Genomic DNA, 230686 nt, shown 5'->3' with positions numbered 1-230686 from the left:
CTTATGAACCCAATGATTTTCAATTATTGTATGAAAAATACGTAGAACGTTCTTTCTCATTACTTCCTGATTCGATTCAAAAACAGTTTTTTTCTGTGGTCGATGGATGGCTGTTCCATTTACACGCAATGATCCAAGGATCGCAATTGCAAATGGAAGTAAAGGAACGGATCTTATCAGCAGGAAGAATATTTGCTAATGATATTGAATCAATTGAAGAGTTAAAGAACTTGAAAATTGAGCAATTGCAATATATTGCTGAGCAGCAAATCGCGAGACATCGCTTTTACTCCTTTGCTCAAGGAGGTTTAACCGGAACGGGAGGAGCATTGCTCATTGGTATGGATCTACCCGCGATTGCGATCATCAATTTAAGAGTGGTGCAATTAATCGCAATGACATACGGATTTGAAGTAAATACGCCATATGAAATGATGACCTCTCTAAAAATCTTCCATATTGCTTTACTCCCAACCAGAGTTCAAAAAGCTGGCTGGCAAACTTTAATGAACGAATTAAATGTGACTCATAATCATTATTTTTATGAGGGAAGTGAACAGGTAACAGATATTACTTGGACCCGGCAGCCTTTGCAACAAATTTTTAAAGCAATGATGATCATCTTCTTTAGAAAAAAGTTGATTCAAGGTATCCCACTTGTTAGCATGGCAATTGGTGCAGCTGCGAATTATCAACTAACGAGAAAGGTAACAGAATTTGCTCATAATTTTTATCAACTTCGTTACCTTCGAGAAAAAGAGGAGAAGATGGATTAATGAGTACACATGAACATAAGAAACAGGCAGTTAAAATTGTTGGTTGTAAGATTATTACAGTTAGCGACACTAGAGACAAGGAGACTGACAAAAGCGGAAAGTTAATGATTGAACTTTTGGAACAGGCAGGACATAAGATAATAGATTACATAATTGTAAAAGACGAATCAGCTTCAATCGGAGACGAAATTATCAAAGGCTGTACCAATGAAGACATCGATGTAATCCTGACCAATGGAGGAACAGGAATAGCCAAGAGGGATGTAACCATCGAGACGGTTCAAAACCTCCTTGAAAAGGAAATGGTTGGTTTTGGTGAGCTGTTTAGAATGCTTAGTTATCAAGAAGATATTGGCTCCAGTGCCATCCTATCAAGAGCAATTGCCGGTGTTGTAAAGAACAAAGCTATATTTTCAACGCCTGGTTCAACAGGGGCGGTAAAGCTTGCAATGAATAAACTTATCCTCCCAGAAATCGGACACGTGGTTAGAGAATTGAAGAAAGACCTGTAAAAATAAAAAAAAGCTCCTCTTGTGTTAAAAGAGTGAGCTTTTTTTAATTACTATTGTAATACTTTGTCTGAAATTTCTTGGTTTTCACGATATAGAATCCACAAATCATTGATAATGGATGCGTGTTCTGCAATTTCGGCGTTTAATTCACAAGAGCGATGGAAATCATTTTCTTCTGAGAGCTGGGCCTGCTTAATGTTGATAGTATGTTCGAGGTCTGCGATACGGTCAGGGATGGACCCGCGGATTAATTCCCAATGGTACAGTATAGAATGTTGTGTGTCCATTTCCATACTGTAATAGTGCCATCCTAAATCCATGTTTGGAATATGGATGCCTAAGCGATCGTCGAAATAAAAGAATTCTTTCATTTTTCTAATACCTCCTACTATATTATTTTTGTTCATTGTATCACATAACCTCAATATGGGATAGAAGTATTTTCTCAATTTGGTATAGATCTTTTTGTTTAGTTCTCAAATTGGTATAGGTTTTTGGGAAAAAGAGGATATCTCCAAAAGTCTGCTCCCGAGTTCAGAAACAATATATAGCAAAAGAATGTACGGGCATTTGCTGTATACCGTATGAAGGGGTGCCCCTGGAGACATCCTCTTTAGATGTATAATATATGTCTATTAATCCTTTTCTGTCCGGATCACCAGAACATCACAAGGAGCGTATCTGGTGATATGCTCTGAAACACTGCCAATGAAAAATCTTTCAACTGCGTTAAGACCAGTTGCACCGCAAATAATTAAATCACAGTTGTTCTTTTTAGCAATATCTTTTGGAATTCTTACTTTAGGGGAGCCAAATTCAATGACATAATCAACATCGGTAACACCTGCATTAACAGCTGTTTTTTGATAGTTTTCAAGCAATTCTGATGCAAATTTGTCCGCTCTTTCTGCAATGGTTCGATCGTAAGCTTCAACTGTCGCAAACGTTCTTGTATCAATGACATGAGTTAATAAAAGCTTTGCATTATTTCTCTTGGCAATGTCAATTGCTTTTTTAAAAGCCCACTCTGCTTCCTGTGAACCGTCAATTGCAACTAATATATTCTTATACTCAAGTCCCATTGTCATCTCCTCCTTACCACAATTATACAATACTTCAAATGAATAAGTGTATCAATTTATCGAACAATAAGAAAGAATTTTATTTGGAAAGGGGATAGAAGGTTGACAAAAAGTGAACCGAAAAGGCCATCCGCGTTACTCTATGATGAGAAAGGGACAAGTGTGGTTAACGAACAAATTCAAAATGTTTATAACAGCGGGTCGATCAATAAACAGGGATTGCACGCGGATTTATATGGACCAAAGGGAACTGAAACCAAAATGTAAGATTATAATTAAGTTGTGGCTGTCCATCAATGGGCAGTTTTTTTGTATAAGATCTAGAACACGAACTATGAAATTTCAGGTTTAAGGCCAATCACCCAAGAGTTCCAATTTTAAATTGCATATTCTTTAGGGAAAATATAATTTAAAATGAGGAGGACAAAATATGCCATAATGAAATGTCAATGATGCCTGTTCAACAGCAGCAGGTTTATAATCCAAATGATACACGAATATTTCGTCCATTCGGCCTTGGCTTTCGCCCGTGGGGCTTTGGATTTGGCTCTCCTTTTTTGGGTTATCCATTTTGTAAAAATAATTCATGTCGGATCCAATAGATATAGGAGGTTTTTTTATGCGCATTGGGGTACCTAAAGAAAAAAAAAATAATGAAAATCGAGTGGCAATGACGCCGGCAGGGGTTGTCAATCTATTGAACTTCGGTCATGAAGTATTTATTGAAAAAGGGGCTGGCATCGGTTCTGGTTTTTCCGATGGGGAATATACTGCATCTGGAGCAAAATTGGTCGATACAGCTGCAGAAGCTTGGTCGATGGAAATGGTCATGAAGGTTAAGGAGCCACTGTCAAGTGAATATAGATATTTCCGTGAAGACTTAACTTTATTTACATATTTACATTTAGCCGCTGAGCCTGTGCTAACGAAAGCGTTATTGGATCATAAAGTTGTAACGATTGCTTATGAAACAGTGCAATTACAAAATGGTTCACTTCCTCTTTTAACTCCTATGAGTGAGGTCGCAGGGAGAATGGCTCCACAAGTAGGCGCACAATTTTTAGAAAAGGTTAACGGTGGAAAAGGGATTCTTCTTTCCGGAGTTCCAGGTGTCGGGCGGGGAAAGGTGACCATTATTGGCGGTGGTGTTGCAGGAACAAATGCAGCCAAAATCGCTATTGGTTTAGGAGCGAAGGTTAATCTTATCGACTTGAATCCCGAACGACTTCGTCATTTGGACGATATTTTTGGCTCGGATATTACCACGCTCATGTCTAATCCTTATACTATTTCAGAAGCAGTTAAAGAATCTGATCTGGTTATTGGTGCCGTGCTTATTCCGGGTGCCAAGGCACCTAAGCTTGTAACTGAAGAAATGGTTAAATCTATGAAACCTGGGAGCGTAGTTGTCGATATTGCAATTGATCAAGGTGGTATCTTTGAAACAACAGATCGGATTACAACCCACGATAATCCCACTTATGAAAAACACGGTGTGGTTCATTATGCTGTAGCTAATATGCCTGGTGCAGTTCCACGCACCTCAACGATCGCCTTAACGAACGTTACAGTTCCTTATGCGATTCAAATTGCAAATAAAGGGTATAAACAAGCATCCCTTGAAAATGAAGCGTTGCTAAAAGGAATAAACACACTTGACGGTTTTATCACCTATGAAGCAGTTGCCCAAGCTCACGGACTTACCTATTCCAATCCTAAATCGCTACTTTAAAATGGTTAAATGAATAAGGGTCCGGAATTTCTCGGACCCTAATGTTGCTATTTAATAACTTGCAATTCTTTCGGGAATTTCGTTAATACTTTGACACCATCAGCTGTAACATAAACATCGTCTTCAATTCTTACACCAGCAACCTCTGGAACGTAGATTCCGGGCTCAATGGTGTATACCATACCTTCTTCAATAACCAGTTGATTTGTTTCTGTCATTGACGGAAACTCATGAACGCTAATTCCAAGACCATGCCCCAAACGATGAGGAAAATAGTCCCCATAGCCAGCCTCAGAAATAACATTGCGGGCAGCAAGGTCAACTTTTGCAGCAGTAGCTCCCGGTTTACTTGCTGCTATTCCAGCAAGCTGGGCTTTTAAAACAGTATCATATATTTCTTTTTGTTTATCGTTAATATCCCCGTAGGCAACTGTTCTGGTGATATCCGAACAGTAGCGGTCGACAACCACTCCTAAATCAAATAAAACAAGATCGCCTTTTTGAATTTTGGTTAAACCAGGTGTGCCGTGTGGAGAAGCAGCGTTCGCACCAGTCAGAACCATCGTTGCAAACGACATTTCCTTTACCCCTTTTTTCTTTAAGGCAAATTCAATGGCCGAAAGAATCTCCAATTCCGTTTTCCCTGCTTTTATTTCACCAACACCGACTTCAACAGCATAATCTGCTAGTGCACATGCCTCTTCGATTGTTTTTAATTCGTTGTTATCTTTAATCATCCGCAGCTTTCTTAATTTTTCCTCGGCAGAAACAAAAGTACTGTTTGGAAATAACTTTGACAGCTCTTCATACCGTTCGACAATCATATGTTCCTTTTCAATTGCCACGTTTTTTACGTTTTTAATTCGGTTATTTATTCCCTTTTCAATAAGCTCCCATGGGTGATCGATATCGCTGTAGCCAATAATTTCATTATCCCAGCCGGAACTTTTGGCACTATACTTTTCCATAGCGGGACAAACGAGAAATGGTTCTTCTTCTTGAAAAACGGCTAAAGCAAGCAGACGTTCATGTGGGTCACTATAAAAACCGCTTAAATAAAAAACATTTTCAGAAGAAGTGATTAAGCTGATTTGCACATCGTTTTTTATCATCCATGCTTGCAGTTTTTTTAATCGTTGATTCATTTTTGTTTAGCCTCCTAAAAATTAAATCCACTTTCGAGAGTAGCAATATTAAGTAAAAAAGTAAATATAATGAGCCGGTATGCCAAAGGTAAACAGCAACAAAAGAGTAATTTTTTGAAAAAGTTCTAATAAATTGGCTATGATAAAGAAGGAAATCTAAGAATTATTAAAGAAAATAAACTACAAACCAACTTATAGGAGGAGAATAACATGAAAGTATCTTATCACGGCCATTCTATTGTTAAAATTGAATCAAATGGAAAAACAATAGTAATTGATCCTTTTATTACCGGAAACCGTTTGACGGACCTTACCGTTGCCGATGTTCATCCAGATGTTATTATCCTAACGCATGGCCATGGGGACCATTTAGGTGACACAATTGAATTGGCTAAAAAAAGTGGAGCACTTGTTGTAGGACTAGCGGAAATTGCAACCTATTTAGGCTGGAAGGGACTTAACACGCATGGAATGAACATAGGTGGTGCCTATAAGTTTGACTTTGGTACAGTCAAATTCACACCTGCTTTTCATAGCTCCGGGTTTATGACAGATCAACAGGAAATCATTTACTTAGGGATGCCAGCAGGAGTTCTTTTTATGAATGAAGGCAAAACCATCTATCACGCAGGCGATACTTCTCTCTTTTCGGATATGAAATTGATTGGCGAGCGTCATCCTGTTGATGTTGCATTCCTGCCAATAGGCGATAACTTTACGATGGGACCGGAGGATGCAGCATATGCTGCAAAGCTCATCAATGCGAAAACAGTGGTTCCAATACATTACAATACGTTCCCGCCGATTAAACAGGATCCGAACAAATTTATTCAACTGCTTGAAAATAAAAATGGAAGAATTCTCAAGCCGGGTGAATCTTTAGAGCTGTAAATGTTTTGTAAGTTGCCGACTTTTTTTCCTTCTAAATGCATAAAGATAATACAAAAAAGTATTTAGGGGGAAAGATCATGCAAAGGAACAGATATATACTTTGTCTTTTAGTTTGTGGCCTCATGCTTTACTATGCGGTACCGCGTCTTCATTTATCGGCACCTGGAGTGGAGGGAATCTTTGCTTCGGCTTGGCTCCTTTTTGCTCTTTTTGTCATTGCAGGTAATCTTACGGGGATCCTTTATTATCCGAAAAGACAAGCAAGACGAAAAAACAGACCGCTTTCACGAAATAATCGCGGGAAATCACGTAATTATCAATAAATAGCTTAAAGCGTCCACATTTGTTAAAGATCGTTTATTGAATCAAGACCTGTTAAACTTTATAATTAGATTAAGATTATCTGTTTTATGCTAGGAGCAGTGGGAATTTAAATTATAAAGGGTGAAGGTCTTGGCTACAAAGCATGAACAAATTTTACAACACATCGATGAACTGCCAATCGGCGAAAAAATATCAGTGCGTCAAATCGCTAAGGCAATGAACGTGAGTGAAGGAACTGCCTATCGGGCGATAAAAGACGCGGAAAACAAGGGATATGTAAGCACAATTGAAAGAGTTGGGACAATCCGAATTGAACGTAAAAAGAAAGAAAATATCGAAAAGCTTACATTTGCCGAGATAGTTAACATCGTGGACGGACAAGTTTTAGGAGGCCGGGCCGGATTACATAAAACCCTCAATAAATTTGTCATTGGGGCAATGAAGCTTGAGGCAATGATGCGATATACAGAAGCAGGGAATCTTTTGATTGTTGGAAACCGGACAAATGCCCATGAACTTGCCTTAAAAGCAGGTGCAGCTGTTTTAATCACTGGTGGCTTTGATGCAGAAGAACATGTGAAAAGGTTAGCTGATAGTCTTCAGATGCCAGTTATTTCAACCAGCTATGATACGTTTACGGTTGCAACCATGATTAACCGAGCTATTTATGACCAACTAATTAAAAAAGAGATCATTTTAGTTGAGGATATCCTAACACCATTAGCTGACACACGTTATTTACAAACAACTGATCGAACATCACAATGGCATGAATTTAATCAAGAAACGATGCATAGCCGTTATCCAGTTGTCGATCAAAATATGAAGATTCAAGGGATGATAACCGCAAAGGATATTGTCGGTCATAGCCCAGATTTGCCGATTGATAAAGTAATGACGAAAAACCCGATGACCGTAAGTGGCAAGACGAGTGTTGCTTCGGCAGCACATATGATGGTTTGGGAAGGGATCGAACTTCTTCCTGTTGCAGATGACTCGAACCGTCTTGAAGGAATTATCAGCAGGCAGGATGTGTTAAAGGCGCTGCAAATGATTCAGCGCCAGCCGCAGGTTGGGGAAACGCTTGACGATATTGTTACCAACCAAATGATTTTGATGCGGGGAAAAACAAAAGGCGACGATGTATTCACCTGTGAGGTTACACCGCAAATGACCAACCATATTGGAACCATTTCATATGGGGTATTTACCACACTTGTAGCAGAAGCAGCAAACCGGGTTTTACGAGGCTATAAAAAAGGTGATCTTGTTGTTGAAAATATGACTATCTATTTTCTTAAACCGGTTCAAATGGAGAGTGTTTTAGAAATATATCCGAAAATATTGGAAGTTGGACGTAAGTTTGGAAAAGTAGATGTAGAGGTTTTTAACGAAGGAATTCTAGTGGGTAAAGCAATGATGATGTGCCAATTGATTGATAGGCACTAAGCGCAGAGCTGGACAATTCTCAAAGTCAAGACTGATTACTTTCTTAAATCTTTTACAAAAGGCCGCTTCCTAACTTAATGGAGAAGCGGCTGTTTTTTTGTTATTCTTCTATATGTTCTGCTTCCTTTTCTGCATATGGCAAGTAATATTTATATGCCTTTACTCCCGATAGGGCGCTTAAACCTCCCATGAGGATAAAAATAGCTGCAACAATATAGGTGATCATGGTATGGTAAAGAAATAATTGGTTAATCCCAAACAGACAGACGAAAAGACCAAGGGCAATCCTAGATTTCGATGATAGCCATTTCTTTTCAGCAGGACGATTGCTGCGCACGTATTTTATTTTATAAAATAAATAAAAAGTAAAGAAAATTACGATCAAAACTACAAGTACTGGCATTTTAGGTTCCTCCAAGTTTCAGAAATCTCTTTTATTTTAACTTTATTGAATGTAAAATGCTAGAACAAGCTTAATGGAAGGGAGTTCAACATGAAAGAAAAAATATTAGATGCTATAAAAGCATATGAAACAATCATTGTTCATCGTCATATCCGGCCAGATCCTGATGCATATGGCTCACAATGCGGATTAGTTGAGGTATTGAAAGAATCATTTCCTGAAAAGAAGGTCTATGCTGTTGGCCAAGAAGATCCGTCCTTGTATTTTTTACGGAGAGTTGATCAGATTGCTGATGAGGTATACAAAGGGGCACTTGTCATCGTTTGTGATACAGCCAATCAGGATAGAATCAGCGACGACCGTTATAAAATGGGTGATAAATTAATCAAAATCGACCATCATCCAAATGAAGATCCCTATGGAGACCTACTTTGGGTGGATACCGATGCAAGCTCAGTCAGCGAAATGATCTATGAGTTTTATTTATTTGGTAAAGAAAAAGGACTAAAAATGAATGATGCGGCAGCACGGCTTTTATATGCTGGCATTGTCGGGGATACTGGAAGATTTCTGTTTCCAAGTACAACGGAAAAGACGTTTGCTTATGCAGGAGAATTGATTCATTATCAATTTTCACGAACGGAAGTTTATGACAAGATGTACGAGCAAAAGCTGAATCTTGTAAAGCTAAATGGTTACGTTCTGCAAAATTTTGAAATCCATCAGCATGGTGTTGCATCGATGGTTCTTCCGAAGAAGCTGCTATCAGAATATGATGCCACTGCTTCTGAAGCATCGTCACTGGTGGGGTCCTTAGGGGATGTGGCCGGAATGAAAGCTTGGGTCTTCTTTATTGAGGAAGATAAACAAATCCGGGTGCGCTTACGTTCAAAAGGTCCAGTTATAAATGAAGTGGCTAGAATGTTTAATGGCGGCGGTCATCCACTTGCTTCCGGCGCAACCATTTATTCTTGGGATGAAGTAGAAAAAGTCGTCAAAGAACTTGAAAAAGTATGTAAGGATGAAATCTAATAAGTTAACACGTAGAAGAATCGGTTGAACCGATTCTTCTATTTTTCAAAATGAATCTCCAATTGGATCGAAAGAGTCGTATAGATGATCATTTCTTTTACTTCAAGTTTATAGCTCTTCCCGTTTAGTTTAACGATTTTATTTTCGATTATTTTCTTTATTAAATCCTTGCCTTTATAGACTGTCTCAAGATCTTTTGCAGTCATCATGCCAATGTCCTCTTTTACTGAGTCCTCTACTTGAAAGATACTAAATGAATCCAGATTATATTTTTCCCAATTGGTTATTTTAACACTTATTGTTTGAACGGTAAGTTGCTCAATGTTTCGCTTGTTCATGGCCTTATATTCTTCCTGCCAAATTTTTATATCATTTTTCAAGTCAGCAATGGTTTCTTTTTGCTCGCGAATAAGCATCGTATGCTTCTCCTGCCAAGTACCAAAAATAAATAAAAAAATACACCAGCTGATTGCTCCTCCAATCGCCGCTCCCGCAAAAAAACGCTGCCAAGAAGGTTTTCTATACAATGGAGGGATTCTCATGATGAAAGATACTCCTGCGTAAGCCAATTGATAATTAGGGCACCAGTCTGGGCTCCACCTAATGCGGAAAGAATTAAAAACAATTGCTTCACAAGATCTTTGGTTGCTCCATCGAAAAGGCCTTTTTCAAAGCTATAGACTGCATCAAATGTTCCGCCGATTGCTGCAACGATTGCCCAAATTCGCAGGAGTGTAGACAAGCGGTATACGGCTGTTAACAGTGGTTGTCCAGTTAAAAAAGAGGCAAGACCCCCAATAAGTGACCCTCCGAGTAAAACACCTAAGGCAATAAAATAACTTTCAATAAACGCTGGAAAAAAACCTATTTCCTTCATACTTCTAACCACCTTACATTCATTCAAAGCCTATTACCATCATATGACATATTCAGGCGAATATGTTTTAGATTATGTTGCAAAAAAATGAGAACATATTTTCTTTTTTTCGAATGAAGCACTATAATAAAGAAGAGCGAAAGCGTTCGTTGGGAGCTGGCCGACTAAAAGCGCCGCCTTCCTAGCGGGTACGTCAGCACTGGGACTCCTGTGTGCCGGAGCTAGACAATGAAAGAAAGAAATGCTTTTAAGGGTGTGAAACCAATGTCTTTTATTCACCTGCAGCTGTATAGCGCCTACAGTCTATTAACAAGTACCATTTCATTAAGTGGTTTAATCGAAAAAGCGAAGAGCAAAGGCTTCGATACACTGGCTCTGACCGATAGAAATGTGATGTACGGGACAGTTGAGTTTTATAAATTATGCAAAAAAAATCAAATAAAGCCGATCTTGGGTTTAACTGTTGACGTTCAAAGTGAAAATACTGAAGCAGTTTCGTACCCGCTTGTACTTCTTGCCGAAGATGACATGGGTTTTAAAAATCTTTTGAAAATTTCAAGTGCTGTTCAAACAAGGGCAGAAAAATGTATACCGGTTAAGTGGATTAAGCATTATTCGCAAGGACTCATTGCGCTTACTCCCGGGCAAGAAGGGGAAATAGAGCAAAATTTGCTTGCTGGTAAAGACCAAATAGCAAAGGAGCTTATACAAAAGTTTACCGGAATCTTTGGGAAAGAAAATTTCTTTCTGTCGATACAAAACCATGGCTTAGACCAAGAGGAAATGGTTCGCGATAAATTGATATTGTTAGCTAAGGAAATGAATATTCCGTTTGCAGCAACAAATCATGTCTATTTTTTGGAAAAAGAGGATATGTTCGCTCATGAATGTTTATTGGCAATAAAAAATGGAGATAAATTACAAGACGAACATAGAGAGAAACTTGGTAGTGACCAATACTATTTAAAATCTGCTGCTGAAATGACCGAATGCCTCGCTGATTTTCCAGAGGCATTAGAGAATACAGTCAGAATCGGAAATCGCTGCCAGGTGAATATTGAATTGAATAAAACCTATTTGCCTAAATATCCAGTTGAAAATGGCAAACCGGCAGATCAATTTTTAGAGGACCTATGCATGGAGGGTCTAAACAGACGCTTTACTAGTCCGACAAACGTTTATTATGAACGTCTTCATTATGAACTTGATGTTATCAAGAAGATGAAGTTTAGTGATTATTTTCTAATTGTCTGGGATTTTATAAAGTATGCGCGGGAGCAGGGAATTTTAATAGGACCTGGCAGAGGATCTGCAGCAGGCTCTTTAGTTGCTTATGTGTTGAACATTACTGATGTTGACCCTATTGAACACCAGCTATTATTTGAGCGCTTTTTAAATCCGGAACGCGTGACCATGCCTGATATTGACACTGATTTTCCGGATACCCGCCGCGATGAGGTCATTAAATATGTTGCAAGTAAATATGGAGAGCTGCATGTTGCTCAAATTGTAACATTTGGGACAATGGCGGCAAAAGCTGCTTTAAGGGATGTGGGAAGAGTATTTGGGCTTAATACAAAAGAGCTTGAGCAATTATCCAGGCTGGTTCCCTCCCGGTTGGGTATAAATCTTTCAGCTGCTTATAAAGAATCCAGTCAGCTTCAAGCCTATGTCGCAGAAAATGCAATTAATCAGCGTCTATTTAACACAGCCCTAAAGCTTGAAGGGCTGCCACGTCATACATCTACACACGCTGCTGGAGTGGTGTTCAGTGAAAAGCCGCTTGTCGAGCTTATTCCGATTCAAGCAGGACATAATAATGTATATTTGACTCAATATTCAATGGAGTACCTTGAGGAACTGGGCTTATTAAAAATGGACTTTCTTGGGCTAAGAAATCTCACACTAATCGATACGATTTTAAACTCCATTTACCGTAATACCCGGGAGAAACTAAAACTAAACTCGATACCTCTGAATGACCAAGCTGTATATGAAGTGCTGTCAAAAGGTGAGACGACAGGTATCTTTCAACTTGAATCAGAAGGGATGAAAAAAGTTTTAATGAGGCTTAAGCCAACATGCTTTGAAGATATTGTGGCTGTTAATGCCCTTTACCGTCCAGGTCCAATGGAAAATATTCCTCTTTTTATCGACCGCAAACACGGGCGTCAACCTGTTATCTATCCACATCCAGATTTGAAGATGATTTTGGAAAATACCTACGGTGTTATTGTTTACCAGGAACAAATTATGCAGATCGCCTCTCAAATGGCTGGATTTTCACTTGGGGAAGCTGATTTGTTACGACGCGCTGTTTCAAAAAAGAAAAAAGAAGTACTTGATATGGAAAGAGACCATTTTGTTCAGGGAGCATTAAATAAAGGCTATGATGCACCACTGGCAAATACTATATACGATTTAATTGTCCGCTTTGCTAATTATGGATTTAATCGCAGTCACGCTGTTGCTTACAGTATGATTGCTTATCAGCTTGCCTACCTTAAGGTGAACTATCCCGTGTATTTTATGGCAGGGCTTTTGTCATCAGTGATCGGTAATGAATCCAAAATTGCTCAATATATTCAAGAATCAAAACAAATGGGGATTAAGATCCTCCCTCCCTCTATTAATCACAGTGGGTTTTCGTTCCTGGTTGAGAAAGAGAGCATCCGTTACAGCCTCGCAGCTATTCGAGGGGTTGGGGCTTTGGCGCTAAAGGAGATTTTTCGGGCAAGGAAGGTAAAACGATTCGCTGATCTATTTGATTTTTGTGTTAGAGTGACCTCTAAGGCAGTAAATAGGAAATCACTTGAAGCTCTTGTTCATTCCGGAAGTTTCGATGAATTTGGAGAAGACCGTGCTGTACTCTTAGCCAGCTTGGATGTAGCCATTGAACATGCTCAATTAGTAAAGCCAAGCGATTCTGTTCAATTCGATTTATTTGCTGAAGAAGAATTTTTTCCAAAGCCAAAATATGTTCAGGTTGATGCAATCAGGCCCGAGGATAAGCTGTTTCTTGAAAAAGGAGTCTTAGGAATTTATCTTTCAGACCATCCTGTTTCAACCTATGAAAAGGAACTCAAACAACGAAGGGCAAAGAAATTAAGTGATTTTACGGTTGGAAATGCCAGAGGAGCAGTCGGGGTTTATATCACATCCGTAAAAAAAATCCGCACAAAAAAAGGCGAAGCAATGGCTTTTCTATCTGTAAGTGATGAAAGTGGAGAGTTAGAAGCAGTTATCTTTCCAGAAACGTATAAAAAGTGCCCCCAGTTGATTGTTCAAGGCAACTTAATCGTCATAGAAGGAAAAGCGGAGGAACGTTCGGGAAAACTTCAATTCAACATTCAAAAAGCAGCAGCGTTCGAAACTTGGTTTAAAACAACCGAAATCAAGCAAGCCATTTTGTATTTAAAAGTAGAAAAGGAAAAACAAGAGTCGGCCTTCTTGCAGCAATTAAATCTATTACTAAAGAAGTATAAGGGTGAAACAGGTGTTGTTTTACATTATGAAGGTACAAATAAGACTGTTCGACTTGACCAGGATAGCAGTGTTGCTCCGAGTACAGAATTAATGGGCCAATTAAAATTCCTCCTTGGTTCTAGTAATGTCATCCTAAGAGATTAGACCTTTACAACTCTTTATTATGTGATATAGTGGAAGATGTGATTAGTGTGGTCTGACCACCATATATAGGTTATATCATTTAAACAACTTCTTGAAAAAATTCTAAGGAGTGAGGCAAACATGACCTTACGCGAAGAAGCATTACATATGCACAGAGAAAACAAGGGGAAATTAGAAACAAAATCCAAAGTACAGGTCAAAAATGCCAAGGATTTAAGCCTTGCTTACTCACCGGGTGTGGCAGAACCGTGTAAAGATATTTATGAAAGCCCAGAAAAAGTTTATGATTACACGATGAAGGGGAATATGGTTGCCATCGTTTCGGACGGAACAGCTGTCCTTGGACTTGGTAATATTGGCCCGGAAGCAGCACTTCCTGTCATGGAAGGAAAGGCAGTCCTATTTAAAAGCTTCGCAGGTGTTGATGCTTTTCCAATTTGTTTAAACACAACTGACGTTGAAAAGATTATTGAAACAGTCAAATTATTAGAACCTAATTTCGGCGGAGTAAATCTTGAAGATATAGCTGCGCCAAATTGTTTCGTGATAGAAGAGCGCTTAAAAAAAGAAGCGAATATTCCTGTTTTTCATGATGATCAGCATGGAACAGCAATTGTAACGGTTGCAGGTCTAGTAAATGCTTTAAAGCTAGTCGGCAAAAAAATGAACGAAATAAAAGTCGTCGCAAACGGTGCCGGTGCAGCTGGAATTGCAATTATTAAACTTTTATACAGTTATGGCGTACGGGATATTATTATGTGTGATACAAAAGGTGCTATCTATGAGGGAAGACCCAAAGGGATGAACGCGGTTAAGACTGAAGTGGCTAAATTTACAAACCGGGACAACATAAAAGGAACTCTTGAGGATGTTATTAAGGGGGCTGATGTCTTTATAGGTGTTTCTGCTGAAGGTTCCTTGACAAAAGAAATGGTTACAACAATGAACTCTAATTCGATCATTTTTGCAATGGCTAATCCTAATCCGGAAATCATGCCGGACTTAGCTAAAGAAGCAGGTGCAATGGTGGTTGGAACCGGACGCTCTGATTTTCCTAACCAGGTGAACAATGTTCTTGCGTTTCCAGGAATCTTTCGAGGAGCTCTCGATGTCCGGGCTACACATATAAATGAAAAAATGAAAGTAGCAGCAGTCGAAGCGATTGCAGGGTTAATTCAAGAAGATGAACTAAATGCAGATTACGTCATTCCGGGGCCATTTGACCCCCGTGTTGCTCCGGCTGTTGCCGCAGCGGTCGCCAAAGCAGCAATGGAAACAGGTGTAGCACGTTTGAAGGTGGACCCAGAAGAAATAAAAGAAAAGACACAAAGGCTCGCCATCATTGATAAAAGTGAGTAATTCAGTAAGTGATAGGTTCAAAAGTATATAGTGAGATTGTTAAGCAGCTAAGAGAAATGATCACTGCTGGTGGCTTAGAGTTGGGAGATAAAACTCCTTCAGAACGAGAATTCACTGAGCGCCTGAATGTCGGGCGCTCTTCCGTTCGTCGAAGAATATAGGTTATAATAAAGGATTATTGCCAAGAACAATATATGGAATAAACAAAGCCTAACAAACACGAATATGAAAATCTACTTAAGGGATTGGAACGAACTGACGAGGAGAAAACTCTTTCTGCTTACCGGGAACTCAGAAAATTGTCGACTTTCAATTGACATGGACTGACAGTTTTTGAAGCTTACTTACCTTATAGTGGATAAGACAAGCATTTAAGCCCAACTGAACTGGGCATTTTTCATTTTCTAAGTGGTCTGACCGCTTAATACATCATAGAGGTACAAGACGAATGAAGTGGCAGACAAAGAGGAAGACTTCAAAATAAAAAGCCATGAAAAATTTGCCAGCTTGCCTGAGCTTTACCTACGAGGGAGGTTTTACCTTGCTTAAAGAGCTTTTTACAACTAATAAAAAGAAAAAATATGCGACAATTCCTTCAAGTACAGCCAAACAGGATGTTCCAGAAGGAATCTTGACAAAATGTCCATCATGTAAAAAAATTATATACACGAAAGAACTTATTAAAAATTTAAAGGTATGTATGAATTGCAACCATCATTTTAAAATGACTGCAAGGGAACGTCTCGATAGTTTTATTGATGAAGGAAGCTTTGAGGAACTGGATGCAAATATGTTCTCGGAAAATCCGTTAAACTTCCCTAATTACATGGATAAATTAAAAAAGGATCAAGAAAATAGTCATCTTAACGAAGCAGTAGTAACAGGAATAGGTGCCATAAATAATCACCAGATTGTCATTGCTGTGATGGATTCATCCTTTCGAATGGGAAGCATGGGGTCTGTTGTGGGAGAGAAAATTACTCGAGCAATTGAAAAGGCAGACGAGCTCTCAGTGCCATTCATTATCTTTACAGCTTCAGGGGGAGCCCGAATGCAGGAAGGCGCATTAAGCCTGATGCAAATGGCAAAAACAAGTGTTGCTTTAAAAAGGTTTAGTGATAATGGCGGACTTTATATTTCGATTATGACCCATCCAACAACTGGAGGTGTGTCGGCAAGCTTTGCTTCCATGGGTGACTACAATTTTGCAGAGCCAGGGGCACTGATTGCTTTTGCAGGTCGTAGAACAATCGAACAGACCATTAGGGAAGAGCTTCCGGAAGACTTCCAAACTGCTGAGTTTCTATTAAAACATGGTCAATTGGATGCTATTATTCCTCGTCTGGAATTGAAGGATCAAATTACAAGTATTCTTGATATTCATGAACCGGGAGGTGAAATGAAGTGGTAGGAGAATTAGAATTTGAACGTCCTATTGTTCAATTAAGGAATAAAATAATGGAATTAAAGGAATTCACGAAAACATCCGATCTTGATTTATCCACTGAAATAGAAAAACTTGAAGCCAGGCTTGAAAAACTAGAAAAAGATATATATGAAAATTTAAAGCCTTGGGATCGGGTTCAAATTGCTAGACATCCAAACCGGCCAACAACACTTGATTATATCGGTTATTTATTTGAGGACTTTTTTGAATGCCATGGTGACAGAACTTTTGGTGATGATGAAGCGATTGTCGGCGGAATTGCCAAATTTAAGGGCCTTCCAGTTACAGTCATTGGGCACCAAAGAGGAAAGGATACAAAAGAGAATATCCGTCGAAACTTTGGAATGCCTCATCCAGAAGGATATCGGAAAGCACTTCGTTTAATGAAGCAGGCGGAAAAATTCCATCGTCCAATTATTTGTTTTATAGACACAAAAGGTGCATACCCAGGAAAAGCAGCTGAGGAACGCGGTCAAAGCGAAGCAATAGCAAAGAATTTAGTAGAAATGGCCGGACTGACAGTCCCAGTTATTTGTATTGTGATTGGCGAAGGCGGGAGCGGGGGAGCATTGGCACTTAGCATAGGCAACTACATTCATATGCTTGAGAACTCTACTTACTCTGTCATTTCCCCAGAAGGAGCCGCAGCTATCTTATGGAAGGATGCTTCAAAGGCAAAAATGGCAGCAGAATCGATGAAAATCACTGCTCCAGATTTAAAACAGCTTGGAATAATCGATGAAGTCATTCCGGAAATAAAAGGCGGGGCCCATAAAAATGTCGAAAAACAAGCAGAAGAAATTGAAAAAGTCCTAAAAAATTCGCTTGAGAAGCTTTTGAAATTGTCAGAAGCTGAACTAATCGAAAATCGGTTCCAGAAATACAGAGTAATTGGCTCGTATTCAACTAAAAATGAATTTATTAAGGTAAATTGAACGTGCTTATTTGGGCACGTTTTTCCTTGTTAATAAATTAGTATGTACTATTTGATTTAGGTAGTATATACCAATTGGTTAATAGGATTAACATTAAAAACGGTTCCATTTTGCGAACAATTCCGCCTATTAATAAGTACACATTATTTACACAGGATTTTGTTGTGATAGGCATTTCTTCGTGATACTTTATAAATATTCCTAGTCAATCAGTTAAATAATAAAAATAGTTTATGGTCTATCCATATTATTTATTGAAGGATTTGACTGTACGACCAATTGAGGTGAAACTTGATGAAAAAGATTGGTGTACTGACAAGTGGTGGCGACTCTCCAGGGATGAATCCTGCGATCCGTGCCGTAGTTCGTAAAGCGATATTTCATAACCTTGAGGTGTATGGAATATATGGTGGATATACTGGTTTAATTAATGGAAATATCAAAAAGCTAGAAATTGGTTCTGTTGGAGATATTATTCATCGTGGCGGAACGATGCTATACACTGCACGTTGTCCTGAATTCAAAACAAAAGAAGGGCAGCAAAAAGGAATTGAACAATTAAAAGCCCATGGGATTGAGGGGTTGGTTGTCATTGGCGGAGATGGCTCATACAGGGGCGCAAAGGCACTGACGGAACAAGGATACCCATGTGTTGGCGTACCAGGAACAATCGACAATGATATTCCCGGAACAGAATTTACAATTGGGTTTGATACGGCTCTAAACACCGTTATTGATGCAATTGATAAAATCCGTGATACTGCTACATCACATGACAGAACATTTGTAATTGAGGTTATGGGCAGGGACGCAGGGGATTTAGCGCTTTGGGCTGGTCTTGCTGGTGGTGCAGAAACAATTTTAATTCCAGAAGAACCTTATGACATGAACGAAATCGCTGAAAGACTTCGAAAAGGTCACGAACGCGGAAAAAAACACAGTATTATTATTGTTGCAGAAGGTGTAACAAGCGGTCCTGATTTTGGTAAAAAACTAAAAGAAGTTGCAAACCTTGATACAAGAGTATCGGTATTGGGCCATATCCAGCGTGGTGGGTCGCCGACTGCATTTGACCGGGTGCTAGCCAGCCGTTTAGGGTCGCGGGCAGTTGAATTATTGATTGAAGGCCATGGCGGACATGCAGTCGGAATTGAAAAGAACAAGATTGTTGATTATGACATTATTGAAGCCCTAGGAAGAAAGCACACATTAGATATGAATCTTTACAATTTATCACAAGAATTATCCATTTAATGAAAGAACCATGACCCCAAGGAGGAAACCAGATGTTACGTAAGACAAAAATTGTTTGTACAATTGGCCCTGCCAGTGAAAGCGTCGAAAAACTATCCCAATTAATTAATGCAGGTATGAATGTTGCCCGGCTGAACTTTTCTCATGGTGATCATCAAGAACATGGTCAGCGTATTATCAATATTCGTGAAGCTGCAAAAGCAACGGGTAAGACCGTAGCAATTTTACTTGATACAAAGGGTCCGGAGATTCGTACACATAACATGCAGGGCGGAACACTTGAGCTTAAAGCAGGAGATAATGTAATCGTATCTATGAATGAAGTAGAGGGTACGGTTGATAAGTTCTCAATTACATATCCAGGATTGATCGAAGATGTTCATATGGGCTCGAAAATTTTATTAGATGACGGCTTGATCGGCTTAGAAGTAACAAATATTGATAAATCCAATAACGAAATCCATACAAAAATATTAAATAGCGGTACGTTGAAAAATAAAAAGGGTGTAAACGTACCAGGTGTTTCCGTGAATTTACCGGGAATAACAGAAAAGGATACAAAAGATATTCTATTTGGCATTGAACAAGGAATTGATTTTATTGCTGCTTCTTTCGTGCGCCGCAGTAAAGATGTCTTGGAAATCCGCCAACTCCTAGAGGAAAATAACGCAACTGATATTCACATTATTCCAAAGATCGAAAACCAGGAAGGTGTGGATAATATTGATGAAATTCTAGAAGTTTCCGACGGTTTAATGGTTGCTCGCGGAGACCTGGGCGTCGAGATTCCAGCTGAAGAAGTTCCCCTCGTTCAAAAGATGCTGATTAAGAAGTGTAATGTGCTTGGAAAACCTGTCATTACTGCCACGCAAATGCTTGATTCAATGCAGCGTAATCCAAGACCAACACGTGCAGAAGCCAGTGACGTAGCAAATGCAATTTTTGATGGTACGGATGCGATCATGCTTTCTGGCGAAACAGCTGCAGGTTTATATCCTGTTGAAGCAGTTCAGACGATGAATAACATTGCTTCTAGAGCGGAGACAGCGTTAGATCATAGAGAAATTTTATCAAATCGCAGTAAGGATTCTGATCATAATGTTACAGATGCTATTGGACAGTCGGTAGCCCATACTGCTTTAAATCTTGATGTGAATGCTATTGTGACACCAACAGAAAGCGGTCATACAGCACGGATGATTTCAAGGTACAGACCAAAGGCACCAATCGTAGCTGTTACAGCGAATCCTTCTGTAAAAAGGCGCCTATCACTTGTTTGGGGAGTTTATCCACAATTGGGCTTAGAAGTAAGTACAACAGATGAAATGCTTGATATTGCTGTTCAAGAGAGTCTAAATAGCGGTATTGTAAAGCACGGTGATTTAGTTGTAATTACGGCAGGAGTTCCAGTTGGCGAAGCTGGGACAACCAATCTAATGAAAATTCATGTAGTTGGTGATATACTTGCCAAAGCACAAGGGATTGGACGTAAATCAGCTTTCGGGAAAGTTGTCCTAGCCAATAATGCTCAGGAGGCCATTGATAAAGTGAAGCCAGGCTCCATCTTGGTTACGATTGGCTCTGACCGTGATATGGTTCCGGCAATTGAACAATGTGCTGCCCTGATTACTCAAGAAGGCGGTTTAACCAGCCATGCTGCAGTTGTCGGTTTAAACCTTGGGATCCCGGTAATTGTAGGTGTTGAGAATGCACTTTCATTATTTAAGGATTGTCAGGAGATTACCGTTGATGCAAGGAGAGGCTTCATTTATGATGGCCATGCAAGTGTGCTATAAGAATTGCAGAAACACCCGTTTAGCGAAGTCCACTAGGCGCTGGGCACTGGAGCTAGACAGTTTTCAAAGTTTAAACTGTTATACTTTTTATCTTTTAAAAAAAGAAGGATCAGCCCCTTCTTTTTTATTTTTTTGATAAGAACACGTATAATAGTATAAAAGCTATTACAAAGGGGAAATAAATGCGCTATTTCATAGTATTGCTTATTCTTATACCCACAGTAGATATTGGTATATTATTGCTTTCAGGAAAAACGATTGGTGTACTGCCTACCATTGCATTTATTATACTCACAGGCGTTATTGGTGCATACTTAGCAAAAAAGGAAGGACTTCAAACCATTCGAAAAGCACAGGAACAGCTTAGCTACGGACAAATTCCTGGAGAAGCAGTGTTAGATGGAATTTGTATTCTTGTTGGAGGCACGCTGCTTATTACTCCTGGTTTTATTACGGATATTCTCGGATTTCTCATGCTATTCCCAATCACAAGGAAGCTGTTTAAAGTAGTCATGAAAAAATCCTTTCGTAAGTGGATTAACCGCGGTAATATAAAAATTATCAAATGAAATAAGAAAAGCGGGCGCTGTAACTAGACAAAAAAAGGTGTCAACTCTGAAAATGAGAGTTGACACCTTTTTGTCATTTAAGAAATTATAAAATTTTAACCTGTTGATTACTGTGAATAAGTTTAATTTACGTCTAGCTCCAGCGCCCAGCGACTAGTGTACTTCGCCCACTTCCCTACGATAAGTCAAGCACGAATGCGCTAAGGCTCTTCGTGTTTCCTTTATCTCAGTCCAGTGTGCTCCAGTCCATACGTCGCTAAACGGGCGCTTCCGCTTTAGTTCTTGTTATTTTTCATTCCCTTTTATATACGCCCAAATATCACGAAAAACATTGGCACGATTTAGGGTGGTGATTACTACAAGTGTAACTGGTCCAACAATTAGCCCCAAAAATCCAATCGTTTTAAATCCAACAAACAAAGCGATTAGAGTGGCTAATGGGTCGAGACCTATATTGGAGGAAAGGATTTTTGGTTCCATTATTTGCCTTTGAACAAGAACAACCAAATAAAGTACGCCCAGCCCTATTCCCATGCCCATATCCCCGGAAATAATTTCATAAATAATCCATGGAACAAAAACAACCCCAGTACCAAGGTAAGGAAGGATATCAACGATACCCGCGATAAGTGCAATTGTGATTGCATAATCGACACGCAGGATTAGCAATCCAATTAGAATAATAACAGCGGTAATTGAGATAAGGGTTAATTGAGCTCTAATAAAGCCGAATAAAGCTTTTTTTAAATCGGTAAATACTGTCCTTCCACTGGCTTTTGCCCTTTCTGGTAAAAGTCTTTCTCCAAATCCTCCAAGTTTTTGCCAATCCTTACTTATAAAAAAGGTCGCCAATAAGGAAAATATTAAGACAGTTGCTGCATTTGGAAACCAGGAGAGAATATTTGGAATATTACCAAAGAGATTTTGAATAAACGTTCCAACTGTCGAACCAATTTTCCTGCCAACATTTTGGATATTCAGCATAATGGTGTCCTGCTGACCCGCATCAAGTTTGCTAAACATACTTGTTAAATTATTATAGAACGGGATGATTTGCGCCGCGGCAATCTTCTCAATATAACTAATTAAGGTATCAAGATGTTCTGGAACTACTTTTGCTAGATAGTTAGCTCCAGAAACAATTTCAGCTATTAACAGAGTTATTAGCCCTGCAAATAATGCAAAAACAATAATAAGTGCCAACAGTACGGAAAGGGTACGCGGCATTCGTGCTTTTTTTTCAAAGAGGTTTACAATAGGGTTAATGAGAAAGGCAATAATTAGGCCGATTAAAAATGGGTAGGTTACTTTAGAGAGATAAAAAAAAGCCAAAAAAGCAAGGAAGACAATCCCAATAACTAGTAAAAACCGCATTGTCCGAAATATGTACGTTTGATTCAAAAAGGTTACTCCTCCTTTATCAAAAAGTTCTCTAGATAGGTTCAGTTTAACATTATTTGAATAAACTGTATAATTCTCCAACTGAAAAGTCCAATAACCGTTCTTACGTCCCAGGCAATGAAAGGTTTCACTTTGAAATTACTATTTTTTAGATGAAATGGACTGGAGATAGTACAATATGTATTGTTCATTATTCGTTCGGGTTCCTTCATCAAAGGAAGAAAAGGAGATATTATGTTGAGTCAATCATGGTTATTCCTGCTATTACTTCTTATTATTGGATTTATTGCAAAAAACAGCTCATTAATGGTTGCCATTGGGGTTTTACTATTATGTAAGCTTATTGGGCTAGAGGGAAAATTTTTCTCCGTTTTACAAATGAAAGGGATCAATTGGGGAGTAACAATCATTACAATAGCTGTTTTAACACCTATTGCTAGTGGTGACATTGGCTTTAAGGATTTAATTGGGGCATTTAAATCACCATTTGCCTGGGTTGCACTTATTTCTGGAATACTAGTGGCGCTTTTGGCAAAAGGCGGTGTTATGCTATTAACAAAAGATCCACAAATCACAACTGCGCTTGTGCTTGGGACGATTTTTGCTGTCACTCTTTTTAAGGGTGTTGCAGTGGGGCCTTTAATCGGGGCGGGTATTGCCTTTACAGCTATGAAATTTTTTGAGCTTTTTAGATAAAAATTTACAAAAAATTATTTATTTCGCGTTTTCAGCCCCTTTTGATTCACAAAACTCTGATTATTGTTTATAATATTACTTGTAAGCGCATCCTTTTTTACATATACCAAGTTTATATGCTAAAATAGCTATAATAGCATTATTGCTATTAATTTTTCCTTAACTTTGTGATGTTAAGGTATTCATTAAAATGTCTTCTTTTTGAGCATGCGCTCACCTTAGGCTTTTAGTTGAAACATAATGTTATGAATTATTGGCACTAGCATAAACTGCCTTTAATGGATACCTTTGACATTTTTGAATGCCTTTTTCTTTACAGCAATAAATGTATGAAGAACAAATGAGTAATGGGGAAATTAGAATGTAGAGGAGATGGGAATTATGACAGTAACACGGGGACTTGAAGGGGTAGTGGCAACAACTTCCTCAATTAGCTCAATTATTAACGACACCTTAACTTATGCTGGTTTCAACATTGACGATTTAGCCGATCATGCAAGCTTTGAAGAAGTAATTTATCTGCTGTGGCATCGTAAACTGCCAACTAAAACACAACTAGAGGAGTTAACGAAACAGCTTGCAGAGAATGCATCACTTCCACAACAAGTGTTGGAGCATTTTAAAATGTATCCAATTAATGATGTCCATCCTATGGCAGCACTTCGGACAGCAGTTTCTTTATTAGGTTTATATGATGAGGAATCTGATTTAATGGACGAAGAAGCAAATTATCGAAAAGCAATTCGCCTTCAAGCGAAAATGCCAACGATAGTAACTGCATTTGCGAGGATTAGAAAAGGACTTGAGCCAGTTGCTCCAAGACCGGATTTAAACTTTGCGGCTAATTTCCTTTATATGTTAGATGGAAAAGAACCTGCAGCAATTGCAGTTGAGGCAATTAACAAAGCTCTTGTTCTTCACGCAGACCATGAATTGAATGCGTCAACATTTACTGCCCGCGTTTGTGTTGCGACATTATCTGATGTTTATTCAGGTGTAACAGCTGCAATTGGAGCACTTAAAGGTCCATTACATGGTGGTGCAAATGAAGCTGTAATGAAAATGCTTACTGAAATTGGTACACTTGAAAATGTTGAACCATATATTCGAGAAAAACTAGACAATAAAGAAAAGATTATGGGATTTGGTCATAGGGTTTACCGCCTGGGCGATCCACGTGCAAAACATTTGAAAAAGATGTCTCAAAAATTAACAGAGCTGACTGGTGAGCCGGAAATTTATCAAATGTCTGTTAAGATTGAGGAAATGGTAACAGGTGAAAAGAAACTACCGCCAAACGTAGATTTTTATTCTGCTTCCGTTTACCATAGCTTAGGCATTGATCATGATTTATTTACACCAATTTTTGCAGTAAGCCGGGTATCAGGATGGCTTGCACATATTCTTGAACAGTATGAAAATAATCGTTTGATTCGTCCACGGGCTGAATATACTGGTCCAGGGATGCAAACTTATGTGCCAGTGTCGCAAAGGGGCTAATTAGTAAGTTTGATCGATTTACTCAAAAGGTTAGAGGCATTTGCCTTCTAACCTTTGATTCAGTCTAAAGCCGGAGGCTTACTTAGTGAAAGGTAGTACACCCAAGAATGGCCGATAGATTAGCCTGGGTATTTCTTACATATTAGGAAGGGGAAAACGACAATGCAAGGAGAAAAAATTACAGTTCAAAATGGAGTTTTAAATGTTCCAAACAATCCTATTATCCCATTTATTGAGGGAGACGGAACAGGTCCAGATATTTGGGCATCTGCAGCCAGAGTTTTAGATGCTGCAGTAGAAAAAGCTTATAAAGGTGAGCGCAAAATTGTTTGGAAGGAAGTTTTTGCAGGGGAAAAGGCTTTTAACAAAACAGGAGAGTGGCTTCCGCAAGAAACACTTGATGTAATTAATGAATATTTGATTGCCATTAAAGGACCACTAACAACTCCGGTTGGCGGTGGTATTCGCTCTTTAAACGTTGCTTTACGCCAAGAATTGGATCTTTTCGTATGTCTGCGTCCAGTTAGATGGTTTGAAGGTGTACCATCACCTGTAAAACGTCCACAAGATACTGATATGGTAATCTTCCGTGAAAATACTGAAGATATCTATGCAGGTATTGAATACCAAATGGGAACAGAGGAAGTTAAAAAGGTACTTGATTTCCTTCAAAATGAGATGGGCGTTACAAAGATTAGATTCCCAGAAACATCTGGTATTGGAATTAAGCCTGTATCACAAGAAGGAACATCACGTCTTGTTCGCGCAGCGATTAACTATGCTATTAAAGAAGGCCGTAAATCAGTAACACTTGTTCATAAAGGAAACATTATGAAATTTACTGAAGGGGCATTCAAAAATTGGGGTTATGAGCTTGCCGAAAAAGAATTTGGCGATAAAGTATTTACATGGGTACAATATGACCGCATTAAAGCTGAACAAGGTGTAGACGCTGCGAATCAAGCTCAAGCAGATGCTGAAAAAGCAGGTAAAATTCTTGTTAAAGATGCTATCGCAGACATATTCTTACAACAGATCTTAACAAGACCGCGTGAATTTGATGTCGTTGCAACGATGAACTTGAACGGTGACTTTATTTCCGATGCTCTTGCAGCACAAGTTGGCGGTATTGGAATAGCACCAGGAGCAAACATTAACTACGAGACAGGCCATGCAATTTTTGAAGCTACTCATGGAACAGCGCCTAAATATGCAGGCTTAGATAAAGTTAATCCTTCATCCGAAATTTTATCCGGGGTATTAATGCTTGAACATTTAGGCTGGAATGAAGCTGCTCAATTAATTGTAAAATCAGTGGAAAAATCTATTGCTTCGAAAGTTGTTACCTATGATTTTGCACGATTAATGGATGGGGCTACTGAAGTGAAATGTTCTGAGTTTGGTGATGTATTAATTAAAAATATGGATTAAGTTGGGAGCATCCTTTTAAAAAGGTTAATAAATATACTTTTTTAAATATGTTCTATATAAGAACATGCAAAGGGGAGAAGGACAATGGGATTAACACGTAAAAAGGTTTCTGTTATCGGTGGGGGATTTACTGGTGCAACTACAGCATTTTTGCTTGCACAAAAAGAATTATGCGATGTTATTTTAGTTGATATTCCTCAAATGGAAAACCCAACTAAGGGGAAAGCTTTAGACATGCTTGAAGCAAGTCCTGTTCAAGGATTTGATGCTAACATTCTTGGTACATCCAACTACGAAGACACGAAAGATTCCAATATTGTTGTCATTACTGCGGGTATTGCACGTAAACCAGGAATGAGCCGTGATGATTTAGTCCAAACTAACCAAAAGATTATGAAAAGCGTTGCACAGGATATTGCGAAATATTCTCCAAACGCTATTATTGTAGTCTTATCAAATCCCGTTGATGCTATGACTTACACTGTATTCAAAGAATCAGGATTTCCAAAAAACCGCGTAATTGGTCAATCGGGTGTTCTTGACTCAGCTCGGTTTAGAACATTTGTCGCTCAAGAATTAAATCACTCTGTAAAAGATATTACTGGCTTTGTTTTAGGAGGCCATGGTGATGACATGGTTCCACTTGTTCGTTACTCATATGCTGGTGGCATTCCACTAGAAACTTTGATTCCAAAGGATCGTCTTGAGCAAATCGTTGAACGTACAAGAAAAGGCGGCGGTGAAATCGTTAATTTGTTAGGTAACGGAAGCGCTTATTATGCACCAGCAGCATCACTTGTTGAAATGTGCGAAGCTATTCTTAAAGACCAACGTCGTGTGCTTCCAACTATTGCTTACCTTGAGGGCGAGTATGGATATGATGGAATTTATCTTGGTGTTCCTACTATTCTAGGTGGAAATGGTATAGAAAAAGTAATTGAATTAGAACTTACTGAAGAGGAAAAAGCAGCTTTAGATAAATCAGCACAAGCTGTTCGTAATGTATTGGCTGTTTTAGCATAATAGTCGCTGGGTGCTGCTGGCCGACTAAAAAGGGCCGCCTTCCTGGCGGCAACGTCGGCACTAGCACGTTCTGTGCGTCTAAGCTAGACGTAAAAAAAATTCGAGGGTAATCACCCTCGAATTTTTTTTAGATTGTTCTATATCTCGAAAATTTTAAAAAGGACGAAGAAGGATTCGAAAAAGTGCATTCCTTTTTTCAACTAACACTATCTTCGAAAGAAGTAGTATAAGCTTTTTTACTGTATAATAAATATAGGTTACTTTGGATAAGGCAAAAGGGGTTTAGTCTATTTTGCGGAGGATAATATGAGAAATAAAGTGCTTGTTGTGGATGACGAACAATCAATTGTTACATTGCTTCAATATAATCTGGAGCAGACTGGTTTTGAAGTCATAACAGCGATGGATGGGGAAACTGGCAGAGATCTAGCCGAAAAAGAGGCGCCGGATATTATTATTTTAGATCTCATGCTTCCAAAATTGGATGGCATGGAGGTCTGTAAACAGCTGCGTCAAAAGAAAGTCTTAATTCCTATCTTGATGCTAACAGCAAAAGATGAAGAGTTTGATAAGGTGTTAGGTCTGGAACTAGGGGCTGATGATTATTTAGTAAAACCATTCAGTCCAAGAGAAGTAATTGCTCGTGTAAAAGCTATTTTGCGAAGGATGCAGGTAACAAAAGATGAATATCAAGCCAAGGAAGAAGAAATCAGTGAGTTTATACAAATCGGTGATTTAAAGCTTGCTCCTGAGCAATATGAAGCCTATTTTAAAGGTGAATTATTAGAATTAACTTTGAAAGAGTTTGAACTTTTATTATATCTTGCTAAAAATAAAGGACGTGTCCTAACTCGGGATCAGTTACTAAGTGCTGTCTGGAACTACGATTTTGCTGGAGACACAAGAATAGTCGATGTCCATATATCGCATCTGAGAGAAAAAATTGAAAGAGATTCAAAAAAACCAACATATATTAAAACGATAAGGGGTCTAGGATATAAGTTGGAGGGGCAAAAGGAGAATGATTAAGTTCCAGCTAAGACTAATTTTCACTTTAATTACCCTTACCATAATCGTCTTACTGGGATTCATTCTTTTCGTTGGAGAAAGGCAATATCCTTATAAAGAACTGTGGTGGATTTTAGCTATTTGTATAGGTATTGTTTTAATTTTAATCATTCTACTTGCCTTTAAAATTAAAACAAGATTTACTAAGCCGATTTCATTAGCTACATCTGTAGCCACTGAGCTTGCAAAAGGAAATTACCGTGCTAGAACCTTTGTTGAAGAGATGGATGAAATGGGGCAGCTAAACTCATCCATCAATATCCTTGCTAGGAATCTTCAGGAGATGGTAAAAGCTCAAGAAATGCAGCAGGATCGGTTGAGTGTTCTAATTGAGAATATTGGAGCCGGTCTTATTCTAATCGACAGCCGCGGCTATATTAACTTAATTAACAAAGGCTACAAAGAAATCTTTAGGGTTAACCCAGACGATTATTTGAATCGCTTGTATTATGAGGTAATTGAGTATCAAGAGGTTTGCAGACTTGTAGAAGAAATCTTTATAACGGAGCAAAAGGTCAGCAAACAAATGGTCCTTCCACTTTCAATTGAACGAAGATATTTTGATGTGTACGGAGTTCCAATTATAGGGACAAACAATGTATGGAAAGGTGTTTTGCTTGTTTTTCATGACATCACTGATATAAAAAAATTAGAGAACATGAGAAAAGATTTTGTTGCGAATGTTTCGCATGAGTTAAAAACACCAGTTACCTCCATTAAAGGCTTTTCTGAAACACTTTTAGACGGAGCAATGAATGATAAAAAGGCATTAGAAGAGTTTCTCACGATCATATTAAAGGAAAGTGACCGACTTCAATCGTTGATAAATGACCTTTTGGAGTTATCCAAAATTGAACAGCAGGATTTCAGGTTGAATATTCATGAATTTAACATTGTGCAAACACTCAAAGATGTTATTACTCTAATTTCGCATAAGGCAGATGAAAAAAACATTGCCATTCAATTTGATTGTAACAAAGAAAGAGTACTCGTAGAAGCTGATATGCATCGAATTAAGCAGGTTTTTATCAACTTATTTGGAAATTCCATTGCCTATACTCCTATAAATGGATCTGTATCGATCATCGTAGCAGAATTGGAACATTCAGTCCAAATAACTGTTCAGGACACAGGGATAGGAATTGAAAAAGTAGAGATCTCTCGAATTTTTGAACGCTTCTATCGGGTAGATCGTGCTAGGAGTCGTAACTCCGGTGGGACCGGTCTTGGTTTGGCAATCGTTAAGCATATTGTTGAAGTACATCGAGGAAAAATAAATGTGAAAAGTGAGCTTGGTAAGGGGAGCGAGTTTATAATCGAGCTTAATAAACAGTTTCATGGAAATGGATGAAGGGGAAAATCAAAATTTACATAAATTTTACATATCCTTTATGTTTATTTAATAATGAAAAGATATGATAGATAGTGCAAGCCCCTTCATCCAAGGGAGCCAAACAAGAAAAAGGTGAAAGCAGACCCCGCTTTCACCTTTTTCTTTGTATATAAGACCCGTCTGTTTTTCATTCTAAATCCTCTCATGATAGAATGAGATATATACATAATCGATTTGATAGTACTGATGAGGAGGTAAATGAATGGAAAAGAAGAAGCTTGTCTTAATTGATGGCAATAGTATTGCCTACCGAGCATTTTTTGCGCTTCCGCTGCTAAATAATAATAAAGGAATTCATACAAATGCTGTCTACGGATTTACGATGATGCTGATGAAGATCTTAGAAGAAGAAAAACCAACGCACATGCTTGTAGCATTCGACGCTGGAAAAACAACCTTTCGGCATAAAACTTTTAGCGAATATAAGGGCGGGCGCCAAAAAACTCCACCCGAGCTTTCAGAGCAATTCCCATTTATTCGTGAGTTACTTGATGCCTATAAAATACCCCGATATGAGCTTGAAAATTTCGAGGCAGATGATATCATCGGAACTGTTTCACTTTCGGCAGAAAAGGATGGATTCGATGTAAAGGTCATTTCAGGTGATAAAGATTTAACACAGCTTTCTTCAGACAACATAACGGTTGGGATTACCCGAAAAGGAATTACCGATATTGAAGAATATACGCCAAGTCATATCAATGAAAAATATGGGCTTACAGCTCAACAGATTATTGATATGAAAGGACTAATGGGTGATGCATCCGATAACATCCCAGGAGTACCGGGTATTGGGGAAAAAACGGCTATTAAGCTGTTAAAAGAATTTTCAACACTTGAAAATTTACTATCCTCCATTGATCAGGTGAATGGTGCAAAATTAAAAGAGAAGCTCGAGAAATTTAAAGATCAAGCCATCATGAGCAAACAATTGGCCACAATTGATAGGGAAGCACCTGTAGAGGTTAACCTTGACCAAATTGGATATGAGGGCTTTGATAAAGATAAAGTGGTAACAATCTATAAAGAGTTAGGTTTTCAGACATTATTAGACAAGTTGGGAGAAGAGGGTTCGGTGACCGAGCAGGATGAACTTGAGGAAATCGACTTTGTCATTCCTAATGAAATAACCTCTGAGTTATTCGCAGAGGATAATTACTTTTATGTGGAAATTCTTGATGATAACTATCATTATGGGGACATCATCGGGCTTTCACTTGTCAACGAAAAAGGATATTTCTTCTTACCAGCGGAAAAAGCGCAAACGTCATCTGCCTTCAAGCAATGGGCTGAAGATGAAACGAAGAAAAAGGTGGTTTACGATGCGAAACGCTCAGAGGTCTCGTTAAAACGATGGGACATTCATTTAAAGGGAGTTACTTTTGATACATTAATTGCTTTCTATATTATTGATCCTTCTGAAACAATTGAAGATCTTTCAACACTAGCCAAAAAGTACGGAGTCCACAATATTCAATCTGACGCATCCTTTTATGGTAAAGGAGTAAAAAGGAGAATCCCAGAACTATCAGAGCTTGCCAAGCATCTTGTTCGAAAAGGGATAGCCATTTCAAATTTAAAGGATTTTTTAGAAAATGACTTGATAAAGAATGAACAGGAAAAACTTTTCACTGATCTTGAAATGCCATTGTCATTCATTTTAGCAGATATGGAATCATGCGGGGTGAAGGTAGATCGTGACCGTCTGCGATCAATGGGGGAAGAAATCAACGAGAAACTAACCAAAATCGAAAGTAATATCCATCAGCTCGCAGGTGAAAAGTTTAATATCAATTCACCAAAGCAATTAGGAATCATTTTATTTGAGAAGCTAAGTTTACCTGCATTAAAGAAAACGAAAACAGGCTACTCGACTTCTGCAGATGTACTGGAAAAATTGGCACCTGATCACGAAATTATTGACCAAATCCTTCAGTACAGACAATTAGGAAAGCTTCAATCCACTTATATTGAAGGACTTCTCAAAGTAATTGACCCAAAATCAGGTAAAGTACATACAAGATATAATCAAGCCTTAACACAAACAGGAAGATTAAGTTCAACTGATCCAAATTTACAGAACATCCCGATTCGTCTTGAAGAAGGGCGTAAAATCCGTCAGGCCTTTATCCCGTCAGAAAAGGACTGGGTCATGTTTGCTGCGGATTATTCCCAGATTGAGCTGCGTGTTCTTGCTCATATTTCTGGTGATGAAAAACTTATTCAAGCATTTAGAGATGATTTGGATATTCATACAAAAACGGCGATGGAGGTTTTCCATGTTTCTGCAGAGGAAGTTACCTCTAATATGAGACGACAGGCAAAAGCAGTCAACTTTGGAATTGTCTATGGGATTAGTGATTACGGACTGTCTCAAAATCTCGGGATTACCAGAAAAGAAGCGGGCAGGTTTATTGAACGCTATTTGCATACCTATCCAGGTGTAAAGGCGTACATGGATGATATTATTCAAATAACTAAGCAAAAGGGTTATGTGTCGACATTGCTTCATAGAAGAAGATATATTCCTGAAATAACAAGCCGCAACTTTAATTTACGCAGCTTTGCTGAAAGAACAGCGATGAATACACCTATTCAAGGAACTGCAGCTGATATTATCAAAAAAGCAATGATTGACATGGCCGAGGCCTTACTTACAAATAAGCTAAAAAGCCGCTTATTACTTCAGGTTCATGATGAACTAATTTTTGAGGCTCCGCAGGAAGAAATTGAAACGTTAAAAAAATTAGTTCCAGAAATAATGGAAAATGCGATTGAGTTGGATGTTCCATTAAAAGTAGACTATGCATATGGTCCGACTTGGTTTGACGCGAAATAAGCCGTTTGGAAAATAAAGGGGGATATGGAAATTGCCAGAACTGCCAGAAGTGGAAACAGTCAGGAAGACGCTGAAACAACTGATTCTCCACAAACAAATTGATCATATTTCCATCCTTTGGCCAAAAATAATTAAAAATCCGTTGGAAATTGAACAGTTTATGGATGCCCTACGAGGCGAGTCCTTTCTTGATGTAGGAAGAAGGGGGAAATTTTTAATTTTTTATACGGATCGTTATGCATTGGTATCTCACTTACGGATGGAAGGAAAGTATGCGTTATTCCAAAAAGACGAGCCTTCTGATAAACATACCCATGTAATCTTTCATTTTACGGATAACACCGAGCTTAGGTACCGTGATGTTCGTAAATTTGGGACAATGCATTTATATAACAAGGGCGAAGAGTTCCTAACTGAGCCACTCAAAGGGCTGGGGCCTGAACCATTTTCGGAGGAATTTACTCTCGAATATTTGGCTGAAAGGCTTAGTAAGACCAATCGAAAAATTAAACCAGCACTTTTAGACCAAAAGCTACTTGTTGGACTTGGAAATATCTATGTGGATGAAGCACTTTTTCGAGCCGGAATTCATCCCGAACGGTTTGCTAATAGTCTGAATGAAAAGGAGCTTATCGCTCTTCATCATGAGATTATTACCACCTTAAGCGAAGCGGTTAAATTAGGGGGCAGCACGATTCGGTCATACGTAAACTCTCAAGGACAAATTGGGATGTTTCAGTTGGAGTTATATGCGTATGGGAGAAAGGGCGAAGAATGTAAGCGATGTGGTACTCCAATTGAAAAAAAAGTAGTTGGCGGTCGAGGTACACATTATTGTCCCAATTGTCAAAGAATCTAAAACACAAAACACAGGATCAGTAGAAATTGAATAACAATGGATAGGCTTCTTCCATATACTTTTAGTAGTGATTTGCAGGAAGGGGCTCTAAACATGATTCAATTCATCTCACTTTTCTTGTTAGCTTTTGCCCTAAGTCTAGACAGCTTTAGCGTTGGATTTACGTATGGATTAAGGAAGATGGTAATGCCATTTAAATCTGTGCTTATTATCGCAAGCTGTTCAGCCGTGTCATTACTACTAGCGGTAACCATTGGACATGGGCTTTCAAGATTCCTTTCACCACATGTAACGTCGGGTCTGGGAGGAATTATTTTAATGGGCTTGGGGGCTGGAGTATTATACCAGTTTTTCAAACCTGAAAAAGAAAAAGACCCGCAGAAAGATGAAAAAACAATTGTTAATCTTGAAATACGCTCACTTGGCTTAGTGATCAATATTTTGAAAAAGCCAATGTCAGCTGATTTTGACCAGTCTGGTACAATTACCGGAATAGAAGCACTTATGCTTGGCTTTGCGTTGTCACTAGATTCATTTGGAGCAGGGATAGGGGCGGCCATGCTTGGCTATTCTCCAATTTATCTGGCACTCGCGGTTTCAATCATGAGTTCTTTATTTGTCCTATTAGGAATAAAAAGTGGATCGCTTCTTTATCGATATGATTGGGTCCAAAAATTAACCTTTTTACCAGGGATCTTATTAATCGTGATAGGGGTTTGGAAATTATAGGATAGGAAAGGAACAGAGAAATGGCATTAGTCGTTGGTTTAACAGGTGGAATTGCCAGTGGAAAAAGTACAGTTTCAAACATGTTCAAAGAAATGGAAATCACAGTCATTGATGCAGATGTTGAATCACGTTTGGCAGTTCAGCAGGGTGAACCAGCCTACAAGCAAATTATTAGCCAATTTGGCCAGGAAATCCTATTACCAAATGGCGAAATTGATAGGCAAAAATTAGGTTCGATTATTTTTCATGACGAACACAAAAGACAGCTCTTAAATCAAATTGTTCATCCTGAAGTAAGAAGAAGGATGAACGAGAAGAAAGAAGCTGCGTTGAAAAAAGATGAAAGAATTGTCATACTCGATATACCATTATTGTTTGAAAGTAGCCTTACCAATATGGTCGAAAAAACACTTCTTGTCTATGCGGATCGAAGTGTACAGATAACAAGACTAATGGAAAGGAACAATCTGTCGGAAAATGAGGCCGAAGCAAGAATTCAATCACAAATGCCAATTTCCGATAAGATTACCCTAGCAGACGAAATTATTAATAATAATGGTTCACTCACCGAAACGAAAAGGCAGTTGGATGAAATCCTAGCTAGGTGGGGGATAAGATAGAAATAAAAAGAGGGTTATCCCTCTTTTTTTTGTGCAAAAAAGTTATTACTATTAAAAGGTGAAAAACAATTTAAAATTCCACAATTAAATTAGTCACAAAATAATTCTAATATGTTATACTATTTGTATTAAAACAAAGAATGAGTATAACATTAATGTGGAAGGAGCCGTCAAATGAAAGCAAGAATTGCAATCAACGGTTTTGGAAGAATTGGAAGAATGGTATTTAAAAAAGCTATCACGGAAGATAAACTTGAAGTTGTTGCCATAAATGCAAGTTATCCAGCTGAAACATTAGCACATTTAATAAAGTATGATTCGGTTCATGGTCCATTCAATGGAGAAGTCATTGCATTGGAAAATGAATTAATTGTAAATGGAAAAAGAGTAAAACTAGTAAACAACCGAAATCCTGAACAGCTTCCATGGGGAGAAATGGATATTGATATTGTTATAGAGGCAACTGGAAAATTTAATTCACGTGAAAAAGCCAGCCTACATCTTGATGCCGGGGCCAAAAAGGTTATTTTAACAGCACCTGGAAAAAATGAAGATGTAACGATCGTTATGGGTGTAAATGAAGATGTGCTTAATATCGATCAACATCAAATTATTTCGAATGCATCCTGTACAACCAACTGTCTTGCACCGGTTGCAAAAGTATTAAACGAAAAGTTTGGGATCATAAATGGATTAATGACAACCATACATTCTTATACAAATGATCAGAAAAATATCGATAACCCTCATAAGGATTTACGCCGTGCACGAGCGTGTGCTCAATCGATTATTCCAACGACTACAGGTGCAGCAAAGGCATTAGCCCTTGTTTTACCAGAATTAAAAGGAAAATTGCACGGTATTTCTCTGCGTGTACCAACACCAAATGTGTCGCTCGTTGATTTAGTCGTTGATTTAAAAAAGGATGTAACCGTAGAAGCTGTTAACAGCGCCTTCATCGAAGCATCCAATGGATCATTAAAAGGAATTCTGGGATTTACGACGGAACCATTGGTGTCTGTGGATTTTAATTCAAATGAACATTCTGCAGTTATTGATGGCCTTACAACGATGGTAATGGGTACAAATAAAGTAAAGGTTTTGGCTTGGTATGACAATGAGTGGGGTTACTCATGCCGAGTGGTAGACCTGACACTTCATGTTGCTCAAGAAATGGCTAAGAAAACCCGAATTAAAGTAAGTTAACCAAAAATGCTGCCGACAAGGCAGCATTTTTCATATTTCTTAAAATGTTGTTAACGCTATTTATAAAGGTTAATTTCATTGGAGGGAATAACATGGCAATCACAGATATTTTCTTGAACTTTAAAAAACAAATTGAAACCTCTGATCAGCAGCGGGATGAGGGGTTAAAAACCCACTACTACAAAGGAAATAAAAATCAACTATTTGAGACGATCGAACAAATCATTCGCCAGGATGCTGACAGTCGAATTACAACTGTTTCAAAGGAACGCGGAGAAATCGCAGTTGAAATAACCAAACCAATTCCTTGCTTCATGGTGGTGACGATTGTTTCAAACAAGCCACTTGAAACAGCGGTCGACTTTACGATTTCAACAGAAAAAAAATTCCCTTTCGGTGTTTATCCCGCGTTAAGAAAAAGGGCGATTTCGTTTTATGAACGGATTGACAAACTCCATACCTAAGATAGTGGATCAAGTAAAAATTCTTAATTGTTTACTTGTTTTACGATGGTCTTTTTAATATGATAAGTATGTATAAATTCTTGACCTAAAGAAAAGCCTGGTTTCACGCACAGGACTAAATGATCTTGTTTTGTAGCAATAGATTTGGAGTTGATTAGTCATGAAATGCCCTTCATGTCAAAATTATGGTACACGAGTGCTAGATTCCCGGCCTGTTGACGAGGGGCGGGCTACAAGAAGAAGACGGGAATGTGAAGAATGCGGCTATCGTTTCACTACATTTGAAAAAATTGAGGATATCCCGCTTATTGTTGTTAAAAAGGATGGGACACGCGAGGAATTTAGCCGTGATAAAATTTTACGCGGGTTAATTAAAGCATGTGAGAAAAGGCCTGTTGCGCTTAAAGATCTTGAGGATATTACCCATGGAGTTGAAAAAGGTATCCGCAGCCAAGGGATTTCTGAAATCAAAAGCGATGAGGTAGGAGAAATGGTGATGGACAGGCTTGCACATGTAGATGAAGTTGCCTATGTAAGATTTGCCTCAGTTTATCGTCAATTTAAAGATATAAATGTTTTTATTGAAGAATTAAAAGAATTAATCAAGAAAGAGAAATCTTAGGGAGCTAAAGATATTTGGCTCCTTATTCTTTGAAGAAAGGTTGAATGCTATGGGGCAGCATTGGCAGGAACTTGTTCCAGTCGATCGTTATATTGTTTATGCAAATGGGCTGCTTCATGATTATGATCGTAAGGTGCTGACTTTCTTATATCAGCCCTTAATAGGTTCCGTTTGTTTTAGTTTGTATATGACACTTTGGGCAGAGCTTGAGGAAAATCGGTTATGGTCTGAATCATCCTCTCATCACATATTAATGAATTTGCTTGGAATCAATTTAAATGAAATATATGAAGCGAGGCTTAAATTAGAAGGGATCGGACTTTTAAAAACCTTTGTTAAGGAAGAGGATGATATCCGTTCCTTTATTTATGAGCTGCAGCCTCCGCTAACTCCCGAGCAATTTTTTCTGGATGGAATGTTAAATATTTATTTATATAGAAAAATCGGTAAAAATCACTTTTCCCGATTGAAACGTTTTTTTAGCGATCACAAGAATCAGGTTGAAAACGAATACCACGATGTCACAAAAGCCTTTCAGGATGTTTATTCATCTGCCACTCCTAAAAGTATTCAGTATATGCAGGATGTAGCAGGAGATTTAAGGGCAGATGATGACAAAATCTTTATTGGGCGAAATGAGCAGGATGCTATTCAAATAGATTTGAATCACTTTGATTTTGCTTTGTTAACGGCCGGTTTAAATGAATCGCTTGTTCCTAAAAAGGCTTTAACGAAAAAAGTGAAAGATGTAATTAGCAATCTTGCTTTCCTTTATACAATTGATGCAATTCAAATGAAAAATATCATCTTTAGTGCGATCGATGAAAACAATGAAATTAATATCGAGGAATTAAGGAAAGCGGCTCGTGATTGGTATCAATTTGAGCATCAAGATAAGTTGCCCAGCCTAATTGAACGTATTCAACCTGTCTTGTATCAATCGCAGAAAGTTGAGCCAAAAACCAAAGAAGAAAAATTAATTCATTATTTAGAAACTACCTCACCATTGCAGGTATTAAAAGACGTATCTGGGGGTGCCGAGCCTTCTCAAGCAGATATTCAAATTATTGAAGATGTTATGTTTAAACAAAAGCTCTTGCCGGGCGTTATTAATGTTCTTATCCAGTTTGTTATGCTGAGAACGGATATGAAATTAACGAAAAGCTATGTTGAGAAAATTGCCAGCCATTGGACTAGGAAACAAATAAAAACAGTTAAAGAGGCAATGGAATTAGCAAAGAATGAACATCGGACATATCTGGATTGGAGCAGTGGAAAGAAGAGTGGAAGAACTGCAAAACAAAAACCAATCCGGACAGAAATTTTACCTGATTGGTTTGATGAAGAGCCGCAAAAACCAACACATGTACCACAAAAAGAAAATGAAGATGCAGCAGCGAAAAAGCGAGAAATTGAAGAAATCCTTAAAGAGTTCCGCAAATAGGGAGGTGGAAAAATGGAAAAGATCAATCAAACATTAAAGCGGCTGTCTTCAAATGAAAGCTTTCAAAAACGATATGCTCAAATCAGAAATCAGGTTCTCGAGCACCCTGACATTAAAGCGTTCTTAGCAGTAAACCAAGATCAGTTGAGTCAGGAAATCATTGAAAAAAGTATAACGAAATTATTTGAGTACATTAATCAGAGCAAAGAATGTAATCAATGTCAGAGCCTTGACGGCTGTATAAACATTATGAAGGGCTATCATCCCAAATTGGTGATAAAAAGGAATATAATTGATATTCAATATGAGCGATGTCCCCGCAAAATCATGGACGATGAAAAGCGTAAAAATGAACGGTTAATTAAAAGCTTACATGTACCGAAGGACATATTAAAAGCATCATTTGATAATCTAGAACAGGATTCATCACGTTTTGAAGCTGTAAAAAAGGCGGCATTGTTTGTAAAAAACTATGACCCAAATAATAACCAAAAAGGTTTATATTTTTATGGGAAGTTTGGTGTGGGGAAATCCTATTTACTTGGAGCTATTGCAAATGAACTTGCTAAAAAACAAATTTCTTCGATGATCGTTTATGTTCCCGAGTTATTTAGAGAATTAAAAAGTTCAATTGGTGATTCTACTTTAAATGAAAAAGTTGAAGCATTGAAAAACGAACCAATTCTGATGATGGATGATATTGGTGCTGAAGCTGTATCAAGCTGGACGAGAGATGAAATTTTAGGACCAGTCCTTCAATTTCGGATGCTTGAGAACCTGCCAACCTTTTTTACATCAAACTTTGATTTCAAAGGGCTCGAGCATCATCTGGCCTATAGTCAGCGCGGCGAGGAGGAAAAATTGAAAGCACGAAGAATTTTGGAGCGAATCCGTTATTTGAGTGAACCAATTGAAGTTGATGGGCCAAACCGCAGACTTTAGAAAGCGGGAGCGCATATAAGTAACGATTGTCTTATGTAAAACCAAAACTGCCGGCATTATGGCAGTTTTTTTCTTTATACAGCTATTTGCGCCTGATTCTATTTTGGTCAAGTCCCCCATATACATTAAATATGGAAATATAGGTGAAGGGGGGATTTGGTTGGCAGAAATCGTCTTCCAAAGCAAGGATGATGCTGAAAAGTTTTATCATCACTTGTTGAAATATTTAAAGCTTTCAAATAATCATGAAGAAATTCTTCTAATTGAAGACCGACATATATTGAAGATTATTGATGATAAACTAACTAGTGCTTGCTTGAAGCATGTTAGAAAAGCATTTTACGAGTTTGTCATTGATGTTAAACGGGATGATTGGCTTAAGAGAATTTTAGCGGAAAATTATTATTTTCAAGATCCGGAAGAGCAACGGCATATTATGGAAATTGTCTATTCTATCCTTGAAGGGGAAAGAAAAGACTTAGAGATTTTTCTAGAAAAAACAAATGAGAAGCAAAGAATTAAAGAAGCAATTGAGCAAGTCTTTCAAGAAAATATTTCACTCTCGTTTGATTCCTTTATTAAATTCCGGCTGCGTCCGTATTTTCTTGATTTAGAAAGCTATGTAAAAATCTCAATCGATGAATATAAAATGGAGCAGGAGTACCAAATATTTGTGCAAACGCTTCGCGAATTTTTACATGATCGAACACCCAAAATGGAGGCTCTTCACTTATTGCTTGGTGAAGAAATAATCTTTTATAATGAAAGCTTAGAAGAAATAAAAAGGGGCGAACTTATTAAAATGATTGACAGGAAACTGCTCTTCAATCACCCTGTCTATGTGGATTCTGCTTCAATTGCCCCGCTTTTATCAATTGCCCCTACAACGATTTTCCTCTATACGAAAAACCCGGAAGAGGCGCTTGTAAGGACGATTTCGAATATTTTTGAAGAGAGGGTTTCGATTATGCCTTTCCATACCTTTTGTGATCAAATTCAATGGGTAAAGTGGGAAAAAAACACCAAAAAGTCAGAAAATGGTGCATAAAGATAATTATATAAAAAAACTTTGCAGGCTGTCATTTACTCATCCCTTGATTTTTGGGAATATAATCATTATAATAACCTACATAGTAAGAGAGCGGTAGACTCCAAACCGCTTATCACTTAAAAACGATATCCAGCAAAAGTAATGATAAGGATAACAGTATTCACTTACGGTTTGAAGAGAGGGAAGTCCAGGCTGCAAGCTTCCTAACACGAATTGAGTGCTTACCGCCTTTAAACTTCAGCTGTGAACGCTTCTTTAGAAGCAAGTAATTGCTGACGGCTGCAGCCGTTATATCTCCAAAAGTCACTTAATCTAATCTTTGATGTAAGTGAAAAATTTGGGTGGAACCACGTGTAATCAACTCGTCCCTATTCCAGGGAGGGGTTTTTTTATTGCCTTAAAAATGAAAAGGAGGAAGATATCATGTCAGATGTTGTTAAGTTAACGTTTCCTGATGGAGCGGTAAAGGAATTTTCACAAGGAACAACAACAGAAGATGTTGCCGGGTCTATCAGTCCGGGACTAAAGAAAAAAGCAATTGCTGGTAAATGGAACGGACAAATGGTTGATCTTCGCCGTCAAATCCCTGAAGACGGTTCTATAGAAATTGTTACACCTGAATCAAAGGACGCGTTAGAGGTGCTCCGTCACAGTACAGCCCATCTAATGGCTCAGGCAGTAAAAAGACTGTATCCAGAAGTGAAGCTTGGTGTCGGTCCCGTCATTGAAAGTGGTTTTTATTATGATATGGATCTTGATGTATCATTAACACCTGAAGACCTTCCTAAAATTGAGAAGGAAATGACGAAAATTGTGAATGAAAACCTTGAAGTCATTCGCAAGGAAGTAAGCAGGAATGATGCCGTCAAGCTTTTTAAAGAAGCAGGCGATCCATACAAGCTTGAATTGATCGAAGCAATCCCAGAAGATGAAACGGTAACGATTTATCAACAAGGGGAATTTTTTGATCTTTGCCGCGGTGTCCACGTACCATCCACTGGTAAGATTAAAGTATTTAAATTACTTAGCATTGCCGGAGCGTATTGGCGCGGTGACAGCGATAATAAAATGTTACAGCGGATCTATGGAACAGCCTTCTTCAAAAAAGAAGATTTGGACGAGCATCTCCGGTTATTAGAAGAAGCAAAAGAGCGGGACCACCGCAAGATTGGGAAAGAATTAAATTTATTTACGACTTCACAATTGGTTGGACAAGGACTGCCAATATGGCTTCCAAAGGGAGCAACCATCCGCCGTATCGTTGAGCGCTATATTGTCGATAAGGAAGTAAGTTTAGGATACGACCATGTTTATACGCCAATTATGGGAAGTGTAGATTTATACAAAACATCGGGACACTGGGCTCACTATCAGGAAGATATGTTTCCAGTGATGGAAATGGATAATGAGCAGCTTGTGCTTCGCCCAATGAACTGTCCACACCACATGATGGTTTATAAAAACGGAATCCACAGCTATCGGGAGCTTCCAATCAGGGTAGCAGAGCTAGGTCTAATGCATCGCTATGAAATGTCTGGTGCGTTATCTGGTTTACAGCGCGTCCGCGGAATGACTTTGAATGATGCTCACATCTTTGTTCGGCCAGATCAAATTAAAGATGAGTTCCAGCGTGTAGTTCGGTTAATTTTGGATGTATACAAGGATTTCGACATAAACGATTATTCCTTCCGTTTATCCTACCGTGACCCACAGGATACAGAGAAGTATTTTGATGATGATGCGATGTGGGAAAAAGCACAAAGTATGTTGAAGGGTGCAATGGATGATCTTGGTCTTGAATATTATGAAGCTGAAGGCGAAGCCGCATTCTATGGTCCAAAGCTCGATGTTCAAGTAAGAACAGCGTTAGGTAAGGACGAAACGCTCTCGACTGTGCAGTTAGATTTCTTGCTGCCTGAACGGTTTGATTTAACGTATATTGGGGAAGATGGGAAACAGCATCGCCCTGTTGTAATCCACCGCGGCGTGGTTTCGACAATGGAACGATTTGTTGCATTCTTAATTGAAGAGTACAAGGGTGCGTTCCCAACATGGCTTGCTCCTGTTCAAGTACAAGTTATTCCTGTCTCTCCAGAAGTTCACTACGATTATGCAAAGAAGGTACAAGAAAAGCTCAAGAGTGAAGGCTTCCGTGTCGAATTAGATGGTCGTAACGAAAAGATCAGCTACAAGATTCGTGAAGCACAAATGCAAAAAATACCTTATATGCTTGTTGTCGGTGACAAAGAAGTCAGCGAAGATGCTGTGAATGTCCGTAAATATGGTGAACAGAAATCAGAAACAGTTGACTTTACTGCTTTCCTTGCTTCACTTAAAGCAGAAGTGAAAAAAGGCTAATTAATAGAAAAGCGGAAGCGGCCGTTTAGCGACGTATGGGCAGGGTCCCGCTCCGACTGAGATAAAGGAAACACGAAGAGCGTTAGCGAATCGATGTTGACTTATCGTAGGGAGGAGTGGGTTGCCCACTAGTCGCTGGGCGCTGGCCGACTAAAAGCGCCGCCGTCCTGGCGGCAACGTCGGCACTAGCACTTCCTGTGTGTCGAAGCTAGACATTTCTCGAAGTCAAAAGTGTATACTTTCTTATTTTTTTAAAAATAAATTACCTATTGTAAATGCAAGCTGATTTTGCTAAAATACTATTTGTTGCTAAGAAAAATAGTTGTTTGACTTCTATCTTCGACTATGGTATAGTTACAAAGGTAAATTGAATATGAATTTTAGGAAAAGAAGAAGCACCCGCTTCTCACCTGATTGACGCGGCAAAGGCAGTTGGCAGGTTTACGTGAACGAATGTTGATTCATTGCTATGTTTCGTAAAGTGTGGGTGTTTTCATCCACACTTTTTTGTTTATGTATTTACTTGAAAATTCTTGCCGATTCAACTTAGTGTCATGCGTCAAGGTGAGCATTGGGAGGCATTTCTCGCATAATCCTTTGCAATCTTGACCTGAACGTTGTATTCGTGATTTAACCTTGGAGGTGGCTAATTATTAGCAAAGATATGTTGTTAAACGAGGGCATTCGCGCTCGTGAAATCCGTTTGATTGATCAAAATGGTGAGCAATTAGGGATTAAAACCAAAACTGAAGCACTTGAAATTGCAGCAAGGGTTAATCTTGATTTAGTTTTAGTAGCACCAAATGCGAAGCCCCCGGTTGGTCGGATTATGGACTACGGGAAATTTAAATTCGAACAGCAAAAGAAAGATAAAGAAGCACGTAAGAATCAAAAAATTATCAACATTAAAGAAGTTCGTCTAAGTCCAACGATTGATGAGCATGACTTTGATACAAAACTTCGCAATGCTATCAAATTCCTTGAAAAAGGCGATAAAGTAAAAGCATCCATCCGCTTTAAGGGTCGTGCGATTACTCATAAAGAGATCGGTCAGCGTGTTTTAGACCGTTTTTCTCAAGCGTGCAAGGAAGTGGCTACGATTGAGTCTCATCCTAAAATGGACGGTCGGAGCATGTTCCTGGTTTTAGCACCGAAAAACGAAAAGTAATATAAGGAGGATTTCCAAATGCCAAAAATGAAAACACACCGCGGCGCTGCAAAGCGTGTTAAGAGAACAGGTTCTGGTCAATTAAAACGTGACCATGCTTATACAAGTCACTTATTTGCAAACAAATCTACAAAAGCAAAGCGTAAACTTCGTAAAGCAGGTCTTATTTCTGCAAGTGATTACAAACGCGTTCGTCAAATGTTAGATAATATTAAGTAATCTAGAACGATCGATTTATATTGGAGGGAAATTAAATGCCACGTGTAAAAGGCGGTACAGTTACGCGCAAGCGTCGTAAAAAAGTTCTTAAATTAGCTAAAGGTTATTACGGTTCAAAACATACATTATATAAAGTAGCAAACCAACAGGTTATGAAATCCTTACTATATGCATTTCGTGACCGTCGCCAGAAAAAACGCGACTTCCGCAAACTTTGGATTACTCGTATCAATGCAGCAGCTCGTATAAACGGTCTTTCTTACAGCCGTTTAATGCATGGCTTAAAGCTTGCTGGTATCGAAGTGAATCGTAAAATGCTTGCTGATTTAGCAATCAATGATGCAAATGCATTTGCAGAATTAGCAACTGCAGCTAAACAACAATTTAGCAAATAATTATAGTAAAGCCATTCTCTTCTGAGGATGGCTTTTTGCATAGAAAAGCGGAAGCGCCCGTTTAGCGTAGCTAGACCAGTTCTCAAAGTTTAATAAATCATAGTTTTTTATATAAGGAGCGGGAGAATGGATATTAAAACCACTTTTGTTGTTTGCTATTTAGTCATGAATCTCATTGGTTTATTTATCATGAGGGACGATAAAAACAGAGCTATTCACCACCAGTATCGGATATCTGAAAAAACATTATGGATAACAGCATTTTTCGGGGGTGCTGTAGGAACAACTGCAGGGATGAAGTTGTTCCGTCATAAGACAAAGCATTTATCTTTTAAAATGGGATTTCCGGCTTTAGCGGTCATAGAGATTATTCTTTTTATCGTTCTTTTAGTAAAATATTAATTGGGACCATTTTCAGGAATCAAGGGGTGAATTGACTTTTTCCAGTCGATTTTTGCCAATGGGTATTGTTCGAGAATCTTTTGCTCAATAAAGAGGAAATCTTCTCTATTAAACCCTACTAATGACTCTTCATCCTGAATCCAAATGAAAATAGAAATGACATCTAAGGCGTTCACTTTGATACCTAAATATTTTTCACCTTCAAACACAGCACCTTTATAGGTGAGGATAAAATTTTTCCGGAAATTGTTTATGTCATCATCTAGATAAAATCGTTTTTGTTTCCGTGCAAGCCAAAATCTTTTGTTTGGTGTAAAGGGGAGTTTCCCCAGTACAATTAGAAGGAAAATAATGAGAACAAGTAAAACGTAACGCAGCATCCAAACCATTGTAACGGCCTCCACTTCGTTTTCTATACATACGAAAATGGCGCCGAAAAGTTTCAAATTTCATTTACTTTATCTATTATTGCTTAAAGAAAGGGTGTAGAACATGCAATTGGAAACATTGTTTGAAATGCAGGCAGGTCTTGATCGTTACATTGAAGAAAACCATCAATTAGAGAATGAAGATTTATTTAATCGAAAAGTGCTGGCCCTATTGGTAGAGATAGGAGAATTAGCCAATGAGACCAGGTCTTTTAAGTTTTGGAGTGTAAAGCCCGCTTCCGAAAAAAAGATCATCTTGGAGGAATTTGTTGATGGAATCCACTTTATATTATCACTGGGGATCGAGTGCGGCTTTCAAAAACAACCATTGGAATTAGAGGCTGAACCATCAGTACAAGACATCAACGAACAATTTATAAAAATCTATCAAGCGGTAAGCATCTTTCAAGCTTCAAGAAGCTTGAGCGATTATCAGCATGTCTTTGAAGATTATTTACAATTGGCAATGCTCCTCGGAATCAAGTATGAGGAAATGGAACGGGCATATATTCAAAAAAATGAAGTAAATTATAAAAGACAGAATCAAAACTATTAATTTGTAAGCCTTCTTTTTTAGTGGGTATAATTAAGAAAGCACATAATTAAAAGGGGGTCAATCCATGGCAAAAATGGATGAAACATTGTTGATGTTAAAAGATTTAACTGATGCCAAGGGAGTTGCCGGCAACGAACGGGAAGTCCGCGAAGTGATGAAAAAATACATAGAGCCATATGCAGATGAAATTACCACTGATGGGCTGGGCAGTTTAATTGCAAAAAAGGTTGGAAAACAAGGCGGCCCTAAAATTATGGTTGCCGGCCATTTAGATGAAGTTGGTTTTATGGTGACCCAAATTGATGACAAAGGATTCTTACGCTTTCAAGCCGTTGGTGGCTGGTGGTCTCAGGTTATGCTTGCGCAGCGTGTAACAATCGTAACGAAAAAAGGTGAAGTAACAGGGATTATCGGATCGAAGCCGCCTCATATACTATCAGCTGAAGGGCGGAAAAAGTCGGTTGAGATTAAAGATATGTTCATTGATATCGGTGCATCAAGCCGGGAGGAAGCGACAGAATGGGGCGTACAGCCTGGTGACATGGTTGTCCCTTATTTTGAGTTTACAGTCATGAATAATGAAAAAATGCTTTTGGCAAAGGCATGGGATAACCGAATTGGCTGCGCAATTGCAATTGAAGTGTTAAAGCAGCTGAAAAACGTTGAGCATCCAAATATTGTATTTGGTGTTGGAACTGTCCAAGAAGAAGTTGGAACCCGCGGTGCAAAAACTTCCGCCACAAAAATTGAGCCTGATATCGGTTTTGCGCTTGATGTAGGAATTGCAGGGGATACTCCGGGAATCACGGAAAAAGAAGCACTAGGAAAGATGGGGAAAGGTCCGCAAATTATTTTGTATGATCACTCGCTAGTTTCACATAAAGGTTTACGCGATTTTATTACTGATACAGCGGACGAATTCAATATTCCCTATCAGTTTGATGCGATCCCAGGCGGTGGAACAGATGCCGGTTCTATCCATATGACTAATAATGGTGTTCCTTCGATTGCGGTTACGATTGCAACAAGGTATATTCACTCTCATGCAGCTATGCTTCACCGTGATGACTTTGAAAATACTGTAAAATTACTTGTTGAAGTGATTAAACGACTAGATCGCGAAACCGTTGATAAAATTACGTTTGAATAAGATTTTTCATAACCCTCGGGTGAAAGTGCTCGGGGATTTTTTTTTAAGGACAAAATGAGTGATGGAAAAGAAGGAGTAGTGGAATGAAACGAAGCTAATCATTCCACTTCACGGGAAAAGCCAAGCCAGAGCGGAACGAATAGAAAAGAAAAGCTGCCATCTGGCAGCCTACTTAAATTTTATTGCTTCAACCCACTTTCAAGGGATTGGAGCATTTCTTTTTTATCTTGTTCAGACGAATTTTTCCAGATCACTTCAAATAAGACGCCAAGCCCTGGAAGCATTTTTTCTTCACCAGTTTGAATGGCATCAACGATCGTATCCTCTAGTTGGTCCTGGGAATTGTTGGAAACGTTATGAATAATCGCATTCCGTAAGTTTAAATTCACGAGCTCCCACTCCTTTTTATCGTATTTCTTTTTTATCATTTTCAATTTTGGTTTTATTATGTATATGATTTAAGCTATAATTAGAAAATTACTAGCACTTAGGAAAGGGAGAGACTGTCTTGAAGATGATTCAGTCTATAAAAAATCCACAGGTAAAGCAGTGGAAAAAGCTTTTAACCAAAAAAGAACGAGACAAAACGGGAACCTTTTTAATAGAAGGATTTCATTTAGTTGAGGAAGCTTTAAAGAAACGGGAACAGGTTTTAGAAATCATTGTTTCTGAAAAAATAGAACTGCCGCCGCGCTTAGATTTTGGTTCGGTCCCCGTTACATCCGTAACCGATGAGATTTCGAAGGAATTATCCGACACAGAAGCACCACAGGGGATTTATGCGATATGCCATCAAGGGCCAAATGTCGATTCCAAAGTCCAAGAAGCAAAATCATTTTTACTGATTGATGCCGTTCAAGACCCTGGAAACATGGGTACAATGATCCGCACTGCAGATGCAGCCGGTATTGACGTAGTAATTGTCGGACACGGAAGTGTTGACATTTTCAACTCGAAGGTCTTGCGTTCCGCCCAGGGGAGTCATTTTCATCTTCCAATTGTTCACGGAAACCTTAAGGAATGGATCGAAACCTTGGCGAAAAAAAATATCCCTGTATACGGTACTGCCCTTGAAAATGCAAAAACTTATACAGATACAATGCCCCAAGAACAGTTTGCTTTAATTGTGGGGAATGAAGGAAACGGCATTAAAAAAGAACTATTAGCCAAAACGACCTCAAATCTTTACATTCCTATCTACGGACAAAGTGAGTCGTTAAATGTGGCAGTTGCAGCAGGGATTTTACTATATTATTTAAAAAAACGCTAAAAAAATTTCGTCTACATTTGAATCTGTCGAAAAATTATTATATAATAATCAACAAAATGTTCATAGTTAAACGTTGACGGAGAAAAGTATCTTGTTCATGACCATTTAGGGAGGAAGTGCCTAGACTGAAAGCACTTTTATGGAAATAACAGGAGAAGTTCACCTCCCGAGTTGGCATTGGGACCATTTCACCAATTTGAAATGTAAAAATGCACCGGCATATGCCGTTATCCGAATGAAGCGAACACATTGGTTGTACATAAACGTGTTTAAAAGGGTGGTACCGCGAATAAACCTCGTCCCTTACCAGGGATGGGGTTTTTTTATGCTCATTCGAACAGTCAAGAAGGTTATAAACCTCAAGTATGATCTAGCTCCGCGCCAGATACAGCGACTAATGTACCCGCTAAACGGGCGCTTACATCTTAAAATTAAGGAGGAGAAAAAAGATGCAAGAACGATTAAAGGAACTGCAGGAAGAAGCACTTCAAAAAATTGAACAATCTTCGGGCTTAAAGGAGTTAAACGACATTCGTGTCGCCTATTTAGGAAAAAAGGGACCGATTACGGAGGTATTGCGGGGAATGGGCAAGCTTTCCGCTGAGGAACGTCCAAAAATGGGTGCTCTCGTCAACGATGTCCGCGAAATTATTTCTGAGAAAATCGAAGCAAAGCAAACGGAACTGGAAGAAGCAGCTGTTTTAGAAAAATTGGCTTCTGAAACGATTGATGTAACGCTTCCAGGACGACCGATTAAGGCAGGGAACCATCATCCGCTAACAAAGATTATTGAAGAAATTGAAGATTTATTTATTGGCATGGGATATCAGGTCGCGGAGGGACCTGAAGTAGAACAAGATTACTATAACTTTGAGGCTCTTAATTTACCAAAAAGCCATCCAGCCCGTGATATGCAAGATTCCTTTTATATTACAGACGAAATATTATTAAGGACACATACATCCCCAGTTCAGGCCCGCACGATGCAAAAGAACCAGGGCAAGGGACCAATAAAAATTATTTGCCCTGGTAAAGTATATCGTCGCGATAATGACGACGCGACCCATTCCCACCAGTTCATGCAAATTGAAGGACTTGTTGTCGGTGAAAATATTCGCATGAGCGATTTAGCAGGGACACTTGAAGTATTTGCAAAGAAACTGTTTGGTGAAGACCGTGAAATCAGACTAAGACCAAGCTTTTTCCCATTCACCGAGCCTTCGGTTGAAATGGATATTTCCTGTAAAATATGCGGCGGCAAGGGCTGTCATGTATGTAAAGGTACAGGCTGGATTGAAATCCTCGGCGCAGGCATGGTTCATCCGAACGTGCTTGAAATGGCCGGCTATGACTCCAAGAAGTACACAGGATTTGCATTTGGCATGGGTCCAGAGCGGATTGCGATGCTGAAATATGGAGTGGATGATATTCGCCATTTCTATACAAATGATGTCCGGTTCTTAAATCAATTTTCTAAACACGAATAAAGAAATAAGGAGGATAACGATATGTTCGTTTCATATAAATGGCTCCAAGACTATGTAGACCTGTCCGGAGTATCGGCAAAAGAGCTTGCAGAAAAAATAACAAAAAGCGGGATTGAAGTAGAAGGCGTTGAAGTTTTGAATGAAGGAATACAAGGAGTCGTTATAGGCTATGTCCTTGAATGCGAGGATCACCCAAATTCCGATCATCTCCACAAGTGCCTTGTTGACCTTGGTGAGGAAGCGCCTGTGCAAATTATTTGCGGAGCACCAAACGTTGCCCAGGGACAAAAAGTTGCTGTTGCAAAGGTTGGCGCAGTTTTACCGGGAAACTTCAAAATTAAGCGTGCTAAGCTTCGCGGTGAAGAATCAAATGGTATGATTTGCTCGCTTCAGGAGCTTGGAATCGAAGGAAAAGTAGTGGCAAAAGAATATTCAACAGGAATATTTGTTTTCCCTGCAGATGCTGAGGTAGGAACTGACGCAATTGCATTATTAAATCGTGATGATCAAGTCCTGGAACTGGGGTTAACACCAAATCGTGCAGACTGTTTAAGCATGCTGGGAGTTGCCTATGAAGTAGCTGCTATTTTAAGCCGAGAAGTAAAATTGCCTGAAACAAATTTACAGCCAATCCGGGAAAAAGCATCGGACTATATTAAAGTAACAGTTGAGGCTAATGAGGATAACCCGTTGTATTCGGCAACAGTAATTAAAAATGTGAAAATCGGCCCATCGCCATTATGGATGCAAACACGCCTGATGTCTTCGGGAATTCGCCCACACAATAATGTTGTTGATATTACCAATTATATTTTACTGGAGTATGGCCAGCCTTTGCATGCATTTGATTATGACCGCTTAGGCTCGAAAGAAATTCTTGTCCGCCGCGCTAAGGATGGAGAAACAATTGTAACGCTTGATGATGCAAAACGGACGCTGACTTCTGAGCATCTTGTGATTACGAACGGGAATAAACCGGTTGCTTTAGCAGGAGTGATGGGAGGAGCAAATTCTGAAGTAAGCCCCGAAACGACAACTGTTTTATTAGAAGCAGCTTATTTTGCAGGTGTTGTGATCCGCAAGGCTTCCAAGGATCATGGCTTAAGAAGTGAAGCAAGCAACCGCTACGAAAAAGGTGTTGATCCTAACCGGGTTCGAGCAGCAGGTGAACGCGCTGCCTATCTCATGGCAAAATATGCAAATGGTGAAGTTCTTGAAGGTTCTGTTGAAGTCGATACGTTAACCATTGAACCGGAGGTTATTTCCATCACCCTTGAAAAAGTAAATCGTGTTCTAGGTACAAACGTTTCGGTTGTTGAAGCGAAAGAAATTTTTGACCGTCTTCAATTTGAAGCAAGTGTTGATGGGGATACCATCACTGTTACCGTTCCAACCCGACGCGGCGATATTAAAATTGAAGAGGATTTAATTGAAGAGGTTGCCCGACTTTACGGATACGATAATATTCCGAAAACATTGCCAGTTGGTTCGACTACACCAGGCCGGTTAACGGAATATCAGCAAAAGCGCCGAATTGTTCGCCAGTTCCTTGAAGGAGCAGGACTTTATCAAGCATTTACCTATTCGTTAACGAGCGAAGAGAAAGTAAATCAATATGCGCTTGAAAAAAGAGAAGCCATTCGACTTGCGATGCCGATGAGTGAAGACCGCAGCATGCTTCGCTTAAGTATTCTGCCACAATTGCTTGAGGTTTTAAAATATAACAGTGCCCGTCAGAATGACAGTTTAGCGATCTATGAAACAGGTGCAGTATTTCTAGCAAATGGAAAAGATGTACAGCCTGAAGAACAGGAACATCTAGCTGCGGCAATGACTGGACTTTGGCATAACCATTCATGGCAGGGAGAGAAGAAGCCTGTAGACTTCTTTGTTATAAAAGGGTTATTGGAAGGCTTGTTCGAACGGCTTGGCTTAACGGCTCAAGTAGAGTACACAAAAGCAAATGTGGAAGGCATGCATCCTGGGCGGACTGCTGATATTCTTTTAAATGGCGAGCGTATTGGCTTCATTGGCCAAGTACATCCAAGTGTCCAAAAAGAACTCGATTTAAAAGACACACTGGTCTTTGAGCTTTCTTTGAAAGCAGTGCTTGATACGGCAACTGAACCGCTTCAATACACGGCTATACCAAGATTCCCATCGATTACAAGGGATATTGCTCTCGTAGCTGATAAAGAAACAGCTTCAGGAACATTGAAGAAAATCATCCTAACTGCTGGAGAACCACTTTTGAAAGAAGCGCATGTTTTTGACTTGTACGAGGGTGAGCATATGGAAGCAGGCAAAAAATCGATTGCTTTCTCATTGAAGTATGCCGACCCTGAACGTACATTAACTGATGAAGAAGTTACAAAGGTTCATGACAAAGTACTAAAGGCCTTAGCTGAACAAGCAGGAGCAGTCTTAAGGGGATAAGAAGAAAAACGGTTTTTCGACGAATATAATGAGTACCCGGGGTCAAACTCCGGGTGCTTTTTTATTTGCTATTAAATTTAAATATTGTTAATTTTTGCATTTTTGTGATCTGAAACACACTAAACACTATGGAAGTGTTGTATATTAAAAGGTGTTTTCGATTAAATTTTTCAATGGGGGAAATGAATATGGGAGAAAGCCAGCAATTAATTGATCTTTTAAATGCATTGCTCGAAGCGGAACGAGCAGGAGTGGAGACAGCGAATCATTTGCAAACAGAATATCCGTCTGAGGAATTGAATGAACAGTATAAACAGCTGAAAAAAGACGAGGCATGGAGCTGTGCAGGTCTGCATAGTGCCATTTTGCGTGAAGGAGGCAAACCCAGCATGCAAACCGGTGATTTTATTGATAAAGTCGCCGCATTGGATTCGTTGAAGGAAAAACTGCTCCTTCTTAATAAAGGTCAGACGTGGGTTGCGCGCAAAATTGACGTTGCTTTAGGATATGGAACTCAATCCGAGACAGAGGCGTTCTTAAAAGAAATGAAAGAAAAGCATCACACCAATATTGGTGAAATGGAAAAATACCTGCTTGGAAAATAAATGGAACTAAATCCAAAAGGGGCCCCTCAGCCCCTTTTTTTACGCACAAGATTCAATGCTTTATCTGTATTGGCAAAATGCAGCTTTACAAATTTAGGGAGAACCTCTCGTCCTTTTTGCAGGATTAACTTAGCTGCAGCCTGATCTACTTGGGCACCGGCCCCCTTTGGAATCTTAAAACCAGCAGCTTGACTTAGTTTTTCAAAGTACTGTACAAACGCATAACGGGCAAGTATCGAAGCGGCTGCAACGGCGATATGAACGCCTTCAGCTTTCGTACTGAAAAAGACATTTTCCTTTATGATCTGTTTTTGCCCTTTTAAGTGCTGATAATAGGTACTAGCTTGGACAAATTGATCGATTAAAATGGCTTCAGGCTTGATGGGCGCAATCTTTTTTAATACATGACCAATGGCCTGATTATGAAGCAGAGCCTTCAGCTTTCCTTGCGACATGCCAGATTGCTGCATTTGATTATACTTTTCATTATGGAGCGTCAACAGGCTGTGCGGTATAATATTTTTAATTTGCCTGGCAATCGCAATGATTTTTTCATCATTTAAATCCTTTGAATCTCTGACGCCCAATTCTTTTAAAAGAGGAATGTCCTCTTTTTTTACATAGGCAGCGACAACGGTAATCGGACCAAAAAAATCGCCAGTACCAACCTCATCTGAACCTATTGCAGACAAACTCCCGATGTTAGGCGGCAAACTGCTGCCGGATGTTTTTCTCAGAGCAGCCTTTTCCTGTTTTTGAGGAACATTCCCCCATCTTTTTGATTCTTCCTCACTATTCGCTCCTTGAAATAAGACCTTGCCTGATTTATAGGCCGTAATCACACATGACTTTGTTTTTGCTGAAAAAACACTTCCAGGAGGATTTTTCTCCGCAAGAAATCCCTCATAATAATTTTTCATTTTCATTATTTCAGTCAAATCCAGAATTAACACAACATTACTCAATCTGATACACCCCTTCCGTATTTCTTTTCTCTTTTCCACTTGACATTGTTCGTGTTATGATAGTCTTTAGGATTCATTTGATTGGAGGCACTTCACGTTGTCAAACCCACGGAAAAACAGAATAACCGTAGATATTTATGGTCAGCAATATATTATTTTAGGTTCAGAAAGCACAAATCACATTAGGCATGTAGCCTCGTTAGTTGACGATAAAATGCGCGAAATTGGTTCTAAGAATCCATCGTTAGATGTGAATAGACTTGCTGTTTTAACCGCTGTGAATGCTGTCAATGATTATATAAAGATAAAAGAACAACTAGAAAAGCTGCAAGAAGAAATAAAAAGAGAAAAGGATTGATCTAAACCATGTTAGATATTGCTATTCTCGTTATCTTGATCATGGGTTTCTTTATGGGCCTAAAAAGAGGCTTTATCATGCAGCTGTTTCACTTAACCGGATTTATTATTGCATATATTGCAGCAAATATATACTATGATGATCTTGCGCCAAAGCTAACTTTATGGATTCCATATCCAAACCTTGGCGAAAATTCAACCTTAAAGTTGTTAACAAACAGCAGTGATATGGAAGCGGCCTTTTACCGTGCGATCGCGTTTATGATTATTTTTTTCGCAGTTAAAATTTTGTTGCAAATGATTGGAAGAATGTTGAACTTTATTACCCATTTACCGATTTTGAGACAGATGAATGTGTTGGCTGGCGGAATATTAGGTTTTTGTGAAGTTTACTTGATCGTATTTATTCTATTATATATGGCTGCTCTAATTCCAATTGAAATTGTTCAGATTTCTTTAAGCCATTCTATGCTGGCTAATGCGATTGTTAAGCATACCCCGCTTCTTTCCGAACAAATAAAACAATTGTGGATTGAATATGTTGGTACTGCAACTTCTCTTTAGCAGAGAAGTTTTTTTAAGGATTGTACCATAATCCACTAAACGGGCGCTTGCGCTTTTGTTCTTTTAAAATTAGAAAAAAAGAAAAAGCTATCTTTAAAGGCAGGTGGAAAAAATGGAAGTAACGAAAAAAGAGATTGTTCGCCTTTTAGAGACGATCGCAATTTATTTAGAGTTAAAGGGTGAAAACTCGTTTAAAATATCTGCATTCCGAAGGGCGGCTATGGCGTTGGAGACAGATGAACGAAGCCTATCAGAAATTGAGGACCTTACATCTATCTCGGGTATCGGTAAAGGGACTGCAGCTGTTATCGAGGAATACACAAAAGAAAGATCCTCCACTGTATTAAAAGAGCTGAAGGAAGAAGTTCCGCCCGGGCTCATCCCATTGTTACAGCTTCCTGGTCTCGGTGGCAAAAAAATAGCCAAGCTTTATCAATCACTCGGGATTGAAGATGTATCTAGTCTAGAGGAAGCATGTCGGACAGGTAAAGTGCAAGCTCTCCCTGGCTTTGGAAAAAAAACAGAAGAAAAAATTTTGAGTGCGATTGCTCAAGTTGGCAGCAGACCGGAAAGGCTTCCGCTGGCCTATATGATGCCGATTGCCGAGCAAATTGAAGAAAAGCTAGGAAACATGTCTGATATAAATAGATTTTCAAGGGCTGGGAGCTTACGAAGAATGAGGGAAACCATCAAAGATTTGGATTTCATTATCGCAACAGATCAACCCTCCAGTGTGAGAATGCAGCTTCTTAGTCTTCCTAATATTAAAGAGGTTATTGGGGCAGGAGAAACAAAGGTTTCGATAACCCTTGACCTTCAATATGATGTGTCCGTTGATTTTCGCCTTGTAAAACCTGCTGAGTATACAACGACATTACATCATTTTACCGGTTCTAAGGAGCATAATGTCCGGATGAGGCAGCTAGCCAAGGAACGCGGAGAAAAAATAAGTGAATATGGTGTTGAAAATGTGGAAACAGGGGTGATACGAACTTTTTCTTCGGAGGAAGAGTTCTATCAGCATTTTGCGCTACCATTTATTCCTCCGGAAATTAGAGAAGATGGGAAGGAAGTAGATGAGTATTCAGCAAATATGGAGTTAATTTGCTTAGAAGATATAAAAGGTGACCTCCATATGCATACAACCTGGAGTGATGGAGCGAATTCAATTGAAGAGATGGCAGAAGCTTGCCGCAATCGAGGCTACCGTTACATCGCAATTACAGACCATTCTCACTATTTAAAGGTAGCAAACGGGCTTACTCCGGAAAGGCTGTTGAAGCAAAGAGAAGAAATAAAGAAAATAAATGAGAAATATGATAATTTCACGATACTATCCGGGGTAGAAATGGATATTCTTCCTGATGGAACCTTGGATTATGATGATGATTTGCTTGAAGGAATGGATATTGTAATTGCATCGATTCATTCTGCTTTTTCACAGCCAAGGGAAAAAATCATGAATCGATTGAAGGCAGCCCTTGAAAATGTCCATGTTGATATTATCGCCCATCCTACTGGAAGATTAATTGGACGCCGCGAGGGCTACGATGTAGACCTTGATTTGTTGATTGAATTAGCAAAGGAAACAAATACAGTTCTAGAATTGAATGCCAATCCAAATCGGCTTGATCTGGCGTCCCAGCATGTAAGAAAGGCGCAGGAGGCTGGAGTGAAGATCGTGATTAATACGGACGCCCACCAAATAGGTACATTATCACAAATGGAGATTGGTGTATCTTCGGCCAAAAAAGGCTGGATTAGAAAGCCAACTGTTTTAAACACGTTCGATCTAAACGACTTACTAGAATTTTTGCATAATCGGAAGAAATAAGGAGGCTTTTCTCCATGCAGCAGAAAGTATTAAAGGTATTAGAATTTGATAAAGTAAAGGAACAATTATTTGAGCAGGCATCTTCCTCGCTTGGTAAGGAAAAAGTGAGAGACCTCGTGCCTTCAACCGATTTTGAAGCAGTTGTGAGGCTGCAGGCAGAAACGGACGAAGCAGCGACTGTTTTGCGAATGAAAGGAAATGTTCCCTTGTCAGGGATTCATGATATTCGCGCCCATATTAAGCGTTCGGTTATTGGCGGTGTCCTTAGCCCGCATGAATTAGTTCAGGTTGCCAGCACGATTCATACAAGCAGGCAAATGAAACATTTTATCGAAGACATAGCGGAAGAAAGGACTGAAATTCCTATTTTAGTCGAGCAGACTGACCGCATCCTTCCTTTAACAAACCTCGAGCAGGCAATTAAATATGCAATTGATGAGGGCGGTGAGGTGCTTGATGGCGCAAGTGACCTCCTGCGCAGCCTTCGCCATCAGCTTCGTTCTACGGAATCACGGGTACGAGAAAAATTAGAAAGTATGATACGATCATCGAATGCACAAAAAATGTTATCGGATGCGCTTGTTACGATTCGAAATGATCGGTTTGTCATTCCTGTAAAACAAGAATATCGGGGCCACTATGGCGGGATTATTCATGACCAGAGTTCATCTGGACAAACACTCTTTATTGAACCACAGGCAATTGTTCAATTAAACAATCAGCTCCAAGATATTCGCGTGAAAGAACAGGTTGAAATCGAAAGAATTTTGGTAGAGCTATCCGCAAAAACAGCCGAACATGAGGGTGAGCTTAAGATCATTGTTGAAGTTCTAACAGACCTGGACTTTATATTTGCGAAAGCGAGATACGGTAGAAAGATTAAAGCCTCAATGCCGATCATGAATAATGAAGGAAGAATCTCCTTATTTAAAGCACGACATCCACTTATCCCGATCAACGAAGTGGTTCCGAATGACATTATGATTGGTCAAGAATTTACAACGATTGTCATTACTGGTCCGAATACAGGAGGAAAAACGGTTACGCTAAAAACAGTTGGCTTATGTACATTAATGGCACAGGCCGGCTTGCAAATCCCTGCCTTGGATGGCTCGGAGCTTGCTGTGTTTGATTCTGTATATGCTGATATCGGTGATGAACAGTCCATTGAACAAAGCTTAAGTACATTTTCCTCACATATGACCAATATTGTTGAGATTTTACGCAATGTAGATTTCAACAGTCTAGCTTTATTTGATGAGCTTGGGGCCGGAACAGATCCCCAGGAAGGGGCTGCACTAGCCATTTCTATTTTGGATGAAGTGCATAATCGAGGGGCAAGGGTAATAGCCACCACTCACTATCCCGAACTAAAGGCATATGGCTATAATCGTGAAGGCGTTATGAATGCCAGCGTCGAATTTAATGTGGAAACATTAAGTCCAACTTATAAACTGTTGTTAGGGGTACCAGGAAGAAGTAATGCGTTTGAAATCTCCAAACGATTAGGTTTAAACGAAAATGTCATTCAAGCAGCTCGCTCGTATGTTAGTGCAGATACGAACAAGATTGATAAAATGATTTCCTCCTTAGAGGAAAGTAAACGATTAGCTGAAACTGAGCATGAAGAAGCTTTAGCCTATTTGAAGCAGGCAGAGAAGCTACATCAGGATCTTCAACAGCAAATGATCGAATTTTATAACTACAAAGATTCACTTTATGAAAAAGCTGCAGATAAAGCAGAGGACATTGTCGAGCAAGCGAAAGCAGAGGCTGATAAAGTTATTCGTGACCTTCGCAAAATGAGAATAGAAAAACATGCTGAGGTAAAAGAACATGAACTGATTGATGCAAAGAAACGCTTGCAGGAAGCAGCACCAAAAATCGATAGGTCGAAAAAATCTCTTCAACGGAAAGAAAAGAAACATACCTTTACACCTGGGGATGAGGTGAAGGTCCTTACTTTTGACCAAAAAGGAATTCTGCTTCATAAAAATTCAAATAATGAATGGCAGGTGCAGATTGGAATCCTGAAAATGAAGGTGAAAGAAAAGGATTTGGAATATATAAGCACCCCGAAGCAAGTAGAAACTAGACCGCTTGCCATTGTTAGAGGAAGAGATTCTCATGTTAAACTTGAATTGGATCTTCGCGGGGAGCGGTACGAGGAAGCACTGCATAAAGTCGAAAAGTATGTGGATGATGCTCTTTTGGCCGGGTATCCAAGGGTTTCGATTATTCACGGAAAAGGTACAGGGGCTTTGAGACAGGGAGTTCAGGAGTATTTGAGGAATCACCGCTCTGTTAAAAAAATCCGGTTTGGTGATGCAGGTGAGGGAGGAACGGGCGTTACGGTAGTTGAATTTAAATAAGTCCTTTAGGAGAATAGAGATATGAATCAATTTTGGGACAATGTATATATTCAAACAGCTGCCAATTACAGTGTTGTACTTTTGTGTATCTTTTTATTTTTAGCTATTTTTGAATTGGTCACAAAATACAAAAATTGGGAAGAAATTAAAAAAGGTAATCTTGCAGTTGCAATGGCAACCGGAGGGAAAATCTTTGGGATTGCTAACATCTTCCACTTCGCTATAATGGAGCATAAATCGTTATTGTTAATGGTTGGCTGGGGGATGTACGGATTTATACTGCTGTTAGCAGGATATTTTATTTATGAATTTTTGACTCCAAGATTCAAAGTAGATGAAGAAATTCAAAACGATAATCGAGCGGTCGGGTTTATTTCCATGGTCATTTCAATTGGATTGTCCTATGTAATCGGAGCGGGGATTTGAAGGAGAGAAAAAATTGGAAAAGTTGGCTAAAGTGCTTCTTGGATTGTGCGGAGTATTTTTGATCATCGGTCTAATCTATATGATTTTTTTTAGTTAATGAAAAACCGTCGCTGTTGTTTGGCAGTGATGGTTTTTTTATTGGGACTATATTATAATAGGATGTGAGTTAGAATATTTAGAATATTTAGTATTTAAAGGGGGATATTGATGACGGAGCTCAAACCATGGTTGACGCTTTACCCGAAGGAAATTCCTGCATCCTTAGAATATGATCCAAAACCAGTCCAACAATATTTAATTCATGCTGCGAAAAGGTTTCCGGATAAAACAGCGATTCATTTTATGGGCAAAGAACTTACCTTTCAACAAGTTTATGATGCGGCAGTTACCTTAGCGGGCTATCTTCAAGACTTGGGGATTACAAAAGGTGACCGAGTATCGATCATGCTCCCAAATTCTCCACAATCGGTTATCAGCTATTTTGCGATTTTGTTTGCGGGTGGAATTGTTGTTCAAACCAACCCGTTATATACGGAACGTGAACTTGAGTACCAAATGAAAGATTCCGGTGCAATCGCCGTTATTACACTTGATATTTTATATCCTCGAATCTCAAAGATAATCGCCCAAACGGATTTACAGCATACTGTTGTAACCGCCATCAAAGATTACTTGCCATTTCCCAAAAATATCATTTACCCTTTTATCCAGAAAAAGCAATATGGTCTTGTCGTTCATGCCAAGCATGAGGGGAATACCCATTTACTTACGGAAATTTTAAAGCTTCCCGTAAAACCATTACCACCCAACGAATTTAATTTTGAAGAGGATATAGCGATCCTGCAATATACCGGAGGAACGACTGGATTTCCAAAGGGGGTTATGCTGACACACAAAAATTTAGTTTCCAATGCCACCATGTGTAATGCCTGGCTTTACAAATGTAGGCCAGGTGAAGAATCACTCTTAGGTGTTATCCCCTTTTTTCATGTTTATGGAATGACAATGATTATGATTTTAGCTGTTATGCAGGGATATAAGATGATTTTGCTGCCAAAGTTTGATGCAGAAACAACCTTAAAGACGATTCACAAACAGCGGCCAACCATGTTTCCAGGGGCCCCAACAATTTATATTGGACTATTAAACCATCCTGATCTAAAAAAATACGACCTGTCTTCAATTGATTCTTGTATTAGTGGTTCCGCGCCTCTTCCTATCGAGGTACAGCAGAAATTTGAAGAGCTAACAGGGGGAAAGCTTGTTGAAGGTTATGGATTAACGGAAACATCACCTGTTACACATACAAACTTTTTCTGGGACCGCCCGCGCATAAAAGGGAGCATTGGAGTTCCCTGGCCCGATACAGATGCTGCCATTTTTTCTTTAGAAACAGGGGAACTGTTGCCATGTGGTGAAATCGGTGAAATAGCTGTAAAAGGCCCACAGGTTATGAAAGGATATTGGAACCGTCCCGATGAAACAGACCAGGTGTTTAAGGATGGCTGGCTTTTTACAGGTGATCTTGGCTATATGGATGAGCAAGGTTATTTCTATATCGTTGACCGTAAAAAGGATATGATTATTGCGGGTGGATTTAATATTTACCCCCGCGAGATAGAAGAGGTATTATATGAGCATCCAGATGTACAAGAGGTAGTTGCAGCAGGAATTCCAGACCCATATCGTGGTGAAACGGTTAAAGCATACGTGGTAGTAAGAGAGGGCTCGCTCGTTACCGAGGATGAGCTTAATCAATTTGCAAGAAAATATCTTGCCTCCTATAAAGCACCAAGAGTGTATGAGTTTAGGAAGGAACTGCCGAAAACCGCGGTAGGAAAAATATTAAGAAGAGTATTGGTTGCGGAAGATTTGAAGAAAATAGAGGAAGAAGCCGAAAAACACGCATAATTCCTTGAGCCATTTTTGGCTCTTTATTTTTGTAAAAATGCCTATCCGTATTTCTTGACAGCATGGCTTAAAATCCAATACTATTTAAATATGAATGACTGTTCATTCATAAGGATGAAACGAGTTTCTATGAGTCGTTTCAAAAAAAATCTCCTATTTGGCACTGTTGTTCTCTTTTTTAGAATAAAGCGAGCTGATGCCATTTAGTAAGGGGAGACAAACTTGAAAAAAAATGGACCTAAATATATGCAAATTATTGATGCGGCTGTAGTTGTTATTGCTGAAAACGGTTATCACCAGTCACAGGTAGCAAAAATAGCCAAACAAGCAGGAGTGGCTGATGGAACGATCTACTTATATTTTAAAAATAAGGAAGATATTCTTATATCACTTTTTAGGGAAAAGATGGGGGATTTTGTAGAAAAAATTGAGAATTTAATTGCAGGAAAAACGACAGCAACAGAGAAATTATTAACAATGATAGATACACAATTCGCCATGCTTTCCAATGATCATTATCTGGCAATTGTTACTCAATTGGAGCTGCGTCAAACAAACAAAGAGCTTCGCTTGAAAATTAACGAAGTACTTAAAAGATATCTACAGCTAATTGATAAAATTGTGTTGGAAGGAATCGAAAATGGGGAGTTTTCAAAAGAACTAGATGTCCGCCTCGCACGACAAATGATCTTTGGAACGATTGATGAAATGGCAACCTCTTGGGTGATGAATGAAGAAAAGTACGATCTGAAGGCATTAGCAAGGCAGGTTCACCAATTATTAATCACTGGGTGCGGAGGATAGTTGCCAAAAAAAGCATAAGGGAGGGGATAGGTTTGGAATATTTGCGTTGGTCATATAAGGATCAAATTGCTACGATTACATTTCAACGGCCGCCTGCAAATGCATTATCACAAGGAGTGCTACGGGAATTGTCAATGGTATTGGATGAGATCGAGACTAATGATCAAATTAGGGTTCTACTTGTACATGGGGATGGGCGCTTCTTTTCAGCAGGAGCTGATATTAAGGAGTTTACAACCTTCGATAATCAGGAGGATTTCACCAAGCTAAGCAGAGTCGGGCAGGATTTGTTTGAACGGATGGAAAATTTCCCTAAACCAATTATTGCAGCCATTCATGGTGCCGCTTTAGGTGGTGGTCTTGAGTTAGCGATGGCCTGTCATATCAGGATTGTGAGTGAAAATGCCAAACTGGGTCTACCAGAGCTGCAGCTTGGATTAGTGCCGGGATTCGGAGGGTCGCAAAGACTACCTAAATATGTGGGTACAGCTAAAGCTGCAGAAATATTATTCACATCTGAACCAATTACTGGTGATCAAGCGGTCCAATTTGGATTAGCCAACCAGGCATATCCTGAAAATGAAGTGTTTGAAAAGGCATTTTCAATGGCCAAAAAAATTTCCCGAAAAAGCCCAATCTCTTTAAAAGCTGCAATAGAATTATTGAATTACTCCAAGACAAATAGGTTTTATGATGGAGTTAACAAAGAGGCAGAAGTATTTGGACGCGTGTTTATGTCGGGTGATGGCCAAGAGGGAATTCAGGCCTTTATAGAAAAAAGGGCACCCAAATTTCAGGGTAAATAATCTTCATAGCATGCAGCTTTATCCATGCATTGGAAGATTTTCAATTATATTTTTTTATGAAGAATTATCTAAATCTTTGGAAGAGAAAAAATATTAAAAATTTTAGGAGGGTAACAATGAATATTTTTGTATTAATGAAAAGGACCTTTGATACTGAAGAAAAGATTACCATTGCAGGCGGCAAAATTAATGATGATGGCGCAGAATTCATCATTAATCCTTATGATGAATACGCGATTGAAGAAGCGATTCAAGTCCGTGATGCTCATGGAGGCGAAGTAACTGTCATTTCTGTCGGTAATGAGGAATCTGAAAAGCAATTGCGTACTGCATTGGCAATGGGTGCAGATAAAGCTGTTTTAATTAATATTGAAGACGATGTTGAAAATACTGACCAATTTACAACAGCCAAAGTTCTTGCTGAATATTTAATAGATAAAAATGCGGATTTGATTTTAGGTGGAAATGTTGCCATTGATGGGGCATCAGGACAGGTTGGCCCTCGTGTAGCTGAACTGCTAGCTATTCCTTATGTAACAACAATTACTAAACTTGAAATTGATGGAGGTAAAGCAACGGTAACTCGTGATGTTGAAGGGGATTCTGAAGTAATTGAAACGAACCTTCCACTCTTGGTTACGGCACAACAAGGCTTAAACGAGCCACGTTATCCATCCCTTCCAGGGATTATGAAAGCCAAAAAGAAACCTCTTGATAAACTTGAGCTAGATGATCTTGACCTTGATGAGGATGATGTAGAAGCCAAAACCAAAACAATTGAACTATATTTACCGCCAAAAAAAGAGGCAGGAAAAGTTCTCTCAGGAGAATTAAATGAACAGGTAAAAGAACTCGTTCAGCTTCTCCATACAGAGGCAAAAGTTATTTAAAAAGATAGTAAAGTCTAACAGTTAATCTTTGAAAACTGTCTAGACACAGCACCCAGCGCCTAGGTGAATCGCTAAATGGGGTGCTACCACATTTCTAATATAACAGAATACAGGAGGGTAAAAGTATGGCAAGAAAAGTATTAGTATTGGGTGAAGCACGTGATGGATCACTTCGTAATGTATCGTTTGAGGCAATTGCTGCAGCTAAAACTGTTTCAGAAGGGGGAGAGATCGTAGGCGTATTACTTGGTGAAAATGTAAGCGATTTAGGCCAAGATTTAATTGCTAACGGTGCAGACCGTGTGGTGGTTGTGGAAAATGAGAAATTAAAGCAATATTCGTCTGATGGCTATTCTCAAGCATTACTTGCAGTTATTGACAAAGAAAAGCCAGAAGGAATTATTGCAGGTCATACTGCTTTAGGTAAAGATCTTACACCGAAAATCGCTGCTAAGCTTTCTTCTGGGTTAATTTCCGATGCAACGGGCATAGAGGCTGCTGGGGGGAATATTGTTTTTATAAGACCAATATATTTTGGTAAAGCATTTGAAAAGAAAATTGTCACAAGTGGGTTGATTTTTGCGACAATCCGCCCAAATAATATTGCACCTTTAGAAAAAGATGAAAGTCGAAGTGGAGAAATCACCGCACTTTCTGTTGAAATTAACGACCTCCGCTCTATTATCAAAGAGGTTGTTAAAAAAGCAAGTGAGGGTGTTGACTTATCTGAAGCGAAAGTGATTATTTCCGGAGGACGTGGTGTAAAAAGCGCCGAAGGCTTTGCACCGTTGAAAGAATTGGCTCAAGTATTGGGCGGAGCAGTCGGGGCATCACGTGGTGCATGTGACGCTGATTATTGTGATTATTCCATGCAAATTGGTCAAACCGGTAAGGTGGTAACACCAGATCTTTACATTGCTTGCGGAATTTCCGGGGCTATTCAGCATTTAGCCGGTATGTCTAACTCTAAAGTAATCGTAGCGATTAATAAAGATCCAGAAGCAAACATTTTCAATGTGGCCGATTATGGAATTGTTGGCGATCTTTTTGAGGTTGTGCCAATCTTAACGGAAGAATTTAGAAAACTTAAAGTTCATTCCTAACTGTTTATGGCGGGCAGTCACATTTGCCCGCCATTTTTATTGTTAAGGAAATAACTTTTCATTTTTTGGGGAATATTACTTCCGAAACAAATTATTAGCATCATCATTTAAACGATGTTATACTTTCCATAGTATGTAAGTATTAAATAGGAGGCATTTCAAATGGCTATTACACACGTTACTGACCAAAACTTTGCTGAACAAACAAGTTCAGACTTAGTACTTGTTGACTTCTGGGCACCATGGTGCGGACCTTGCAAAATGATTGCTCCAGTTCTTGAAGAAATTGACTCCGAAATTGGAGATAAAGTAAAAATCGTCAAACTTGACGTAGATGAAAATCAAGAAACTGCTGCAAAGTATGGCGTTATGAGCATCCCTACTTTATTGGTTCTAAAAAATGGCGAAATAGTTGATAAGGTTGTTGGCTTCCAGCCAAAAGAAGCTTTATCAGGCGTTATCGAAAAGCATATCTAAGAAAGCTGAACCTTAGTCAGTAAAACTGGCTAAGGTTTTTCTTTTCCCATAAATCTTTACTTTTCTTTATATACGGTTTGTTTTAAAATTTAGGGATAAGTATTTTTTAGGGGTGGTCAGATTGAATAATATAATAAAGCAGAAGCTGACGCTATTGCCTGACCAGCCTGGCTGCTATTTAATGAAGGATCGTCAGGGTACCATCATATATGTAGGAAAAGCTAAAATTTTAAAGAATCGCGTCCGTTCTTATTTCACGGGCTCGCACGATGGGAAAACATTAAGGCTTGTTAATGAAATAGAGGACTTCGAATATATTGTTACTTCTTCCAATATCGAAGCACTTTTATTGGAAATCAATTTAATTAAAAAACATGATCCAAAATATAATATTATGCTTAAGGATGACAAGAGTTATCCATTTATTAAGCTTACGGCTGAACGTCATCCCAAATTGATCATCACAAGGAAGGTAAAAAAGGATAAAGGGAAATACTTTGGTCCCTATCCAAACGTTGGGGCTGCCAACGATACGAAGAAACTTCTTGACCGCCTATATCCGTTAAGAAAATGTTCAACCCTGCCGGATCGAGTGTGTTTATATTATCATTTAGGGCAATGCTTGGCACCTTGTGTCAATGAGGTTCATGAAGAGCAATATAAACAAATGATCGATGAGATTACTCGCTTTCTAAACGGCGGATATAAAGAAATTAAAAAAGAGCTGACTGAAAGAATGACGCTTGCCGCAGAAGAGCTGGACTTTGAAAGGGCCAAGGAGTTTCGTGATAGAATTGCGCATATTGAAACAACGATGGAAAAACAGAAAATGACCATGACTGACTTTACCGACAGAGATGTGTTTGGCTACGCTGTAGATAAGGGCTGGATGTGCGTACAAGTCTTTTTTGTCCGCCAAGGAAAGTTAATCGAGCGTGATGTCTCTATGTTTCCAATTTATGATGAGCCTGAGGAAGAAATTTTAACTTATCTCGGTCAGTTTTATACGAAAGCAAATCATCTTAAACCAAAGGAAATTCTCATACAGGATGAAATTGATCTATCTCTTGCTGAAGAACTTCTGCAAGTCAAAGTACTCCAGCCCCAGCGGGGACAGAAAAAAGAGCTTGTGAAATTAGCGATCAAGAATGCAAAAATTGCTTTGAATGAAAAGTTTTCATTAATTGAAAAAGATGAAGAACGGACCATTAAAGCTGTTGAAAATCTCGGTGAAATGCTGGGTATTTTTACTCCTCATCGAATCGAAACGTTTGATAACTCCAATATCCAAGGGGCTGACCCTGTTTCTGCCTTAGTTGTGTTTATCGATGGAAAAGCGAATAAACGAGAGTATCGAAAATATAAAATCAAAACAGTAACGGGTCCCGATGATTATGAATCCATGCGTGAAGTGGTACGAAGACGATATTCGAGGGTATTAAAAGAAAACCTGCCACTTCCAGATTTAATTATCATTGACGGGGGAAAAGGTCATATTGAAGCCGTCAGAGACGTGCTGGAAAATGAACTGGGGCTCGATGTTCCCTTATCAGGACTTGTGAAGGATGACAAACATCGTACATCGCAATTGCTTTACGGTAATCCGTTGGAAATAGTTCCACTTGCAAGAAACAGCCAGGAATTTTATTTATTACAACGGATACAGGACGAGGTTCACCGGTTTGCGATCACGTTTCATCGCCAGCTTCATGGTAAAAGTGCATTTCAGTCGATATTAGATGACATTCCTGGTATTGGTGCAAAACGCAAAAAGTTATTGTTAAAACATTTTGGTTCGGTTAAAAAGATGAAAGAAGCGGCTCTGGATGATTTTACATCCCTTGGAATCCCAAGTAATGCAGCACTTGAACTGATAAATAAACTACAAGAGTCTTAAGATTGTCAGAAAAATGGTACTGTGTTATAATTAGTAAAACTTTATATTACAATCACTTTATACTAGTAAAGTGAAGGTAGAGGTGCGAGCTTCAAGAGTAAAGGTCTGGAGAAGAGTGAGCTTTAATGAAGGACTTTGAAAGGGAATGTTCGCCGAAGTAAAGAAACACTCATTGTTTTCTTTGCTGGTCCTGTGTTGAATAAATACTGGATTGTCAAGACAACTGTCTTGGAGAGCTATCTCACATTGTATGCGAAAGATTTGTTTATTCTTCGTATTTCTAAGCAATGAGATGCCCTCTCATTGCTTTTTTATTTGTGGATAATCTTAAGACGTCATTATTTGTTTGGAAAGAAGGGAAAATTATGGGACTTATTGTCCAAAAATTCGGCGGGACATCAGTCGGAAGTGTGGAGAAAATTTTAAATGTAGCCCAATGTGTAAAAGAAGAAAAAGAACGGGGTAACAATGTGGTTGTCGTTGTTTCGGCAATGGGAAAGACAACAGACAAACTTGTTAATTTAGCAAAGGAACTATCTAGCCAGCCTAGTAAACGGGAAATGGATATGCTATTAACGACGGGTGAGCAAACAACGATTGCCCTATTGGCAATTGCACTTCAAGAGAAAGGTTTGGATGCTGTTTCTTACACTGGTTGGCAGGCGGGAATTTTGACAGAACCAGTACATAGCAATGCGAGAATTACCAAGATTCAAACGACTTCGATTGAAAAACAATTAGCAGACGGAAAAGTTGTCGTTGTAGCTGGATTTCAAGGTGTAACCGAAACGGGAGAAATTACAACCCTTGGACGCGGCGGTTCAGATACAACTGCAGTTGCTTTAGCGGCTGCTCTTGGAGCGGACAGATGTGACATTTATACAGATGTGACAGGTGTTTTTACAACTGATCCAAGGTATGTGAAAACTGCTCGCAAACTATTGGATATATCGTATGATGAAATGCTTGAACTAGCTAATTTAGGAGCAGGGGTATTGCACCCGAGGGCAGTGGAGTTTGCAAAGAATTATCATGTCAAACTTGAGGTCCGCTCAAGTATGGAAAAAATCGAAGGAACAGTGATTGAGGAGGAAGCCACATTGGAACAAAACTTAATTGTCCGGGGAGTAGCGTTTGAAGATCAAATTACAAGAGTAACGGTTTTAGGACTTGCCAATTCTTTGAGCAGCTTGTCCACTATTTTTACGACCCTTGCAGAACACCATATAAATGTAGATATTATTATTCAAAGCAAGACAGAGTCGGAAATGACAAACCTATCGTTTTCAATCAAAACCAATGATTTAAATGAGACATTAGCTGTTTTAGAAAATAACAAGTCTTTATTAAACTATGACCGGATAGAAGCGGAGAATGAACTAGCTAAAGTATCAATTGTTGGCTCTGGAATGATATCCAATCCAGGTGTAGCCGCTAAAATGTTTGAGGTGCTCGCATTTAGTCAAGTTGAAATAAAGATGGTAAGTACTTCTGAGATAAAAGTATCAGCTGTTGTAGAAGAAAAAAATATGGTCAAGGCCGTTGAAGCATTACATGATTCATTTGAACTGGGAGAAAAGCATAATTAATAATGAGAAAAAACCGGGCTCTGCCCGGTTTTTAAATTTGTCTAGCCCGAGCACCCAGCGACTAGTGTACTTCGCTAAACGGGTGCTTTCACTTTTCTAATTTATCTCTTTTATCCCACTTTACTGTAAATAGAACATTTTGAGCATGTTTAACAGGGTGCTCAAATGTTTCCGCAACAGCTTCTTTTTGATATTCAATTTGCTGTGCTAAAAAGCCTGCTTCTAATTGGAAAAAGTGCTCTGCCTTGGATTTAACCCGTGAAACAAGCAAGGGACTGATTAATTCAAACTCCAATTCATCCTTTTTTTCACTTTTTATCGTTAAATCGCCCCAGGCAGCTTGCGAGAAAAAGTGAATAATCTCATCAATCGTTTTTAAGGAATATTTTCTTGCGAGCCTTTTACCAGCCCAATAAAGAATTTCAGGTGTATCTTTTCCTAGAATATCAGGTAAAAGAACTTCCCTAATTAGTTCATATCCAAAGATTGAAATATTTCGCGGTTCATCGGAAAGGATAAGTTCGTCGGATCCATTTTCTTTCAATGCTCTCCCCTCTTTCTATCATTCTATTATATACAATCTACGCTTTCAGTAAGTACATTTTTTTCGAAAAAGTACTTACTCGTTTAGTTATTTCTTTTTTGGAAATCGACATTCATAGTGTAACAACTAAATGGACGAATAAACTGGAAACTTCTTCGCTGTTTTCTGGTAATTAATAGAATTTAAATAAGATATTTCAAAATGAGTGTCGAATCAGATAAAAACATGTCGTTTACTTTTAAAAAGTTTGATTTTTTGTGTAATTATCTGTATCCGGTTTCTTGACGCTAAAAGATGATGGGGGTAAAATGGACTTGTCACATAATTGTAAAAAAGATGTCTTTACATCATTTTTACTGTGATGATAGGTTAATTTTGAAACAACCGTGAATAAACGAGAAAAACCTTTCATCATACAAAACTAAAGGGGGTAAAATTGTGGCCGGTAATCGGGAGTTTGTTAATCGCAAATTGCACTCATTGTTGGGAGTTATTCCAGTAGGTCTATTCCTAATCGTGCATCTAACAGTCAATCATTTTGCTACAAGAGGGGAGGAACAATTTACAAAAGCTACAGGCGTTATGGAGGGCCTTCCATTCCTAATTGTCCTTGAACTAATTTTAATTTTCTTGCCTCTGTTGTACCATGCAATTTACGGGCTTTATATCGCGTTTACTGCTAAAAACAATGTTGGTCGCATGGGTTTTTTCCGCAACTGGATGTTTTTGCTTCAGCGTGTAACGGGCGTAATAACACTCATTTTTCTTGCTTGGCACGTCTGGGAAACCAAGATTGCATACATGATGGGTACAGTAACGAATTTTTATGACATGATGACTAACATTCTTTCATCACCATTTATGTTCTGGTTTTACGTAATAGGATTAATTAGTACAACTTTTCACTTTTCAAATGGGTTATGGTCATTCTGTGTTAGCTGGGGGATCACTATTTCACCCCGTTCGCAAAGAATATCTACATATGTAACAATGGTTGTATTTATTCTGTTAACCATTATTGGAATTCAAGATATATTAGCATTTGTTTAATAGTTTTAAGAAATAATATTTTGTATGGATTATAGATCTAGGGAGTGAGTCACGATGAGTAAAGGCAAGGTGATTATTGTCGGTGGCGGTTTAGCCGGCTTAATGGCAACCATTAAAGTTGCAGAATCGGGAACACCGGTTGAGTTATTCTCGCTTGTACCGGTAAAACGTTCTCACTCTGTTTGTGCCCAAGGTGGTATTAATGGAGCAGTAAATACAAAAGGTGAGGGAGACTCTCCTTGGATTCACTTTGATGATACAATTTACGGTGGGGACTTTTTAGCAAATCAGCCTCCTGTAAAAGCAATGTGTGAAGCTGCGCCTGGTATAATTCACTTGTTTGACCGGATGGGCGTTATGTTTAACCGTACACCAGAAGGACTACTTGACTTCCGCCGCTTTGGTGGAACAGAGTATCACCGAACAGCATTTGCAGGTGCAACGACGGGACAGCAGCTGCTGTATGCATTGGACGAGCAGGTTCGGCGTCACGAAGTAGCCGGTCTTGTTACAAAATACGAGGGCTGGGAATTTTTAGGTGCCGTATTAGACGATGATGGTGTTTGCCGTGGGGTTGTTACCCAAAACTTAACTACAATGGAAATTAAATCTTTTTCAGCTGATGCGGTTATTATGGCAACTGGAGGCCCCGGAATTATCTTTGGTAAAACAACAAACTCGGTAATTAACACGGGTTCAGCTGCTTCCATTTTGTATCAGCAAGGTGTTTATTATGCGAATGGTGAAATGATTCAAATTCATCCAACTGCCATTCCTGGTGACGATAAGCTTCGACTTATGAGTGAATCAGCTCGTGGTGAAGGCGGCCGGATTTGGACGTATAAAGACGGTAAACCTTGGTATTTCTTAGAAGAAAAATATCCTGCGTACGGAAACCTTGTACCACGCGATATTGCCACTCGAGAAATTTTCGATGTGTGTGTGAATATGAAACTTGGTATTAACGGAGAAAACATGGTTTATCTTGATCTTTCCCATAAAGATCCGCATGAATTGGACGTTAAGCTAGGTGGAATCATTGAAATTTATGAAAAATTCACCGGTGAAGATCCACATAAAGTTCCAATGAAAATATTCCCTGCAGTTCACTACTCAATGGGCGGCATGTGGGTTGATTTTGATCAAATGACGAATATTCCTGGCTTGTTTGCCTGTGGTGAGTGTGATTACTCTCAACATGGTGCAAACCGATTAGGAGCAAATTCATTACTTTCAGCAATCTATGGCGGAATGGTCGCTGGACCTAATGCCCTAAATTATATCGAAGGTCTTGAAAAGGGTTCAGATTCCGTTTCATCAACTGTATTTGATCGTCATGTCAAAGAACAACAAGAAAAATGGAATTCGGTCATGTCAATGGATGGAACTGAAAATGCGTACGTCCTTCATAAAGAGCTTGGTGAAATAATGACGAAAAACGTTACTGTAGTTCGTTACAATGACAAGTTGTTAGAAACGGATAATAAGATTCAAGAGCTTTTGCAACGTTATAAAAAGATCAATATTAATGATACGGCAAAATGGAGCAACCAAGGTGCCGCATTTACACGTCAATTACAAAATATGCTGCAATTGGCCCGCGTGATTACCCTTGGCGCTTACAATCGGAATGAGAGCCGTGGCGCGCATTTTAAGCCTGACTTCCCTGAACGTAATGATGAAGAATTCTTAAAAACAACAATGGCAAAATTCGTTAATGCAGAATCCGCTCCGGAACTCCATTACGAAGATGTCGACGTATCATTAATTAAACCAAGAATTCGCGATTATACGAAAAAACACTAATAGTAAAGGGGAGTGGGAGAAAGATGTCCGAAAATAAAACTGTAAAATTTATTATAAGTCGCCAGGCTGGACCTGACGCTGCTCCTTATCAGGAGGAATTTGAAATTCCATACCGCCCAAATATGAACGTTATTTCGGCTCTAATGGAAATTCGTAGAAATCCAGTAAATACAAAAGGTCAAAAAACTACACCAATTGCATGGGATATGAACTGTTTAGAAGAAGTTTGCGGTGCCTGCTCAATGGTTATCAATGGGAAGCCGCGCCAATCTTGTTCAGCACTTATTGACCACTTAGAGCAGCCTGTCCGTTTAGAACCAATGCGGACATTCCCGGTAGTCCGTGACTTACAGGTTGACCGAAGCCGAATGTTTGATTCATTAAAGAAAGTTAAAGCATGGATTCCAATCGACGGAACATATGATTTAGGACCTGGTCCACGTATGCCTGAGGTAAAGCGTCAATGGGCTTATGAGCTTTCAAAGTGTATGACATGCGGTGTTTGCCTTGAGGCTTGTCCAAATGTAAACAGCAAATCTAACTTTATTGGACCACAGCCATTATCACAAGTTCGTTTATTCAATGCACATCCAACTGGTGAAATGAATAAAGCTGAGCGTCTGGAAGCTATTATGGGTGACGGTGGTCTTGCAAATTGCGGTAATTCTCAAAACTGTGTACAATCTTGTCCAAAAGGTATTCCTTTAACTACATCGATTGCTGCATTAAACCGAGATGCAACTATCCAATCCTTTAAAAACTTCTTTGGCAGTGACCAAGTATAATTTTTTAAAAACCTCTTTTTCAATTAGGAAAAAGAGGTTTTTTTTTAAAAGGATAGTTTTCGTTGACAATATTAAACGTACATTTTTGTTATACTTATTTAAAATGTGTCGTAAAGAGGATCGTTTATGAAAATAAAATCATGGTTACCAAAAATTATTATAATCGCTGGTATTGTTGTATTGGGAATCGGGATATGGCAAATTATGAATGTGAGTAGTAAAACAAATGAAACTTTAGATAAAGCAAAACAACTCGTGGCAAAGAATCAGGTAAATCCTCCAAAGGGTAATCATAAAGGGGAAAATAGCCCAGCAAGCATTGGGGATACAATTGGTATTTTGGAGATTCCTAGAATAAAAGCGGAGTTGGCAATTGTTGAAGGAACGGACGAGGATGACCTTGAAAAAGGAGTAGGCCATTATAGAGGCTCTTCATTACCGGCTGAGCATGGCCAGATTGTTTTATCAGGGCATCGTGACACTGTTTTTCGCAGATTAGGGGAATTAAAAATTGATGACTCGTTAATTATCCAAAATTCTAAGGGATCCTATAAGTATAAAATCACCCATACAAAAATTGTAGATTCTAAGGATACAAGTATTATTACCCTTCAGAAGCAGAATGAAGAATTAATTGTAACGACTTGTTATCCATTCCGCTATATTGGGAACGCTCCAAAACGCTATATTATCTATGCTAAGCCAAGCTAATTTTGTTAAATCTGTAATTGTACAAGTAGGCAGAACTAGACTAACGTCTATTTTTTACAAATTCCTTCTCCTTTAAGGAAATACAGTCACTTCGATAGTTTCATTCACATATGATATCGTGACTAAAAATATACCCACCCCACGGTTCATAACTGGCGAAGGCAAGGAGGGTTACAATACTTGAAGGAGAATGAATATACTCACAAGCCATTACTCACCAAACGTGAAAAAGAAGTATTCGAACTGTTAGTACAAGACAAAACAACGAAAGAAATCGCTAGTGAATTATTTATCAGCGAGAAAACGGTTCGAAACCATATTTCAAATGCCATGCAAAAACTTGGTGTTAAAGGGCGTTCACAAGCGGTTGTAGAGCTCCTTCGTATGGGAGAGCTAGAACTTTAACAATGACCGGCATCCGTAATTGGAGGCCGGTTTTATATTTTAGATGAATGGCTTTTCGAAAACGTTTCTTGTTATTTTTTCTTGAAATTTAACGTAAAAAAGTAGAAAATAAAAAGAAATTAATAGGTTGTTTAATAATCATACAATTTGATTAGATCAAAAAGATATCAGGAAGCCTATTTAATGATAGGAGTTGGATGATTTATGAAACCCGAAAAAGCTGGCGGGGATATCATTGCAAATGTTGAAAAGGAATTACGCTACATAGCAGGGATCATCAAACAAAATGGCAGGGAGCTTTTAAGTGATTATACGATTACACCACCGCAGTTTGTTGCCTTGCAGTGGTTATTTGAAGATGGTGATATGACAATTGGTGAGCTTTCTACGAAAATATATACAGCCTGCAGCACAACAACAGATCTAATTGACAGGATGGAAAAAAATAATCTTGTCTTACGTATAAAGGATATAAATGACCGCCGCGTCGTTAGAATTCACCTGCTAGATGAAGGAAAAAGAATAATTGATGAAGTCATTAAAAAGCGTCAATGTTACTTGGAGGAAATATTAAAAAACTTTTCGGATAATGAAATAAAGGTCCTGCAAGAAAATTTAGTAAAACTGCATCAAGAAATGCGTAAAGAATGAGGCGAGATGTTTGATACAACCGATAGGTGTTATTGATTCTGGAGTCGGCGGATTGACGGTGGCCAAAGAGATCATGAGACAGCTGCCAAATGAACATATTATTTACTTAGGGGATACCGCCCGCTGCCCATATGGTCCGAGGTCACGTAGAGAAGTGAAAAGATTTACGTGGGAAATGACGACTTTCTTATTGCAAAAAAAGATCAAAATGCTTGTTATTGCTTGTAATACTGCAACAGCAGCGGCACTTGATGAAATCCAAAGAGAATTATCAATACCGGTTTTAGGAGTTATTAACCCAGGTGCACGGGCTGCAATAAAAAGTACAAAGAATTACCGGGTGGCCATTATTGGAACGGAAGGAACGGTAAAAAGTGGTGCCTATGAAAGAGCGTTAAAATCATTAAATAGTAGACTTTTTGTTACTAGTCTTGCCTGTCCAAAGTTTGTTCCACTTGTGGAGAGCGGGGAATATTCGGGATCGGTTGCAAGTAAACTAGTGGAAGAATCATTAAAACCGTTACTTGATCAAAACTTAGATACACTTATTTTGGGCTGTACCCATTATCCATTACTTGGACCGGTAATCAAAAGCTTCATGGGGGGAGAAGTAGATGTTATCAACTCGGGTGACGAAACTGCCCGGGAAATTAGCGCTATTCTTCAATACAAGGACATGCTGAGTATATGTGAAGACGAACCTATTCATGATTTTTATACTACCGGCTCGACAGCGATTTTTTCAAAAATAGCATCAGAGTGGCTTGGAATGCCAATTCAGAATGTGAAAAGAATAAAATTATGATCATATAGGCCGAACTTCTCAAAGTCTGGATTTTGGGAAATTCGGCTTTTTTTAGTAATATTTTTGTCCAATTTTCAATTTTTAAAATGGTCTAAATTTCTACCAAGCTCGTATATATGATAGTACAAACTGTCTTGGGAGGAATTCATATGTCCAGAAATAAAACAACTACCATTGTTTCAACGGTATTTGCATCATCACTTCTTTTGTCTGGATGCGGGTTGTTTGGAAATGAAGTGCAAAAGAAAATAGATCCGCCAAAAGATGTAACGATTGTAAAAGATAGCAATTCAGCTGTGACAACTACAAAAAAGGCAACAGAAACAGCGAAAAAGGACAATAAAACAGGTGAAATGGTTAAAACAGAGCTTTATTTAGTTGATAAAAATGGCTATGTGGTTCCACAAACAATTGCACTCCCCAAAACATCCTCAGTTGCTAAACAAGCCCTAGAATATTTAGTTGCAGACGGCCCTGTTTCAGAATTGCTTCCAAAGGGATTCCAGGCCGTATTACCTGCAGGGACTGAAGTAACTGTAGAAGTAAAAGATGGAGTAGCATCTGTTGATTTTTCAAAGGAATTTAAAAATTATCAAGCTAAGGATGAAATGAAAATACTTCAATCAGTTACTTGGACACTTACGCAATTTAATTCAATAAAAAACGTTAAGCTCTCACTGGCTGGTCAGCCGCTAAAGAAAATGCCAGTTTCCGGAACACCGGTTGGTGACAATCTTTCGAGAGCAAGTGGGATCAATATTGATACCGCAGATGCACTTGATATAACCAATACAAGGCCAGTAACGGTTTATTATATTGGTGGTGATGAAGGTTCATACTATTATGTCCCTGTAACACGCAGAGTCAGCAATCAGGTTAAAGACAATATAACAGCAGTTGTTGATGAGCTTGTGAAGGGCCCAAGTTACTCATCTAACCTTGTAACCGACTTTGTGTCAGGAGTGAAGCTTCTTGAGCCGCCAAAGGTTGATAATGAGAAAGTTACCTTGAATTTTAATGAGTCTATTTATGGCAGCTTTAAAGAAAAAGTAGTTTCCCAGCATTTATTAGATGCACTTGTATTATCGATTACAGAACAACAGGGAATAAAAGAAGTAGTAGTGGAAGTAAAAGGTAAAACAGAACTAGTAAAAGAGGATGGGAAAAAGTTGACTGCCCCGGTTACAAGACCAGAAAAAGTAAACACAGCCAGTTTTTAATCAAACTATTTTTGTTATACTATATAATGAAAATGAAAGAGGTGGACTGCCAGTGCCGCCTCTTCTTTTTATAAATATGAAAATGGGCTTTGGGCCCATCAAAGGAGGATAAGCTGTGCGAGTCGATGGCAGAGAACCAGTTCAGTTAAGACCTATACATATTGAAACTAATTATTTAAAACATCCTGAGGGCTCAGTGCTTATATCGGTTGGAGATACAAAAGTGATTTGTGCTGCAAGTATTGAAGAAAGAGTTCCTCATTTTATGAGAGGGGAAGGAAAAGGGTGGATAACGGCAGAATATTCAATGTTGCCAAGAGCAACAGAACAAAGAAACATTCGGGAATCTTCAAAAGGAAAAGTCTCCGGTAGGACAATGGAAATACAACGGCTTATTGGGAGAGCACTTCGCGCCATTGTTGATCTAAGTGCGATCGGGGAGAGAACGGTTTGGATCGATTGTGATGTGATACAAGCAGATGGAGGCACCCGGACCGCTTCTATTACTGGAGCCTTTGTGGCAATGGCTTACGCGTTAAATAACTTAGTTGAAAAACGGTCACTTTCCAAATTTCCGATTACTGATTTCCTAGCTGCAACGAGCGTAGGGATTCTAAAAAACAATCAAGTAGTTCTCGATCTCAATTATTCTGAGGATTCAAGTGCTCAGGTTGATATGAATATTGTCATGACAGGAAATGGAGAATTTGTTGAGCTACAAGGAACGGGTGAAGAAGCTACTTTTTCTCAAACACAGCTCCAAGAATTACTTGGAGTGGGCCAGGAAGGGTTAGTAGAGCTATTTGAGCACCAAAGAACTGCACTTGGAGAGGAAATAACCAAAAAAATAGAAGCTAGACGAAAAAAATAAGGGAGAGTATTTTAATGAAAGAAGTTGTCATTGCGACGAAAAATAAAGGGAAAGCAAGAGAATTCGAAGCGATCTTTGCACCGAGAGGATTTGCCGTTCGTACGTTGCTTGATTATCCAGAGATAGCTGATATTGAAGAGACTGGCCACACCTTTGAAGAAAATGCGATCATAAAAGCTGAAGCTGTTGCTGCCATGCTGAATAAAATAGTGATGAGCGATGATTCCGGTTTGATTATCGATCCATTAGAAGGAAGACCTGGCATTTATTCAGCCAGGTATGCAGGTGAACAAAAGGATGATCAGGCAAACATCGATAAGGTATTGAATGAATTGGCCGGTGTACCTTCAACTAAACGAACAGCCCGATTTTACTGTGCACTTGCTTTAGCTGTTCCAGGTCAAAAAACACAGACTGTTTCAGGTACCTGTGAGGGTCAGATCCTAGAAGAACGAAGAGGTACCAACGGTTTTGGCTATGATCCGATTTTTTTGGTTACTGAAAAAGGGCTTTCAATGGCAGAGCTGCCATCCGAAGAAAAAAACCAGCTTAGCCATAGGGCTAAGGCAATTAAAAAGCTGGATGCTGTTTTGGATTCTATTTTGGATAGGGATCTATCATGAGTAAGATTCTTGTCGTCAGTGACAGTCATGGCTTAACGAAGGAGCTTGAGGCATTGAAGGAGCGGTATCGTGATGGGGTTGATTTAATGATCCATTGCGGTGACTCGCAGTTAATGGCTGATGATAAGGATATGGCTGGCTTTGTTGCCGTCAGGGGGAACTGTGACTTTGATTCTCGGTACCCGATGGACAGATTGGAAGAGATCGCTGGAAAAAAGGTTTATGTTACACATGGACATAAATATTCTGTGAAAACATCGTTAATGAATCTTCATTACCGTGCAAGCGAAGTACAGGCAGATATTGTATGTTTCGGCCACTCGCATGTATTAGGAGCGGAAATGATTGCCGGAGTTTTGTTTTTAAACCCGGGGAGTATCTTTCTTCCACGTGAGCGTCGTGAGAAAACTTATGTAATTCTGGACTTGGTCGAGGGACAAATTCATTTGTCCGTCTTTGAGTTGAATGGAAGAAAAATTCCAGAATTATCACGTAACTTTGTTTAGTCATATTTGGAAATCATTGCATACTATAATGGAGAGAGTAGCTTTTTTCTCTCCATTACTTTTTTAATAAAATATTGTTGACATTTTATAGAGAGGAATATATAATAAATCTTGTCTTTGATAATTAAATACGTCCCAGTAGCTCAGCTGGATAGAGCAACGGCCTTCTAAGCCGTGTGTCGGGGGTTCGAATCCCTCCTGGGACGCCATTGCTTACACCAATTAATTACATACCAAAATTTAACTCATCCAACAAGGTGGGTTTTTTTATGTTTATAAAAAGTCGACTTGCAAACAAAATAATTTACAGTCATAACGTAGTTGTCAAGTTTTGTCTTTTTCTCTTTTCCATGCTAAACTATTTTTCAATACAACACTGAGGACGGTAAAAAAATGAAAAAACGGGAACCGGTAAGGAAAAAGGATAACGTAATCTACTTTCCCGAGCTTGAAAAGCGATTAACCGAGAAAGGTCTAGAAAGCCTGAAAACGAAAAGATACAATGAAGCTATTCATTATTTAGAAGGCGCCAAGGAATTAGATCCGGAAAACGAAGATATTCTAATTGGCCTTGTCCTTGCCTACTTTGAAGCAGGAGCCTACCAAAAAGCAAAGGATCTCGCCAAAGAAATGCTTTTATTAGGAATGGGCGATTATTTTCAAATGGTTGACCTATACTTAACGATCCTTATCCAGCTTCATGAATACACTGAAATAGTCACAACGATTGAGGCGTTACTAGAGGAATGGGAAATACCACCAGACCGGAATGAACATTTTTTAAACATTCTTCAATTTAGCAGACGAATGGCTGAAAATGAGCATCCGGACGAAGAGGAAGAAAAAGAGGGAAGCTCAATAGCAGGAGATCACAGAAAAGAGCTAAAGCTTTATTCATTAATGGATCCAAATGAGCAAATGCTCCTTGTCTCCGAGCTTACTGATAAAAATATCCGACCCTATCTCCAGGAAATTCAAGACTATTTACGATCTGACCTGGGTCATCCATTCTTTAAGACCATGCTTTTAAATCTATTAAAGGATCAAGACTATGATCAGGAAGTGATGGTCCATAAATTTAAGCTTGAAAACAGTTTTGTTCCGAACGCTCTGCCTGAAATAAGTTCACAGCCAAGAATGGAGACGATCATTGAACTTGTAAAAGAGAAATTAGAAAATAACGATCCGATTCTTTTTCAAAATATTAAAAGCTTAGTGGAACGTCATTTTTTAATTACGTATCCATTTATTCTAGAACCATTAGACCCAAATGCATGGGCAGCGGGCTTCCATTTTATTGCATTACAGTACTATGGCGACGAACCGCAGAGAAGCCATTTTACCTGTGAATATGACATTTCTATAGAAGAATTAGAAGCAGCAGTCCATCGTATAAAGGAAATAGAAGAAATTTCTTATCCGATAATTTAGCTGTGGATATTGAAACAAAACAAACCTATGTTATAATGTAGTGGTTGCATTGTGTAAAAATAAGATTTTACATAATAATGAATAGTACTTGATGGACAAGACATATTCACCCAATTTGTTACGAATGAAATGAGAATAGATTGTTGGAGGGAAAATCGAATGACTGCAAAGTGGGAAAAGTTAGAAGGAAACAGTGGCGTTCTTACTGTTGAAGTAAGTGCTGACAAAGTAAACGAAGGTTTAGATGAAGCATTTAAAAAGGTTGTCAAACAAGTAAATGTACCAGGCTTCCGTAAAGGAAAAATGCCCCGTGCCATGTTTGAAAAACGTTTTGGTGTAGAATCACTTTATCAAGATGCCCTTGATATCCTTCTTCCAGAAGCATATGGAAATGCGATCGATGAAACAGGAATTGAGCCAATTGACCGTCCTGACATCGATATCGAACAAATGGAAAAAGGAAAAGAACTGATCTTCAAAGCAACTGTTACTGTTAAACCTGAAGTGAAGTTAGGTGAATACAAAGGCCTTGAAGTAGAAGATTTCGATACAAACGTTACAGATGAAGATATTACGAAAGAATTAGAAGCACTTCAAAGCCGTCATGCTGAACTTGTTGTCAAAGAAGATGGCAAAGCTGAAAATGGCGATACAGTCGTAATCGACTTTGAAGGTTTTGTTGATGGAGAAGCTTTCGAAGGTGGAAAAGCAGAGAATTATTCCCTTGAATTAGGTTCTAACTCTTTCATTCCTGGCTTTGAAGAGCAGTTAGTTGGATTAGCTGCTGGCGAATCAAAGGATGTAGAAGTATCATTCCCTGAAGAGTATCATGCGGCTGAATTAGCTGGAAAACCTGCAGTATTTAAAGTTACACTTCATGAAATTAAAGCAAAGGAACTTCCTGAGCTTGATGATGAATTTGCTAAAGATGCAGATGATGAAGTAGAATCACTTGATGAATTAAAAGAAAAAATTAAAACCCGTTTAAAGAGTAGCAAAGAACATGAAGCAGAGCATCATCTTCGTGATACAGTTGTTGAAAAAGCAGCTGCAAATGTTGAAGTTGAAATTCCAGACGTCATGATTAACACTGAAATAAACCGTATGATGCAAGAATTTGAACAACGTCTGCAAATGCAAGGAATGAATTTAGAGCTTTACTTCCAATTCTCAGGTCAAGATCAAAACGCACTTCGTGAACAAATGAAAGAAGAAGCAGAAAAACGTGTTCGTTTTAACTTGACATTAGAAGCAATTGCTAAAGCAGAAAATCTCGAAGCAACAGAAGAAGATGTTGATGCAGAATTAGCAAAAATGGCTGAAATGTATAACATGACAGTTGAAAATATTAAAGCTGCACTTGGCGGGGTTGAAGGTATTAAAGCTGACCTTAAGCTTAACAAAGCAGTAGATTTCCTTGTTGCAAATAAAAAATAAGCAAAAACAGAAAACAAGGCACGATAAAATCGTGTCTTGTTTTATACAATTAGCAAATTACATATTATAATAGAGGTAAGGAGATTGGACTGGGAAAATTTCTACATAGTTAATTTTAGAAAAAGTGGTGGTTGTTCCGACTTAATCGATTCATTAATGGTTAAGCTTAAGTGAGTACATAAATTATCTCTTACTTGAGGTGTCAAACAAAGCAAGAGCTAGTAACATAACAATTACAAGAGTTTTTATTTCCCGTCCATTGACTAAATATGTTACAATGCAATACATATAACGCTGGAAAAATAAATAAGCTCTTAGTGTTGTTTGGCATTCGCTGCTTTTAAGAATAGAATAGATGTTTTCAAGGGGTGAAAGGATGTTTAAATTTAATGATGAAAAAGGGCAGTTAAAATGTTCCTTCTGTGGTAAAACTCAGGATCAGGTTCGTAAGTTAGTTGCTGGACCTGGAGTATATATTTGTGATGAATGTATTGAGTTGTGCACAGAAATTGTTGAAGAAGAGCTTGGAACCGAAGAAGAAGTAGAATTTAAAGATGTACCAAAACCAAGAGAAATTCGCGAAATATTGGATGAGTATGTTATTGGTCAAGACCAAGCAAAGAAATCGCTTTCAGTTGCGGTTTATAACCACTATAAACGTATAAATTCTAATAGTAAAATTGATGATATTGAACTTTCAAAAAGTAACATTTGTATGATTGGACCGACTGGTAGTGGAAAAACACTCCTCGCTCAAACACTAGCGCGCATTTTAAATGTTCCGTTTGCAATTGCAGATGCTACATCGTTAACAGAAGCAGGCTATGTTGGGGAAGATGTTGAAAATATCTTATTAAAATTGATCCAATCTGCTGACTATGATGTGGAAAAAGCAGAGAAGAGCATCATTTATATTGACGAAATTGATAAAATTGCCCGGAAGTCAGAAAACCCTTCCATTACAAGAGATGTTTCCGGTGAAGGTGTACAGCAGGCTTTGTTGAAAATTCTTGAAGGTACTGTTGCGAGCGTTCCCCCTCAAGGCGGAAGGAAACACCCACACCAAGAATTTATTCAAATCGATACAACGAATATTTTATTTATTTGCGGTGGGGCTTTTGATGGGGTTGACACCATTATTAAAAGACGCTTAGGGCAAAAAGTAATTGGATTCGGCTCTGATAACAAGCAGCAGCTTGAACTTGGACATAAAGAGTTACTTTCCAAGGTCTTACCTGAAGATTTACTTCGCTTTGGTTTAATTCCTGAATTTATTGGACGACTTCCAGTTATCGCAAGCCTTGAGCAGCTTGATGAAAGTGCACTAATTGAAATTTTGACTAAGCCAAAGAATGCTCTCGTTAAGCAATATCAAAAAATGCTTGAGCTAGACGATGTCGAATTGGAATTTGAAGAAGATGCACTAAAAGAAATTGCGAAAAAAGCAATCGAGCGAAAAACAGGAGCACGTGGATTGCGCTCAATAATTGAAGGAATCATGCTTGATGTTATGTTTGATTTACCTTCACGAGATGATATTACAAAGTGTGTCATTACCCAAGAGACAGTTACCGAAAACAGCCTTCCAAAATTAATATTAGAAGATGGAACGGTTGTTGAAGAAGAAAAAAAAACATCCGCTTGATAGAAAAGCGGCAACGTCGGCACTAGCACATCCTGTGCGTCGAAGCTAGACAAAGAAAATTTAAAAGCGATAAAAGAGGCCAGGCAAATTGCCTGGCCTCTTTTATTCATAATACAATATTCTTATTCCTTGTTTATTCCCACTTCTTACAGGAAATACTAAAAGAAATTGATTAGTATTTAGTTGCAGGAGGGAATAGGATGAGTTGGACGGGGATCGCCTTATTTATACAACTATTTTTCGGTATTATCATTGGTCTCTATTTTTGGAACTTACTAAGAAATCAAAGGACACAAAAGGTTTCCATTGATCGGGAATCCCGTAAGGAAATGGAACAGCTGCGAAAAATGAGGTCGATAGCACTGACAGAACCACTTTCAGAGAAAGTGCGACCAACTAGCTTTCAGGATATTGTTGGGCAGGAGGATGGAATTAAATCCTTAAAAGCTGCATTATGTGGACCGAATCCTCAGCATGTAATTATTTATGGACCTCCAGGAGTTGGGAAAACTGCAGCGGCTCGACTTGTGTTAGAGGAAGCAAAAAAGAATGCTAAATCGCCGTTTTCTCCTAGTTCTGTTTTTGTTGAATTGGACGCAACAACAGCAAGATTTGATGAGCGGGGAATTGCAGACCCGTTGATTGGATCCGTGCATGATCCGATTTACCAAGGGGCAGGGGCTATGGGGCAGGCAGGGATTCCACAACCAAAGCAAGGAGCAGTAACAAATGCTCATGGCGGAGTTTTGTTCATCGATGAAATCGGTGAACTGCATCCAATCCAAATGAATAAACTTCTTAAGGTATTGGAGGACCGAAAAGTATTTTTGGAAAGTGCTTATTACCATGAGGAAAACAACCAAATACCTACCCATATACATGATATTTTTAAAAATGGGCTACCGGCAGACTTCCGGCTAATCGGCGCTACAACGCGGACCCCAAGTGAGATTCCACCGGCAATCCGCTCACGTTGTATGGAGGTTTTTTTCAGGGACTTAACCCAAGAGGAAATTTTCAGCGTTGCAAAAAATGCGGCAGACAAAGTCAATTTGTCGATCCAGGAAACAGGGCTAAATACGTTGGCTAACTATGCAAGAAATGGCAGGGAAGCTGTCAATATGATTCAAATTGCGGCGGGGTTAGCGATTACTGATGATCGTGATTACATAAAAGATGAGGAAATTGAATGGGTCATTCACTCGAGCCAATTGTCGCCTCGAATGGAAAGAAAGATTCATAATAATTCTAGCATTGGCCTAGTAAATGGACTGGCTGTATTTGGTCCGAATTCCGGGGCTCTTCTCGAAATTGAGGTAACAGCGATTCCGGCCAAAGAGAAGGGGTCCATTAACATTACCGGTATAGTGGACGAAGAAAGTATTGGGACCCAAGGAAAATCGATTCGCCGTAAGAGCATGGCGAGAGGTTCAATTGAAAATGTCATAACTGTTTTGCGTTCAATGGGAGTGCCCGCTGATGAATTCGATATTCATGTGAATTTTCCAGGCGGAGTTCCAATTGATGGACCATCTGCCGGGATTGCTATGGCAACAGGGATTTATTCTGCAATTTATAAAATTCCAGTCGACAATGAAATTGCCATGACCGGGGAGATTGGAATCCATGGGAATGTCAAGCCAATTGGCGGTGTTTATCCAAAGGTAGTGGCAGCCAAAAAGGCAGGGGCAAAAATGGTCATTATTCCTGAAGAAAATTTACAAACGATCCTAGGTGAAATAAAAGGGATCAACATTGTGCCTGTTAACCATCTTAATGAGGTGTTTGAACAAGCGCTCGTAAAAATGCAGCATAAGCATGAAGCAATCCCAGCGTCGATTGAATTATCTAAAAAGGAAACGATATAAAGGAAAGCGCCGGAGCTAGACAGTTCTTATAGTGTAAACCTTCTATTTTCTTATCTTTTTAATTGGACTCCCTCTCCTTCATTCATTAAAGAAGTGGTAGTTTTCGAAATCTAGAAAAAAACTTCGGTTCGGTGATTCAATCCGAAGTTTTTTTCTATTTTAGGGGAAAATAACTCTCAGATGATATCTTGGGGGACACATATTAAGACATCTTGAAGAATGTTTTTACAAAATTCCCTTAGATTAGACACTTACCTATAAATAGGATAAAATTTGTACAAAGACTAATCTTACTTAATAAGCGCAAGTGTAAAATTTCTTATTTGGAGGTGCTAAATATTGGAAAAAACAGAACAGGTATTAATTCCACTATTGCCGCTTCGGGGGCTGCTTGTATATCCGACAATGGTTCTTCATTTAGATGTAGGTCGTGATAAGTCGGTACAATCGCTTGAAAAGGCAATGGTTGATGATCATTTAATATTCTTAACAACACAAAAGGAAATATCGATTGATGAACCATCTGAAGATGACTTATACAACGTGGGCACGATAACAAAGGTAAAACAAATGCTAAAACTCCCAAATGGAACGATCCGAGTTTTGGTTGAAGGGTTACAAAGAGGTAAGATCCTTTCTTTTCATGACGAAGACACTTATCTTGCTGTAACGGTTGAGCCATATGAAGAAACAGACATTAAAGATGTTGAAGACGAAGCATTAATGAGAACCATGCTTAATTACTTTGAACAATACATAAAATTATCAAAAAAAATATCGGCTGAAACATATGCGTCTGTTACAGACATTGAAGAACCGGGACGAATGGCCGATATTATTGCATCACACCTGCCATTAAAGCAAAAAGAAAAGCAGGAAATCCTTGAAACCCTTGAAGTAAAAGACCGAATGAATCGCGTGATTGATATCATTCATAATGAAAAAGAAGTACTAAATCTCGAAAAGAAAATTGGCCAACGTGTCAAACGTTCAATGGAAAGAACCCAAAAGGAATATTATTTACGGGAACAAATGAAAGCTATTCAGAAAGAACTAGGTGATAAGGAAGGTAAAACAGGCGAAATAGCCGACTTTACTGAGAAAATTGACAAAGCCGGGATGCCGGATCATGTCAAACAAGCTGCATTAAAGGAACTTGACCGCTATGAAAAGGTTCCAACTAGCTCCGCTGAGAGTTCGGTAATCCGAAATTATATTGAATGGCTCTTAAGCTTACCGTGGATAGAAAAGACGGAAGATGACCTTGATATCCACCGGGCGGAAAGAATTTTAAACCAAGACCATTATGGACTTGAAAAAGTCAAAGAACGTGTGTTGGAATATTTGGCTGTTCAGCAGCTCACTCATTCATTAAAGGGTCCGATCCTTTGTCTTGCCGGACCTCCAGGTGTTGGTAAAACGAGCCTTGCCCGCTCCATTGCAAAATCATTAAAACGAAAATTTGTTCGAGTATCCCTTGGCGGCGTCCGCGATGAATCTGAAATTCGGGGTCATCGAAGGACCTATGTGGGCGCAATGCCTGGACGGATTATTCAGGGAATGAAAAAAGCAGGAACGGTTAATCCGGTCTTTTTACTAGACGAAATTGATAAAATGTCGAACGATTTTCGTGGAGACCCTTCTTCGGCCATGCTCGAAGTACTCGACCCAGAACAGAACAATAATTTTAGTGACCATTATATTGAAGAACCATATGATTTATCCAAGGTAATGTTTATTGCAACAGCCAATAACTTAGCTACCATTCCTGGTCCGCTTCTTGATCGTATGGAGATTATTTCCATTGCTGGTTATACTGAGATTGAAAAGGTTCATATAACAAAAGATCATTTGCTTCCAAAACAGCTTCAAGAACATGGACTTTCAAAGGGAACTTTACAAATTCGTGATGAAGCGGTTTTACGAGTGGTTCGCTATTATACACGTGAAGCAGGTGTTCGGAGTCTCGAACGGCAATTGGCATCCATTTGTCGTAAAACAGCCAAAATCGTGGTTTCTGGCGATAAAAAGCGTGTTGTTATTACCGACAAGAACCTTGAAGAGTTTTTAGGAAAACCAAGGTTCCACTATGGACAGGCTGAACTGGTAGATCAAGTAGGGGTAGCAACTGGACTAGCCTATACAACAGTCGGCGGGGATACACTGCAAATTGAAGTTTCTCTTTCACCTGGAAAAGGAAAACTTATCTTAACAGGTAAACTGGGAGATGTTATGAAGGAATCAGCACAAGCGGCCTTTAGTTATGTTCGCTCAAAAACGAAGGAGTTTGGGATTGACGAAGATTTCCACGAAAAATATGATATTCATATTCATGTCCCTGAAGGAGCCGTTCCAAAGGATGGGCCTTCAGCAGGAATCACAATTGCAACTGCACTTGTTTCGGCGCTAACAGGAAAAGCGATCCGCAGAGAGGTTGGTATGACAGGGGAAATCACATTACGGGGAAGAGTTCTACCAATTGGTGGCTTAAAGGAAAAGTCACTTGGTGCTCACAGGGCAGGATTAACAAAAATTATTCTTCCAAAGGACAATGAAAAGGATATTGATGATATTCCTGAAACCGTAAGAAATGATTTGGAATTTGTTCTTGTCTCTAATGTCGATGAAGTATTAAGTCATGCCCTTGTTGAAGGTGCTGCTGAATGAAAGTTACAAGTTCGGATATTGTCATTAGTGCGGTAAAACCTGCCCAATACCCTGACACAACATTACCTGAGTTTGCGTTAGCGGGGCGGTCAAATGTCGGGAAATCGTCCTTTATCAATAAGATGCTAAACCGGAAAGGGTTAGCACGGATCTCTTCAAAACCAGGGAAGACCCAGACATTAAATTTTTACTTAATCAACGAAATTCTTCATTTTGTGGACGTACCCGGTTATGGCTACGCAAAGGTTTCCAAATCGGAACGAGAAGCGTGGGGGAAAATGATTGAGACATACTTTATGAGCAGAGAGCAATTAAAGGCAGCAGTATTAATCGTGGACTTACGACATCCGCCCTCAAAAGATGATCAAATGATGTATAATTTTTTGAAGCATTACGAAATTCCCTGTGTGGTGATCGCCACAAAGGCTGACAAAATTCCAAAAGGAAAATGGCAGAAGCATTTAAAGGTCACAAAAGAGACATTGGACCTTGAAAAAAGTGACCATCTTATTCTCTTTTCTTCTGAAACAGGACTGGGGAAGGATCAAGCTTGGACGGTTTTGGAAAGCTATATATAAGAAAAGCGCAAGCGCCTGTTTAGCGAAGTACACTAGTCGCTGGGCGCTGGCCGACTAAAAGCGCTGGCGGCAACGTCGGCACTAGCACTTCCTGTGCGTCGAAGCTGGACAATTCTCAAAGTCAAAAATTTATACATTCTTATCTTTTAAAGAAAAAGCGCTTAGTACTGAGGCTAAGCGCTATTTCTTTCTTTTATAGAGAAGAAAAAATCCGATTCCAATTAGGACAAGAGGCCAAAACTTCCACACCATTGAAACTCCGTTTTGAAGCAGACCGAAATAAGTTGAGATTTTATCATAAAACAACAAAATAATGGATAAAATTAGAAAAAGAACTGCTTGAAATAAACCTGAATGTGTCTTTTGATAACGGAGAAGGCAGCCAAGGGCAACAATTAGTACAAATGAGCCAACCTGGTTACTCCAAAAAGCATATTGGTTAAGGACGTGAAAATATAGTCCAAATCCAACTAGTATTACCCCAGGGAGAATGGCCTCATAATCTTTTCCAATATAACCTTGACCTAAAAAAGCAATTCCAATGATCAACATTAATGTAGGCCAAGTAAACAATTGTGGCATCATAGTTATGCTTGTTTGCTGTAAAAAAAAGTAAGCTCCAACCCCGATTAAAATAATCCCCGGGAATATTCGTTGATTTTTCATGAATCCACCACTTCCAAAAAGGTTCACTTGAAATATTGTTAATTTTTTGTTACTGTACTATAGAAAGTACTGTCGTAATTAAGCAATTTTAGTCGTAATTATCGTAACATAACCTTTCGTTTTCTGTTCACATTATTTTGACTAAAGTTAAAATAATGCGTGGTATAATTATAATAGATATAATGTAATCCTTATTGTTGTGGGGGTGTCTTGCAAGTAATGCATATTTTAGTGATTGGTGTTAACTATAAAACTGCCCCTGTTGAAATTCGTGAGCGGTTAACATTTAATGAAACGGATCTTGGGGAAGCAATAAAAAAATTACAAACAAAAAAGAGTATTCTCGAAAATATTATCTTGTCGACATGTAATCGGACCGAAATTTATGCAGTTGTTGATCAACTACATACTGGCCGCTATTATATTAAGGAATTCTTGTCTGAATGGTTTGGTCTTGAGCAAGAGGAGTTTTCTCCGTTTTTAAATTATTATGAGGAAGACGCAGCGATAGAACATTTATTAAAGGTTCCCTGTGGTTTAACCTCAATGATATTAGGTGAAACACAAATCCTCGGACAGGTGCGGACGGCATTTTTACAGGCACAAGAATGTGAGACTACCGGTACAGTATTTAACCGTCTTTTTAAACAGGCATTAACAGTTGCAAAACGCGGCCATTCTGAAACAGAAATTGGTACAAACGCTGTCTCTGTTAGTTACGCTGCTGTGGAACTAGCGAAGAAGATCTTCGGTTCGCTTGACCATAAGCACGTCCTTATTTTAGGTGCAGGAAAAATGGGTGAATTAGCTGCCCAAAACCTGCATGGAAGCGGTGTAAGAAAAGTAACAGTCATTAACAGAACGTTTGAAAAGGCGATTGATCTTGCAGGTCGTTTTGCCGGACAAGCAAAAACGATGGAAGAACTCGAGGGCTCTCTTGTGGATGCTGATATTTTAATAAGCTCTACCGGTTCTAAGAACTTTGTCATTACAAAAGAAACAGTTGCAAAAGTAGTAAAGCAGCGAAAGGGCAAGCCGCTATTTATGGTAGATATTGCTGTACCAAGAGATTTGGATCCGCAAATTGCCGAATTAGAAAATGTCTTTCTATATGATATTGATGATTTGGAAGGCATTGTTGAAGCAAACCTGCAGGAGCGCAAAAAAGCTGCTGAAAAAATATCAATTATGATTGAAAAAGAAATTGTTGAATTCAAGCAGTGGCTTGGAATGCTTGGGGTAGTCCCAGTCATTTCTGCATTACGAGAAAAAGCGCTGTCTATTCAAGCAGAAACGATGGAAAGCATTGAACGAAAAATCCCGCATTTATCCGAGCATGATAAAAAAGTCTTAAGTAAACATACAAAAAGTATTATTAATCAGCTGTTAAAAGACCCGATTCTCCAAGCTAAAGAAATGGCTGCCAAACCTGATGCTAGTAAATCTTTGGACTTATTTATGAAGATTTTTAATATTGAAGATCTTGTTGATCAGCAACAACCAAAGGCAGCCGAAACCAAAAAAACTTTGGTTCAAAATCCTCAGGCTTCCTTTCAGTCATAAGAGGTAATACGATGGTTGACATCTATATGTCACGACTGCATGAGCTAACAGTCGTACTTTATGCCTTCAGCGTATTGTTGTATTTTTTTGACTTCATTCATCATAACCGGAAGGCAAATCGAATTGCCTTCTGGTTACTTGCATTTGTATGGGTTTTACAAACGGCATTTTTATGCTTATATATGGTGAACACTGGAAGATTTCCTGTTCTAACTATTTTTGAGGGTCTTTATTTCTATGCTTGGGTACTTGTTACACTCTCACTTGGAATCAATCGTTTACTAAGAATGGATTTTATTGTATTTTTTACAAATATACTTGGATTTATTGTTATGGCGATCCATACCTTCGCCCCTGTACAATACCAATCCCACATTGTTGCCCAAAAGCTAGTATCTGAACTGTTGCTGATCCATATTACAATGGCAATTCTATCATATGGAGCCTTTTCTCTTTCCTTTGTGTTTTCCTTGCTTTATTTAATTCAATACGACTTACTGAAGCGGAAAAAATGGGGAACGCGACTAGTAAGGTTAGCAGATTTAAACAAACTTGAACATTTATCCTATGTATTAGCCGTTATCGGTGTTCCAATGCTGATGTTAGGACTGATATTAGGAGTTCAATGGGTTTTGATCAAAGTTCCTTGGGTACATTGGTATGACAGCAAAGTGCTTGGATCCTTTATTGTTTTAACTGGATACAGCATTTACTTGTATTTAAAGATAGGGAAGGGCATGTCGGGGAAAAGTTTGGCATTGTGGAATGTCGGATCTTTCTTGATTGTTTTAATCAACTTTTTTTTATTTGGTCAATTATCATCTTTCCATTTATGGTACTCATAAGGCGAAACTTCCATCAGTGGGATGCTTTCCCACACTGATGGTTAGTAGAGCCAATCGGGCATTTACGGGCAGTTAGCCGTACTTAGAAATTTTATTTTTAATTAACTTTTTATACTGCCCGTTAATGCGGGATAAGAAGCAGGAGGCAGCTATGCGAAAAATCATTGTCGGGTCTAGAAAGAGCAAATTAGCGTTAACACAAACAAATTGGGTAATCGAGCAGCTTAAAAAACTCGGCGGTCCATTTGAATTTGAGGTAAAGGAAATTGTCACAAAGGGAGATAAGATTGTCGACGTTACTCTCTCAAAGGTCGGTGGAAAAGGCTTATTTGTGAAGGAAATTGAACAAGCCATGCTAGATAAAGAAATTGATATGGCTGTACATAGCATGAAAGATATGCCAGCGGTACTTCCGGAAGGCCTTACGATCGGATGTGTCCCATTCCGTGAGGATCACCGGGATGCGCTCATTTCAAAAGATAATGTTTCATTTAAAGAGTTAAAACCAGGATCCATTATTGGTACCAGCAGCCTGCGCCGCGGTTCTCAATTATTAAATGCTCGGCCAGATTTAGAAATTAAATGGATCCGTGGAAATGTAGACACAAGATTAAGCAAGCTGGAAGGCGACGAATACGATGCGATTATTCTTGCAGCAGCTGGTTTATCTCGGCTTGGCTGGGCATCAGATGTTGTCACTGAATTTTTAGATACTGATCTTTGTATCCCTGCCGTCGGACAAGGGGCATTATCAATCGAGTGCCGACAGGACGATCAGGAGCTGCTTGACCTTTTTGAAAAATTCACAGACAAGAAAACGGAAAGAGCAGTGCGGGCAGAGCGGGCTTTCCTGCAAAAAATGGAGGGCGGCTGTCAGGTTCCGATTGGTGGCTTTGCCCATATTAACGAAGCAGATGAAGTGGTTCTAAACGTTTTAGTAGCGTCTCCTGATGGAAAAGAAGTTTATAAAGAAGAATTGACAGGGCAAAATCCTGAAAAACTTGGAAACCAAGCTGCTGACTTGCTCATTGAAAAAGGGGCAAAAGACTTGATTGACAGGGTTAAACGAGAGCTTGATGGTGAATGATAAAATCATTGCCCATGCAGAATAAAAAAATTCTTGTTCCAAGAGACAAAAAGGAAGCAAAATCTTTTTCACGCTTGCTTGAAGGCTTTGGAGGGATTCCGATCGAAATCCCTCTTATTGCTTTTCGACCGGTGCAAGTCGGCCAAAAGCTTCGCATATTGCTAGAAACACTGCATACATATGATTGGATTATTTTCACAAGTAAGGTAACCGTTGAAACATTCATAACCTTAATTGGAACTAAAAACCTGGATACCTTTCCCAAAATTGCTGTTATTGGTAAAAAGACAGCGGAATCGCTTCGTACAAACGGATTAACGGCAGAATTTTTGCCAAGTAAGTTTGTCGCAGAAACCTTTGTTGAGGAATTTTTACCAAACATTCACAGTGGAATAAAGGTGCTTGTTCCTAAAGGAAATCTTGCAAGGGATTACATAGCAGAATCATTACGAAATGGTGGAGCCACTGTTGATGAAGCAATCGTGTATGAAACCTATATGCCCGAGGAAAGCCGAACCAAGCTGGCAACAATGATTGCCGAAAAACAGCTGGATATACTTATGTTTACAAGTTCGTCAACAGTTGACCACTTTATGGATGTTATTAGGGAATACAGGCTTGAAAATCAGCTTGAAGGCTGTTTGATCGGATGTATTGGACCGGTAACAGAGAAAAAACTGAAATCGTACGGTTTTTCTGTTCATGCTTCACCTAAAGTGTATACTGTCGAAGAAATGATCAAAAGTATGAATGCCTATCTTGAAGATCAATAATGGAGGTATAGTATATGGAACTTCAATTTTCACGTCATCGCCGTTTGCGTACTAGTGCAAACATGCGTGCATTAGTAAGAGAAAATCATTTAAAGGCAGAGGACTTTATTTACCCGCTCTTTATTGTTGAAGGTGAAAATATTTGTAAAGAGGTATCTTCCATGCCTGGAGTTTTCCAACACTCTCTAGACAGAATAGAGCCTGAATTGGAAGAAATCAATTCACTTGGGATCAAGTCGGTTATTTTATTTGGTGTTCCTGCATCAAAAGATGAATGCGGAACAGGGGCCTTCCACGATCACGGGATTATCCAAGAGGGAACTCGATTTATTAAAGAAAGATATCCAGAAATGATCGTAGTTGCTGACACATGCTTATGTGAATATACAAGTCATGGTCATTGCGGAGTTGTATCAGGAGAGAAAATTTTAAATGACGAATCCCTCGATCTCCTCGTGAAAGCTGCCGTAAGCCAAGCTAAGGCAGGTGCCGATATTATTGCTCCATCCAACATGATGGACGGATTTGTTGCTGCCATCCGCGCTGGTTTGGATGAAGCTGGTTTTATTGATATTCCGATTATGTCCTATGCTGTTAAATATTCATCTGCTTTTTATGGACCATTCCGTGAAGCTGCAGAAGGAGCTCCACAGTTTGGCGACCGTAAAACCTATCAAATGGATCCAGCCAATCGCTTGGAAGCCTTTAGAGAGGCAGAATCAGACGTTGCTGAGGGCGCAGACTTTTTAATTATAAAACCTGGTATGCCATACCTTGATATCGTTCGTGATATAAAAAATAATTTTACCCTTCCGATTGTTACTTACAATGTAAGCGGTGAATATGCAATGGTGAAAGCAGCGGCATTGAACGGCTGGATTGATGAGAAACCTGTGGTTCTCGAAATGCTGCTCGGAATGAAACGTGCAGGTGCAGACCTCATTATCACTTATCATGCGAAAGACGCTTGTCGCTGGCTGCAAGAAGAAAAGTAAGCTAAGTTAGTTGGAAACACGGTCACCAAAAGGAGACAAATGGTACCTATTGATCCTATACATCCGAAAAGAGGGAAACTGATGCGTTCATACACTAAATCAATTGAAGCATTTAAAGAAGCTCAAACTCTCATGCCAGGCGGTGTTAACAGTCCTGTTCGTGCTTTTAAATCAGTTAATATGGATCCGATCTTTATGGAAAGAGGAAAAGGTTCAAAAATTTATGATATTGATGGCAATGAATATATTGATTATGTTTTGTCATGGGGTCCACTAATTCTTGGTCATGCCAATGATCGCGTGGTAGAGGCACTGAAAAAGGTAGCTGAAAATGGTACAAGCTTTGGTGCACCAACCATAATGGAAAACAAACTGGCTAAGCTCGTGAAGGAGCGAGTTCCGTCTATTGAAATTATCAGGATGGTATCTTCCGGTACAGAGGCAACAATGAGTGTCTTACGTCTTGCCAGAGGTTACACTGGACGTGATAAAATTTTGAAATTTGAAGGATGCTACCACGGCCATGGGGATTCATTGCTTATTAAAGCAGGCTCAGGCGTAGCTACACTCGGTTTACCTGACAGTCCGGGTGTTCCTGAGGGGATTGCCCAAAACACTCTTACAGTGCCTTACAATGACTTAGAAAGTGTTAAAGCAATGTTTGAAAAATATGGTGAAGATATTGCCTGTATCATTGTTGAGCCAGTAGCAGGAAATATGGGTGTAGTCCCGCCGCTGCCAGGATTTTTAGAGGGCTTGCGTGAAATTACGACTCAATACGGTGCATTGCTTGTTTTTGACGAAGTCATGACCGGTTTCCGGGTTGGCTATAATTGTGCCCAGGGCTATTTCAATATCACGCCGGATCTTACCTGTCTTGGCAAGGTGATTGGCGGTGGTCTTCCAGTAGGAGCCTTCGGCGGTAAAGCTGAAATTATGGAGAAAATTGCTCCTAGCGGTCCGATTTATCAAGCGGGTACACTTTCAGGGAACCCGTTGGCAATGACAGCAGGGTTTGAGACGTTAAGTCAATTAACACCCGAAGATTATCAAGGGTTTATCCATAAAGCGGATATGCTGGAAAAAGGAATCAATGAAGCGGCTGAAAAGTATGATATTCCACATACCTTTAACCGCGCCGGATCAATGATTGGTCTCTTCTTTACAAATGAAAATGTTATTAACTACGAGAAAGCAAAAACATCGAATCTTGAATTCTTTGCAAACTATTATCGGGAAATGGCGAATAACGGTGTGTTCCTGCCTCCATCACAATTCGAGGGCATCTTCCTTTCTACTGTTCATTCGGATGAAGACATTGAAAAGACCATCCAAGCTGCAGAGCAGGCTTTTTCAAAATTAAAATAAGATTTAAACGCGCGCACTCACCTATTGGTGAGTGTGTTTTTTACAAAAAATAAACCTTTCTCCTTATTTCGATATGCTATAATTAATTAATTGTGGAAATATTCAAAAAAGAAAGACGTGTTATGACAAAGTGACTCTACAGAATATAAATATTCTTCTTTACAGCACAGTATTAGTATTGTTACTTTGCGCATGCGGAAATCAAGACATTAAGATGAGTGTGGCCAAAGAAAATAATACAAAACAGATTGAAACAGTGAAAATACAAAATTCTCTGCAAGCGAAGGAAGAGAAAATCCGCCAAAGCATCAGGGACTACTTACAACAAAGTAACTTAAGTGGAGTGGTCGCAGTAGTAAAGGGAAGTCATCCTATCTTTAATGAGGGTGTCGGTTACGCTGATTTGGATAAAAAGATTATGAATCAACCATCAACTACCTTTCCAATCGGTTCGGTCACGAAAACATTCGTTTCAACAAGTATCATGATGCTTCAAGAACAAGGTAAATTGAACATTCAAGATCCGGTTTCGAAGTATATTCCTGATTTTCCTAATGGAGCCAATCTAAGGCTTTATCATTTTTTAACGCATACATCTGGAATTCAGGCATTACATTGGCAAAAAGGAGATACTACTCCGCAAAAGCTTATTCAGGAAATTGAGAAAAGACCATTGAAGTTTCAACCAGGGACCAAATGGGATTACCTTGACGCAAACTATATCGTTTTGGGTTTTATTGTAGAAAAAGTTACAGGAATGAATCTCCATGATTTTATTCAAACCAATATTTTGGACAAGGTCCCGATGAAAGAAACAGGTTTTATTACCAAGGAACATCCTGTACCTTATACATCAGTCAGCTATACGCTTAAGGATAACAAGATTGAACCGACAAAATACTTGAGTGTTTATCCGCTTTTTGCCTGCGGTGACATTTATACGACAGCCTATGATTTAAGCCAATATGACCAGGCTTTAATGAATGGAAGGCTTATTTCAAAGGATAGTCTTAAGCAAGTCCTGACCCCTTCACCCCATTCCTCTTACGGTCTTGGCCTTTATAGCAATAAATCGATGGTGTACAGCATTGGCGTTTTAGGTGGCTGGTATTCCATGCATGCCTATTACCCGGATAAAACCTCGATCGTAATCCTGTTAAATGCCAGAAGCAAAACGACGGAAATCGATCTATACACCGAAGAAATTTATAAAATTTTAAAAGGATATGACAGCCAGCAAATTGCTCAAAGATAACTAAAAGAAATACTACTGCGCACTCACTTATTGGTGAGTGTGTTTTTTTCGGTCGAAATGCTTTTTTATCATATTTAGACTGTCAATTTCATAGAGTGTAAGTGACATAGTGATTTTAAAATGCATGGAAATGAAAGGAGGAGTCGCTTTGTCTCAGGATAATCAATCCTCGCTAAGATTTTCCCTGGAGGAATCTTTGTGGTTTAGAAAAGGACAGGAAGTCGCAGAGCTTGTTTCGATTTCACTTGATCCCGACATAACCATCCAGGAAAATGATCAGTACGTCACCATCCGTGGATCCTTAGAATTAACCGGAGAATATAGAAATTCCGCTGAAAGTAATTCGAGCGAAGATGAAAATCAATCAGCCCAAAAGTATGTGCAAACGGTTGAGGAACGGGATGAAGGCATCTGTGATTTTTCCCACCGCTTCCCAGTCGATATTACGATTCCAAATAATCGAATTCAAAGTATTTATGATATTGATGTCATGGTTGAATCGTTCGATTATACTCTTCCAGAGCGAAGCTGCTTAAAGCTGTCTGCAGAGCTTACGATTAGTGGATTATATGGAACGCAGCAAAATGAGTCGAAGGAAGAGACGCAAAATTTTGAGGTACTTAATCGTGTTGGTGAACAACAACCGGTTGAAGACGATGAACATTCCTATGACACTGAAAATAGTTCGAAAGACGATCAGCATTTGTTTGTTGCGGAGGCAAGGAAACAGGCGGAAGAGGAAAGCATTGCCGAGTTCAGCGCCTATCCTAATTTTCCCTATCAGTCATCGCATGAGGAGTTTACCGAACCGGTAGCAAACCATTATACAGATCGAAACGAAGAAGCTCGGGAAGTTGAAATTACTTCTGAGGATCACAAACATAAAATGGTTGAAATTGTAAAAACAGAAGTGATTATGGCTGAAGAAAGTTCATCATCAAGTTCTAGTTCAACTTCAGAAGCTTTGCCTAAAAAAACCTTTAAAAGCAAAGTTATAGAAAAATTAACGAAAAAGAAAAGTATGTCGCTAACTGAGTTTTTTGCCAGAAAAGAAGAAGTTGGTGATGATCAAGCAAAGCTAAAGGTTTGCATTGTCCAAAAAGGTGATACATTAGACCGGCTTGCCGAGCGCTACGATGTCACAATGCAAAATCTTCTTCGCGTCAATCAACTTGAGTTGAATCAAGATGTGCACGAAGGGCAGGTCTTATATATTCCAATCGCCATGGCAAAAAAATAGTTTAAGTAGAAGTCTGGTGAGCGGGCTTCATGCCTGCTCACCGTTCTTTTTGGAGATGAGTTTTCATGATTGACTCTAATCGGTTGGCTGCACTTAGCCCGATTCTTGATCATTATCAAATTGAACCCTATTTTGTTGAGGATTTTGGGAAGGTTCGAAAGATTTACTCACGGAAGGGAACATTTGCCCTAAAAAAAATAGTGCCGCACTCAGGGACCGATTTTATTCGGCATGTTCATACTCTTTATCAAAAGGGCTACAATCGGATTGTCCCTATTTATCCAACGGCTGACGGCAGATATGCCATTCTTCATGAAAGGGACTTATATTATTTAATGCCGTGGCTTCCAAATGAGTTGAATGAAACACGAAATGAAAGGCACAGGCAGCTTTTTCGCGAATTAGCCAGGCTTCATACCTTAAGTGCAAAGGAAATCAATGTTAAAAAGGAAGAAAGAACAGAGCACTATGAGAAAACAATTCGCCAGTTGGAAAAAAACCAGGAATTTTTAGATGGATTTGTAGAAGAATGCGAAAAAAAAATGTATATGTCACCTTTTGAACTATTATTTTGTCTCTACTTTAACGAAATTGGTCAAGCGCTTCGGTTTTCAAAAGATAAATTTGAAGAATGGTTTGAAAGTACAAAGGAACAGGAGAAAGCTAGAACCGTGGTCAATCATGGGAAAGTATCGAGTGAGCACTTTTTATATGATGAGCGGGGCTATGGTTATTTTACCAATTTTGAACAGGCAGGGTATGGTTCACCGATCCAAGATATTTTACCGTTTTTATCACGTACCTTAAATACCCGCCCAAAACGAGATGACGAATGTATTGACTGGATTCATCACTATAATCGATACTTTCCCTTTAAGCCTGATGAGAAATTGCTGTTTCTAAGCTATCTTGCCTATCCAGTCCAGATAATTCAAATCGTCGAAAATTATTACCACAAAGAACCAAATAAGCGAAATGAATTGAAATTTGTAAAACAGCTGCAGCGAAGATATTGGCATCTTAAGAATACTGAATATGTAGCAATGAAATTTGCAGAAAGCAGCCAACCATCAAGTCAACTATCAGAGCAACAAGCAAAAGAAGGAGCCCCCGAATCCTAACTTGGAGAGGGCTCCTTAAATAATTTCAAGGTAAATGGCGAGTGCCAATAAAATCAGAAAAGTAAATAATAATACATCAAAAACTGTGGGCAGAAAAATTGTCCGAATTCCTTGGAAAACACATATCGGAATAACAAACTGTCCGAATATACGTTTAAGATTTTGGAACCAGACAGGCATGGTGTACTTGTTAAATCTCCTTTTCACTAAAACCACCTCTTCTTAGCTCTTTTACCAGATTAGTTTATGTATATTCCTCCATTTGTGTGTACACACCATTTCCTCCTCCGTGAATAATTTATTAAAAAATTGGGTATCATTATTGACGAGATTCCCCTTTTTTCGATAGTATATTAAAAGAAAAGCATAAGCGCCTGTTTAGCGAAGTATACTCGTTGCTGGGGCACGTGCTAGACATTTCTCAAAGTACATATAAACATAAAGCACTGATAGGGAAGAGTACAATGCCCGCCTGCTTTAAGAGAGGGAAATCAACAGCTGGAAGATTTCCTAAGCAGAACATTGGAACGTCACCCTTGAGCTTCTTCCGCCAACGGATTTGATCCTAGTAGTGGAAGACGGATGAAATCCGTTATTCAATGAAGAGCCAATCGTACATTTGATTGGAAAAAAGGTGGTACCGCGATGCAAACTCCATTCGTCCTTTTATGACGCATGGAGTTTTTTTATTTGTGGAAAAGGGGCGGAGCGCCGCAAAAGCAGATCAGGATAAAATACATTTTGCTAGGTCTGCTCACACCGCCTTTATTTGAAATGAAATAGGAGGAGTTTTTTTATGGATACAAAGGATGTAACAATGCCGACAAAATATGACCCGAAAACGATCGAAAAGGGGCGCTATGATTGGTGGCTTGCAGGCAAGTTTTTTGAAGCGAAGGACGATGCTGATAAACAGCCTTATACAGTTGTCATTCCGCCCCCAAATGTTACCGGTAAATTGCACCTTGGTCATGCTTGGGATACGACATTACAAGACATCATTACAAGAATGAAGCGGATGCAGGGCTTTGATGTTCTCTGGCTTCCGGGAATGGATCATGCTGGGATTGCGACGCAGGCAAAAGTCGAAGCGAAGCTCCGCAGCGAAGGGAAAAGCCGTTATGATCTAGGCAGAGAAAAGTTCGTTGAGGAAACATGGAAATGGAAGGAAGAATATGCATCCCATATCCGCATGCAATGGGCTAAGCTTGGCTTAGGGCTTGATTACAGTCGTGAGCGTTTTACCCTTGATGAAGGATTATCGGCAGCAGTCCGTGAAGTATTTGTTACATTATATAAAAAAGGCCTTATCTATCGTGGTGAATATATCATCAACTGGGACCCGGCCACAAAAACAGCAATTTCCGATATTGAAGTTATCTATAAGGATGTTCAAGGGGCATTTTATCATATGAATTATCCGCTTGCCGACGGTTCTGGCAGCATTGAAGTCGCCACAACTCGGCCGGAAACAATGCTAGGTGATAGTGCGGTTGCCGTCCATCCTAAGGATGAGCGTTATCAGCACCTGATTGGCAAAACAGTGATCCTGCCAATTGTCGGCCGTGAAATCCCGATCGTTGCGGATGAATATGTTGATATGGACTTTGGGTCTGGGGCTGTAAAAATAACCCCTGCACACGACCCTAACGACTTTGAGGTGGGCAACCGTCACAATCTAGAACGGATTCTTGTGATGAACGAAGACGGAACGATGAATGAAAAGACTGGAAAATACCAGGGACTTGATCGGTTTGAATGCCGCAAGCAGATTGTGAAAGACCTTCAGGATATGGGTATTTTATTCAAAATCGAAGATCACATGCACTCTGTCGGCCATTCCGAACGGAGCGGGGCTGTTGTTGAGCCTTATTTATCAACGCAGTGGTTTGTAAAAATGCAGCCGCTCGCAGACCAGGCAATTGCACTCCAACAAAACGAAGGGAAAGTGAACTTTGTTCCAGATCGGTTTGAAAAAACGTATTTGCACTGGATGGAAAATATCCGCGATTGGTGTATTTCCCGCCAGCTTTGGTGGGGGCATCGCATCCCTGCTTGGTATCATAAGGAAACTGGTGAAGTTTATGTTGATCATGAGCCTCCAGCCGATATCGAAAATTGGGAGCAGGATACAGATGTATTAGATACGTGGTTCAGTTCAGCCCTTTGGCCATTTTCGACTCTAGGCTGGCCAGATAAGGAATCCGCAGAGTTTAAACGTTATTTTTCGACAGATGCTCTTGTTACCGGCTACGATATCATTTTCTTCTGGGTATCAAGAATGATTTTCCAAAGCCTTGAATTTACCGGTGAACGTCCGTTTAAAGACGTGTTAATCCATGGTCTAGTTCGTGATGCACAGGGCCGTAAGATGAGTAAGTCGCTTGGCAATGGCGTTGATCCAATGGATGTCATTGATCAATATGGCGCCGATGCCTTGAGATACTTCCTATCTACAGGCAGCTCACCAGGTCAGGATTTACGTTATACCACAGAGAAGGTTGAAGCGACCTGGAATTTTGCCAATAAGATTTGGAATGCTTCCCGGTTTGCCTTGATGAATATGGATGGCCTTCAGTACGAAGAAATCGATTTAAACGGTGAAAAGTCTGTTGCCGATAAATGGATTTTAACCAGACTAAATGAGACGATTGAACATGTAACAAGACTTTCTGAGAAATATGAATTTGGGGAAGTCGGCCGTGCCCTTTATAACTTTATCTGGGATGACTTCTGTGACTGGTATATTGAAATGGCGAAGCTGCCATTGTACGGGGAAGATGAAACTGCAAAGAAAACGACTCGTTCAATCCTCGCTTATGTGTTGGATCAAACGATGAGATTGCTTCATCCGTTTATGCCGTTTATTACGGAAGAGATCTGGCAAAACCTTCCACACCAAGGAGAATCAATTACCGTTGCCAGCTGGCCGGTTGTTGTTCCCGAGTTTACAGATGAGCAGGCAGCGTCAGAAATGAAGCTGTTGACGGAAATGATTCGATCTGTCCGCAACATTCGTGCTGAAGTGAATACGCCAATGAGCAAGAAAATCAAAATGCTTGTTAAGGTGAAGGATGACGCCATATTGAAAGTGGTTGAAAAGAATCGTGCCTATATTGAGCGTTTTTGTAATCCGGAAGAATTGGAAATGGGCACAAACTTGGAGACACCGGATAAAGCAATGACTGCCGTCATCACCGGTTTAGAGATTATTCTCCCGATTGCAGGCTTGATTAACATTGACGAAGAGATTGCCCGCCTTGAAAAGGAAAAAGGTAAATTAGATAAAGAAGTAGAACGCGTTCAAAAGAAACTGAGCAATGAGGGCTTCGTCAAAAAAGCACCAGAAAATGTCATTGCTGAAGAACGTGCCAAGGAACAGGATTATCTTGAAAAGAGAGCTGTTGTTGAAGCACGGATTAGTGAATTAAGGGGTTAATGTTGAGTAAAGGCGTTTCTCTTGTTCAGTTACATAGAAGCTCTTTATGTTACCTTACTCCGGAATTCTCCACTAGTTCGGTCACATAGAAGCCTTTTTCGGTCACATAGAAGCCCTTTATGTTACCCAATTCGGGAATTCCCCACAAGTTCGGTCACATAGAAGCTCTTTATGTTACCCAATTCGGGAATTCCCCACAAGTTCGGTCACATAGAAGCCCTTTATGTTACCCAATTCGGGAATTCCCCACAAGTTCGGTCACATAGAAGCCCTTTATGTTACCCAATTCGGGAATTCCCCACAAGTTCGGTCACATAGAAGCCCTTTATGTTACCCAATTAGGGAATTCCCCACTAGTTCGGTCACATAGAAGCTTTTTATGTTACCCAATTCGGGAATTCCCCACAAGTTCGGTCACATAGAAGCCCTTTATGTTACCTTACTCTGGAACTTCCCACAAGTTCGGTCATATAGACGCCTTTTATGTTACCCAATTCGGGAATTCCCCACAAGTTCGGTCACATAGAAGCCCTTTATGTTACCTTACTCTGGAATTCCCCACAAGTTCGGTCACAGAGAAACTTTTTATGTTACCCAATTCAGGAATTTTCCTGCTTTGAGGGATTCGTCTTTACCGTGTTTTTTTCATCAAACAATTGGAGATGGACTTACATGTTTGCTACATATGAAGAAGTACTGGATTGGATTCATGCCCGTTTAAAATTAGGGATTAAACCAGGTTTAAAACGAATGGAATGGATGATGGAGAAATTAGCAAATCCAGAAAGGGAGCTTAAAGCCGTTCATATCGGTGGGACAAATGGTAAAGGCTCAACCGTCACCTTTCTTCGTTCGATTTTACAGGCAGGCGGCTACACAGTCGGCACCTTTACTTCCCCATACATCGAACAGTTTAATGAACGGATTAGCGTGAATGGAAAACCGATAAGTGATGCGGAGCTTTTGCAATTAGCCAACGTCATTCGACCGCTTGCAGATGAATTAGACGGCACCGAGCTCGGCGGACCAACCGAATTTGAAGTAATCACGGCGATGGCTTTTTATTATTTTGCAAAAATGCACCCAGTAGACATCGTTATCTTTGAAGTTGGCCTCGGCGGCAGATTTGACTCGACGAACATCATCCAACCTATGTTGTCGATTATAACGAATATTGGTCTTGATCATGTCAATATTCTTGGGCACACTTATGAAGAAATTGCCTTTGAAAAAGCGGGAATTATCAAGCAGAGTACCCCTGTGTTTACAGCAGTTAAACGACCGGATGCATTAGGGGTAATTGAAAAACAGGCTAAAAAAATGGAAGCACCACTGTTTAAAATAAATAAGGACTTTACTGTTGAGAATCATACGTCGCTTCCGAAGGGGGAACGTTTCTCTTTAAAATTGTCTTCAGGCACTCTAGAAGAGATTGAGATTTCGATGATCGGCGAGCATCAGACTGAAAATGCTGCACTAGCAGTGATGGCAGCCTTATACTTAAACGAGCACCACTTGTACAAGCTTGACGAAGGGGAAATTAAAACTGGTTTAACAAGTGCCTATTGGCCAGGGCGATTTGAAGTCGTTTCTGAAAATCCGTTAGTAGTGCTGGATGGCGCTCATAATGATGAAGGAATCACAGCACTCGTCCATGAACTAAATCAGCGCTATCACGACCGAGAAATCCACATCATATTTTGCGCAATGAAGGATAAAAAGCTGGATAAAATGATCGGTAAATTGGATGAAGTGGCAGATAAAATTACCTTTGTCTCGTTTGAGTTTCCGCGCGCTGCATCAGCTGAAACTTTATTTAATATCAGTAAGGCGGCGAATAAGTTCGCGAATGAAGATTGGCAGTCTGTGATTCGCAAGGAAATAAATAATCTATCAGCAGACAGCATTCTTGTGATCACAGGCTCGCTTTACTTTATTTCGGAAGTGAAGTCCGTGCTGCTAACCATTTATTAGTAGTGCCTATTTGATTTTGAAAGTTTGGAAAGGAAGGGTTGATTCAGTTGAATCAGCCTTTTTGTATGTTATCTTGTGCCTAAAGTTTTTTTCTAAGAAATGTAAATAAATAGTTCTTTTAGAAGCTGTAACAAATTGTTAGAATATAAAACAGGTATGTTGTATTTTGTAGAATTATCTAGAAAATCGGTGCTTTCCCTGATCTCGTTTTTTGTAAAGAATAATGAGGTATTATCCCCTTTTAAGGGACTTTTTCGGTGTATTTTAAAATTTGAGTGATTTTTAGGTAATTGAGGTAAATTTCAAATTTTGGAATTTTTGTGGGTATATTCCGAATTATAAAGAGATAATGTGCCTGCTAAACTAAAAAAATATGAGAAGTTCTCATTTTGTAAAATAAAAATCCCATCGTTTAGTTGATTATTTTAGGAGTGAATAAATGCAAAGGATAAAAGGAAAGAAAGTGTCTTTTTACTTTCTCACGGAAAAAGGTCTGACATTAATCGAAATTTTAGCATCAATTACGATCTTTTTTATATTAATTCTTTCTTTCCTCACCATGTTTGTTCAATCATCCCGTATTAATAGCTTTTCAGAAGATATCATTGGTTCGACCTATTTAGCCGAATCAAATATAGAAACCATTGAAAATTTGATTAGCTCTTCAACATCAATCGATAGTTTAGCGGTTCCAATGGTAAATAACGGGTACAATCAAGTGGTTAACGGCTGTTCCATCGGTACCTGTTATGAAAAGAATAGCGATGGCCACTACATATCTGTTCAGTTTATATATGCTGACAGTGGAAATCAGTCCGTTGTTGCGAAAGTAAAAGTTTACAAGGATAGTACAAAAACAAAAGAGGAAGCCCAAATGGAGCTGGCATTACCTTGGAAAAAATAGAGCTGAGGTTAAATGATGAAAACTGAACAAGGTGTTACTTTAGTAGAAGTATTGGCGGCAGCCGCTCTTCTATCAATTATCCTGCTACTCGCTTCTTCAGTATATTTATTCGGTCAAAAGCAGGTTACTACTCAAACAACTGAAATTCAGAATCAAGAGAATGTCAGTCTAGCTTTAGATATCATTACGAAAGAAATTAGAAAAGCGTCCACTGTAAGTGTCACCAATAATATATTGACCATAAATAATACGGATGTATACCAGTTGGTTAACAACACGATTAATAAAAACAATCAGCCATTAATCACCAACATACAGCAATTTAACATTCAAATGACTAACAAACAAATTACAATAACCATTGAGGGTTTATCCGCAAATAATGCCCCGCATACCACTCTTTCAACTACAATTTTTATAAGAAATTAGGTGGGAATGATGAAGCAAAAGCTTCACCTAATAAAGATACTAGCTAATGAAAATGGCATTGCCCTAGTTGTCGTTTTATTAGTGCTAATTGTGTTATCAGTTATGGGATTAAGCATATTGTCACTTGCAACCAGCAACATGAAAATGAGCTCAGTTGAAAGAAATTACGAATCTACTTATTATATTGCCGAATCTGGAGCAACTTACCGAATGAATGATATCAGTAAACAGCTTGATACAGTCTACAGCCAAGCAACAAATCTAACTGATTTCTTTAATGGTGTTGATGCAGCCATGCAATTAGGTCAGGTTATTCCATATAATAATTTTGAACAGTCTTTTGGGCAGCAGCCAACAGCGCAGACAACGATAGAAAAGGTGCCTAGCGATATTCCTATTTCGTATAGTAATGATTATCGAATAACTTCCACAGGAAAAATCAACAATCGCTCAAGGACAGTGACGAAGGTATTCCATGTTACATGGAAGCCAAAAAGTGTTGTTACAATCCCGGCAAGTACCGTCATGTTTTTTTATGGCTCGATTACTTTGCATAATGTGTCCGTCACCGGATCCCTGGGGACAAATTTGTTAAGTGGTGATTCGAATGTCAAATTAACGGGTGTAAATACAAATAATACTAGTATAAATTATAATTTAAAAACACCAACGTATCTCCCGCCTTTCCCATTATTTTCGATTTCTTCGACCCCAGACATTTTATCTGCGGATACAACCTTAACAATGAATAGAAACATGTCTTTTAATAATCTGACGGTTAATGCCGGCACCACTCTGACAATCAATGTAGGGAATGTTAACCGAAGTATTGCTGTAAATAACCTTATCTGTAATGGAACGATCAAAATTGTTGGGACCGGAAAGCTGTCAATCTACGTAAAAAGTTTGAGTATGGGTTCTGGCAGTATTATTAATCCTGATGGGAATATTCAAAAGCTCTATGTCTTTTGTCAAGGATTGGGATCAGGATCAAGCTTAAACAATGGGATAATATATGGTTCGATGTATGCTACCAATATTTCAAGTTTTACAATAAATAATTCGAATGGGGTTCAGGGTCATCTTATTACAGATGCAACAAGTATAAATTTAAATGGAAGTGCAATTCCAGATCCAAAAATGATTTATGCACCATATGCAAATGTCAACCTGAATGCTACGATGCAGGGGTCGATCATTGCTAATTCCATTTCATCAAGTGGAAACAACAATACTTATCTATTTACATTTGTCCAGATTAATTATGATAATTCACCACTGTTTGTAGATAACGGAACTGGAAGCACAGCTATTCAAGATATGATTACATCAGAGCCTACTCGTGAGATTAACTAAAATAAATGAAATCTAATAATTATGAATTGAATAAGTAAAAATAGTTTAAAGAAAAAACCGATTCATATCGATCCGGTTTTTTCCTAGGTTTAATTATAAGTAGCATCGATTCCATCGTCCGGGCTAATGGCCCAATGTTAGTACATTGATTGACAATCGTTTTGGTGTTAAGTGTATCTAAGTTGTTACTATTTCCATTATTTTTATACATGAATATTTTTCGCTTTCTTTTTAATATTTCCTAAAAATATCCATAAATTTTCAATTATATAATAGTCCAAATTAACTACAATTAACAACTTTTATTATTGTGAATATTCAAGTTATACACAACTAATATTTTCCTCTATTAATAATTCCAAAAATGTTTTAAATTTGTTATGCTTGTAATAAAATTATTTGAAGACGAATTTTGTCAAATTTGTGTTGTATTTAGGCGATATTTTGGATATTTTGATGAAAAACATAGTTTTAAAGATTTAAACGAACCAAAGGGAGTGAATGAATGGACGAATTTTTTTGGGCATTTGGTTCCATGCTTTTTGTCATGCTAATCGTTTATTTTTTACCACTTGGTTTTTCTAAAAAAGGAAAAATAATTTTAGTTTTTACAAGCTTTTTGTTAGCCTTAGGTGGTTTGGCAGCGACAGCTTCTTTTTCTTTTTTGCTTACCAGCCTAATCCTTATTGTTCTTATCCTTTTTGGTACATATCTAATGGATCAACGAATGGGAAAGTGGTTATATGCTATAGACGACTTCTTAGCGAAGCAGGAAGATGAGGATTTCTTCATAAATTCAGAAATGGAATCTGCTGTAAGTCGTGAAAATGTTTATCAAAGTAAGGGTAAACAACAACTCGAACCTATTAATATTTTAAAGGTTAATGATGAAAAGAAGTCTCAAAATGAATTTAAGAAGAATAGAGAAAGCGATTTTCTGACAGTTGAAACAGGAGACGAAGATATTTCATTTTTGCTGAATCGGAGCATATCAATGGAAAAAGAACATAGTGATATTATCGAGGAACCCATGCATGAAGTCGATTACCTATCTGAAATAGAGGGATTGCTTGTTGAAGATTCAGATAAAAGTGTTGATCAATCAAAAACTGTTCAGAATCAAGAAGTAATAGTAGAAATTGATGAACACGAGATTCCAGTAATTTCACTTGAGGACAAATCAAGCAATGAAACTAGTACCAATCCTGCCCAACAATTTGATGATTTAGATGAAATTCCGATTATTTCCTTTCACGAAAAGGAGGGGAAGCAATCTTGAAAAGGAATCAGCAAATGGTCAAATTGTTCCTCATTCTGTTTATTTGTACGGCTGTTATTTTTAGCTCTGCCTACTTTGGTTCACAGGCTATTGGGAAGCTGAAAAAAGGGGACCAACAGCAAACGGCTTCTATAAAAGTTGCTGAAAAGTCTGTGAGTGAATCTGTTCCAGCAGAAGCGGAAAAGGAAGACGTCCTAAGTAAAGCAACAGTTAGTTCTAAAGAACTCCCAGAAGACCTGCAGCCTGCTCTGACTGTTATTTCAAAAATAGAAATTCCTGCACAAGCATCGTTTTCATTACTAGAATTTGCGAAGAAACAGAATCTTGAAACGCTAAGCACTGATACACTTAGTATTATTGCTACAGGAATCTATCAAGCGATATTGCCGACAAATTTTGCAATTGAAGAACGAAATATTGGCAATGAGCTGCCTGCTTATGCTCATCTTGGCGATGAGGCTAAGGTGGATTTCACCCAAAACATGGATCTGGCCTTTTCTAATCCTAATAAGACAAAGTATACGCTTGACTTACAACTTAATGGAAACAGCCTGACTGTTACCCTAAAGGGTGCAAAGCTTTCCTATGAATATAAAATTACAACAAAAAATGAGCAAAAATTAATGCCAAAAACAATTGTCCAATATAGTCCATTGCTAACTCCAGGGCAAACAATGGTAAAGAATGCCGGCCATAATGGGCTGACAGCTGCGGTTTACCGTCAAACCTATAAGGGCGACATATTAATCAAAAGTGAGCTCATTGGGAATGACTACTATCCGCCAGAATATCGGGTTGAAATCCATGCCCTAAATGCTCCAGCAGCACAGTCTGGAAATTCGACCGATCATGCCTCTCAAACTGACCAACAGCCTGCTCCTGCTAATCCAGATCAAACAGGTCAACCCACAGAACTAACGACGGGTACACAAACGAATACAACAAATGATATAACGTCACAAAGTACCAATGATAGTGACCTATGGGGAAAACCAAATGAAGGCTCAAAATAATTCTTAAATAAAGTAGTGATGAGATGAAACAAACACGAAAAAGACTTGGTGATCTACTAGTTGAAGCGGAGTTGATCACAGAGGAACAACTGCAAGCAGCACTAAAAGATAAACCGGCAGACCAAAGAATTGGTGATGCCTTATTACAAAAAGGCTTTATTACCGAGCAGCAATTGATTGAAGTGTTGGAATTTCAGTTGGGGATTCCGCATGTCAATCTATACCGCTATCCGTTTGATAGCTCGCTTTTTTCACTTATCTCGAAAGAAACGGCACGGCGAAACTTAATGGTTCCGTTAAGGAAGGATGGCAATCGGCTTTTTGTAGCAATGGCCGATCCAATGGATTTCTTTGTGATTGATGATTTACGGCTGTCAACAGGTTTTCAAATCGACACAGCGATCGCAACGAAGGATGATATCTTAAGAATAATTAATAAATATTACAATATTGACGAAGGATTTGAAGAACTTTTTGGTGAGGTACAAATCGAAAAAAGCAAGGAAGAGGATGTTACCGATCAGGATTCGCCTGTCGTACGACTGGTCAATCAGATTTTAGCGAATGCAGCAATCCAAAAAGCCAGCGATGTCCATATTGATCCCCAGGAAACAAAGGTGCTTATTCGTTACCGTGTTGATGGCATCTTAAAGGTGGAGCGTGTGCTGCCGCGTCATATGCAAAGCGTCCTGACAGCCAGAATTAAAATCATGGCTAATATGGATATCACCGAACACCGAATCCCGCAGGATGGGCGGATAAAATTAAATTTAGAGCTTCATCCGATTGACCTAAGAGTATCGACCCTGCCAACCATTTACGGAGAAAAAATTGTTCTGCGTCTTCTTGATATGGGAACAAGCTTAAATGATATTCATAAGCTTGGCTTTAACTCTCTTAATTTAAAGCGATTTACTGATTTGATCTCAAGACCAACGGGAATTGTGCTGATCACAGGTCCGACTGGTTCCGGAAAATCATCGACCCTTTATGCTGCCTTAAACGAGTTGAACAGTGAGGAAGTCAATATAATCACGATTGAAGATCCAGTTGAATATCAGCTGGAAGGTATTAATCAAATTCAAGTAAATCATAATGTTGGGATGACGTTTGCAGCTGGGCTGCGCTCGATCCTCCGACAGGATCCAAATATTATCATGGTGGGAGAAATCCGCGATTCGGAAACAGTTGAAGTCGCAGTTCGCGCTTCGTTAACAGGTCACTTAGTTTTAAGTACGCTTCATACAAATGATTCATTGGGTACTGTTATAAGGCTGCTTGATATGGGAGTAGAACCATTTTTATTAGCTGCCTCCTTAAGCGGGGTTGTTTCACAGCGGCTGGTTCGCAAGGTTTGCCGAGATTGTATAGAAGTGCAAGAGCCATCAAAGCGTGAGAAAGAAATTTTTGCAAAACGCGGTCTCAAACTTGATAAAGTTTCAAGAGGTAAAGGCTGTTCTTCCTGTAATATGACAGGCTATAAAGGCCGGATTGCTATTCAAGAGGTTCTTGTAATTAACGATGAGATGCGGAAGGTAATCATGAACGGAGAATCACTTCAGAGGCTAAGGGATATTGCGATCATGAATAAAACGATTTTCCTAATGGATGATGGCTTGTTAAAAGTAAAGCAAGGATTGACAACAACGGAAGAGGTCTTACGCGTAGCAATCTTGGAGTAGGAGTGTAATCGAATGAAAGAAAAAATTGATTTGTTACTGCGGGCAGCTTTTGAATTAAAAGCTTCTGATATGCATTTAACAGTCGGTGTTCCTCCAGTCATGCGTATCAATGGAGACCTAAAAAGGTACGGAAAAGAGGTCCTAACGCCTGCGGATACGGAAGGGATGGCGAAAGCGATTATCCCTGTCCAATCCTGGGAGGATTTCAAGCAAAAAGGGGAGCTTGATTTTTCGTATGGTCTTCCTGAAATATCTCGGTTTCGTGTCAATGCCTATCATCAGCGGACAAGCGTTTCGTTGTCGATACGGGTCGTTCCATCGAGAATCCCTTCGCTAGAAGAGTTAGATTTACCCAATGTCTTGACAAAAATGGTTGAAAAACCGCAGGGGTTATTTCTTGTTACAGGACCTACCGGTAGCGGAAAGTCAACAACCTTGGCCGCAATGATCAATTACATGAATCAAACGATGAGGCACCATATCATTACGCTTGAAGACCCAATTGAATATCTTCATCGCCATGGAAACTGTATTATTGACCAGCGTGAAATTGGCTTTGATACGCAAAACTTTGCAAATGGCCTGCGCGCAGCTCTTCGTCAGGATCCTGATGTGATTCTTGTCGGCGAAATGCGCGATTTAGAAACAATTCAAACAGCGATTACAGCAGCTGAAACAGGCCACCTTGTTTTAGGGACATTGCATACATCGAGTGCTCCGGACACGATTAATCGGATAATCGATGTTTTCTCGCCAGCACAGCAGCCGCAAATTCGAGTTCAGCTTGCTTCTGTTTTAGTCGGGATTATCTCACAACGGCTATTTCCAAGGATTGATAAACAAGGCAGGGTAGCGGCAACTGAAATTATGATTAATAACGCAGCGATTGGTAACCTGATCAGAAATGAAAAAATCCACCAAATTTCAAGTGTGATGCAAACATCCCGGGCCCAGGGCATGCATACACTTGAAACAAGCATTAATGAATTAATCGGCAAAGGCCTGATCGACAGAAAAGCCGCTGAGCCTTTTTTACAGGAGCAATTCATTTAAATGGCCAGATTTAAATACGCAGGCAGGGACCGAAAGGGCAAACGGCAGGGCACCGTTAATGCGACTAGCATGCGAGAGGCAATGACCAATTTAAAGGAAGATGGGATTCGCGTCATTGAAATCACGGAAATTCCCGAAACCTTTTTTACAAAGGACATCACAATTGGCAACCCGGTTAAGCTCCAGCACTTTGTTATCTATTTACGGCAATTTGCGACGTTGATCAAGGCAGGAGTAACTGTTGTAGATGCTACAGGGATCCTTGCCGCCCAGACAGAAAGCAAGCATTTAAAAAAAGCATTGGCTGGAATCGAGCTGGAGCTCCGGGATGGAAATCCACTTTCCGAGTCTGTTGCCAAATACCCGAAAATCTTTACCCCCATGTTTGTTAATATGGTGAAAGCAGGAGAAGCAGGTGGTAATCTTGATGAAACACTTGAGCGTCTAGCCGTGCACTTTGAAAAGCAGCATTTTACCAGGCAAAAAATTGTCTCTGCGCTTACCTATCCGCTTGCGATTGGAATTATGGCAATCGGAGTAGTTATCTTTTTGTTAGTGGCGGTTGTTCCAACGTTTGTAAAAATGTTTGCTGATATGGGAAGCCAGCTGCCGGCAATTACGAGATTTGTTCTGTCTGCGAGCGACTTTATGCAAAGCTTTTGGTGGCTGTTTGTGCTTGTAATGATTGCTATTATTTCCTTCGTTTCATTCTTACGCAGTAAACCGGAAACAAAGTATTATTTGGATTATATCATGCTCCGGATGCCTATATTTGGGAAAATGCTGCAAAAGGCAGTCATTGCCAGGATGATGCGGACAATGAGCTCATTATTTTCCAGTTCAGTACCGATTCTCCAGTCAATGAAGATTGTTGAAAAGGTTGTTGAAAATGAAGTCATTGCCAAGGTGATTCGTGAAGCGCATGATTCGCTTGAAAAGGGACGGTCGATGACCGTGCCAATGAAGGCACATTGGGTTTTCCCCCCGCTCGTAACGCAAATGATTTCGATTGGTGAGGAAACAGGTGCACTCGATGCCATGCTTGGTAAAGTCGCTGATTTCTATGAAAAAGAAGTCGAAATCGGCACGGACAAGCTTAAGTCTCTAATTGAGCCAATTATGATTGTCTTTTTAGCTGTGCTTGTCGGGACTATTATCATGGCAATCATGGTCCCAATGTTTGATATGTACAATCAATTCCAACAAAAATCGTAAAATGTTACAAAATTACAAAATATCTGATATATATCGACTGGAAATTACATGAAACGTTAACATTTTGATTCTCTTTTTCTACTAATTTCTATATAATAATAGAGAAATATACATAGGTTAATAGGACTATTAAGGAGTGTGGAGTTTATGATACAAATGGTAAAGAAAAAGTTAAAAAATGAAAAAGGATTTACATTAATTGAATTGCTTGCGGTTATTGTTATTTTGGGAATTATTGCGGCAATAGCAGTACCATCCGTTATGAATATTATGAACAATTCAAAGAAGGATGCACACGTTGCCAACGCTCAGCAAATGGTAAATTCTTCTAAATTATATATATCTCAAAATAATGTAAAAGTAGATACCACTGGTCAGGATATAAAACTGTCTGATATGATGACAGCTGGGGTAATTGATGAAATTAAGGACCCATCCGGTAAAGGGTATAATACAACCAAATCACTTGTAAATGTTAAAACAAAAGCTACAAATGATAGCACCGCTGTTTATACAGTAACATTAGTATCAGATATTCCCACTGGGGGTACGGAAACAACTTATATTCCTGCTACAGATGTCAAAAGCCTTGACAAATCCTTAGTAACACTTCCGTAATGATAATGACTTTAATGTTATTTCTATATGGTTTGGTTCTTGGCTCTTTCTTCAACGTCGTCGGTCTCCGTGTCCCAATTAACCAGTCGATCGTCAAACCACGATCATCCTGCCCAACCTGCGGCCATCAGTTGAAGGCTTACGAGCTAATTCCAGTCATTTCCTATTTAATTCAAGGGGGGAAATGCCGCGGCTGTAAGTCGCGGATTTCTCCTATCTATCCGCTTATGGAATTGCTGACAGGCATTTTGTTTGCCATTGCTCCTGCTGTGATTGGCTGGTCAGGGGAGCTGCTTGTCGCTTTAACGTTAATTTCTTTGTTTATGATCATCACCGTTTCCGATATTGCTTATATGATCATCCCTGATAAAATTTTGCTGGTATTTGCAGGGATTTGTTTATTTGAACGGATTTTGTGGCCGTTAACGCCGTGGTGGGACAGCCTTGTTGGGGCAGTTGTTGGCTTTACACTGTTATTGCTTATTGCGTTTGTGAGTAAAGGCGGGATGGGCGGCGGCGATATTAAACTTTTTAGTTTAATTGGCTTTGTCCTCGGCTTTAAACTGCTTTTACTATCATTTTTCCTGTCTACCTTATATGGTGCTGTTTTTGGCATTCTTGCGCTTCTTTTCAAATTGGCGAAGAAACGTCAGCCAATCCCGTTTGGACCATTTATTGTGGCAGGAACACTTACTTCCTATTTTTGGGGATCACAGCTAATTGCTTTGTATTTACGATTCCTTACGAATGGGATTTAAAAAGGGGTTATGATTAATGGCTTTATCCCTCTTTTCACTGAGAAACCGAATTGTGAATCTTGTTATCAATGACCATTCCATTCGCTTCCTCGAGTTAAAACAAGCTAACCCTCCAACAGCCCAGCGGTGGTGCGAACGGTTTCTGCCGCCTGGGATTATTAATGACGGAAAAATTCTCGATGCCGAATCATTGGCGAATATAGTAGATGAGTGTATTGATGAATGGAAAATTCAGCGGCGTCAGGTCCGATTTATCGTTCCGGATTCGCTTGTGATTATTCGGAAGGTTTCGATCCCTGCTGAAATTCAGGATGATGAAATTCATGGGTATTTGTATTTAGAGATGGGTTCCAGCATTCATCTTCCCTTTGAAGATCCAGTCTTTGATACCTTCCCACTAACAAGTAATGAAAAAACGAAAGACCTGTTGTTGTTTGCGGCTCCAGAAAAATGCGTCATGGAATATGCTGATTTACTTTCCGATTTGAAGCTAAATCCGATTGCAGCTGATATTTCCTCACTTGCAATCTATCGCTTGTATCATCAATTAGGTCAGGCAAAAGAAAATGAAGTTCTTTGTTCTGTTCAGTTTGATTTGACAAATGTTAATATGTGTGTTTTTGAAGCTGCTGCACCCTATGTCATGCGAAGTTTTCCCCTTAACTATGAAACTAAAAATTGGGAAATGAAACAAAGTAATGGCAGTGTGGAATACAAATACCTTGGCGAAGCAAATCTTGCAATGGAATTTGAAGATGTTTTCCACGAAATTAATAAGCTGCTGGATTTTTATCGCTATTCACTATATAACGGGAAAAAAGAAGTAACCAATTTTCTGATTAGCGGTGATCATCCGCTTCTACAGTTAATAGATAAAGAAATGAAGGATCGCTATGATCTTCCTGTAAGCAGGCTTGATTTCGGGGAAACAGCAAACGGAAAGGCTGAAATGCTTCCGTATAAATTTTATCTTCCTTTAGGTCTTGCTTTAAAAGAGGTGAAATGATGCTAGTAGATATTAATTTATTACCCCAAAAAGAGCAGAAAAAGCTTGGCTTGCTAATTATTTTGGCCATTTTGGTTGGTCTATTTTTACTAGCTTCAATTCTTTATTATGTTCAAATTCATACAGCGAAAGATACGTTTCAATCAATTGACAAGCAAATTACAATGACGAAAAAAATTGAGGAACAATTGCAAAAAAAACAAGGGTCTTCAGCTTCAGCCAATTCTGCCAATCAACTAAAGACGGCCATTGATTGGGCTGATAATAACCGAATTGAAACAATACCAGTCATGCGTCATCTGACTGCACTGCTCCCAGAACGCGGATTTATCCAAACTTTTACGTATAATGAAACTGGAACAGTGACAATTACCGTTCAATTCGATACACCAACCGAGGCTGCGAATTATTTGAATAGTCTTAATCACTCAAGCTGGATCGAAAAGGTAAGCTTAAACTCGTTAAACTCCTCCAGCAGTGATTCTAATTCAGCATCAACATCAAGCAATCAAACGAATTCTACCACTACTGCATCTAATCCAGCAAGCACTTCTACTGAAGCAATAGTAGATTCAAATACAAACAGTGCGACGAAAAATTATTTGCCTCGGTATACGGGACAATTAGAAATTCAATTCAACAGAGACTCTGTTAAGAAAGCAATTGACATGGCAAAGAAAAATGGCAGCGATGAGGAAGGTGGTTTTGGGTCATGAAGATCCTATTCTCTACTAAAGAAAAAATCATCCTTGCTGCTGCTGTGTTAATTTTGGTCATTTATATCGTTTTGCTGCAGTTTTATTTTCTGAGTCCGTTAAAATCTGACCTAAAGGTCAAACAGCAGACCTTACAAACGGAACAAAAGCTAGTAGAGACAATGCAGCAAAAACAGACTGGAAACAATGAGACAGGAAATGAAAATACAACAGAACTGCAAAAGGAGATTCCCGTTAAGCCTCTCCAGGATCAGTTTATCTTAGACCTGCAGCAAGCTGAAGCTGTTTCTAACAGCCAAATCAAATCGATGAGCTTCACCGATGGTGGACAAGCAGTGGCAGCGAGTGCTCAGACGAACACTGCTGTTAGCACGCCCCAAACTCAATCGAACAGCAACCCTGGCCAAACCAATTCGTCTAACACAACTACTCTACAGCAAAGTGAGCAAACAACAACTGGGTCTGCACAGCAGCAAAATGCCCAAAGTCCAAATCAAGCTCAGTCATCCACGCCATCGGCAATAAATAAACTCACTGTTCAATTGAGTATTGAATCACCACATTATGAGGATTTAGAAAAGTTTATCAACACGCTTGAGGATTTGAAACGGATTACCGTAGTTGAAGCGATAAACTATACAGGTAATAGCGAAATCACTTCGCTTGATCAGGAACGCAAATCACTTACCTATACTCTTACTGTGGCTGCATATTATGTACCTGGATTAACTGATCTTGAAAAGCAACTTCCAAAAGTGGATTATCCAGCCCCGGCAAACAAGGAAAATCCATTAAGTCAATTTGCTAATACCCAAACGCCCTAAACAACGAAACTGCCAATATTTTGGCGAAATCCTTCGATAACAAGACGACAAAAGTCTTGTTATTTTTTTTTGCCTTTATGATAGGATAAAACAAATTAAGCTGTCCGGAAAGAAGGGAGTACTGATCGTGAACAAGCTTAACAGCGGCAAAACAATTACTATTAAAATTAATGGTGAAAAAACGCCATTTCTGGAAAAGAACCCGAAGGAAGAACAGGCAACCATAGAACACAAGCTGAATTCAATTGAAATCAATTCTGTACAAACAGACAATGACGCGATCGTCGAGACGGCAGCAACACAAGAGCAAAACGATGAGAGCTTTGATTGGATTCTCCCAGAACAGGCTGAAACCCAAAGTGAACTCAGCCTCTATAAATCACCGGCAAAAGCGTCCAAACAAAAGAAAAGTATAAGATTGCCTGCATTATCTAAGGTTGAGAGAAAAAATACCGGCCCGTTTAAACCGATTATTTTATCTGTCGTTTTTGCTGTGCTGCTAGGGACAAGCTTTGGAGTCTTGATGCTGAAGCTTGTAATTACAGACCATGGTAAATCTTCAGCAGTCGAAGCTCCAGCCGTGCCAGCGCCAAAAAAGGATTCTCCAATAAACGACAGCAAAAGCCAAGTTGCTGCAACAATACAGCCGCTGAAAGCTTATATGATTCAAGGAGGAGTTTTTACTAAGAAAGAAACGGCAGATCAAATGGCCAGTCAGACAATTAAAAAAGGGATTCCTGCTGAAACGCTGGAGATGAATGGACAATACTATTTATTTCTTGGTGCTGCTGATTCACTTGATAATGCTAGAAGCCTTGGCACTATTTATAAACACAAAGGTATAGATGGTGTATTCACTAAAACAGTAACGATTCCTGAAAAGAACCTGTCGAACCTAACTTCGAGTGAAAAAAGCTTCATGGAAAATGCCCTGGCCATTATTGCGCTCCTAACCAATTTAACATCAAACAAGATGGCTGGAGGTACCTTTCCGAGTACTGAATTGAAATCACTAAGCGGACTAGAGACAAAGCTGACGAAAATAGATAGCAAGGGAATAAAAGATAAAAAAATCATTGCATTAAAACTAGAAATAACCAGAGCCATCAACCAAGTAAAAGATTATCAACAGAAGAAGGATCATAAAGCAATTGTCAATGCACAGCAGCATCTATTAACATTTTTGGCTGTCTATTATTCACTTTAATCGTGCTGCTAAGTAATCGGAGAGTACAAATTAGCGCTGGATTATTTTCTGGGAAATGATCGGGAAATTTTAGTCTGTTCAAAACTGGACAGACCTTTTTATTTTTTCAAAGGAAGCTAAGTATATATTTCGGAAACGTAGCAAATTTTAAAGATATAAATTGTTTGCTGAACGAAAGTTTGGTACGATTAGATAGTATCTCCCAATGATACAAAAAAGGTAAGGTGATTTTATGCAAACCCTCATTTTAGCCTCTTCTTCTCCACGGCGAAAAGAACTCCTGCAAAATCTAAATTTAACCTTCGAAATTTCAAGCAGTGAAGTAGATGAAAGCTTTGATCCCGGCTTATCCCCGTCCGAAGTTGTGATGGAGTTGGCACAGCGGAAGGCACAGGCTGTTTTTCAGGCACATTCCGCCGCATATGTGATTGGCTCCGATACCATCGTCGTTATACATGGGCAAATTTTAGGCAAGCCGGAAAATGATGCTGAAGCTGTTCGCATGTTGAAAATGCTGTCAGGAAACCAGCATGATGTCTACACAGGCGTTTCCATTTTATCACCACATGGTACTGCTCGTTTTTATGAGAAAACAGAAGTTTTATTTTGGGAGTTAACGGATGACGAGATCATCTCGTACGTGCAAAGTGGTGAACCGCTTGATAAAGCAGGAGCTTATGGCATCCAGGAACTTGGCAGTATGCTGGTCAAAAAAATAAGCGGCGATTATTTTGCGGTTGTCGGCTTGCCTGTTTCAAGGACGATCCGCGAATTAAAAAAGCTAGGCTACCAATTACCGTACGAAAAGTGACGCTTTTCTTAACTCCTTAATAAAGGAGGAATAAGAATGTCCACGAAAAATGGATTAATGATCCGCGATTTTCCACAGGATGAACGACCACGAGAGCGCTTTATGCAGCATGGCCCGCAAAGCTTATCCAATCATGAACTAATAGCGATTCTGCTTCGCACCGGATCAAAAGAGGAGTCGGTTCTGCAATTATCCAATCGCCTCCTCACCCAATTTGAAGGATTGCGGCTGCTTAAGTCGGCTTCATTAGAGGAAATGACCGAGATTAAAGGGATTGGCCATGCAAAAGCTATTCAAGTCCTTGCAGCTGTAGAATTAGGAAGAAGAGTTGCCAATCTTGCTTACAATGAACGCTATATTATCCGCTCCCCGGAGGACGGGGCCAAGTATATGATGAATGATATGCGTTTCCTCACCCAGGAACATTTTGTCTGCCTTTACTTAAATACGAAAAATCAAGTCATGCATAAGCATACTGTCTTTATCGGCAGCTTAAATGCCTCGATTGTGCACCCTCGCGAGGTGTATAAAGAAGCTCTCCGCCGTTCTGCTGCCTCCATTATTTGTCTGCATAACCATCCCTCGGGCGATCCCGCACCAAGCCGCGAAGATATTGAGGTCACAAAGAGGCTGTCTGATTGCGGCAAAATAATTGGCATTGATTTGCTTGATCATTTGATCATTGGAGAAAATAAATTTGTCTCCTTAAAGGAAAAAGGTTATTTATAGCACTATGATTTTTTTTGACGTTAGGCTATAATATGGGTTATGATTTTTTAGGACTCTTTTCGTAATTACTACACGATTTTCTAAAAAACCGTCAGTTATTTTTGACTGAATAAATAGCTTTACTTAAATGCATTTCGTATCAGAAAGGGAGATACAACTATGTTTGGAATTGGTTCAAGAGATCTAGGAATAGACTTGGGGACGGCGAATACCCTTGTTTTCGTAAAAGGAAAAGGAATCGTTCTTCGCGAGCCTTCAGTAGTGGCTTTGCAAACAGATACAAAACAAATTGTTGCCGTTGGTAGTGATGCGAAGAATATGATCGGGCGTACGCCTGGAAATATTGTCGCTTTAAGACCGATGAAGGACGGGGTTATTGCTGATTACGAGACTACAGCTACAATGATGAAGTATTACATACGACAAGCAACGAAGAGTAAAGGATTTTTATCCAGCAGCAAGCCATATGTAATGATTTGTGTTCCATCCGGAATTACCGCTGTCGAGGAGCGAGCAGTAATTGATGCTACACGTGCCGCAGGTGCCCGTGATGCCTATACAATTGAAGAGCCGTTTGCAGCAGCAATTGGCGCCAATTTACCTGTATGGGAGCCAACCGGAAGTATGGTCGTCGATATTGGCAGTGGAACAACAGAAGTAGCAATTATTTCTTTGGGCGGAATTGTCACAAGCCAATCGATCCGAATTGCCGGTGATGAAATGGATGAAGCGATTGTTTCGTTTATCCGTAAAAATTATAATTTAATGATTGGTGACCGGACGTCGGAAACAATCAAAATGGAAATTGGCTCGGCAGGGGAACCGGAAGGCATTGATAATATGGAAATTCGCGGCCGTGATTTATTGACAGGCTTACCGAAAACGATCGAAATCACAGCAAAGGAAATTTCCTCTGCACTTCGGGACACTGTGTTTGCCATAGTCGATGCAGTCAAAAACACACTTGAAAAAACACCACCGGAATTAGCAGCAGATATTATGGATCGGGGAATTGTCCTGACTGGCGGAGGTGCTTTGCTACGAAACTTGGACAGGATAATTAGTGAAGAAACAAAAATGCCTGTCTTAATTGCGGAGAATCCGCTTGATTGCGTTGCGATGGGAACCGGAAGCGCATTGGATCATATAAACTTATTTAAAAATAAAGCGAAAGACTCACGATAAAAGTCCAAAAATAGAGGTGTATCATCATGCCACAATTTTTCTTGAATAAACGGTTAATTGTGTTGCTTGTCAGCATCATTATTCTCGTGGCATTGATTGGGTTTTCTTTAAGGGAGAGGAGTCAGCCCACCTGGCCGGAACAATTTATAAAAGATACCTCCGGCTGGGTTCAATCCCTGGTTTCAAAGCCAACACAGTATCTCGTAGGCTTTTTTGGTGATTTTCAGGATCTGCAAAATACATATCAAGAGAACAAACAATTGAAAACACGTGTTGATAAACTAGTCAGCTTAGAAGCGCAGGTACAGAAGCTTGAAAAAGACAACAAACAATTGCGTGATGTATTAGGTGAAAAAGAGACCCTGAGTGATTATAAACCATTACCTGCTACTGTCATTGGTAGGAATCCTGATCGGTGGCATGAATTATTAATTATTGATAAAGGCAAAATCAACGGTATTGAGCAAAACATGGCTGTTATGACAGCAACTGGGTTGGTTGGAAAAATAAAAAGTGTCAATCAGTTTAGCTCAACTGTCCAATTATTAAGCGCTCTAGATCCGAAAAATCGGATTTCTGCCTTTATTCAAGGCGAAGCCAATGCATATGGACTTGTTGAAGGCTACGACCAAGAGAAAAAACAGCTATTAGTTAAAAGGATCCCATATGATGCAAAAGTGAAAAAAGGACAGACAGTCATTTCTTCAGGCTTAGGTGGCGTTTTTCCACCTGGATTGTTAATAGGTAAAGTCGTCAGTGTCAAGACAGATCAATATGGATTAAATCAGACTGCTTATATTAATCCTGGGGCCGATTTTTATGATATTGAAAATGTACTTGTTATTAAGCGAAATACTACACAGCCTTCAGCCAGCGACCTAGGAGCACCAAAGGGGGAGAATTTGTGAAAAAATTCCTCCTCCCTCTTTTATTTTTACTTTTGTTTATTTTTGAAAGTTTATTTGTCCAGTTTTTGCCTGCAGACCTTTTTGGTGCTCAAAAGATATTGGTTCCTCGCTTTTTAATAATTTCGATATTCTTTTTAACCGTTTATGGAAGTGCAAAACATGGAATTGTTTATGGACTAATTTTTGGGCTATTATTTGACATCGTTTTCACAGAAATTCTTGGTATCTATTTATTTTTATACCCTTTTATTGCTTTCATTGTTTTAAAAATAATGAAGGTATTGCAGGTCAATCTGCTCATAACCTCCATTGTTTCTCTCATTGGTGTTGCATTATTAGAGATTGCTGTTTTCGAAATGAACACATTAATCGGGATCACAGCAATGAATTTTACGAGTTTTTTAAACATGCGTCTCATCCCAACACTACTTTTAAATGCAATCTTTCTAATCATTGCTGCCTATCCATTAAAACGACAATTTGAAAAATTCGCAGAAAATTTACGAGCTGACTAATATAATTTTCAATTTACTTTCGAAAAGAGGAGTTTGTTACCTTTTTGTCGAATTCTAAACGAGGAAAAATGATTGATAGAAGATCCAAATAAGCTGCATAGCGCAGTTTATTTCTTTTCCGCTTTTCTATATTGGGGTGAAACTCTTCATGAAAAAATGGCAAAATGTTACGATAAAAGGAACGAAGGATGGGTTAACCTTACATTTAAACGATGATTGTTCCTTTGAAGAATTAACAAAAGAGTTAGATGAGAAGTTATCAGCAGGCTTATTAACAAATGAAGACCGCGCGTTAATCCCGGTCAAGCTTGAAACAGGTCATCGATATTTGACCAGCACTCAACAGGGTGAATTAAAGGCGTTGATCCGCCAAAAAAAGCAGCTTGTCGTCGAAGAAATTAACTCGTTAGTGATCACCAAGGAAGAAGCCGACAAACAGCGAGAGAAAAATGGCATGGTCACCATTACGAAAATTGTTCGTTCAGGACAAATTATTGAGGTGCCAGGTAATTTGCTGCTTATTGGTGATGTGAATCCGGGTGGAACGGTTAAAGCGGGAGGCAATATTTTTATTATGGGAGCTTTAAAAGGGGTTGCCCATGCAGGCTGCTATGGAAATGACCAAGCCGTGATTGCTGCTTCAAGTATGAAACCATCTCAATTACGCATTAGTGATTCCTTAAATAGAGCACCTGATTACTCAAACAGCGAAGAAAAACACGAAATGGAATGTGCTTATATAGATATAAATAATAAAATTGTAATTGATAGATTACAAGGATTAATGCATCTAAGACCTAATCTAACTAGATTAGAAGGGGGACGTTAAAGTGGGAGAAGCAATTGTCATTACATCTGGTAAAGGCGGTGTTGGTAAAACAACTACTTCTGCTAATATTGGGACAGCATTAGCGCTTCAAGGGAAAAAAGTCTGTTTAGTAGATACTGATATTGGTCTGCGGAACCTGGATGTAGTTATGGGACTTGAAAATAGAATTATTTATGATCTAGTTGATGTTGTGGAAGGCAGATGTAAAGTTCACCAGGCGTTGGTAAAGGATAAACGTTTTGATGATCTATTGTATTTGCTTCCGGCAGCACAAACGACCGATAAAACTGCTGTTTCACCAGATCAGATGAAAGTACTAATTGATGCCCTAAAGCAGGATTATGATTATATCATCATCGACTGCCCAGCAGGGATTGAGCAGGGCTACAAAAATGCAGTTGCAGGTGCAGATAAAGCAATTGTTGTAACAACACCTGAGGTTTCAGCCGTTCGGGACGCAGACCGAATCATTGGTTTACTTGAAAAAGAGAAGGGTGTTCAGCCGCCTAAATTAGTCATCAACCGGATCCGCAATCATCTCATGAAGAACGGGGATATGCTGGACGTAGATGAAATCACAGCGCATTTATCAATTGAATTAATTGGGATTGTTGTTGATGATGATGAAGTCATTAAGGCATCAAACCACGGGGAGCCAATTGCTCTTAATCCAAATAACAAAGCATCCATTGCCTATCGGAACATAGCTCGAAGAATACTTGGGGAATCAATTCCGCTTCAGTCGCTTGAAGACAATAAAAAAGGTGTTTTTTCCAAACTGAAAAGTTTCTTTGGAGCTAAATAGTTATAAATCTAGCCTAATCCGCTGCTGTGGATCAGGCTTTTTTCGTGTTGCCCAAGTGCCCAGTTTACATCGCTAAACGGGCGCTTCTACTTTTCTTTATGTCATACTCTGGACGGGCCGGACATAAACTTGTACAAAAAGTGGGTAATGGATGGAAGGATGGATGGTATAGTGCGATCAAGATCGGATGATATTCGTCGACGAATTGCCAAAAGAAGAAAAGATAAAGAAAGAATAGGAAACAGCCCGAAACCGGAGCGTCTGTTTGCATTACCTTCTGAGGACGAGCCGCCCGGCTTTAATGAACTTATTACTTATGAGGGTGGCGGGCCGGAAGAGGAGATACATCCTTTATTTCGAAAAGAAGTGTTCCTTTTTAAGATATTAGCTTCTGCATGTTTATTTCTTGTCATTGCCATATTGTTTCGTAACCAAACAGCGACACTTGATTCCGCTAGAAATGTGGTGAAAAAAACAATGGAAACAGAATTTCAATTTGCAACTGTATCGAATTGGTATGAAGACAAATTTGGAAAGCCGCTGGCGTTGCTCCCATTTACGGACAAGAAAACGAACAAAAATCTTGCTGCAAATCAGCAGTATGCTGTCCCCGCCTCAGGGAGGATTCTCGAAAATTTTCAAAAAAATGGCCAGGGAATCATGATTGAAACGGGGAAAGGAACAAAGGTAGAGGCAATGAACGAAGGAATGGTTCGTTTTGCCGGTGTAAAGGAGGGACTGGGCAAGACGGTCATTATCCAGCACTCAGATCAAACGGAATCCTGGTATGGAAATCTTGAATCGATTCAAGTGAATTTATATGAATATATTGACAAAGGCAAAGAAGTTGGCACAGTTTCCGGCTCTGCTGGCGTAGATAAATCAAAAGGGGAGTTTTACTTTGCGATAAAAAAAGGAGATCATTTTATTGATCCCATTCAGGTGATTCAATTTGAATAAACTAGGTGTTTTAATACGGCAGATTCATATACATCCCCTTTTATGGATCGTCATTGCTGCCTCAATTGTGACTGCCCATTTCTTAGAGGTTTGCTTATTAATGTTGATTATTTTTATACATGAAATGGGGCATGCTGCTGCGGCTTCTTTTTTTTCGTGGCGAATCAAACAAATTTCCTTGCTGCCCTTCGGCGGGGTTGCGGAAATGGATGAACATGGAAATCGGCCGCTTCGGGAAGAAACTCTTGTTGTGGTGGCAGGCCCCCTGCAGCATGTTTGGATGGTTGGACTGGCGTTTTTTTTGAAAGGAATTGGCTGGATTCCGAATGATCTTTTTCAGCTTTTTCTTGACTATAACTTGATGATCTTACTGTTTAATCTTTTTCCAATCTGGCCGCTCGACGGCGGAAAACTTGTATTTTTATTGTTATCACTAAAAAATCCGTTTCCCGACGCGCATCGTTTGACGTTACTTATTTCTACCACTTTTTTAAGCTTGTTTGCCATTCTGATCCTGTTCACGGCGCCGAACCACGTAAATGTCTGGGTAGTCATCGCTTTCTTATATTTCTCGCTGTATCATGAATGGAAACAGCGCCGCTATGTGTTTATGAGATTTTTATTGGAGCGTTATTATGGAAAAATAGATGGTCCACATATACTTGTTCCGATCAAAGCAGAGGAAGAAGAAATGCTTATCCAGGTTTTACAGCGATTTCAACGGGGCTGCAAGCATCCAATCATTATTGAAGGCTTGGATAATGAAAAAAGAATGTTAGACGAAAATGAAGTGCTCCATGCATATTTTACTGAAAAACGAGTGACAGATAAAATCAGCGACCTCCTATTTTCTTATTAATTTTTCGGTATAATATATATAGAAAAGTGGAAGCGCCCGTTTAGTGAAGTACACTAGTCGCTGGGCGCTGGCCGACTAAAAGCCCGCCGTCCAGGCGGCACGTCGGCACTAGCACTTCCTGTGCGTCGTAGTTAGACAGGAAAAGACCAAGCAAGAAAAAGTGAGGAAGCTGGATTGAATACATTACTTATTAATTACGCTGCAAGGGAAAAAAGGTATGCCCTATTAATCAATAATCAGGTGGAAAAGCTGGTGATTGACCGCCCTGATCAGCGTTCACTTGTTGAAAATATTTTTTATGGTACGGTGACAAGGGTTTTACCAGGCATGAATGCAGCTTTCGTTGAAATCGGGGAAGGAAAAAACGCATATTTACAGCGTAATCTGCTCGCAAATTATGTGTTAGCTGCGGAAGATAAAGCGACAAAAGAGAAAAAGAGTGTTTCAGCCTTTGTCCATCAAGGTGAAAAGCTTCTCGTTCAGATTGTAAAGGATGCAACCGGGACAAAGGGCCCTAAGGTAACAGGAATCATTGAAATACAGGGAGATAATCTTATCTATATGCCTCATGGACGTTATGTGGCTGTTTCAAAAAAAATCGCGGATGAAACGAAAAAATCCCTTCTCCGCCAGCTTGGAAAGCAAATGAAAGAAGCGGACGAAGGAATTATTTTTCGAACTTCCAGTATTAGCTGTACGGAGCAGGAACTCCGAGCAGAATTGGAGCAATTGCGTGTAAGCTATAAGGAGATACTGCAGAACGCATCGGCCCTAAACCATCCCGGCATACTATTTCAAAAGGATACCTTTACGGAGATGGTGACGGATTCCATCAGCAAAATGACCTCTGGAGAAGTGATTGTTGATGACCTGGCCTTCAAACAAAAGCTTGAATCTTGTGAACAGATCAAAAAAGGCACGGTTAAGCTTCATTATTTTCAGCAAAAGGAAAATGTATTTTCAGCTTACCGAGTGGAACATGAAATTGAAAAAGCATTAAAAAGAGTCGTTTGGCTGGATAACGGGGCTTATCTTATTTTCGATGAAACAGAGGCTCTAACGATTATTGATGTGAATACGGGCAAGTTTTCAGGAAAAATTGAGCTCGATGATACAGTTGTAAAGACCAATAAGCTAGCGGCAATTGAAATCGCCCGGCAGCTCCGTCTTCGCGACGTGGGCGGAATGGTTCTGGTGGATTTTATTGATATGAAAAAAGATAACGACAGGCAACATATTTTTGAAACAATGGAACAGGAATGCAAAAAGGATGAAAAGAGAACGAGACTGATCGGGTTCACTCCACTTGGAATTCTCCAGTTAACGAGAAAAAAAACCAAAGTCTCTCTGTCAGAGGCATTAAAGGAGAAATGCCCTGTATGTGAGGGGACGGGAAGGATCTTGAGTGCAGAAACGGTGGCCTTTCGGCTTGAACGAGAGTTGTTTGAACACCGCCATGCGGAATTTGAGGCCGTCCTAGTGGAGGCAACCCAGGAAGTGAAAGAGAGATTTGAAGGACCAAACAAAACGTATCAAAGTTATTTTGAAGATACGACCCATTTAAAAGTGCTATTTGACATCCAACCATCTGTCATTCCATATTATTATGTAAAACAATTTGGGAATATCGATGAGCTATCAATTAAAACAAATGATTTCTATTGACCATTTTCCCTAAATATGATAGGATTTTAATGTTATGTTTGTAGCACCCGTGCTACAACCGCACAGAACAGGTAATAAGTTTTTGCAAATGCAAAGCGCCTGTAATTGGCGAGTCTGAGTTTATAAGGAGGTGCAGTTCATGTACGCAATTATCGAAACTGGTGGAAAGCAAGTGAAAGTAGAAGAAGGCCAAGCTATTTACATCGAAAAGCTTACTGCTGAAGCAGGCGAAACAGTGACTTTTGATAAGGTTCTTTTCGTTGGCGGAGAAAATGTAAAAGTAGGAAGCCCTGTTGTTGAAGGCGCTACGGTTACAGCTAAAGTTGAAAAACAAGGTCGTCAAAAGAAAATCATTGTTTTCAAGTACAAAGCCAAGAAAAACTATCATAAGAAGCAAGGTCATCGTCAACCGTATACAAAAGTAGTCATCGAGAAAATCAACGCGTAAGGTGTTGAGCAAATAGATGATCGAAATTACGATTACTCGTACTGATTCCGATAAAATCCAGGCGTTTGAAATAAGCGGACATGCTTTTTTCGCCAAGCGGGGCAAGGATATTGTCTGTGCAGGCGTATCTGCTGTTTCCGTCGGCGCAATTAATGCAGTCCATGCCTTAACGGGCGTTACCCCTGTGATTGAGCATCGTGAGGATGGCTTTCTCCGCTGTACTATTCCGGAAAAACTGCCGGAAGACATATTTGAGAAAGTACAGCTTCTTCTCGAGGGTATGGTTATTTCATTACAAACGATTGAGGAAGAGTACGGAAAGAACTTAACAATAACCTTCAAAAAGTGGGAGGTGGAATAAATGCTATTAAAATTAGATCTTCAGTTGTTTGCTTCTAAAAAAGGAGTAGGTTCTACTAAGAACGGTCGTGACTCAATCGCAAAGCGTCTTGGTGCTAAGCGTGCAGACGGTCAATTTGTTTCTAGTGGTTCTATCCTTTATCGTCAACGCGGAACGAAAATTTACCCAGGTGAAAACGTGGGCCGCGGTGGAGATGATACTCTATTCGCAAAAGTTGACGGTATCGTAAAATTCGAGCGCTTTGGTCGTGACCATAAAAAGGTCAGTGTTTATCCAGTAGCTCAAGAAGCATAAGTTGTCAAAATGAAACTCTAACCGATTGGTTAGAGTTTTCTTTTTAAACGTGCTCGATCCTTCGACAGAGTGAGACTTCTTCAAACGTGCTTCTTTTTTGGCTAATAATAAATGATAAACTTTCAATGTGAAAGTTTATCATTTATTATTGTGCATAAGGGCAACTATGCCTCTGTCTTCGCCCTTAGGGGCTTGCCAATCGGCGAGTTTTCTTTACCTCAAAAGGAATGAAATACATAAAACTACTTACTCCAGCCAACTTTTTTGATATACTTAAGCAAACAGTTTTCTGACAATTAAAGTAGGAGTGCACGTATGGAAAAAGAATGGAATATGATCGAGGTGCTGCGTCATTCTCGGCATGATTGGTTAAATAAACTGCAGTTAATCAAAGGAAACTTAGATTTAAATCGAATTGACCGGGCTAAGGCAATCATTGATGAAATTGTCATCGAGTCACAGCATGAAACAAAGCTTTCCAATTTACATATTCCTAAATTTGCATCACTAATGTTTCGAGCAAATTGGGAAAATAATATCTTCCACTTAGAATATGAGGTGCTTCAAGAGTCCGGTATGCTTCACATTAATGAATTAGCGCTAACGGAATGGACAAAGGAGTTCTTTACTTGCTTAAATGGATCAATTCATGCCTTGGATGAAAATAACTTAGCTATTTCAATTGATTCCCAAAAAGGTGGGGCTCGTTTCTTTTTTGATTTTAGCGGAATAATAAAGCAGAAAGCACGGATAGAAAAGTTCCTAGCCGAAACCTGTACAATCGATTTAGTTATCACGGTGAAGGAATTTTCTGAACACGAACTCGCGTTTGAAGTTTTTATGCCAGTAAGCAATGGCTAAAAGCGGGCGATTAACATCCGTCTTCAGATAAACAACTAGTGCAGACGGGAGGAAAAAAATGTTTGTAGATCAAGTTAAAATATTTGTTAAAGGTGGAGATGGCGGCAATGGAATGGTTGCCTTCCGCCGTGAAAAGTATGTTCCAAATGGTGGTCCAGCGGGCGGTGACGGTGGAAAAGGTGCGGATGTTGTCTTTGAAGTAAATGAAGGACTGCGCACATTAATGGATTTCCGTTATCAGCATCATTTTAAAGCACCCCGCGGTGAACATGGGATGGCCAAAAATATGCATGGGAAAAACGCAAAGGACATGATTGTCAAAGTACCACCTGGTACAGTTGTAATTGATGAAGAGACAAAGAAAGTAATTGCTGATTTGGTTGAGCATGGACAACGTGCCGTTGTTGCCAAAGGCGGCCGAGGGGGACGAGGCAATTCGAGATTTGCAACGCCTGCTAACCCGGCGCCAGAGCTTTCTGAAAATGGAGAACCAGGCCAGGAGCGTGAAGTGGTTCTCGAATTAAAGCTCCTAGCAGACGTAGGCTTGGTTGGTTTCCCGAGTGTTGGAAAATCGACGTTATTATCAGTTGTCTCATCGGCGAAACCGAAGATTGCTGATTATCATTTTACAACAATTGTTCCGAATCTTGGCATGGTCGAAACAGAGGATGGCAGGAGCTTTGTTATGGCTGATCTGCCGGGATTAATTGAAGGTGCCCATCAAGGGGTTGGCTTAGGTCACCAATTTTTGCGTCATATTGAACGTACGAGAGTTATTGTTCATGTGATTGATATGGCAGCAATTGAAGGCAGGGACCCGTACCAGGATTATATAACGATCAATAATGAATTGAAGGAATATAACCTGCGACTAACAGAACGCCCACAAATTATTGTTGCAAACAAAATGGACATGCCTGGAGCGGAAGAAAATTTAGAAACGTTCAAGCAGCAATTAACAGATGATACCCCTGTTTTTCCAATTTCAGCCATTACAAGGAAAGGTTTAAGGGATCTTTTGTTTGTGGTCGCTGATAAGCTTGATAAAACGCCAGAATTCCCACTCGAAAAGGAAGAGGATACTGGTGTCCATCGTGTACTTTACAAGCATGAAGCGGAACCTGATCCCTTTACCATTTCCAGAGAGTCTGATGGTTCATTTGTGGTATCTGGGGAAAAGGTTGAAAGACTGTTTAAAATGACCGATTTTTCAAGGGAAGAATCTATTCGCCGCTTTGCTCGTCAGCTTCGAGGTTTTGGTGTTGATGATGCCTTAAGGAAAAGAGGAGCGAAAGACGGTGACATTGTTAAATTAATGGACTTTGAATTCGAGTTTATTGAGTAGCCTTCCGATATTATAGAGGTGGAGAGATGAGAGCAGACAAATCAGATAAAAAATTTTATTTGGTGCGTGAAGATGTTTTACCTGAAGCCATGAAAAAAACAATCGAGGTCAAGGAAATGCTTGACAGAGGGAAAGCAGAATCTGTTTGGGATGCTGTTCATCGCGTCGATTTAAGCAGAAGCGCTTTTTATAAATACAGAGATACGGTCTTTCCGTTTTCATCGATAAAACAAGAGCGGTTAGTTACGCTTTTCTTCTATCTCGAGGATCGCTCAGGTACATTATCCCAGCTATTAAGTGTTGTAGCTTCGTCTGGATGCAATGTTCTAACCATTCACCAGACGATTCCCTTGCAGGGAAGGGCGAACGTTACCATGTCAATTAACACATCTAATATCCTCGGGGATATTGAGGATTTTCTTGCAGAACTTAGGAAATTAGAATTTGTTGATAAAGTGGAAGTGCTCGGAACGGGTGCGTAAGGTACTAGTGAAGCACTCTAATTTGATTTTAGATAGAGCTGTACATATGAAAAAGGAGAGGGAAATTGTGAAAGTAGGTTATTTTGGTCCAAAGGCTACATTTACCCAAATGGCAGTGAGCAGATTTTTCCCGAGTCTTGACCATCTACCATATCGGACAATTCCAGATTGTATCGATGCTGTCGAAAATCAGGAAGTGGAGCTTGCTGTTGTTCCAGTTGAAAATGCACTGGAGGGCTCAGTGCCGATTACACTTGATTATTTAACAAGAGAGGTTGAAATACCGATCATTGGGGAAATTACTGCTCCGATTAGACAACATTTTATGGTCCATCCAGACAACCAAGAGAAATGGAAGGAAATCACAAAAGTTTATAGCCATTCTCATGCAATTGCCCAGTGCCATAAATTTTTACAAAGCCACTTTAAAGAGGCATCTATTGAGAGTGTTTCCTCGACGGCCGGTGCAGCAGTTATGGTAAAGGAACATCCTGAATTAATGATAGCTGCAATTGCTAATGAGCAGGCAGCAAAGGAATATGGCTTAGTGATTGTTCAGAAGGATATTCACGATTTTGCATACAACCATACCCGCTTCGTTATCCTGTCCCATAAAAATTATGATTTAGAAGCAGTAAAGGAAGGCTTAATCGGCTATAAAACAACGATTATGGTGACACTTCCAGACGATTATGCAGGCGCCCTGCACCAGGTATTGTCCGCTTTTGCATGGAGAAAAATCAATCTGTCAAAAATTGAATCAAGGCCTATGAAAACTGGTATTGGCAATTATTTTTTCATTATTGATATTGGTATGAAACTTGACGGCGTTTTGATTCCGGGGGCAATTGAAGAATTGGAAGCCTTGGGCTGCGGAGTAAGACTGTTGGGAAGCTATCCGTCCTTCCTGATTGATTTTAATTAAAAAAAGGATCCGGGTTATTTTTTAAACCTGGATCCTTTTTTTCATGCGTTAATTAAAAAACCTGCATCGCCCAATGCTGCTTCTGCATTAGATAGGGCTTCTTTGCTGCTTGAAGCTAGTGTATGGAGATGGATCCCGCCTGTCAGTTCTGCTAAAAGTGAAGCTTTTGTGGATCTTAATTTATCCATAAACTGTTTTACTTCCTGCCGGTTGGAAACCATAATGGAAGCTGTTAAATCACCGTAAACAGGGTGCTCAACCTTGACATCTTTAACAGTTACCCCGTGGTCGACTAATAAATTCAATTCTCGTTCTGTGTCTTCAAGTGAATGACGGCAGGCAACAGTCCGTTCAAAATTCTGGATAACAGCATTTTGCTTTAAATATAAGTACCCTTGGCTGGTCGCAATAATGGGTTCATTTTTTGCTTTCAAAATCGTTATATCTCCAACAATAACTTGCCGGCTTACATTTGTTTTAACAGCTAGTTCACTTCCGGTTATAGGAGAAGTGGTGTTCTTTAGCTGCTGCAAAATCCAAGTCCGTCTTTCTTCGCCTAATAATTTTTTTTGCTCAGCCATAGATTCCTCCTAAATGATTTGCTTATAGATAGTAGAGAGAATCCTCCCAAAGTTAATAATGAAGCTTCTTTATATTGTTGACAATATTCGTTATTGTTTCCCCGAGTTTTTGAACCTCTTCAATCGTTGTTGTTTTACCAAATGAAATCCGAATAAATTCCTTCGCTTGTTCGTTTTCTAATCCCAATGCCTCCATCGTTTTTGACGGAGTCTGCATGCCAACCTGGCAGGCACTGCCTGTTGAAATAGCAAATCCCTGACGGTTGCACTCCAGCATCAACAGCTGGCCTTCAATCCCAGAAATCGTCAATCCAATGATACTTGGGAGCTGGTTATCACTTTTTGCCTCGATTATATTTACCCACTCTTTAATGGGACTGATCGTCTCGATAAATACTTGGCGGAGGGATTCGAATTTCTTTTCCGCCTCACCCGCTTGGGCAATGATCTTTTGAGCAGCAGCCGTCATTGCCACGATAGCGGGAACGTTTACCGTGCCCGGTCGTAGGCCTTTTTCATGTGTGGTGCCAGGAAAAAAGGAGTTCCAGCCGATTTGCGGGTTAATGTACACAGCTCCTGTTCCTTTTGGCCCATATATTTTATGGCCCGAGAAGGAAAAGCTGCTTACAAGCGGTGCCACCTTCTTCAGATCCAATTTTCCAAATGACTGAACAAAATCACTATGAAATAGAATGTTATTCGCCCTGCATATCTTCGCTATTTCTTCAATTGGCTGAATGGCTCCAATTTCTGAATTCACATGTTGAATCGTTAGTAGTGCGGTTTCCGGTTTGAGTGCAGCAGCTGCTTTGTCTAGGTCAATTATACCTTCTTCTGTAAAAGGAAGATAAGTAACCGTATACCCGCATTTTTCCAATCTTTTCAATGCACCATGGATGGAGGAATGTTCTGCAATGCTTGTAATGATATGGTTTTTTTCCTTCTCCATTGTCGAAAGCAAAGCCTCAATTGCCAAAAAATTCCCCTCAGATCCACCGCTGGTAAAAAAAAGTCCTGTTTTGTCAATTCCTACAAGAGCGGCAAGCTCCTCGCGGCAGTTTTCGAGTAATCCAGCGGCTTGTGAGCCAATGTCATGGAGGCTGTTTGAATTTCCAAAGAAATCCGTTGCTACCTTGACATACACTTCAGCAGCTTCAATATCTAACGGAGTTGTCGCAGCAAAGTCGAAATAGATCATAATACCCTCCAAAACATTTTTTTGTGGGAAAAGTACTTGTCATTAGTTTAAATCTATGTAAATATAGATGTCAAGACACCTGTAAATTTAGGAGGCTATCAAATGACGTATGATGATGTTTTAATTGTTGGCAGCGGAGTTGCCGCCTTACAATTAGCAGCCCTTCTTAGTAAGAATATAAATGTGAGAGTAATCACAAAGTCAAAGGTGAGAAATGCAAATTCATATCTTGCTCAAGGTGGTATTGCAGTTGCTCTTGGTAAACAAGATCATCCCTCCAAGCATTTTATTGACACGTTGAAAGCAGGAAGATTCTATAACAACGAGGAATCTGTCCGAGCCATCGTTAATGAGGCACCAGCGCTTATTCGTGAAATTTTCACGAAAGGTTCTGTTTTTGATAAAGATCAAAATGGTGAAATGCTGCTGGGTATGGAAGGTGCACATAGTGAGAAAAGAATCGTCCATAGCGGCGGTGATGCCACAGGAAAAAATGTGGTTGAATATTTAATTAGTCAACTAAAGGAAAACGTAAAAATTGAAGAAGATTTATTCGCTTATGAACTTATTATAAAAGAAAATCGGTGTATCGGAGTTAAAGGGAAAAAGCCTGATGGAGAAATTCAAGCTTATTATGGAAATCACGTTATTCTTGCAACAGGCGGATGCGGGCAATTATATACGTACACCTCAAACGCAGAAACAGTAACTGGTGATGGAATTGCAATGGCCTATTTGGCTGGTGCAGAAATTGTTGATATGGAATTCAACCAATTTCACCCAACATTGTTGTATATAGATGGAGAAACAAGAGGACTTGTATCAGAAGCAGTCAGGGGAGAAGGCGCGATTCTTGTAACCGACGATGGTACTCCAATTATGGAGGGAGTCCATCCTTTAAAGGACCTTGCTCCAAGGCATGTTGTTTCGCAAAAGATTTATGAATATGTAAGTAAGGGGGTAAATATTTACTTAGATATTCGCTGTATTCCGAACTTTACGAAAAGATTTCCAACCATTACCGAGATTTGCACAGAAAATGGAGTTGATTTATCTCAGGGTAGGATCCCTGTCGTCCCCGGAAGCCACTTCTTAATGGGAGGAATCAAAACGGACCTAATTGGAAGGACTTCGATTGACGGGTTGTTTGCGATTGGTGAAGCTTCCTGCACAGGTCTTCATGGTGCAAACCGTTTAGCCAGTAATTCTTTGCTAGAAGGATTATATCAAGGGAAAAAGCTATCTGAATGGATTAATGAAGCACCTTTAAAGCCGTTAACTGCTGAACCTGAAAAGATATCAGATTCATTCCTCCAAAAACGAGCCAATTTACCAGAGCTGAAAACCTTGCAGAATAATATGATGGCCCGGGTAGGTATTGTCCGTAACAGTGAAATGCTGATCAAACAGAAAAACTGGTTAGCCCAATTTAAAGTGAATGAAATGACAAACTTGGACGGCTATACTTCCCAAGATATAGAAAGAGCTTTCATGGTACTTGTTGCAGAGTTAATTACAGACTCTGCCCTAGAGCGTACAGAGAGCCGCGGGGGTCATTATCGAAATGACTATCCCTTTGAAGATGATCGCAATTGGATAAAACAAACCATTTCACATATCCGAAAACGAGAAGGGGAAAAAGATCATGAACAAATTCAAACTATCTTCGCTACTTGAGAGCTTTTTTATAGAAGACATCGGCGAACAGGACATAACAACAGATCTTATTTTTACAGATGGTACAAACGGAAAAATTGTTTTTATAGCAAAAGAAGCAGGGGTTTTTTGCGGGGAGGAAATTATTAAAACCGGCTTTAAGTTGTTTGATTCGGACATTAAAACAGATGTACTGGTCAAAGATGGCGATCCGATTGAGAGTGGTCAACAATTTGCAACGGCATCCGGGAAAATTGCTGATTTATTAAAGGGAGAAAGAGTTATTTTGAATCTTATTCAAAGGATGAGCGGCATTGCAACGTTAACACAAAAAGCCGTGACAACGTTGAACAGCTCCCATACAAAGATTTGTGATACAAGGAAAACAACACCAGGACTCCGAATGCTTGAAAAATATGCTGTCCGCACGGGCGGAGGCTTCAACCACCGCTTTGGTCTATATGATGGCGTAATGATAAAGGATAATCATATTTCCTTTGCAGGTTCAATTCGCAACGCAGTGGAAGCTGTCCGGGAAAAGGCCGGACATATGGTTAAAATTGAGGTCGAGGTTGAAACCGAGGAGCAGGTTATTGAAGCAGTCAATGCGGGTGCGGATGTGATCATGTTTGATAACCGAACTCCTGATGAAATTAACGAGTTTATAAAATTAGTTCCGGCTGGAATTATTACCGAAGCCTCAGGCGGAATTCAATTAAGCAACCTCGCTTCCTACCGGGATACAGGGGTGGATTATATTTCATTAGGATTGTTGACACATTCCTATAAAGCACTTGATATTAGTGTAAGAGTAAATGTGGATAAAGGGGGGGAATAGAATGAGTATCTTGTCATCATTACAAAGAACGATCGTTATTCCAGAAAAATACAGACAGATGTCACGTGAAGAACTGGAGCAAAGGGTTTTAGATGCCAAGGAGAAATGGGGATCAAGGTTATTTATACCAGCACACCATTACCAAAAAGATGAAGTTGTACAGTTTGCTGATGCTACTGGAGACTCCTTACAATTAGCGCAAATATCCGCAGCCAATAAAGATGCTGAATTTATCATTTTTTGTGGAGTCCATTTTATGGCCGAAACAGCTGATATTTTAACAACTGAAAACCAAAAGGTCTATTTACCTGACATGAGAGCAGGCTGTTCAATGGCAGATATGGCAGATATTCATCAGACCGAAAGAGCATGGGAAAAGCTGCAGGAACAATTCGGTGACACCATACTGCCATTGACATATGTAAATTCAACTGCTGCTATTAAAGCATTTGTTGGTGAGCATGGCGGGGCAACGGTTACATCCTCAAACGCCGAGAAAATGGTAAAATGGGCATTTGATCAGAAAGAACGGATTTTATTCTTGCCTGACCAACACCTTGGCAGAAATACAGCCTTCACGCTTGGGGTACCTTTAGACGAAATGGCTGTCTGGAATCCAATTACGAACACACTTGAATATGATGGAGATTATTCGAAAATAAAAGTTATTTTATGGAAGGGACATTGCTCCGTCCATGAAAATTTTACCGTCCAAAATGTCATTGATACGAGAACTCAATATCCAAACATGAAGATCATTGTTCATCCTGAATGCAGCCGTGAAGTTGTAGAACTGGCGGATATGGCCGGATCCACTAATTATATTCTTAAAGCAATTGAAAGTGCAGAACCTGGATCTGAATGGGCGATTGGTACTGAGATGAACCTTGTGAATCGGATTATCCAAAATCATCCAGATAAAAAAATTGTTTCGTTAAATCCAAATATGTGCCCTTGCATGACCATGAATCGAATCGATCTTCCGCATTTGGTTTGGTGTTTAGACACGATTGAAGAGTCAGAACACCAACTTATCAAGGTTGAAGAAACAATTGCCACCAAGGCTATACTAGCACTAGAAAAAATGCTGAATTTTGCATAAAAAATAGAAAAGCGAAAACGCCCGAAACTTTCCTCGTCTTATGTGTCGAAGGCAGACAGTTATCAAAGTTAAAAGATATGAAACCTAAAAGATGGAGCAGGATTATTCCCTGCTTCGTCTTTTTTTTGTCCATTATCATATTTTGAAAAAGAGATGCATAAGTTTTTCTGAAGAAGATTAGCACTTTGCCCATTCTCACATACACTATATGGACTTATGCCATAGGAGGGAAATAGTGTGAAGATCCATATCGTACAGAAAGGGGATACTCTTTGGAAGATCGCCAAGAAGTACGGCGTGAATTTTGAAGAGCTGAAAAAGATGAATTCACAGCTCAGCAACCCTGATATGATTATGCCCGGAATGAAAGTGAAAGTCCCTACAACAGGTGGAATGATTAAGAAAGAAATGCCAATGGGGACAAAACCCGGAGCAGCAATCAATCAAGGAATAAAAAAAGAAATGCCCATTGCTGAGCATCCGTTTGCAAAAGAGCAGCCAAAACCAATGCCGATTGTTGAAGCTCCTATTAAGGAAATCCCAATAAAAGAAGCACCTAAAGCACCCTATATTCCTAAAATGCCTACTCCAGTGATCCCAGAAATTGATATAAATAATTATTATATGATGAACATGGAAAATATGACCGTTCAACAGCCTAAACCACAGCCGCCGCCTGCACCAGTGAACATCCTTCCTAAGGTGAAGGAAGTCCCTAAGAAAGAGGTTCCAGTCGTTGAAGCTCCAGTCGTCGAAGCACCTCCGCCAGTAATGGAACAGCCGGTGTGTGAACCTGAGTGCGTTCCAGTTACACCTATAATGCCAGGGCCTGGATTTTGCCCACCGCTTGGCTACCCGATGGGTGCAGTTATGCCATATGCAGAGTTTCCAGGTGCAACGCCTATGCCACATGGAACTATTCCGGCGGGACCAGGGATTGCGCCGGCAGTTGGCGGAGCTGCCTACATGCCAATGCATTTTGAGGATGAATCTTCCTCATCTTTTATGCAGCAAATGCCATTTATGAATCCTGGTGCAGTTGTCGGTGGACCTGTTCAAACCCCAGGATACCCGGTTCAAACACAATATCTTCAGCCGGGAATGGGACCGGGGGGGCAAATGCCGGCAGGTTATGAACCAGTACCTTATCAAGGATTTTCAGCTCCAGGTGGCTATTCTACAGGTGGCCATCCGGGATTTCCAGAGGCACAGCCAGGTTATCAAGCGCAAGCCTATTCGGGAAATCCAACCGGAGGAGCATACCAAAGCTATCCGGAAGCACAAGGAGGTTATCCAGCCGGAGGAGCATACCCAGGAAATACGGAAATGCAGGGAGGCTATCCAGGAGGAACATACCCAGGATACCCAGAGGCGCAAGGAGGTTATCCGACAGGAGGAGCATATCCGGGCAATCCTGAAGTACAGGGAGGCTACCCAGGCGGGTCGTATCCAGTTTCTCCGCAAATGCCAGGTAGCTACCAGGGAGGAGCATACCCAGGTTACCCACAAATGCAGGGAGGTTACCCAGCAGGAGCATCAGGATACCAGGGGGAATACCCGACCCAGCAAAGTCCAAGAGATCCTTATCAAAATCCTGCAATGGCACCCGGATATGGCAACCCTGCAGCGTACTATCCATATGGGCAAATACCTTACGGGTATCCGCAAATGGGTCCAGGAACACATGTTGAGTATGAATCATCTGACATGATGCAGAGTGCAGGAGCACAGCCTTATCCAGGTGGTCCATTACCCGTAGCTACTGGCGGTTTAGCTGACTGTGGCTGTGGCGCACCACCTGCAGTACCGCAAACAACCTTTGTCCCGACTACTCCTCCTGTTTATATGGCACCATATACAGCTCCATCTCAGTTTGCACAACCTCCATTTATGAATCCATATGGAATGGGGCCAATGGGAACTGGACCGTATGGGATGCCGCGGGATGTTGACGCAAGTGATGAAAATGGCAGTTATTAAAAATGGAGGAGATGATTATTTTAATCGTCTCCTTTCCTATTTCAGACAGCAATTTAAGGAACCAATTGTAAAAATGGAGCAAATTCGGGATTCTGTTTATATTGTTAAAACAGAGAAAAACACTTATGTAGTGAAGGGATACTCTAAATACAAAAAATTAATAATACAAGAGACATTTACCGGCACAATTCGCCAGGAGGGGTTTGAAAAAACCTATGTTTATGTTCCGGAAATTGTGAAAGAACAGCTTTTTTTTGAAGGAGAATATTTTGGCTGCATGGAGTACCTTGAACCCCATCCAAGGCCGTTTACATTTTATTCACATAAAAACCGTAAAGAAGGGCTTAGACTTTTAGAGGAATTTCATTTTGTCACATCCTCGTGTGTTACCAGATATAAGACGCTGCTTCCCTATAGTGACCTGCATGCAAAATGGTCGGAGCGTTTAAGGATTTTCAAGCGGAATTGTTCCCAAATTTGTTATTTTTTAAATGAACAATGCCTAAATGAACTGTTAGAATGGGCACAATTTTCCTTAAATGGAATGAAAGAAAATGAAAGCTTTTTTGTCAAAGAGCCCTACGTTATTTTGCACGGTGATGTGGCCCATCATAATTTTTTGCGGGATACTTCAGGTAACTTACACTTAATTGATTTTGATTTAATTCACATCGGACCTGAATCCATTGATTTATTACAATATGCCAATCGGATTCTTCCTTCTATTGGTTGGTCAATTGACCAGCTTTCACAATATCAACAAATAAGCAAGTTTTTAAAGGCAAGAGCATTTTTATATGCATTAGCGTTTCCAACGGATATTTTCCGGGAGTGGAACCGAATTCTAAGAGAAAAAAAGCATGAAAATCATCATTATTATAAGTATGTTCTTGAATTAACGCTGAATCAGCTCTCTTTACGTCGAAAGTTTGTTGAAAAATTAAAAAAGAAATTGGCAAAAATTGATATCTGACTATGATATTGGTCCATTTTGTCAGAATGGAATTCCCCATGCAGTAACACTCTAAAAATGAGCAATTTTATTTGCTCATGATGTTAGCGAGGGGGTTTTTCGTTTGAATAAAAAACATTTGTTAACACCTTTTTTAGTCATTTCTCTGTTGGGAGCTTCAGGATGCGCGGGAAATAATCGCTCGGGTGTAAATGAACGTACTAACGATAACGTCCGTCCAATCGGGTATTATTCGAATGAGAATCACCAAAATAATACTTCAGGGTTGTTTGCAGACAATGATGGACCAATGACGGAATTCATGGACCATACTCTAGGGGCTGAAGATCAAGTAACTGACAGCCAAAAGAGAAGAGCACTTCAAACCCGGGATGAAAATGGAAACCCTCCAAATCCGACAAAGCCGCTTAGTGCCCATGACCAATTTTTAAACAAGGATAACCGCTTTAGTACAGGCGATGTTAATTACCATGATCAGTTAAATCAAAATATAAACAATACAGGCACTACAACAGATCCTCAAACACTTGGGCGAATATCAGACCAAATCCGTCAAAAGGTTTTGGCAGTGAACAATGTTCAGAATGTTCGTTCTGTTGTATATGGTTCATCCGTATTAATTTCTGTTGATTTAATCGATAAAAGCAAGGCAGGCTCTACGAAGAAGGCGATTCAAAAAGCTGTTAAACCCTATGCCAATAACAGAGCAGTAACAGTAATTACCGATGAAGGAACCTTTAGCCGTGACCGAAATAATCAAACAGGAGTCAGGGCTGGAACGAAATAAAAAACAAAGTGGAGGGCCATATTAACCGGCCTTCCACTTTTATTTTATAGGCAGGATAGATTGGCAAAAAGAGGCTAAACTATAAACGGAACAAAGAATATATTTTTAGAATAAGAGGTGATCATGCATGAGGTTCAATAGGACGGCTTTCAAGCAAGCCACTACTGCCGCAATCGCCGTTTTTCTCTTCATGCTTATTGGAAGGGCACCAGGTTTAATTATGGTTGGCTCCGCCGCTAAAATGGACACCCAAAAGACGGAACCTCTGCACATGAAGATTGTCCTAGAGAGAATCTATCTCAATGGTGAAGTTAGTTATGAAGTTGTCCAAGAGAACATTTATTCAATTGAAAACTTTTGGGCAAAATATGATCAGTGGAAGCTGAAAGACATTGATGAAAAGGAAATTGTTTTTAGCAAGGAAATTGATGATATTTCACCATTGCTAAAAACAAATGGGTATTTTGGCATAACCCATAAAGGTGTGTTATCGATATTTAATGGAAGACCCGAACAATCAAAAATTATTCAATCCTTTTTTCAAATAGATATTAAAAAACTTGAAAGCATTAAACAGAAAGAATTGCTCGATGGGATCCCGATAAAAACAAAGGATCGCTATGTCCAGGTACTAGAGACCTTCAAGCCGTATTCCACTGATGGAGGATAAACATACTGATCGATAAAACCAGACTGATATGATCAGCCTGGTTTTTTAGTTAGTTACTCTTCAACCTAAGCAATATATGATAGAATAAATACAGCATCGAAGAATTGATCAACGCCCATCGGTATACAGATAATAAAGAGATGGGGACGAAGCTGGGGGAGAGAAAAGCATTGTTTGAATTTATTAAGGGAACGGTGGAGTTTGTTTGTCCAGAGTACATTGTCATTGAAAATAATGGTCTTGGCTTTCAAATTTCAACACCGAACCCATTTATTTATTCTAGTAAAATAAAACAGAACGTTATTATCTACTTGTTTCAATATGTTCGTGAGGATATCATTGCCCTCTATGGTTTTGAAACAAGGGAAGAAAAAAGTTTGTTTACAAAATTACTAAGTGTTTCTGGAATAGGACCAAAAGGTGCACTGGCTATTCTTGCATCTGGAGAAGTACAACAGGTTGTTCAGGCGATTGAGCAAGAGGATGAAAGCTTTCTGGTAAAATTCCCGGGAGTGGGGAAAAAAACAGCCAGGCAAATGATTCTTGACTTAAAAGGAAAGTTGCAAAATATTGTACCTGACTTTTTTCCAAACTTATTTAATGTTGATGACAGGACTATCCCAGTACAAGCGGATACGGTAGCCTTTGAAGAAGCAATTCTGGCTTTGAAAGCACTTGGATATACGGATAAGGAAATTAAAAAGATTTCACCTGATTTAAGAAATGAACAGTTGTCGACCGATCAATATATTAAAAAAGCCTTGCAAAGGCTTTTAAAATAGGGTGATCATCAATGGAAGAACGAATTATGTCGAGTGAGGCAGATCCAAACGATAGTAGTATCGAACAAAGTCTTCGACCTAGAAACTTAAAACAATACATTGGTCAGGATAAAATAAAAGCAAACTTAGAAATTTTTATAGAGGCAGCAAAACTTCGGCAGGAAGCATTAGACCATGTCCTCTTATTCGGGCCGCCTGGATTAGGAAAAACAACCTTAGCCGTGATTATTGCTAATGAAATGGGAGTGAATATCCGGACTACTTCGGGACCAGCGATCGAAAGACCGGGTGATTTGGCTGCGATTCTTACTGCACTTGAGCCGGGGGATGTTTTATTTATTGATGAAATACACCGCCTGCCAAGGTCAATTGAGGAAGTCCTTTATCCTGCGATGGAGGACTTTTGCCTTGATATTGTGATTGGGAAGGGGCCGAGTGCACGCTCGATTCGTCTTGATTTGCCGCCGTTCACGCTAATTGGCGCCACAACAAGAGCGGGAGCAATCTCGGCTCCGCTTCGGGATCGATTTGGAGTTTTGAGCAGACTCGAGTATTATAAAGAAGATCAACTAACAAGTATTGTTAAACGAACTGCTGAAGTATTCGAAACCGAAATAAGTGAATCTGCAGCATCAGAAATCGCGAGAAGATCAAGAGGGACACCTCGGATTGCCAACCGTTTGTTGCGGAGAGTCAGGGATTTTGCCCAAGTAAAAGGAAATGGGAATATTGATCACGTGTTAGCTGCTGAAGCATTAGAGCGGCTTCAAGTTGATCCGTTGGGTCTTGATCATATTGACCACAAGCTGCTAAGAGGAATCATTGAGAAGTTTCGCGGTGGTCCAGTTGGCCTTGATACCATTGCCGCAACGATTGGAGAAGAACGAGAAACAATTGAAGATGTCTATGAGCCTTATTTGCTGCAAATTGGGTTCTTGCAAAGAACACCGAGAGGACGAGTGGTTACCCCCTTAGTCTATCAACATTTCCATATGGAGGTGCCATTGGATTGACTGGTTTATCAAAAACGCTCATGATCATCGGTGCGATTATTTTTGTGATCGGCTTTCTTATGCCATTTTTGCATTTAGGCAAGCTCCCCGGCGATATTTTGATTAAAAAAGGGAATGCAACCTTTTATTTTCCGGTTGTTACCTGCATTGTCATCAGCATCATTTTATCGGTCATCTTTCATTTTTTAGGCCGATTTAGATAAAAAACAAAATGTAAGGGTGTTATCCATGAAAGTAGATTTATTTGATTATGATTTGCCTGAAGAATTAATTGCCCAAGTCCCGTTAAAAAACAGGACTGACAGTAGATTATTAGTATTAAACAAAAAAACGGGTGAGATCAACCATTCGATTTTTAAAGATATTAAAGAGCATTTAAGACCAGGTGACTGCCTTGTTTTAAATGATACAAAAGTACTGCCGGCACGCCTTTTTGGTGTTAAGAAAGATACCGGAGCAAAAATTGAAGTGCTGCTCTTAAAACAGCTTGAGGATGATCGTTGGGAAACACTCGTGAAGCCTGCGAAAAGAATCAAAGTGGGGTCTGAAATTGAATTCGGTGAAGGTGTGTTAACAGCCGTTTGCACGGATACCTCCGATCATGGCGGTAGGACTCTTCAATTTAAATATGAGGGTATTTTTCTCGAGGTCCTTAATCAATTAGGGGAGATGCCCCTCCCACCGTATATTCATGAGCAATTGGAAGACCGCGACCGCTACCAGACGGTATATGCTCGCGAACTTGGGTCTGCAGCTGCACCAACGGCAGGACTCCACTTTACAGAAGAGCTGTTGGACGAAATCAGAAACTTGGGCGTACATATTGCGTTTATTACTTTACACGTTGGTCTTGGGACATTTAGGCCAGTAAGTGTGGAGGAAGTCACAGAGCACGACATGCACTCTGAATTTTATATGATTTCCGAAGAAACCGCGCGCTTATTGAATGAAGTGAGAGGCGAAGGTGGTAGAATCATTGCAGTCGGGACTACGTCAACGAGGACCCTTGAAACGATTGCTTCGGCAAATGACGGGGGATTCCAGGAAAGCAGCGGCTGGACCAATATTTTTATTTATCCAGGCTACGAATTTAAGGCAATAGATGGATTAATAACCAACTTCCATTTACCAAAGTCGACACTTGTGATGTTAGTTAGCGCATTAGCAGGACGGGAAAATATTTTGCATGCCTATGAAACGGCGGTAAAGGAACGGTATCGCTTTTTTAGCTTTGGTGATGCCATGTTAATTATCTAAGCAACATCTGAATGGAAGGAGACAGTTTTTTTGACTGCCATACGTTATGAATTAATAAAAACAGATAAACAAACTGGTGCGAGATTAGGGAGAGTCCATACTCCCCACGGTTCCTTTGATACACCGGCATTTATGCCGGTAGGAACACTTGCAACGGTTAAAACCATGTCGCCAGAGGAATTAAAAACAATGGGCGCTGGGATTATTTTAAGTAATACGTATCATTTATGGCTTCGCCCAGGGCATGAAATTATAAAAGAAGCAGGCGGACTGCATAAATTTATGAATTGGGATCGGGCCATTTTAACGGATTCCGGGGGATTTCAGGTTTTTAGTTTAAGTGAATTTCGCAAAATTGAAGAGGAAGGCGTTCATTTTCGTAATCATTTAAATGGGGACAAGTTATTTTTGTCGCCGGAAAAAGCAATTGAAATCCAAAATGCGCTTGGTTCGGATATTATGATGGCATTCGATGAGTGTCCGCCCTACCCGGCCACGTTTGAATATATGAAAAAGTCAGTGGAAAGAACTTCGCGTTGGGCTGAACGCTGTCTAAATGCACATCAGCGTCCGGATGAACAAGGGATCTTTGGTATTGTCCAAGGAGGCGAATATGAAGAGCTCCGCAAGCTAAGCGCAAACGACCTTGTATCGCTTGATTTTCCAGGTTATGCGGTTGGCGGGTTATCAGTTGGCGAGCCAAAAGAAATCATGAATCGTATGCTTGAATTTACAACCCCATTGCTGCCAACAAATAAACCCCGCTATTTAATGGGGGTAGGCTCACCAGATTCGTTAATTGATGGAGCAATTCGCGGCATTGATATGTTTGATTGTGTATTGCCAACACGGATTGCCAGGAATGGGACACTTATGACCAGCAACGGAAGGCTCGTGGTTAAAAATGCAAAATACGCCCGCGATTTTCGTCCAATTGATGAAGATTGTGATTGCTATACATGCCGAAATTACAGCAGAGCCTACATCCGTCACCTAATTCGTTGTGACGAAACATTCGGAATTCGGTTAACGACTTATCATAATCTCTATTTTCTGTTAAAATTGATGGAACAGGTCAGACAAGCTATAATGGAAGATAGGCTTGGTGATTTTAGAGAAGAATTTTTTGAACGTTATGGCTTTAACAAGCCTGACGCAAAGAATTTTTAATAGATGAAAGGAGGGAAACAAATTTGGGAAATCTTGGAACAATTTTACCGTTGATTGTAATGTTTGTGTTGTTTTATTTTTTATTAATTCGCCCGCAGCAAAAACGTCAAAAATCCGTTAAAGACATGCAAAGTAGTCTTAAAAAGGGTGATAAAATCGTTACGATTGGTGGATTACATGGTTTTATCGATTCAATCGATGACAATAAAGCTGTTATTAAATGCGGCGACGGCAGTCGTCTTACTTATGAGCGCTCTGCCATTCGTGATGTAGTGGAAGCCGCCCCAGAAGATAAATTAGCTAAAAAAGATTAATAATGTAAAGAAAAGGAAGCCAAAAGATGGCTTCCTTTTCTATGCTGTTCGAGAGTTATTTGAAGACATATTTACTCCTAAAATTCCACCCATCATTGCAATGAGTGTATAACAAGTATGGTAAATTAACTGTTCTACATTAAAAAGGTGGTCAAATCCTAAGTATTGAAACAAAAAGATGACAAGCGAATAAAACAACCCCGTTATCCCGCCAATTAACCAGCCCTTTTGCTTCCTTTTCCCACCTGATAAAAACCCACCGCCAAACAGCCCAATAAAAGATAAGGCAGTAGTCATGTATTGAAGTGATCCTTCACGAACAGATGTGAATCTGAGAATGAAGGAAATAATCAGGCTGCTGAGGGCAGCAAAAACAAAAATAAAAATGAGGCCGTATAGTACGGCAGTTCCAAAGCTTTTTGATTCGATTTTTGTTCTCCCCCTTCTTATGCCTTTAGGCAAAATTCCAACTGTTTAATCCCACAACAGATAAACAGTTTCTTTCCTAGTACAAGCATATTCAGGTGGTATAAAAAGTAGAATTTTATTTTAAGATAAGTATGAATTTCGGAACTGTGATAACTGTCTAGCCTCGACATACAATAGGTGCCAGTACCCAGTAAGTGTATGTCGCTAACCGGGCGCTTCCGCTTTTCTTTTAAAATGGCATCAACTTCCTATTATTTTTTTGTATGTTTTGATAAAAAATAGAGATTGAAAAGGGGCGACCAAAAATGGAAGAACATTTCATCATACTTTTCCGAACGATTGTACTATATTTTTTAATTCTCCTTATCTTTCGGATTATGGGAAAAAGAGAAATTGGTGAATTAAGCATCCTTGATTTGGTCGTTTTTATCATGATTGCCGAAATGGCGGCTATAGCAATCGAAGATACAAATGACCCATTATCCCATTCAATCCTGCCAATGCTGCTGTTAATGTTGATGCAAATCATCTTTGCTATCATTTCATTAAAGAGCAAACGATTTCGGGATTTAGTTGATGGAAAGCCAACGATTATTATTAATCAGGGAAAGATTGATGAGCATGCGATGCGAAAACAGCGTTACAATTTTGATGATTTATTACTCCAATTACGCGAAAAGGATATCCGCAGAATTTCAGACGTTGAATTTGCAATCCTTGAATCCTCCGGAAAATTATCGGTTTTTGAAAAGGAAGAAAAAGCCAACCAACAGCTTGGGGATATCACCATCCCGTTGATTATCGACGGATGTATCAATGAAGATAACCTAGAACGAATCCATAAAACAAATCTATGGCTGCGGCAGGAGTTAAGAAAGCTGGGGTATCAGGATATAAAGCAAATTTCTTTTTGCAGCTTTGAGAATGGAAAGTTCTACATTGATATCATGGACGAATCTTAAAGAGGATGCATGAACTACTGCGATCCTCTTTTTTAGTCACCAGAGAGCCAGCTTTGATAAGAGGCTGCCTATATATGGGATCCGTTCTAGGTCGTCTTTTTTAAGGAGCCCGATCAACAGGAGTAATCCCAAATAGGAAACTGTCATACATGTGGTTGATGCTAAGACGCGAACCACCAGATGCTCATTAATGAGGGTGTTGCTGAAAATCCAGTAACCAAGCCAGCCAGAAGCACCCATGACCAGAAAGGCTTTAAGATAGTCTAGTATGTAAAAAGAAAAGGAAATTCTTTTTAACACAGTTGCAAAATGTAAGATTGTAACCAACACAAACCCAACCATGATGCCTAAGGCTGCTCCAGTAATTCCGAAGGAGGGCTGGGAGGCAAGTAGAAAGATAACAGCCGTTTTAACAACAGCACCGATCAAACTATTGATCATTGCTGCCCTCGCCAGATTTAAAGCCTGCAGGACAGCCTGCAGGGGACCTTGATAATAGTAAAATAAGAAAAATGGAGCCATCAGACGAATGAAGAAAGCGCCTTTTGTCGAGTTATACATAAGCTGCATTAAAGGATCGGCCAGCACGTAGAGAACAATAACAGCTAGTCCTCCTGTTAAAAATGCAAATCGCAGTGCCTGCTGAAGTCGGTATTCAATTAATTGATAGTTTTTCCGCGAATTAGCCTCACTAATGGCCGGCACCAGCGAAGTAGCTAATGAATAGGTGACGAAGGAGGGCAGCATTAATAATGGAAGGGCATATCCTGTTAATGCACCATACTGCTTCGTTGCCGCTACAGCAGCAACCCCTGCAATGGCTAGACTATGCGAAACCACAATCGGCTCAAAAAACCACGCAACGGATCCAATTAGCCTGCTTCCTGTAGTGGGAATGGCAATTTCCATCAATTCGTTAAATGTTTTTTTTCCTGAATGGATGGATTGGAAAAAATGCTTACGGAGCTTAAAACGCTTTTTTATTTTAAAAGTAGTTATTAAGTATACTAGTGAAACAAGTTCTCCGATAACCGAGGAGACCATTGCAGCAGCTGCTGCATACTCAATCCCATATGGAATGAAGGCTTTGGTCAAAACGGCAATTAGGGTAATTCGAACCACCTGCTCTAAAATTTGCGAGTTAGCGGCAGGACGCATATTTTGTCTCCCTTGAAAGTAACCTCGCAATACAGAAGATACTGCAATAATTGGCACGACAGGGGCAATCGCGATGAGTGGATAGTAGGTTCTTTGGTCTGTAAACAGTGACTCTGATAAAAAAGGTGCCAGTAAAATCAAGGCAGGTGTAAAAATAAGTGACAGGCCTAATGTGGTGGCAAGTGAGACAACAAGAATTTTTTTAATTTCAGCTTGATTGCCCTTTGCCTCAGCCTCGGCTATATTTTTACTAATGGCAACGGGAAGTCCAAGCTGCGTAATGGTGACGACAAGAATAAAAGTAGGAAAAGCCATCATGTATAGTCCAACGCCCTCTTCGCCAATACTCCGGGCAATAACAATTCGGTTAATAAAGCCCAAAATCCTAGTAATGAACCCTGCTAGTAATAGAATAAAAGTTCCTTTTAAAAACTTTGACATTCAACTTCCCTCCTTCTCAAAAAAGAAGAATTCATATACAATTATCTATATGCAACGAGATGGACAAAGCATGACAAGGAGGAGAATATTTGATTTTGATTCCAGGGGAGGCAAGCAGTGTGGAAATAGAAAATAACTATGAATTTTTTCGCAGTCAAGTAGGGCCTGCATTACAAAGTAAACTTGAGGAATTTCGGTTACTTGATTATAAGGCAATTTCAGAACCGGAGCTATGGGACTTCCTTCTTAAGAAGAAATGGAAAAAAGCAACTGGAGAGATCAAATTACACCAAGTGATTCAGGATATTTTGTCAGTAAAAGTAAGTGATTATATAAGTTTTGCAACAATAGAGGCATACAAAGCCACTGAGTTTTCGTTAAATGACGAGGAAGACTGGAAACAGCTCCTTAAATAGGACCTTATTTTTCTATGGGAAATTGACAGCTATTCCAACTTATTTCATAATGAAAACAATGACCTTTAGTATTTAAAGGCTTTGGCTTTTAGCCTAAGGAGGAACTGTACATAATGGTAAAACGCAGTAGAATTGTTGCCTTCATCCTGATTTTATTACTTCTTGGAAGCTTGATGGGGACAACCACAAAAAACATTTTAAACAATTTGAAGCTTGGGTTAGACCTTCAAGGCGGTTTTGAAGTATTATACGAGGTTCATCCTGCTAAGAAAGGACAAAAAATTGACAAAGATGTGTTGGCAAGTACCGCAAAGGCACTTGACAAACGGATTAATGTTCTGGGTGTCAGTGAACCTAGCATCCAAATCGAAGGAAACAACCGGATTCGTGTTCAGTTAGCGGGTGTTACTGACCAGAGTAAAGCCCGGGAAATTTTATCGACTCAAGCCAATTTAACCTTTCGAGATGCAAACGACCGCTTGATGATGGATGGAACGGACTTGGTTCAAGGCGGGGCAAAGCAAACATTTGATGAAAACGGGAAACCAAGCGTTTCCTTAAAGTTAAAAAGCGCTAGTAAATTCCAAAAAGTAACCAAGGACATTGTTGGTATGACCCCAAATAACTTTCTCGTTATTTGGCTTGATTTTGTCGAAGGGAAGGATTCCTTTAAAAATGAAATAACCAAGAAGAATCCTAAGTATTTATCGGCACCAACGGTTAAAGAGGTTTTTACCCAGGATTCGGTTTCAATTGTTGGTAATTTCACTGCAACAGAAGCTCAAACCTTGGCTTCCCTGTTAAATGCAGGGGCACTCCCAGTTCAATTGAAGGAAGTTTACTCTACATCAGTCGGAGCAAAATTTGGTGCACAGGCATTAAATGAAACAGTCATTGCCGGTCTCATTGGTGTATTTATTATCTATTTATTCATGCTCGTTTATTATCGTTTTCCAGGATTTATTGCTTGTGTTTCGTTAAGTATTTACATTTATTTAGTCTTGCTGATATTTGATTGGATGAACGGGGTGTTAACGCTGCCGGGAATTGCCGCGATTATCCTCGGGGTCGGGATGGCTGTTGATGCGAATATCATTACCTATGAGCGGATTAAAGAAGAATTGAAGGTAGGTAAATCGCTCAAATCAGCATTCCAAGCGGGAGAAAAGAATGCATTTTCTGCGATTCTGGACTCCAACTTAACAACCCTTTTGACAGCAGCGGTATTGTTTTTCTATGGGACAAGTTCTGTAAAAGGGTTTGCTACCATGTTGATTGTCAGTATCTTAATGAGCTTTTTAACGGCTGTTTACGGATCACGTCTACTGCTTGGACTTTGGGTTCATAGCCGTGTCTTAAACAAAAAGCCAGGTTGGTTTGGTGTTAAAAAAGCGAATATTCACAGCCTAGATGAAAATGTTGATACACTTGATCTTAAAACCAGATTTGACAAGATTGATTTTATGAAGCATCGAAAGAAATTTTTTACATTATCTGGAGTGCTGCTTGCACTTGGATTAGTATTGCTGATAATTTTCAAGCTTAATCTTGCGATTGATTTTTCTAGTGGTACAAGGGTCGAAGTGCTGTCTAATACACCGCTCACCACTCAGCAGATTCAAGGCACGTTCAATAAGCTTCATCTAAAAACAGAGGATATCGTTATCTCAGGAAATAAAAAGAATATTGGGGCAGCCCGCTTAAAAGGGGTATTGACGAAAAACGAGATTGCTAACCTTAAGAGTACGTTTAGTAAAGAATACGGTTCAGAGCCTAACGTTAGTACCGTTTCACCAACAATCGGAAAAGAGCTTGCTAAAAATGCACTCATTGCTTTACTGATAGCCTCTATCGGAATCATTATTTATGTAACGATTCGCTTTGAATTGCCAATGGCGATTGCCGCAATCGCTTCTTTACTCCATGATGCATTCTTTATGATAGCTTTCTTTAGTATCACGAGGCTGGAAGTGGATTTAAACTTTATTGCTGCCGTGCTCACCATCGTTGGTTATTCTATTAATGATACAATTGTTACCTTTGACCGGATGCGTGAGAACATGCATAAGAAAAAACGACTTAAAACATTCCAGGATATTTTGGATGTTGTCAATGTCAGTATCCGTCAAACATTAACACGGTCCTTGAACACAGTCTTTACTGTGTTGATATGTGTTGTTGCTTTATTGATCTTTGGAAGCGAGTCAATTCGCAACTTCTCAATTGCCTTGCTTGTTGGTCTTTTGGTGGGTGTTTATTCCTCTGTCTTTATCGCCGCTTCGCTTTGGGTGGTCATGAAAGGCAAGGAGCTTAAAAAGAAAGGTGTTATCAGAACTGTTAAAGAAAAACGAAAATATTCTGATCAGCCGCAAGTATAACCGCAGGATTCCTGCGGTTTTTCTTTTGAAATCAAGTAGTGCTGACTGATTTCCAGGCCTGGGGAAAGCCCGAACACGGGAATCAAGGTGGTATTTTCTCTTTTGTGCAAGAATCGAAACAATTTCCAAAATAATTGATTATTTGAAAGCGAAACTCCGCTCCTGTATAATAAAAAAGTTAAGGGGTGAACGTATGTTAAAGTCAAAAACTAGATGGATTGTACGCACAACTGACCAACAAAAAATCGAAACACTTGTTAATGATATGAAAATTACACCTCTTGTTGCGTCGATGCTTGTCAATCGTGACCTTGATACCGTAGATGCAGCACGGTATTTTTTATATGGAAAAGATCAATTTCATGATCCGTTTTTATTTAAGGAAATGGGCATTGCGGTTGATCGTATTCAGCAGGCAATTAAAAACCAGGAACCGATTCTAATCTTCGGTGATTATGACGCGGACGGTGTCAGCAGTACAACCTTGTTGATGATAACACTCCGTGAATTAGGAGCAAATGTTCAATTTTATATTCCTAATCGATTTAGAGAAGGCTACGGCCCTAATGAACAGGCTTTTCGTCAAGCGGCCGAGGATGGAATCAAGTTAATTATTACCGTGGATACAGGGATTGCTGCTGTCAACGAAGCAAATGTTGCAAAAGAGCTTGGCCTTGATTTAATTATAACGGACCATCATGAACTTGGACCTGTACTCCCGGAAGCTTTTGCAATCATTCACCCAAAACTCCCGGATAGCGAATATCCTTTTCGTGAGCTTGCTGGTGTTGGCGTAGCTTTTAAGCTTGCCCAAGCCCTATATGGTGAGGTTCCGGAACATTTACTGGAAATAGCCGTAATTGGAACGATTGCTGATTTAGTTTCCTTAACAGGAGAAAATCGACTGATCGCCAGAAAAGGTTTAGAAAAGCTTAGAATAACAAAAAATATTGGTCTCAAAGCCATTTTTAAACGCGCTGGCGTCGACCATAAGTCCATAAACGAAGAAACAATAGGATATACGCTTGCACCAAGAATTAATGCTGTAGGCCGCCTTGAGGATGCCGATCTGGCTGTTCAACTGTTGCTGACAGATGATCCAGATGAGGCGCAGGCCCTTGCAGAGGAAGTAGAAGGCTTAAATAAAACGAGGCAATCAATCGTCAACTCCATAACAGAAGAAGCGATCGAAGAGGTTGAAAAGAACTTTCCAGTCGAGGATAACAAGGTATTGGTTATCGGCAGGGAGGGATGGAATCCAGGTGTGATTGGGATTGTAGCATCAAGACTTGTAGAAAAATATTATCGTCCAACGATTGTATTAAGCTATGATCTTGAGAAAGGCCTGGCAAAAGGTTCAGCAAGAAGTATCGCTGGATATGATCTGTTTAAAAATTTGTCCACCTGCCGTGAACTTCTTCCCCACTTTGGCGGGCACCCGATGGCAGCAGGAATGACCTTGAAATTAGACGACGTGAACGATCTGCGTTCCCGGTTGAATCAACTTGCTAGTGAGCAATTAACCGAGGAGGACTATATCCCGGTCACTTGGCTTGATTCTGAAATCCAGCTTGAAACAATTGATTTAGGAACACTTGATCAAATAAACCTCCTCTCTCCGTTTGGAGTGGATAACCCAAAGCCAAAAGTATTGGTTGAAGGTGCCAAAATAGCAAACATGAGGAAAATTGGCAGCGAACAGAATCATCTGAAGATCACAATTGAACAAAGTGGTTCAAGCCTTGATGGTGTAGGGTTTGGATTAGGATCACTAGCAGATCACATTTCACCAATCGAAAAGATTTCATTAATTGGTGAACTAGCTATTAATGAGTGGAATAATGTTCGCAAGCCGCAAATTTTTGTACAGGATGTTGCTGTGAAATCATGGCAGTTATTTGATTATCGAGGTGGTAGTCGCTTAAAGAATCTTCGTTCAATGGTACCTGAAGAAAACCGCCAATGGATTTTTTTCGATAGTGAACATTACGAAAAGTTCACATCGCGCGGCAACAAGGATGCCATTCTAATCAATGCTAAGGAAAATGCTGAATCTGTGGATATTTCCAATGCAAACATTATATTTGTTGACCTTCCGCCTTCAAAGGACATCATTTGTCAGTTAATAAAAGGCAAAAAGCCTGCCCGAATTTATGCGTGTTTTTTCAAAAAATCAAGTGATTTCCTAAGCACTTTTCCAACACGTGATCATTTTAAATGGTATTATGCACTCCTTTTACAGCAAGGAACTATTAATTTGACTAAATATGGTGATGTGATCGCCAAAAAACGCGGATGGTCCAAAGAGACGATTTTCTTTATGTCAAAGGTGTTTTATGAATTGGAGTTTGTTACAATAAACAATGGACTAATTACTTTAACAAGACAAGCGCAAAAGCGCGATTTAACTGACTCAACGACTTATCGATTAAAACAGGAACAATATTCGCTTGAAAATGAATTGCTGTTTTCTTCCTTTCAGCAATTAAAAAACTGGTTCAATCAATATCTGGAAGTGTCAGTTATGAATGAGGAGGTAATAAAGGAATGGACTTAAAACAATTTATTACGATTGTGCCAGACTATCCAAAACCGGGAATTGAATTTAAAGATATTACCACTCTTATGGATAATGGTGAAGCATTTAAATATGCTACCGACCAGATTGTCAGTTATGCTAAAGAAAGACAGATTGACTTGGTTGTCGGTCCTGAAGCTCGCGGCTTTATTATTGGCTGCCCTGTGGCATATGCCCTTGAAGTTGGTTTTGCTCCTGTTCGTAAGGAAGGAAAGCTTCCTCGCGAAACCATTAAAGTAAACTATGGCTTAGAGTATGGAACGGATGTTTTAACCATCCATAAAGACGCAATTAAGCCTGGACAGCGTGTGCTTATTACTGATGATCTCTTAGCAACAGGTGGCACTATTGGGGCAACGATTAAATTAGTTGAGGAGTTAGGCGGAGTAGTTGCCGGGATTGCCTTCTTAATTGAACTGTCTTACCTGGAAGGAAGAAAAAATCTTGATGGCTATGATGTTTTAACACTGTTGGAATTTTAGTAGTAAAGTGAGGGCGCTCGGAAGCAGAGTGCTCTCATTTTTTAAAACTGTTTAGCTTCACTAGAGTAAGCTTCGGACACTGCTGCTTTTCGATCAATAATCATGAAAATTAGACATTTTTCGACAAGATTGCTACTATTCGTATAAAAAAAGAGGTAATCCCTTTACATCTGAGCATTTTTTTTCGATAATAATAACAATCATTCTAATTTTAATATAAAATTATAAGTACCTTCTTCGAAATGAAAAGTGCGGATAACCTTTTTTCGGAGCAGTTAATCATAGAATGAAATTTAAATAACGAAATGAATAAAAGGTGATTTCATGGCGAATGATCAAATGTTAACCGCCGAACAAGTCATCGACAAGACAAGAGCCTATTTAAATGATGAGAATGTTGAATTAGTAAAAAAGGCATATGAATTTGCTAAGGATGCTCATCGTGAACAATATCGAAAATCGGGTGAACCTTATATCATTCATCCCATTCAGGTAGCAGGAATTCTTGCAGATCTGGAAATGGATCCTGCTACGGTTGCTGCGGGTTTTCTTCATGACGTTGTCGAGGATACCAGCGTTACATTAAAGGATTTAGCGTCAGTCTTCAATGAAGAAGTGGCCATGCTTGTCGATGGTGTAACGAAGTTAGGGAAAATTAAATATAAATCCCACGAGGAACAGCAGGCAGAAAACCATCGGAAAATGTTTATTGCGATGGCACAGGACATTCGAGTTATCCTGATAAAGCTTGCCGACCGGCTCCATAATATGAGGACATTAAAGCATTTACCTGTTGAAAAACAACGGCGCATTGCAAACGAAACACTGGAAATTTTTGCGCCTCTTGCTCACCGTCTTGGTATTTCCAAAATTAAATGGGAATTAGAGGATATCGCATTAAGATATTTAAATCCACAGCAATATTATCGGATTGTAAACTTAATGAAGAGAAAGCGTGCAGAGCGTGAACAATATTTAGATGATGTCATTGCTGAAGTCCGTGGCAGGATGCAGGAAGTGTCCATCAAAGCAGATATTTCTGGACGACCAAAACATATTTATAGTATTTACCGTAAAATGGTGCTGCAAAATAAACAATTCAGTGAAATTTACGATTTACTAGCTGTTCGCATCGTTGTGAATAGCATTAAAGATTGCTATGCCGTGTTAGGGATTATTCATACTTGCTGGAAGCCAATGCCGGGACGGTTTAAAGACTACATTGCGATGCCAAAGCCGAATATGTACCAATCCCTCCACACAACTGTTATCGGGCCAAAGGGTGATCCACTGGAAGTGCAAATTCGTACATTTGAAATGCATCGTATTGCTGAATTCGGGGTTGCCGCCCATTGGGCTTACAAGGAAGGTAAGTCACTGGAAGACGGCAATGAATTTGAGGAAAAGCTAACCTGGTTCAGAGAAATTCTTGAATTTCAAAACGACATTGCTAATGCAGAAGAGTTCATGGAGTCGCTAAAAATCGATTTATTTTCGGACATGGTATTTATTTTTACTCCTAAAGGGGATGTAATTGAATTGCCAGCCGGTTCTGTTCCAATTGATTTTGCGTATCGGATTCACTCGGAAATAGGAAATAAGACGATTGGAGCAAAAGTAAATGGAAAAATGGTGACCCTTGATTACAAGCTTAAAACGGGGGATATCATCGAAATTTTGACGTCCAAGCATTCCTATGGGCCAAGCCAGGATTGGTTAAAGCTCGCGCAAACTTCGCAGGCAAAAAATAAAATCCGTGCATTCTTTAAAAAGCAGCGGCGTGAAGAAAATATCGACAAAGGAAGAGAATTAGTCGAAAAAGAAATTCGGTCGATGGAGTTTGATGCAAAAGAAATTCTAACGCTTGAAAACCTTAAGAAGGTTGCCGGTAAATTTAATTTTACAAATGAAGATGATATGTTCGCCGCCGTTGGCTATAACGGGGTAACAGCACTTCAGGTAGCCAATCGTTTAACTGAGAAATGGCGTAAAAAGCGCGATCAAGAACAATCAGATAACATTGCCACTAAAATTTCTGATTTAAAGTCATTTCCTTCGTCTAAAAAGCGTGAATCCGGAGTCCGTGTCTCAGGAATTGACAATTTGTTAATTCGTCTTTCTAAATGCTGTAATCCTGTCCCCGGTGATGAAATTGTTGGTTTTATCACGAAAGGCAGGGGGGTTTCTGTACACAGATCAGACTGTACAAATATTGATTCAACCGATGCCCAATCTAGACTTATCCCAGTTGAATGGGAGACAGGGCTGAATGACCGCAAGGAATATAATGTTGATATTGAGATAACCGGCTATGATAGGCGCGGGTTATTAAATTCAGTCCTTCAAGCTGTCAATGAAGTAAAAACAAACATTTCAGCAGTTTCAGGGAAAACAGATCGTAATAAAATGGCTACCATCAATATGTCAATCGCAATTCATAATGTCAGTCATTTGCAAAAGGTTGTTGAGCGGATTAAACAAATACCTGATATTTATTCTGTCCGCAGAATGATGAATTAGTTAAAGGAGTCTAGCAATGCGAGTAGTGGTGCAACGAAGTAAGGCTGCAAGTGTAACGGTTGCCGGAGAAGTACTTGGCCAAATCAGCAATGGATTAGTCCTCTTAGTTGGCGTTACCCACGATGATAACGAGGAAGATGCTGCCTATTTAGCTGATAAAATTGTTAACCTTCGTATCTTTGAAGACAAAGCAGAAAAAATGAATCTGTCTTTACTTGATGTCGGAGGACAAATCCTATCCGTTTCCCAGTTTACTTTATACGGTGACTGCCGTAAGGGGAGACGGCCTAATTTTACGGAGGCTGCAAAACCGGAGCAGGCTGTGAAAATTTATGATGCTTTCAATCGAATGATCCGGGAAAAAGGTGTTCATGTTGAAACCGGCCGGTTCGGAGCAATGATGGATGTAGCCTTAGTAAATGATGGTCCTGTTACGGTGATTGTCGAAAGTAAATGAATAGAAAGTCTGACACTCTTTTTAGGTGTCAGGCTTTTTTTATGGCTTTAAATACCATGATTTGGCAAAATGCTCATATCTACTTTAAAATGGTTCATAATCTTTGGAAAATAGTTCATAACTAGTTGAAAATGGTTCATATTTTCCCAAAAATGGTTCATATCAAATTTTAAAAGGGAAGCTGCTAAAAAAAACCATTAAATCAGGTCAAATTAACCTGTTTCAATGGTCCATAAAATAGCGGGCGAGTCCCAAAAAGATACCGGTTGCGGCACTTTCCTGAAATTGCCCGGAATTTAGCTTCATCTCTTCCTCAGGGTTGCTTAAATAGCCTAGCTCGAGTAGAGCCGCATTTTGACTATTTTCACGGATTACATGGTAGTCCCCAACCCGTACACCCCGGCCGTTTAGCCTCGTCTGATTATGAACAGATGAATAAAGTGAATCAGCCAATTGTTTTTGATCGGAATGGTAATAATAGCCTGTCATCCCCCTGGTGTTCCAGTCTAAACTGCTGTCGTAATGCAAACTGACAAAAGCATCTGCCTGCCGTGAACTTGCAAAATTAACTCGTGAGGAAAGAGAGATATAATTATCGCCGTTTCTCGTTAACAACACGTTTGCCCCCGCGGCTTTTAATTTTGCAAAAACTAGATTTGCCGTTCTATAGGTTAGATTTTTTTCAAAAGTTCCCCCTGGTCCAGTCGTACCGTTATCCTGTCCGCCATGCCCTGGGTCAATCACAATTGTTTTGTTGTTAAGATAGCTCTGAATACCTGGTTTTTCAATCCGGGGAGCAGATCCGTCAATTGATACCATCCATCCTGCAATATAGCCGTTCGTACCGTCTTTAAGCTTGATTTGATACCATTCGTTTTCAATTTTTGCAATCGGGAAGTGATCACCATTGTTTGCATGATCGACCACATCAGATTGTAAATTTGGCTTATTTCGGATATTTGTTCCATCCTCAAGAATTGTAATTTTGCTTTCTTGTACAGCTTGTCCTGCTGTAGTGTGATGAGGGGTATCCTTATCGAGATACCAGCTAGCAATCCAGCCAAATGTTCCTGGACTATATTCAATTTTTGTCCAATTATCTATCTCTGCTAATATAGGAAAACTTTGATCTTTATTTACAGTTCCCACTATATTTGAAGTCAAGGACGCGTTTTTTCGGATATACAAACCATTGGCCGTTACCATTCCCACTATTCCTTTGGACGCGGTAGTGGCATCAGAGGTTTTTTTAACTTGATCATTGCCGTCCGTGTCAACGAATTGTGAGTTTACCCATGCTGTTTGGTTAGAAAAGCTTATTTCATACCAATCTTCATTTCTGGTAAGGATTGCTACTTCCTGTTGTTTATGTAAGTGACCAATGATTTGAAAACTCGTTCCCGGACCGGAGCGAACTCTGATATTATTTGTGTTTGCTATGGCATTGGAGTATTCCGTATCACCCGAATTTTTCGAGCCCTTGCTTTTATTTTCCTTTAAGAGCCAATTAGCTACCCAGCCTTTTTGACCGTTTGAAAGTAACAGCTGACTCCATTCATTCTTCTCTTTTATAACAGAGTACTTTTCTCCACTTTTCACTTGTTTTATAAGCGGGTAGCTTAAGCCCGGACCTTCACGAACGTTTATGGAGTTAGATGTAATGGTAACAGAGCGGTTTGCAGCAATTAGCCCAGGCTGGGTCTGAAAAGCAGGGAATAATAATGACATGCATAACAAAACAAGGGCTAATTTTTTCCCCATTCTTCTTCCCCCTTTAAAGTTTCACTAGTTTTTATTTTATCTTATATAGACTTGAAAATCATTCCTATGTTTTACAGATATCCGGGAACTTTCTATGAAAGCCTGTAAGTTTATCCGGGCAAATGGGCACAATATGGATGAAAAGAGAGATGGGATGGTGAAATGGATGAGATCGAGTGAAAAGGGAATGAATGCACATTCAGCTGAAAGCCGTCTTTTTGGAGTTGATTTTCATGATATAATTCAAAAAGAGCAGCAATCCTCTGCTTATGAACTTGCGTCTGAATTTGGGTTATCATTAGGAGACGTGAAAAAATTAAAAAAGCATTTAGAGAGATCTTGACATTCTCTCATTTGCTTCGTATTATTATATAATTAAAATAACTTTATGATGTAAACCTATGATGGAGCATAGTAGTTAAGTGATACACATGGTTAGAGAGGAAATGCCCTAGGCTGGAAGCATTTCTGCATGCTGGCTTAATGAATTGAACACTCCGAAGGCTTCCCTCTGAAAAAGCTTGACTCTAGTAGGAGGAGAACGTAACCAGGCGTTAACGGAAAGAGCGGAAGTGCAGGATGATCAGCACTTCAACTAGGGTGGCACCACGGGATAATAACTCTCGTCCCTTGTTTTTAAAACAAGGGATGGGAGTTTTTTTGTTGTGTTATATATTTTTAAGGAGGAAGGAAGCCTATATGTCTATCAGCATCCCAAGAGGTACTCAAGACATTCTGCCAGGTGAAGTGGAAAAGTGGCAGTTGATTGAATCTAAAGCAAGAGAGCTTTGCGAAAAGTATCAATATCATGAAATCCGCACCCCTATTTTTGAACATACAGAACTGTTTTTACGGGGAGTGGGAGACACAACCGATATTGTCCAAAAAGAAATGTATACATTTAAAGACCGCGGTGATCGTGATTTAACTTTAAGGCCAGAAGGAACCGCATCAACAGTAAGAGCTTTTGTTGATAAAAAAATGTTTGGCAATGCGAATCAACCTGTAAAGCTTTATTATATGGGACCGATGTTTCGCTATGAGCGCCCGCAAGCCGGCCGATTTCGTCAATTTGTTCAATTTGGAATTGAGGCCTTAGGCAGCAATGATCCTGCGATTGATGCAGAGGTTATTTCGCTTGCAGTTAACCTTTATAAAGAAATGGGGCTTAAGAAACTTAAGCTTGTTATTAATAGTTTAGGCGATAAGGAGAGCAGGCACGCTCACCGCGAAGCGCTTGTTCGCCACTTTCAACCGCGGATCGGTGAATTTTGTAATGATTGTCAAAAAAGATTGGACAAAAATCCGTTGAGAATTCTTGATTGTAAACAGGATCATGATCACGAATTGATGAAGACAGCTCCGTCAATTATTGATTATTTGAATGACTACTCAAAAAGCTACTTTGATAAGCTTCAGCAGTATTTACAACTTTTAACGATTCCGTTCGAGGTAGATCCAAACCTTGTCCGCGGATTAGATTACTACAACCATACTGCATTTGAAATTATGAGTGATGCAGAAGGCTTTGGTGCCATCACGACCCTTTGCGGCGGCGGACGCTACAATGGCTTGGTTGAAGAAATCGGCGGTCCGGAAACACCAGGAATCGGCTTTGCCTTAAGTATTGAGAGATTCATTGCCGCTCTTAATGCCGAAGGAATTGAACTAAATACGAATCAAGGAATTGACTGTTACTTAGTTTCTCTTGGCGAAGAAGCAAAGGATTATACGGTTGGATTACTGCAAGAGCTGCGTATGGCTGGCTTTTCGGCGGAAAGGGACTATTTGGATCGGAAAATAAAGGCTCAGTTTAAAGCTGCCGACCGTCTAAAGGCAAAATATGTGGCTGTTCTTGGTGAAGATGAATTACAAAATAATAAGATCAATTTAAAAAACATGTCAACAGGTGAACAAGTAGAAATTGAACTAGCTTTATTTATAAAATATTTTCAGGAATTGCAAGTATAAGAGGAGGATTATCATATTATGTTTGGCAGAAGTTATTTTTGTGGAGAAGTACCAGAAACAGCGGTAGGTGAGAAGGTCATATTAAAGGGGTGGGTGCAAACTCGCCGTGATTTAGGCGGATTAATTTTTATTGACCTACGGGATCGGAGCGGTGTTGTTCAAGTAGTTTTTAATCCGGAAACATCATTGGAAGCCCTGCAATTAGCCGAAAAAATCCGCAGTGAATATGTACTTAGTATTGAAGGGCAGGTTGTTGCCCGTGAGGAATCAACCTATAACGATAACATTTCAACCGGAAAAATTGAAGTTCAGGCTCAGTCTGTAACGATTCTTAATGCAGCAAAGACACCACCTTTTGAAATATCTGATGACACAGAAGTATCTGAAGATGTAAGGCTGAAATATCGTTATTTGGATATCCGTCGCCCAGTTATTTTCAATACGTTAAAAATGCGTCACCAGGTAACAAAAGCAATTCGAAACTTTCTTGATTCTGAAGGCTTTTTGGATGTTGAAACACCGATTTTAACAAAAAGTACGCCTGAAGGAGCCCGCGATTATCTAGTCCCAAGCCGCGTGCATCCAGGTGAGTTTTATGCACTTCCACAATCACCACAGTTATTTAAGCAGCTGTTGATGGTTGGCGGCGTTGAGCGTTATTACCAAATTGCCCGCTGCTTCCGTGATGAAGATTTGCGTGCAGACCGTCAGCCTGAATTTACACAGGTTGATATTGAAACAAGCTTCTTAGGGCAGGAAGATATTATGGGTTTAATGGAGAACATGATGTCCAAAGTGATGAAAGAAGTAAAAGGAATTGAGGATCCAATCTCATTCCCAAGGATGACCTATGATGAGGCAATGAGCCGTTACGGATCTGACAAACCAGATACCCGCTTTGGCATGGAGCTTGTTGATCTTTCAGAAGTTGTTAAAAACTCAGGCTTTAAGGTATTTACTGCTGCTGTTGAAAAGGGTGGTCAGGTAAAAGCCATTAATGTAAAAGGCGGAGCCGAAAAATATTCGCGTAAAGACATTGATGCTTTAACTGAATTTGCGGCTGTTTATGGCGCGAAAGGCCTTGCCTGGTTTAAGGTCGAAGAAGATGGCTTAAAGAGTCAAATTACAAAATTCTTTTCAGAGGATGAACTCAATGGAATTACAGCAACACTTGAGGCCACTGTGGGAGACCTGCTGCTGTTTGTTGCAGATAAAAAGAATGTTGTTGCAGATTCGTTAGGCGCACTAAGATTAAAGCTTGGCAAAGAGTTAAATTTAATTGACCAAAGCTTGTTCAACTTCTTATGGGTTACGGATTGGCCAATGTTTGAGTACTCAGAAGAAGACGGCCGTTATAAAGCTGCCCATCATCCATTTACAATGCCATTCCGGGAGGATCTTCCATTCCTTGAGACTGAGCCGGAAAAAGTACATGCCCAAGCATATGATATCGTTTTAAACGGGTACGAGCTTGGCGGTGGCTCTTTAAGAATTTTTGAACGGGATATTCAAGAAAGGATGTTCAGCGTACTTGGCTTTACTCCAGAGGCAGCGAATGAACAATTCGGGTTCTTAATGAACGCGTTTGAATATGGTACACCACCACATGGCGGAATTGCCTTGGGCTTGGACCGTCTCGTAATGCTGCTCGCTGGCAGCACAAACTTGCGTGACACGATTGCATTCCCTAAAACGGCTAGTGCCAGCGACTTGTTGACAGATGCCCCTGGGGAAGTATCTGAGGCCCAATTAAGGGAACTTCACTTGTCACTAAATGTTAAAAAAAATAAGTAGTCTGCCTACTTTGTAGAGGTTGAATAGCGCTTTCATTTATGCTAGAATAAGGACAATCAAATAAGAGTCCTGAAGTGTACGTGGTAATACCTGAAGTTTTGACCGAACATTTTATCTACGGGAGTCTGGAGTTTTTAAGTAGCGTAAATGCCCCAATCTTTTCGGGATTAAGGGGACTTACAATAGCTTGAAACAGGACACCCACCTGCTGAGTGCGGGATCAAAACTAAGGTTCAAAAGCGACGGCACGATCGGGACTCTTTCTGTTTTTTTTAAAGATATCTCCTGTCTAAAAAGCGGGGGCTTTTTTTGTTAATCTGAATTTTTATTTTTGAACTTTGATAACAGTTTAACTCCAGCGTCCATCGATTAGTGTCCTTGCATTTAGTTGGATGTATGATATATTTTTTTACGGGAAAAAGAAACATAAGCGAATTTTTATAATGGAGTGAATGATATGTTGCATCAATTTTCACGGAATGAATTGGCGATCGGCAAAGAAGGGCTGGAAATCATGAAGAACAGCACGGTAGCTGTTCTCGGAATTGGCGGTGTCGGTTCCTTTGCTGCCGAGGCTCTGGCCCGCTCCGGTGTTGGACGCCTGATTTTAATTGATAAAGATGATGTCGATATAACAAACGTCAATCGTCAGGTAATTGCCTTATTGTCAACGATCGGCCAGCCAAAAGCAGATTTAATGAGGGACAGGATAAAAGACATTAATCCAGAGTGTGAGGTCATTGCTTTAAAAATGTTTTATACGGAAGAGACATATGAGCAAATCTTTGGCTATAATTTGGATTTTGTGGTTGATGCATCAGATACAATTGTATATAAGATTCATTTGATGAAGGAATGCTTGAAGCGTAACATCCCGATTATTTCCAGTATGGGTGCTGCGAATAAAATGGATCCAACCCGCTTTCAAATTGCGGATATATCCAAAACGCATACCGACCCAATTGCAAAGGTTATTCGGACTAGGCTTCGTAAGGAAGGGATTCGGAAAGGGATTCCGGTTGTTTTTTCAGATGAAAGCCCGATTGTTATTCGTGAAGATGTAAGAAAAGTAGTCGGTAATGAAAATGCTGAAATTAGAAAGGCACAAATGCCTCCTTCTTCGAACGCGTTTGTACCATCCGTGGCTGGGTTAATTATGGCAAGCTACGTGGTGAGGGAATTACTCAAAGATATTAAAATTATGCGTGTTAAGGATGAAAAATAAGCAGTGCGCCCAGAACTTATAGTTTTGGGTTTTTTTATTTAGATTAGGAAATAACCTGAAAAGCAGACTGAAGATAAGAGATCTAGTCGAACAGAACAAAAGCATCTCGAATGTTATCAGAAGAGGGATCTTGTGCCCATGGCAAGTGCAAAGGCGCTTCGATGGTAACGAGAAAGGGAATCTTGTTACCATGAGGGGAGCAAAGGCGTTTCGATGGTAACAAGAAGAGAAACTAATTACCCATAAACAAGAAAAAACGCTTCGATGGTAACAAGAAAAGGAATCTTGTTACCATGATGGGGGCAAAAACGCTTCGATGGTAACAAGAAAAGGAATCTTGTTACCATGATGGGGGCAAAAACGCTTCGATGGTAACAAGAAAGGGAAACTCGTGACCATTAGGGGGGCAAAGGCGCTTCGATGGTAACAAGAAAAGGAATCTTGTTACCATGATGGGAGCAAAGGCGCTTCGATGGTAACAAGAAAAGGAATCTTGTTACCATGATGGGAGCAAAGGCGCTTCGATAGTAACGAGAAAGGGAAACTCGTGACCATTAGGGGAGCAAAAGCGTCTCGATGGTAACAAGAAGAGAAACTAATTACCCATAAACAAGAAAAAACGCTTCGATGGTAACGAGATTAAATACAACTATTATTCAATCTCCCCGTCTTTTACGTAAAAAGAAGAACTACTACACCCCATATATTTAAAATTTTGCGAAAGGATTCTCCGAATGGTTTTCCTTGACAAAATTTTGCACCAATCTGAAATAGCACTTACGGTTACTTTTCTATCTGGAAAAAGTAATATAAATTCATTTACACTCCGTAAAACAGCTGATTCTACATTCTCTTTGCAACCACACTTATCACAAATTACTATGTTTTTTTTGAAAAAAGCTATAAATGAATGGCAGGAAACACAAGTTATCCCTTTTTTTAGCTTTTCATAATGATAATCAGGGCACTGTGTGAATGGGGATTCTGTTAAATGGAGTGAAACCAATTTTTCTGCCAATTTAACGTGTCTATCAGTTAGTTTTGATGGTATCGATATTATTTTGTCCATATAGCGTTGAAGTTGTGTTGGAAAAAAGGCAGGTAAATTTCTTGGAGCATTATAAAGATAAAAGCCGGGGTTTACAAAGATGAGGTATGATTCAACTGAGAATTTAAATCCATACTCTTGAAGTAGTTTTTTGAATAAGATCTCACTGCGTTTTAATTGATCTAATGGATTCTTTATTTCATTTTCATATGTAGAATACCAACGATCTTTTTCAATGTAATAATCGCCTTCGTAGTTTTTTACATTAATCAGATGGATTGTTCCTTGAAAAATTAATATGGAATCAACTTGGAAATAATTATTGTCACTTTTAAGCAACAAGTCATTTACAGTAAGCCAATTATTTGGAAGCGGAGCTAACAGTTCGTCAAACTTTTGCTCACCTTTATAGCCTTTTTCTAGATTATGATAATTTTTTGAGTCTTTAACAGGTAAATCTATTCGTAAATTTAATGTTCTAAGAAGCTTTAATTCTTTTGATTCAGTTCGAGATTTAAAAGCCATGTTCACATCTCCAATCCTTGATTTGTTTATAATTTTAGGTAATTATACCTAATTTTACAAGAAAAGAATTATTCTCCTGAACGTAAATTTAGTCCTATTCAAATTTCCAGATTCAGCAACTTATAGTAAAATTATCAGAGTACAGTGTTCTAAGAGAGGAGACGGAGCTTGGAAACAATTGTTGAATTGAAAAATGTAACAAAGGTGATCAAAGGAAGGACCATTATTGATAACATAAGTTTTCATGTTAATAAAGGGGAAGTATTCGGTTTCTTAGGTCCGAATGGAGCAGGAAAGACGACAACAATTCGAATGATGGTCGGATTAATGGGAATCACCTCGGGAGATATCACTATTGCCGGAGCAAGCATTAAAACAAAATATGTAGAAGCGGTCAGTCATATTGGTGCCATTGTTGAAAATCCGGAAATGTATAAATTTATGACCGGCTATGATAATCTTGTTCATTTTGCAAGAATGTTCAAAGGGATATCAAAAGCCAAAATTAATGAAGTTGTCGAACGAGTTGGTTTAACAAAGCGGATTGATGATAAAGTGAAAACCTATTCACTTGGGATGAGACAAAGGCTTGGCCTAGCGCAGTGTCTTTTGCACGATCCTGAAGTATTAATCCTTGATGAACCGACAAATGGACTGGACCCTGCCGGTATTAGGGAAATTCGGGATTATTTACGGCTGCTGGCACGTGAAAAAAATATGGCTGTGATCGTCTCAAGCCATTTGTTATCTGAAATGGAAATGATGTGCGATCGGATCGGAATTATTCAAAATGGCTGTCTTGTTGATGTACAACTTGTTGAGGAATTTGTTCATGGAGAAGCAAGCGTGTACGAATTTGAAGTAATTCCAAGTGAAAAAGCTATATCTGTACTGAAGGCAAACTATCCTGACCGGAGGATTACTACTTCACGAAAAGGAATAATGGCCCAAATGAACAAGGATGAAATCCCTGAGCTTGTAAAAACGTTGGTTGAAGCGAACATTCGGATTTTTGCAATAAAGGAAGAAACAAAAACACTGGAGGACCGTTTCCTCGAAGTAACGGCTGACAAAGGGGAGGAGAATTCGTGATTGGTTTAATCCAAAATGAATGGATGAAGATTTTTAAACGGCCGGGTACATATGTAATGATTGCCATTCTCTTGATTGTTGCCTCGATTTTTTCGGCTATAGTAAAGTTTGAACGGAGCGGCAATAATATTGAGGAAAACAAAAATTGGGAACAAATTCTAATGCAGGAGAATGATGCGCTGAAAAAGCAACTGGAGAACAGCAATTCCCCTCAAGAAAAGCAATATTTTCAAAAGCAGATCGCAACCAACGCCTATAGGATCAACCATCATATTCCTCCTGAAATGAGCTATCATCTTTGGAATCTTGTAAATGACACCACACAGCTAATTAATTTAGCAGGATTATTTGCCATCATCATTGCAGCAGGTATTGTTGCGAGTGAATTTAATTGGGGAACGATTAAACTTCTCTTAATAAGGCCGATCAGCCGGTGGAAGATCTTGCTCTCAAAATATATAACAGTGCTTTTGTTTGCAATAGTAATGCTGGCGATTTTATTTGTTTATTCCACGGCAATTGGATACATTTTATTCGGAGGCCCTGATAAGACTTCGATTTATTTAAATTATTATAATGGAACAGTGAGCGAGCAAAATATGGTCATTCATCTGCTGATCAATTATGGATTAAACTCAATTAATATGATCATGCTGGCAACGATGGCGTTTATGATTTCGGCTGTTTTTCGGAACAGTTCGCTTGCGGTCGGCTTATCAATATTTTTAATGTTTACGGGAGGTCAATTAACACAATTGCTATCCCTAAAATTCTCTTGGGCAAAATATACTTTATTCGCTAACACAGATCTAATGCAATATTTTGAAGGAACTCCAATGGTTGAAGGGATGACCTTACCTTTTTCGATCATAATGCTGCTACTCTATTTCTTTATTTTTCAATTTCTGGCGTTTTATGTTTTCAAAAAAAGAGATATCGCTGTATAAAAAAGTAAGAAAGTCTCAAAAGGGCCTGACTGATGTGAGTAGTCAGTCAGGCCCTTTTCTTTTGAACATTATTGTTTACTTTTAGTTAATCTTTCATATACTCCTGAGAGTGCCTGTTCAAACTTGCCCGTCTTTTTCGGGTGATAATAGTGTTTGTTTTTTATTCTGTCCGGCAAATATTGCTGTCTTACCCAGCCGTTTTCGTAATTGTGCGGATATAGGTAATCAATCCCTCGGCCTAGCTCCTTAGCCCCTTTATAATGAGCATCCTTTAAGTGGTCGGGGACCTCACCAACAATCCCTTTTTGAATATCACCAAGAGCTGCGTCAATGGCTAACACGGCCGAATTTGATTTTGGGGAAAGACATAATTCAATTACGGCATTAGCAAGCGGAATCCTTGCCTCTGGAAAGCCAATTCGCTCTGCTGTTTCAATCGCTGCAAGCGTACGGGCGCCTGCCTGTGGGCTTGCGAGGCCGATATCTTCATAGGCAATAACTAAGAGGCGCCGGTTAATACTTGGCAAATCACCCGCTTCAATCAGTCTCCCTAAATAGTGGAGGGCCGCATTAACGTCACTGCCGCGGATTGATTTTTGAAAGGCAGATAAGACATCGTAATGGGCATCACCATCTTTATCATGGGCAAAGCTTTTCTTTTGCAGGCATTCTTCAGCAGTGAGTAAATCAATTATGATCAGACCTTCTTGATTTGGGTCCGAGGATAATACCGCTAACTCAAGCGCATTTAAAGCACTTCTTACATCACCGTTTGATCCCGCGGCAAAGTGGTTTAATGCCTCAGTTGAGATTTCAAGCTTTAACTTTCCGAAGCCCCGATCCTCATCTTCAATTGCTCTGATCAGGGTGGTTTTTACTTCATCAGGTGTTAATGGTTTTAATTCAAAGATTTGACAGCGACTGCGAATCGCAGGATTGATGGCATGGTAGGGATTACTGGTTGTTGCCCCAATTAAGGTAATCATTCCGTTCTCTAAAAAAGGAAGCAAGTAATCTTGTTTGGCTTTATCCAAGCGATGGACTTCATCCAAGAGCAAAATTACTTTGCCTGACATTTTCGCCTCTGCGGCAACAATTTCCATATCCTTTTTATTATTTGTCACTGCATTGAGAGCTCGAAACGCGTAGTTTGTGCTGCCGGCAATCGCGCTGGCTATCGAAGTTTTGCCGATTCCAGGTGGTCCATAGAGGATCATCGAGGTTAGCTGCCGCGATTTTACCATCCTCGCAATAATCTTATCACTGCCGACTAAATGCTGCTGTCCAACGACCTCCTCAATTGTCCTAGGTCTCATTCGAAATGCTAACGGTTTTTGTACCATATTATTCGCTCCAATATTTTCAAACATATTTTATACCATTACCATAACATTTCAGCTTCAAAAAGCATATGAAAGAAGAATGTGTTATAATTTCTAATACCTATCAAATTACTAAGGATTTTGTTAGTATTTAATTAGGGACATTACTTTTCCATAGGGAGAAAAAAGATGCTTGAGAAACGAAAAGGCCAAGTTACCCAGAGATTTGTGGTCTATTTTCTAGGTTTACTGATTATGACATTAGGAATTGTCTTATTAATTAAGAGTAATATGGGTGCAACCCCCTGGGATGTTCTCCATGTCGGGCTATATAACCATTTAGGCTTTTCGATTGGTTCATGGTCAATCATAATGGGGTTCCTTATTTTGGCCGCGTCCGCACTTATTTCTAAGGAAATTCCCCATATAGGAGCATTCATAAATATGGTGGCTTGTGGAATTTTTATTGACTTTTATATGATGCTTCCATTTATGATAACACCTGATTCTTTTTTTGGAAGGTTCATGATGTTTCTAGTCGGAATTCTTTTAAATGCCTATGGCATGGGACTTTATATTTCAGCGGGATTAGGTGCTGGACCAAGGGATAGCCTAATGATCGCATTAACAAATAAAACAGGCTGGAAGGTTCGTAATGTTCGAGCAGCAATTGAAGTAATGGCATTAGTAATTGGTTGGAGATTAGGCGGACCCGCGAATTGGGGTACCATTTTCTACGGTGCTGTTATTGGTCCAATGGCAGGTTTTGCGCTTCCGCAAATGGATAAAATGACGAGCTTTTTACTGCGAAATTGGAATCGAAAAAATAAGAATGAAGTTGTAAATGATAGTAATAAAACGAAAAGAGGTGTTAGTTGATGAAAATATCAACTAAAGGACGTTATGGGCTAACTATTATGATTGAGCTTGCTAAAAGACATGGGGAGGGGCCCGTTTCATTAAAATCAATAGCGCAATCGAATGACTTATCGGAACATTATCTTGAACAATTAATTGCACCATTAAGAAATGCCGGCCTTGTAAAAAGTATTCGCGGAGCATACGGTGGTTATATTCTTGCTCATAAACCGACAAATATTACCGCAGGTGATGTCATCCGTGTCCTTGAAGGTCCAATAACTCCTGTAGAAGGTATTGAAGATGAAGAACCTGCAAAGAGGGAGCTCTGGATCCGAATAAGAGATGCAATTAAAGATGTTCTTGAAAGTACGACAATTGATGATTTAGCAAAACATAGTGATGATGTTGTTTCTGAAGGTTACATGTTTTATATTTAAGGAAAATAAAGGAACAAAAGGAACAAACTATTAGGGAATTGAAGGTGTAGGAATGGAACGTATTTATCTCGATCATGCCGCTACAACACCAATGCATCCAAAAGTGGCCGAGAAAATATTTGAAGCAATGAATATGAATTTTGGAAATCCCTCAAGCATACACTCCTTCGGCAGGGAAGCTCGTCACTTATTAGATCAGGCCCGTGAAACATTGGCATCTAGTATTGGAGCGAAGAAAAACGAAATTATTTTTACAAGTGGGGGAACTGAGGCAGACAATATGGCGTTACTTGGGATTGCGGAAAGCTATCAAACAAACGGAAAGCACATTATCACAACCCAAATCGAACACCATGCTGTCCTTCATGCTTGTCAAAAATTAGAGAAGATGGGTTTTGAAGTCACCTATTTGCCTGTTGATGAAACAGGGAAAATTTCTATTGATGATTTTAAAGCCTCGTTAAGAGAGGATACCATTCTCGTTTCAGTTATGTATGGCAACAATGAAGTAGGCACGTTGCAGCCGATTGCAGAAATTGGTCAACTCCTTGAAGACCATCAAGCCATTTTTCATACAGATGCCGTTCAGGCGTATGGGATTGAAGACATTGATGTTAATAAAAGCTTTATTGATCTATTAGCAGTTTCTGCCCATAAAATTAATGGTCCAAAAGGAACTGGCTTCCTGTTTGCACGGGAAAATATAAAATTAGCTCCACGTTCCTTTGGCGGTGATCAAGAACGAAAAAGACGGGCAGGAACAGAAAATGTTCCATCCCTTGTCGGCTTTCGTGAAGCAGTCCTGCTTTCTCAAGCAGAACGTGCGGTGAAGAGAGCGAAGTTCAATCAATTTAAAGTAACATTTATAAATGTACTGAAGCAGCAGGATGTAGAATTTTCCTTAAACGGATCGCTTGATGATTCGCTGCCGCATGTATTAAACTTAAGTTTTCCGGGTACAAATGTCGAAGCGATGCTTGTCAATTTAGACATCGCTGGAATAGCAGTATCAAGTGGCTCAGCATGTACAGCTGGTTCAGTTGAACCTTCCCATGTACTTGTTGCAATGTTTGGAGAAAATTCAGAGCGTTTGATCAATTCAATTCGGTTTAGCTTTGGCTTTAACACAACAGAAGAGCAGATTGTTAAAGCTGCCCATGAAACTGCAAAAATTGTGATGCGTCTGAGAAAATAAATACTTTCAGGATCATTCAAGCTTGAAAGTCGAGGTGGACTAAATGGAAAGAAAAGACCCGAAGGATACAAGGGTTGTTGTTGGTATGTCAGGAGGAGTTGATTCCTCTGTTGCTGCTCTCTTGTTAAAGAAGCAAGGCTATGACGTGATCGGCATCTTTATGAAAAACTGGGACGATACCGATGAAAATGGAGTTTGTACGGCAACAGAAGATTACGATGATGTTATTCGCGTCTGCAACCAAATTGGCATCCCCTATTATGCAGTGAATTTTGAAAAACAATATTGGGATAAGGTGTTTACCTACTTCCTTGAGGAATATAAAGCAGGCAGAACCCCAAATCCTGATGTAATGTGCAACAAAGAAATTAAGTTTAAAGCTTTTTTAGAGCATGCCATCAACCTTGGTGCTGATTATGTAGCCACAGGGCATTACGCACGAGTTGTCTATCGGGACGGGGAGTATAAAATGCTCCGTGGTCTTGATGAAAATAAGGATCAAACCTATTTCCTTAACCAATTATCACAGGATCAAATCAGCAAGGTCTTATTCCCGATTGGCGAGCTTGAGAAATCGCAGGTTCGCGAAATTGCGAAGGAGGCCGGTCTAGCTACCGCTGCGAAAAAAGACAGCACCGGAATTTGTTTCATCGGCGAGCGGAATTTCAAAGAATTCTTAAGCCATTATCTCCCCGCTAAGAAGGGGAATATGGAAACATTTGATGGTGAAATCAAGGGCACACATGATGGATTAATGTATTACACAATCGGCCAGAGGCATGGTCTGGGGATTGGCGGTTCTGGTGAACCATGGTTTTCAATTGGCAAGGATCTAAACCGAAATGTCCTTTATGTAGGTCAAGGGTTTCATCATGAGAAGCTTTATTCGAATGCTATTATTGCGGACAAAATCAGCTGGGTTTCCAACAAAACAAAACCTACCGAGTTTGAATGTACTGCAAAATTCCGTTACCGCCAGGAAGACCATAACGTGACTGTCCGCCTGTTAGATGGTGATCAAGTACAAGTTACTTTCCATGAACCAATCAGGGCAGTAACACCAGGACAATCAGCTGTTTTTTATCAAGGCGAAGAGTGCCTTGGAGGCGGAACAATCGACCAAGTCTTCAAAAATGGCAAAAAGCTTACTTATGTAGGATAAAATACACCTCGTTTTCTCTCCCAGGAAAACGGGGTTTTTCGTGCACAAAAAATCCCCTTGAAGTTTGAGTACTGTCTAGCTCCAGCGCCTTGCGACTAGTAGACTTCGCCCCCCTCCCTACGATAAGTCAACATCGATTCGCTTGCGCTCATCGTGTTTCCTTTATCTCAGTTGGTGTGCTCCAGTCTATACGTCGCAAAACAGGCGCTTCTGCTTTTCTATTATGGTATACTTTCAGTTAGGACGGATGGAGGGTAAATATGATTATGGATAAAAACCTATTAGGTGTTCAATATATGCAAGATGGAAATATGGAAGAAGCAGCCAAAGCCTTTAACGACGCTATTACTGAAAATCCCAAAGATCCTGTCGGATATATCAATTTTGGGAATGTATTAGCAGCCGTTGGGGATGAAGAAAAGGCGTTGAAGTTTTATGAAAAGGCTATTGCCATTGATCAGGACGCAGCTGCAGCCTATTATAGTATCGGAAATCTTCATTACAACGGCGAACGATTTGAACAAGCAAAAAATATGTTTGAGATGGCCATGAAAAAGGGATTAGAAACAAGTGATAATTTTTTTATGCTGGGCATGTCCTTAATTCAGCTAGAAAAAGGGCGATTTGCTCTTCCTTATCTACAAAGGAGCGTTGAACTTAATCAAAATGATGTGGAAGCCTTATTCCAGTATGGATTGTGTCTTGCCCAGCTTGAGTTGGTTGATGAAGCAATCGCTCAGTTTAGTAAATGTATAGAAATCGCTTCTGATCATGCGGATGCTTATTATAATTTAGGGGTTGCCTACATATTAAAAGAGGATTCAGCTAAAGCAAGTGAAATGATCAATAAAGCTTTAGAGCTTCAACCGGATCACGAACTGGCCAACACTGTAAAAAATTTAATGGAATTAGGGAAGTAGTTTTTTAAAAATTTTAAAAGGTGGGAGTTGGATGGAGGGCCAGGATTCGCTCGATTTATTTTCTGAGCAGGAAAAATTCATTAAGGGAAAGCATCTTGTCACCATTTTTCATAATGAACAAAATCTTTACACGGTTTTAAGAATCCGTGTTGAAGAAACAAACGAACACTATGAAGATAAAGAAGCTGTCATTACAGGGTACTTTCCAAAAATTCATGAACAGGAAACGTATATATTCTATGGCGGATTTAAAGAGCATCCTAAGTTTGGTCTGCAGTTTCATACCAGCCATTTTCGGAAAGATATGCCGCACACAAAGCAGGGAGTTGTAGCATATTTATCAAGTGAAATGTTTAAAGGGATTGGTAAAAAAACGGCTGAAAATATCGTTGAAGCACTTGGTGAGGATGCCATTTCCAAAATTCTAAATCAGCCTTCCCTACTTGATTCGGTTCCGAAGCTCCCTCCTGAAAAGGCAAAGTTGCTTTATGATACGTTAATGGAAAATCAGGGACTTGAACAGATAATGGTTGCGTTAAACCAATATGGTTTCGGGCCTCAGCTTTCGATGCGGATCTATCAAGCATACAAGGAAGAAACACTTGGAATTATTCAAAAAAACCCTTATCAGCTAGTTGAGAATGTTGAGGGGATAGGTTTTGGACGGGCGGATGAGCTTGGCTATCAGCTTGGGATCTCAGGGAATCACCCCGATCGAATTAAAGCTGGTTGTTTATATACGTTAGAAAATGAAAGTATCCAAAATGGGCATGTATACATTTTAACCAAGGATTTGTTGGAAAAAGTAAAACAGCTTCTTGAAGAAAACCAACGAGATCAAATTGAATTTATCGATATTTCCAACGAAATCATTAAGCTTGGAGAAGAAGGTAAGCTGGTTGTGGAGGAAAAGCGAGTTTACTTACCTTCTTTAAACTATGCGGAAAAAGGTCTTGTAACAAACATTAAACGTATTCTTGCCCAAACAGAGTATGAGGATCAGTTTCCAGAATCAGAATTTTTACTTGCTCTCGGCAGTTTGGAGGAACGATTGGGAGTTCAATATGCGCCTACTCAAAAGGATGCCATCCAAACTGCATTAATGGCACCGATGCTGATTTTAACAGGTGGGCCCGGAACAGGGAAAACAACGGTCATTAAAGGAATTGTTGAGCTTTATGCCGAATTGCATGGATGTTCACTAGACCCAAAGGATTATCATAAAAAGGGTGAAAATTTCCCGATTTTACTTGCTGCCCCAACAGGAAGAGCAGCGAAAAGAATGAGTGAGTCAACAGGACTTCCAGCGGTAACCATTCATCGCTTACTTGGTTTTAATGGGACCGAGAGCTTTGACCATGATGATGCACATACACTCGAGGGAAAGCTTCTGATTATTGATGAAACTTCAATGGTTGATATTTGGCTTGCCAATCAATTATTTAAAGCTCTTCCGGAAAATATCCAAGTGATATTAGTAGGGGACGAGGATCAATTACCATCTGTCGGCCCTGGACAAGTCCTAAAGGATTTATTATCTTCTGAACGGATTCCGATGGTTAGGTTAACTGATATTTATCGTCAAGCAGAGGGGTCATCAATTATTGAGCTTGCCCATGAAATTAAAGATGGGCATTTGCCCGAAAATATTACGATGCAGCAGCCGGATCGCTCGTTTATCAGATGTACAACCACGCAACTTGCTCAAGTGGTTGAAAAGGTTGCGCTAAATGCAAAGACCAAAGGATATTCAGTTAAAGATATCCAAGTTCTTGCACCGATGTATCGGGGCCCAGCCGGAATTGACCGTTTAAATTTCCTGCTCCAGGAGATTTTTAACCCAAATCCAAATGGAACGAGGAAGGAGCTTGCTTTTGGTGATGTTAAATATCGAATTGGCGATAAAGTACTCCAGTTGATCAATAAGCCGGAAAACAATGTTTTTAATGGAGATATTGGTGAAATTGTGTCTATTTTCTATGCAAAGGAAAATACGGAAAAACAAGACATGGTGATCATCTCCTATGAAGGTAATGAAGTCACTTATACCCGCCAGGATTTAGGCCAGATTACGCTCGCCTATTGTTGTTCTGTTCATAAATCGCAGGGCAGTGAATTTCCAATTGTAATTCTTCCTATTTCGAGAAGTTATTACCGAATGCTAAGGAGGAAGTTAATCTACACAGCTATAACAAGAAGTAAGCAGTTTCTGATTTTATGCGGCGAAGAATCTGCGTTACGAATGGGAGTAGAGAGAGCGGAGGAAGAGAATCGGCAAACCACGTTATGTGAAAAGCTGCAAGAAGCTTTACCCGCCGCAAACCAGAAAATCCAAGCTGAAAGTCCCCCGGAAGACATTTCATATGAGGAAATGCTAATGAACACCGATCCGATGATTGGCATGGAAAACGTTACCCCTTATGATTTTATGATGATTGATTGAAACTATGAATGTTCGGAAAGGTGGGAGTACTCCTTGCGGACATTTTCGTTATTAAAAGGAATGCCAATTTACAACCAAAGAAACGGATTGAAAATTGGGGATGTATGTGATCTAGCCATTTCTGCTAACGGAATGGTAACAGGTTTATTGGTAAAGAGAGGAACCTTCTTCAAACAAACTTATTTTTTAGCTATTGATAAGGTCTCCTCGTTTGGATGGGATGGGATTATGGTCGATGGTTCCCTGCAGCTTGAAAAGCTAAAATTAACGCCAGAATATACATGTACTCATCAAAATTCCTTAACCGGAAAGATGTTAATTTCCAGAAGCGGGGAATCACTTGGTTTAGTACGAGATGTATATTTTCAGGAAGAAGTGGGCACTATTATAGGGTATGAAGTTACAGATGGTTTCTTTACGGATATCACGGAAGGGAAACAAGTGATTGAAACCGATTTGCCCCCTGCAATCGGAAAAGATGCCATCATCGTTGACGTAAATAATACGTGAGGTGTCTTTTTTATGTTAAAGTGTCCAAATTGTGGGAGTAAAGATATTGGGAAAATCGGGATAAATCAATTTTATTGTTGGAATTGTTTTATTGAGCTTACAGTTGCAAAGGGACTCATATATACCCATCAAGTCGAAGAGGATGGATCATTAAGCTCCCTTGATGATTTGTTTGAGGAAGAAGATCGTCGTTACACCATATAAAAGAGGTGAGGCGAATGAATAGGATGGTATCGACTGCACTTGCTTTTGGTGCCGGTGTGGCAGCTTATAATATTGCTCAGAGAACAAATATGCTGTCAAACTGGCAAATGAGGCAATGGCAGAAGAAAATAAAACGAGTACTTAGTTAATAGGTGAACCCCTCTTAGAGTATGAGAGGGGTTTTTTGTATATTTTTTAGTAATTCTTCCTAAAATAACAAAGATAAGGGAGGAATGTGCGTTGGATATACAAGTAAAATGGTTTTACCGCATTGGATTTCTTCTCCTTTTACTAAGCTCAATTTATGTGTTATTAAAAATTCGCTTTTTTTGGATGCCAATTTTAAAGGTGGCAGGACTAGTTTTTATTCCATTTATCATAGCTGGTTTCATTACTTACTTGCTTCACCCGATTGTGGAAAAGCTTCATGAAAAAGGGTTTAATCGAGGATGGGCCATTTTTTTGATCTATTTTCTTTTTTTTGGTGGCGTTGGCTATTCATTATATAAAGGAATTCCCGTTTTTATTACCCAACTTAAAGACTTATCGGAAAGTGCACCTATACTAGCGGAACAATACCGTGGTTGGATTAAGATGATTCAAACCCATACTTCTGAATGGCCTGATGGTCTCCAAGGGCGAATGAATGATGGCATTGATGCTTTTGAGAAAAAACTTGATACGTTCTTAACCGTTCTCGTTAATTATTTACTGAACTTTTTAAATTCAGCATTAGTGATCTTGATGATTCCGTTTATTGCCTTTTATATGTTGAAGGATTTTCATTTGATTAAAAGAGCCGTATGGTATTTGACTCCAAAAAGCTGGAGGCAGCAAGGGCTACATTTTCTAAGGGATGTAGATGAATCACTTGGAAGCTATATTAGGGGCCAATTGCTTGTTTGTGTCATCATTGGTGGAATGTCTGCGCTTGTCTTTTGGTTTTTTCATTTAAAATATCCATTACTTCTGGGGATCATTATTGGAGTTACTGATTTAATTCCCTATTTTGGTGCTATTATTGGCGCTGTTCCGGCAGTAATTATTGCAGCTACTGTTTCAGTAAAATTGGTCATCATTACGATTGTCACGATCATTGTCCTGCAATTCCTTGAAGGGAATATCCTTTCACCGTACATAGTTGGAAAAACCCTTCATATGCATCCATTGATTATTATGATTGCGATTACCGCAGGTGGAGAGGTAGGCGGGATTGTAGGGCTGCTATTAGCTGTACCGATTTTAGTTGTCCTTAAGGTTGCCATTTCCCATATAAAAAACCATTTTGTACGTGGAAAAACGAAGCGATCCTCCCCATAATCGCCCGAAATGTTGACAAACCCTTATTAGCTGGCTATAATTCGGCTATAGAAGTGAACAATTCAATGTGTTGAAGGATCGAGTATGTTATAGTCCATCTGTAACACAAATGTGTGTAAGAGAGGAACTTCCACGGCTGAAAGAAGTTCTAGATGAAGAATAACGGAAAGCTAATCCTGAGTGCAGCTAATCACTGCCGCTAGTGCCGCGTTAAGGCATTTTTGAGAGATGGGTATCTTTTAAAGTGCCCATAATCAGGGTGGTACCGCGAGTTAGCTCTCGTCCCTGTCAGGGATGAGAGCTTTTTTGTGTTCTTCAAAAAAGGGAAAGCATTAATGCCGCTTCTTCCAGACAATCATATAAGGAGGCTTTTTAAATGAAAAATCTTTCTGGATCACAAATTCGCCGAATGTTTTTAGACTTTTTTAAAGAAAAAGGGCATGCTATTGAACCGAGTGCTTCGCTTGTTCCGCATGACGATCCATCATTATTATGGATTAACAGTGGTGTGGCTACATTAAAGAAATATTTTGATGGCAGGGTTACACCGGAAAATCCACGAATTACGAATGCCCAAAAATCGATTCGTACAAATGATATTGAAAATGTCGGAAAAACAGCCCGTCACCATACATTTTTTGAAATGCTCGGCAACTTCTCGATTGGTGACTACTTTAAAGAGGAAGCAATTGAATGGGCTTGGGAGTTTCTAACAGATGAAAAATGGATTGGCTTTGACAAAGAACTTTTGTCTGTAACCATTCATCCCGAAGACCAAGAAGCATTTGAATATTGGAATAAGAAAATTGGTATCCCAGAGGAGCGGATTATTCGCTTGGAAGGAAATTTCTGGGATATCGGTGAAGGTCCAAGCGGTCCAAACACAGAAATTTTCTATGACCGCGGCCCGGAATATGGGAATGATCCGGACGATCCTGAACTTTACCCTGGTGGTGAAAATGACCGTTACCTTGAGGTATGGAACCTAGTATTTTCACAATTCAACCATAATCCAGATGGGACGTATACCCCGCTGCCTCGGAAAAATATCGATACAGGAATGGGTTTGGAAAGAATCACATCTGTTGTGCAAAATGTTCCGACCAACTTTGATACCGACCTATTTATGCCGATCATTCAGGCAACTGAACAGATTTCAGGGAAGAAATATGGGGTTAATAAAGAAACGGATGTTTCCTTTAAGGTTATTGCTGACCATATCCGAACAGTTGCCTTTGCTGTAGGCGATGGTGCATTGCCATCGAATGAAGGCCGCGGTTATGTGTTGCGCCGCTTGCTGCGCCGTGCTGTCCGCTATGCGAAGCAAATTGATATTAACCGTCCATTTATGTATGAGCTTGTTTCGGTTGTCGGAGAAATCATGGTTGATTTTTATCCAGAGGTAAAAGAAAAAACCGACTTTATAGAAAAGGTCATCAGGAACGAAGAAGAACGCTTCCATGAGACCCTTCATGAAGGGTTAGCTATTTTAGCAGGGGTAATGAAGAATGAGAAGGAAAAGGGCAATAATTTGATTGCCGGTTCAGATGTGTTCCGCCTTTATGACACATTCGGTTTCCCTGTTGAATTAACGGAGGAATATGCCGAAGAAGAAGGGATGAAAATAGACCATGCCGGGTTTGAAGCAGAAATGGAGCTTCAACGTGAACGTGCCCGAGCAGCCCGACAGGATGTAGATTCAATGCATGTTCAAGGTGGTGTCCTTGGCGATATTAAGGTTGAAAGTAAATTCGTAGGGTATGACCAGCTCGAAACGACTTCAACTGTACTAGCAATTGTCAAAAACGGTGAGCTTATTACAGCAGCAGCCAGTGGTGAAGAGGTACAGCTTATCCTTGATATTACACCGTTCTATGCCGAAAGCGGAGGGCAGATTGCCGACTTTGGAACATTAGAAGCTTCTGGTCTTAAGGTGTCTGTTAAAGACGTTCAAAAAGCGCCGAATGGCCAAAATCTTCACAAAGCAATTGTTGAAGCAGGGACGTTAACAACGAATGTTCAAGTTTCTGCAAAGGTTGATGCAGCAAATCGCGTTAAAATTATTAAAAACCACACAGCAACCCATTTGCTGCAAAGGGCGTTGAAGACTGTTCTTGGTGAGCATGTTAATCAAGCAGGCTCCCTTGTTGAACCTGATCGACTGCGCTTTGACTTCTCCCATTTCGGTCAAGTAAAACCGGAAGAACTGGAGCAGGTAGAAAGAATTGTCAACGAACAAATTTGGAAAAACACCGAAGTCAACATTACTTATAAACCAATTGCTGAAGCAAAAGAAATGGGAGCAATGGCCCTATTTGGTGAAAAGTATGGTGATATCGTTCGGGTTGTTAAAGTTGGTGATTTTAGCCTTGAGCTATGCGGCGGGTGTCACGTACCAAACACAGCTGTGATTGGCTTATTTAAAATTGTTTCTGAGACTGGTATTGGGGCTGGAACGAGAAGGATTGAAGCTGTCACCGGGGAAGCAGCTTATCACCTGCTAAATGAACAGGTTGGCTTATTAAAGGATGCTGCAGAAAGATTGAAAGCAAATCCAAAGGACATAGCAAATCGAATTGATGGTTTAATGGCTGAAATGAAGCAACTGCAGCGTGAGAATGAATCATTGGCAGCTAAACTTGGAAATATTGAAGCAGGTAATCTCCTTGCAAATGTTAAAGAAATTAACGCTGTCAAAGTTTTAGCAGCAAAGGTTCAAGCAGCAGATATGAATAACTTAAGAAATATGGCGGATGACATTAAGCAAAATTTAGGGTCTGCGATCATTGTTCTAGGCAGTGCTAGTGAGGGAAAAGTGAATTTGATTGCAGCTGTGACAAAGGATTTAATTGAAAAAGGGTACCATGCCGGTAAATTAATTAAGGAAGTGGCAGCGATTTGCGGCGGCGGCGGCGGCGGGCGCCCTGACATGGCTCAAGCAGGCGGTAAAAACCCTGAAAAACTTGATGAAGCAATCCTATTTGTTGATGAATGGGTAAAATCCATTTGATAATAGCTTGAAGTAGTGTAAAATGTAGGTAACTATTATCTCCTTTAAAAATGCGAGGTGTATGAAATGAGCTCATTTGATAAAACAATGAGATTTAATTTTCCTGAAGAACCGATTGAACAAAATGTAAATGAAGTTTTGTTTCAAGTGTATGAAGCCTTGCAGGAAAAAGGGTATAATCCAATCAATCAGATCGTTGGTTATCTTTTATCTGGAGACCCTGCATATATCCCGCGTCACCGGGATGCCCGCAATATTATTCGGAAGCTCGAACGTGATGAAATTATTGAAGAATTGGTAAAGTCCTACCTAAAAAAACAACGAGAGGGTTAATGAATGCGCACGTTGGGATTAGATGTCGGCTCGAAAACAGTCGGAGTAGCCTTGAGTGATGAACTCGGGTGGACAGCACAAGGCTTGAAAACACTCAAAATCAATGAGGAAAAAAACGAGTTTGGTTTTGATGAAGTTGGTGAAATAATTAAAGAGTATGATGTCGAACTCGTTGTGATCGGATACCCTAAGAATATGAACGGAACTATTGGTCCGCGCGGTGAGGCCAGCCAGCGGTACGCAAGTGAAATAGAAAATAGGTTTTCTCTCCCAACAGTTTTATGGGACGAGCGTCTAACGACAATGGCCGCCGAGCGAGTGTTGATTGAAGCTGATGTAAGCCGAAAGAAACGGAAAAAAGTCATTGATAAAATGGCTGCGATGATGATTTTACAAGGGTACCTTGATAGCAAAAATTGATGAGGTGAAATGATGAACCACGATGAAAAGCATATTACAGTTGTAGATGATGATGGTAATGAACAATTATGTGAAGTTCTATTTACTTTTGATTCTGATGAATTTGGTAAATCCTATGTACTGTACTATCCAGTTGGTGCTGAGGAAGATGATGAAGAGGATATTGAGATTCACGCATCAGCCTTCAGCCCAACAGAAGATGGCCAAGATGGCGAATTAATGCCAATCGAATCGGACGAAGAATGGGATATGATTGAAGAAGTATTAAATACGTTCCTTGAAGAAGAGGAAGAAGCAGAATAACAGTTAGTAAAAACCGGCCTTATGGCCGGTTTGTTTTAATCTAAAAAATGTAAAGAAGAAAGTTTGTTTATAGATTTTTATAACAAGGTAATAGGCAGCTGTAAAAATGCAGGTGCCATTTTTCGTGTTTAATTGACATCTCTCGCCATATATGCTCAAATTATTACAAAGTCCATTTGCAATGCAAATGGTTTTTTTAGGGATGGTAACGTTTTGTAGAGAAAAGGTACGAAGTGGAATTCAGGGGGGAAGTCTAGGTGTCTGAAGACGATAAGAAAACAAAAAAAATCATTCAGCCAAAAGTGTTGGAGGACGATAAGGAAGCAGGAGCCGTTAGAAGGATTGTGCTGTTTGTTTCATTTTCGATTATTTTATTAGCTGCCATTATTGCGGGCGGGGGATACGTATACATAAAAACTGCGCTTAATCCAGTTTCACCGAATAGTAAGGAGCAGAAAATCATTGAAATTCCGGCAGGTACGACAATAACCGGGATCGCCAGTATTTTGGAGTCAAAAGGAATTGTAAAAGATGCACGGGTGTTTACCTATTATGTTAAATTAAAAAACGAGTCGGCTTTTATGGCGGGCTCCTATGAGCTAAGCCCATCCATGAGTGTATCTACAATCATCAATCACCTAAAAGCGGGGAGAGTAAATCCAGTTGTCACAATTACGATTCCGGAAGGAACACAGCTAAAGGAGATTGCCCAAATAATTGCAAAGGCAATTAATAAGCCGGAAAGTGATGTCTTTAATCAATTAAATGATAAAACGTATGTTAGTACACTTGTGGCCAAATATCCGGAAGTTTTAACAAATGACATTTTTAATAGCAAAATTATGTATCCCCTTGAGGGTTATTTATTTCCAGCTACCTATCCATTTTATAAGTCAAATCTTACTGTAGATGAAATAGTAACGGTTATGCTTGATAAAACCAATAAAGTATTAGCAGCCTACAGGGATCAAATTAAGCAAAAACAACTTACCACACATCAGTTAATAACAATGGCTTCATTAATTGAAGAAGAAGCAAGCGTAAAAGCTGATCGCAATAAAATTTCAAGTGTTTTTTATAACAGGCTGCAAAAAGGAATGCCGCTCCAAACAGATCCAACCGTTCTTTATGCACAAGGGAAGCACAAAGAGCGAGTACTCTACCAGGATTTAGAAGTCAATTCACCATATAATACCTATAAAAATGTTGGTCTGCCTCCGGGACCAATTTCTAATGCGGGCAAGGTTTCAATCGAGGCTGCACTTTATCCAGCTCAAACTGATTATTATTATTTTTTAGCTACAGCAGATGGCAGTGTAATTTTTTCAAAAACATTAGCAGAACATAATCGGGAAAAAGCAAAGTATATTTCCAGCGAAAAATAGCACTAAGTTTCACTTTCTCCGTTATTTATGTTAAAATAGAAAAAGTTGTTTATAAAAGAGTTATAGCGTACCCCACAGTATCGCATGGATGTAGCAGTTTGTCCTTCGACGTAATTCGGAGAAGGTCCGGTTGCACCCGCTTTTCTGTGAACGCTATTTTTTCATGTCTAAAGAACAACAGAAAAAGCAATAATGCTTATATAGAAAAAATACTCTTTAAATTTAGATAACTGTGGTTCTATAAGATTAAACTCCGGAAACGGTGCCTTGCACAAAGGAAAAACATTTGTTTTTCTGAGAAACGCCCTTTTAAGGGCGCTTCCGCTTTTCTGGTAGGATAGAGGTGACGGCAGCTTGGTAAATGGAAAGCTGCATTCTTATATTGAAGGTCTGATTCCAGAACGAGACCCTTTATTAGAGGAAATGGAGGGTTACGCTCGGGAGAATCATGTTCCTATTATGGAGCTCGCAGGGATTGAAGCGATGCTGCAAATCTTACGTATTCAAAATCCTAAAAAGATCCTTGAAGTAGGAACAGCTATTGGTTATTCTGCGCTTAGAATGGCTGCAGCTGTCACTACAGCAAAGGTAGTAACAATTGAAAGGGATCCTGAACGGTATCAGCTGGCTGAAGAATATTTTGAAAGGGCCGGAAAAGCTGAGTACATTACCTTAATTAAAGGGGATGCGCTCGAGGTTGAAGACCAAATTCGTGAACAGGGACCATATGATACAATTTTTATTGATGCAGCAAAAGGTCAATATAAAAGGTTTTTTGAAATGTATTCAAAGTATCTGCAAGAAGATGGAGTTATTATCACAGACAATGTTTTATTTAAAGGGCTTGTTTGTGAAACGGATATCGAATCAAAGCGAACCCGAAATCTTGTTAAGAAAATAGATGGATTTAACCACTGGTTGATGAGTAATCCCGGGTATTATACGGTCATTTTACCTGTCGGTGACGGGGTCGCAATTAGTAAAAAAAGAGGTGAAATGAAGTGAAGAAGCCAGAATTATTAGTAACACCCTATACAACAGATGATATTCTGCCTTTAATTGAGGCTGGAGCAGATGCGTTTGTCGTTGGCGAAGAGCGATACGGCTTGCGTCTTGCTGGTGAGTTCAATCGTGAAGATGTGAAAAAAGCTATTGAGCTTGCACATTCAAAGGGTAAAAAAGTTTACGTTGCAATGAATGCAATTTTTCATAATGAAAAGCTAGAAGAATTGAAGGATTATCTTCGCTTTACCGTTGAAGCAAAAGCTGATGCAGTCATTTTTGGAGATCCTGCTGTTTTATTGTCCGCACGCGAGGAAGCTCCAGAAATGAAGCTGCATTGGAGTACGGAAACCTTGGGCACCAATTGGTATTCTGTTAATTATTGGGGAAGAAAAGGAGCAAAACGTGCTGTACTTGCCCGTGAAATTAACATGGATGCGATTGTAGAAATAGCCGAAAAGGCTGAAGTCGAAATTGAAGTATTAGTTCATGGTATGACCTGCATGTTCCAATCGAAGCGTACCTTGCTCGGAAACTATTTTGAGTACCAGGGCAAAGTAATGGAGATTGAGAACCGGAAACACAAAAAAGATATGTTTTTACATGATAAGGAACGCGGAAATAAATATCCGATTTTCGAAGATGAAAATGGCACCCATATCATGAGTCCAAATGATGTTTGTATCATTGATGAGCTTCAAGATATGTTAGAAGCCGGTGTGGATTCATTTAAAATAGATGGGATATTAAAGGATTTAGACTATCTTATTGCTGTAACCAGAGCATATCGAAAAGCAGTTGACCTATATAGCGAAGATCCGGATTTATATGATGATCAAAAAGCTGAACTATTAGTCCAACTGGAGAAAATCCAGCCCGAGAATCGTTCATTTGATACAGGGTTCTTTTTCAAGGAAACAGTTTATTAATTAGTGATGGGAGGTATTTGACCGTGAGTACAGTGAAGGAAAAGATTTCCGAGATTGTAAATGGGAAGAGGGTAATTGTTAAAAAACCGGAGCTTCTTGCACCTGCAGGTAATCTTGAAAAGTTGAAAATAGCTGTTCACTATGGAGCAGATGCCGTTTTTCTTGGAGGTCAGGAATATGGGCTCCGCTCAAACGCAGACAACTTTACTTTTGAAGAAATGAAAGAGGGCGTAGAGTTTGCCAAAAAATATGGTGCGAAAATCTATGTTACCACCAATATTTTTGCCCATAATGAAAATATTGACGGCATCGAAGAATATTTACAAGGATTAAAAGAAGCCGGTGTTGCAGGGATTATTGTTGCTGACCCGCTTATTATTGAAACATGCCGTCGCATTGCACCCGAAATTGAAATTCACATTAGTACGCAGCAATCGATTACGAATTGGCAAACAATCCAATTTTGGAAAGAGGAAGGCGCCCAGCGTGTGGTGCTTGCCCGTGAAACGAGTGCGGAAGAAATCCTCGAGATGAAGGAAAAGGTTGATATTGAAATTGAAACGTTCGTCCATGGAGCAATGTGTATTGCTTATTCTGGCCGCTGTACATTAAGTAACCATATGACAGCAAGAGATTCAAACCGCGGCGGCTGCTGTCAGTCCTGCCGTTGGGATTATGATTTGTACAAATCAGATAAAAGCAATGAAACAGCTCTTTTTGCTGAAAGTGACGCTCCATTTGCGATGAGCCCTAAAGATCTAAATTTACTTCAATCCATTCCAAAAATGATCGAGATTGGTATCGATAGCTTAAAAATTGAAGGTCGAATGAAATCGATTCACTATATCGCAACAGTTGTTAGTGTCTACCGCAAAGTCATTGATGCGTACTGTTTAGATCCGGATCATTTTGTTATCAAACAGGAATGGCTTGACGAACTTGATAAATGTGCCAACCGTGAAACGGCATCCTCATTTTTTGAAGGGGTTCCGGGGTATAAAGAGCAAATGTTTGGCAATCATAGCAAGAAGACAAGTTTCGAATTTGCTGGACTAGTGTTAGCTTATAACGAAAAAACGCAAATGGTGACATTGCAGCAGCGTAACCACTTTAAACCAGGCGAAGAAGTCGAATTCTTCGGGCCGGAAATTGAAAACTTTACACATGTGATCGATAAAATTTGGGATGAAGATGGACAGGAGCTGGATGCAGCTCGTCATCCTCTGCAAATCGTTCAATTTAAATTGGATAGGCCGGTTTTCCCTAACAACATGATGCGAAAGGGGAACTAGCTTCATGCACAACAAACCCGTTGTTATCGGTGTAACAGGAGGATCGGGCTCGGGTAAAACGAGTGTCACAAAAGCAATTTATGAAAGCTTCAAAGGTCATTCTATTTTAATCCTAGAACAGGATTATTATTATAAAGATCAAAGTCACCTTCCGTTTGAACAAAGGCTCAAAACAAATTATGATCACCCGCTAGCGTTTGACAATGATTTGTTAATTAAGCATATAGAACAGCTTTTACGGTATGAACCAATTGACAAGCCTGTCTACGATTATTCGATGCATACTCGTTCAAACGAAGTGATCAAGGTTGAACCGAAAAATGTAATTATTCTCGAAGGGATTTTAGTGCTTGAGGACGCTAGGTTGCGTAATTTAATGGATATGAAGCTTTATGTTGATACAGATGCTGATTTACGAATTATTCGCCGCCTGATGCGTGATATTAAAGAAAGAGGACGTTCAATTGACTCTGTCATTGAACAATATGTCAATGTAGTCCGGCCGATGCATAATCAGTTTATTGAACCAACAAAACGATATGCTGATATTATTATTCCTGAAGGCGGGCATAATCATGTAGCAATTGATTTAATGGTTACTAAAATTAAAACAATTCTTGAACAAAAATCATTTTTATGACACAATAGCATAGAAAAATACTTATTTTAGAACTTATGATTCCTGCGCGTTCTCACTAGAGAACGCGCTGCTATATATTTTTTGTCTTAATGACATATCTTTGTACATATATTAAATACACAATTCTAATGGGGATTTGTGAAGACTAGAAGGAGTGAATGGTTTTGGCGACTGAAAAAGTATTTCCAATGACACTAGCAGGAAAAGAGAAGCTTGCTCAAGAGCTTGAATATTTAAAGACGGTCAAAAGAAAAGAAGTGGTTGAACGGATTAAAATTGCAAGAAGCTTTGGTGATTTGTCGGAAAACTCCGAGTATGATTCTGCAAAAGAAGAGCAGGCATTTGTTGAAGGCCGGATTACAACGATTGAAAACATGATTCGTAATGCAAAAATTATTGAAGAGGGCGAAGTCGCAAGTGATACTGTTTCTTTAGGAAGGTCTGTTACGTTTATTGAACTCCCTGATGGTGATGAAGAAACCTATACAATTGTGGGCAGTGCAGAGGCGGACCCGTTTGAAGGAAAAATCTCAAACGATTCTCCAATTGCTAAAAGCTTGCTTGGAAGAAAAGTTGGGGATCAAGTATCAGTTCAAACCCCTGGCGGCGAAATGAGTGTCCGCATCGTTACAATCAAATAAGAAAAAAGTTTGATTGGCTAAAGATTGTTTTAGTAAGATTGTTTGAAATGACAGCACCTCGTCAAAACTTTTGATGAGGTGTTTTTTTATGCGAAAAAGACGGATCATAGGCTGGTTGTTGTTTTGTACTATTTGTTTACTTGGTTTAGTAGGCCGATTAATGGAAATCCAATTATTTGAAACCGAAACTTTTTCAAAACATCATATTAACCTATTAGAGGAAAGTGTAAAACAAAGATCTCAGGAATTGGTCATCGATAATGGAAGGGGGAATTTTACCGATCGAAATGGCGTGCCGCTGGCAGATAAAAAAGTATCTGTCCTCATCCTGTTTCCCTTTTTAAAAAAGATCGAATGGGATGTAGGAAAAGTTGCCAGTATTGTAAAAACCCCCAGTAAATTTCTTACAAAAGCGGTCGAGCAAGCAAGCAAGCCAATTGTCTACGGGGGGGAACGTACACCGCTCGAGCTTTCTGAATCGCAGTTAAAACAAATTAATGGACTGAGAATACCGGGTGTGCTTGCAGTTGAAAAGGTTTTTGAGCGGCGATCCTTTCCTGGTCAGCAGCTAATTGGCCTTGTCGGTGAAAATCCAGCTGAATTGAAAAGAAGATACCCTGATAAGAAGCTGGCAGAGAAAACAATTATTGGTGTATCTGGACTGGAACAAAGCTTTGATGAATTTCTCCTTCCAGAAGGCAAAGCAAAGCTTATCTACCACGTTGACGGTGCAGGTGGCCCACTTTATGGCTTAAATGTTCGTTATACAGATCCAGCTAATCCGTTTTATCCTGTCAATGTTCGAACCACGATTGATAAACAGATTCAGCAACAGGCAGAAAAGCTCGTAGACTCCTTCCATATCAAAAAGGGTGGATTAGTTCTCCTTGATCTAAAAGATAACAGTATTTTAGCAATGGTCTCCCGCCCAAGTATTAATAAACAGAATCCATATATGCAAAGCGGGATTACAAATATGATGGTTAAGCAGCAAATCATCGGTTCCATTTTTAAAACGGTCACAGCTGGAGCTGCAATCGATTATAATCTTGTATCACCAAACCGGTTATTTGATTGTAGTAAAAAAATTAATGGAGAACCAGAAAAAGTCTATAATTATGGGATGCTGAACTTTTCTGATAGCTTTGCCAGGAGCTGCAATCACACCTTTGGTCAGCTTGCTCAGGAGTTAAAGGATATTGACCCAAGTATATTAGAAAAGTATGCTAGAAAGCTGTCCCTTGTGGGCCCTGTTGGCTGGGAAGGGACTGTCTTCCATACTGATCAGTTTAAACAGTTAGCTGATGAAGAGAGCGGAAGGGTCTATTTAACAAACTCAGAGCGAGTTGATGCAAACTTTGCAGCCCAATCTGGAATAGGCCAGCATGAAGTAAGAGCTACCCCCTTAGCGGTTGCTAATATGCTCGCGACAATTGCAAGAGGCGGGGAAAAAAAGATGGTACGGACTGCTTCTAAAATTGAATATAAAAATGGGACGACCATGATCGATTTTAAAGAAAAAGAACTGCTGGGTGAAACGATTTCGCCCTACACCGCCATGAAGCTCCAGAAGCTCCTAAGGGAGGTTGTCGTGAACACTAAAGGTACAGGCAGATGGTTTCAAAATCTTCCCTATGAAGTGGCAGGAAAGTCGGGAACGGCAGAGACGGGAAAATACCAGGATGGAAACCAGCTTCATAATAAATGGTTCGCCGGATACTTTCCCTATCATCAACCAAAATATGTACTAGTGGCTGTAAATTTGGATGTTCCCGGCAATGAAGGCGGGGTCAATCAATTATTTGCCGAAGTAGTTAAAATGCTCTATGAACATGACAATTAATAACAAAATATACATCCAATATATGTAAATCTACGATAAATTACTTCAAGTTTTCATTCACTCATGATAGAATGTTGTCATCCTTATTAATGGGAGTGGTTATTTTGAGTAAAGATTTTCAAGGTAGTTCACGTGCGGGCTACAGGGCTAAAAGAAAGAAGACAAATTTTATTTTGAATGGTTTAATTGTCGTTGTTCTCTTATTAATTGGTTTTGTCGCCTACTCGATCTTTTTATCTGGAAATGATAAGACGGCGTCAAAGAAAGAGGTACAGACAACTGCCGAAAAAACAACTGCCGAAAAACAATCGGTAAAAATAAACAAGGATAAAACATCAACTGAAAAAAGCTCAACTAGCAATCAACAAAAAGAAAAGACAAAGGACCAAAGTCAGAGCGATGCCGCAAAAACGGATACAACCAAAGGGGACAACTCTTCTGATCAACTCCAGACTGCTGTAACTCCTGAAACTCCTGATTCAAGTTCTACTGCTGTAGCTCCTGAAACTCCTGGTTCAAGTTCTACTGCTGCAACATCAAGTAATGGGCAGCATACGACGAATTATGATTCCAGTTCTGCAGATTGGCAGCAAATGCTAGCGGCGATCTCAGCTGCTACAGGGGTGGACCAAGGGAATATGACTGTATGGTTCCTAGGAAGCGACAAAGGCACCCCAAATGGGTCAGTAGGGACGATCTCACCAAAAGACAACAAACAGAAAAAATATCGCGTTAATCTCCAATGGGTTGAGGGTCAAGGCTGGAAAGCAACAAATGTACAACAAATCTCGCAATAATAGTAAAGAAAAAAATAGGATGGCTGCTGATGAGCCATCCTATTTTTTTCTTTTAAAATGAACAACCGCTGTAAAATAGGTTTGCCCGTTTTCATTAACATGCATTTGATGGGACACAGAGTTAACGGCCAGCAAAATGGCTTTGTTTATGTCAATTTGGGTTGCAATTTTTTTTTCGAGATTTTTAAGGTTTGTCGCCTCAAAAAATTCAATTTTATCCTCGATCAAATCAAATTCAATGTTCATAACAGATTTTTTACCTCCCTTTATTTTGATTGTACTTTTCTTTTATTTTATTTGTTATCACTTGCACAAGCAATCGATTTCTTTTTTTTACTCCGGTGGAAATAGTGATAAGAACATATCGGCGGAAGTTGTTTCCGAAGTGTCGATTTTCATGATCTTGGTTAAAATGGTAAAATAGTGACTGCAATGCATGAATAGAAAAAGAAAGAGGTACAAACATGAAAATCGCTATAATTGGAGCAATGGAAGAAGAAGTGACCCTATTAAGAGATCATATTGAGGATAAAACTCAAAATATAGTGGCCGGATGTGAATTCACATTTGGAAAAATGCATGGTACAGAAGTGATCTTACTTAGGTCAGGTATTGGTAAAGTTAATGCAGCTATGTCAACATCAATTCTCCTTGAAAAATATAAACCGGATTGCATTATAAACACTGGTTCTGCAGGTGGTTTTAATCCTTCCCTTGATGTCGGCGATGTTGTTATTTCGACTGAAGTCCGTCATCATGATGTTGATGTTACTATATTTGGATACGAGTATGGTCAGATTCCACAGCTTCCAGCAGCATTTCCAGCAACTGAAAAGTTGATTGAAACAGCAGTAAGAGCTGCTCGGGAAATCGAGGGTATACAGGTTGTTAAAGGGTTGATTGCAACAGGAGACTCCTTTATGAATGATCCCGTGAAAGTAGATTTCGTCCGGACAAAATTTCAGAATTTGCAAGCAGTAGAAATGGAAGCAGCAGCAATTGCCCAGGTCGCTTATCAATTTCAAACCCCATTTGTCATTATTCGCTCATTATCCGATATTGCCGGGAAAGAGTCTAATATTTCCTTCGACCAATTTTTAGATAAAGCAGCACTACATTCGGCAACATTGGTTATGAAGATTGTGGCTGCGTTAAGCAAATAAAGATAGATAACTGTGAGGTAATTTAGTAGATGATCTGTGTATTTCTGTTCGCTTTTAGATAAAGAAGATTTAACTTTTACCTAGTGGTAATCGATGCAGACCGGTCCCTGCCTAACATGCAGACAGGGCGGGTTTTCTATTATTTACATACTCTTAAGCCATGCTTTCTATGATAAAGTAGTTTTGTAGACTTTAAAGAAAGCGGGTGCTGTACTCACTTATGAAAAATCAAGCAAAGCTTCTTTCCGAAAAAATGATTGATCTAAAACGCTTCGCAGTTATCTTGTTAGCCGCAGGGGTGTTTTTCTATTTAGGAGTCATTATACCATCAGACATAAAAACTACGATGGATTTAAATATTATGATGATTGCATCAACATCCTTTATAGCTGTTTCACTTTTATTATTTATTCAAGTAAAACAGTGTCGTGCAAAGCTTCTTGAATTGGAAGATAACGAAGATTACTTGAAATAATAAGCATGCATTATGCTTATTTTTCTAAAAAAGAAAATACTTTGAAAATGTCACAAAATGTTCACAAATTTTTAAATATAAGTATCGTAGAATTAGGGTAAATTCGAATGTAACAAAAAGCAAAAATTTGTAAAAGGGGTGGGGGAATATGCTATTTTTGGTTATAATGTCCTTTATCATCACTGGGGCGATTGGTTGTGTTATTGCTGTAGAAGTAAGTGCTGAATAATAGGAATGCGGAAGGACCCATTTAGCGAAGTACACTAGTCGCTGGGCGCTGTAGCTAGACAGTTATCAAAGTTTAAAAAATTTATTTATAAGAAAAAATGGTGAGCATTGACCAATCAGCGGTTGATGCTTTTTTTGTTCTAAATTTTTAAAAAAAATAAAGTATAATTTAGATGAATATTTGACAACTGTATGGGGACTAGGGTATAAGTGGATGGAATACATTTTAAAGAATTCTAAATGTTCGAATTATGGCATATACGGTATCAGGAGGTAACAAAGTTGATTGTAAAAAAGCAAGTCTTTCTTTCCATACTAATCGGCACTTTCTTCGTCATTGCAGGATGTACAAATCAAAATACAAAACCCTCTAATCAAGAAAATAAGTCAGAAGTAAAAGCGGTCCATTTTCAAGTTGTTCCTGCAAAGAACCAAAAATTGGGTCAAATTCGCGGGATCGGATTTCCGGGAAATGATCAGGCCCTTTATATTGCGACCAATGATGGATTAAAATTTTATTTGGATTCAAAATGGCTGGAAACTTCAGCAAATAAGCATGATTATATGAGCCTTCAAGCGATAGAAGCAGGATTTTTATCAAGCGGGCATCCACAAAAGGGTGCAGGCTTAAAAGATCCGCTTGGTCTTGTTGAAAGCACTGATAAAGGGAAAACCCTAAAAAGATTGGCTTTTTACGGAAAAGGGAATTTTCATTTTGTGTCAGCTAGCTTCTCTGGAAATGGAATCTATCTAATTAATGAACGACCAATTGATAAACTTGATCCAGGTATTTATTTTTCAAAAAATGGTGGAAAAAATTGGAGTAAAAGTACATTAACCAATTTCACTGCAGACTCATTTGGAACAATTGCCGTTCATTCGAAAGATGGAAATATTATGGCAATGTCGACAAGAACAGGAATCTTTTATTCAGAGGATTTTGGGAATACAATGAAAGCCATCACTGGACCGGATATGATTACGGCATTAACCTTTAGTGGGGATGAAATTTTATATTCAAGTGTCGAGGATAAAAAGATTTTACTGAAAAAAGTTAACCCAAAAACAGGGGAACAGGCAAATGTTGTTTTTCCATTCCTTGATTACGACAATCCCGTAACATATTTAGCAGTAGACCCAAAAAATGAAAATAAACTTGCTTTTGCTACCTATAAGAATGATTTATATGAGTCAATCGATGGAGGGAAAAGCTGGAACAATGTGTTGGCAAGCGGAAGGATAGAGCAGGAATAATTCTCCTGCTCTAGTGAAGCTTTTGAAACCCTTTTCAATTGTCTCTCAAGCCTACGGATGTTTACCTATTTCATCACATTAAGAAGTCCTGTCTGCTTACCCTTTGTTTTTTCTTTCTTTTTCTGCTCGATAAAATTCATGAAACATTTTCATTAACGCCCGCTTTTCAATCCTCGAAACATAGCTTCTTGAAATTCCTAACTCTTTGGCAATTTCACGTTGGGTCTTTTCTTTTTGAAGGTCAAGTCCAAATCTGCCAATAATGACTTCCTTTTCCCTGTCATCAAGAACATCAATGTATTTTTTTATTTTTTCAAGCTCCATGTTCAATTGGATGGTGTCTATTACATCCTCAGATTCCGATTTAAGTACATCAATTAAAGAAATTTCGTTCCCTTCTTTATCTTGGCCGATGGGGTCATGTAAGGAAACGTCTTTTTTTGTCTTCTTAAGGGCTCGTAAATGCATCAAAATTTCATTTTCAATACACCTGGCAGCATAAGTAGCCAGCTTTGTTCCCTTGCCTTCAGAAAAGCTTTCAATGGCTTTAATTAAACCAATTGTACCAATGGAAATTAAATCCTCAGAATCTTCGCCTGTATTTTCAAATTTTTTTACAATATGGGCAACAAGCCGTAAATTATGTTCAATTAGAATGTTTCGAGCATGGGAATCCCCATCTGCCATTAAACGTAAATACTTTCTTTCCTCTGCCGCAGATAGAGGTTGGGGAAAAGCATTGTTTTTTACATAAGAAACGAGAAATAAAAACTCCTTCACTAAGTAACCAAGTGCAGTCAAGATGCCGGACATGAACATCCACCCCCGCTTTCCTTAAGGACTATCGCCTATAACTCATTCCTATGAAAGAATTCTTGGGTTTGTGTCTGTCCAGCTAATTTTTATTTGCGGTATCTGAATTTTCATAAAAATGACCTATTTTTCTCATCGATAGGATGGCAAAAATAGGTCATTATTTATAGGTAAGAAAGCATACGTTTAAGGCGCTTCCGCTTTTAAATTTTCTTGAGTTTAAAGGATGCAACCATTAGGAAAGATAAAATAATCATAAAGAATAAAAAGACTTGAGCAGGAAAGTAAGGTATTGCTAAAAAGCTCAAGGTGATTAAACAGCCTGCTGCGGTTATTGGTAAGCCAGTAAAATAACCATTGCTTTCTGAAATATTGAATCGAGCTAATCTGAATGCACCGCATCCAATATAAAAAATAGTGAAAAATGTACCAGGTCCGCCAAAATCGTGTATAATTCCTTGGTACAGTAATAGAGCAGGTGCAATGCCAAATGATATAATATCACTCATGGAATCTAATTGTTTTCCTAGGTCTGACTCAATATTAAACTTTCTGGCAATCATTCCATCAAAACGGTCGGCAAGAGCTGCAATAAAAATTAACAGCAAGCTTAGCCGCAAATTTCCGTTGACACTAAAGATAATCGCAAAACCGCCTAATGTTAAATTTCCTAAAGTAATTAAATTTGCGGTTTGAGACTTTAATTTTTTGATTGTGACATCTAAGACTTCTAAAAAAAACATTCTTCTCAACTCCTTATTAACAACAGACAAAAGGAAAGAATTGCGCTTCGCTGTTTGTAATCCTATGCATAAATTCCTACCCTTTATCTCTTGATCAAAGGGGGCTTATTGGGGGAAATCAAGCCATTATCATGATGAATTGCTCGCCAAAATTGGAATGATTTACTATATATTATTTAATTTTAAGCGTTTTATGCTAGTTCGTAAAGGGAATTTTTACACTATTTGGGGGGAATACATTGAGAAAGCTGTTATATCGTCTATTGATTGAACTTACAAATGGAAGATTTACTTCAAGTATCCTAAAATGGTTCTCTCGATCTCCGATAAGTCGTTTTATTGTGCCATCATTTGCAAGAATATATCAATTAAACCAAGCGGAGATGGACAAAACTATATTGGAATATCTGACATTAAATGATCTTTTTACACGAAAGTTAAAAACAGGTGTGAGAAAAATTGATTTACTGCCTAATTCTGTCATTAGCCCGGTTGATGCGATTATTGAAGATATCGGCATGATTAAAGAAACAAGCGAAATGGAAGTGAAGGGAAAAATTTATTCGGTGAAGGAAATGCTGGGTGACCAAACAGTGCTAGAAAAATATTTAGATGGGACTTATCTGATACTTTATTTAAGTCCAAGCCACTATCACCGAATCCATAGCCCGGTAACAGGAAAGATTACCAAGCAATGGACTTTGGGCTCCAAATCCTACCCAGTTAATAAATGGGGATTGAAATATGGCGTTAGACCGCTTTCAAAAAACTATCGAGTTATTACGGAATTAAAAACTGCTTATGGTTTCATGGCTGTTGTAAAGGTAGGAGCGATGTTTGTCAATTCGATTGAAATAACCCATCCAGGAGGTGAACTGAACAAAGGGGAGGAAATGGCTTATTTTAGCTTTGGTTCCACTGTGATTTTACTGTTTGAGAAAGGAACTTTTCAAATAGACACGATTCAAATACCACTGGAAGTAAAGGTGGGTGAAAGAATCGGCTATTTTAGGTGAGACATGGTAGAACTTTTGGTATCTAAATGATCGTGTTGCTCCCTATAAAAGAAAAAGCCCATTTGGGCAGAGGGAAGATTAAGAGGAAATCTTAATTTTGTTGGATAATGAACGCCGGTGAATTTCAGTTTCAATGAGGAGGATAAATTCGGTGCTTAAATTTAGCTCGATTGCTTTCAAGTATGACTCTATCAGTAATTCATCTGAAAGTTTGCGCATGCCATTTTCACCTCCCGTAAACAATCGTTCTAACTTAACACATTTTGCATAAAATTGTAGGTACGACTCTTTATCCTTAATCTACCAAATTTAAAGTTTTAGAACAACCGTTCTTGTTATCCACAGATAGCAGTGGATAACTTGTGGCTAACTTGTTTATAAATATACAGAAAACGGTTGCGGCAATGGGTATAATGTTAATAAAATTATCCACAGTGTTGAAAAAATTAAGAGGTTGTCGAAAAGTTTTTTGAATTTGACATCTTAGTAGGGCGATTCGACATTTATTTCAGTTCGTAAGAATTTGGAATATCAGCTCTTGTCGGTTTTTCCTTTGAAAGAAAGGGTAAAATTGGTTATGATATAAAGAAAACTCTCCGGTTGGTAAGCCCTAAAGGGCGAAGGCAGAGGGGTAGCTGGACTTATGCGTAATAGGAAAGAAAACTTGCGGATTGTGTTATGATAGACGTTATTCATTTATGTTAGAAAAAAGTGAATTTGATTTAATTTAATGAGGTGTACTGTGTTGCTAAAGCATTTTTTACCGGATGAGCATGTTAAAAGCGTTTTGGATATAACTCCTAATGAATTAAAGACTAGAGGGATTAAAGGGATTATTACGGATTTAGATAATACACTTGTTGAATGGGATCGTCCCCAAGCGCCGCCGCAGTTAGTGACATGGTTTGAAAATATGAAAAAAAATCATATTCTTGTGACGATTGTTTCCAATAATAAGGAAAACCGAGTTAAGTCATTTTCAGATCCACATAAAATCCCGTTCATTTTTCGGGCTAAAAAACCGCTGGGACGGGCCTTTCATCAAGCCATTAAGCAAATGGGAATTAACAAGGAAGAGGCCGTGGTTATTGGTGATCAATTATTGACAGATGTATTTGGGGGAAACCGGAGCGGGTTTCATACAATTTTAGTTGTGCCGGTTGCACAAACAGACGGAATTGCTACAAAACTCAACCGATTTGTTGAACGGAGAATTTTAAATTGGTTTAGAAAAAAAGGTATGATTCAATGGGAGGATTAAAGTGTGAGTGAAGATCAATATGTATGTACAGGGTGCGGTGTCAAACTTCAAACAGAAAACCCAAATGAATTAGGCTATGCACCTAAATCCTCATTAGAAAAAGAAGTAATTATATGCCAGCGCTGTTTTCGTTTGAAGCATTATAATGAGGTTCAGGACGTAAGTTTAACTGATGATGATTTTTTAAAAATTCTAAATGAAATTGGTAAAAGTGATGCTCTTATCGTGATGATTGTCGATATATTTGATTTTAACGGAAGCTGGATTCCAGGGATGCATCGTTTTGTGGGTAGTAATAAGATTTTGCTAGTTGGAAATAAGGTTGATTTGCTTCCAAAATCCGTTAATCATGGCAAATTAATTCGCTGGATGAAACATGAAGCAAAGGATCTTGGGCTAAGACCTGAAGAAGTATTTCTTGTCAGTGCCGCTAAAGGCCTTTTTATTAAAGAGACAACTGCAGCAATAGATGAATCCCGGAATGGTAAGGACGTTTATGTTGTAGGGTGTACAAATGTTGGGAAATCTACTTTTATTAACAGAATTATAAAAGAAGTAACGGGTGAAGAAGATGTTATCACAACTTCTCATTTCCCTGGTACAACATTGGATATTATCAAAATCCCTTTAGATGATGGCAGGGCGTTAATTGATTCACCAGGAATTATTAATCATCATCAAATGGCTCACTTTGTAGAAAAAAAAGATTTAAAAATTATCACGCCTAAAAAAGAAATAAAACCAAAAGTCTTTCAATTGAATGAAGGTCAAACATTGTTTTTTGGAGGATTAGCAAGGTTCGATTACGTAAGTGGAGGCAGAAGATCATTTGTTTGCTATGTTTCGAATGATGTTTTGATTCATCGCACTAAAATGGAAAATGCAGACGAACTATATAATCAGCATGTTGGGGAAATGCTGGCTCCACCAAGAAAAAATCAATTAGATTCCTTTCCAGAGTTGGTGAAACAAGAATTTTTCATTAAAGAGCCAAAGACAGATATTGTTTTCTCCGGTCTTGGCTGGATTACAGTAAATGAACCAGGGGCTAAAGTAATTGCTTACGCACCAAAAGGGGTACAGACACTAATAAGAAAATCACTTATTTAGGATAGAAAAAATTTTAAAATAAAAACGAAAACAAGGGGATTGGAGAGAAAATTTGTGAAGAAGCTTTTTGCTGTATTGGGAGATCCGATTGGTCATTCGATGTCACCGCTGATGCACAATGATTTATTTACTCACTATAATATTGATGCCGCCTATCTTCCTTTTCAAGTTAAACCAAATGATTTGGAGACTGCTGTTAAGGGACTGACGTCAATTGGAGTCGGTGGCTTTAATGTAACAGTTCCACATAAAAGTGCAATCATTCCTTTTTTAGATGGTGTTGATGAATTAGCCAAGAGTATCGGAGCTGTTAACACAGTTGTCAATCAAGACGGAATGCTGATTGGTTATAATACGGATGGTCCAGGGTTTATCAAAGGTTTGGAGGGTTCTGTTCCTTCACTATCAGATCAAAGGATATTGATCATTGGTGCCGGCGGGGCTGCTCGGGCAATCTATTTTACGTTAGCCAAGGATGCTCCCATTGCCGTTGATATTGCCAATCGAACAGTTGAAACTGCCTTGCAGCTAGTGGAAGATTGCCCATTTCCGATACCATCTAAAGCCATTTCTTTGGATGAGGCAAATAAAAGCCTGGGCAATTATGACTTAATTATTCAAACGACAATGATTGGGATGTACCCGAAGGTTTCAGAACAGCCTGTTGACCTCTTGAATCTTAAAAAGCAGGTACTAGTATGTGATATTATCTACAACCCGCTATATACCCAATTTTTGCAGGAAGCTAAAAGCCGGGGAGCGAGTGTCCAAAATGGAATCGATATGTTCGTATATCAAGGGGCGCTTGCTTTTGAAAAATGGACGGGGATTTTTCCTGATATCCAGAGAATGAAAGAAAATGTTTTAAAGCAGCTTGGAGGCGCAAACTATGTTAACTGGTAAACAAAAAAGTTTTTTAAGGTCAAAAGCACACCACTTGGACCCTATTTTTCAAGTAGGGAAAGGTGGAGTAAACGAAAATATGATCAAACAAATTTCAGATGCGTTAGAAGCAAGGGAGCTTTTCAAAGTTAGTGTTCTGCAAAACTGTGAGGTAGATAAAACAGCTGTTGCAGAGCAGTTGACAGGAGGAACAGGAGCTGAACTTGTTCAAATTATTGGAAATACAATTATTCTTTACAAAGAGTCTGTTGAACATAAACAATTAACGCTTCCCCAATAGGAACAAAAAGGAGGGCCCATGTCATCATGAAAAAAATAGGGATTTTGGGAGGAACTTTTGACCCGCCCCACCATGGTCATCTTCTAATTGCAAATGAGGTTCTTTCAGCCCTAGATCTTGATGAAATATGGTTTATGCCCAACCAGGAACCCCCTCATAAGCAGAAATCGAAATCGATCACAAATGAAGATCGTTTGGAAATGCTAAAGCTGGCAATTGAAGGAAACCATCAATTTCGAATACAAACGATTGAATTGGAACGGAACGGTCCCTCTTTTACGGTTGATACAATGAAAATTATCAGGGCAAATTATAAAAACCATCAATTTTTCTTTATTATTGGAGCAGATATGATTGAATATTTGCCTAAATGGTATAAAATTGACGAATTAGTCCAGTTAGTTCAGTTCGTTGGCGTTGAGAGGCCTGAATATAATCATGATACGATCTTTCCCATTATTTATGTGGACGTTCCAGCAATGGAGGTTTCATCAAGCATCATCCGTGAAAGACTAAAAAAGGGGAAACCAGTCCGTTACTTATTGCCGGATTCGGTTATTCAATATATCGAGGAGAACCACTTATATGGAACGTGAACAAGCCTTAACGATCGTTAAGAACCAATTGACGGAACACCGGTATCAACATACATTGGGTGTGACAGATACTGCCATTACTTTGGCAAAGCAATATGGTGTGGATGAAAAAAAAGCAGAACTTGCTGCTATTTTTCATGATTATGCAAAATTTCGTCCAAAGGATGAAATGAGAGAAATAATTATTACTCAAGGAATGCCAAAAGAATTACTTGAGTTTAATATGGAATTATGGCATGCTCCTGTTGGAGCATATTTAGCAGAGCATGAAGCAGGAATTACGGACCAAGAGGTTCTGGGAGCGGTCCGTTATCATACATCCGGAAGAACGGGAATGACAACACTTGAAAAAGTCATCTATTTAGCGGACTATATTGAGCCGGGGCGCCACTTTCCAGGAGTGGAAGAGGTTAGAGAACTGGCCAAATTAAATTTAAATACAGCCTTAATAAAGGCAGTTCAAAATACAATCATATTTTTAATGAAAAAAAATCAAGCCATATATCCTGATACTTTTCATACCTACAATGATCTCATAATGAACAAGGAGGATTGATTGAATGGACAATCGTGATCTACTAAACATAGCAGTAAAGGCTGCAGATGATAAACGGGCTGAGGATATTGTCGCCCTAAATATGAAAGGGATTTCGCTTATTGCGGATTATTTCATTATTTGTCATGGAAACTCGGATAAACAAGTTCAAGCAATTGCAAGAGAGATAAAAGAAAAGACCGAAGAAAGCCAATTTACTGTGAAAAGAATCGAAGGCTTTGATGAAGCAAGATGGGTGCTGCTTGATCTTGGAGATGTTGTCGTTCATGTGTTCCTTCGTGATGAAAGGACTTATTATAACCTTGAGCGTCTATGGGGTGATGCTCCTTTAGAAGATATTCGCAGTGTGATTAATCCATGAGTTATGAACAATTTGCTTATCTTTACGATGAATTGATGCAGGATGCTCCGTATGATAAGTGGGTAAACTTTGTTGTGGAACGCTTACATCAATATGATTTCAAGGGGAAGTCATTGCTTGATTTGGCTTGTGGAACAGGGGAGCTCTCTGTTCGATTTGCCAAGCGGGGGTTTGATGTTACGGGGGTAGATTTATCGTCGGATATGCTCTCAGTTGCCAGAGCAAAAGCAGAAGAGCTAGGACTTAGAATTCCTTTTTTTGAGCAGGATATGGCAGAATTGGAAGGTTTGGGGTCTTTTGATATGATTGGGATCTTTTGCGATTCGTTAAACTATTTACAGACAGAAGAAAAGGTAGTAAATACTTTTTTAAAAGCTGCACTAAATTTGCGAAAAGATGGTATCCTCTTTTTTGATGTACACTCCATTTTTAAAATAACCGAGCAATTTATTGATCATACCTTTACGTTAAACGATGAGCATGTAGCCTATATCTGGGATAGTTTTCCCGGGGAGCATCCAAACAGCGTTGAACATGAGTTGAGCTTTTTTGTACTGGATGAACGTGATGGAAAATACAATCGTATTGATGAGTTTCATGAACAGCGGACATTTTCAATTGATCAATATTCACTGTGGTTGGAGGAGACTGGGTTTGAGATCCTAGAAATTACTGCTGATTTTGAGGAAAAACCACCACGGTCAGATTCAGAAAGAAATTTTTTTATGGCACGAAAAAAGTAGTCAGATAAAGGCTCCCACGAAAAATCAACAAGTCACAAAATACTTTTGATTTTTCGTGGTAAAGCAGGCTAGCTATTTTTTTTATAAAAAAATTCATGAACAAGCAGGAATTTCTAGTCTTCATAGAGAATTAATTGTTTTAAAGCTGCAATTTTACCTTTTCAAGATCTTCCTTAAACTTCTCGTGTGTGGCTTGGAAGACATGTTCAAAAACATCTCCTAACTCTTCTTCCATTATATTTATCCCAACGCCTGTTATACCGCCCTTTACACAGACTTTATCCAATAATGTCGGCAATGTATAATGTCCTTGCTTTAAAAGATCACCCAAGCCAACAATCATCTCACTTGCCAGCTTTGTTGCCACTCTTTCCTCAATTCCGGTTTCCCTTACTGCAGCTTGAATAAATCGTTGTATCAAATAACTAAAAAAAGCAGGACCACAACTTACAATATCTGAAGCAACCCGCGTTACTTTTTCCTCGATTTCAACTGGAACCGAGATTTTTGCAAATAACTGCTGAACATATACCTTCCAAACTGGGTTACATTGATTTCCATAAGTTAAAAGGGACACTCCTGATAAAGCTCGATTTGTAATACTCGGAATCACCCTTGCAACTGAACATTCGACGTTTTTTTCTAATTGTTCTGTACTAATTGGACTAGTAATCGAAATCAGACACTTTTCTTTAGTAAGGAATGGGCATATTTCTTGTAAAATTGGAAAGACATCAAGCGGTTTTACGCACACAAATACTAAATCAGACTCAGCAGCGACATCCCCTGCACTCCTTCCCACCTTAATTCCCTTATATTTATTTTTAAGCATTAATGCTTTTGATTTTGACCTATTTGTAATCATTAATGATGTAGGGGATACCGCTTTTCCGTCTATGAAGGCCTCCACTAAAATTCTTCCCATATTTCCAGTACCAATGATACCTATATTCATAATTCCAACCCTCCTTAAACGAAAGATTCTTTTATAACCATATGAAAATCGATATTGAATTATACCTATGAAAGGATGATTGTATGTGAAGGAATGGTTAGCAGAACATAAGATTTTTCTGGGCGCAGGAGTACTGTTAGTTTTAGGCAGTCTTTATTATTTTTATCTATATCAACCCCAAGCTTCCACAGAACAACAATTGACGGGTATAGGGAAAAACGTTGCTTCGAGTGATAAGAAAGACAATCCGGCTTCAGTTGATGCAGTAAAAGATCAAAAGGATCAAACAAAACAACCTGAAAAAGATGAGACTGTTATTGTGGATGTGAAAGGAGAAATAAAACAGCCGGGGATTTATCATTCAAATCAAATGGAACGAGTATTTGATATAATCCAGAGAGCGGGGGGACTTACCGACAAAGCAGACCAAAGCCAAGTTAATTTTTCTGCACATGTCCAAGATGAAATGGTTATCTATATTCCCGCAAAAGGTGAAGCAAATAGCAGCTCACCTGTTATAGACTCTGTTCCATCCGGCACGACAAATAGTGCGGGAAAAAGTACTGGGAAAATCAATATCAATAAGGCAGATGAAAATGAATTGCAAAACATACCTGGGATTGGACCGGCGAAAGCAGCAGCTATCATCCAATATCGTCAGGAAAATGGTCCATTCAAAGCGGTTGAGGATTTGAAAAAAATTAGTGGGATTGGAGATAAAACATTTGAAAAATTAAAGGAATCAATTTCCATTTAATAGTGAATAACTTTCATTTGACCCCTTCAATCTTTTAAAAGTAAACTAATAGAGGATAACGATCGATATTTAAGGGAGTGTGGACAGTGGATAGAATTTCATGGGATCAGTATTTTATGGCACAAAGCCATTTGCTGGCATTAAGAAGCACATGTACGAGACTAATGGTTGGTGCCACCATTGTCCGGGATAAACGGATCATTGCAGGAGGATATAATGGATCGATTGCCGGGGGAGACCATTGTATTGATAAAGGGTGTTATGTCATTGACAACCATTGCGTTCGGACCATTCACGCTGAAATGAACGCACTTTTACAATGTGCGAAGTTCGGTGTTCCAACTGCAGGAGCTGAGATTTACGTAACCCATTTTCCGTGTCTCCAATGCTGCAAAGCGCTCATACAAGCGGGGATTAAAAGGGTCTATTATGCAGTAGATTACAAAAATCATCCATATGCAATCGAGCTTTTCGAACAGGCCGATGTAAGAGTTGAACATGTTGAATTAAAAGACCAATTGATTGATTTTCGAAAAATTAACCATTGAGGGTGTGACTCCTCTTATTCAAAAAAAGGAAGTATAAAATTTTGAACTTAGAGAACTGTCTAGCTCTAGCGCCCAGCGAGCTAGTGGACTTCGCCCACCTCCCTACGATAAGTCAAGCACGAATGCGCTAACGCGCTTCGTGTTTCCTTTGCCGCGTATTAACGGGCAGTAGATTCTCAACTGCCCGTAAAAACCCGGTTGGCTCAACTAACAATCAGCGAGAAAAGCACTCGCTGATTGAAGTTTCACCTTATCTCAGTCGGTGTTCCAGTCCTGTCGTGCGCTAAACGGGCGCTTCCGCTTTTCTAGGAGTCTGCCTTACATTCATTCTACATGGAGAATAGAAAATATGAATGGAAGATTAGTTTATATTGGTATTGCTTCTCTATTTGGTGTTCTATGTTCTTTGCAATCACTTTTGCTTTTTTTCTTTCTAGCGCTTGTTTATATTTTTATCTTAGTCAAATATAAACGGTTTACCAGCTTTGAATTACTATTTCTTGTAAGTATTTTTCTTCTGTCCCTTTTGACTTCGCAACTCGCACTAACCCATAATAAAACAAAAACCCCAATAACTTTAACCCTCTTTTATCTCGAATATATCGAGGATCCGATTATTGATGGAGATCTACTTCAAATTAAAGCTCAAGACATAAAAACCCACGAAAATTTTCTTTTACGATATAAGATAGAATCAGAAAAGGAAAAAAGGTTACTGGAAACTAGCAACTTTTATGGACAAATGTGTAGGGTAACTGGTTCCCTAAAAGAGCCAAAGCAAGCAAAAAATGAAAATGCCTTTAATTATCGAAAGTATTTAAACAGAAATTCAGTATTTTGGCTGTTGGAAAGTAAAAAAATGCCACTACAAAATTGCACCATTAAAAAGTTGAATGTAATAACCCTAATTAAACAAGTGCGCTTCCAAGGCATTCACTATCTTCAAGAGCATTTTCCTCCTGAGGTAGCAGCACTATCCAGCGCACTAATTTATGGTGACCGCAGCTTAATGACCCCCGAGCTTCTTACAAATTACCAAAAGGCAGGGATTTCACATTTGCTGGCAATATCTGGTCTGCATGTTGCCCTTTTAGTTGGAATGCTTTTTTATTTCGGAATTCGTCTCGGTGTAACAAGAGAGCATATGACTAATTTTATTCTGCTATTTCTTCCGGTATATGCTGTTTTGACGGGAGGGTCTCCTTCTGTAGTCCGTGCTGTGGTAACGATCTTCCTCGTTATGGCCACAATAAAGTGGAAAAGTAGGTTGAAGCTGCTCCCCATCGATGCGTTAAGTATTGCCTTTACTTTATTTCTTTTGCTGAATCCAATGGTTTTATTTGATGTTGGTTTTCAGCTGTCCTTTTCCGTTACCTCCGCCATCATTGTATCGGGCCCATCCATCCTACAGCAGTATCACAACAATATTACGCGCATGTTGGTAACTACTGTAATCGCACAATTATCAGCACTTCCTTTTATGTTATACCATTTCTTTGGGGTTTCATTGCTAAGCATTTTCATCAATTTGATTTTTATCCCTTTATATTCTTATCTTTTCCTCCCGGGTGTGTATTTCCTCTTCTTTTTACAAATCATATTTGGATCAGTCCCAATGCCATTAATGACTACGTTTGCAAAAATTGTTCAATATTCCAATAACATTACCCATTTATTCAGTGGTTTTTCATTTGCGGACTTTACTCCAGGCAGGCCAGGGCTTCCTTTTCTAGTGATTGATACGGTCATACTTTTTACTATTTTTATTTTATGGGAAGAAAAAAGCCGAAAGAGGAAAGGTACCATCATAGCCGTTTTATGTTTTATTTTATTATTCATGCCTACAGGCTGGAATCTGCTGAATCCATTTGGAGAGGTGTTAATGATCGATGTTGGACAAGGCGACAGCATCCTCATTCATCTTCCTTTTGGACAAGGAAATTACCTTATTGATACAGGCGGTACATTACAATTTCCTGCAGAACCATGGCAAAGGCGCGCTAAAACCTTTGAGACTGGTGAAGATGTGGTTGTTCCTTTTTTAAGAGGGAAAGGAGTTACCCGAATTGATAAATTGATTCTTACACATGGGGATACTGACCATATCGGGGGGACATTTGCCATTTTGAAGGAACTAAAGGTTAAGCAAATTCTAATGCCGGAGGTTGTAGATCAATCAGAGACTGAAAGATCAATTATTCATGCTGCAGAAGAAAGAGGGGTCGAGGTTGTGTTTGTATCAGCCGGAAACAAATGGGAACGAGGGGCTAGCCGTTTTGTTATTCTTTCTCCTGAAAAAAACTTTAAAGGTGAAAGAAATAGGGGCTCGATTGTCGTTCTAGCAGGTATAGGCGGGCTTAATTGGTTTTTTGGAGGAGACTTGGATCAGGAGGGAGAGGAAGAGGTTGTTAAGAAATATCCTAACATTTTAATTGATGTCTTGAAGGTTGGCCACCATGGCAGCAAAACTTCAAGTTCAGAAATGTTTCTAAACAGCTTTAAACCTAAGGTTGCACTTATTTCAGCAGGCGAAAAAAATCGGTTTGGGCATCCCCATCAAGAGGTACTTGATAAATTAACAAAAACCGGTTCGACTATTTTCCGAACAGATAAACAAGGAGAGATTACTTATCATTTTTTTAATGGAAAAGGAACCTTTTTCACCTTTTTACCATAGAATACAAAAAAATCAAAAGCATAAATAAGCAAACAAGAAAAAGACTGCATTAGCATGCAGTCCGCCCCCAAAATTATGTAGACGCAAACGTCAGGATCCGATTAATTTAATGACTGTCGCAATAATAAAAAGAATTGCAAAAAAGCCAAATGACCAGGAAAAACCTACGGCTGAATCAGTAGCATCGTTACGTTTACTTTGGACATTTTGTTCAAATTCGTTCACAGTCGACCCCTCCTATATTTCCATTATAGTATAAAGGATTTGAAAATAAAAATCTACCCTTCCTTTACTGACAAGAGTTTACACAAATAGTTTACAGATAGAATGCCACACTAAGATTACAAACAGGAACTCCGTCAGCCACTTTAGGTTTCTAGGGCCTAATGTACTGACGTTCAATATAGATTGGGAATTAGCGCCTATCCGAAAAGCGCTAATTCTCTTTTATGCTTGTATTATTGTCCAACCTTCATTACGATAGGAATGTAAATTGAAAAATTGAAGGTGCTGGACAAAATGGTATTAGAAATATGGAAACAAATAAAACAGCAGCAAATCGCTCCCATTTATTTATTATTTGGAAAAGAGGCATTTTTAATTAATGAAACGAAACAGATGCTACTTAATCATATTTTAAATGAGGATGAAAAGGATTTTAATTTCTCTATTTATGATTTGGAGGAAACACCAATTGAAGTTGCATTGGAAGATGCTGAGACCTTTCCGTTTATAGGTGAAAAAAAGGTTCTTTTTTTACATAATCCAGCCTTTTTAACGGCTGAGAAAACAAAGGAAAAGGTAATACATAATCTATCCAAATTAGAGTTGTATTTAAAAGAACCAGCCCCATTTTCTGTTCTCGTCCTGTCAGCTCCGTATGAAAAACTTGATGAACGGAAAAAAATTACGAAGGAATTAAAAAGAGCAGCAGTGACGGTTGAAGCCAAAAAGTTGAATGAGCAGGAATTAAAAGGCTGGATCAAAGAAAGAGCGAAACAAAATGGAATCGAAATCAAAACAGATGCGGTCGAGCTTTTGATTACTTTAGTAGGGAACAATCTATTCATGGTCACAAGCGAAATAGATAAATTAGCGCTATATGCAACAGATACCAAAATAGTTGATACAAGCATTGTAGAGAAATTAGTGGCAAAATCTCTAGAACAAAATATATTTTCGCTAATAGATAAAGTTGTCGGGAGAAAACTTGATGAAGCATTGAGAATTTATTATGACTTAATAAAGCAAAATGAGGAACCGATTAAAATTCTGGCTGTGCTTGCCGGACAGTTCCGGCTTATCTACCAAGTAAAAGAGCTGGCACGAAGGGGCTATGGACAGCAGCAAATCGCTGGTTACCTTAAAACACACCCTTTCCGAGTAAAATTGGCTGTCCAGCAGGCTGGAAAGTTTACAGATGAGGAATTAGCTGCAATCATGAAGCAACTCGCAGAGGCTGATTATCAGATGAAAACAGGCGGGATGAATAAATCGCTTTTAATTGAAATGTTTTTGTTTCATTTGAAATAGAAAAGCAGAAGTGCCTGTTTAGCGAAGTACACTAGGCGCTGGGCGCTGTAGCTGGACAGTTATCTTCCTTCAAAAATTAATACTTTAATGTATAAGAAAAAAACGATTCCCAACGGAATCGTTTTTTTTCTTATAGTACATTTAATTTTTTCATCAAGCGAGCTTTTTTACGAGCAGCTGCATTTTTATGAATAAGACCTTTGGCAGCAGCTTTATCTAATTGACTTGCAGCAGTTGCAAATGCATTTTTAGCAGTAGTGCTGTCATTTGTAGTAATTGCAGCTTCAACTTTTTTAACTGCAGTACGCATTGAAGATTTCACAGTTGTGTTTTGAGCGTTACGTACTTCGGTTGTTTTAACACGCTTAATAGCAGATTTAATGTTTGGCATCCGGTGGTTCACCTCCTACAAAGAATCGAGACTATATGAACTCGACTAAACATTCATAAACAATAATTAAGAACAAATGATATTTTATCAAACGCGGACGTATATTGCAATACTTGATTGAAGTTCAAGCTGATATCCCTGAATGTTTTTTAAAAATAAGGTTACCATAGCAAATAGTTATGAGTGGATGGAAACTTGAAATGGAGTGAGGAACATGAAGGAATCAGTAGATTTAAGTAAATACTCTGTTAGGACTGACTTAGCAATAGAAGCAAGAGAGATGGTACTCGCCGAAAGGGGCACAGTGGAACAAGAAGAGAACCTTTCGCAAATTGAAGGCGTAGTAATTAAAGAAAAAGATATTGATGATATAAAAATCTCATTAGTAGAGGTATCTGGTGAGGGAGAAACTCAGTTGGGGAAAAAAGCAGGCCGCTATTTAACGATCGAAGTTCAAGGGATTCGTGAGCAGGATACCCAGCTGCAACAAAAGGTGGAGGAGATATTCGCAAGTGAATTTGCCTATTTCTTAAAAGGAACAGGCATAAAGGAAACCGATTCTTGTCTTGTTGTTGGGCTTGGAAACTGGAATGTTACACCTGATGCACTTGGACCAATGGTTTGTGAAAACCTGTTGGTAACCCGGCATTTGTTTCAATTGCAACCGGAGAATGTTGAAGAGGGGTATCGCTCCGTTAGTGCTTTGTCTCCAGGGGTAATGGGGTTAACTGGAATTGAGACAAGTGATATTATTTTTGGAGTTGTTGAAAAAACAAAGCCAGACTTTGTTATCGCCATTGATGCACTTGCATCGAGATCGATTGAAAGGGTTAACTCAACGATTCAAATATCTGATACAGGAATTCACCCGGGGTCAGGTGTAGGAAATAAAAGAAAGGAATTAAGTAAAGATACGCTGGGGATTCCAGTGATCGCCATTGGTGTCCCAACTGTGGTAGATGCTGTTTCTATTACGAGTGATACCATTGATTTTATCTTAAAGCATTTTGGAAAAGAAATGAAAGAAGGAAACCGACCTTCCCGTGCGCTTGCTCCAGCTGGAATGAAGTTTGGGGAGCGCAAAAAATTAACTGATGAGGACCTGCCAGAGGAAAAGCATCGAAAAACCTTCCTGGGGATGATCGGAACCTTGGAGGATGAAGAAAAAAGAAAATTGATCTATGAGGTCCTTTCACCTCTAGGACATAATTTGATGGTAACCCCTAAGGAAGTTGATGTATTTATTGAGGATATGGCACATCTTATTGGCAGTGGATTAAATGCTTCCCTGCATCACACCGTTAATCAGGAAAATGCAGGATTTTATACGAGATAATGGCTATAGTAAAGATCCAGGTTCTATCAACTCTAGTAAAATCATATGAATAAAGTAGAGAAATTAGCCAAGCTTTTACCAAAAAAAGAGATAAGGTGTTCGGTTATGAGGATGTTTATGCTTAAAAGTTTTTGTATAGTAGCATTGATGTTCATTTCCGTTTTAGCAGGAATGCAAATGGCTCATGATGGCATCCATGAAATTAAAGGTAATAGTGATTCTAACCTCACTATAAAGGCTCCTAATATGAATACTTCTTTATTAGAAAATGACAGCTCGAGCCACGATATTATTGCCAAACAGCAAAAACTTGAAAAAATGAATGCGTTTAACCTTTTTTCCTCAATGGGAAAAAAATTGTCAGACGGAATCTCAAACAGCTCGGAAAAAATTATTAGGTCAATTGCAAAATAATCGTCAAAAAAGCGGTACCTCCATTCGGTACTGCTTTTCTTTTACATTGAATCTTAATAATCCTGCTGATATAATCAACAATAGTGTACATGCGCGAGTATAGTAGGAGTGAACGACCATGAACAGAGAAGAAAAACTAAAAAGACAAGCAAAGATAAGAAATTTTTCGATTATAGCCCACATTGACCATGGAAAATCAACATTGGCTGACCGTATATTGGAAAAGACAAATGCACTTTCATCCCGTGAAATGAAGGCCCAGCTCTTGGATTCCATGGACCTTGAGCGAGAACGAGGAATTACTATTAAGTTAAATGCAGTTCAATTAAAATATAAAGCAAAAGATGGAGAAGAATATATCTTCCATTTAATTGATACACCGGGACATGTCGACTTTACCTATGAGGTATCCCGCAGTCTTGCCGCATGTGAAGGAGCAATATTGGTTGTTGACGCAGCACAAGGAATTGAAGCACAAACACTTGCAAACGTATACCTTGCCCTTGACAACAATCTTGAGATACTGCCAGTAATTAATAAAATTGATTTGCCAAGTGCTGACCCTGAAAGAGTCCGTAATGAAATAGAAGAGGTAATCGGTTTGGATGCTTCTGAAGCCGTTCTGGCTTCTGCCAAGGCAGGTATTGGGATTGAGGAGATTCTTGAACAAGTCGTAGAAAAGAATCCGGCTCCTACCGGTGACCCAGAAGGCCCATTAAAAGCACTCATTTTTGATTCCCTTTACGATGCTTATCGTGGCGTAGTTGCTTACATTCGTGTCAGCGAAGGAACAGTAAAGGTCGGCGACAAAATCAAAATGATGGCAACCGGAAAAGAGTTTGAAGTGAATGAGGTTGGAGTTTTTACTCCAAAGGTCGTTTTATGTGATGAGCTGACAGTAGGGGATGTAGGCTTCCTGTCAGCTTCGATCAAAAATGTTGGGGATACTCATGTCGGTGATACGATCACGAACGCCAAAAATGGAGCAACAGAGCCCCTTCCTGGATATCGTAAAATGAACCCTATGGTCTATTGCGGACTTTATCCAATCGATAATGCGAAATTTAACGATTTACGTGATGCTTTAGAAAAGCTCCAGCTTAATGATGCAGCCCTTCAATTTGAACCGGAAACATCTCAAGCATTGGGATTTGGTTTCCGCTGTGGTTTTCTTGGTCTTCTCCATATGGAGATTATTCAGGAACGGATTGAACGTGAATTTAATATTGATTTAATCACCACGGCACCTAGTGTTATTTATCATGTCGTTATGACGGATGGAACAGAAATAAAAGTGGACAACCCATCTGATATGCCTGACCCGCAAAAAATTGACCGTGTTGAAGAGCCATATGTAAAAGCAACGATGATGGCACCAAACGACTATGTCGGAGCGATTATGGAACTTTGTCAGCAAAAACGGGGTAATTTTATTGACATGCAGTATGTCAGTGAAAACCGTGTAACGATAACCTATGATATCCCTCTAGCAGAGATTGTTTATGATTTCTTTGATCAATTAAAGTCTAGCACAAAGGGGTATGCTTCCTTTGACTACGAGCTAATTGGCTATAAACCATCTAGTTTGGTTAAAATGGATATATTGTTAAATACCGAAACTGTTGATGCTCTAAGTTTTATTGTTCATAAGGATTTTGCATATGAACGTGGGAAAATCATTGTTGAAAAATTAAAAGAATTAATTCCTAGACAGCAGTTTGAGGTACCGATCCAAGCAGCCATCGGCCAAAAAATTGTCGCCCGATCAACGATAAAAGCAATGCGCAAAAACGTTTTAGCTAAATGCTACGGCGGAGATATTTCCCGAAAACGGAAGTTATTGGAGAAGCAAAAAGAAGGCAAAAAGCGGATGAAACAGGTTGGTTCCGTTGAAGTTCCACAGGAAGCATTTATGGCAGTATTAAAAATGGACGATAATAATCAAAAGAAATAAATTGGAAACGAAAAGGGGTTAGACAAGCCGAAGTCGGTGGTGCTGGCCTCTTTTTCATCGTACGAAAATAATCTTTGAGCTTCAAACCATGGGGGTGAAAACCAATGATTAAGTCTGCATACATTCACATACCTTTTTGTGAGCACATTTGCCATTATTGTGATTTTAATAAAGTGTTTTTGCAGGGGCAGCCAGTGGATGAATACCTAAAAGCCCTTGAGCAAGAAATCATATTAACATATAAACAATACAAAGAGGATGAACTTGAAACGATTTTTGTTGGCGGTGGCACACCTACGGCACTAAATGAAAAGCAGCTTGACCGTTTATGTAAAACAATTAGAAATAACTTACCAATGAGTGAACGAGTTGAATTTACATTTGAAGCAAATCCAGGGGATTTATCGCATGAAAAATTGCAAATAGTAAAAGATGCCGGTGTTAATCGAATCAGCCTTGGTGTCCAAACCTTTAATGACGAATTATTAAAGCAAATCGGCCGAGCACACCGTGCAAGTGATGTGTACCGTTCTATTGCAGATATCAAGGAAATAGGATTTGAAAATATAAGTATTGATTTAATTTTTAGTTTACCAGGTCAAACAATTGCTGATTTTAAAGAAACTTTACAGCAGGCGTTTACTTTGGATATACCCCATTACTCCGGGTATTCCCTCATCATTGAGCCTAAAACAGTTTTTTATAACTTAATGACAAAAGGGAAACTTCTTACGCCTGGGGAAGACATTGAAGCGGAAATGTATGAGCTTCTCATGGAAGAAATGGATAAGAATGGGTTTCATCAATATGAAATCAGTAATTTTTCAAGACCAGGCTTTGAGAGCAGACACAATTTGACGTATTGGAATAACGAGGAGTATTTCGGTTTTGGAGCTGGAGCACATAGCTATATTGAATCCACTCGAAGGTCCAATCTGGGACCAATAAAGAAATACATGGACCAGATCGAAAGCGGTAAACTCCCAGTATTAGAAGAACACAAAGTAACAAAAGCAGAGCAAATGGAAGAAGAAATGTTTTTAGGATTACGGAAAACAGAAGGAGTTTCTGTTAGAAAGTTTAACTACAAATTCGGAATCGATCCAATTACGTTATTTCAAAATGAATTAACTAGTCTTGTTCAAAAAGGCTGGCTAGAAGTCAGCAATGAGCACATATATTTAACTAAAAGAGGCCGACTTTTAGGAAATGAAGTATTTCAATCCTTCTTGGGAATATCTAATGATTGACACCATCCCCTTAAATTTGATAATTTATTAGTAGAATTAGCACTCGGCTTTGAGGAGTGCTAACAGAGGTGATGAATGTTGTTAACAGATCGTCAATTATTAATTTTACAAGTTCTTGTTGATGACTTTATTCAATCCGCACAGCCAGTTGGTTCAAGAAGCCTGTCGAAGAAAAAGGGTATCTCCTTTAGCTCTGCAACGATTCGTAATGAAATGGCGGACTTGGAGGATTTGGGGTTTATTGAAAAAACACATACCTCTTCGGGGCGGATTCCATCTGAAAAAGGGTATCGTTATTATGTTGACCACTTGCTTTCACCCCAAAGGTTGAATCAACAAGAAATTATCACGATAAAATCGATCTTTGCTGAAAGAATTTTTGAGTATGAAAAGATAATCCAAAAGTCTGCAAAGATCTTATCGGAGTTAACCAATTATACTTCGATTGTTCTGGGACCGGCAGCAAGTGTCAATAAACTAAAACGAATCCAGATTGTTCCAATCAATAAAGAGACAGTTGTGGCTATTTTTGTAACGGATTCAGGTCACGTTGAGAATCGTACTTTGCACCTACCGGCTTCGATTGATGCTGGTGAGTTGGAAAAGACGGTAAATATTTTAAATGACCGCCTAATGAACGTACCGCTGAAAGAATTAAACGATAAAATTTACAAAGAAGTTGCTGCACTGTTACGGCAGCATATTCAAAATTTTGATTTAATGCTTCATACTGTTGCAGAAACATTTAAAATGCCAACAAATGAGAAGCTGTTTTTTGGCGGCAAAGCAAATATTTTAAGTCAACCGGATTTTCATGACTTAGATAAGATCCGCAATCTCATGAACATGATTGAACACGAGGATTGGGTTTATGATTTAATTAAGAAGAATCCAACCGGAATAAATGTCAAAATTGGTACGGAGAACAATAGCAGTGCCATGGAAAATTGCAGCTTGATTACTGCTACCTATTCCGTTGGAACAGAGAAATTAGGGACAATAGCCATTTTGGGACCAACGAGAATGGAGTATTCACGGGTTATCAGTTTATTGAAATTTTTAAGTAGTGATTTAACATCTGTATTGACAAATTTGTATCAAAATAAATAACGCTGGAGATATTGAATAAGGGTGGAATTCCTTTTTGTTCCATCCCTCTTTCCATGAAATACTTTTTTGATATAGATTTTTAATAAAAGAACCTTTAAGGGAGGTGAGTAAGTTGACAGTTGATAAAAACAATACAATTGACGATGAAAAATTAACAGAACAAAATAATGAAAATGTTGAACTTACCGAGGATAAAACAGTAGAAACCATATTCGCCGAAGAAAAGGAAAACACGGTTCAATCTGAAGAGGCAGGTTCCGATCAAATTCAATTACTACAAGAAAAAAATAATGAACTTGAAAAGAAAGTAGCAGAATTTGAAAACCGCTACCTAAGACTTCAAGCCGATTTTGACAATTTCCGCCGACGTTCAAGATTAGAAGCAGAGGCGAGCGAAAAATATAGAGCCCAAAAGTTGATTGTAGATATCTTGCCTGCAGTTGATAACTTTGAGCGGGCACTAATCATGGAAGTAGATAATGAACAAGCAAAATCATTAAAGCAAGGAATGGAGATGGTCTACCGCGGTTTGGTAGATGCATTAACAAAAGAAGGTTTACTGCCAATTGAAGCGGTAGGTAAAGAGTTTGATCCACATCTACATCAAGCTGTTATGCAGGGAAATGATGAGCAGTTTGGGTCGAATGTTGTCATTGAAGAATTCCAAAAAGGTTATTTGTTAAAGGACAAAGTCATTCGTCCATCAATGGTAAAAGTAAATCAATAATATTTACATATTGAAAATTGGGAGGAAAAGGTTATGAGTAAAATTATTGGTATTGACCTTGGAACAACGAACTCATGTGTTTCTGTTCTAGAAGGCGGGGAACCAAAAGTAATTCCAAATCCAGAAGGAAATCGGACAACACCATCAGTTGTTGCTTTTAAAAATGGGGAACGTCAAGTTGGGGAAGTGGCCAAACGTCAGGCAATCACAAACCCAAATACAATTATTTCGATCAAGCGCCATATGGGAACTGCGCACAAAGTGGAGGCTGAAGGCAAAGAATATACTCCACAAGAAATCTCTGCGATCATTTTGCAGTACTTGAAGTCATATGCAGAAGATTATTTAGGAGAGCCCGTAACAAAAGCAGTTATAACAGTTCCAGCATACTTCAACGACGCCCAGCGTCAAGCTACGAAGGATGCAGGGAAAATTGCCGGTTTAGAAGTTGAACGAATTATCAATGAACCAACTGCTGCTGCTCTTGCATACGGCCTTGATAAAACAGATCAGGACCAAACCATTCTTGTCTATGACCTTGGTGGTGGTACATTTGACGTATCCATACTAGAACTTGGCGATGGCGTTTTTGAAGTAAAAGCTACTGCCGGGGATAACCGCTTGGGTGGGGATGATTTCGACCAGGCTATTATTGACTACCTTGTCAGCGAATTTAAAAAGGAAAATGGAATTGATCTTGCACAAGATAAAATGGCAGGTCAGCGGTTAAAAGATGCTGCAGAAAAAGCCAAAAAGGATCTTTCAGGTGTAGCTACAACCCAAATTTCTTTACCATTTATTACAGCTGGGGCAGCAGGCCCACTTCACCTTGAAGTAACATTATCAAGAGCGAAATTTGATGAACTAACTGCAAATCTTGTTGAACGGACGATGGGTCCTACTCGTCAGGCTTTAAGCGATGCTGGTTTATCCTCAGCTGAACTCGATAAAGTTATTCTTGTAGGGGGATCAACTCGTATCCCAGCAGTTCAAGAAGCAATTAAAAAAGCAACAGGTAAAGAACCACATCGTGGTGTTAACCCTGATGAAGTAGTTGCGATGGGAGCTGCCATCCAAGGTGGTGTCATTACTGGTGATGTAAAAGATGTAGTCTTACTAGACGTAACACCACTTTCACTAGGAATTGAAACAATGGGCGGTGTATTCACAAGATTGATTGATCGCAATACAACGATTCCAACCTCTAAATCACAAGTATTCTCAACAGCAGCAGATAGTCAAACAGCTGTTGATATCCACGTTCTTCAAGGGGAGCGTCCGATGGCAGCAGATAACAAAACACTTGGCCGTTTCCAATTATCGGATATTCCACCAGCACCGCGTGGAATTCCACAAATTGAAGTAACGTTCGATATTGATAAAAATGGTATCGTTAATGTTCGTGCAAAAGACCTTGGCACAAATAAGGAACAGCAAATTACAATTAAATCTTCCACAGGTCTTTCTGATGAAGAAATTCAAAAAATGGTCAGAGAAGCGGAAGAGAATGCCGAGGCAGACAAAAAACGTAAGGAAGAAGTTGAGCTTCGCAATGAAGCAGACCAGCTTGTTTTCCAAACTGAAAAAACATTGAAGGATCTTGAAGGAAAAGTGGATGCTTCAGAGGTTGCTAAAGCAAATGAAGCTAAGGATGCTCTTAAAGCTGCAATTGAGAAAAATGAGCTTGAAGAAATACGCTCCAAAAAAGAAGCTTTACAGGAAATCGTCCAAAATTTATCAGTTAAGCTTTATGAAGAAGCAGCTAAACAAGCTCAAGCACAACAGGGAGCACAGGGTCAAGGAACTGAAGGCAAAGACGACAATGTTGTTGATGCGGAATTTGAAGAAGTAAAAGACGACAAATAATCATCGAAACAGCTTGGGAAAAAGTCAAAGTCATGGGCTTTGACTTTTTTTCATCATTTGGATTAAAAGTGCAATGGCTTTATTCATTTACGATTCGACAAATTTCTATATAGAGAAACATCCATAAAAAAATTGCATGTTTTATCGAGTGGATGTTACAATAATTTTTATGTGACAGATTCGGGAGTGGTAATCAATGAGTAAGCGGGATTACTATGAGGTGCTTGGTGTAAGTAAAAGCGCTTCTAAGGATGAAATCAAAAAAGCTTATCGAAAGCTTTCAAAAAAGTTTCATCCAGATATTAATAAAGAGCCTGATGCGGCTGAAAAGTTCAAAGAGGTAAAAGAAGCATATGAAATATTAAGTGATGACCAAAAAAGGGCACATTACGATCAGTTTGGCCATACGGATCCAAACCAAGGTTTCGGCGGCGGTGGAGATTTTGGTGGTTTTGGCGGCTTTGAAGATATCTTCAATACCTTTTTTGGCGGCGGCGGTGGTGGTTCGAGAAGACGGGATCCAAATGCGCCAAGGCAAGGTGCAGATCTTCAATACACGATGACCATTTCTTTTGAAGAGGCGGCCTTCGGTAAAGAAACCGATATTGAGATACCAAGAGAAGAGACCTGTGATACATGCCACGGTTCAGGAGCTAAACCAGGAACAAAGCCTGAAACCTGCGAACACTGTCATGGGACAGGTCAACTAAATGTAGAACAAAATACACCGTTTGGAAAAATTGTAAATCGTCGTGTATGTCATTACTGTAATGGGACAGGAAAAGAAATTAAACAAAAATGTTCGACTTGCGGTGGCAAGGGAAAAGTGAAAAAGCGCCGGAAGATTCATGTGAAAATTCCAGCTGGGATTGATGATGGTCAGCAGCTAAGAATGGCTGGTCAAGGGGAAGCCGGAACAAATGGAGGCCCATCAGGAGACTTATATGTTGTTTTCCATGTACGTGAGCATGAGTTTTTCGAACGAGATGGCGATGACATTTATTGTGAAATGCCGATTACTTTTGTACAGGCAGCATTAGGGGATGAAATTGAGGTCCCAACCCTACATGGAAAAGTGAAGTTGAAGGTTCCTGCGGGTACCCAAACAGGAACAAAATTCCGTTTAAAAGGAAAAGGCGTTCCAAACGTTCGTGGATACGGTGTAGGTGATCAACATATCCTTGTACGGATTTTAACGCCTACAAAGCTTACTGATAAACAAAAGCAACTATTAAAGGAGTTTTCTGACGTAAGTGGTTCTGTCCCCCTTGGAGAACATGAAAAAAGCTTTTTCTCGAAAGTAAAAAGAGCCTTTAAAGGTGAGTAAGGATTGGAGTTGGTAGAAATGAAATGGTCTGAAATCAGCATTCATACAACAAATGAGGCGGTTGAACCAATTTCAAATATATTACACGAAGCAGGAGCGAGCGGTGTAGTAATAGAAGATCCTTTTGAGTTAACGAAAGAAAGAGAAGATCAATTTGGGGAAATCTACCAACTTAATCCGGATGATTACCCCGAAGAAGGGGTTATCGTTAAAGCGTACTTACCTGTTAACAGTTTTTTAGGCGAGACGGTCGAGGCTATTAAAGATTCGATTAATAATTTGATCATTTATAATATCGATATTGGAATTAATAAAGTAACCATCAGCGAAGTACATGAAGAAGAGTGGGCAACTGCTTGGAAAAAATATTATCATCCTGTAAAGATTTCTGAAAGGTTCACGATTGTCCCAACATGGGAGGAATACAGTCCAGTCAGCAGCGATGAACTGATTATCGAATTAGACCCTGGAATGGCTTTTGGTACGGGTACTCATCCAACAACTGTAATGTGTATACAGGCACTTGAAAGAACGGTTAAGAGCGATGATAAAGTCATTGACGTTGGTACCGGTTCTGGTGTGCTAAGCATTGCAGCAGCCATGCTTGGTGCTGAACAAATAAGGGCATTTGACTTAGATGAAGTTGCGGTAAAATCTGCACGACTAAATATCAAGTTAAATAAAGTGAATGATCGTGTAACAGTTTCACAAAATAATTTACTAGATGGTGTAGAAGATCAAGCAGCCGATGTTGTGGTTGCAAACATTCTTGCTGAGGTAATTCTCAGATTTACAGAGGATGTTGCCCGGGTGGTCAATCCGGGTGGGCATTTTATTGCCTCCGGTATTATTCAGCCGAAAAAAGATCAGGTTAAAGATGCATTGATCCAAGCTGGATTTGAAATCGAAGAGTCGATTGTCATGGAAGATTGGGTTGCACTTATTGCCAAGAAAAAATAACTTTCTAAGTGATGCTGGGGGCTGGTAACGGCCTCCTTTTAAAATGGAAAATTTATTAGTACAATTAGAAAACGGGAAGTAATTTGTTTTTAGAGAGGGTGCTTTGTTTGCAGCGCTACTTTGTGAAAAAGTTGGCAAATAATCATCGGTTTTTTATTGAGGAAGAAGACTGCCATCATATTGTCAAGGTCATGAGGATGCAAGTAGGCGACCAGATCATTTGTGTAAACTTACAGGGACAAACAGCTGTCTGTGAAATTGCAGAAATTACCGATGAATATGTTGCTGCAGACGTTGTACAATGGAAGGAAGAAACTTCAGAACTACCTATTTTTGTGACCATTGCCAGCGGGCTTCCAAAAGGAGACAAGCTTGAATGGGTTATCCAAAAAGGAACTGAACTTGGTGCACATGAATTTGTCCCGTTTTCTGCTGCCAGGTCGATTGTAAAATGGGATGAAAAAAAGGCAGCTAAAAAGGTTGAAAGGTGGCAGAAAATTGCCAAAGAGGCAGCTGAACAATCACATCGGTCTTTTTGTCCTGAAGTTGTCCGTCCCATTGACTTTAATAGACTACTTCAATTGAGTAAAAAGTATGATTATAAATTAGCAGCATATGAAGAGGCAAGCAGAAATGGGGAAATATCCACTTTCGCTTCGACTCTTAAAAAAGTAAAAAAAGGTGAATCTCTATTATTATTATTTGGACCTGAAGGGGGACTTTCACCAGAGGAGATCAAGCTGTTAAAGGAATCTGGCTTCGATCTTTGTGGATTAGGTCCACGCATTTTAAGGACGGAAACTGCTCCATTATATACACTTGCAGCGATTTCCTATCATTTTGAATTATTGGGGTGAGTTATATGCCAACAGTGGCATTTCATACACTTGGATGCAAAGTGAATCATTATGAAACTGAAGCAATCTGGCAATTGTTTAAACAAGAAGGCTATGACAGGGTTGAGTTTGAATCAACCTCCGATGTCTATATTATTAATACATGTACAGTAACAAATACTGGAGATAAGAAAAGCCGCCAGACTATTCGCCGTGCAGTCAGGAAAAATCCTGATGCGGTTATATGTGTTACTGGCTGCTATGCGCAAACATCTCCAGCCGAAATAATGGCGATTCCAGGCGTAGATATTGTTGTTGGGACACAGGATCGGGTCAAGATGCTTGATTATATCGAACAATTCAAACAAGAACGTCAGCCAATCAATGGTGTTCATAATATCATGAAAAACAGGGTGTATGAAGAACTTGACGTACCTACTTTTACAGACAGAACTCGAGCATCTTTAAAAATACAGGAAGGCTGCAATAACTTTTGCACTTTTTGTATTATTCCTTGGGCGCGCGGTTTAATGAGATCACGTGATCCTAAAGAAGTTATTCACCAAGCCCAACAGCTCGTAGATGCCGGCTATAAAGAAATCGTGTTAACAGGTATCCATACAGGCGGTTACGGGGAAGACATGAAGGATTATAATCTTGCAATGCTATTAAGGGATTTAGAAAAAGAAGTAAAAGGATTGAAGCGGCTGCGGATTTCATCAATTGAAGCTAGTCAAATCACAGATGAGGTAATTGAGGTCATTAATGATTCGAATATTATTGTTCGTCATTTGCATATACCAATCCAATCTGGTTCAAATTCCGTCTTGAAAAGAATGCGCCGGAAATATACGATGGAATTCTTTGGAGAAAGATTAGACCGCTTGAAAGAGGTTTTACCAGGGCTTGCGGTTACGTCAGATGTAATTGTCGGATTCCCGGGAGAAACAGAAGAGGAATTTATGGAAACCTATAATTTTATTAAAGCCCATAAATTTTCTGAACTTCACGTCTTCCCGTATTCGAAACGTACTGGGACCCCTGCAGCTAGGATGGAGGACCAGGTCGATGAGGAAGTAAAGAATGAGCGGGTCCATCGCTTAATTACCCTTTCAGACCAGCTTGCCAAGGAATATGCTTCCCAGTTTGAAGGGGAAGTGCTTGAGGTGATCCCAGAAGCTCATTATAATGAGGGTCGCGCAAACGGCTTATATGAAGGCTTTTCTGATAATTATCTGCGGGTCCTACTCCCTGCAAATGATGAGATGATTGGAAAAATTGTAAAAGTTAAGTTGACCAAAGCAGGTTATCCTTTTAATGAAGGGGAATTTGTAAAGGTTGTCGACGATGAAATAGAAGCAAAGGCAGCTATGTAGAAAAAAATTAACATAGATAACTGTCTAATTCAAGCGCCCGTTTAGCGACGTACACTAGTCGCTAAACGGGCGCTTTTTCTTTTCTAATTGTCTATTATTTGTGCAAAAATAAGATCATTTTCCCAAACCGAGTAGCAAATGGAAGGAAGATGAGAGAAGTAACAACATTAAAAATCACACTAATATGAGCCAACTGAACATCTTTATGATTTGCAATTTGCGGTGCAAGGGCAGTCAGGGTCGGAATAAGTGGAATAAATAGCAGTACACCAATAACATTGAGCCAAACATGGGCGTAAGCGGCAAGCTTTGCTTCCTGACCTCCGCCAATCGAAGCAATAATCGCAGTAATGCATGTTCCGATATTTGCCCCAAGCATAATTGCTATGCCGGCATCAAGCTTCAAAAGACCCGCAGTTAAAAATCCCATTGCAATTCCAGTCATGGCTGTACTAGATTGGATAATGGTTGTCATAACAGCACCTGTTAAAATGCTCATGAATATACTGTCATTCAGCGATAATAATGACCTATGAATAAATGGCAGTGATGTAAGCGGTTGTGCTAGAAATTCAAATCCTTTCATGGCAGTAAACACTGAGGCAATACCCAAAATAAGCATGCCAATACTTCGGACTTTTTTGTTATGAATGCAGAGGAGGACAGCACCAATGATGGCCAACGGGGGTATGGCTGCATCAATATCAAACGTAATTAACTCTGTTTTAAAGGTGGTTCCAATATTGGTCCCAAGGATAATTCCGATTGATTGCGGAAAGGTCATGATTCGAGCGGAAATCAATCCAATTGTAATTACCATGACCGCTGTACTGCTTTGTAAAAGGGCCGTAATAAACGTACCGGTCAGCATCCCTTTAAATGGTGTATTCGTCAGTTTAATAAGCCATGTTTTCAGCTTATCTGCTGATATGTTGAATAATCCAATTCGAATAATATTCATTCCAAAAATAAATAATAAAATGCAAAAAATAAATAATAATAAAAACAGCATGTCTCAGCCCTCCTCATCCATTCTATGGCTGGAAACTGAGGGACATGCATAAAGAAGGTAGAAATAAATAGTTCATTCGATCTGTTTTTTGTCAGTTACCTTAGAATATAAATTGGTAAAATGAGCTTTAATGAGATGAAATACAGTTGACCTTGTTTCAAGGTTATATTATAATTGCAAGGTACATGGATTCATGTTAGTGTGTTGTGTTTCGGAGGGAGGGAAAGAGAATGTCTAAAACCGTCGTTCGTAAAAACGAATCGCTTGAAGATGCTCTTCGTCGCTTCAAACGTACAGTATCTAAAACTGGTACTTTGCAAGAAGCTAGAAAGCGCGAATTCTACGAAAAACCTAGTGTAAGACGTAAGAAGAAGTCTGAAGCAGCAAGAAAACGTAAGTTTTAAGAGAGGGTGTACTAAGTGAGTCTTCTCGAGCGTTTAAATAATGATATGAAACAAGCGATGAAAAACAAGGAAAAAGACAAACTCTCAGTTATTCGGATGATTAAAGCGTCTGTGCAAAACGAAGCAATAAAGCTTGGCAAGCACGATTTATCCGAAGAAGAAGAGTTGACGGTCCTTTCTCGCGAATTAAAACAACGCAAAGATTCCCTCCATGAATTTGAAAAAGCAGGTCGTGAAGATCTTGTTGAAAAGACACGTACAGAATTAACCTTTGTTGAGCTGTACACGCCGAAACAGCTTTCGGAAGATGAGCTGTCCGAAATTGTCAAGGAAACAATTTCTGAAATCGGTGCAAATTCAAAAGCAGAGATGGGAAAAGTGATGGCTGCGATTATGCCAAAAGTAAAAGGTAAAGCAGATGGATCACTTGTAAATAAACTTGTACAACAACACCTTTCATAAAATACCGATACGAGGCCGCAAGCGTAATGCTTGCGGTCTTTTCCGTTTTTCATAAATGATAAAACAAATAATGAAACTTTAGTCTAATACAAACCGTATAGAGTATGATTAACTAAAAGCTTGTAGAAGGGAGGATGTAAATGGCAGGGGTGTTACTAAATCCCATTTTTATCACTTTGCTGTTAACGGTTGCAGGAGTAGGAATTGTACTTGAGCTTTTTTCTGCTAAGTTCGGATTTTTGGGATTTATCAGCTTGGTTGCATTAATTATCTTCTTCTATGGACATTTTCAGGCGGGTTTTGCTGATCATGGAACAATTGCTTTATTTGTCATTGGTATTATCCTTATATTTCTCGAACTTTTTCTCCCGGGGGCGATCTCTGGTACGCTTGGCGTGGCATTGTTACTAACCAGTCTTTTCTTAGCGGGGGAAAACAGTCTACAGATGGGTATTTCATTGATAATTGCTCTATCTATTTCGGTGTTGGTATTCTTTTTAATGGTAAAGGTATTTAATAAAAAAGTTATCTTGTTTAATCGGATGATTCTATTTGATTCCGCCAGAAAAGAGGATGGCTATGTTTCGAATCGTAATCGTACTGATCTCTTAGGGGTTGAGGGCATAACCTTAACTAACCTTCGCCCTGCTGGAACAGTTATTATTAATGAAGAACGGATTGACGCTGTTAGTGAGGGAGACTTTATCCCTAAAAATACAAAAGTGAAGGTCGTAAAGGCGGAGGGTGCACGTATAGTAGTCAGAGAGAGAAAGGTAAGAAAATTGTGATTGGAGGAGCATTTGATGACAAATGGGACGATTTTTGTAATAGCTATTATCATTGTAGCCCTAATCTTTTTGACGGTGTTATTATCTTTTGTGCCTGTTATGTTATGGATCTCGGCCCTTGCAGCTGGTGTTCATGTAAGTATTTTTACGCTTGTAGGAATGCGGCTTCGCCGTGTTACACCAAGTCGTGTTATTAACCCGCTAATTAAAGCGCACAAAGCAGGCTTGAATGTTACAACCAATCAGCTGGAAAGTCACTATTTAGCAGGAGGTAATGTCGATCGGGTTGTAAATGCTTTGATTGCTGCACATCGGGCAAATATCTCATTATCCTTCGAAAGATGCGCAGCAATTGACCTTGCCGGGCGTGACGTATTGGAAGCAGTCCAAATGAGTGTTAATCCAAAGGTAATCGAAACGCCGTTTATTGCTGGTGTAGCGATGAATGGGATTGAGGTAAAAGCAAAGGCAAGAATTACGGTTAGAGCCAATATTGAACGTCTTGTTGGCGGTGCAGGTGAGGAAACTGTCGTGGCCCGTGTTGGTGAAGGCGTTGTAAGCACGATCGGCTCAGCTGAAAGTCACAGTAAGGTTTTGGAGAATCCTGATTTGATATCGCAAACTGTCTTATCAAAGGGGTTGGATGCAGGGACTGCGTTTGAAATTCTTTCGATTGATATTGCAGATGTCGATATCGGAAAAAATATTGGAGCTGAACTGCAAACAGAACAAGCAGAAGCAGACAAGAAAATTGCACAGGCAAAGGCGGAAGAACGTCGTGCTATGGCTGTTGCACTTGAACAAGAAATGAAGGCTCGTGTTCAGGAAATGCGAGCTAAAGTAGTTGAATCGGAAGCAACTGTACCGCTTGCGATGGCAGAAGCCTTGAAAACTGGGAATATCGGGGTAATGGACTACATGAACATTAAAAATATTTCAGCTGATACTGACATGAGGGGATCGATCGGAAAAATGACGGGCGACAAGAAAGACGGACAATAGGGATAGAGCTTTGAAGGGAGGCAAAGGTTATGGAGACGATACTTATAGCGATTATCGTAGGCGTCATCTCAGCCATTTATACTCAATCAAAGAAAAAAGGTAAAGAGTCAGGGGCAGGTCGGCCTTTTTTCTCGAATTGGCTGAGGTCTCAGGAAAAAGTGAAAAGTCAAAGAGCAAGCACGGCTGGTAAACACGCCTCCCCTGTTCAGCAACGATCCATTCAGTCCCATCAGAGGGCAGGGAGGAGTGCCTCCTTGAACAGCACCTCTCAGGATAAAGACGTGTTGCAGAGGGGGATTGAATTTTTAGAGATTGAGGACCAATTGTATCCAATCGAAGCTCCTGAACAAAAAACGTTAGTTAACGCCATCATTTGGTCAGAAGTTCTTGGTCCGCCGCGCTCGAAGAGCCCCCATTTTACAAGAAAAGGATAAAAAAGACAGCGATTGAAAATAAAAGGCTATTGAAAAATATGTGCTAGAACGTCCTTTGATCTCATAAATATGAAGTTTTTTATAGAAGGTTATTGAATTACTTGATTTGATTCGGCATCTTTAGATTTCTGGGATGCGGAGATGAGGTAGCCTACCCCATTTCCCGCTCATCACCCCCGAGAAAACGTTAAAAATACGCCCCCATATCATCAACAAAAGAAAAGAGACTCCTTTGTTTGGGAGTCTCTTTAGCTTGCTTCATATTCCTTAACCTTGCGATAGAAGGTAGCCTTAGTCATATTTGATTTCTTCATTGCTTCAACTGCAGTGATAACTCCCGCTTTCCATTGGTTATAAGCCTGTTCAAATTCAGATGTAATAGATGTTTTAGGTCTTCCTAGGTGTTTTCCCTGTGCCTTTGCTGAAGCTATGCCTTCAGCTTGACGAGTCTTAATCTTAGTTCTCTCTTCTTCAGCAACCCATGATAACACTTGTAGTACCAAATCTGCTACAAAAGAACCGATTGAATCATTGTATTTCCGTGTATCCAATAATGGCATATCAATCACAACAATATGTGCTTTGATGTTTTGGGTGATATCTTTCCACTCGTTTAGAATCATCTCTTTGTTACGACCAAGCCTATCTAAGGAATGAATGTATAATGTATCACCTTTACGCAAACGCATTTTCAAAGCTTGGTATTGAGGTCTATTGAAGTCTTTACCACTTTTCTTATCAATATGAATATCCCGCTCATCGATTCCAAGGGCATACATACTATCTAGTTGCCTTGCTTCATTTTGGTCTTTACTGCTTACTCGTACATATCCGAATTCTTTGTTGTCCATGATTAATTCCACCTTGTTATTTGATACTATTATCATACATAAAGTGTATCATAGGGTCAATACTATTTTTGATACGTTCCAAAAATCAAATTGATACCATGTGAGACTATCTAAACTCTTTTTCTATCGTTTCGAAAAATGCGTTGCAAAAAGTATCCTTTTGAAACTATCCTCATGTCCGTTTAGAGACAATATACGTCTCCAAACGGTACGACCTTATCGAAACACTAGCTGTAACTCATGGATACACCAGTGCTAACGGATATCATTGTCGAACTTAAACAGATTTTTACTACTTGATTTACCCCTTTAATGCACTAAATCATAGCATTTATTTGTTTCGTGTCGAATATTTACCAAATGTTAGTTTGTGAATGAGTGTGGTTTCTGAATCATCAAGACTTGACCTATTTAGCAATAGGCAATTTACCTAGCATGCGTGCTTATTGGAAAATGAGAAAATGAGACGCATATCGTCTCAAATTGGTTTATAGAGATTAATGAAGAACATCACCAACACCATTTTCGCTGTAGGCTTACAGAATACCCTCAGATTCAATCATGACGAAGATGAAAGTGGAAATGGATAAAAGGGGAGGGAGGACAGCACGAAACACCACACAAGCCATTCTGAGCGTCTATGAACGTCTAATGAAGACGTGCTTTTGACTCACTACACTAACCTGCCACTTTAGCACAACACAAAAAAGCGTTCCTGCCTTGTTACAGAAACGCCCCCGTTAGCTTAACAAGTACCTTCTGGAAACATTCGTCAAAGTTGCACACTAATTTTCTATAACAAAGTGAACTAAACAAACTACAAATACATATAGATGCCTATAGAGTTTTTAATGACTATGTACTTGTTCGATGCGGCTGTCGTGTCAATGCTGAACTTTTTAAAAAACAACTTCTCTATCTTTCCTGAACAGGTAACAAACATTTCCGCAAGCTTATGCTGCGAGGGAGGTAAGTAATTTGCCGTTTAAACCACATCCCAATAATACTGCCATTGTAATCACAGACCCACAAAATGACTTTATGAGTCCTGGGGGAAGAGGCTATCATCTGACTAAAGGAACTATTGAACGAAACAATACCATACAAAAACTTGAACTATTAATGAGAACTGCCATCAATAAGGGATACCAACTTTTCATATCGCCCCATTATTTATACCCTCATGATTATGGCTGGCAATTTACAGGAAATGAACAAAAGATGCTATTAGGTCTTAGAATGTATCAAGTGGCAAATGCGTACACACCACCGTCATTTGGAGCTGATTTTGTTCATTCTTTCAAACCTTATATTTTTGATAAAAGAACCGTCATTGCAACTCCTCACAAGGTTGCCAGCCCACAAACAAATGACTTGGAATATCAGTTACGACAACATAGAAAAGAGAAGATAATTATTGCAGGGGTGCTTTCCAACGTTTGTGTAGAGTCCCATATGAGGCATCTAATCGAAACTGGTTTTGAAACAGCTGTTGTATACGATGCCACCGCAACAATTAGTGAAGAGGATTTTCAAGCTGCCGTTACCAATTATAAAGCATTTGCCAGTGCTACTTGGACGACACAGGAGGCTATTTCAAACTTATAAATCATTCCCCAATTGGTAATTTCCTATACAACTTGTCTGAACTGTCCCCAAGTGGTTACTTGGTCAGAATAAGAGCTTGGAATAACGGATGAATTTAGATAGCACACCCCCCTCCAATCTGTTCGGAGGGGGCTATTCTTGCTTGGCACAAACATAAAAGAGCCATTTCCATTCTTCAACTAAACTGCCAC

The 230686-nt window shown here is 39.3% G+C and carries 224 protein-coding genes, 1 tRNA gene, 1 other RNA gene, 1 pseudogene, 1 riboswitch and 6 other annotated features (1 of these 234 cut by a window edge); of the genes and pseudogenes, 198 read left to right on the top strand and 29 right to left on the bottom strand.

Annotated elements, in window-relative coordinates; all coding sequences use genetic code 11:
- On the top strand, nucleotides 1-776 hold the 3' portion of the coding sequence (locus tag JN080_RS03815; protein ID WP_256234580.1) for an EcsC family protein. It extends 67 nt beyond the left edge of the window; the window shows 776 of its 843 coding nt (coding positions 68-843); the start codon falls outside the window, past its left edge; it ends in the stop codon at nucleotides 774-776.
- On the top strand, nucleotides 776-1288 hold the full coding sequence (locus JN080_RS03810) for a MogA/MoaB family molybdenum cofactor biosynthesis protein (RefSeq protein ID WP_256234579.1): 513 nt from the start codon (nucleotides 776-778) through the stop codon (nucleotides 1286-1288). The genes JN080_RS03815 and JN080_RS03810 overlap by 1 nt, the downstream gene beginning before the upstream one ends.
- Nucleotides 1289-1338: 50 nt before the next feature.
- On the opposite strand, the gene JN080_RS03805 is transcribed toward JN080_RS03810, so the two are convergent.
- Both JN080_RS03805 and JN080_RS03800 read right to left on the bottom strand, forming a co-directional pair.
- Nucleotides 1339-1659: a hypothetical protein gene (locus JN080_RS03805; protein WP_256234578.1), complete on the bottom strand. Its 321-nt coding sequence runs from the start codon at nucleotides 1657-1659 to the stop codon at nucleotides 1339-1341.
- A gap of 264 nt (nucleotides 1660-1923) precedes the next feature.
- Nucleotides 1924-2370 (bottom strand): universal stress protein, encoded by a 447-nt coding sequence (locus JN080_RS03800; RefSeq protein WP_256234577.1) that lies wholly within the window; start codon nucleotides 2368-2370, stop codon nucleotides 1924-1926.
- A 102-nt stretch (nucleotides 2371-2472) separates the two neighbouring features.
- Here JN080_RS03800 and JN080_RS03795 point away from each other — a divergent pair, with 102 nt between their 5' ends.
- Together JN080_RS03795 and ald are read left to right on the top strand one after the other, a co-directional pair.
- Nucleotides 2473-2637 (top strand): hypothetical protein, encoded by a 165-nt coding sequence (locus tag JN080_RS03795; RefSeq protein WP_256234576.1) that lies wholly within the window; start codon nucleotides 2473-2475, stop codon nucleotides 2635-2637.
- Between the two features lie 352 nt (nucleotides 2638-2989).
- Entirely contained in the window at nucleotides 2990-4102 is a 1113-nt protein-coding gene (gene ald, locus JN080_RS03790) for an alanine dehydrogenase (RefSeq protein WP_256234575.1), read from the top strand.
- Between the two features lie 47 nt (nucleotides 4103-4149).
- Here ald and JN080_RS03785 read toward each other — a convergent pair whose 3' ends face one another.
- Nucleotides 4150-5247: a M24 family metallopeptidase gene (locus tag JN080_RS03785; protein WP_256234574.1), complete on the bottom strand. Its 1098-nt coding sequence runs from the start codon at nucleotides 5245-5247 to the stop codon at nucleotides 4150-4152.
- A gap of 210 nt (nucleotides 5248-5457) precedes the next feature.
- On the opposite strand from JN080_RS03785, the gene JN080_RS03780 reads away from it, so the two are divergent.
- The 3 genes from JN080_RS03780 to JN080_RS03770 all read left to right on the top strand — a co-directional run bounded on the left by JN080_RS03780 (nucleotide 5458) and on the right by JN080_RS03770 (nucleotide 7911).
- Complete coding sequence (locus tag JN080_RS03780) at nucleotides 5458-6138, top strand: metal-dependent hydrolase (protein ID WP_256234573.1); 681 nt, start codon at nucleotides 5458-5460, stop codon at nucleotides 6136-6138.
- A gap of 77 nt (nucleotides 6139-6215) precedes the next feature.
- Nucleotides 6216-6461, top strand: a complete 246-nt coding sequence (locus tag JN080_RS03775; RefSeq protein ID WP_256234572.1) for a hypothetical protein — start codon at nucleotides 6216-6218, stop codon at nucleotides 6459-6461.
- Nucleotides 6462-6591: 130 nt separating this feature from the next.
- On the top strand, nucleotides 6592-7911 hold the full coding sequence (locus JN080_RS03770; RefSeq protein ID WP_256234571.1) for a CBS domain-containing protein: 1320 nt from the start codon (nucleotides 6592-6594) through the stop codon (nucleotides 7909-7911).
- 100 nt (nucleotides 7912-8011) lie between these two features.
- Here the strand turns inward: JN080_RS03770 and JN080_RS03765 are convergent, their stop codons facing one another.
- Nucleotides 8012-8314 carry a YtpI family protein gene (locus JN080_RS03765; protein WP_256234570.1) on the bottom strand — a complete coding sequence of 101 codons (303 nt, stop codon included), beginning with the start codon at nucleotides 8312-8314 and terminating at the stop codon, nucleotides 8012-8014.
- 90 nt (nucleotides 8315-8404) lie between these two features.
- Here JN080_RS03765 and JN080_RS03760 point away from each other — a divergent pair, with 90 nt between their 5' ends.
- Nucleotides 8405-9346, top strand: coding sequence for a DHH family phosphoesterase (locus JN080_RS03760; protein ID WP_256234569.1), 942 nt, complete (start codon nucleotides 8405-8407; stop codon nucleotides 9344-9346).
- A gap of 38 nt (nucleotides 9347-9384) precedes the next feature.
- Here the strand turns inward: JN080_RS03760 and ytrI are convergent, their stop codons facing one another.
- Nucleotides 9385-9888, bottom strand: a complete 504-nt coding sequence (gene ytrI, locus JN080_RS03755; protein WP_256234568.1) for a sporulation membrane protein YtrI — start codon at nucleotides 9886-9888, stop codon at nucleotides 9385-9387.
- Nucleotides 9885-10223 carry a sporulation membrane protein YtrH gene (gene ytrH / locus JN080_RS03750; protein ID WP_256234567.1) on the bottom strand — a complete coding sequence of 113 codons (339 nt, stop codon included), beginning with the start codon at nucleotides 10221-10223 and terminating at the stop codon, nucleotides 9885-9887. The genes ytrI and ytrH overlap by 4 nt, the downstream gene beginning before the upstream one ends.
- Before the next feature lie 264 nt (nucleotides 10224-10487).
- On the opposite strand from ytrH, the gene dnaE reads away from it, so the two are divergent.
- The 8 genes from dnaE (at nucleotide 10488) to JN080_RS03710 (ending at nucleotide 21213) form a co-directional block, all read left to right on the top strand.
- Entirely contained in the window at nucleotides 10488-13853 is a 3366-nt protein-coding gene (gene dnaE, locus JN080_RS03745; protein ID WP_256234704.1) for a DNA polymerase III subunit alpha, read from the top strand.
- A gap of 120 nt (nucleotides 13854-13973) precedes the next feature.
- Complete coding sequence (gene ystJ, locus JN080_RS03740; protein WP_256234566.1) at nucleotides 13974-15212, top strand: NADP-dependent malic enzyme; 1239 nt, start codon at nucleotides 13974-13976, stop codon at nucleotides 15210-15212.
- An 8-nt stretch (nucleotides 15213-15220) separates the two neighbouring features.
- A complete protein-coding gene (locus JN080_RS03735; protein WP_309144651.1) occupies nucleotides 15221-15373 on the top strand; it encodes a GntR family transcriptional regulator in 153 nt (50 codons plus the stop codon).
- Nucleotides 15374-15753: 380 nt separating this feature from the next.
- Nucleotides 15754-16623, top strand: a complete 870-nt coding sequence (accD, locus tag JN080_RS03730; protein WP_256234565.1) for an acetyl-CoA carboxylase, carboxyltransferase subunit beta — start codon at nucleotides 15754-15756, stop codon at nucleotides 16621-16623.
- On the top strand, nucleotides 16617-17594 hold the full coding sequence (gene accA / locus JN080_RS03725; RefSeq protein WP_256234564.1) for an acetyl-CoA carboxylase carboxyl transferase subunit alpha: 978 nt from the start codon (nucleotides 16617-16619) through the stop codon (nucleotides 17592-17594). The genes accD and accA overlap by 7 nt, the downstream gene beginning before the upstream one ends.
- Before the next feature lie 294 nt (nucleotides 17595-17888).
- Entirely contained in the window at nucleotides 17889-18848 is a 960-nt protein-coding gene (gene pfkA / locus JN080_RS03720) for a 6-phosphofructokinase (RefSeq protein WP_256234563.1), read from the top strand.
- A gap of 32 nt (nucleotides 18849-18880) precedes the next feature.
- Nucleotides 18881-20644 (top strand): pyruvate kinase, encoded by a 1764-nt coding sequence (gene pyk, locus JN080_RS03715; RefSeq protein ID WP_256234562.1) that lies wholly within the window; start codon nucleotides 18881-18883, stop codon nucleotides 20642-20644.
- A 182-nt stretch (nucleotides 20645-20826) separates the two neighbouring features.
- The gene (locus JN080_RS03710) at nucleotides 20827-21213 is read left to right on the top strand and encodes an FxsA family protein (protein ID WP_256234561.1); all 387 of its coding nucleotides are present in this window, start codon (nucleotides 20827-20829) and stop codon (nucleotides 21211-21213) included.
- Nucleotides 21214-21498: 285 nt separating this feature from the next.
- On the opposite strand, the gene ytvI is transcribed toward JN080_RS03710, so the two are convergent.
- Entirely contained in the window at nucleotides 21499-22614 is a 1116-nt protein-coding gene (gene ytvI, locus JN080_RS03705) for a sporulation integral membrane protein YtvI (protein WP_256234560.1), read from the bottom strand.
- Nucleotides 22615-22848: 234 nt separating this feature from the next.
- Between ytvI and JN080_RS03700 the strand changes: the two genes are divergently transcribed.
- The 21 genes from JN080_RS03700 (at nucleotide 22849) to JN080_RS03600 (ending at nucleotide 45043) form a co-directional block, all read left to right on the top strand.
- Nucleotides 22849-23310 carry a DUF441 domain-containing protein gene (locus tag JN080_RS03700; RefSeq protein WP_256234559.1) on the top strand — a complete coding sequence of 154 codons (462 nt, stop codon included), beginning with the start codon at nucleotides 22849-22851 and terminating at the stop codon, nucleotides 23308-23310.
- A gap of 381 nt (nucleotides 23311-23691) precedes the next feature.
- On the top strand, nucleotides 23692-24810 hold the full coding sequence (citZ, locus tag JN080_RS03695; RefSeq protein ID WP_256234558.1) for a citrate synthase: 1119 nt from the start codon (nucleotides 23692-23694) through the stop codon (nucleotides 24808-24810).
- 162 nt (nucleotides 24811-24972) lie between these two features.
- The gene (icd, locus tag JN080_RS03690) at nucleotides 24973-26241 is read left to right on the top strand and encodes an NADP-dependent isocitrate dehydrogenase (RefSeq protein WP_256234557.1); all 1269 of its coding nucleotides are present in this window, start codon (nucleotides 24973-24975) and stop codon (nucleotides 26239-26241) included.
- An 84-nt stretch (nucleotides 26242-26325) separates the two neighbouring features.
- Entirely contained in the window at nucleotides 26326-27264 is a 939-nt protein-coding gene (mdh, locus tag JN080_RS03685) for a malate dehydrogenase (RefSeq protein WP_256234556.1), read from the top strand.
- Nucleotides 27265-27570: 306 nt separating this feature from the next.
- Nucleotides 27571-28293 carry a response regulator transcription factor gene (locus JN080_RS03680; RefSeq protein ID WP_256234555.1) on the top strand — a complete coding sequence of 241 codons (723 nt, stop codon included), beginning with the start codon at nucleotides 27571-27573 and terminating at the stop codon, nucleotides 28291-28293.
- A complete protein-coding gene (gene pnpS / locus JN080_RS03675; protein ID WP_256234553.1) occupies nucleotides 28286-29683 on the top strand; it encodes a two-component system histidine kinase PnpS in 1398 nt (465 codons plus the stop codon). Before JN080_RS03680 ends, pnpS begins: the two co-directional genes overlap by 8 nt.
- 244 nt (nucleotides 29684-29927) lie before the next feature.
- The gene (gene polA / locus JN080_RS03670; protein WP_256234552.1) at nucleotides 29928-32564 is read left to right on the top strand and encodes a DNA polymerase I; all 2637 of its coding nucleotides are present in this window, start codon (nucleotides 29928-29930) and stop codon (nucleotides 32562-32564) included.
- A gap of 31 nt (nucleotides 32565-32595) precedes the next feature.
- Complete coding sequence (mutM, locus tag JN080_RS03665; RefSeq protein WP_256234551.1) at nucleotides 32596-33423, top strand: DNA-formamidopyrimidine glycosylase; 828 nt, start codon at nucleotides 32596-32598, stop codon at nucleotides 33421-33423.
- Nucleotides 33424-33516: 93 nt separating this feature from the next.
- Nucleotides 33517-34152 (top strand): sporulation membrane protein YtaF, encoded by a 636-nt coding sequence (gene ytaF / locus JN080_RS03660; protein ID WP_256234550.1) that lies wholly within the window; start codon nucleotides 33517-33519, stop codon nucleotides 34150-34152.
- 20 nt (nucleotides 34153-34172) lie between these two features.
- On the top strand, nucleotides 34173-34772 hold the full coding sequence (gene coaE, locus JN080_RS03655) for a dephospho-CoA kinase (RefSeq protein ID WP_256234549.1): 600 nt from the start codon (nucleotides 34173-34175) through the stop codon (nucleotides 34770-34772).
- Between the two features lie 174 nt (nucleotides 34773-34946).
- Nucleotides 34947-35978 carry a glyceraldehyde-3-phosphate dehydrogenase gene (locus JN080_RS03650; protein WP_256234548.1) on the top strand — a complete coding sequence of 344 codons (1032 nt, stop codon included), beginning with the start codon at nucleotides 34947-34949 and terminating at the stop codon, nucleotides 35976-35978.
- A 92-nt stretch (nucleotides 35979-36070) separates the two neighbouring features.
- Nucleotides 36071-36442: a hypothetical protein gene (locus JN080_RS03645; RefSeq protein WP_256234547.1), complete on the top strand. Its 372-nt coding sequence runs from the start codon at nucleotides 36071-36073 to the stop codon at nucleotides 36440-36442.
- 160 nt (nucleotides 36443-36602) lie between these two features.
- Nucleotides 36603-37064 carry a transcriptional regulator NrdR gene (gene nrdR / locus JN080_RS03640; RefSeq protein WP_256234546.1) on the top strand — a complete coding sequence of 154 codons (462 nt, stop codon included), beginning with the start codon at nucleotides 36603-36605 and terminating at the stop codon, nucleotides 37062-37064.
- Between the two features lie 49 nt (nucleotides 37065-37113).
- The gene (locus tag JN080_RS03635; RefSeq protein ID WP_256234545.1) at nucleotides 37114-38508 is read left to right on the top strand and encodes a replication initiation and membrane attachment family protein; all 1395 of its coding nucleotides are present in this window, start codon (nucleotides 37114-37116) and stop codon (nucleotides 38506-38508) included.
- 12 nt (nucleotides 38509-38520) lie between these two features.
- On the top strand, nucleotides 38521-39450 hold the full coding sequence (gene dnaI, locus JN080_RS03630) for a primosomal protein DnaI (RefSeq protein WP_256234544.1): 930 nt from the start codon (nucleotides 38521-38523) through the stop codon (nucleotides 39448-39450).
- A 160-nt stretch (nucleotides 39451-39610) separates the two neighbouring features.
- Nucleotides 39611-40498, top strand: a complete 888-nt coding sequence (gene ytxC / locus JN080_RS03625; protein ID WP_256234543.1) for a putative sporulation protein YtxC — start codon at nucleotides 39611-39613, stop codon at nucleotides 40496-40498.
- A gap of 135 nt (nucleotides 40499-40633) precedes the next feature.
- Nucleotides 40634-40874 (top strand) — a binding site (T-box leader).
- 50 nt (nucleotides 40875-40924) lie between these two features.
- Nucleotides 40925-42859: a threonine--tRNA ligase gene (thrS, locus tag JN080_RS03620; RefSeq protein WP_256234542.1), complete on the top strand. Its 1935-nt coding sequence runs from the start codon at nucleotides 40925-40927 to the stop codon at nucleotides 42857-42859.
- 381 nt (nucleotides 42860-43240) lie between these two features.
- Nucleotides 43241-43374, top strand: a sequence feature (ribosomal protein L20 leader region).
- A 134-nt stretch (nucleotides 43375-43508) separates the two neighbouring features.
- On the top strand, nucleotides 43509-44027 hold the full coding sequence (gene infC / locus JN080_RS03615) for a translation initiation factor IF-3 (RefSeq protein WP_256234703.1): 519 nt from the start codon (nucleotides 43509-43511) through the stop codon (nucleotides 44025-44027).
- 18 nt (nucleotides 44028-44045) lie between these two features.
- Entirely contained in the window at nucleotides 44046-44246 is a 201-nt protein-coding gene (gene rpmI, locus JN080_RS03610) for a 50S ribosomal protein L35 (protein WP_256234541.1), read from the top strand.
- 35 nt (nucleotides 44247-44281) lie between these two features.
- On the top strand, nucleotides 44282-44641 hold the full coding sequence (rplT, locus tag JN080_RS03605) for a 50S ribosomal protein L20 (protein WP_256234540.1): 360 nt from the start codon (nucleotides 44282-44284) through the stop codon (nucleotides 44639-44641).
- 126 nt (nucleotides 44642-44767) lie between these two features.
- A complete protein-coding gene (locus JN080_RS03600; protein WP_256234539.1) occupies nucleotides 44768-45043 on the top strand; it encodes a DUF1294 domain-containing protein in 276 nt (91 codons plus the stop codon).
- Here JN080_RS03600 and JN080_RS03595 read toward each other — a convergent pair.
- The gene (locus JN080_RS03595) at nucleotides 45040-45432 is read right to left on the bottom strand and encodes a sigma-w pathway protein ysdB (protein WP_256234538.1); all 393 of its coding nucleotides are present in this window, start codon (nucleotides 45430-45432) and stop codon (nucleotides 45040-45042) included. The genes JN080_RS03600 and JN080_RS03595 overlap by 4 nt on opposite strands.
- Nucleotides 45433-45535: 103 nt before the next feature.
- Here JN080_RS03595 and JN080_RS03590 point away from each other — a divergent pair, with 103 nt between their 5' ends.
- Together JN080_RS03590 and JN080_RS03585 are read left to right on the top strand one after the other, a co-directional pair.
- Nucleotides 45536-46027 (top strand): dUTP diphosphatase, encoded by a 492-nt coding sequence (locus tag JN080_RS03590; protein ID WP_256234537.1) that lies wholly within the window; start codon nucleotides 45536-45538, stop codon nucleotides 46025-46027.
- A 64-nt stretch (nucleotides 46028-46091) separates the two neighbouring features.
- On the top strand, nucleotides 46092-47177 hold the full coding sequence (locus JN080_RS03585; RefSeq protein WP_256234536.1) for a M42 family metallopeptidase: 1086 nt from the start codon (nucleotides 46092-46094) through the stop codon (nucleotides 47175-47177).
- 179 nt (nucleotides 47178-47356) lie between these two features.
- Here JN080_RS03585 and sspI read toward each other — a convergent pair whose 3' ends face one another.
- Nucleotides 47357-47566: a small acid-soluble spore protein SspI gene (gene sspI / locus JN080_RS03580; protein ID WP_256234534.1), complete on the bottom strand. Its 210-nt coding sequence runs from the start codon at nucleotides 47564-47566 to the stop codon at nucleotides 47357-47359.
- A 119-nt stretch (nucleotides 47567-47685) separates the two neighbouring features.
- On the opposite strand from sspI, the gene JN080_RS03575 reads away from it, so the two are divergent.
- From JN080_RS03575 to JN080_RS03560, 4 genes are all read left to right on the top strand, one after another.
- Nucleotides 47686-48447, top strand: a complete 762-nt coding sequence (locus JN080_RS03575; RefSeq protein ID WP_256234533.1) for a TrmH family RNA methyltransferase — start codon at nucleotides 47686-47688, stop codon at nucleotides 48445-48447.
- 64 nt (nucleotides 48448-48511) lie between these two features.
- Nucleotides 48512-48754, top strand: a binding site (T-box leader).
- Nucleotides 48755-48896: 142 nt separating this feature from the next.
- Nucleotides 48897-49934 carry a phenylalanine--tRNA ligase subunit alpha gene (gene pheS, locus JN080_RS03570; protein WP_256234532.1) on the top strand — a complete coding sequence of 346 codons (1038 nt, stop codon included), beginning with the start codon at nucleotides 48897-48899 and terminating at the stop codon, nucleotides 49932-49934.
- Nucleotides 49935-49955: 21 nt separating this feature from the next.
- The gene (gene pheT / locus JN080_RS03565) at nucleotides 49956-52370 is read left to right on the top strand and encodes a phenylalanine--tRNA ligase subunit beta (protein WP_256234531.1); all 2415 of its coding nucleotides are present in this window, start codon (nucleotides 49956-49958) and stop codon (nucleotides 52368-52370) included.
- A gap of 188 nt (nucleotides 52371-52558) precedes the next feature.
- The gene (locus JN080_RS03560; protein ID WP_256234530.1) at nucleotides 52559-52975 is read left to right on the top strand and encodes a DUF6306 domain-containing protein; all 417 of its coding nucleotides are present in this window, start codon (nucleotides 52559-52561) and stop codon (nucleotides 52973-52975) included.
- A 26-nt stretch (nucleotides 52976-53001) separates the two neighbouring features.
- On the opposite strand, the gene rnhC is transcribed toward JN080_RS03560, so the two are convergent.
- Nucleotides 53002-53940 (bottom strand): ribonuclease HIII, encoded by a 939-nt coding sequence (rnhC, locus tag JN080_RS03555; RefSeq protein WP_256234529.1) that lies wholly within the window; start codon nucleotides 53938-53940, stop codon nucleotides 53002-53004.
- Nucleotides 53941-54037: 97 nt separating this feature from the next.
- Between rnhC and zapA the strand changes: the two genes are divergently transcribed.
- The 13 genes from zapA (at nucleotide 54038) to JN080_RS03490 (ending at nucleotide 68970) form a co-directional block, all read left to right on the top strand.
- On the top strand, nucleotides 54038-54298 hold the full coding sequence (gene zapA / locus JN080_RS03550) for a cell division protein ZapA (protein WP_256234528.1): 261 nt from the start codon (nucleotides 54038-54040) through the stop codon (nucleotides 54296-54298).
- An 8-nt stretch (nucleotides 54299-54306) separates the two neighbouring features.
- A complete protein-coding gene (locus JN080_RS03545) occupies nucleotides 54307-54861 on the top strand; it encodes a CvpA family protein (protein ID WP_256234527.1) in 555 nt (184 codons plus the stop codon).
- Nucleotides 54862-54973: 112 nt separating this feature from the next.
- Nucleotides 54974-56695: a DNA polymerase/3'-5' exonuclease PolX gene (gene polX, locus JN080_RS03540; RefSeq protein ID WP_256234526.1), complete on the top strand. Its 1722-nt coding sequence runs from the start codon at nucleotides 54974-54976 to the stop codon at nucleotides 56693-56695.
- Between the two features lie 14 nt (nucleotides 56696-56709).
- Complete coding sequence (locus JN080_RS03535) at nucleotides 56710-59067, top strand: endonuclease MutS2 (RefSeq protein WP_256234525.1); 2358 nt, start codon at nucleotides 56710-56712, stop codon at nucleotides 59065-59067.
- 21 nt (nucleotides 59068-59088) lie between these two features.
- The gene (locus JN080_RS03530) at nucleotides 59089-59493 is read left to right on the top strand and encodes a DUF350 domain-containing protein (RefSeq protein WP_256234524.1); all 405 of its coding nucleotides are present in this window, start codon (nucleotides 59089-59091) and stop codon (nucleotides 59491-59493) included.
- Nucleotides 59494-59700: 207 nt separating this feature from the next.
- Nucleotides 59701-61404: an AMP-binding protein gene (locus tag JN080_RS03525; RefSeq protein ID WP_256234523.1), complete on the top strand. Its 1704-nt coding sequence runs from the start codon at nucleotides 59701-59703 to the stop codon at nucleotides 61402-61404.
- 222 nt (nucleotides 61405-61626) lie between these two features.
- Complete coding sequence (locus JN080_RS03520) at nucleotides 61627-62208, top strand: fatty acid metabolism transcriptional regulator FadR (protein WP_256234522.1); 582 nt, start codon at nucleotides 61627-61629, stop codon at nucleotides 62206-62208.
- Between the two features lie 32 nt (nucleotides 62209-62240).
- On the top strand, nucleotides 62241-63014 hold the full coding sequence (locus tag JN080_RS03515) for an enoyl-CoA hydratase (RefSeq protein WP_256234521.1): 774 nt from the start codon (nucleotides 62241-62243) through the stop codon (nucleotides 63012-63014).
- A gap of 116 nt (nucleotides 63015-63130) precedes the next feature.
- A complete protein-coding gene (locus JN080_RS03510; RefSeq protein ID WP_256234520.1) occupies nucleotides 63131-63904 on the top strand; it encodes an electron transfer flavoprotein subunit beta/FixA family protein in 774 nt (257 codons plus the stop codon).
- Between the two features lie 125 nt (nucleotides 63905-64029).
- On the top strand, nucleotides 64030-65007 hold the full coding sequence (locus JN080_RS03505; RefSeq protein ID WP_256234519.1) for an electron transfer flavoprotein subunit alpha/FixB family protein: 978 nt from the start codon (nucleotides 64030-64032) through the stop codon (nucleotides 65005-65007).
- 162 nt (nucleotides 65008-65169) lie between these two features.
- Entirely contained in the window at nucleotides 65170-65484 is a 315-nt protein-coding gene (gene trxA, locus JN080_RS03500; protein WP_256234518.1) for a thioredoxin, read from the top strand.
- Between the two features lie 121 nt (nucleotides 65485-65605).
- Nucleotides 65606-67381 (top strand): excinuclease ABC subunit UvrC, encoded by a 1776-nt coding sequence (gene uvrC, locus JN080_RS03495; RefSeq protein ID WP_256234517.1) that lies wholly within the window; start codon nucleotides 65606-65608, stop codon nucleotides 67379-67381.
- A 69-nt stretch (nucleotides 67382-67450) separates the two neighbouring features.
- Nucleotides 67451-67628, top strand: a riboswitch (Lysine riboswitch).
- A gap of 118 nt (nucleotides 67629-67746) precedes the next feature.
- Entirely contained in the window at nucleotides 67747-68970 is a 1224-nt protein-coding gene (locus JN080_RS03490) for an aspartate kinase (RefSeq protein ID WP_256234516.1), read from the top strand.
- 88 nt (nucleotides 68971-69058) lie between these two features.
- Here the strand turns inward: JN080_RS03490 and JN080_RS03485 are convergent, their stop codons facing one another.
- Nucleotides 69059-69514 (bottom strand): YslB family protein, encoded by a 456-nt coding sequence (locus JN080_RS03485; protein WP_256234515.1) that lies wholly within the window; start codon nucleotides 69512-69514, stop codon nucleotides 69059-69061.
- Nucleotides 69515-69952: 438 nt separating this feature from the next.
- On the opposite strand from JN080_RS03485, the gene JN080_RS03480 reads away from it, so the two are divergent.
- The 18 genes from JN080_RS03480 (at nucleotide 69953) to yihA (ending at nucleotide 88573) form a co-directional block, all read left to right on the top strand.
- Nucleotides 69953-70564, top strand: coding sequence for a succinate dehydrogenase cytochrome b558 subunit (locus JN080_RS03480; RefSeq protein ID WP_256234514.1), 612 nt, complete (start codon nucleotides 69953-69955; stop codon nucleotides 70562-70564).
- A 54-nt stretch (nucleotides 70565-70618) separates the two neighbouring features.
- A complete protein-coding gene (sdhA, locus tag JN080_RS03475) occupies nucleotides 70619-72370 on the top strand; it encodes a succinate dehydrogenase flavoprotein subunit (RefSeq protein WP_256234513.1) in 1752 nt (583 codons plus the stop codon).
- Nucleotides 72371-72393: 23 nt separating this feature from the next.
- Nucleotides 72394-73155 carry a succinate dehydrogenase iron-sulfur subunit gene (gene sdhB / locus JN080_RS03470; RefSeq protein WP_256234512.1) on the top strand — a complete coding sequence of 254 codons (762 nt, stop codon included), beginning with the start codon at nucleotides 72394-72396 and terminating at the stop codon, nucleotides 73153-73155.
- Between the two features lie 126 nt (nucleotides 73156-73281).
- Nucleotides 73282-73866, top strand: a complete 585-nt coding sequence (locus tag JN080_RS03465; protein ID WP_305473666.1) for a class D sortase — start codon at nucleotides 73282-73284, stop codon at nucleotides 73864-73866.
- Between the two features lie 180 nt (nucleotides 73867-74046).
- A complete protein-coding gene (locus tag JN080_RS03460) occupies nucleotides 74047-74271 on the top strand; it encodes a helix-turn-helix domain-containing protein (protein WP_256234511.1) in 225 nt (74 codons plus the stop codon).
- A 204-nt stretch (nucleotides 74272-74475) separates the two neighbouring features.
- A complete protein-coding gene (locus tag JN080_RS03455) occupies nucleotides 74476-74922 on the top strand; it encodes a MarR family winged helix-turn-helix transcriptional regulator (RefSeq protein WP_256234510.1) in 447 nt (148 codons plus the stop codon).
- A gap of 10 nt (nucleotides 74923-74932) precedes the next feature.
- Entirely contained in the window at nucleotides 74933-75727 is a 795-nt protein-coding gene (gene racE, locus JN080_RS03450) for a glutamate racemase (RefSeq protein WP_256234509.1), read from the top strand.
- Between the two features lie 149 nt (nucleotides 75728-75876).
- Nucleotides 75877-76947 (top strand): GerMN domain-containing protein, encoded by a 1071-nt coding sequence (locus JN080_RS03445; RefSeq protein ID WP_256234508.1) that lies wholly within the window; start codon nucleotides 75877-75879, stop codon nucleotides 76945-76947.
- Between the two features lie 115 nt (nucleotides 76948-77062).
- Nucleotides 77063-77818, top strand: a complete 756-nt coding sequence (gene rph / locus JN080_RS03440; protein WP_256234507.1) for a ribonuclease PH — start codon at nucleotides 77063-77065, stop codon at nucleotides 77816-77818.
- A gap of 14 nt (nucleotides 77819-77832) precedes the next feature.
- Complete coding sequence (locus JN080_RS03435; RefSeq protein WP_256234506.1) at nucleotides 77833-78441, top strand: XTP/dITP diphosphatase; 609 nt, start codon at nucleotides 77833-77835, stop codon at nucleotides 78439-78441.
- A complete protein-coding gene (locus tag JN080_RS03430) occupies nucleotides 78438-78947 on the top strand; it encodes a metallophosphoesterase (RefSeq protein ID WP_256234505.1) in 510 nt (169 codons plus the stop codon). Before JN080_RS03435 ends, JN080_RS03430 begins: the two co-directional genes overlap by 4 nt.
- A 132-nt stretch (nucleotides 78948-79079) precedes the next feature.
- Nucleotides 79080-79156: transfer RNA gene (locus JN080_RS03425), tRNA-Arg, on the top strand.
- Between the two features lie 184 nt (nucleotides 79157-79340).
- A complete protein-coding gene (locus JN080_RS03420; protein WP_256234504.1) occupies nucleotides 79341-80378 on the top strand; it encodes a tetratricopeptide repeat protein in 1038 nt (345 codons plus the stop codon).
- A 159-nt stretch (nucleotides 80379-80537) separates the two neighbouring features.
- Nucleotides 80538-81815: a trigger factor gene (gene tig, locus JN080_RS03415; protein WP_256234503.1), complete on the top strand. Its 1278-nt coding sequence runs from the start codon at nucleotides 80538-80540 to the stop codon at nucleotides 81813-81815.
- Nucleotides 81816-82191: 376 nt separating this feature from the next.
- On the top strand, nucleotides 82192-83460 hold the full coding sequence (gene clpX, locus JN080_RS03410; RefSeq protein ID WP_256234502.1) for an ATP-dependent protease ATP-binding subunit ClpX: 1269 nt from the start codon (nucleotides 82192-82194) through the stop codon (nucleotides 83458-83460).
- Nucleotides 83461-83660: 200 nt separating this feature from the next.
- Complete coding sequence (gene lonB, locus JN080_RS03405) at nucleotides 83661-85328, top strand: ATP-dependent protease LonB (RefSeq protein ID WP_256234501.1); 1668 nt, start codon at nucleotides 83661-83663, stop codon at nucleotides 85326-85328.
- A gap of 339 nt (nucleotides 85329-85667) precedes the next feature.
- Nucleotides 85668-87995 (top strand): endopeptidase La, encoded by a 2328-nt coding sequence (gene lon / locus JN080_RS03400; RefSeq protein ID WP_256234500.1) that lies wholly within the window; start codon nucleotides 85668-85670, stop codon nucleotides 87993-87995.
- A complete protein-coding gene (yihA, locus tag JN080_RS03395) occupies nucleotides 87992-88573 on the top strand; it encodes a ribosome biogenesis GTP-binding protein YihA/YsxC (RefSeq protein ID WP_256234499.1) in 582 nt (193 codons plus the stop codon). The genes lon and yihA overlap by 4 nt, the downstream gene beginning before the upstream one ends.
- A gap of 180 nt (nucleotides 88574-88753) precedes the next feature.
- Here the strand turns inward: yihA and JN080_RS03390 are convergent, their stop codons facing one another.
- The gene (locus tag JN080_RS03390) at nucleotides 88754-89239 is read right to left on the bottom strand and encodes a LiaI-LiaF-like domain-containing protein (protein WP_256234498.1); all 486 of its coding nucleotides are present in this window, start codon (nucleotides 89237-89239) and stop codon (nucleotides 88754-88756) included.
- Nucleotides 89240-89458: 219 nt separating this feature from the next.
- Between JN080_RS03390 and hemA the strand changes: the two genes are divergently transcribed.
- The 9 genes from hemA to ysxE all read left to right on the top strand — a co-directional run bounded on the left by hemA (nucleotide 89459) and on the right by ysxE (nucleotide 99486).
- A complete protein-coding gene (gene hemA / locus JN080_RS03385; protein WP_256234701.1) occupies nucleotides 89459-90802 on the top strand; it encodes a glutamyl-tRNA reductase in 1344 nt (447 codons plus the stop codon).
- Between the two features lie 11 nt (nucleotides 90803-90813).
- A complete protein-coding gene (locus JN080_RS03380; protein WP_256234497.1) occupies nucleotides 90814-91647 on the top strand; it encodes a cytochrome C assembly family protein in 834 nt (277 codons plus the stop codon).
- A 151-nt stretch (nucleotides 91648-91798) separates the two neighbouring features.
- Entirely contained in the window at nucleotides 91799-92734 is a 936-nt protein-coding gene (hemC, locus tag JN080_RS03375) for a hydroxymethylbilane synthase (protein WP_256234496.1), read from the top strand.
- The gene (locus tag JN080_RS03370) at nucleotides 92731-93507 is read left to right on the top strand and encodes a uroporphyrinogen-III synthase (RefSeq protein WP_256234495.1); all 777 of its coding nucleotides are present in this window, start codon (nucleotides 92731-92733) and stop codon (nucleotides 93505-93507) included. Before hemC ends, JN080_RS03370 begins: the two co-directional genes overlap by 4 nt.
- Before the next feature lie 14 nt (nucleotides 93508-93521).
- Nucleotides 93522-94502, top strand: coding sequence for a porphobilinogen synthase (hemB, locus tag JN080_RS03365; protein WP_256234494.1), 981 nt, complete (start codon nucleotides 93522-93524; stop codon nucleotides 94500-94502).
- An 81-nt stretch (nucleotides 94503-94583) separates the two neighbouring features.
- On the top strand, nucleotides 94584-95870 hold the full coding sequence (gene hemL / locus JN080_RS03360; RefSeq protein ID WP_256234493.1) for a glutamate-1-semialdehyde 2,1-aminomutase: 1287 nt from the start codon (nucleotides 94584-94586) through the stop codon (nucleotides 95868-95870).
- 130 nt (nucleotides 95871-96000) lie between these two features.
- A complete protein-coding gene (locus JN080_RS03355; RefSeq protein WP_256234492.1) occupies nucleotides 96001-97125 on the top strand; it encodes a serine hydrolase domain-containing protein in 1125 nt (374 codons plus the stop codon).
- Between the two features lie 148 nt (nucleotides 97126-97273).
- Nucleotides 97274-98365 (top strand): stage VI sporulation protein D, encoded by a 1092-nt coding sequence (gene spoVID / locus JN080_RS03350; RefSeq protein ID WP_256234491.1) that lies wholly within the window; start codon nucleotides 97274-97276, stop codon nucleotides 98363-98365.
- Between the two features lie 65 nt (nucleotides 98366-98430).
- Complete coding sequence (gene ysxE / locus JN080_RS03345) at nucleotides 98431-99486, top strand: spore coat protein YsxE (RefSeq protein ID WP_256234490.1); 1056 nt, start codon at nucleotides 98431-98433, stop codon at nucleotides 99484-99486.
- Nucleotides 99487-99501: 15 nt separating this feature from the next.
- Here ysxE and JN080_RS03340 read toward each other — a convergent pair whose 3' ends face one another.
- On the bottom strand, nucleotides 99502-99693 hold the full coding sequence (locus JN080_RS03340; RefSeq protein ID WP_256234489.1) for a hypothetical protein: 192 nt from the start codon (nucleotides 99691-99693) through the stop codon (nucleotides 99502-99504).
- 230 nt (nucleotides 99694-99923) lie between these two features.
- Nucleotides 99924-100155 (top strand) — a binding site (T-box leader).
- Between the two features lie 127 nt (nucleotides 100156-100282).
- On the opposite strand from JN080_RS03340, the gene JN080_RS03335 reads away from it, so the two are divergent.
- The 33 genes from JN080_RS03335 (at nucleotide 100283) to pheA (ending at nucleotide 132941) form a co-directional block, all read left to right on the top strand.
- Nucleotides 100283-102925, top strand: coding sequence for a valine--tRNA ligase (locus tag JN080_RS03335; RefSeq protein ID WP_256234488.1), 2643 nt, complete (start codon nucleotides 100283-100285; stop codon nucleotides 102923-102925).
- Between the two features lie 672 nt (nucleotides 102926-103597).
- Nucleotides 103598-104899 (top strand): bifunctional folylpolyglutamate synthase/dihydrofolate synthase, encoded by a 1302-nt coding sequence (locus JN080_RS03330; protein ID WP_256234487.1) that lies wholly within the window; start codon nucleotides 103598-103600, stop codon nucleotides 104897-104899.
- Between the two features lie 439 nt (nucleotides 104900-105338).
- Nucleotides 105339-105803 (top strand): type IV pilus modification PilV family protein, encoded by a 465-nt coding sequence (locus tag JN080_RS03325; RefSeq protein ID WP_256234486.1) that lies wholly within the window; start codon nucleotides 105339-105341, stop codon nucleotides 105801-105803.
- A gap of 15 nt (nucleotides 105804-105818) precedes the next feature.
- Nucleotides 105819-106232: a competence type IV pilus minor pilin ComGF gene (locus tag JN080_RS03320; protein ID WP_256234485.1), complete on the top strand. Its 414-nt coding sequence runs from the start codon at nucleotides 105819-105821 to the stop codon at nucleotides 106230-106232.
- Nucleotides 106233-106241: 9 nt separating this feature from the next.
- A complete protein-coding gene (locus tag JN080_RS03315; RefSeq protein WP_256234484.1) occupies nucleotides 106242-107588 on the top strand; it encodes a PilX N-terminal domain-containing pilus assembly protein in 1347 nt (448 codons plus the stop codon).
- A gap of 505 nt (nucleotides 107589-108093) precedes the next feature.
- Nucleotides 108094-108867: an ABC transporter permease gene (locus tag JN080_RS03310; RefSeq protein WP_256234483.1), complete on the top strand. Its 774-nt coding sequence runs from the start codon at nucleotides 108094-108096 to the stop codon at nucleotides 108865-108867.
- Nucleotides 108864-109880, top strand: coding sequence for a VanW family protein (locus JN080_RS03305; protein ID WP_256234480.1), 1017 nt, complete (start codon nucleotides 108864-108866; stop codon nucleotides 109878-109880). Before JN080_RS03310 ends, JN080_RS03305 begins: the two co-directional genes overlap by 4 nt.
- A gap of 23 nt (nucleotides 109881-109903) precedes the next feature.
- Complete coding sequence (locus tag JN080_RS03300) at nucleotides 109904-111562, top strand: GspE/PulE family protein (protein ID WP_256234479.1); 1659 nt, start codon at nucleotides 109904-109906, stop codon at nucleotides 111560-111562.
- 12 nt (nucleotides 111563-111574) lie between these two features.
- Nucleotides 111575-112615: a type IV pilus twitching motility protein PilT gene (locus JN080_RS03295; RefSeq protein ID WP_256234478.1), complete on the top strand. Its 1041-nt coding sequence runs from the start codon at nucleotides 111575-111577 to the stop codon at nucleotides 112613-112615.
- The gene (locus JN080_RS03290; protein WP_256234477.1) at nucleotides 112616-113830 is read left to right on the top strand and encodes a type II secretion system F family protein; all 1215 of its coding nucleotides are present in this window, start codon (nucleotides 112616-112618) and stop codon (nucleotides 113828-113830) included.
- A gap of 147 nt (nucleotides 113831-113977) precedes the next feature.
- Nucleotides 113978-114448 carry a type II secretion system protein gene (locus tag JN080_RS03285; protein ID WP_256234476.1) on the top strand — a complete coding sequence of 157 codons (471 nt, stop codon included), beginning with the start codon at nucleotides 113978-113980 and terminating at the stop codon, nucleotides 114446-114448.
- A 5-nt stretch (nucleotides 114449-114453) separates the two neighbouring features.
- Nucleotides 114454-115206 carry a prepilin peptidase gene (locus JN080_RS03280; protein ID WP_256234700.1) on the top strand — a complete coding sequence of 251 codons (753 nt, stop codon included), beginning with the start codon at nucleotides 114454-114456 and terminating at the stop codon, nucleotides 115204-115206.
- A gap of 16 nt (nucleotides 115207-115222) precedes the next feature.
- Nucleotides 115223-116212 (top strand): type IV pilus biogenesis protein PilM, encoded by a 990-nt coding sequence (pilM, locus tag JN080_RS03275; protein ID WP_256234475.1) that lies wholly within the window; start codon nucleotides 115223-115225, stop codon nucleotides 116210-116212.
- Nucleotides 116212-116928 carry a PilN domain-containing protein gene (locus tag JN080_RS03270; RefSeq protein WP_256234474.1) on the top strand — a complete coding sequence of 239 codons (717 nt, stop codon included), beginning with the start codon at nucleotides 116212-116214 and terminating at the stop codon, nucleotides 116926-116928. Before pilM ends, JN080_RS03270 begins: the two co-directional genes overlap by 1 nt.
- Nucleotides 116925-117752 (top strand): hypothetical protein, encoded by an 828-nt coding sequence (locus JN080_RS03265; protein WP_256234473.1) that lies wholly within the window; start codon nucleotides 116925-116927, stop codon nucleotides 117750-117752. The genes JN080_RS03270 and JN080_RS03265 overlap by 4 nt, the downstream gene beginning before the upstream one ends.
- A gap of 127 nt (nucleotides 117753-117879) precedes the next feature.
- On the top strand, nucleotides 117880-118959 hold the full coding sequence (locus JN080_RS29585) for an SPOR domain-containing protein (protein ID WP_256234472.1): 1080 nt from the start codon (nucleotides 117880-117882) through the stop codon (nucleotides 118957-118959).
- 232 nt (nucleotides 118960-119191) lie between these two features.
- Entirely contained in the window at nucleotides 119192-119770 is a 579-nt protein-coding gene (locus JN080_RS03255) for a Maf family protein (protein ID WP_256234471.1), read from the top strand.
- A 36-nt stretch (nucleotides 119771-119806) separates the two neighbouring features.
- Entirely contained in the window at nucleotides 119807-120499 is a 693-nt protein-coding gene (gene radC, locus JN080_RS03250) for a RadC family protein (RefSeq protein WP_256234470.1), read from the top strand.
- A gap of 159 nt (nucleotides 120500-120658) precedes the next feature.
- Nucleotides 120659-121684: a rod shape-determining protein gene (locus JN080_RS03245; protein WP_256234469.1), complete on the top strand. Its 1026-nt coding sequence runs from the start codon at nucleotides 120659-120661 to the stop codon at nucleotides 121682-121684.
- Between the two features lie 26 nt (nucleotides 121685-121710).
- Nucleotides 121711-122592 carry a rod shape-determining protein MreC gene (mreC, locus tag JN080_RS03240; protein WP_256234468.1) on the top strand — a complete coding sequence of 294 codons (882 nt, stop codon included), beginning with the start codon at nucleotides 121711-121713 and terminating at the stop codon, nucleotides 122590-122592.
- Nucleotides 122589-123107, top strand: a complete 519-nt coding sequence (gene mreD, locus JN080_RS03235; protein ID WP_256234467.1) for a rod shape-determining protein MreD — start codon at nucleotides 122589-122591, stop codon at nucleotides 123105-123107. The genes mreC and mreD overlap by 4 nt, the downstream gene beginning before the upstream one ends.
- A 148-nt stretch (nucleotides 123108-123255) precedes the next feature.
- On the top strand, nucleotides 123256-123936 hold the full coding sequence (gene minC, locus JN080_RS03230) for a septum site-determining protein MinC (protein ID WP_256234466.1): 681 nt from the start codon (nucleotides 123256-123258) through the stop codon (nucleotides 123934-123936).
- A gap of 1 nt (nucleotide 123937) precedes the next feature.
- Nucleotides 123938-124741, top strand: a complete 804-nt coding sequence (gene minD, locus JN080_RS03225) for a septum site-determining protein MinD (RefSeq protein ID WP_256234465.1) — start codon at nucleotides 123938-123940, stop codon at nucleotides 124739-124741.
- Nucleotides 124742-124912: 171 nt separating this feature from the next.
- Nucleotides 124913-125701, top strand: coding sequence for a peptidoglycan DD-metalloendopeptidase family protein (locus JN080_RS03220; RefSeq protein WP_309144650.1), 789 nt, complete (start codon nucleotides 124913-124915; stop codon nucleotides 125699-125701).
- Nucleotides 125694-126560: a M50 family metallopeptidase gene (locus tag JN080_RS03215; RefSeq protein WP_256234464.1), complete on the top strand. Its 867-nt coding sequence runs from the start codon at nucleotides 125694-125696 to the stop codon at nucleotides 126558-126560. Before JN080_RS03220 ends, JN080_RS03215 begins: the two co-directional genes overlap by 8 nt.
- Before the next feature lie 174 nt (nucleotides 126561-126734).
- Nucleotides 126735-128225 (top strand): Rne/Rng family ribonuclease, encoded by a 1491-nt coding sequence (locus tag JN080_RS03210; protein WP_256234463.1) that lies wholly within the window; start codon nucleotides 126735-126737, stop codon nucleotides 128223-128225.
- Between the two features lie 46 nt (nucleotides 128226-128271).
- Nucleotides 128272-128351: a sequence feature (ribosomal protein L21 leader region), on the top strand.
- 13 nt (nucleotides 128352-128364) lie between these two features.
- Nucleotides 128365-128673: a 50S ribosomal protein L21 gene (gene rplU, locus JN080_RS03205; protein ID WP_256234462.1), complete on the top strand. Its 309-nt coding sequence runs from the start codon at nucleotides 128365-128367 to the stop codon at nucleotides 128671-128673.
- Nucleotides 128674-128689: 16 nt separating this feature from the next.
- A complete protein-coding gene (locus JN080_RS03200; protein ID WP_256234461.1) occupies nucleotides 128690-129034 on the top strand; it encodes a ribosomal-processing cysteine protease Prp in 345 nt (114 codons plus the stop codon).
- Complete coding sequence (gene rpmA / locus JN080_RS03195) at nucleotides 129035-129328, top strand: 50S ribosomal protein L27 (RefSeq protein WP_256234460.1); 294 nt, start codon at nucleotides 129035-129037, stop codon at nucleotides 129326-129328.
- Between the two features lie 315 nt (nucleotides 129329-129643).
- Nucleotides 129644-130189: a Spo0B C-terminal domain-containing protein gene (locus JN080_RS03190; protein WP_256234459.1), complete on the top strand. Its 546-nt coding sequence runs from the start codon at nucleotides 129644-129646 to the stop codon at nucleotides 130187-130189.
- 58 nt (nucleotides 130190-130247) lie between these two features.
- The gene (obgE, locus tag JN080_RS03185; RefSeq protein ID WP_256234458.1) at nucleotides 130248-131534 is read left to right on the top strand and encodes a GTPase ObgE; all 1287 of its coding nucleotides are present in this window, start codon (nucleotides 130248-130250) and stop codon (nucleotides 131532-131534) included.
- A 26-nt stretch (nucleotides 131535-131560) separates the two neighbouring features.
- Nucleotides 131561-132016: an ACT domain-containing protein gene (locus JN080_RS03180; RefSeq protein ID WP_256234457.1), complete on the top strand. Its 456-nt coding sequence runs from the start codon at nucleotides 131561-131563 to the stop codon at nucleotides 132014-132016.
- Nucleotides 132017-132083: 67 nt separating this feature from the next.
- Nucleotides 132084-132941, top strand: a complete 858-nt coding sequence (gene pheA / locus JN080_RS03175) for a prephenate dehydratase (protein ID WP_256234456.1) — start codon at nucleotides 132084-132086, stop codon at nucleotides 132939-132941.
- A 41-nt stretch (nucleotides 132942-132982) separates the two neighbouring features.
- Here the strand turns inward: pheA and JN080_RS03170 are convergent, their stop codons facing one another.
- On the bottom strand, nucleotides 132983-133522 hold the full coding sequence (locus tag JN080_RS03170) for a transcription repressor NadR (protein ID WP_256234455.1): 540 nt from the start codon (nucleotides 133520-133522) through the stop codon (nucleotides 132983-132985).
- A 52-nt stretch (nucleotides 133523-133574) separates the two neighbouring features.
- Nucleotides 133575-134723: an IscS subfamily cysteine desulfurase gene (locus JN080_RS03165; protein WP_375141575.1), complete on the bottom strand. Its 1149-nt coding sequence runs from the start codon at nucleotides 134721-134723 to the stop codon at nucleotides 133575-133577.
- Nucleotides 134724-134822: 99 nt separating this feature from the next.
- On the opposite strand from JN080_RS03165, the gene nadB reads away from it, so the two are divergent.
- The 13 genes from nadB (at nucleotide 134823) to yajC (ending at nucleotide 147262) form a co-directional block, all read left to right on the top strand.
- Nucleotides 134823-136397: an L-aspartate oxidase gene (gene nadB / locus JN080_RS03160; RefSeq protein WP_256234453.1), complete on the top strand. Its 1575-nt coding sequence runs from the start codon at nucleotides 134823-134825 to the stop codon at nucleotides 136395-136397.
- The gene (gene nadC, locus JN080_RS03155; RefSeq protein WP_256234452.1) at nucleotides 136366-137214 is read left to right on the top strand and encodes a carboxylating nicotinate-nucleotide diphosphorylase; all 849 of its coding nucleotides are present in this window, start codon (nucleotides 136366-136368) and stop codon (nucleotides 137212-137214) included. The genes nadB and nadC overlap by 32 nt, the downstream gene beginning before the upstream one ends.
- A gap of 1 nt (nucleotide 137215) precedes the next feature.
- Entirely contained in the window at nucleotides 137216-138316 is a 1101-nt protein-coding gene (gene nadA, locus JN080_RS03150; protein ID WP_256234451.1) for a quinolinate synthase NadA, read from the top strand.
- A gap of 237 nt (nucleotides 138317-138553) precedes the next feature.
- Nucleotides 138554-140296: a SafA/ExsA family spore coat assembly protein gene (gene safA / locus JN080_RS29580; RefSeq protein WP_256234450.1), complete on the top strand. Its 1743-nt coding sequence runs from the start codon at nucleotides 138554-138556 to the stop codon at nucleotides 140294-140296.
- The gene (locus JN080_RS03140; RefSeq protein ID WP_256234449.1) at nucleotides 140262-141269 is read left to right on the top strand and encodes a phosphotransferase; all 1008 of its coding nucleotides are present in this window, start codon (nucleotides 140262-140264) and stop codon (nucleotides 141267-141269) included. Before safA ends, JN080_RS03140 begins: the two co-directional genes overlap by 35 nt.
- Nucleotides 141270-141372: 103 nt before the next feature.
- Nucleotides 141373-142056 (top strand): YhcN/YlaJ family sporulation lipoprotein, encoded by a 684-nt coding sequence (locus tag JN080_RS03135; protein ID WP_256234448.1) that lies wholly within the window; start codon nucleotides 141373-141375, stop codon nucleotides 142054-142056.
- 127 nt (nucleotides 142057-142183) lie between these two features.
- Nucleotides 142184-142726, top strand: a complete 543-nt coding sequence (locus tag JN080_RS03130) for a BofC C-terminal domain-containing protein (RefSeq protein WP_256234447.1) — start codon at nucleotides 142184-142186, stop codon at nucleotides 142724-142726.
- Between the two features lie 170 nt (nucleotides 142727-142896).
- On the top strand, nucleotides 142897-143508 hold the full coding sequence (gene ruvA, locus JN080_RS03125) for a Holliday junction branch migration protein RuvA (protein ID WP_256234446.1): 612 nt from the start codon (nucleotides 142897-142899) through the stop codon (nucleotides 143506-143508).
- 11 nt (nucleotides 143509-143519) lie between these two features.
- Nucleotides 143520-144521, top strand: a complete 1002-nt coding sequence (gene ruvB, locus JN080_RS03120; RefSeq protein WP_256234445.1) for a Holliday junction branch migration DNA helicase RuvB — start codon at nucleotides 143520-143522, stop codon at nucleotides 144519-144521.
- Complete coding sequence (locus tag JN080_RS03115; protein WP_256234444.1) at nucleotides 144518-144724, top strand: DUF2905 domain-containing protein; 207 nt, start codon at nucleotides 144518-144520, stop codon at nucleotides 144722-144724. The genes ruvB and JN080_RS03115 overlap by 4 nt, the downstream gene beginning before the upstream one ends.
- Nucleotides 144725-144749: 25 nt before the next feature.
- Nucleotides 144750-145778, top strand: coding sequence for a tRNA preQ1(34) S-adenosylmethionine ribosyltransferase-isomerase QueA (queA, locus tag JN080_RS03110; RefSeq protein ID WP_256234442.1), 1029 nt, complete (start codon nucleotides 144750-144752; stop codon nucleotides 145776-145778).
- A gap of 30 nt (nucleotides 145779-145808) precedes the next feature.
- On the top strand, nucleotides 145809-146948 hold the full coding sequence (gene tgt / locus JN080_RS03105; protein ID WP_256234441.1) for a tRNA guanosine(34) transglycosylase Tgt: 1140 nt from the start codon (nucleotides 145809-145811) through the stop codon (nucleotides 146946-146948).
- Nucleotides 146949-146971: 23 nt separating this feature from the next.
- Nucleotides 146972-147262, top strand: coding sequence for a preprotein translocase subunit YajC (gene yajC / locus JN080_RS03100; RefSeq protein WP_256234440.1), 291 nt, complete (start codon nucleotides 146972-146974; stop codon nucleotides 147260-147262).
- A gap of 39 nt (nucleotides 147263-147301) precedes the next feature.
- On the opposite strand, the gene JN080_RS03095 is transcribed toward yajC, so the two are convergent.
- The gene (locus JN080_RS03095; protein WP_256234439.1) at nucleotides 147302-147724 is read right to left on the bottom strand and encodes a TIGR04086 family membrane protein; all 423 of its coding nucleotides are present in this window, start codon (nucleotides 147722-147724) and stop codon (nucleotides 147302-147304) included.
- A 272-nt stretch (nucleotides 147725-147996) separates the two neighbouring features.
- Between JN080_RS03095 and JN080_RS03090 the strand changes: the two genes are divergently transcribed.
- The gene (locus JN080_RS03090; protein WP_256234438.1) at nucleotides 147997-148653 is read left to right on the top strand and encodes a DUF421 domain-containing protein; all 657 of its coding nucleotides are present in this window, start codon (nucleotides 147997-147999) and stop codon (nucleotides 148651-148653) included.
- Between the two features lie 36 nt (nucleotides 148654-148689).
- Here JN080_RS03090 and spoVB read toward each other — a convergent pair whose 3' ends face one another.
- On the bottom strand, nucleotides 148690-150252 hold the full coding sequence (gene spoVB / locus JN080_RS03085) for a stage V sporulation protein B (RefSeq protein ID WP_256234437.1): 1563 nt from the start codon (nucleotides 150250-150252) through the stop codon (nucleotides 148690-148692).
- Between the two features lie 89 nt (nucleotides 150253-150341).
- Here spoVB and JN080_RS03080 point away from each other — a divergent pair, with 89 nt between their 5' ends.
- The 6 genes from JN080_RS03080 (at nucleotide 150342) to dtd (ending at nucleotide 159083) form a co-directional block, all read left to right on the top strand.
- Nucleotides 150342-150668, top strand: coding sequence for a post-transcriptional regulator (locus JN080_RS03080; protein ID WP_256234436.1), 327 nt, complete (start codon nucleotides 150342-150344; stop codon nucleotides 150666-150668).
- A gap of 113 nt (nucleotides 150669-150781) precedes the next feature.
- Nucleotides 150782-153046: a protein translocase subunit SecDF gene (gene secDF / locus JN080_RS03075; RefSeq protein WP_256234435.1), complete on the top strand. Its 2265-nt coding sequence runs from the start codon at nucleotides 150782-150784 to the stop codon at nucleotides 153044-153046.
- A 193-nt stretch (nucleotides 153047-153239) separates the two neighbouring features.
- A complete protein-coding gene (gene recJ, locus JN080_RS03070; RefSeq protein WP_256234434.1) occupies nucleotides 153240-155603 on the top strand; it encodes a single-stranded-DNA-specific exonuclease RecJ in 2364 nt (787 codons plus the stop codon).
- A complete protein-coding gene (locus JN080_RS03065; protein ID WP_256234433.1) occupies nucleotides 155594-156106 on the top strand; it encodes an adenine phosphoribosyltransferase in 513 nt (170 codons plus the stop codon). Before recJ ends, JN080_RS03065 begins: the two co-directional genes overlap by 10 nt.
- A gap of 324 nt (nucleotides 156107-156430) precedes the next feature.
- Entirely contained in the window at nucleotides 156431-158626 is a 2196-nt protein-coding gene (locus JN080_RS03060; protein ID WP_256234432.1) for a RelA/SpoT family protein, read from the top strand.
- Between the two features lie 16 nt (nucleotides 158627-158642).
- Complete coding sequence (gene dtd, locus JN080_RS03055; protein ID WP_256234431.1) at nucleotides 158643-159083, top strand: D-aminoacyl-tRNA deacylase; 441 nt, start codon at nucleotides 158643-158645, stop codon at nucleotides 159081-159083.
- A 222-nt stretch (nucleotides 159084-159305) separates the two neighbouring features.
- Here the strand turns inward: dtd and JN080_RS03050 are convergent, their stop codons facing one another.
- Entirely contained in the window at nucleotides 159306-160844 is a 1539-nt protein-coding gene (locus JN080_RS03050; RefSeq protein WP_256234430.1) for an N-acetylmuramoyl-L-alanine amidase family protein, read from the bottom strand.
- Nucleotides 160845-160938: 94 nt separating this feature from the next.
- Here JN080_RS03050 and JN080_RS03045 point away from each other — a divergent pair, with 94 nt between their 5' ends.
- From JN080_RS03045 to JN080_RS03025, 5 genes are all read left to right on the top strand, one after another.
- Nucleotides 160939-161187, top strand: a complete 249-nt coding sequence (locus JN080_RS03045; RefSeq protein ID WP_256234708.1) for a hypothetical protein — start codon at nucleotides 160939-160941, stop codon at nucleotides 161185-161187.
- 49 nt (nucleotides 161188-161236) lie between these two features.
- Nucleotides 161237-161478 (top strand) — a binding site (T-box leader).
- Between the two features lie 65 nt (nucleotides 161479-161543).
- The gene (hisS, locus tag JN080_RS03040; protein ID WP_256234429.1) at nucleotides 161544-162815 is read left to right on the top strand and encodes a histidine--tRNA ligase; all 1272 of its coding nucleotides are present in this window, start codon (nucleotides 161544-161546) and stop codon (nucleotides 162813-162815) included.
- 18 nt (nucleotides 162816-162833) lie between these two features.
- Nucleotides 162834-164609, top strand: a complete 1776-nt coding sequence (gene aspS / locus JN080_RS03035) for an aspartate--tRNA ligase (RefSeq protein ID WP_256234428.1) — start codon at nucleotides 162834-162836, stop codon at nucleotides 164607-164609.
- Between the two features lie 63 nt (nucleotides 164610-164672).
- Nucleotides 164673-164871: non-coding RNA, 6S RNA (ssrS, locus tag JN080_RS03030), on the top strand.
- 195 nt (nucleotides 164872-165066) lie between these two features.
- On the top strand, nucleotides 165067-165834 hold the full coding sequence (locus tag JN080_RS03025) for a tRNA threonylcarbamoyladenosine dehydratase (RefSeq protein ID WP_256234427.1): 768 nt from the start codon (nucleotides 165067-165069) through the stop codon (nucleotides 165832-165834).
- Between the two features lie 652 nt (nucleotides 165835-166486).
- On the opposite strand, the gene JN080_RS03020 is transcribed toward JN080_RS03025, so the two are convergent.
- Nucleotides 166487-167407 carry a nuclease-related domain-containing protein gene (locus tag JN080_RS03020; protein WP_256234426.1) on the bottom strand — a complete coding sequence of 307 codons (921 nt, stop codon included), beginning with the start codon at nucleotides 167405-167407 and terminating at the stop codon, nucleotides 166487-166489.
- Between the two features lie 168 nt (nucleotides 167408-167575).
- Here JN080_RS03020 and JN080_RS03015 point away from each other — a divergent pair, with 168 nt between their 5' ends.
- Both JN080_RS03015 and JN080_RS03010 read left to right on the top strand, forming a co-directional pair.
- Nucleotides 167576-168499: an ABC transporter ATP-binding protein gene (locus JN080_RS03015; protein ID WP_256234425.1), complete on the top strand. Its 924-nt coding sequence runs from the start codon at nucleotides 167576-167578 to the stop codon at nucleotides 168497-168499.
- The gene (locus tag JN080_RS03010) at nucleotides 168496-169446 is read left to right on the top strand and encodes an ABC transporter permease (RefSeq protein WP_256234424.1); all 951 of its coding nucleotides are present in this window, start codon (nucleotides 168496-168498) and stop codon (nucleotides 169444-169446) included. The genes JN080_RS03015 and JN080_RS03010 overlap by 4 nt, the downstream gene beginning before the upstream one ends.
- A 68-nt stretch (nucleotides 169447-169514) precedes the next feature.
- Here the strand turns inward: JN080_RS03010 and JN080_RS03005 are convergent, their stop codons facing one another.
- Nucleotides 169515-170789 carry a replication-associated recombination protein A gene (locus tag JN080_RS03005; RefSeq protein WP_256234423.1) on the bottom strand — a complete coding sequence of 425 codons (1275 nt, stop codon included), beginning with the start codon at nucleotides 170787-170789 and terminating at the stop codon, nucleotides 169515-169517.
- Nucleotides 170790-170957: 168 nt separating this feature from the next.
- Here JN080_RS03005 and JN080_RS03000 point away from each other — a divergent pair, with 168 nt between their 5' ends.
- The 22 genes from JN080_RS03000 (at nucleotide 170958) to JN080_RS02895 (ending at nucleotide 192415) form a co-directional block, all read left to right on the top strand.
- Entirely contained in the window at nucleotides 170958-171647 is a 690-nt protein-coding gene (locus JN080_RS03000; RefSeq protein WP_256234422.1) for a YczE/YyaS/YitT family protein, read from the top strand.
- Complete coding sequence (cymR, locus tag JN080_RS02995) at nucleotides 171647-172066, top strand: cysteine metabolism transcriptional regulator CymR (RefSeq protein ID WP_256234421.1); 420 nt, start codon at nucleotides 171647-171649, stop codon at nucleotides 172064-172066. Before JN080_RS03000 ends, cymR begins: the two co-directional genes overlap by 1 nt.
- Before the next feature lie 52 nt (nucleotides 172067-172118).
- Nucleotides 172119-173261 carry a cysteine desulfurase family protein gene (locus JN080_RS02990; protein ID WP_256234420.1) on the top strand — a complete coding sequence of 381 codons (1143 nt, stop codon included), beginning with the start codon at nucleotides 172119-172121 and terminating at the stop codon, nucleotides 173259-173261.
- Nucleotides 173262-173304: 43 nt separating this feature from the next.
- Entirely contained in the window at nucleotides 173305-174423 is a 1119-nt protein-coding gene (gene mnmA, locus JN080_RS02985) for a tRNA 2-thiouridine(34) synthase MnmA (RefSeq protein WP_256234419.1), read from the top strand.
- A gap of 266 nt (nucleotides 174424-174689) precedes the next feature.
- Nucleotides 174690-175343 (top strand): tetratricopeptide repeat protein, encoded by a 654-nt coding sequence (locus tag JN080_RS02980; protein ID WP_256234698.1) that lies wholly within the window; start codon nucleotides 174690-174692, stop codon nucleotides 175341-175343.
- A gap of 31 nt (nucleotides 175344-175374) precedes the next feature.
- Entirely contained in the window at nucleotides 175375-177786 is a 2412-nt protein-coding gene (gene recD2 / locus JN080_RS02975; protein ID WP_256234417.1) for an SF1B family DNA helicase RecD2, read from the top strand.
- Between the two features lie 33 nt (nucleotides 177787-177819).
- On the top strand, nucleotides 177820-178296 hold the full coding sequence (locus JN080_RS02970; protein WP_256234416.1) for a PRC-barrel domain-containing protein: 477 nt from the start codon (nucleotides 177820-177822) through the stop codon (nucleotides 178294-178296).
- Between the two features lie 12 nt (nucleotides 178297-178308).
- A complete protein-coding gene (locus tag JN080_RS02965) occupies nucleotides 178309-178500 on the top strand; it encodes a DUF2797 domain-containing protein (RefSeq protein ID WP_256234415.1) in 192 nt (63 codons plus the stop codon).
- Nucleotides 178501-178514: 14 nt separating this feature from the next.
- The gene (locus JN080_RS02960) at nucleotides 178515-178649 is read left to right on the top strand and encodes a YrzQ family protein (protein ID WP_256234414.1); all 135 of its coding nucleotides are present in this window, start codon (nucleotides 178515-178517) and stop codon (nucleotides 178647-178649) included.
- A 91-nt stretch (nucleotides 178650-178740) separates the two neighbouring features.
- On the top strand, nucleotides 178741-179820 hold the full coding sequence (locus JN080_RS02955; protein ID WP_256234413.1) for an AI-2E family transporter: 1080 nt from the start codon (nucleotides 178741-178743) through the stop codon (nucleotides 179818-179820).
- A gap of 376 nt (nucleotides 179821-180196) precedes the next feature.
- Entirely contained in the window at nucleotides 180197-182830 is a 2634-nt protein-coding gene (alaS, locus tag JN080_RS02950) for an alanine--tRNA ligase (protein ID WP_256234412.1), read from the top strand.
- Between the two features lie 66 nt (nucleotides 182831-182896).
- A complete protein-coding gene (locus JN080_RS02945; protein ID WP_256234411.1) occupies nucleotides 182897-183163 on the top strand; it encodes an IreB family regulatory phosphoprotein in 267 nt (88 codons plus the stop codon).
- Nucleotides 183164-183166: 3 nt separating this feature from the next.
- Nucleotides 183167-183583, top strand: a complete 417-nt coding sequence (ruvX, locus tag JN080_RS02940; RefSeq protein ID WP_256234410.1) for a Holliday junction resolvase RuvX — start codon at nucleotides 183167-183169, stop codon at nucleotides 183581-183583.
- A gap of 12 nt (nucleotides 183584-183595) precedes the next feature.
- A complete protein-coding gene (locus JN080_RS02935; RefSeq protein WP_256234409.1) occupies nucleotides 183596-183886 on the top strand; it encodes a DUF1292 domain-containing protein in 291 nt (96 codons plus the stop codon).
- A gap of 257 nt (nucleotides 183887-184143) precedes the next feature.
- Nucleotides 184144-185271: an endolytic transglycosylase MltG gene (gene mltG, locus JN080_RS02930; RefSeq protein WP_256234408.1), complete on the top strand. Its 1128-nt coding sequence runs from the start codon at nucleotides 184144-184146 to the stop codon at nucleotides 185269-185271.
- Between the two features lie 354 nt (nucleotides 185272-185625).
- The gene (locus JN080_RS02925) at nucleotides 185626-186276 is read left to right on the top strand and encodes an O-methyltransferase (protein ID WP_256234407.1); all 651 of its coding nucleotides are present in this window, start codon (nucleotides 185626-185628) and stop codon (nucleotides 186274-186276) included.
- Nucleotides 186273-187202, top strand: a complete 930-nt coding sequence (locus JN080_RS02920) for a peptidase U32 family protein (RefSeq protein ID WP_256234406.1) — start codon at nucleotides 186273-186275, stop codon at nucleotides 187200-187202. Before JN080_RS02925 ends, JN080_RS02920 begins: the two co-directional genes overlap by 4 nt.
- 23 nt (nucleotides 187203-187225) lie before the next feature.
- A complete protein-coding gene (locus JN080_RS02915) occupies nucleotides 187226-188494 on the top strand; it encodes a peptidase U32 family protein (RefSeq protein WP_256234405.1) in 1269 nt (422 codons plus the stop codon).
- 4 nt (nucleotides 188495-188498) lie between these two features.
- Entirely contained in the window at nucleotides 188499-189134 is a 636-nt protein-coding gene (udk, locus tag JN080_RS02910) for a uridine kinase (protein ID WP_256234404.1), read from the top strand.
- A gap of 164 nt (nucleotides 189135-189298) precedes the next feature.
- On the top strand, nucleotides 189299-189775 hold the full coding sequence (greA, locus tag JN080_RS02905; protein ID WP_256234403.1) for a transcription elongation factor GreA: 477 nt from the start codon (nucleotides 189299-189301) through the stop codon (nucleotides 189773-189775).
- Nucleotides 189776-189863: 88 nt separating this feature from the next.
- Complete coding sequence (locus tag JN080_RS02900) at nucleotides 189864-191618, top strand: peptidoglycan D,D-transpeptidase FtsI family protein (RefSeq protein ID WP_256234402.1); 1755 nt, start codon at nucleotides 189864-189866, stop codon at nucleotides 191616-191618.
- 104 nt (nucleotides 191619-191722) lie between these two features.
- A complete protein-coding gene (locus tag JN080_RS02895) occupies nucleotides 191723-192415 on the top strand; it encodes a DUF1510 family protein (RefSeq protein ID WP_256234401.1) in 693 nt (230 codons plus the stop codon).
- A gap of 39 nt (nucleotides 192416-192454) precedes the next feature.
- Here the strand turns inward: JN080_RS02895 and JN080_RS02890 are convergent, their stop codons facing one another.
- On the bottom strand, nucleotides 192455-192661 hold the full coding sequence (locus tag JN080_RS02890; RefSeq protein WP_256234400.1) for a DUF2536 family protein: 207 nt from the start codon (nucleotides 192659-192661) through the stop codon (nucleotides 192455-192457).
- Between the two features lie 218 nt (nucleotides 192662-192879).
- On the opposite strand from JN080_RS02890, the gene mtnN reads away from it, so the two are divergent.
- From mtnN to JN080_RS02875, 3 genes are all read left to right on the top strand, one after another.
- Nucleotides 192880-193578, top strand: a complete 699-nt coding sequence (gene mtnN / locus JN080_RS02885; RefSeq protein WP_256234399.1) for a 5'-methylthioadenosine/S-adenosylhomocysteine nucleosidase — start codon at nucleotides 192880-192882, stop codon at nucleotides 193576-193578.
- Nucleotides 193579-193798: 220 nt separating this feature from the next.
- Nucleotides 193799-194053 carry a YrhC family protein gene (locus JN080_RS02880; RefSeq protein ID WP_256234398.1) on the top strand — a complete coding sequence of 85 codons (255 nt, stop codon included), beginning with the start codon at nucleotides 193799-193801 and terminating at the stop codon, nucleotides 194051-194053.
- Between the two features lie 510 nt (nucleotides 194054-194563).
- Entirely contained in the window at nucleotides 194564-195535 is a 972-nt protein-coding gene (locus JN080_RS02875; RefSeq protein ID WP_256234397.1) for a F510_1955 family glycosylhydrolase, read from the top strand.
- Between the two features lie 96 nt (nucleotides 195536-195631).
- Here JN080_RS02875 and sigK read toward each other — a convergent pair whose 3' ends face one another.
- Nucleotides 195632-196348 (bottom strand): RNA polymerase sporulation sigma factor SigK, encoded by a 717-nt coding sequence (sigK, locus tag JN080_RS02870; RefSeq protein ID WP_256234396.1) that lies wholly within the window; start codon nucleotides 196346-196348, stop codon nucleotides 195632-195634.
- Between the two features lie 203 nt (nucleotides 196349-196551).
- The gene (gene pssA, locus JN080_RS02865) at nucleotides 196552-197091 is read right to left on the bottom strand and encodes a CDP-diacylglycerol--serine O-phosphatidyltransferase (RefSeq protein WP_256234395.1); all 540 of its coding nucleotides are present in this window, start codon (nucleotides 197089-197091) and stop codon (nucleotides 196552-196554) included.
- Between the two features lie 239 nt (nucleotides 197092-197330).
- Here pssA and JN080_RS02860 point away from each other — a divergent pair, with 239 nt between their 5' ends.
- Complete coding sequence (locus tag JN080_RS02860; RefSeq protein WP_256234394.1) at nucleotides 197331-198107, top strand: phosphatidylserine decarboxylase; 777 nt, start codon at nucleotides 197331-197333, stop codon at nucleotides 198105-198107.
- Nucleotides 198108-198185: 78 nt separating this feature from the next.
- Here the strand turns inward: JN080_RS02860 and sda are convergent, their stop codons facing one another.
- A complete protein-coding gene (sda, locus tag JN080_RS02855) occupies nucleotides 198186-198326 on the bottom strand; it encodes a sporulation histidine kinase inhibitor Sda (RefSeq protein WP_256234393.1) in 141 nt (46 codons plus the stop codon).
- Nucleotides 198327-198852: 526 nt separating this feature from the next.
- Between sda and JN080_RS02850 the strand changes: the two genes are divergently transcribed.
- Genes JN080_RS02850 through JN080_RS02815 form a run of 8 tightly spaced genes read left to right on the top strand, consistent with a single transcriptional unit; the run spans nucleotide 198853 to nucleotide 203917 of the window.
- Nucleotides 198853-199368, top strand: a complete 516-nt coding sequence (locus JN080_RS02850; protein WP_256234392.1) for a YqeG family HAD IIIA-type phosphatase — start codon at nucleotides 198853-198855, stop codon at nucleotides 199366-199368.
- Nucleotides 199369-199371: 3 nt separating this feature from the next.
- Complete coding sequence (gene yqeH / locus JN080_RS02845; protein WP_256234390.1) at nucleotides 199372-200478, top strand: ribosome biogenesis GTPase YqeH; 1107 nt, start codon at nucleotides 199372-199374, stop codon at nucleotides 200476-200478.
- A gap of 54 nt (nucleotides 200479-200532) precedes the next feature.
- Nucleotides 200533-201381 carry a shikimate dehydrogenase gene (gene aroE, locus JN080_RS02840; protein ID WP_256234389.1) on the top strand — a complete coding sequence of 283 codons (849 nt, stop codon included), beginning with the start codon at nucleotides 200533-200535 and terminating at the stop codon, nucleotides 201379-201381.
- The gene (yhbY, locus tag JN080_RS02835; protein ID WP_256234388.1) at nucleotides 201368-201661 is read left to right on the top strand and encodes a ribosome assembly RNA-binding protein YhbY; all 294 of its coding nucleotides are present in this window, start codon (nucleotides 201368-201370) and stop codon (nucleotides 201659-201661) included. The genes aroE and yhbY overlap by 14 nt, the downstream gene beginning before the upstream one ends.
- 26 nt (nucleotides 201662-201687) lie before the next feature.
- Nucleotides 201688-202257, top strand: coding sequence for a nicotinate-nucleotide adenylyltransferase (locus JN080_RS02830; protein ID WP_256234387.1), 570 nt, complete (start codon nucleotides 201688-201690; stop codon nucleotides 202255-202257).
- Nucleotides 202247-202813 (top strand): bis(5'-nucleosyl)-tetraphosphatase (symmetrical) YqeK, encoded by a 567-nt coding sequence (gene yqeK / locus JN080_RS02825; protein ID WP_256234386.1) that lies wholly within the window; start codon nucleotides 202247-202249, stop codon nucleotides 202811-202813. Before JN080_RS02830 ends, yqeK begins: the two co-directional genes overlap by 11 nt.
- A gap of 4 nt (nucleotides 202814-202817) precedes the next feature.
- A complete protein-coding gene (gene rsfS, locus JN080_RS02820; RefSeq protein ID WP_256234385.1) occupies nucleotides 202818-203174 on the top strand; it encodes a ribosome silencing factor in 357 nt (118 codons plus the stop codon).
- Nucleotides 203171-203917, top strand: a complete 747-nt coding sequence (locus JN080_RS02815; protein ID WP_256234384.1) for a class I SAM-dependent DNA methyltransferase — start codon at nucleotides 203171-203173, stop codon at nucleotides 203915-203917. The genes rsfS and JN080_RS02815 overlap by 4 nt, the downstream gene beginning before the upstream one ends.
- 139 nt (nucleotides 203918-204056) lie before the next feature.
- On the opposite strand, the gene comER is transcribed toward JN080_RS02815, so the two are convergent.
- On the bottom strand, nucleotides 204057-204872 hold the full coding sequence (gene comER / locus JN080_RS02810; protein ID WP_256234383.1) for a late competence protein ComER: 816 nt from the start codon (nucleotides 204870-204872) through the stop codon (nucleotides 204057-204059).
- A gap of 85 nt (nucleotides 204873-204957) precedes the next feature.
- Here comER and JN080_RS02805 point away from each other — a divergent pair, with 85 nt between their 5' ends.
- From JN080_RS02805 to JN080_RS02795, 3 genes and pseudogenes are all read left to right on the top strand, one after another.
- The gene (locus tag JN080_RS02805) at nucleotides 204958-205629 is read left to right on the top strand and encodes a helix-hairpin-helix domain-containing protein (RefSeq protein ID WP_256234382.1); all 672 of its coding nucleotides are present in this window, start codon (nucleotides 204958-204960) and stop codon (nucleotides 205627-205629) included.
- Nucleotides 205630-205715: 86 nt separating this feature from the next.
- A pseudogene (locus JN080_RS02800) lies at nucleotides 205716-206162 on the top strand (ComE operon protein 2); the annotation flags it as partial.
- A gap of 364 nt (nucleotides 206163-206526) precedes the next feature.
- On the top strand, nucleotides 206527-208854 hold the full coding sequence (locus JN080_RS02795; RefSeq protein WP_256234381.1) for a DNA internalization-related competence protein ComEC/Rec2: 2328 nt from the start codon (nucleotides 206527-206529) through the stop codon (nucleotides 208852-208854).
- Between the two features lie 90 nt (nucleotides 208855-208944).
- Here the strand turns inward: JN080_RS02795 and JN080_RS02790 are convergent, their stop codons facing one another.
- Nucleotides 208945-209079 (bottom strand): YqzM family protein, encoded by a 135-nt coding sequence (locus tag JN080_RS02790; protein WP_256234380.1) that lies wholly within the window; start codon nucleotides 209077-209079, stop codon nucleotides 208945-208947.
- Nucleotides 209080-209373: 294 nt separating this feature from the next.
- Between JN080_RS02790 and holA the strand changes: the two genes are divergently transcribed.
- Nucleotides 209374-210387 carry a DNA polymerase III subunit delta gene (holA, locus tag JN080_RS02785; protein ID WP_256234379.1) on the top strand — a complete coding sequence of 338 codons (1014 nt, stop codon included), beginning with the start codon at nucleotides 209374-209376 and terminating at the stop codon, nucleotides 210385-210387.
- A 130-nt stretch (nucleotides 210388-210517) separates the two neighbouring features.
- Here the strand turns inward: holA and rpsT are convergent, their stop codons facing one another.
- Complete coding sequence (gene rpsT / locus JN080_RS02780) at nucleotides 210518-210778, bottom strand: 30S ribosomal protein S20 (RefSeq protein WP_256234378.1); 261 nt, start codon at nucleotides 210776-210778, stop codon at nucleotides 210518-210520.
- Between the two features lie 214 nt (nucleotides 210779-210992).
- Here rpsT and gpr point away from each other — a divergent pair, with 214 nt between their 5' ends.
- The 11 genes from gpr to mtaB all read left to right on the top strand — a co-directional run bounded on the left by gpr (nucleotide 210993) and on the right by mtaB (nucleotide 223934).
- The gene (gene gpr, locus JN080_RS02775; protein WP_256234377.1) at nucleotides 210993-212114 is read left to right on the top strand and encodes a GPR endopeptidase; all 1122 of its coding nucleotides are present in this window, start codon (nucleotides 210993-210995) and stop codon (nucleotides 212112-212114) included.
- A gap of 45 nt (nucleotides 212115-212159) precedes the next feature.
- Nucleotides 212160-212528, top strand: coding sequence for a DUF3679 domain-containing protein (locus JN080_RS02770; protein WP_256234376.1), 369 nt, complete (start codon nucleotides 212160-212162; stop codon nucleotides 212526-212528).
- A 118-nt stretch (nucleotides 212529-212646) separates the two neighbouring features.
- On the top strand, nucleotides 212647-214482 hold the full coding sequence (gene lepA / locus JN080_RS02765) for a translation elongation factor 4 (protein WP_256234375.1): 1836 nt from the start codon (nucleotides 212647-212649) through the stop codon (nucleotides 214480-214482).
- 104 nt (nucleotides 214483-214586) lie between these two features.
- Entirely contained in the window at nucleotides 214587-215732 is a 1146-nt protein-coding gene (gene hemW / locus JN080_RS02760; protein ID WP_256234374.1) for a radical SAM family heme chaperone HemW, read from the top strand.
- A 78-nt stretch (nucleotides 215733-215810) separates the two neighbouring features.
- Nucleotides 215811-216842 carry a heat-inducible transcriptional repressor HrcA gene (gene hrcA / locus JN080_RS02755; protein WP_256234697.1) on the top strand — a complete coding sequence of 344 codons (1032 nt, stop codon included), beginning with the start codon at nucleotides 215811-215813 and terminating at the stop codon, nucleotides 216840-216842.
- A gap of 112 nt (nucleotides 216843-216954) precedes the next feature.
- Nucleotides 216955-217569, top strand: a complete 615-nt coding sequence (gene grpE, locus JN080_RS02750; RefSeq protein ID WP_305473649.1) for a nucleotide exchange factor GrpE — start codon at nucleotides 216955-216957, stop codon at nucleotides 217567-217569.
- Between the two features lie 33 nt (nucleotides 217570-217602).
- Nucleotides 217603-219435, top strand: a complete 1833-nt coding sequence (gene dnaK / locus JN080_RS02745) for a molecular chaperone DnaK (RefSeq protein WP_256234373.1) — start codon at nucleotides 217603-217605, stop codon at nucleotides 219433-219435.
- 196 nt (nucleotides 219436-219631) lie between these two features.
- Nucleotides 219632-220762: a molecular chaperone DnaJ gene (gene dnaJ / locus JN080_RS02740; protein ID WP_256234372.1), complete on the top strand. Its 1131-nt coding sequence runs from the start codon at nucleotides 219632-219634 to the stop codon at nucleotides 220760-220762.
- Between the two features lie 18 nt (nucleotides 220763-220780).
- Entirely contained in the window at nucleotides 220781-221722 is a 942-nt protein-coding gene (prmA, locus tag JN080_RS02735; RefSeq protein WP_256234371.1) for a 50S ribosomal protein L11 methyltransferase, read from the top strand.
- A 107-nt stretch (nucleotides 221723-221829) separates the two neighbouring features.
- Nucleotides 221830-222579, top strand: coding sequence for a 16S rRNA (uracil(1498)-N(3))-methyltransferase (locus tag JN080_RS02730; RefSeq protein ID WP_256234370.1), 750 nt, complete (start codon nucleotides 221830-221832; stop codon nucleotides 222577-222579).
- A gap of 5 nt (nucleotides 222580-222584) precedes the next feature.
- Nucleotides 222585-223934, top strand: coding sequence for a tRNA (N(6)-L-threonylcarbamoyladenosine(37)-C(2))-methylthiotransferase MtaB (mtaB, locus tag JN080_RS02725; protein WP_256234369.1), 1350 nt, complete (start codon nucleotides 222585-222587; stop codon nucleotides 223932-223934).
- Between the two features lie 94 nt (nucleotides 223935-224028).
- Here the strand turns inward: mtaB and JN080_RS02720 are convergent, their stop codons facing one another.
- The gene (locus tag JN080_RS02720; protein ID WP_256234368.1) at nucleotides 224029-224946 is read right to left on the bottom strand and encodes a Na/Pi symporter; all 918 of its coding nucleotides are present in this window, start codon (nucleotides 224944-224946) and stop codon (nucleotides 224029-224031) included.
- Between the two features lie 230 nt (nucleotides 224947-225176).
- Here JN080_RS02720 and rpsU point away from each other — a divergent pair, with 230 nt between their 5' ends.
- From rpsU to JN080_RS02695, 5 genes are all read left to right on the top strand, one after another.
- The gene (rpsU, locus tag JN080_RS02715; protein ID WP_026572407.1) at nucleotides 225177-225350 is read left to right on the top strand and encodes a 30S ribosomal protein S21; all 174 of its coding nucleotides are present in this window, start codon (nucleotides 225177-225179) and stop codon (nucleotides 225348-225350) included.
- A gap of 15 nt (nucleotides 225351-225365) precedes the next feature.
- A complete protein-coding gene (locus tag JN080_RS02710; protein ID WP_256234367.1) occupies nucleotides 225366-225812 on the top strand; it encodes a GatB/YqeY domain-containing protein in 447 nt (148 codons plus the stop codon).
- A 140-nt stretch (nucleotides 225813-225952) separates the two neighbouring features.
- On the top strand, nucleotides 225953-226600 hold the full coding sequence (locus tag JN080_RS02705; protein ID WP_256234366.1) for an NfeD family protein: 648 nt from the start codon (nucleotides 225953-225955) through the stop codon (nucleotides 226598-226600).
- A 15-nt stretch (nucleotides 226601-226615) separates the two neighbouring features.
- Nucleotides 226616-227602 carry a flotillin-like protein FloA gene (gene floA / locus JN080_RS02700; RefSeq protein ID WP_256234365.1) on the top strand — a complete coding sequence of 329 codons (987 nt, stop codon included), beginning with the start codon at nucleotides 226616-226618 and terminating at the stop codon, nucleotides 227600-227602.
- 29 nt (nucleotides 227603-227631) lie between these two features.
- On the top strand, nucleotides 227632-228036 hold the full coding sequence (locus JN080_RS02695; RefSeq protein ID WP_256234364.1) for a hypothetical protein: 405 nt from the start codon (nucleotides 227632-227634) through the stop codon (nucleotides 228034-228036).
- A 248-nt stretch (nucleotides 228037-228284) separates the two neighbouring features.
- Here JN080_RS02695 and JN080_RS02690 read toward each other — a convergent pair whose 3' ends face one another.
- Nucleotides 228285-228887 (bottom strand): recombinase family protein, encoded by a 603-nt coding sequence (locus JN080_RS02690; protein ID WP_256234363.1) that lies wholly within the window; start codon nucleotides 228885-228887, stop codon nucleotides 228285-228287.
- 978 nt (nucleotides 228888-229865) lie between these two features.
- Between JN080_RS02690 and JN080_RS02685 the strand changes: the two genes are divergently transcribed.
- Nucleotides 229866-230495 carry a cysteine hydrolase family protein gene (locus JN080_RS02685; RefSeq protein ID WP_256234362.1) on the top strand — a complete coding sequence of 210 codons (630 nt, stop codon included), beginning with the start codon at nucleotides 229866-229868 and terminating at the stop codon, nucleotides 230493-230495.
- The last annotated feature ends 191 nt before the right edge of the window (nucleotides 230496-230686 follow it).

Origin of the sequence: Bacillus sp. EB600 (assembly GCF_024494385.1) — a bacterium.
GTDB lineage: Bacteria > Bacillota > Bacilli > Bacillales > Cytobacillaceae > JAEVLT01.
Note: the sequence above shows the minus strand (reverse complement) of the source record. Positions and strands in the feature narration are given on the sequence as shown.

Excerpts from the sequence above, each read along its gene's own strand:
- JN080_RS03810 (WP_256234579.1), top strand. The coding sequence starts at position 776 with ATGAGTACACATGAACATAAGAAACAGGCAGTTAAAATTGTTGGTTGT.
- JN080_RS03805 (WP_256234578.1), bottom strand. The coding sequence starts at position 1,659 with ATGAAAGAATTCTTTTATTTCGACGATCGCTTAGGCATCCATATTCCA.
- JN080_RS03800 (WP_256234577.1), bottom strand. The coding sequence starts at position 2,370 with ATGGGACTTGAGTATAAGAATATATTAGTTGCAATTGACGGTTCACAG.
- ald (WP_256234575.1), top strand. The coding sequence starts at position 2,990 with ATGCGCATTGGGGTACCTAAAGAAAAAAAAAATAATGAAAATCGAGTG.
- JN080_RS03785 (WP_256234574.1), bottom strand. The coding sequence starts at position 5,247 with ATGAATCAACGATTAAAAAAACTGCAAGCATGGATGATAAAAAACGAT.
- JN080_RS03780 (WP_256234573.1), top strand. The coding sequence starts at position 5,458 with ATGAAAGTATCTTATCACGGCCATTCTATTGTTAAAATTGAATCAAAT.
- JN080_RS03775 (WP_256234572.1), top strand. The coding sequence starts at position 6,216 with ATGCAAAGGAACAGATATATACTTTGTCTTTTAGTTTGTGGCCTCATG.
- JN080_RS03765 (WP_256234570.1), bottom strand. The coding sequence starts at position 8,314 with ATGCCAGTACTTGTAGTTTTGATCGTAATTTTCTTTACTTTTTATTTA.
- JN080_RS03760 (WP_256234569.1), top strand. The coding sequence starts at position 8,405 with ATGAAAGAAAAAATATTAGATGCTATAAAAGCATATGAAACAATCATT.
- ytrI (WP_256234568.1), bottom strand. The coding sequence starts at position 9,888 with ATGAGAATCCCTCCATTGTATAGAAAACCTTCTTGGCAGCGTTTTTTT.
- ytrH (WP_256234567.1), bottom strand. The coding sequence starts at position 10,223 with ATGAAGGAAATAGGTTTTTTTCCAGCGTTTATTGAAAGTTATTTTATT.
- dnaE (WP_256234704.1), top strand. The coding sequence starts at position 10,488 with ATGTCTTTTATTCACCTGCAGCTGTATAGCGCCTACAGTCTATTAACA.
- ystJ (WP_256234566.1), top strand. The coding sequence starts at position 13,974 with ATGACCTTACGCGAAGAAGCATTACATATGCACAGAGAAAACAAGGGG.
- pfkA (WP_256234563.1), top strand. The coding sequence starts at position 17,889 with ATGAAAAAGATTGGTGTACTGACAAGTGGTGGCGACTCTCCAGGGATG.
- pyk (WP_256234562.1), top strand. The coding sequence starts at position 18,881 with ATGTTACGTAAGACAAAAATTGTTTGTACAATTGGCCCTGCCAGTGAA.
- JN080_RS03710 (WP_256234561.1), top strand. The coding sequence starts at position 20,827 with ATGCGCTATTTCATAGTATTGCTTATTCTTATACCCACAGTAGATATT.
- JN080_RS03700 (WP_256234559.1), top strand. The coding sequence starts at position 22,849 with ATGTTGAGTCAATCATGGTTATTCCTGCTATTACTTCTTATTATTGGA.
- citZ (WP_256234558.1), top strand. The coding sequence starts at position 23,692 with ATGACAGTAACACGGGGACTTGAAGGGGTAGTGGCAACAACTTCCTCA.
- icd (WP_256234557.1), top strand. The coding sequence starts at position 24,973 with ATGCAAGGAGAAAAAATTACAGTTCAAAATGGAGTTTTAAATGTTCCA.
- mdh (WP_256234556.1), top strand. The coding sequence starts at position 26,326 with ATGGGATTAACACGTAAAAAGGTTTCTGTTATCGGTGGGGGATTTACT.
- JN080_RS03680 (WP_256234555.1), top strand. The coding sequence starts at position 27,571 with ATGAGAAATAAAGTGCTTGTTGTGGATGACGAACAATCAATTGTTACA.
- pnpS (WP_256234553.1), top strand. The coding sequence starts at position 28,286 with ATGATTAAGTTCCAGCTAAGACTAATTTTCACTTTAATTACCCTTACC.
- polA (WP_256234552.1), top strand. The coding sequence starts at position 29,928 with ATGGAAAAGAAGAAGCTTGTCTTAATTGATGGCAATAGTATTGCCTAC.
- ytaF (WP_256234550.1), top strand. The coding sequence starts at position 33,517 with ATGATTCAATTCATCTCACTTTTCTTGTTAGCTTTTGCCCTAAGTCTA.
- coaE (WP_256234549.1), top strand. The coding sequence starts at position 34,173 with ATGGCATTAGTCGTTGGTTTAACAGGTGGAATTGCCAGTGGAAAAAGT.
- JN080_RS03650 (WP_256234548.1), top strand. The coding sequence starts at position 34,947 with ATGAAAGCAAGAATTGCAATCAACGGTTTTGGAAGAATTGGAAGAATG.
- JN080_RS03645 (WP_256234547.1), top strand. The coding sequence starts at position 36,071 with ATGGCAATCACAGATATTTTCTTGAACTTTAAAAAACAAATTGAAACC.
- nrdR (WP_256234546.1), top strand. The coding sequence starts at position 36,603 with ATGAAATGCCCTTCATGTCAAAATTATGGTACACGAGTGCTAGATTCC.
- JN080_RS03635 (WP_256234545.1), top strand. The coding sequence starts at position 37,114 with ATGGGGCAGCATTGGCAGGAACTTGTTCCAGTCGATCGTTATATTGTT.
- dnaI (WP_256234544.1), top strand. The coding sequence starts at position 38,521 with ATGGAAAAGATCAATCAAACATTAAAGCGGCTGTCTTCAAATGAAAGC.
- thrS (WP_256234542.1), top strand. The coding sequence starts at position 40,925 with ATGTCAGATGTTGTTAAGTTAACGTTTCCTGATGGAGCGGTAAAGGAA.
- rpmI (WP_256234541.1), top strand. The coding sequence starts at position 44,046 with ATGCCAAAAATGAAAACACACCGCGGCGCTGCAAAGCGTGTTAAGAGA.
- rplT (WP_256234540.1), top strand. The coding sequence starts at position 44,282 with ATGCCACGTGTAAAAGGCGGTACAGTTACGCGCAAGCGTCGTAAAAAA.
- JN080_RS03600 (WP_256234539.1), top strand. The coding sequence starts at position 44,768 with ATGGATATTAAAACCACTTTTGTTGTTTGCTATTTAGTCATGAATCTC.
- JN080_RS03595 (WP_256234538.1), bottom strand. The coding sequence starts at position 45,432 with ATGGTTTGGATGCTGCGTTACGTTTTACTTGTTCTCATTATTTTCCTT.
- JN080_RS03590 (WP_256234537.1), top strand. The coding sequence starts at position 45,536 with ATGCAATTGGAAACATTGTTTGAAATGCAGGCAGGTCTTGATCGTTAC.
- JN080_RS03585 (WP_256234536.1), top strand. The coding sequence starts at position 46,092 with ATGGCAAAAATGGATGAAACATTGTTGATGTTAAAAGATTTAACTGAT.
- pheS (WP_256234532.1), top strand. The coding sequence starts at position 48,897 with ATGCAAGAACGATTAAAGGAACTGCAGGAAGAAGCACTTCAAAAAATT.
- pheT (WP_256234531.1), top strand. The coding sequence starts at position 49,956 with ATGTTCGTTTCATATAAATGGCTCCAAGACTATGTAGACCTGTCCGGA.
- JN080_RS03560 (WP_256234530.1), top strand. The coding sequence starts at position 52,559 with ATGGGAGAAAGCCAGCAATTAATTGATCTTTTAAATGCATTGCTCGAA.
- JN080_RS03545 (WP_256234527.1), top strand. The coding sequence starts at position 54,307 with ATGTTAGATATTGCTATTCTCGTTATCTTGATCATGGGTTTCTTTATG.
- polX (WP_256234526.1), top strand. The coding sequence starts at position 54,974 with ATGGAAGTAACGAAAAAAGAGATTGTTCGCCTTTTAGAGACGATCGCA.
- JN080_RS03535 (WP_256234525.1), top strand. The coding sequence starts at position 56,710 with ATGCAGCAGAAAGTATTAAAGGTATTAGAATTTGATAAAGTAAAGGAA.
- JN080_RS03530 (WP_256234524.1), top strand. The coding sequence starts at position 59,089 with ATGAATCAATTTTGGGACAATGTATATATTCAAACAGCTGCCAATTAC.
- JN080_RS03525 (WP_256234523.1), top strand. The coding sequence starts at position 59,701 with ATGACGGAGCTCAAACCATGGTTGACGCTTTACCCGAAGGAAATTCCT.
- JN080_RS03510 (WP_256234520.1), top strand. The coding sequence starts at position 63,131 with ATGAATATTTTTGTATTAATGAAAAGGACCTTTGATACTGAAGAAAAG.
- JN080_RS03505 (WP_256234519.1), top strand. The coding sequence starts at position 64,030 with ATGGCAAGAAAAGTATTAGTATTGGGTGAAGCACGTGATGGATCACTT.
- trxA (WP_256234518.1), top strand. The coding sequence starts at position 65,170 with ATGGCTATTACACACGTTACTGACCAAAACTTTGCTGAACAAACAAGT.
- JN080_RS03490 (WP_256234516.1), top strand. The coding sequence starts at position 67,747 with ATGGGACTTATTGTCCAAAAATTCGGCGGGACATCAGTCGGAAGTGTG.
- sdhA (WP_256234513.1), top strand. The coding sequence starts at position 70,619 with ATGAGTAAAGGCAAGGTGATTATTGTCGGTGGCGGTTTAGCCGGCTTA.
- sdhB (WP_256234512.1), top strand. The coding sequence starts at position 72,394 with ATGTCCGAAAATAAAACTGTAAAATTTATTATAAGTCGCCAGGCTGGA.
- JN080_RS03465 (WP_305473666.1), top strand. The coding sequence starts at position 73,282 with ATGAAAATAAAATCATGGTTACCAAAAATTATTATAATCGCTGGTATT.
- JN080_RS03455 (WP_256234510.1), top strand. The coding sequence starts at position 74,476 with ATGAAACCCGAAAAAGCTGGCGGGGATATCATTGCAAATGTTGAAAAG.
- JN080_RS03445 (WP_256234508.1), top strand. The coding sequence starts at position 75,877 with ATGTCCAGAAATAAAACAACTACCATTGTTTCAACGGTATTTGCATCA.
- JN080_RS03435 (WP_256234506.1), top strand. The coding sequence starts at position 77,833 with ATGAAAGAAGTTGTCATTGCGACGAAAAATAAAGGGAAAGCAAGAGAA.
- JN080_RS03430 (WP_256234505.1), top strand. The coding sequence starts at position 78,438 with ATGAGTAAGATTCTTGTCGTCAGTGACAGTCATGGCTTAACGAAGGAG.
- JN080_RS03420 (WP_256234504.1), top strand. The coding sequence starts at position 79,341 with ATGAAAAAACGGGAACCGGTAAGGAAAAAGGATAACGTAATCTACTTT.
- tig (WP_256234503.1), top strand. The coding sequence starts at position 80,538 with ATGACTGCAAAGTGGGAAAAGTTAGAAGGAAACAGTGGCGTTCTTACT.
- clpX (WP_256234502.1), top strand. The coding sequence starts at position 82,192 with ATGTTTAAATTTAATGATGAAAAAGGGCAGTTAAAATGTTCCTTCTGT.
- lonB (WP_256234501.1), top strand. The coding sequence starts at position 83,661 with ATGAGTTGGACGGGGATCGCCTTATTTATACAACTATTTTTCGGTATT.
- yihA (WP_256234499.1), top strand. The coding sequence starts at position 87,992 with ATGAAAGTTACAAGTTCGGATATTGTCATTAGTGCGGTAAAACCTGCC.
- JN080_RS03390 (WP_256234498.1), bottom strand. The coding sequence starts at position 89,239 with ATGAAAAATCAACGAATATTCCCGGGGATTATTTTAATCGGGGTTGGA.
- hemA (WP_256234701.1), top strand. The coding sequence starts at position 89,459 with ATGCATATTTTAGTGATTGGTGTTAACTATAAAACTGCCCCTGTTGAA.
- JN080_RS03380 (WP_256234497.1), top strand. The coding sequence starts at position 90,814 with ATGGTTGACATCTATATGTCACGACTGCATGAGCTAACAGTCGTACTT.
- hemC (WP_256234496.1), top strand. The coding sequence starts at position 91,799 with ATGCGAAAAATCATTGTCGGGTCTAGAAAGAGCAAATTAGCGTTAACA.
- JN080_RS03370 (WP_256234495.1), top strand. The coding sequence starts at position 92,731 with ATGATAAAATCATTGCCCATGCAGAATAAAAAAATTCTTGTTCCAAGA.
- hemB (WP_256234494.1), top strand. The coding sequence starts at position 93,522 with ATGGAACTTCAATTTTCACGTCATCGCCGTTTGCGTACTAGTGCAAAC.
- hemL (WP_256234493.1), top strand. The coding sequence starts at position 94,584 with ATGCGTTCATACACTAAATCAATTGAAGCATTTAAAGAAGCTCAAACT.
- ysxE (WP_256234490.1), top strand. The coding sequence starts at position 98,431 with ATGATTGACTCTAATCGGTTGGCTGCACTTAGCCCGATTCTTGATCAT.
- JN080_RS03335 (WP_256234488.1), top strand. The coding sequence starts at position 100,283 with ATGGATACAAAGGATGTAACAATGCCGACAAAATATGACCCGAAAACG.
- JN080_RS03330 (WP_256234487.1), top strand. The coding sequence starts at position 103,598 with ATGTTTGCTACATATGAAGAAGTACTGGATTGGATTCATGCCCGTTTA.
- JN080_RS03325 (WP_256234486.1), top strand. The coding sequence starts at position 105,339 with ATGCAAAGGATAAAAGGAAAGAAAGTGTCTTTTTACTTTCTCACGGAA.
- JN080_RS03320 (WP_256234485.1), top strand. The coding sequence starts at position 105,819 with ATGAAAACTGAACAAGGTGTTACTTTAGTAGAAGTATTGGCGGCAGCC.
- JN080_RS03315 (WP_256234484.1), top strand. The coding sequence starts at position 106,242 with ATGAAGCAAAAGCTTCACCTAATAAAGATACTAGCTAATGAAAATGGC.
- JN080_RS03310 (WP_256234483.1), top strand. The coding sequence starts at position 108,094 with ATGGACGAATTTTTTTGGGCATTTGGTTCCATGCTTTTTGTCATGCTA.
- JN080_RS03300 (WP_256234479.1), top strand. The coding sequence starts at position 109,904 with ATGAAACAAACACGAAAAAGACTTGGTGATCTACTAGTTGAAGCGGAG.
- JN080_RS03295 (WP_256234478.1), top strand. The coding sequence starts at position 111,575 with ATGAAAGAAAAAATTGATTTGTTACTGCGGGCAGCTTTTGAATTAAAA.
- JN080_RS03290 (WP_256234477.1), top strand. The coding sequence starts at position 112,616 with ATGGCCAGATTTAAATACGCAGGCAGGGACCGAAAGGGCAAACGGCAG.
- JN080_RS03285 (WP_256234476.1), top strand. The coding sequence starts at position 113,978 with ATGATACAAATGGTAAAGAAAAAGTTAAAAAATGAAAAAGGATTTACA.
- JN080_RS03280 (WP_256234700.1), top strand. The coding sequence starts at position 114,454 with ATGACTTTAATGTTATTTCTATATGGTTTGGTTCTTGGCTCTTTCTTC.
- pilM (WP_256234475.1), top strand. The coding sequence starts at position 115,223 with ATGGCTTTATCCCTCTTTTCACTGAGAAACCGAATTGTGAATCTTGTT.
- JN080_RS03270 (WP_256234474.1), top strand. The coding sequence starts at position 116,212 with ATGCTAGTAGATATTAATTTATTACCCCAAAAAGAGCAGAAAAAGCTT.
- JN080_RS03265 (WP_256234473.1), top strand. The coding sequence starts at position 116,925 with ATGAAGATCCTATTCTCTACTAAAGAAAAAATCATCCTTGCTGCTGCT.
- JN080_RS03255 (WP_256234471.1), top strand. The coding sequence starts at position 119,192 with ATGCAAACCCTCATTTTAGCCTCTTCTTCTCCACGGCGAAAAGAACTC.
- radC (WP_256234470.1), top strand. The coding sequence starts at position 119,807 with ATGTCCACGAAAAATGGATTAATGATCCGCGATTTTCCACAGGATGAA.
- JN080_RS03245 (WP_256234469.1), top strand. The coding sequence starts at position 120,659 with ATGTTTGGAATTGGTTCAAGAGATCTAGGAATAGACTTGGGGACGGCG.
- mreC (WP_256234468.1), top strand. The coding sequence starts at position 121,711 with ATGCCACAATTTTTCTTGAATAAACGGTTAATTGTGTTGCTTGTCAGC.
- minC (WP_256234466.1), top strand. The coding sequence starts at position 123,256 with ATGAAAAAATGGCAAAATGTTACGATAAAAGGAACGAAGGATGGGTTA.
- rplU (WP_256234462.1), top strand. The coding sequence starts at position 128,365 with ATGTACGCAATTATCGAAACTGGTGGAAAGCAAGTGAAAGTAGAAGAA.
- JN080_RS03200 (WP_256234461.1), top strand. The coding sequence starts at position 128,690 with ATGATCGAAATTACGATTACTCGTACTGATTCCGATAAAATCCAGGCG.
- rpmA (WP_256234460.1), top strand. The coding sequence starts at position 129,035 with ATGCTATTAAAATTAGATCTTCAGTTGTTTGCTTCTAAAAAAGGAGTA.
- JN080_RS03190 (WP_256234459.1), top strand. The coding sequence starts at position 129,644 with ATGGAAAAAGAATGGAATATGATCGAGGTGCTGCGTCATTCTCGGCAT.
- obgE (WP_256234458.1), top strand. The coding sequence starts at position 130,248 with ATGTTTGTAGATCAAGTTAAAATATTTGTTAAAGGTGGAGATGGCGGC.
- JN080_RS03180 (WP_256234457.1), top strand. The coding sequence starts at position 131,561 with ATGAGAGCAGACAAATCAGATAAAAAATTTTATTTGGTGCGTGAAGAT.
- JN080_RS03170 (WP_256234455.1), bottom strand. The coding sequence starts at position 133,522 with ATGGCTGAGCAAAAAAAATTATTAGGCGAAGAAAGACGGACTTGGATT.
- nadB (WP_256234453.1), top strand. The coding sequence starts at position 134,823 with ATGACGTATGATGATGTTTTAATTGTTGGCAGCGGAGTTGCCGCCTTA.
- nadC (WP_256234452.1), top strand. The coding sequence starts at position 136,366 with ATGAACAAATTCAAACTATCTTCGCTACTTGAGAGCTTTTTTATAGAA.
- nadA (WP_256234451.1), top strand. The coding sequence starts at position 137,216 with ATGAGTATCTTGTCATCATTACAAAGAACGATCGTTATTCCAGAAAAA.
- JN080_RS03140 (WP_256234449.1), top strand. The coding sequence starts at position 140,262 with ATGTTGACGCAAGTGATGAAAATGGCAGTTATTAAAAATGGAGGAGAT.
- JN080_RS03130 (WP_256234447.1), top strand. The coding sequence starts at position 142,184 with ATGAGGTTCAATAGGACGGCTTTCAAGCAAGCCACTACTGCCGCAATC.
- ruvB (WP_256234445.1), top strand. The coding sequence starts at position 143,520 with ATGGAAGAACGAATTATGTCGAGTGAGGCAGATCCAAACGATAGTAGT.
- queA (WP_256234442.1), top strand. The coding sequence starts at position 144,750 with ATGAAAGTAGATTTATTTGATTATGATTTGCCTGAAGAATTAATTGCC.
- JN080_RS03090 (WP_256234438.1), top strand. The coding sequence starts at position 147,997 with ATGGAAGAACATTTCATCATACTTTTCCGAACGATTGTACTATATTTT.
- spoVB (WP_256234437.1), bottom strand. The coding sequence starts at position 150,252 with ATGTCAAAGTTTTTAAAAGGAACTTTTATTCTATTACTAGCAGGGTTC.
- secDF (WP_256234435.1), top strand. The coding sequence starts at position 150,782 with ATGGTAAAACGCAGTAGAATTGTTGCCTTCATCCTGATTTTATTACTT.
- recJ (WP_256234434.1), top strand. The coding sequence starts at position 153,240 with ATGTTAAAGTCAAAAACTAGATGGATTGTACGCACAACTGACCAACAA.
- JN080_RS03065 (WP_256234433.1), top strand. The coding sequence starts at position 155,594 with ATGGACTTAAAACAATTTATTACGATTGTGCCAGACTATCCAAAACCG.
- JN080_RS03060 (WP_256234432.1), top strand. The coding sequence starts at position 156,431 with ATGGCGAATGATCAAATGTTAACCGCCGAACAAGTCATCGACAAGACA.
- dtd (WP_256234431.1), top strand. The coding sequence starts at position 158,643 with ATGCGAGTAGTGGTGCAACGAAGTAAGGCTGCAAGTGTAACGGTTGCC.
- JN080_RS03050 (WP_256234430.1), bottom strand. The coding sequence starts at position 160,844 with ATGGGGAAAAAATTAGCCCTTGTTTTGTTATGCATGTCATTATTATTC.
- JN080_RS03045 (WP_256234708.1), top strand. The coding sequence starts at position 160,939 with ATGAAAGCCTGTAAGTTTATCCGGGCAAATGGGCACAATATGGATGAA.
- hisS (WP_256234429.1), top strand. The coding sequence starts at position 161,544 with ATGTCTATCAGCATCCCAAGAGGTACTCAAGACATTCTGCCAGGTGAA.
- aspS (WP_256234428.1), top strand. The coding sequence starts at position 162,834 with ATGTTTGGCAGAAGTTATTTTTGTGGAGAAGTACCAGAAACAGCGGTA.
- JN080_RS03025 (WP_256234427.1), top strand. The coding sequence starts at position 165,067 with ATGTTGCATCAATTTTCACGGAATGAATTGGCGATCGGCAAAGAAGGG.
- JN080_RS03020 (WP_256234426.1), bottom strand. The coding sequence starts at position 167,407 with ATGGCTTTTAAATCTCGAACTGAATCAAAAGAATTAAAGCTTCTTAGA.
- JN080_RS03005 (WP_256234423.1), bottom strand. The coding sequence starts at position 170,789 with ATGGTACAAAAACCGTTAGCATTTCGAATGAGACCTAGGACAATTGAG.
- JN080_RS03000 (WP_256234422.1), top strand. The coding sequence starts at position 170,958 with ATGCTTGAGAAACGAAAAGGCCAAGTTACCCAGAGATTTGTGGTCTAT.
- cymR (WP_256234421.1), top strand. The coding sequence starts at position 171,647 with ATGAAAATATCAACTAAAGGACGTTATGGGCTAACTATTATGATTGAG.
- JN080_RS02990 (WP_256234420.1), top strand. The coding sequence starts at position 172,119 with ATGGAACGTATTTATCTCGATCATGCCGCTACAACACCAATGCATCCA.
- mnmA (WP_256234419.1), top strand. The coding sequence starts at position 173,305 with ATGGAAAGAAAAGACCCGAAGGATACAAGGGTTGTTGTTGGTATGTCA.
- JN080_RS02980 (WP_256234698.1), top strand. The coding sequence starts at position 174,690 with ATGGATAAAAACCTATTAGGTGTTCAATATATGCAAGATGGAAATATG.
- recD2 (WP_256234417.1), top strand. The coding sequence starts at position 175,375 with ATGGAGGGCCAGGATTCGCTCGATTTATTTTCTGAGCAGGAAAAATTC.
- JN080_RS02965 (WP_256234415.1), top strand. The coding sequence starts at position 178,309 with ATGTTAAAGTGTCCAAATTGTGGGAGTAAAGATATTGGGAAAATCGGG.
- JN080_RS02960 (WP_256234414.1), top strand. The coding sequence starts at position 178,515 with ATGAATAGGATGGTATCGACTGCACTTGCTTTTGGTGCCGGTGTGGCA.
- alaS (WP_256234412.1), top strand. The coding sequence starts at position 180,197 with ATGAAAAATCTTTCTGGATCACAAATTCGCCGAATGTTTTTAGACTTT.
- JN080_RS02945 (WP_256234411.1), top strand. The coding sequence starts at position 182,897 with ATGAGCTCATTTGATAAAACAATGAGATTTAATTTTCCTGAAGAACCG.
- ruvX (WP_256234410.1), top strand. The coding sequence starts at position 183,167 with ATGCGCACGTTGGGATTAGATGTCGGCTCGAAAACAGTCGGAGTAGCC.
- JN080_RS02935 (WP_256234409.1), top strand. The coding sequence starts at position 183,596 with ATGAACCACGATGAAAAGCATATTACAGTTGTAGATGATGATGGTAAT.
- udk (WP_256234404.1), top strand. The coding sequence starts at position 188,499 with ATGCACAACAAACCCGTTGTTATCGGTGTAACAGGAGGATCGGGCTCG.
- JN080_RS02900 (WP_256234402.1), top strand. The coding sequence starts at position 189,864 with ATGCGAAAAAGACGGATCATAGGCTGGTTGTTGTTTTGTACTATTTGT.
- JN080_RS02890 (WP_256234400.1), bottom strand. The coding sequence starts at position 192,661 with ATGAACATTGAATTTGATTTGATCGAGGATAAAATTGAATTTTTTGAG.
- mtnN (WP_256234399.1), top strand. The coding sequence starts at position 192,880 with ATGAAAATCGCTATAATTGGAGCAATGGAAGAAGAAGTGACCCTATTA.
- JN080_RS02880 (WP_256234398.1), top strand. The coding sequence starts at position 193,799 with ATGAAAAATCAAGCAAAGCTTCTTTCCGAAAAAATGATTGATCTAAAA.
- sigK (WP_256234396.1), bottom strand. The coding sequence starts at position 196,348 with ATGTCCGGCATCTTGACTGCACTTGGTTACTTAGTGAAGGAGTTTTTA.
- pssA (WP_256234395.1), bottom strand. The coding sequence starts at position 197,091 with ATGTTTTTTTTAGAAGTCTTAGATGTCACAATCAAAAAATTAAAGTCT.
- sda (WP_256234393.1), bottom strand. The coding sequence starts at position 198,326 with ATGCGCAAACTTTCAGATGAATTACTGATAGAGTCATACTTGAAAGCA.
- yhbY (WP_256234388.1), top strand. The coding sequence starts at position 201,368 with ATGTTAACTGGTAAACAAAAAAGTTTTTTAAGGTCAAAAGCACACCAC.
- JN080_RS02830 (WP_256234387.1), top strand. The coding sequence starts at position 201,688 with ATGAAAAAAATAGGGATTTTGGGAGGAACTTTTGACCCGCCCCACCAT.
- yqeK (WP_256234386.1), top strand. The coding sequence starts at position 202,247 with ATGGAACGTGAACAAGCCTTAACGATCGTTAAGAACCAATTGACGGAA.
- rsfS (WP_256234385.1), top strand. The coding sequence starts at position 202,818 with ATGGACAATCGTGATCTACTAAACATAGCAGTAAAGGCTGCAGATGAT.
- JN080_RS02815 (WP_256234384.1), top strand. The coding sequence starts at position 203,171 with ATGAGTTATGAACAATTTGCTTATCTTTACGATGAATTGATGCAGGAT.
- comER (WP_256234383.1), bottom strand. The coding sequence starts at position 204,872 with ATGAATATAGGTATCATTGGTACTGGAAATATGGGAAGAATTTTAGTG.
- JN080_RS02795 (WP_256234381.1), top strand. The coding sequence starts at position 206,527 with ATGAATGGAAGATTAGTTTATATTGGTATTGCTTCTCTATTTGGTGTT.
- holA (WP_256234379.1), top strand. The coding sequence starts at position 209,374 with ATGGTATTAGAAATATGGAAACAAATAAAACAGCAGCAAATCGCTCCC.
- rpsT (WP_256234378.1), bottom strand. The coding sequence starts at position 210,778 with ATGCCAAACATTAAATCTGCTATTAAGCGTGTTAAAACAACCGAAGTA.
- gpr (WP_256234377.1), top strand. The coding sequence starts at position 210,993 with ATGAAGGAATCAGTAGATTTAAGTAAATACTCTGTTAGGACTGACTTA.
- JN080_RS02770 (WP_256234376.1), top strand. The coding sequence starts at position 212,160 with ATGAATAAAGTAGAGAAATTAGCCAAGCTTTTACCAAAAAAAGAGATA.
- lepA (WP_256234375.1), top strand. The coding sequence starts at position 212,647 with ATGAACAGAGAAGAAAAACTAAAAAGACAAGCAAAGATAAGAAATTTT.
- hemW (WP_256234374.1), top strand. The coding sequence starts at position 214,587 with ATGATTAAGTCTGCATACATTCACATACCTTTTTGTGAGCACATTTGC.
- dnaK (WP_256234373.1), top strand. The coding sequence starts at position 217,603 with ATGAGTAAAATTATTGGTATTGACCTTGGAACAACGAACTCATGTGTT.
- dnaJ (WP_256234372.1), top strand. The coding sequence starts at position 219,632 with ATGAGTAAGCGGGATTACTATGAGGTGCTTGGTGTAAGTAAAAGCGCT.
- prmA (WP_256234371.1), top strand. The coding sequence starts at position 220,781 with ATGAAATGGTCTGAAATCAGCATTCATACAACAAATGAGGCGGTTGAA.
- mtaB (WP_256234369.1), top strand. The coding sequence starts at position 222,585 with ATGCCAACAGTGGCATTTCATACACTTGGATGCAAAGTGAATCATTAT.
- JN080_RS02720 (WP_256234368.1), bottom strand. The coding sequence starts at position 224,946 with ATGCTGTTTTTATTATTATTTATTTTTTGCATTTTATTATTTATTTTT.
- rpsU (WP_026572407.1), top strand. The coding sequence starts at position 225,177 with ATGTCTAAAACCGTCGTTCGTAAAAACGAATCGCTTGAAGATGCTCTT.
- JN080_RS02705 (WP_256234366.1), top strand. The coding sequence starts at position 225,953 with ATGGCAGGGGTGTTACTAAATCCCATTTTTATCACTTTGCTGTTAACG.
- floA (WP_256234365.1), top strand. The coding sequence starts at position 226,616 with ATGACAAATGGGACGATTTTTGTAATAGCTATTATCATTGTAGCCCTA.
- JN080_RS02695 (WP_256234364.1), top strand. The coding sequence starts at position 227,632 with ATGGAGACGATACTTATAGCGATTATCGTAGGCGTCATCTCAGCCATT.
- JN080_RS02690 (WP_256234363.1), bottom strand. The coding sequence starts at position 228,887 with ATGGACAACAAAGAATTCGGATATGTACGAGTAAGCAGTAAAGACCAA.